Annotated in this window: 154 protein-coding genes and 4 pseudogenes; 97 read left to right on the forward strand and 61 right to left on the reverse strand. The window is 73.0% G+C overall.

The annotated features are described in order from the left end of the window. The first annotated feature begins 275 nt into the window (after nucleotides 1-275). The 5 genes from AB0L29_RS12270 to AB0L29_RS12290 all read left to right on the forward strand — a co-directional run bounded on the left by AB0L29_RS12270 (nucleotide 276) and on the right by AB0L29_RS12290 (nucleotide 9114). Nucleotides 276-2309 carry a thioredoxin domain-containing protein gene (locus AB0L29_RS12270; protein ID WP_365826089.1) on the forward strand — a complete coding sequence of 678 codons (2034 nt, stop codon included), beginning with the start codon at nucleotides 276-278 and terminating at the stop codon, nucleotides 2307-2309. 229 nt (nucleotides 2310-2538) lie between these two features. After that, nucleotides 2539-3834 carry a glycosyltransferase gene (locus AB0L29_RS12275; protein ID WP_365826090.1) on the forward strand — a complete coding sequence of 432 codons (1296 nt, stop codon included), beginning with the start codon at nucleotides 2539-2541 and terminating at the stop codon, nucleotides 3832-3834. Then, complete coding sequence (locus AB0L29_RS12280) at nucleotides 3831-5492, forward strand: phospholipid carrier-dependent glycosyltransferase (RefSeq protein ID WP_365826092.1); 1662 nt, start codon at nucleotides 3831-3833, stop codon at nucleotides 5490-5492. Before AB0L29_RS12275 ends, AB0L29_RS12280 begins: the two co-directional genes overlap by 4 nt. Beyond that, nucleotides 5489-6712, forward strand: coding sequence for a glycosyltransferase family 2 protein (locus AB0L29_RS12285; protein ID WP_365826094.1), 1224 nt, complete (start codon nucleotides 5489-5491; stop codon nucleotides 6710-6712). The genes AB0L29_RS12280 and AB0L29_RS12285 overlap by 4 nt, the downstream gene beginning before the upstream one ends. After that, nucleotides 6709-9114: a galactose oxidase-like domain-containing protein gene (locus AB0L29_RS12290; protein ID WP_365826096.1), complete on the forward strand. Its 2406-nt coding sequence runs from the start codon at nucleotides 6709-6711 to the stop codon at nucleotides 9112-9114. The genes AB0L29_RS12285 and AB0L29_RS12290 overlap by 4 nt, the downstream gene beginning before the upstream one ends. Before the next feature lie 221 nt (nucleotides 9115-9335). On the opposite strand, the gene AB0L29_RS12295 is transcribed toward AB0L29_RS12290, so the two are convergent. From AB0L29_RS12295 to AB0L29_RS12305, 3 genes are all read right to left on the reverse strand, one after another. Further along, the gene (locus AB0L29_RS12295; RefSeq protein ID WP_365826098.1) at nucleotides 9336-10067 is read right to left on the reverse strand and encodes a Mut7-C RNAse domain-containing protein; all 732 of its coding nucleotides are present in this window, start codon (nucleotides 10065-10067) and stop codon (nucleotides 9336-9338) included. A gap of 33 nt (nucleotides 10068-10100) precedes the next feature. Beyond that, on the reverse strand, nucleotides 10101-10730 hold the full coding sequence (locus AB0L29_RS12300; protein WP_365826100.1) for a TetR family transcriptional regulator: 630 nt from the start codon (nucleotides 10728-10730) through the stop codon (nucleotides 10101-10103). A 112-nt stretch (nucleotides 10731-10842) separates the two neighbouring features. Continuing rightward, nucleotides 10843-11256, reverse strand: coding sequence for a MarR family transcriptional regulator (locus AB0L29_RS12305; RefSeq protein WP_365826102.1), 414 nt, complete (start codon nucleotides 11254-11256; stop codon nucleotides 10843-10845). 54 nt (nucleotides 11257-11310) lie between these two features. Here AB0L29_RS12305 and AB0L29_RS12310 point away from each other — a divergent pair, with 54 nt between their 5' ends. Beyond that, nucleotides 11311-12087 carry an alpha/beta fold hydrolase gene (locus AB0L29_RS12310; RefSeq protein WP_365826104.1) on the forward strand — a complete coding sequence of 259 codons (777 nt, stop codon included), beginning with the start codon at nucleotides 11311-11313 and terminating at the stop codon, nucleotides 12085-12087. A 109-nt stretch (nucleotides 12088-12196) separates the two neighbouring features. Beyond that, nucleotides 12197-12361: pseudogene (locus AB0L29_RS12315) on the forward strand (IS5/IS1182 family transposase); the annotation flags it as partial. Between the two features lie 227 nt (nucleotides 12362-12588). Here AB0L29_RS12315 and AB0L29_RS12320 read toward each other — a convergent pair. Beyond that, nucleotides 12589-13293, reverse strand: coding sequence for a hemolysin III family protein (locus AB0L29_RS12320; RefSeq protein WP_365826106.1), 705 nt, complete (start codon nucleotides 13291-13293; stop codon nucleotides 12589-12591). A gap of 325 nt (nucleotides 13294-13618) precedes the next feature. On the opposite strand from AB0L29_RS12320, the gene AB0L29_RS12325 reads away from it, so the two are divergent. From AB0L29_RS12325 to AB0L29_RS12335, 3 genes are all read left to right on the forward strand, one after another. Continuing rightward, the gene (locus tag AB0L29_RS12325) at nucleotides 13619-15448 is read left to right on the forward strand and encodes a phosphoenolpyruvate carboxykinase (GTP) (protein ID WP_365826108.1); all 1830 of its coding nucleotides are present in this window, start codon (nucleotides 13619-13621) and stop codon (nucleotides 15446-15448) included. Between the two features lie 639 nt (nucleotides 15449-16087). Beyond that, on the forward strand, nucleotides 16088-19639 hold the full coding sequence (locus AB0L29_RS12330) for a hypothetical protein (RefSeq protein WP_365826110.1): 3552 nt from the start codon (nucleotides 16088-16090) through the stop codon (nucleotides 19637-19639). 15 nt (nucleotides 19640-19654) lie between these two features. Further along, entirely contained in the window at nucleotides 19655-19948 is a 294-nt protein-coding gene (locus tag AB0L29_RS12335) for a hypothetical protein (RefSeq protein WP_365826112.1), read from the forward strand. A 314-nt stretch (nucleotides 19949-20262) separates the two neighbouring features. On the opposite strand, the gene AB0L29_RS12340 is transcribed toward AB0L29_RS12335, so the two are convergent. Beyond that, nucleotides 20263-20682: a hypothetical protein gene (locus AB0L29_RS12340; protein ID WP_365826114.1), complete on the reverse strand. Its 420-nt coding sequence runs from the start codon at nucleotides 20680-20682 to the stop codon at nucleotides 20263-20265. Nucleotides 20683-20793: 111 nt separating this feature from the next. After that, nucleotides 20794-22005: a pyridoxal phosphate-dependent aminotransferase gene (locus tag AB0L29_RS12345; protein WP_365826116.1), complete on the reverse strand. Its 1212-nt coding sequence runs from the start codon at nucleotides 22003-22005 to the stop codon at nucleotides 20794-20796. A gap of 126 nt (nucleotides 22006-22131) precedes the next feature. Here AB0L29_RS12345 and AB0L29_RS12350 point away from each other — a divergent pair, with 126 nt between their 5' ends. Both AB0L29_RS12350 and AB0L29_RS12355 read left to right on the forward strand, forming a co-directional pair. Beyond that, complete coding sequence (locus AB0L29_RS12350) at nucleotides 22132-22926, forward strand: hypothetical protein (protein ID WP_365826118.1); 795 nt, start codon at nucleotides 22132-22134, stop codon at nucleotides 22924-22926. A 178-nt stretch (nucleotides 22927-23104) separates the two neighbouring features. After that, nucleotides 23105-24031, forward strand: coding sequence for a serine protease (locus AB0L29_RS12355; protein ID WP_365826120.1), 927 nt, complete (start codon nucleotides 23105-23107; stop codon nucleotides 24029-24031). Nucleotides 24032-24055: 24 nt separating this feature from the next. Here AB0L29_RS12355 and AB0L29_RS12360 read toward each other — a convergent pair whose 3' ends face one another. Continuing rightward, nucleotides 24056-25675, reverse strand: coding sequence for a D-aminoacylase (locus tag AB0L29_RS12360; protein WP_365826122.1), 1620 nt, complete (start codon nucleotides 25673-25675; stop codon nucleotides 24056-24058). Nucleotides 25676-25696: 21 nt separating this feature from the next. Continuing rightward, nucleotides 25697-26980, reverse strand: coding sequence for an amino acid deaminase (locus AB0L29_RS12365; protein WP_365826124.1), 1284 nt, complete (start codon nucleotides 26978-26980; stop codon nucleotides 25697-25699). 133 nt (nucleotides 26981-27113) lie between these two features. Here AB0L29_RS12365 and AB0L29_RS12370 point away from each other — a divergent pair, with 133 nt between their 5' ends. The 5 genes from AB0L29_RS12370 (at nucleotide 27114) to AB0L29_RS12390 (ending at nucleotide 31577) form a co-directional block, all read left to right on the forward strand. Continuing rightward, nucleotides 27114-28226: a sugar kinase gene (locus AB0L29_RS12370; protein ID WP_365826126.1), complete on the forward strand. Its 1113-nt coding sequence runs from the start codon at nucleotides 27114-27116 to the stop codon at nucleotides 28224-28226. Beyond that, nucleotides 28223-28984, forward strand: a complete 762-nt coding sequence (locus AB0L29_RS12375; protein ID WP_365826128.1) for an IclR family transcriptional regulator — start codon at nucleotides 28223-28225, stop codon at nucleotides 28982-28984. Before AB0L29_RS12370 ends, AB0L29_RS12375 begins: the two co-directional genes overlap by 4 nt. After that, the gene (locus AB0L29_RS12380) at nucleotides 28981-29391 is read left to right on the forward strand and encodes a RidA family protein (RefSeq protein WP_365826130.1); all 411 of its coding nucleotides are present in this window, start codon (nucleotides 28981-28983) and stop codon (nucleotides 29389-29391) included. The genes AB0L29_RS12375 and AB0L29_RS12380 overlap by 4 nt, the downstream gene beginning before the upstream one ends. A gap of 113 nt (nucleotides 29392-29504) precedes the next feature. Next, on the forward strand, nucleotides 29505-30983 hold the full coding sequence (locus AB0L29_RS12385; protein WP_365826131.1) for a gluconate:H+ symporter: 1479 nt from the start codon (nucleotides 29505-29507) through the stop codon (nucleotides 30981-30983). 54 nt (nucleotides 30984-31037) lie between these two features. Next, nucleotides 31038-31577, forward strand: coding sequence for a hypothetical protein (locus AB0L29_RS12390; protein WP_365826133.1), 540 nt, complete (start codon nucleotides 31038-31040; stop codon nucleotides 31575-31577). On the opposite strand, the gene AB0L29_RS12395 is transcribed toward AB0L29_RS12390, so the two are convergent. Next, on the reverse strand, nucleotides 31578-32933 hold the full coding sequence (locus AB0L29_RS12395; protein WP_365826135.1) for a M14 family metallopeptidase: 1356 nt from the start codon (nucleotides 32931-32933) through the stop codon (nucleotides 31578-31580). It lies immediately after the preceding gene. Between the two features lie 301 nt (nucleotides 32934-33234). On the opposite strand from AB0L29_RS12395, the gene AB0L29_RS12400 reads away from it, so the two are divergent. From AB0L29_RS12400 to AB0L29_RS12415, 4 genes are all read left to right on the forward strand, one after another. Beyond that, entirely contained in the window at nucleotides 33235-35610 is a 2376-nt protein-coding gene (locus tag AB0L29_RS12400) for a LuxR C-terminal-related transcriptional regulator (protein ID WP_365826136.1), read from the forward strand. A gap of 60 nt (nucleotides 35611-35670) precedes the next feature. Further along, nucleotides 35671-36582 (forward strand): MEDS domain-containing protein, encoded by a 912-nt coding sequence (locus AB0L29_RS12405; protein ID WP_365826138.1) that lies wholly within the window; start codon nucleotides 35671-35673, stop codon nucleotides 36580-36582. Between the two features lie 93 nt (nucleotides 36583-36675). Further along, the gene (locus tag AB0L29_RS12410; protein WP_365826139.1) at nucleotides 36676-37158 is read left to right on the forward strand and encodes an ATP-binding protein; all 483 of its coding nucleotides are present in this window, start codon (nucleotides 36676-36678) and stop codon (nucleotides 37156-37158) included. A gap of 164 nt (nucleotides 37159-37322) precedes the next feature. Then, the gene (locus tag AB0L29_RS12415; RefSeq protein ID WP_365826141.1) at nucleotides 37323-38639 is read left to right on the forward strand and encodes an Nramp family divalent metal transporter; all 1317 of its coding nucleotides are present in this window, start codon (nucleotides 37323-37325) and stop codon (nucleotides 38637-38639) included. Nucleotides 38640-38774: 135 nt separating this feature from the next. On the opposite strand, the gene AB0L29_RS12420 is transcribed toward AB0L29_RS12415, so the two are convergent. Further along, on the reverse strand, nucleotides 38775-40466 hold the full coding sequence (locus AB0L29_RS12420) for a glycoside hydrolase family 18 protein (protein WP_365826143.1): 1692 nt from the start codon (nucleotides 40464-40466) through the stop codon (nucleotides 38775-38777). 396 nt (nucleotides 40467-40862) lie between these two features. Here AB0L29_RS12420 and AB0L29_RS12425 point away from each other — a divergent pair, with 396 nt between their 5' ends. From AB0L29_RS12425 to AB0L29_RS12490, 14 genes are all read left to right on the forward strand, one after another. Further along, on the forward strand, nucleotides 40863-41759 hold the full coding sequence (locus AB0L29_RS12425) for a hypothetical protein (protein WP_365826145.1): 897 nt from the start codon (nucleotides 40863-40865) through the stop codon (nucleotides 41757-41759). Between the two features lie 70 nt (nucleotides 41760-41829). After that, on the forward strand, nucleotides 41830-42537 hold the full coding sequence (cpaB, locus tag AB0L29_RS12430) for a Flp pilus assembly protein CpaB (RefSeq protein ID WP_365826147.1): 708 nt from the start codon (nucleotides 41830-41832) through the stop codon (nucleotides 42535-42537). Between the two features lie 10 nt (nucleotides 42538-42547). After that, nucleotides 42548-43801 carry an AAA family ATPase gene (locus AB0L29_RS12435; protein WP_365826149.1) on the forward strand — a complete coding sequence of 418 codons (1254 nt, stop codon included), beginning with the start codon at nucleotides 42548-42550 and terminating at the stop codon, nucleotides 43799-43801. After that, nucleotides 43798-44187, forward strand: a complete 390-nt coding sequence (locus tag AB0L29_RS12440) for a pilus assembly protein (protein WP_365826151.1) — start codon at nucleotides 43798-43800, stop codon at nucleotides 44185-44187. Before AB0L29_RS12435 ends, AB0L29_RS12440 begins: the two co-directional genes overlap by 4 nt. 1 nt (nucleotide 44188) lies before the next feature. Beyond that, nucleotides 44189-44554, forward strand: a complete 366-nt coding sequence (locus AB0L29_RS12445) for a TadE/TadG family type IV pilus assembly protein (protein ID WP_365826153.1) — start codon at nucleotides 44189-44191, stop codon at nucleotides 44552-44554. Nucleotides 44555-44587: 33 nt separating this feature from the next. After that, entirely contained in the window at nucleotides 44588-45925 is a 1338-nt protein-coding gene (locus tag AB0L29_RS12450; protein WP_365826155.1) for a CpaF family protein, read from the forward strand. Nucleotides 45926-45936: 11 nt separating this feature from the next. Next, nucleotides 45937-46881 carry a type II secretion system F family protein gene (locus AB0L29_RS12455; protein WP_365826157.1) on the forward strand — a complete coding sequence of 315 codons (945 nt, stop codon included), beginning with the start codon at nucleotides 45937-45939 and terminating at the stop codon, nucleotides 46879-46881. Between the two features lie 17 nt (nucleotides 46882-46898). Next, complete coding sequence (locus AB0L29_RS12460; protein WP_365826159.1) at nucleotides 46899-47786, forward strand: DUF5936 domain-containing protein; 888 nt, start codon at nucleotides 46899-46901, stop codon at nucleotides 47784-47786. A gap of 83 nt (nucleotides 47787-47869) precedes the next feature. Further along, on the forward strand, nucleotides 47870-49375 hold the full coding sequence (locus AB0L29_RS12465) for a histidine kinase (RefSeq protein WP_365826378.1): 1506 nt from the start codon (nucleotides 47870-47872) through the stop codon (nucleotides 49373-49375). A 41-nt stretch (nucleotides 49376-49416) separates the two neighbouring features. Further along, nucleotides 49417-50370, forward strand: a complete 954-nt coding sequence (locus AB0L29_RS12470; RefSeq protein WP_365826161.1) for a response regulator transcription factor — start codon at nucleotides 49417-49419, stop codon at nucleotides 50368-50370. 136 nt (nucleotides 50371-50506) lie between these two features. After that, entirely contained in the window at nucleotides 50507-50701 is a 195-nt protein-coding gene (locus AB0L29_RS12475) for a hypothetical protein (RefSeq protein WP_365826162.1), read from the forward strand. Next, nucleotides 50701-51291: a pilus assembly protein TadG-related protein gene (locus tag AB0L29_RS12480; RefSeq protein ID WP_365826164.1), complete on the forward strand. Its 591-nt coding sequence runs from the start codon at nucleotides 50701-50703 to the stop codon at nucleotides 51289-51291. The genes AB0L29_RS12475 and AB0L29_RS12480 overlap by 1 nt, the downstream gene beginning before the upstream one ends. Before the next feature lie 34 nt (nucleotides 51292-51325). After that, on the forward strand, nucleotides 51326-51904 hold the full coding sequence (locus AB0L29_RS12485) for a hypothetical protein (protein ID WP_365826166.1): 579 nt from the start codon (nucleotides 51326-51328) through the stop codon (nucleotides 51902-51904). 8 nt (nucleotides 51905-51912) lie between these two features. Beyond that, nucleotides 51913-52566 carry an OmpA family protein gene (locus AB0L29_RS12490; protein WP_365826168.1) on the forward strand — a complete coding sequence of 218 codons (654 nt, stop codon included), beginning with the start codon at nucleotides 51913-51915 and terminating at the stop codon, nucleotides 52564-52566. A 60-nt stretch (nucleotides 52567-52626) separates the two neighbouring features. Here AB0L29_RS12490 and AB0L29_RS12495 read toward each other — a convergent pair whose 3' ends face one another. After that, the gene (locus AB0L29_RS12495; RefSeq protein WP_365826170.1) at nucleotides 52627-53004 is read right to left on the reverse strand and encodes a DUF192 domain-containing protein; all 378 of its coding nucleotides are present in this window, start codon (nucleotides 53002-53004) and stop codon (nucleotides 52627-52629) included. A 132-nt stretch (nucleotides 53005-53136) separates the two neighbouring features. On the opposite strand from AB0L29_RS12495, the gene AB0L29_RS12500 reads away from it, so the two are divergent. The 6 genes from AB0L29_RS12500 to AB0L29_RS12525 all read left to right on the forward strand — a co-directional run bounded on the left by AB0L29_RS12500 (nucleotide 53137) and on the right by AB0L29_RS12525 (nucleotide 60907). Further along, nucleotides 53137-54009, forward strand: a complete 873-nt coding sequence (locus AB0L29_RS12500) for an LLM class flavin-dependent oxidoreductase (protein ID WP_365826172.1) — start codon at nucleotides 53137-53139, stop codon at nucleotides 54007-54009. Nucleotides 54010-54202: 193 nt separating this feature from the next. Continuing rightward, a complete protein-coding gene (locus tag AB0L29_RS12505; protein WP_365826174.1) occupies nucleotides 54203-54997 on the forward strand; it encodes a class I SAM-dependent methyltransferase in 795 nt (264 codons plus the stop codon). 833 nt (nucleotides 54998-55830) lie between these two features. Continuing rightward, nucleotides 55831-56604 (forward strand): isoprenyl transferase, encoded by a 774-nt coding sequence (locus AB0L29_RS12510; protein ID WP_365826176.1) that lies wholly within the window; start codon nucleotides 55831-55833, stop codon nucleotides 56602-56604. Nucleotides 56605-56918: 314 nt separating this feature from the next. Then, nucleotides 56919-58244 (forward strand): PhoH family protein, encoded by a 1326-nt coding sequence (locus AB0L29_RS12515; RefSeq protein WP_365826177.1) that lies wholly within the window; start codon nucleotides 56919-56921, stop codon nucleotides 58242-58244. Between the two features lie 442 nt (nucleotides 58245-58686). Next, nucleotides 58687-59391: a transglycosylase SLT domain-containing protein gene (locus AB0L29_RS12520; protein WP_365826179.1), complete on the forward strand. Its 705-nt coding sequence runs from the start codon at nucleotides 58687-58689 to the stop codon at nucleotides 59389-59391. A gap of 157 nt (nucleotides 59392-59548) precedes the next feature. After that, on the forward strand, nucleotides 59549-60907 hold the full coding sequence (locus AB0L29_RS12525) for an AI-2E family transporter (RefSeq protein WP_365826181.1): 1359 nt from the start codon (nucleotides 59549-59551) through the stop codon (nucleotides 60905-60907). Between the two features lie 152 nt (nucleotides 60908-61059). Here the strand turns inward: AB0L29_RS12525 and AB0L29_RS12530 are convergent, their stop codons facing one another. After that, entirely contained in the window at nucleotides 61060-61593 is a 534-nt protein-coding gene (locus AB0L29_RS12530) for an alkyl hydroperoxide reductase (RefSeq protein ID WP_365826380.1), read from the reverse strand. 1 nt (nucleotide 61594) lies between these two features. Continuing rightward, nucleotides 61595-62149 carry a peroxiredoxin gene (locus AB0L29_RS12535; RefSeq protein WP_365826183.1) on the reverse strand — a complete coding sequence of 185 codons (555 nt, stop codon included), beginning with the start codon at nucleotides 62147-62149 and terminating at the stop codon, nucleotides 61595-61597. A 167-nt stretch (nucleotides 62150-62316) separates the two neighbouring features. Here AB0L29_RS12535 and AB0L29_RS12540 point away from each other — a divergent pair, with 167 nt between their 5' ends. After that, complete coding sequence (locus AB0L29_RS12540) at nucleotides 62317-63273, forward strand: LysR substrate-binding domain-containing protein (RefSeq protein ID WP_365826185.1); 957 nt, start codon at nucleotides 62317-62319, stop codon at nucleotides 63271-63273. Nucleotides 63274-63560: 287 nt separating this feature from the next. Here AB0L29_RS12540 and AB0L29_RS12545 read toward each other — a convergent pair whose 3' ends face one another. Continuing rightward, entirely contained in the window at nucleotides 63561-63809 is a 249-nt protein-coding gene (locus AB0L29_RS12545; RefSeq protein ID WP_365826187.1) for a hypothetical protein, read from the reverse strand. Then, nucleotides 63806-64741, reverse strand: a complete 936-nt coding sequence (locus tag AB0L29_RS12550) for an SPFH domain-containing protein (protein WP_365826189.1) — start codon at nucleotides 64739-64741, stop codon at nucleotides 63806-63808. The genes AB0L29_RS12545 and AB0L29_RS12550 overlap by 4 nt, the downstream gene beginning before the upstream one ends. A 271-nt stretch (nucleotides 64742-65012) precedes the next feature. Between AB0L29_RS12550 and AB0L29_RS12555 the strand changes: the two genes are divergently transcribed. Continuing rightward, nucleotides 65013-67352 carry a transglycosylase domain-containing protein gene (locus AB0L29_RS12555; protein ID WP_365826191.1) on the forward strand — a complete coding sequence of 780 codons (2340 nt, stop codon included), beginning with the start codon at nucleotides 65013-65015 and terminating at the stop codon, nucleotides 67350-67352. Nucleotides 67353-67601: 249 nt separating this feature from the next. Here AB0L29_RS12555 and AB0L29_RS12560 read toward each other — a convergent pair whose 3' ends face one another. The 5 genes from AB0L29_RS12560 to AB0L29_RS12580 form a co-directional block, all read right to left on the reverse strand. After that, nucleotides 67602-69824, reverse strand: a complete 2223-nt coding sequence (locus AB0L29_RS12560) for a SpoIIE family protein phosphatase (RefSeq protein WP_365826193.1) — start codon at nucleotides 69822-69824, stop codon at nucleotides 67602-67604. Nucleotides 69825-70281: 457 nt separating this feature from the next. After that, on the reverse strand, nucleotides 70282-70974 hold the full coding sequence (locus AB0L29_RS12565; protein ID WP_365826195.1) for a DUF402 domain-containing protein: 693 nt from the start codon (nucleotides 70972-70974) through the stop codon (nucleotides 70282-70284). Between the two features lie 83 nt (nucleotides 70975-71057). Beyond that, on the reverse strand, nucleotides 71058-72446 hold the full coding sequence (locus AB0L29_RS12570) for a class II fumarate hydratase (RefSeq protein ID WP_365826197.1): 1389 nt from the start codon (nucleotides 72444-72446) through the stop codon (nucleotides 71058-71060). 533 nt (nucleotides 72447-72979) lie between these two features. Continuing rightward, nucleotides 72980-73120, reverse strand: coding sequence for a hypothetical protein (locus tag AB0L29_RS12575; protein WP_365826199.1), 141 nt, complete (start codon nucleotides 73118-73120; stop codon nucleotides 72980-72982). A 58-nt stretch (nucleotides 73121-73178) separates the two neighbouring features. Further along, nucleotides 73179-74846 (reverse strand): fumarate hydratase, encoded by a 1668-nt coding sequence (locus AB0L29_RS12580; RefSeq protein WP_365826201.1) that lies wholly within the window; start codon nucleotides 74844-74846, stop codon nucleotides 73179-73181. Nucleotides 74847-74990: 144 nt separating this feature from the next. Between AB0L29_RS12580 and AB0L29_RS12585 the strand changes: the two genes are divergently transcribed. Together AB0L29_RS12585 and AB0L29_RS12590 are read left to right on the forward strand one after the other, a co-directional pair. Beyond that, nucleotides 74991-75653, forward strand: a complete 663-nt coding sequence (locus tag AB0L29_RS12585; protein ID WP_365826202.1) for a DUF1707 domain-containing protein — start codon at nucleotides 74991-74993, stop codon at nucleotides 75651-75653. 163 nt (nucleotides 75654-75816) lie between these two features. Further along, on the forward strand, nucleotides 75817-76194 hold the full coding sequence (locus AB0L29_RS12590; protein WP_365826204.1) for a WhiB family transcriptional regulator: 378 nt from the start codon (nucleotides 75817-75819) through the stop codon (nucleotides 76192-76194). Nucleotides 76195-76540: 346 nt separating this feature from the next. Here the strand turns inward: AB0L29_RS12590 and glpX are convergent, their stop codons facing one another. Continuing rightward, nucleotides 76541-77575: a class II fructose-bisphosphatase gene (gene glpX / locus AB0L29_RS12595; RefSeq protein WP_365826206.1), complete on the reverse strand. Its 1035-nt coding sequence runs from the start codon at nucleotides 77573-77575 to the stop codon at nucleotides 76541-76543. Nucleotides 77576-77702: 127 nt separating this feature from the next. On the opposite strand from glpX, the gene AB0L29_RS12600 reads away from it, so the two are divergent. Then, entirely contained in the window at nucleotides 77703-78227 is a 525-nt protein-coding gene (locus AB0L29_RS12600) for a DUF4245 domain-containing protein (protein ID WP_365826208.1), read from the forward strand. An 89-nt stretch (nucleotides 78228-78316) separates the two neighbouring features. Here AB0L29_RS12600 and AB0L29_RS12605 read toward each other — a convergent pair whose 3' ends face one another. The 3 genes from AB0L29_RS12605 to xseA all read right to left on the reverse strand — a co-directional run bounded on the left by AB0L29_RS12605 (nucleotide 78317) and on the right by xseA (nucleotide 80528). Further along, a complete protein-coding gene (locus AB0L29_RS12605; RefSeq protein ID WP_365826210.1) occupies nucleotides 78317-78907 on the reverse strand; it encodes a malonic semialdehyde reductase in 591 nt (196 codons plus the stop codon). A gap of 136 nt (nucleotides 78908-79043) precedes the next feature. After that, the gene (locus AB0L29_RS12610; RefSeq protein ID WP_365826212.1) at nucleotides 79044-79310 is read right to left on the reverse strand and encodes an exodeoxyribonuclease VII small subunit; all 267 of its coding nucleotides are present in this window, start codon (nucleotides 79308-79310) and stop codon (nucleotides 79044-79046) included. A 9-nt stretch (nucleotides 79311-79319) separates the two neighbouring features. Next, on the reverse strand, nucleotides 79320-80528 hold the full coding sequence (gene xseA / locus AB0L29_RS12615) for an exodeoxyribonuclease VII large subunit (protein ID WP_365826214.1): 1209 nt from the start codon (nucleotides 80526-80528) through the stop codon (nucleotides 79320-79322). Between the two features lie 212 nt (nucleotides 80529-80740). Here xseA and AB0L29_RS12620 point away from each other — a divergent pair, with 212 nt between their 5' ends. Together AB0L29_RS12620 and ppgK are read left to right on the forward strand one after the other, a co-directional pair. After that, the gene (locus AB0L29_RS12620; protein WP_365826216.1) at nucleotides 80741-81766 is read left to right on the forward strand and encodes a 4-hydroxy-3-methylbut-2-enyl diphosphate reductase; all 1026 of its coding nucleotides are present in this window, start codon (nucleotides 80741-80743) and stop codon (nucleotides 81764-81766) included. A 46-nt stretch (nucleotides 81767-81812) separates the two neighbouring features. Beyond that, nucleotides 81813-82577 carry a polyphosphate--glucose phosphotransferase gene (gene ppgK / locus AB0L29_RS12625; RefSeq protein WP_365826218.1) on the forward strand — a complete coding sequence of 255 codons (765 nt, stop codon included), beginning with the start codon at nucleotides 81813-81815 and terminating at the stop codon, nucleotides 82575-82577. Here the strand turns inward: ppgK and AB0L29_RS12630 are convergent. Beyond that, the gene (locus tag AB0L29_RS12630) at nucleotides 82574-83218 is read right to left on the reverse strand and encodes a DUF6542 domain-containing protein (RefSeq protein ID WP_365826220.1); all 645 of its coding nucleotides are present in this window, start codon (nucleotides 83216-83218) and stop codon (nucleotides 82574-82576) included. The two genes, ppgK and AB0L29_RS12630, sit on opposite strands and share 4 nt — an antisense overlap. Before the next feature lie 186 nt (nucleotides 83219-83404). On the opposite strand from AB0L29_RS12630, the gene ychF reads away from it, so the two are divergent. Continuing rightward, nucleotides 83405-84493, forward strand: a complete 1089-nt coding sequence (ychF, locus tag AB0L29_RS12635; RefSeq protein WP_365826222.1) for a redox-regulated ATPase YchF — start codon at nucleotides 83405-83407, stop codon at nucleotides 84491-84493. Between the two features lie 622 nt (nucleotides 84494-85115). On the opposite strand, the gene AB0L29_RS12640 is transcribed toward ychF, so the two are convergent. The 4 genes from AB0L29_RS12640 to AB0L29_RS12655 all read right to left on the reverse strand — a co-directional run bounded on the left by AB0L29_RS12640 (nucleotide 85116) and on the right by AB0L29_RS12655 (nucleotide 90678). Further along, a complete protein-coding gene (locus AB0L29_RS12640) occupies nucleotides 85116-86345 on the reverse strand; it encodes a hypothetical protein (protein WP_365826224.1) in 1230 nt (409 codons plus the stop codon). Further along, nucleotides 86342-88330 carry a hypothetical protein gene (locus AB0L29_RS12645; RefSeq protein WP_365826226.1) on the reverse strand — a complete coding sequence of 663 codons (1989 nt, stop codon included), beginning with the start codon at nucleotides 88328-88330 and terminating at the stop codon, nucleotides 86342-86344. The genes AB0L29_RS12640 and AB0L29_RS12645 overlap by 4 nt, the downstream gene beginning before the upstream one ends. Beyond that, nucleotides 88327-89109 carry a toll/interleukin-1 receptor domain-containing protein gene (locus AB0L29_RS12650; protein WP_365826228.1) on the reverse strand — a complete coding sequence of 261 codons (783 nt, stop codon included), beginning with the start codon at nucleotides 89107-89109 and terminating at the stop codon, nucleotides 88327-88329. The genes AB0L29_RS12645 and AB0L29_RS12650 overlap by 4 nt, the downstream gene beginning before the upstream one ends. A gap of 324 nt (nucleotides 89110-89433) precedes the next feature. Then, on the reverse strand, nucleotides 89434-90678 hold the full coding sequence (locus tag AB0L29_RS12655; protein ID WP_365826229.1) for a helix-turn-helix transcriptional regulator: 1245 nt from the start codon (nucleotides 90676-90678) through the stop codon (nucleotides 89434-89436). Between the two features lie 906 nt (nucleotides 90679-91584). Here AB0L29_RS12655 and AB0L29_RS12660 point away from each other — a divergent pair. After that, nucleotides 91585-93003 (forward strand): ATP-binding protein, encoded by a 1419-nt coding sequence (locus AB0L29_RS12660; RefSeq protein WP_365826230.1) that lies wholly within the window; start codon nucleotides 91585-91587, stop codon nucleotides 93001-93003. A gap of 335 nt (nucleotides 93004-93338) precedes the next feature. Here AB0L29_RS12660 and AB0L29_RS12665 read toward each other — a convergent pair. Together AB0L29_RS12665 and AB0L29_RS12670 are read right to left on the reverse strand one after the other, a co-directional pair. Beyond that, a pseudogene (locus tag AB0L29_RS12665) lies at nucleotides 93339-93908 on the reverse strand (hypothetical protein). Between the two features lie 186 nt (nucleotides 93909-94094). Then, nucleotides 94095-95021: a LysR substrate-binding domain-containing protein gene (locus tag AB0L29_RS12670; RefSeq protein ID WP_365826232.1), complete on the reverse strand. Its 927-nt coding sequence runs from the start codon at nucleotides 95019-95021 to the stop codon at nucleotides 94095-94097. Between the two features lie 110 nt (nucleotides 95022-95131). Between AB0L29_RS12670 and AB0L29_RS12675 the strand changes: the two genes are divergently transcribed. Then, complete coding sequence (locus AB0L29_RS12675) at nucleotides 95132-95962, forward strand: oxidoreductase (RefSeq protein WP_365826234.1); 831 nt, start codon at nucleotides 95132-95134, stop codon at nucleotides 95960-95962. 234 nt (nucleotides 95963-96196) lie between these two features. Next, nucleotides 96197-97777, forward strand: a complete 1581-nt coding sequence (locus AB0L29_RS12680; protein ID WP_365826236.1) for a S8 family peptidase — start codon at nucleotides 96197-96199, stop codon at nucleotides 97775-97777. 17 nt (nucleotides 97778-97794) lie between these two features. On the opposite strand, the gene AB0L29_RS12685 is transcribed toward AB0L29_RS12680, so the two are convergent. After that, entirely contained in the window at nucleotides 97795-98988 is a 1194-nt protein-coding gene (locus AB0L29_RS12685) for a serpin family protein (protein ID WP_365826238.1), read from the reverse strand. An 86-nt stretch (nucleotides 98989-99074) separates the two neighbouring features. Here AB0L29_RS12685 and AB0L29_RS12690 point away from each other — a divergent pair, with 86 nt between their 5' ends. From AB0L29_RS12690 to AB0L29_RS12715, 6 genes and pseudogenes are all read left to right on the forward strand, one after another. Beyond that, nucleotides 99075-100238: a DUF4190 domain-containing protein gene (locus AB0L29_RS12690; protein ID WP_365826240.1), complete on the forward strand. Its 1164-nt coding sequence runs from the start codon at nucleotides 99075-99077 to the stop codon at nucleotides 100236-100238. 147 nt (nucleotides 100239-100385) lie between these two features. Continuing rightward, entirely contained in the window at nucleotides 100386-101138 is a 753-nt protein-coding gene (locus tag AB0L29_RS12695; protein ID WP_365826242.1) for a GntR family transcriptional regulator, read from the forward strand. 287 nt (nucleotides 101139-101425) lie between these two features. Beyond that, nucleotides 101426-101674: pseudogene (locus tag AB0L29_RS12700) on the forward strand (SPOR domain-containing protein); the annotation flags it as partial. Between the two features lie 60 nt (nucleotides 101675-101734). Next, nucleotides 101735-102160 carry a (deoxy)nucleoside triphosphate pyrophosphohydrolase gene (locus AB0L29_RS12705; protein ID WP_365826244.1) on the forward strand — a complete coding sequence of 142 codons (426 nt, stop codon included), beginning with the start codon at nucleotides 101735-101737 and terminating at the stop codon, nucleotides 102158-102160. Nucleotides 102161-102367: 207 nt separating this feature from the next. Next, a complete protein-coding gene (locus tag AB0L29_RS12710; RefSeq protein ID WP_365826246.1) occupies nucleotides 102368-102772 on the forward strand; it encodes an ATP-binding protein in 405 nt (134 codons plus the stop codon). 284 nt (nucleotides 102773-103056) lie between these two features. Further along, entirely contained in the window at nucleotides 103057-105696 is a 2640-nt protein-coding gene (locus AB0L29_RS12715; protein ID WP_365826248.1) for a SpoIIE family protein phosphatase, read from the forward strand. A gap of 60 nt (nucleotides 105697-105756) precedes the next feature. Here the strand turns inward: AB0L29_RS12715 and AB0L29_RS12720 are convergent, their stop codons facing one another. Beyond that, a complete protein-coding gene (locus tag AB0L29_RS12720; protein WP_365826250.1) occupies nucleotides 105757-107379 on the reverse strand; it encodes a hypothetical protein in 1623 nt (540 codons plus the stop codon). Between the two features lie 98 nt (nucleotides 107380-107477). On the opposite strand from AB0L29_RS12720, the gene AB0L29_RS12725 reads away from it, so the two are divergent. Together AB0L29_RS12725 and AB0L29_RS12730 are read left to right on the forward strand one after the other, a co-directional pair. Continuing rightward, entirely contained in the window at nucleotides 107478-108587 is a 1110-nt protein-coding gene (locus AB0L29_RS12725; protein ID WP_365826252.1) for a hypothetical protein, read from the forward strand. An 82-nt stretch (nucleotides 108588-108669) separates the two neighbouring features. Beyond that, nucleotides 108670-109671, forward strand: coding sequence for a phosphotransferase (locus AB0L29_RS12730; protein ID WP_365826254.1), 1002 nt, complete (start codon nucleotides 108670-108672; stop codon nucleotides 109669-109671). Here the strand turns inward: AB0L29_RS12730 and AB0L29_RS12735 are convergent. The 4 genes from AB0L29_RS12735 to AB0L29_RS12750 form a co-directional block, all read right to left on the reverse strand. Further along, entirely contained in the window at nucleotides 109628-110422 is a 795-nt protein-coding gene (locus tag AB0L29_RS12735) for a succinate dehydrogenase/fumarate reductase iron-sulfur subunit (RefSeq protein ID WP_365826256.1), read from the reverse strand. The two genes, AB0L29_RS12730 and AB0L29_RS12735, sit on opposite strands and share 44 nt — an antisense overlap. Beyond that, the gene (locus tag AB0L29_RS12740) at nucleotides 110419-112359 is read right to left on the reverse strand and encodes a fumarate reductase/succinate dehydrogenase flavoprotein subunit (protein ID WP_365826258.1); all 1941 of its coding nucleotides are present in this window, start codon (nucleotides 112357-112359) and stop codon (nucleotides 110419-110421) included. The genes AB0L29_RS12735 and AB0L29_RS12740 overlap by 4 nt, the downstream gene beginning before the upstream one ends. Before the next feature lie 17 nt (nucleotides 112360-112376). Further along, nucleotides 112377-113213 (reverse strand): hypothetical protein, encoded by an 837-nt coding sequence (locus AB0L29_RS12745; RefSeq protein WP_365826260.1) that lies wholly within the window; start codon nucleotides 113211-113213, stop codon nucleotides 112377-112379. Nucleotides 113214-113276: 63 nt separating this feature from the next. Further along, entirely contained in the window at nucleotides 113277-113567 is a 291-nt protein-coding gene (locus tag AB0L29_RS12750; protein ID WP_365826262.1) for a hypothetical protein, read from the reverse strand. A gap of 288 nt (nucleotides 113568-113855) precedes the next feature. Between AB0L29_RS12750 and AB0L29_RS12755 the strand changes: the two genes are divergently transcribed. Next, entirely contained in the window at nucleotides 113856-116045 is a 2190-nt protein-coding gene (locus tag AB0L29_RS12755; protein ID WP_365826264.1) for an ABC transporter family substrate-binding protein, read from the forward strand. A 135-nt stretch (nucleotides 116046-116180) separates the two neighbouring features. Here AB0L29_RS12755 and typA read toward each other — a convergent pair whose 3' ends face one another. Then, nucleotides 116181-118088 carry a translational GTPase TypA gene (gene typA / locus AB0L29_RS12760; protein ID WP_365826266.1) on the reverse strand — a complete coding sequence of 636 codons (1908 nt, stop codon included), beginning with the start codon at nucleotides 118086-118088 and terminating at the stop codon, nucleotides 116181-116183. Nucleotides 118089-118622: 534 nt separating this feature from the next. Here typA and AB0L29_RS12765 point away from each other — a divergent pair. From AB0L29_RS12765 to AB0L29_RS12790, 6 genes are all read left to right on the forward strand, one after another. Continuing rightward, entirely contained in the window at nucleotides 118623-119663 is a 1041-nt protein-coding gene (locus AB0L29_RS12765) for an ABC transporter permease (protein ID WP_365826268.1), read from the forward strand. Between the two features lie 101 nt (nucleotides 119664-119764). Further along, complete coding sequence (locus AB0L29_RS12770) at nucleotides 119765-121564, forward strand: ABC transporter substrate-binding protein (RefSeq protein ID WP_365826270.1); 1800 nt, start codon at nucleotides 119765-119767, stop codon at nucleotides 121562-121564. 105 nt (nucleotides 121565-121669) lie between these two features. Then, entirely contained in the window at nucleotides 121670-122647 is a 978-nt protein-coding gene (locus AB0L29_RS12775) for an ABC transporter permease (protein WP_365826272.1), read from the forward strand. Between the two features lie 10 nt (nucleotides 122648-122657). Beyond that, a complete protein-coding gene (locus AB0L29_RS12780) occupies nucleotides 122658-123719 on the forward strand; it encodes an ABC transporter ATP-binding protein (RefSeq protein WP_365826274.1) in 1062 nt (353 codons plus the stop codon). Nucleotides 123720-123729: 10 nt separating this feature from the next. Next, nucleotides 123730-124845: a dipeptide ABC transporter ATP-binding protein gene (locus tag AB0L29_RS12785; protein WP_365826276.1), complete on the forward strand. Its 1116-nt coding sequence runs from the start codon at nucleotides 123730-123732 to the stop codon at nucleotides 124843-124845. 130 nt (nucleotides 124846-124975) lie between these two features. Beyond that, entirely contained in the window at nucleotides 124976-125716 is a 741-nt protein-coding gene (locus AB0L29_RS12790; RefSeq protein ID WP_365826278.1) for a peptidase E, read from the forward strand. A 221-nt stretch (nucleotides 125717-125937) separates the two neighbouring features. On the opposite strand, the gene AB0L29_RS12795 is transcribed toward AB0L29_RS12790, so the two are convergent. Further along, nucleotides 125938-128055, reverse strand: a complete 2118-nt coding sequence (locus AB0L29_RS12795) for a prolyl oligopeptidase family serine peptidase (RefSeq protein WP_365826280.1) — start codon at nucleotides 128053-128055, stop codon at nucleotides 125938-125940. Nucleotides 128056-128233: 178 nt separating this feature from the next. Here AB0L29_RS12795 and AB0L29_RS12800 point away from each other — a divergent pair, with 178 nt between their 5' ends. After that, on the forward strand, nucleotides 128234-128428 hold the full coding sequence (locus tag AB0L29_RS12800) for a hypothetical protein (RefSeq protein ID WP_365826282.1): 195 nt from the start codon (nucleotides 128234-128236) through the stop codon (nucleotides 128426-128428). Between the two features lie 118 nt (nucleotides 128429-128546). Here the strand turns inward: AB0L29_RS12800 and AB0L29_RS12805 are convergent, their stop codons facing one another. Genes AB0L29_RS12805 through AB0L29_RS12815 form a run of 3 tightly spaced genes read right to left on the reverse strand, consistent with a single transcriptional unit; the run spans nucleotide 128547 to nucleotide 129888 of the window. Next, on the reverse strand, nucleotides 128547-128756 hold the full coding sequence (locus tag AB0L29_RS12805) for a DUF397 domain-containing protein (protein ID WP_365826284.1): 210 nt from the start codon (nucleotides 128754-128756) through the stop codon (nucleotides 128547-128549). Nucleotides 128757-128797: 41 nt separating this feature from the next. Beyond that, nucleotides 128798-129007 carry a DUF397 domain-containing protein gene (locus AB0L29_RS12810; RefSeq protein WP_365826286.1) on the reverse strand — a complete coding sequence of 70 codons (210 nt, stop codon included), beginning with the start codon at nucleotides 129005-129007 and terminating at the stop codon, nucleotides 128798-128800. Continuing rightward, nucleotides 129004-129888: a helix-turn-helix transcriptional regulator gene (locus AB0L29_RS12815; protein ID WP_365826288.1), complete on the reverse strand. Its 885-nt coding sequence runs from the start codon at nucleotides 129886-129888 to the stop codon at nucleotides 129004-129006. The genes AB0L29_RS12810 and AB0L29_RS12815 overlap by 4 nt, the downstream gene beginning before the upstream one ends. A 145-nt stretch (nucleotides 129889-130033) precedes the next feature. On the opposite strand from AB0L29_RS12815, the gene AB0L29_RS12820 reads away from it, so the two are divergent. The 6 genes from AB0L29_RS12820 (at nucleotide 130034) to AB0L29_RS12845 (ending at nucleotide 136272) form a co-directional block, all read left to right on the forward strand. Next, the gene (locus AB0L29_RS12820) at nucleotides 130034-130510 is read left to right on the forward strand and encodes an ATP-binding protein (RefSeq protein ID WP_365826382.1); all 477 of its coding nucleotides are present in this window, start codon (nucleotides 130034-130036) and stop codon (nucleotides 130508-130510) included. Between the two features lie 230 nt (nucleotides 130511-130740). After that, nucleotides 130741-131715 (forward strand): helix-turn-helix domain-containing protein, encoded by a 975-nt coding sequence (locus AB0L29_RS12825; protein WP_365826290.1) that lies wholly within the window; start codon nucleotides 130741-130743, stop codon nucleotides 131713-131715. Then, nucleotides 131712-132329 (forward strand): Uma2 family endonuclease, encoded by a 618-nt coding sequence (locus AB0L29_RS12830; RefSeq protein ID WP_365826292.1) that lies wholly within the window; start codon nucleotides 131712-131714, stop codon nucleotides 132327-132329. Before AB0L29_RS12825 ends, AB0L29_RS12830 begins: the two co-directional genes overlap by 4 nt. A 56-nt stretch (nucleotides 132330-132385) precedes the next feature. Continuing rightward, nucleotides 132386-133270, forward strand: coding sequence for an N-acetyl-1-D-myo-inositol-2-amino-2-deoxy-alpha-D-glucopyranoside deacetylase (gene mshB / locus AB0L29_RS12835; RefSeq protein ID WP_365826294.1), 885 nt, complete (start codon nucleotides 132386-132388; stop codon nucleotides 133268-133270). A gap of 17 nt (nucleotides 133271-133287) precedes the next feature. After that, nucleotides 133288-133680 carry a DUF6113 family protein gene (locus AB0L29_RS12840; RefSeq protein WP_365826384.1) on the forward strand — a complete coding sequence of 131 codons (393 nt, stop codon included), beginning with the start codon at nucleotides 133288-133290 and terminating at the stop codon, nucleotides 133678-133680. Nucleotides 133681-133872: 192 nt separating this feature from the next. After that, nucleotides 133873-136272 (forward strand): hypothetical protein, encoded by a 2400-nt coding sequence (locus tag AB0L29_RS12845; protein WP_365826296.1) that lies wholly within the window; start codon nucleotides 133873-133875, stop codon nucleotides 136270-136272. A 133-nt stretch (nucleotides 136273-136405) separates the two neighbouring features. Here AB0L29_RS12845 and AB0L29_RS12850 read toward each other — a convergent pair whose 3' ends face one another. Both AB0L29_RS12850 and AB0L29_RS12855 read right to left on the reverse strand, forming a co-directional pair. Beyond that, a complete protein-coding gene (locus tag AB0L29_RS12850) occupies nucleotides 136406-137275 on the reverse strand; it encodes a transglutaminase-like domain-containing protein (RefSeq protein WP_365826298.1) in 870 nt (289 codons plus the stop codon). A gap of 16 nt (nucleotides 137276-137291) precedes the next feature. Further along, the gene (locus AB0L29_RS12855; RefSeq protein WP_365826300.1) at nucleotides 137292-138314 is read right to left on the reverse strand and encodes a GNAT family N-acetyltransferase; all 1023 of its coding nucleotides are present in this window, start codon (nucleotides 138312-138314) and stop codon (nucleotides 137292-137294) included. Between the two features lie 140 nt (nucleotides 138315-138454). Between AB0L29_RS12855 and fdxA the strand changes: the two genes are divergently transcribed. Both fdxA and AB0L29_RS12865 read left to right on the forward strand, forming a co-directional pair. Further along, a complete protein-coding gene (fdxA, locus tag AB0L29_RS12860) occupies nucleotides 138455-138775 on the forward strand; it encodes a ferredoxin (RefSeq protein WP_014674796.1) in 321 nt (106 codons plus the stop codon). A gap of 129 nt (nucleotides 138776-138904) precedes the next feature. Next, entirely contained in the window at nucleotides 138905-140002 is a 1098-nt protein-coding gene (locus tag AB0L29_RS12865) for a bifunctional succinyldiaminopimelate transaminase/glutamate-prephenate aminotransferase (protein ID WP_365826302.1), read from the forward strand. 115 nt (nucleotides 140003-140117) lie between these two features. On the opposite strand, the gene AB0L29_RS12870 is transcribed toward AB0L29_RS12865, so the two are convergent. Together AB0L29_RS12870 and AB0L29_RS12875 are read right to left on the reverse strand one after the other, a co-directional pair. Next, nucleotides 140118-140567: an ATP-binding protein gene (locus tag AB0L29_RS12870; protein ID WP_365826304.1), complete on the reverse strand. Its 450-nt coding sequence runs from the start codon at nucleotides 140565-140567 to the stop codon at nucleotides 140118-140120. Nucleotides 140568-140912: 345 nt separating this feature from the next. Then, nucleotides 140913-141896 carry a heavy metal transporter gene (locus tag AB0L29_RS12875; protein ID WP_365826306.1) on the reverse strand — a complete coding sequence of 328 codons (984 nt, stop codon included), beginning with the start codon at nucleotides 141894-141896 and terminating at the stop codon, nucleotides 140913-140915. Between the two features lie 81 nt (nucleotides 141897-141977). Here AB0L29_RS12875 and dapE point away from each other — a divergent pair, with 81 nt between their 5' ends. Then, nucleotides 141978-143057, forward strand: coding sequence for a succinyl-diaminopimelate desuccinylase (gene dapE, locus AB0L29_RS12880; RefSeq protein WP_365826308.1), 1080 nt, complete (start codon nucleotides 141978-141980; stop codon nucleotides 143055-143057). 103 nt (nucleotides 143058-143160) lie between these two features. Beyond that, entirely contained in the window at nucleotides 143161-143919 is a 759-nt protein-coding gene (locus tag AB0L29_RS12885; RefSeq protein ID WP_365826310.1) for a TIGR00730 family Rossman fold protein, read from the forward strand. A gap of 43 nt (nucleotides 143920-143962) precedes the next feature. On the opposite strand, the gene folP is transcribed toward AB0L29_RS12885, so the two are convergent. Continuing rightward, nucleotides 143963-144823, reverse strand: coding sequence for a dihydropteroate synthase (gene folP / locus AB0L29_RS12890; RefSeq protein ID WP_365826312.1), 861 nt, complete (start codon nucleotides 144821-144823; stop codon nucleotides 143963-143965). A gap of 162 nt (nucleotides 144824-144985) precedes the next feature. On the opposite strand from folP, the gene AB0L29_RS12895 reads away from it, so the two are divergent. Together AB0L29_RS12895 and AB0L29_RS12900 are read left to right on the forward strand one after the other, a co-directional pair. After that, complete coding sequence (locus AB0L29_RS12895) at nucleotides 144986-145342, forward strand: DivIVA domain-containing protein (protein ID WP_365826314.1); 357 nt, start codon at nucleotides 144986-144988, stop codon at nucleotides 145340-145342. Continuing rightward, nucleotides 145339-145923 carry a DNA-3-methyladenine glycosylase I gene (locus tag AB0L29_RS12900; protein WP_365826316.1) on the forward strand — a complete coding sequence of 195 codons (585 nt, stop codon included), beginning with the start codon at nucleotides 145339-145341 and terminating at the stop codon, nucleotides 145921-145923. Before AB0L29_RS12895 ends, AB0L29_RS12900 begins: the two co-directional genes overlap by 4 nt. 15 nt (nucleotides 145924-145938) lie before the next feature. Here AB0L29_RS12900 and AB0L29_RS12905 read toward each other — a convergent pair whose 3' ends face one another. Further along, nucleotides 145939-146742 carry an enoyl-CoA hydratase-related protein gene (locus AB0L29_RS12905; protein ID WP_365826318.1) on the reverse strand — a complete coding sequence of 268 codons (804 nt, stop codon included), beginning with the start codon at nucleotides 146740-146742 and terminating at the stop codon, nucleotides 145939-145941. A gap of 379 nt (nucleotides 146743-147121) precedes the next feature. Between AB0L29_RS12905 and AB0L29_RS12910 the strand changes: the two genes are divergently transcribed. Further along, nucleotides 147122-147289, forward strand: coding sequence for a DUF3117 domain-containing protein (locus tag AB0L29_RS12910; protein WP_003966491.1), 168 nt, complete (start codon nucleotides 147122-147124; stop codon nucleotides 147287-147289). A 190-nt stretch (nucleotides 147290-147479) separates the two neighbouring features. Here the strand turns inward: AB0L29_RS12910 and AB0L29_RS12915 are convergent, their stop codons facing one another. After that, nucleotides 147480-148178, reverse strand: coding sequence for an O-methyltransferase (locus tag AB0L29_RS12915; protein WP_365826386.1), 699 nt, complete (start codon nucleotides 148176-148178; stop codon nucleotides 147480-147482). Between the two features lie 163 nt (nucleotides 148179-148341). Between AB0L29_RS12915 and sigE the strand changes: the two genes are divergently transcribed. The 5 genes from sigE (at nucleotide 148342) to AB0L29_RS12940 (ending at nucleotide 153892) form a co-directional block, all read left to right on the forward strand. Continuing rightward, on the forward strand, nucleotides 148342-149124 hold the full coding sequence (gene sigE, locus AB0L29_RS12920) for an RNA polymerase sigma factor SigE (protein WP_365826320.1): 783 nt from the start codon (nucleotides 148342-148344) through the stop codon (nucleotides 149122-149124). Beyond that, the gene (locus tag AB0L29_RS12925) at nucleotides 149121-150122 is read left to right on the forward strand and encodes a zf-HC2 domain-containing protein (RefSeq protein WP_365826322.1); all 1002 of its coding nucleotides are present in this window, start codon (nucleotides 149121-149123) and stop codon (nucleotides 150120-150122) included. Before sigE ends, AB0L29_RS12925 begins: the two co-directional genes overlap by 4 nt. 133 nt (nucleotides 150123-150255) lie before the next feature. After that, on the forward strand, nucleotides 150256-152313 hold the full coding sequence (locus AB0L29_RS12930; protein ID WP_365826324.1) for a trypsin-like peptidase domain-containing protein: 2058 nt from the start codon (nucleotides 150256-150258) through the stop codon (nucleotides 152311-152313). A 229-nt stretch (nucleotides 152314-152542) separates the two neighbouring features. Further along, nucleotides 152543-152983, forward strand: coding sequence for a sec-independent translocase (locus tag AB0L29_RS12935; protein ID WP_365826326.1), 441 nt, complete (start codon nucleotides 152543-152545; stop codon nucleotides 152981-152983). 237 nt (nucleotides 152984-153220) lie between these two features. Then, nucleotides 153221-153892 carry a hypothetical protein gene (locus AB0L29_RS12940; RefSeq protein WP_365826328.1) on the forward strand — a complete coding sequence of 224 codons (672 nt, stop codon included), beginning with the start codon at nucleotides 153221-153223 and terminating at the stop codon, nucleotides 153890-153892. Between the two features lie 148 nt (nucleotides 153893-154040). Here AB0L29_RS12940 and AB0L29_RS12945 read toward each other — a convergent pair whose 3' ends face one another. Genes AB0L29_RS12945 through AB0L29_RS12955 form a run of 3 tightly spaced genes read right to left on the reverse strand, consistent with a single transcriptional unit; the run spans nucleotide 154041 to nucleotide 157092 of the window. Beyond that, nucleotides 154041-155174: an Mrp/NBP35 family ATP-binding protein gene (locus tag AB0L29_RS12945; RefSeq protein ID WP_365826330.1), complete on the reverse strand. Its 1134-nt coding sequence runs from the start codon at nucleotides 155172-155174 to the stop codon at nucleotides 154041-154043. 42 nt (nucleotides 155175-155216) lie between these two features. Continuing rightward, nucleotides 155217-155813 (reverse strand): DUF1003 domain-containing protein, encoded by a 597-nt coding sequence (locus AB0L29_RS12950; protein ID WP_365826332.1) that lies wholly within the window; start codon nucleotides 155811-155813, stop codon nucleotides 155217-155219. Next, on the reverse strand, nucleotides 155803-157092 hold the full coding sequence (locus tag AB0L29_RS12955; protein WP_365826334.1) for a CBS domain-containing protein: 1290 nt from the start codon (nucleotides 157090-157092) through the stop codon (nucleotides 155803-155805). Before AB0L29_RS12955 ends, AB0L29_RS12950 begins: the two co-directional genes overlap by 11 nt. Nucleotides 157093-157302: 210 nt before the next feature. On the opposite strand from AB0L29_RS12955, the gene AB0L29_RS12960 reads away from it, so the two are divergent. Beyond that, the gene (locus AB0L29_RS12960) at nucleotides 157303-158058 is read left to right on the forward strand and encodes a hypothetical protein (RefSeq protein ID WP_365826336.1); all 756 of its coding nucleotides are present in this window, start codon (nucleotides 157303-157305) and stop codon (nucleotides 158056-158058) included. Between the two features lie 5 nt (nucleotides 158059-158063). Here the strand turns inward: AB0L29_RS12960 and AB0L29_RS12965 are convergent, their stop codons facing one another. Both AB0L29_RS12965 and AB0L29_RS12970 read right to left on the reverse strand, forming a co-directional pair. Then, nucleotides 158064-158576 (reverse strand): hypothetical protein, encoded by a 513-nt coding sequence (locus AB0L29_RS12965; protein WP_365826338.1) that lies wholly within the window; start codon nucleotides 158574-158576, stop codon nucleotides 158064-158066. Between the two features lie 34 nt (nucleotides 158577-158610). Then, a complete protein-coding gene (locus AB0L29_RS12970) occupies nucleotides 158611-159726 on the reverse strand; it encodes a magnesium and cobalt transport protein CorA (protein ID WP_365826340.1) in 1116 nt (371 codons plus the stop codon). Nucleotides 159727-160236: 510 nt separating this feature from the next. Here AB0L29_RS12970 and AB0L29_RS12975 point away from each other — a divergent pair. The 4 genes from AB0L29_RS12975 to AB0L29_RS12990 all read left to right on the forward strand — a co-directional run bounded on the left by AB0L29_RS12975 (nucleotide 160237) and on the right by AB0L29_RS12990 (nucleotide 163466). Then, complete coding sequence (locus AB0L29_RS12975) at nucleotides 160237-160821, forward strand: suppressor of fused domain protein (RefSeq protein WP_365826342.1); 585 nt, start codon at nucleotides 160237-160239, stop codon at nucleotides 160819-160821. A 356-nt stretch (nucleotides 160822-161177) separates the two neighbouring features. Further along, nucleotides 161178-161819 (forward strand): DUF6758 family protein, encoded by a 642-nt coding sequence (locus AB0L29_RS12980; protein ID WP_365826344.1) that lies wholly within the window; start codon nucleotides 161178-161180, stop codon nucleotides 161817-161819. 131 nt (nucleotides 161820-161950) lie between these two features. Next, nucleotides 161951-162808: a PHP domain-containing protein gene (locus AB0L29_RS12985; protein ID WP_365826346.1), complete on the forward strand. Its 858-nt coding sequence runs from the start codon at nucleotides 161951-161953 to the stop codon at nucleotides 162806-162808. Between the two features lie 52 nt (nucleotides 162809-162860). Then, a complete protein-coding gene (locus tag AB0L29_RS12990) occupies nucleotides 162861-163466 on the forward strand; it encodes a MarC family protein (protein ID WP_365826348.1) in 606 nt (201 codons plus the stop codon). A 109-nt stretch (nucleotides 163467-163575) separates the two neighbouring features. Here AB0L29_RS12990 and AB0L29_RS12995 read toward each other — a convergent pair whose 3' ends face one another. Continuing rightward, complete coding sequence (locus AB0L29_RS12995; RefSeq protein ID WP_189696394.1) at nucleotides 163576-163728, reverse strand: hypothetical protein; 153 nt, start codon at nucleotides 163726-163728, stop codon at nucleotides 163576-163578. 226 nt (nucleotides 163729-163954) lie between these two features. Here AB0L29_RS12995 and AB0L29_RS13000 point away from each other — a divergent pair, with 226 nt between their 5' ends. Beyond that, nucleotides 163955-164845 (forward strand): NYN domain-containing protein, encoded by an 891-nt coding sequence (locus tag AB0L29_RS13000; RefSeq protein WP_365826350.1) that lies wholly within the window; start codon nucleotides 163955-163957, stop codon nucleotides 164843-164845. A 1-nt stretch (nucleotide 164846) separates the two neighbouring features. Here AB0L29_RS13000 and AB0L29_RS13005 read toward each other — a convergent pair whose 3' ends face one another. Both AB0L29_RS13005 and AB0L29_RS13010 read right to left on the reverse strand, forming a co-directional pair. After that, on the reverse strand, nucleotides 164847-165716 hold the full coding sequence (locus tag AB0L29_RS13005; RefSeq protein WP_365826352.1) for an alpha/beta hydrolase: 870 nt from the start codon (nucleotides 165714-165716) through the stop codon (nucleotides 164847-164849). Between the two features lie 175 nt (nucleotides 165717-165891). Continuing rightward, the gene (locus AB0L29_RS13010; protein WP_365826387.1) at nucleotides 165892-168069 is read right to left on the reverse strand and encodes a DEAD/DEAH box helicase; all 2178 of its coding nucleotides are present in this window, start codon (nucleotides 168067-168069) and stop codon (nucleotides 165892-165894) included. 505 nt (nucleotides 168070-168574) lie between these two features. On the opposite strand from AB0L29_RS13010, the gene AB0L29_RS13015 reads away from it, so the two are divergent. After that, nucleotides 168575-169321 (forward strand): ferritin-like fold-containing protein, encoded by a 747-nt coding sequence (locus AB0L29_RS13015; RefSeq protein ID WP_365826354.1) that lies wholly within the window; start codon nucleotides 168575-168577, stop codon nucleotides 169319-169321. A gap of 57 nt (nucleotides 169322-169378) precedes the next feature. On the opposite strand, the gene AB0L29_RS13020 is transcribed toward AB0L29_RS13015, so the two are convergent. From AB0L29_RS13020 to AB0L29_RS13035, 4 genes and pseudogenes are all read right to left on the reverse strand, one after another. After that, the gene (locus AB0L29_RS13020) at nucleotides 169379-169648 is read right to left on the reverse strand and encodes a hypothetical protein (RefSeq protein ID WP_365826356.1); all 270 of its coding nucleotides are present in this window, start codon (nucleotides 169646-169648) and stop codon (nucleotides 169379-169381) included. 239 nt (nucleotides 169649-169887) lie between these two features. Then, nucleotides 169888-170115: a DUF3107 domain-containing protein gene (locus AB0L29_RS13025; protein ID WP_159535660.1), complete on the reverse strand. Its 228-nt coding sequence runs from the start codon at nucleotides 170113-170115 to the stop codon at nucleotides 169888-169890. 135 nt (nucleotides 170116-170250) lie between these two features. Beyond that, nucleotides 170251-170896: pseudogene (locus AB0L29_RS13030) on the reverse strand (TetR/AcrR family transcriptional regulator). 207 nt (nucleotides 170897-171103) lie between these two features. Next, nucleotides 171104-171328, reverse strand: coding sequence for a hypothetical protein (locus AB0L29_RS13035; RefSeq protein ID WP_365826358.1), 225 nt, complete (start codon nucleotides 171326-171328; stop codon nucleotides 171104-171106). A 393-nt stretch (nucleotides 171329-171721) separates the two neighbouring features. Here AB0L29_RS13035 and AB0L29_RS13040 point away from each other — a divergent pair, with 393 nt between their 5' ends. The 4 genes from AB0L29_RS13040 to AB0L29_RS13055 all read left to right on the forward strand — a co-directional run bounded on the left by AB0L29_RS13040 (nucleotide 171722) and on the right by AB0L29_RS13055 (nucleotide 177749). Beyond that, entirely contained in the window at nucleotides 171722-172873 is a 1152-nt protein-coding gene (locus AB0L29_RS13040; RefSeq protein WP_365826360.1) for an alpha/beta hydrolase, read from the forward strand. Nucleotides 172874-172881: 8 nt separating this feature from the next. Beyond that, nucleotides 172882-174462 (forward strand): DUF3152 domain-containing protein, encoded by a 1581-nt coding sequence (locus AB0L29_RS13045; protein ID WP_365826362.1) that lies wholly within the window; start codon nucleotides 172882-172884, stop codon nucleotides 174460-174462. 222 nt (nucleotides 174463-174684) lie between these two features. Continuing rightward, the gene (locus AB0L29_RS13050) at nucleotides 174685-176376 is read left to right on the forward strand and encodes a DUF3492 domain-containing protein (RefSeq protein WP_365826364.1); all 1692 of its coding nucleotides are present in this window, start codon (nucleotides 174685-174687) and stop codon (nucleotides 176374-176376) included. After that, a complete protein-coding gene (locus tag AB0L29_RS13055) occupies nucleotides 176373-177749 on the forward strand; it encodes a hypothetical protein (RefSeq protein ID WP_365826366.1) in 1377 nt (458 codons plus the stop codon). The genes AB0L29_RS13050 and AB0L29_RS13055 overlap by 4 nt, the downstream gene beginning before the upstream one ends. The last annotated feature ends 100 nt before the right edge of the window (nucleotides 177750-177849 follow it).

The following is a 177849-nucleotide window of genomic DNA, read 5'->3' on the forward strand; positions in this document are numbered from 1 at the left end:
GGCGGTCCGTGTGCCCGGCCGCATCTCGCGGCGGTCCGTGTGCCCGGCCGCATCTCGCGGCGGTCCGTGTGCCCGGCCGCATCTCGCGGCGGTCCGTGTGCCCGGCCGCATCTCGCGGCGGTCCGCGTGCCCGGCCGCGCCTCGCGCCGGTCCGTGTGCCCGGCCGCACCGCTCACCGGGAGGACGGACCGCCGTCCGGCAGACGCCTGACGCCTGACGCGTGAGGGCAGACGCCTGACACGTGGGGGACGGGGTACTGCGGCAGGATGGACTTCATGCCGAACCGACTGGCGCACGAGACGTCCCCCTACCTCCTCCAGCACGCCGACAACCCCGTCGACTGGTGGCCCTGGTCCGCCGAGGCCTTCGAGGAGGCGCGCAGGCGGGACGTGCCCGTGCTGCTGAGCGTCGGGTACTCGAGCTGCCACTGGTGCCATGTGATGGCGCACGAGTCCTTCGAGGACCAAGCCACCGCCGACTACCTCAACGAGCACTTCGTGAGCGTGAAGGTCGACCGCGAGGAGCGTCCCGACGTGGACGCCGTCTACATGGAGGCCGTGCAGGCGGCGACCGGGCACGGCGGGTGGCCCATGACCGTGTTCCTCACCCCGTCCGCCGAGCCCTTCTACTTCGGCACGTACTTCCCGCCCCTGCCCCGGCACGGCATGCCCTCCTTCCGGCAGGTGCTCCAGGGCGTGCACCAGGCCTGGGCGGACCGGCGCGAGGAGGTCACCGAGGTCGCCGGGAAGATCGTGCGGGACCTGTCGGGGCGGGAGATCTCCTACGGGGGCACCGAGGTCCCCGGCGAGCAGGAGCTGGCGCAGGCGCTGCTCGGGCTGACCCGTGAGTACGACCCGCAGCGCGGCGGGTTCGGCGGGGCGCCGAAGTTCCCGCCGTCGATGGTGCTGGAGTTCCTGCTGCGGCACCACGCCCGGACCGGGTCCGAGGGGGCCCTGCAGATGGCGCAGGACACCTGCGAGCGGATGGCGCGCGGAGGGATCTACGACCAGCTCGGCGGCGGATTCGCGCGGTACTCCGTCGACCGGGACTGGGTCGTGCCCCACTTCGAGAAGATGCTGTACGACAACGCGCTGCTGTGCCGGGTCTACGCCCACCTGTGGCGGGCCACCGGGTCCGAGCTGGCCCGGCGGGTCGCGCTGGAGACCGCCGAGTTCATGGTGCGGGAGCTGCGCACGCCCGAGGGCGGCTTCGCCTCCGCGCTCGACGCCGACAGCGAGGACGGGACGGGCCGGCACGTCGAGGGCGCGTACTACGTCTGGACCCCGCAGCAGTTGCGCGAGGTGCTCGGCGAGGAGGACGCCGAGCTCGCCGCCCGCCACTTCGGCGTCACCGAGGAGGGCACCTTCGAACACGGCCGGTCGGTGCTGCAACTCCCGCAGCAGGACGCCCTGTTCGACGCCGAGAGGATCGAGTCGATCAGGTCCCGCCTCATCGGGGCCCGGTCCCGGCGCCCCGCGCCCGGCCGGGACGACAAGGTCGTCGCCGCCTGGAACGGCCTGGCGATCGCCGCGCTCGCCGAGACCGGCGCCTACTTCGACCGGCCCGACCTCGTCGAGGCCGCCCTCGCCGCCGCCGACCTCCTCGTGCGGCTGCACCTCGACGACCGCGCCCACCTGACCCGCACCAGCAAGGACGGCCACGTCGGCGCCAACGCGGGCGTGCTGGAGGACTACGCCGACGTGGCCGAGGGTTTCCTGGCGCTGGCGTCCGTCACCGGGGAGGGCGTCTGGCTGGAGCTCGCCGGGGTCCTGCTCGACCACGTCCTGACCCGCTTCACCGACCCGGAGTCCGGCGCCCTGTACGACACGGCCGCCGACGCCGAGAAGCTGATCCGCCGCCCGCAGGACCCGACCGACAACGCGACCCCGTCCGGCTGGAGCGCCGCCGCCGGAGCCCTGCTGAGCTACGCCGCCCACACCGGCTCCACGGCGCACCGCACGGCCGCCGAGCAGGCCCTCGGCGTCGTCAAGGCGCTCGGGCCGCGCGTCCCCCGCTTCGTCGGCTGGGGCCTGGCCGTCGCCGAGGCCCTGCTCGACGGGCCCCGCGAGATCGCGGTCGTCGGGCCGTCCCTCGACCACGAGGGCACGCGGAGCCTGCACCGCACGGCCCTGCTGGGCCCCGCCCCCGGCGCGGTGATCGCCGTGGGCGTTCCGGAGAGCGAGGAGTTCCCGCTGCTCGCCGACCGGCCGCTCGTGCACGGTGAACCGGCCGCGTACGTCTGCCGGAACTTCACGTGCGAGGCCCCGACGACCGATCCGGAGCGGCTGCGCGCGGCCCTGGGCGGCTGACGGGGCGACGGGCGGCGGCGGGCCCCCGTGTGTCCAAAGGCGGACCCCCGCATGTCCAAAATGGGGCAGGTGTTCGGATGGATACCGCTAGGCGCCGTCCCGTTGCGAAACGCGCTCTTTATGGGAACAGCCCCCACGCTTCACAGTTCCCCCCTAACCTCTGCACAGTGACGCGACGGTGGTGCCACCCCGTCGCGTCAGGGGGATTCGGGGATCTGGGGGGATCTGTTTGCTGACGTCTGTCTTCATCGCCGCCGTCTCACTGGCCCTGTTCTGGATGGCGGCGTTCACCCTGTGGTGGCAGATGCACGCCTGGCGCACGCCGGAAGTGCTCGCCTCCACCCGGTTCAGCAGCCCGGACGGCGCCGAGCACGTGTCGTTCTCGCTGCTGCTGCCCGCCCGCCACGAGCAGGCGGTGCTCGACCACACGATCCAGCGGCTGCTGGAGTCGAGCCACACCGACTTCGAGATCATCGTGATCGTCGGACACGACGACCCGGAGACCACGGCGGTCGCCGGGCGGGCGGCCGAACGCGATCCGCGCGTCCGCGTCGTCGTCGACACGCACGAGAAGAAGAACAAGCCGAAGGCCATGAACACGGCCCTGCCGCACTGCCGCGGCGACGTCGTCGGGGTCTTCGACGCCGAGGACCAGGTCCACCCGGAGCTGCTCGCCCACGTCGACCACGCCTTCCGCACCACGGGCGCGGACGTCGTCCAGGGCGGCGTACAGCTGATCAACTTCCACTCCAGCTGGTACAGCCTGCGCAACTGCCTGGAGTACTTCTTCTGGTTCCGCTCACGGCTGCACCTGCACGCGCAGAAGGGGTTCATCCCGCTCGGCGGCAACACCGTCTTCGTCCGCACCGGCGTGCTGCGGGAGGCGGGCGGCTGGGACCCCGACTGCCTGGCCGAGGACTGCGACCTGGGCGTGCGGCTGTCCAGCACCGGCAAGAAGGTCGTCGTCGCCTACGACTCCGACATGGTGACCCGGGAGGAGACGCCGGGCTCGCTGATGTCGCTGCTGAAGCAGCGCACCCGCTGGAACCAGGGCTTCCTCCAGGTGTACCGGAAGAAGGACTGGCGGCAACTGCCCACGTTCGGGCAGCGATTACTGGCCCGCTACACGCTCATGACGCCGTTCCTGCAGGCGTTCACCGGCATCGTCATCCCGCTGAACGCGGCGGTCGCGCTCTTCCTCGACGTGCCCGTCGGCATCGCCTTCGTCACCTTCCTGCCGGCCGTCACCGCCCTGGTCACCTTCGTCTTCGAGGTCGTCGGACTGCACGACTTCGGCCGGCAGTACGGCCTGCGCGTCCGCCTCGTCCACTACCTCAAGCTCGTCGTGGGCGGCCCCTTCTACCAGGTGCTCCTCGCCGGGGCCGCCGTCCACGCCGTGTGGCGCGAGCAGCGCGGACGCAACGACTGGGAGCTGACCACGCACGTCGGCGCGCATCTGGGCGAAGCCGAAGCGAGCCGGGACCTCCCGGAGAGCCGAGACCTCCGAGAGGACGTTCCCGCGTGACCTCCACCCTCCCCGCGGTGACCACGGCCCAGGTCCCCGCGCAGCGGCAGCCCGCGCCCACGGCCGGTCCGGCCCGCCGGACAGCGCCTCCGAGGCGGCTGCGCTCGTCCCGGCCCGACCTGATCCTGTGCGGTGTGCTCCTCGTGGCGGTCCTCACCGTGCAGGGCTGGAACATCGCCGACTACCCGGCGCTCAGCGACGACGAGGGCACCTACCTCGCCCAGGCCTGGGCCGTCCAGGAGGGCCGGGGCCTGGCCCACTACACCTACTGGTACGACCACCCGCCCCTCGGCTGGATCCAGATAGCCCTGCTGACCTGGATACCCGCGCTGATCAGCCCCGAGTCGATGACGGTGGGCACCATGCGCGCCGCGATGCTGGTGATCGGCGGCATCAGCGCGGTCCTCGTCTTCGTGCTGGGCCGCCGGCTGTCCCTGCCCCGCTGGGCGGCCGGACTGGCCATGGCGCTCTTCGGCCTCTCGCCGCTGTCGGTCGTGCTCCAGCGCGAGATCTTCCTCGACAACCTCGCGGTGATGTGGACGCTGCTGGCGTTCACCCTCGCCGCCTCCCCGAGCCGCCACCTCTGGCACCACTTCGGCGCGGGCATCGCCGCGGCGACGGCCGTCCTCACCAAGGAGACGATGCTCGTCGTCCTGCCCGCCCTGCTCGTCACCATGTGGCGGCACAGCCACCGGGACACCCGCAAGTTCGCCCTCACCGGCGCCGTCACGGCCTGCGCGCTGATCGGCTTCTCCTACCCGCTGTTCGCCCTGCTGAAGGGCGAGCTGCTGCCCGGCGGCGGGCACGTCTCCCTCTGGGACGGCATCCGGTACCAGATGACCAGACCCGGTTCGGGCTTCGTCCTCGACCCGGGCTCCGGCTCGTACGGGGTGCTCCGGTCGTGGCTGTACTACGACCGCGTCCTGCCGCTGGGCGGCCTGGCGGGCGCGCTGCTGCTGCTCGCCACCCGGCGCTGGTCGGTCACCGCCCGCGCCCTGGCCGGACCCGCCCTCGCGGTGGCGATCCTCGCCGCGCTGGCCCTGCGCCCGAACGGCTACCTGCCCGCGATGTACGTCATCCAGGCCCTGCCGTTCCTCGCCCTGGTCCTGGCCGGCGGCTGCGCCTCCGTCGCCCACGCCGTGCTGCACCGCCGGCGGTCCAAGGCCGGGAACCGGTACGCCGGCCCGGCCCGGTACGCGCTCGCCGCCGCCCTGGCGCTCGCCGCGGGCGCCCACGTCGTCCCGCGCTGGTACGACGGCGACCGCACCGCCGTGACCGCCGACGCCAACGCCCCCTACCGGGCCGCCGCGAGGTGGCTGGCCACCGAGGTGGCCGAGCCGCGCGGGACCCGGGTCCTGGTGGACGACGCGCTGTGGCTGGACCTGGTGCACGCCGGGTACCGGCCCGGGCTCGGCGCCATCTGGTTCTACAAGGCCGACCTCGACCCGGCCGTGACCAGGACCATGCCGGGCGGCTGGCGCGACATCGACTACGTCGTCGCCTCGCCGACGGTGCGCCGCGACGCGGTCGACCTGCCCAACGTCAGGGCCGCGATCGAGCACTCGACACCGGTCGCCGTCTTCGGCACCGGTGAGGACCGCGTCGAGATCCGCCGCGTCCAGACCCCGAACCGGACGACCGCCGGAGGCACGCGATGAGCCACGAATCCACCGTCCCCGGCGAGCTGGGGGACCCGGCCGTCGACGCGGCCGGGGTGCCCGAACCGGGCGCCGTCACCATCGTCGTCCCGACCTTCAACGAGTCCGGCAACGTACGGCAGCTGCTGCGCCGGATCACCGAGTCGGTGCCGTCCCGGCTGCCGTGCGAGGTGGTCTTCGTGGACGACTCCACCGACGACACCCCCGAGGTCGTCCGGGACGCGGCGAAGGACTGCCCCTTCCCGGTCGCCGTGCTGCACCGGGACGAACCGGCCGGCGGGCTCGGCGGCGCGGTCGTGGAGGGCATGAAGGCCGCCACGTCCGACTGGATCGTCGTCATGGACGGCGACTGCCAGCACCCGCCCTCCCTCGTGCCGGAGCTGGTCGCCACCGGCGAGCGGGCGAACGCCGGCCTCGTGGTCGCCTCCCGGTACATCGAGGGCGGCAGCCGGGCCGGGCTCGCGGGCGGCTACCGGGTGGCCGTCTCACGGGCGGCGACCTGGCTGGCCAAGTCGCTCTTCCCGCGCCGGCTGCACGGCATCAGCGACCCGATGAGCGGCTTCTTCGCGATCCGCCGCAGCGCGGTGACGGCGGAGGCGCTGCAGCCCCTGGGCTACAAGATCCTGCTCGAACTCGCCGTCCGCAGCCGGCCCCGCACGGTCGCCGAGGTGCCGTTCGTCTTCCAGGACCGGTTCGCCGGGGAGTCCAAGTCGACCGCGCGGGAGGGCCTGCGCTTCCTGCGCCACCTGGCCGGGCTGCGCACCGCCTCACCGGTCGCGCGGATGGCGGGCTTCGGTCTGATCGGCCTGAGCGGGTTCCTGCCGAACCTGCTCGGCCTGTGGGCGCTGACCGCCCTCGGCATGCACTACCTGCCGGCCGAGATCCTCGCCAACCAGTTCGGCGTCGCCTGGAACTTCCTGCTCATCGAGCACCTGCTGTTCCGCGAGCGGCGCCGCCACCGCAGCGGGTGGGACCGGGCCGGCCGGTTCGCGCTGCTCGCCAACGCCGACCTCGTCCTGCGCATCCCGCTGATCGCGCTGCTCGTGCACCGGTTCGGCATGGGGGCGCTGTCCGCCACCGCGCTCGCGCTGGTGACGACGTTCGTCCTGCGCTTCGCGGCCACCGAAGCGCTGGTCTACCTGCCGCGCGGGGGCCGGGAGGCCGGCCGGCCGGGCCGCGCGTCCCTGCGCGGCAGCCGCACCCCGAGGAGAACCGTGTGAACAGACGCCGTGGAAGAACCGCGCTGCTGACCGTGGCGGCCCTCACGGGGAGCCTGCTGCTGGCCTCGCCCCCGTCCGCCTCCGCCGCCAACCTCATCAGGAACCCCGGCTTCGAGACCGCCGGCACCGGCGACATGCCCCACTGCTGGAACAAGTCCGGCTGGGGCGACAACGACTTCGCCTTCACCGCCACCACCGACGCCCACTCGGGCGACACGGCCATGAAGGTCGAGCTGACCCGCCGCGTCGACGGCGACCGCAAGGCCCTGATCACCGAGTCCGCCGAGTGCGCCCCGGTGGTGACGCCGGGCAGGCAGTACGACCTCGGCCTCTGGTACAAGACGACGACACCGGACGCCGCCGTCACCCTCTTCCGGCACGACACGACGGCCGGCTGGCAGTACTGGACCGACCTGAAGACGCTGGAGACGGCCGGGGACTGGACCCGGGCCGCGGTCCGCACCCCCGAGGTCCCCGCCGGCACCGACCGCATCAGCTGGGGCGTCTCCGTCTACGGCACCGGCTCCGCCACCACCGACGACTACACGATGGAGCAGGTGGCCGACCCGGTCCCGCCGCCGCGGTGCACCGGCACCGCCGCACAGTGCGCCGACGGCAGCTGGCAGGTGCTCCCCACGAGGAACCCGGTCCGCGCCATGCACGCCGTCGTGCTGCACAACGGCAAGGTGCTGCTGATCGCGGGCTCCGGCAACGACGAGTCGATGTTCGCGGCGGGCACGTTCACGTCCGCCGTCTACGACCCGGCGGACGGCTCCTACGAAGTGATCCCCACGCCGAAGGACATGTTCTGCGCCGGGCACGTGCAGCTCCAGGACGGGCGCGTGCTGGTGATGAGCGGCAACAAGGGCTACCCGACGGCGGACGGCCGGGTCGGCTACCAGGGCTACCGGGACTCCTACGTCTTCGACCCGGAGACCGGGACCTACACCAGGACCGGCGACATGAACGACGGGCACTGGTACCCGTCGGCGACCGTCCTCGGCAACGGCGACGTGATCTCCTTCGGCGGACTGCGCGAGGACTCCACCGGCTCGGTCACCGCCGACCTGTGGTCCGAGGCCGAGCAGCGGTGGCTGCCGACGGGACGGGTCAACCAGACCTGGTCGTTCTGGGGCCTGTACCCGTCGATGATCCTGATGCAGGACGGCCGGCTCTTCTACTCCGGCAGCCATGTCTTCGGCAACAACATCCCGGGCACGGGCTCGGCGATCTACGACTACGACGCCAACACCATCACCCAGGTCCCCGGCCTGCGGAACAAGGACGAGCGCGACCAGTCGGCGAGCGTGCTGCTGCCCCCGGCGCAGGACCAGAGGGTGCTGACCCTCGGAGGCGGCAACATCGACTCCAACCCGGACGCCAACCGCCTCACCGACATCGTCGACCTCAAGCAGCCCGACCCGCGGTACGTCGCCGGGCCCCCGATCCCGCAGGGCACCGTCGACCTCGGCGACGGCCCGGTGCCGCAGACCGGCGACCAGGGCAAGATGTACCTCTCCGTCGTGCTGCTGCCCGACGGGAAGGTGCTGGAGACGGGCGGCGGCCTGCACAACCGGGCCGACCCGGTCTTCGAGACGTCGCTGTTCGACCCGGAGACCGAGACCTTCGACCCGGTGGCGGTCGACCCGGAGGCCCGCGGCTACCACTCGTCGGCGTTCCTGATGCCGGACGGCCGGGTGATGACCACCGGCGACAACCCGGGCAACGGCACCTGGAACCACGACGTGTCGGTCTACAGCCCGCCCTACCTCTTCAAGGGCCCGCGCCCCGCGATCACCTCCGTGACCGACACCGAGTGGACCTACGGCGACACCCAGCGCATCACCGTCGACCGGCCCGTCGCCAAGGCCGAGCTGATCCGCCCGGCGGCCGTCACCCACTCCTCCGACCCCAACCAGCGGTTCGTGGACCTGCCGCTGTCGGTGGACGGGAACAACGTCGACCTCAACGTCACGAGCAACCCCGACCTGGCCCCGCCCGGCTGGTACATGCTCTTCGCGGTGGACGCGAACGGCGTGCCCTCGGTGGCGGAGTGGGTGCACCTGGCGGGCCCGCGGGCGCTCGGGGCGGCCGAGGCCTCCGCGCACGTCCACGACTTCGCCGACGCGCCGAAGGGCAAGGTCACCGGGCCCGGCAAGAAGCGGAAGGCGCAGCGGGTCAGCCCGGTGATCTCCGGCTGCGACCGGCACTACGGCTCGGCCGACGTGTGCGTGCCGACCGCGTTCCCGGCGGAGGTGGGGGACACGACGGCCGCGCGCTGCGCCTGGCTGGAGAGGAACGACTACGGCCGCTTGAAGGTCAACGGCGGGGACGACCCGCTCGGCCTGGACCGCGACCGGGACGGCGTCGCCTGCGGGAAGGGGGACGCCGGGCGCCGCTGAGGACCGCCGCGCCCGGTGTGAGCCGGGCGCCCCGCCGCACGGCCCCGGACCCGGCGGGCGACCACCGGGGCGGGGCCGCACCGGTGCGAGCGGCCCGGCGGCGGGGCGGCTGCGGGAGGCGGCGGGGAAACCGCACAGGACCGGACCGGGGACGGCCCGGTACCGCGCGCCGCAGGCCGGGCGGCGGCTGCCACGCGGGGGGCGCGGGCCGGCCCGCGTGCTCAGCCGCGCTGGGCGCTCCTGCTCACCGCCTGCTCCACGATGGCCACGAGCTGCTCGTGGTGCGCGCCCTTCCAGTAGGCGCGGCCGCACTCCCGGCACTGGGCGAAGACGTCGTACGTGCGGTGCGTGCCGTGCTTGAGCTGGTCGGCGACCTCTTCCTTGGTGGCCCGCTTCAGCAGGCCGTTGCAGGCGGTGCAGCGGGTCCAGGGCCTGAGCTCGGGACCGAACCGGTCCAGGACGTCCTGGAGCTGCTCCTCGGGCCGGGTGCTGTAGACGAACGCGCCCGCCCACAGCTCCCGGCGGCGCAGCAGGCCCCGGTCGCGGCTGAGCATGACCCGCTTCTCGGCCGCCGAGCGGGCGGCCAGCGCCGGGTCGCCGATGTCCGTCGACTCGTAGGCCGTGTCCACGCCGAGCAGGCGCAGGCGGCGGGCCAGGGTGCCGAGGTGCACGTCGAGCAGGAAGCGCAGGGGAGCGCCCGGCACCCGCTGGGGGCGGGTGACGGTGTGCACGCTCACCGACTCGCCCGCGGCCGGGACGTGCGAGGCGGGCACCTCGCGGCCGTCCACGACCAGGATCCCCACTTCGGTCAGCGGGACGCCGAGGGACTCGACGACGTGGCCCAGGCTGGAGACGCCGTCGGTGGCGGTCCGCAGGGCGCCCGTGTCCCGGGCCTGGGGGACGAACAGGCGCAGCTGGGGAGCGAACTCGATGTGGATCTCGGGACCGGTCACCCGGTCAGGATGCCATGCGGGAGGGAGCCCGGCTCAGGGGTTTCCCCGGCCGGGACCCTGCTCGATGACGGTCAGGGCGCGGTCGACGAGGTCTTGGAGGTTCTCCCGGTGGCCGTGCTCGGCCCAGTACAGGAAGGCCTCCATGAGGCCGCCCATGAGCGCCGTGGTGAGGACCCGCACCTCCAGGCCGTCCGGGGCCCGGCCGGTGCGCTCCGCGAGGGCCTGCCCGAGCAGCCGGCCGGTGACCGACATGCTCTGCGCCATCCGGGAGCGCACGGCGGGGACCTCGGCCACCAGCCGCCACCGCAGCCGGGTGATCCCGGGTTCCTCGGCGGTGGCGCGGGCGGCGGCCTTGCGCAGCGCGTACCGCAGGGAGTCGGTCCACGGCTCGTCCGCGGGCCGGCCGTGCAGCTCCCGGAGGATGGCATCGTCGTACTCGTCCGTGAGAACGATGTCCTCCTTGGCGGGGAAGTAGCGGAGGACCGTGGACGGTGACACCTCGGCGCGTTCGGCGATCTGCTCGATCGTGGTGGCGTCGTACCCCTGCTCCCCGATCAGCGCGTACGTCGCGTCGCGGATCGCCGTCCGGGTCCTGATCTTCTTTCGCTCCCGGAGCCCCAGCCGGGGACGGTCGGCGGAGGGAGGGGTACGTGCCGGGGTCATGGGGGTCATTGTCGGGCATCGGCCCCCGGCCCGGCCACGTCCGGGGCGCCCGGGAACCCAGAGGCCGCCTTCACCTGCAGTGGATCGTCATCGCCGGTTTCTTGATGTCTGATCACGCGTTCCCGGTGAGTTCCCGCAGTGATCGAAGCAGTTCTGCGCGCTGCGCCTCGTCGAGAGGTGCGAAGAGGTCCTGCAGCACGCTGATCGACAGCCGTCGCCCTTCTGCGAGTGCTTCCTTCCCGGCCTCGGTGAGGGTGTGCTCGAGACGTCGGCCGCGGCCTGCGGACCGAGTGATCAGCCCACGGTCCACAAGGCGGCTCGCGAGGGTGCCGAACGCCTGGTCGCTCTGGAACGTCGCGACGGCGAGCTCGTGCCCCGAGGCCCCCGGCATGCGGTCGATGGCGCGCAGGGCGTCCCACTGGACGAGGCTGACCCCGATCTCGCGCAGCGCGGCATCCATCGTCCGGTGGTTTCGGTACTGCGCACGCTTGATCGCCAGTCCGAGGGCCTCGAGGTCGGTCGTCATGGTGCTACTGTATCAACATTATTAGATAAACATGTTGATTCAAGGAGGAGCATCATGAACGTCTCGCTTCCCGAGGACCTTCCTGTCGTTCAGGCCGGTGCTCCCGAGTCGCGCACGGCACTCGTCCTGCACGGTGGCGGCGGGCCCCGGACCGTGGCGCCCATCGTGGGACACCTTGCGGCCACCCTGCACGTGTTCGCACCGACGCATCCCGGCTGGGAGGGCACAGCGCGCCCCGACTCCATCTCCACGGTCGCGCAGCTCGCGGCCGCCTACCTCACGCGCCTGCTCGAGCACGAGGAGCACGACGTCGTGCTGGCCGGGTCCTCGATCGGCGGGTGGATCGCCCTGGAGATGGCGGTGCAGGCCGCCCACGACGAGCGGTACGCAGGACTGATCGGGGCCGTGGTCGACATCGATGGCGTCGGGGCGGTCGTGGAAGGCGAGACCATCGCGGACTTCTTCGCCCTCGACGCCCGCGAGCTCGCCGAGGCCGCCTGGCACAACCCGGAGCGCGGATACGTCGACCCGGCCGGCTTCACCGACGAACAGCGCGCGATCCAGCAGGCGAACGGACGCACGATGACCGCCCTCGCCGGCACGAGCATGAGCGACCCGGCGCTCCTCGGCCGGCTCGGCGCGGTGAACGTCCCGACGCTGATGGTGTGGGGTGAGAGCGACAGAATCGTCACGCCGGCATACGGGCGGGCCGTCGCACGTGCGGTGCCGGGCGCACAGTTCGCCGAGATCCCCGGGGCCGGCCACCTCCCGCACCTCGAAGCCCCCGACGCGACCTGGGCGGCCATCGACCCGTTCCTGGCGAAGTCGTAGTGCGCTCCGAACGGGGAGCCCCTTGTTCTTTTCTCCGTGTTGACGCGGACGGCCCAGCCCCAGTGGCTGCCCGCCCGGGCGGCAGAATCCGGTGCTCGGGCGGGTAGCCTCGGGCTGCACCTGGAGCCAACTGCCACCAGGCTTCGGGCTGTCGGGCGAGACGGCCTTCCGGCGGTTCACCGAGTGGACCGAGGCCCGGGTGCGGGCCAAGCTCCACCGCCTGGTCCTGGACGAACTCGATGCCCGGGGCGAGCTGGACCGGTCACGGTGCGCGAGAAAGGCCACGGCCGGGCAGCCGTGGCCTGGAAGGCGCCCGCGAGGGGGGCCGGCCCTGTCGTCGGACTCCCGCCCGTCCCGCGACGCCCTGCACGCCCTCTCACCGCACCGGGCGCGGGCCCGAGTACATCCGGTACGAGGGCCGGCGCCCGGCACACCGGGAGCACGCACCTGACGCCGCGGGGCCCGCCCTCCGGGCGGACGACGGGAGTCCGCCGACAGGCCCTAGTACGCCACCAGGGAGATCCCGATGTAGTGCGCGACGAAGGCGGCCAGGGTGAGGGAGTGGAACACCTCGTGGAAGCCGAACCAGCGCGGTGACGGGTTGGGCCGCTTGAGCCCGTAGATCACCCCGCCGGCGCTGTAGAGGAGGCCGCCGACGATCACCAGGACCAGGACCGCGACGCCGCCGGCGCGCATGAAGTCGGGGAGGAAGAACACCGCCGCCCAGCCCATCGCGATGTAGCAGGGCGTGTAGAGCCAGCGGGGGGCGCCGACCCAGAAGACGCGGAAGGCGATGCCGGCGGCCGCCGCGGTCCAGATGCCCCACAGCAGCCACCGGCCCTTGGCGTCCGGCAGGAGCAGCAGGGTGAGCGGTGTGTAGGTGCCCGCGATGATCAGGAAGATGTTCGAGTGGTCCAGGCGCCGCAGGACGCCGTCCATGCGGGGGCTCCAGTCACCCCGGTGGTACAGCGCGCTCACGCCGAACAGCAGGCAGGCCGTCAGCGCGTAGATCCCGCAGGCGACGCGGGCGCGGGGCGAGTCGGCGAGGGCGGTCAGCGCCAGGCCCGCGACGAGGGCGGCCGGGAACATGGCGAGGTGGAGCCAGCCGCGCAGCTTGGGTTTGACCGGGTGGGGGAGGGTGAGTGCCGCCGGGCCGCGGCCGTCGGCCGGCGTGTCCGGGGGCGCGTCGGGGGCGAACGCAGTCATGTCCCGATGGTACCTACGGAACCGTAGGTTACGGAGCGGTGCGACGGCTCGGCCGGCGGGCAACGGTGATCGTCTCACGTCCGCCGGGAGGCCGTCACGCAAAGAAACGGTCATGCGCGCTCAACGTGCACGCAAAGCAGTGGGAAAACCGTGGCCATCATCACGCCGCTCACCTGTGCGGCCCTCTGGACAGATGGGCGCTCTCGTCGGATGATCAAATGAGTGCGGTCGGCACCGGATGAGCGCCGAGGATCGAACCACGAAGCATCCGGGTCGCAGCCCCCACGGGGCCTCCAAACCAAAAAACCCTCATTTAGGAGCAATCGTGGCGCGCGACATCGCGGCTCCCACCGTCCCCACCAGCCATCAGGGACTGATTTCGTGGGTCAACGAGATCGCGGAACTGACGCAGCCGGACCGCGTGGTCTGGTGCGACGGATCCGAAGCCGAGTACGAGCGACTGTGTGAGGAACTCGTCCAGAAGGGCACCTTCCGGAAACTCGACCCGATCAAGCGCCCCCACTCCTACTACGCCGCCTCCGACCCGACCGACGTCGCCCGCGTCGAGGACCGGACCTTCATCTGCTCCGAGAAGGAGGAGGACGCCGGCCCGACCAACCACTGGAAGGCCCCCGCCGAGATGCGGGAGATCTTCCAGGGCTCCGGCGGCGAGGGCGGACTGTTCCGCGGCTCGATGCGCGGCCGGACCATGTACGTGGTGCCCTTCTGCATGGGCCCCCTCGGCTCGCCGCTGTCCGCGATCGGTGTCGAGATCACCGACTCCGCCTACGTCGCCGTCTCCATGCGCACGATGACCCGCATGGGACAGGCCGTCCTGGACGAACTCGGCGACGAGGGCTTCTTCGTCAGGGCCGTGCACACCCTGGGCGCCCCGCTGGAGCCCGGGCAGCAGGACGTCCCCTGGCCCTGCAACCGGACCAAGTACATCTCCCACTTCCCGGAGACCCGCGAGATCTGGTCCTACGGCTCCGGCTACGGCGGCAACGCCCTGCTCGGCAAGAAGTGCTACGCCCTGCGCATCGCCTCCGTCATGGCCCGCGACGAGGGCTGGCTCGCCGAGCACATGCTGATCCTCAAGCTCACCCCGCCGCGCGGCGAGTCCAAGTACGTCGCCGCCGCCTTCCCCAGCGCCTGCGGCAAGACCAACCTCGCCATGCTGGAGCCGACCATCCCCGGCTGGACGGTCGAGACCGTCGGCGACGACATCGCCTGGATGCGCTTCGGCGAGGACGGCCGCCTGTACGCGATCAACCCCGAGGCCGGCTTCTTCGGCGTCGCCCCCGGCACCGGCGAGCACACCAACGCCAACGCGATGAAGACGCTGTGGGGCAACTCGGTCTTCACCAACGTGGCGCTGACGGACGACAACGACGTGTGGTGGGAGGGCATGACCGAGGAGCCCCCGGCCCACCTCACCGACTGGAGGGGCAACGACTGGACACCCGGGTCGGGCACGCCGGCCGCCCACCCCAACGCCCGCTTCACCGTCCCGGCCTCCCAGTGCCCGATCATCGCGCCGGAGTGGGAGGACCCCAAGGGCGTGCCGATCTCGGCGATCCTCTTCGGCGGGCGCCGCGCCACCGCCGTACCCCTGGTGACCGAGTCCTTCGACTGGAACCACGGCGTCTTCCTCGGCGCCAACGTGGCCAGCGAGAAGACCGCCGCCGCCGAGGGCAAGGTCGGCGAGCTGCGCCGCGACCCCTTCGCGATGCTGCCGTTCTGCGGCTACAACATGGGCGACTACATGGCCCACTGGATCGACGTGGCCAAGGACAAGGACCAGTCGAAGCTCCCGAAGATCTACTACGTCAACTGGTTCCGCAAGAACGACGAGGGCAGGTTCGTCTGGCCCGGCTTCGGCGAGAACTCCCGCGTCCTGAAGTGGATCGTGGAGCGCCTGGAGGGCAGGGCCGAGGGCGTCGAGACCCCGATCGGCATCCTGCCGACCAAGGAGGCCCTGGACACCGACGGCCTCGAACTGGCCGATTCCGAGCTGGAGTTCCTGCTCACGGTCGACAAGGAGGTCTGGCGCGAGGAGGCCGCCCTGATCCCCGACCACCTGAACACCTTCGGCGACCACACGCCCGGGGAACTGTGGGACGAGTACCGCGCGCTGGTGGAGCGCCTGGGCTGACCCCGGCCCACCCAGTACTCCGCGGCCGGTTCACCGACAGTGCCCTGACCAGCTACATCGTCACGGCCGGCCGCGGTGCCCCCTGAGGCCCGGGCCCTGCACAACGGCGTGCGGGGCCCGGGCCCTCTGCACCCCGCGGGCTGTTCGCGCCCGGCCGGCGGGGTGCTGTGGTCTGCGTCGGCACCCCGGTGACGCTCGCTTGCAGCAGGCCATCCCCTGCCCCGCCGTCCGCCAGGGCCTGGCGCATCGCCACTGCGGACCAGGCGTTGCTGCTCCGACCGGCAACTTCCGCGAGCGGAGCTCGCCGACGGGATCGCAGCCTGCCTCGGCGCCGCCGGTTCGCCCCGCCCGGGCATCACGGCCGCGTCGTCACCCCGGTCACATGGCTCATATCAGTACCCCGGCCAACAATTGCCCTACCGCTCGACGGGGGATGACCACATATGCTCTCCGCGCCGAAATTCGGCAGCCGGCAAGGGGAATTGCCGGCGACCAACATGGATGGGCGTTTCTTCCTTGATACGAAGAACGAGCCTCCGCGCCGGGGAGACGCGCGCTAGCGCGTTCGCGCTGGGGGCGCGCAAGCAACAGCCACGACACGGGGGAAAGAGGATGCAGCGGGCGGCACGCGCATTGTGCTTGGGCTTCGTTCCGGCACTTCTTGCCGGACTCGTCTCAGCCGCTCCGGCCAGGGCCGACGAGGTCGTGGACTGGGACGACTACGGCAGCTCCACCGACCACATCCCGGCCACTGACCGCGGCCGGGTGCTGGAGTTATGGAAGACGGGCGGCCCGGGCGTCAGGGCCGCCGCCGAGGCCGCTCTGACGGGCACCGACGCCGATGTCCGTGAGTTCCTGGACCACGAAAGGGACATCGCTCAGCTTTCCGACGACCGGGTGGCCACGGTCCAGATCTTCTCCGCAGGCGGGCGCGGGGTACGCGAGGCGGCGCAGAAGGCGCTGGCCGGCACCCCCGAAGAACTCCGTGCCTTCCTCAAGGACGGCTGGAAAGCCCCGCTCGAACAGGACCTGCGGGTCCGGGTCACACAGATCATCTCCGCCGGGGGGCCCGGCGTGAAGAAGGCCGGCGAGAAGGCCTTGAACGGCTCGCCGCAGGACATCCGCGCCTTCCTCGACAAGGGTCAGTACACCGCCCGGGACAACGACCACCGGGTGCAGACCGTTCAGATCATGTCCACCGGCGGCCCGGCCACCCGGGAGGCCGCCGCGCTCGCCCTGAACGGCACGGCCGAGGACATCCGCGAGTTCCTGGAGGTGGGCCAGCACATCGCACGGGCCCGCGACCAGGAACAGGCCACCGTCGCCGAACTCGCCGACCTCGCCCAGGAAGCCGGGCGCCAGGCCGCCAAGGAGACGGAGGCCGCCAAGGACGCCTCGGAGCGTGCCACCGCCGCCGCGGCACTTGCCAAGCAGGCGGCGCAGAAGGCGGCCAGGGAGACCGAGGCCGCCAAGGACGACGCCCAGAAGGCCTCTCAAGCGGCAGGACGGGCGGCAGACGCGGCCAAGGGCGCGGCCCGTGCCGCCCAGGAGGCCATCGAGGCGGCCCAGGCCGCCAACACCTCCGCCCGTGTGGCCGCCAACGCGGCCTCCCAGGCCGCCTCCGCCGCAGCCGCAGCCGCACAGGCGGCCTCCCGGGCACGGGGCGCCGCCGCTGCCGCCGCCTCCGACGCGAGCAAGGCGGCCGCCGCTCGCAAGGCGGCTGAGGACGCCCGTGACGCGGCCAAAGGCGCCAGGAAGGCGGCTGAGGCAGCCGAGTTCGCAGGCACCGCCGCCACCGAAGCCGGCAAAGCGGCCAAGGCCGCCGCCGGCGCCGGCGCCAACGCCGACGCCGCCGCGAACGCCGCGGCGGAGGCCAGCGGATACTCCAACGTGTCCGCCGCCCAGGCCGCCCGGGCCAGAGCGGCGGCGGCCGAAGCCCGTCGGCACGCCGCCGCGGCCACCGAGGCGGCCAACCGGGCCGAGGCCCTCGCCCGCAGGGCCGCCACCGCCGCGTACGAGGCGCGGGACGCGGCCAACTCGGCCGCCGGGCACGCCGAGAAGGCGGCGACGGCCGCGGACGAGGCGGCCCAGCACGCCGGCGAAGCGGCCGACGCCGCCGCGGAGTCCACCAAGCACGCCAACGCGGCCAAGCAGGCGGCGGACGACGCGGCAGCCGCGGTCGCCAAGGCCCGCACTACGCACGATCTGGCCAGTGAGGTCGAGGCCGCCGAACTCGCCGCCCGTACCGCCGCGGCCATCGAGCGCGCCAAGTCCCTCAAGGCCCGCGAGGACCAGCGCAGGGCCGAGGAGCGGCGGGCCGCTGACGAGGCGAAGCGGCTCGACGAGGAGGCCGAGCGGCTCGCCCGCGAGGTCGCCGACCCGGCCACCGACCGCGCCGAGGCGGCCGCCAAGGCCCGCAAGGTGGCGCTGCACATCGCCAGAACCCGCGGCCCTTGGAGCGCCGCCGCGGCCGAGGTCGCCCTGGCCGGCTCGGACGAGCAGGTCATCGACTACATCCGCGACGGCTGGAAGGCGGCGAGCGAGCAGGACGAGTACGCGCGGGTCGCCCGCCTCGCCCTGGAGGCCGAATCGGCTGACGTGCGCCAGGCCGCCGAGGCCGCACTCGACGGCACTCCCGCCGAGATCGACGCATTCCTGCGCACCGGCCAGCACGAGGCGGCCGCCAACGACTACCGCGTCCGGGTGGTACAGCTCATGGAAGGCGCCGGGAACGGCGTCAAGCAGGCGGGGCAGGCGGCCCTCGCCTCCGGTTCGCCCGACAAGCTGCGGGAGTTCATCACCACCGGCTACTTCAAAGCCCGCACCGATGACGAGCGGGTCCACGCGGTGGAACTGCTGGAGACCGGGGGCCCCGAGATGAAGGCCGCCGCGCGCATCGCCTTGGAGGGCCCGCCGCAGCTGCTGCACGCCTTCATCGAGGTCGGCCAGTACCAGGCCCGGCGCAAGGATCTGCTCACAGCGACCCATGTGGCCCGTGTCCAACGGCTGATCTCCTCCGCCGACGGTGCCGCCGCGACCGCCCAGAAGAACGCCGCCGAAGCTCTCAAGGCGGCCGCCGAAGCCCGCAAGGCGGCGGAGGAGGCCGCGGACTGGGCGAGGGAGGCGGACGCGTCCGCCAAGAAGGCTGACCGGTACGCGGAACAGGCCCGCCAGTCGGCCAAGGACGCCGAGGCGTCCGCGGCGAAGGCGGCGGAGTCCGCCAAGGTGGCCCGCAAGGCCGAGGCGGACGCCCACCGCGCCGCCCGTGACGCCGGCAACTCCGCGGCACGCGCGGAGGCCTCCGCCCATGCCGCGGCCGGCTCCGCCAACGAGGCCTGGCGGGCGGCCAACGCCGCCCGTGCCTCGGCGGTGGCAGCGGGCAAGGACTCCGCCGCCGCGGACAAGGCGGCGGTCGAGGCATGGTTCGCCACGGCCGAGAAGCTGCGACAGGAGGCCGAGGAGCGGCGCCGGAACGCGGAGGAACGCCGGGCCACGGCGGAACTCCAGCAGATGGAGGACACCTTCGCCGACGCGGCGGCCGAGGACGAGGCCGACTGGTGGGACTACGTCAGCGACGCCGGTCATCTCATCCTTGACGCCGGAGGCCTGATCCCAGGCGCCGGCGAGGTCGCTGACCTGCTCAACTGTGGCTGGTACGCGGCCGAGGACGACGCCTTCAATTCAAGCCTGTCGTGTGCCGCGGCCGTTCCGTTCCTCGGCTGGGGAGCGACCGCCGGCAAGTGGGGCAAGACCGGGCTCACAGCCGTCGAGGCGTTCGCCAAGGCCCAGAAGGCCCAGGGCAAGGTTCCGCACATCTGGGCGGCCGGCCGGAGGTCCGGACACGCCCAGAGCGCTGCGCAGCACTGGTCCAGGCACCGGGCAGAGTTCCCCGAGCTCCGTTCGGCGAGCGAGTACGTCGAGCTCGCCCACAGGTACCGCTCCGTGGCCGACTCGCCCACGCCTCCGGCAGGCTACCGGGTCTGGGACCGGTACGACAGGAACGGGAACTCGGCCGGGTACGTCGTCTACGACAAGAACACCAACACGCTCGCCTCGTACGATGCGGACGGGCTCCCCAAGACGATGAACCGACCCGCACCGAGAAGCCCGAGCAATCCGCGCGGGTTCGACACCAACCGTTGGCCCACGCTCGAGGACTACCTGCGGGCGCAGGGGCAGCGTGAACGTTAGGTGCGAGGATCTGAAATGAGCAACAACATGACGACGGGACAACAACAGCCACCCGGTCCCGAGGAGGAGACCGTCTGCCGTGTCTGCGGATACGACGGCGAGCTCTTCTGGGAGCACGGCTGGCCGACGAACGCCATCTGCCCGTGCTGCGGCAATGAATCCGACCTCTCCGACACGAGCGTGATGGGAATCCGCAACTACCGCGGATACTGGGTCGGCCACGGCGCGCAGTGGCACTCCCCCTCCAGCAGGCCCGGGGACTGGGACCTGCTGAAACAGCTGGCCGGCATCCCGCCCGAGTGGCGCTGACCGGCGCACCGCGCCGGTCGCGAGGGCCTCGGCCGGGATCCTGAGGTTCACGGCCGGTTCAGGGCGGTTCACGGCCGGTTGAGAGCCTCGCGCGACGCCGGTTCCCGGGACCCGGTCGCGGTTCTGGGGACCGGTGTCGTGTCGTGGAGGGACGGTGTGCCGCCCGTGCGTGGAGGCGACGGCTGACGGCGGTCGCACGGGACGGGCCGCCGCAGGGACGGCGGCCCGTCGGCGCGGTGTGTGGCGCCCGGTCCGCGCGTCGCTGCGGGTGCACGCGGACCGGGGCCGTTCGGGGGAGCCCCTCGGCGGAGGGCTCAGTGGGACGCGAGTTCGCGGGGCTCCAGGGCCGCCGTGTGCGCGTCCATGCGCTCGGCCGCCAGGATCGCGGCCGCGGTGTCGGCCCGGGAGGCGGCGACGACCAGGGCCCGGGCGGCCAGGGTGTGCGCCCGCCGGTGCAGGGCCGGCACGCTGGGCTCGCGCCGGGCGTGGCCGGCCGCGCGGGCCGGTGTCCGTCCGCCCCGCAGCCGGGCCACCTGCCCGGCGAGCCGTTCGGCCGCGGCCTCCAGGTCGGCCGACGGCTGCAGCGCCCGCAGCTCGTCGGTGACGGCGAGCAGCGCGGCGAGGTGGCCCGCGAGCTGGATGTCCAGTTCCTCCTCACGCGACCGGTGGGGGAAGTCGGAGGACGTGCCGGCCATCGTGCTGTGGACCGACTTGCTGCGGATCGGTTCGTACATGGATGGCCTCCTGAGTGCTTACGGGAAGCCATCCTAGCTTAGATTTCGTCTAAAGTTGAGCTGCCCTCAAAGTCGGACGCCGTATCTGCCGAGGGCGGGCGAGCCGTGCCGTCAGGGCTGGCCGTAGCCGTCCAGGAAGCGGCCGATCCGGCCCATCGCGTCCCGCAGGTCCGTGACCGCCGGCAGGGTCACCACCCGGAAGTGGTCGGGCTCGGGCCAGTTGAAGCCGGTCCCCTGGACGACCATGATCTTCTCGCGCCGCAGCAGGTCCAGGACCATCCGCCGGTCGTCCCTGATCTTGAAGACCTTGGGGTCCAGGCGCGGGAAGAGGTACAGCGCCCCCTTCGGCTTCACGCAGGTCACCCCGGGGATCTGGGTCAGCAGCTCGTACGCCGTGTCCCGCTGCTCGCGCAGCCGGCCGCCCGGCAGCACGAGGTCGTTGATCGTCTGCCGCCCGCTGAGCGCGGCCACCACGCCGTGCTGGCCCGGCATGTTCGCGCACAGGCGCATGTTCGCCAGTATCGTCAGGCCCTCGATGTAGGAGTCGGCGTGCGCGCGCGGTCCGGAGATCGACATCCAGCCGACCCGGTAGCCGGCCACCCGGTACGCCTTCGACATGCCGTTGAAGGTCAGGGTGAGCAGGTCGGGGGCGATCGCCGCGGTCGGGGTGTGCGTGGCGCCGTCGTAGAGGATCTTGTCGTAGATCTCGTCCGAGCAGACCAGCAGGTTGTGGCGGCGCGCGATGTCGGTCAGGCCCTTGAGCACGGCCTCGTCGTAGACCGCGCCCGTGGGGTTGTTCGGGTTGATGATCACGATCGCCTTGGTGCGGTCGGTGACCTTGCGCTCGACGTCGGCCAGGTCCGGCATCCAGTCGGACTGCTCGTCGCAGCGGTAGTGGACCGCCGTACCGCCGGAGAGCGAGACCGCCGCCGTCCACAGGGGGTAGTCCGGGGCCGGCACGAGGACCTCGTCGCCGTCGTCCAGCAGGCCCTGCATCGCCATCACGATCAGCTCGGAGACGCCGTTGCCGATGAAGACGTGCTCGACGTCGGTCTCGATGCCGATGGTCTGGTTGTGCATGACGACCGCCCGGCGCGCGGCCAGCAGGCCCTTGGCGTCGCCGTAGCCGTGTGCGGTGGAGACGTTGCGGAGGATGTCCTCCAGGATCTCGGGCGGGCACTCGAAACCGAAGGCGGCCGGGTTGCCGGTGTTCAGCTTGAGGATGCGGTGACCGGCAGCTTCCAGCCGCATCGCCTCCTCGAGCACCGGGCCCCGGATCTCGTAACAGACGTTGGCGAGCTTGGTCGACTGGATCACCTGCATGTCTGGGAGCTTACGGCCCGGTAACGCTCCTTGGGTCGTGTTTTCCACCACGCGAGACGGGGAGGTTTGGGTGGATATCGCCGACGATTGTCCCGCGGCCCCCTCCTGTCCCTAGAATCCGCCGCCATGTCCAGGCCACCTCGGTACGAGAACGGCGCGAGCGGCGCGTACGACCCCGGCGACGCGCACCCGGCGGACGGCGGGCACCGGGTGCGGCCGAACGTGTACCACCCGCAGGCCGCCCCGTCCCCGGCGTACGAGGAGTACGCGGACCCGGCGGCCGCCCACGGCTGGCAGAACGCCTACGACGGGACGGTCGAGCTGCCCGCGGTGGCGGACGGCCACCCCGGCGGGCACGGCACCGGCCCCGGCGAGGGCGGTGGCGCTCCCGGCCCGGAGCGGGACCGCCGCGGCCCGGGGCGCGGCGCCCGGCGCAAGCCCGCTGCCGGACGTTCGCGCCGCGCGGCGGTGGCCGCCGGGGCGCTGGGCGCCGTGTCGGCCGTCGCGCTGATCGCCGGGCTCTCCTTCCCGGGATCGCCGTCCGGCGGTGTCCGGGACGGGGACGACCGCACGGGTCCGGCGGCGGGGGATCCGGCGACGTCCGCCGCCGCGGAGCCGGCGCCGCGATCCGCGTCGCCCCCGGACCCGGCGGCCGGCCGGCCGCCCGGCGCCGGGGAGCCGGCCGGCACGGCGTCCGCGGGCCCGTCGGTCCCCGCCGGTGGTTCGCCCGCCGGAGAGGGGGCGGATCCCTCCTCCGGGCGGACGGCGGAGGCGTCCCCGCCCGCGGCGACGCCCACCGCCGGCGCGACCGCGACCGCGACCGCGGCCGCGCCCTCCGCCTCCGCCTCAGCCGCGCCGCTCCCGGGCGGCGGGGACGGCAGGCCCGGGCACGGCCGGGGCGGCGCCAAGAAGCCCAAGTGAGGAAACCGGGGGGCCTTCGTGAACCCCCGTGGACGAGCAGTGGCCGTGTCGAACCGGCCGGCTCCGGTCCGGTCACGGCTCCTTGTGCGCACCATCCCACCCCCTCACAATGCGCATGACAAGCGAGTGGGCGGCCGGAGGATTCCGGCCGCCCCCGTCTTCAAGAGGGGACCCCCGCATGAGAAAACCTCTCGCCGCCGCCCTCCTGGCCCTGGTGGCGTCCGGGACGGGCGCGGCCCCCGCGTTCGCGGCCGAGCCCACCGCCACGGGCACGGACCCGGGCGCGGACACGGGCACGATCACGTCGGTCGTCCGCGACGTGGTCACGTCCACCACGGCGAACCTGTCCCGGGCCGGCGCGCCGCCGGCCCGGGCGGTGGACTTCGCCGGCACCGTCTCGCTCAGCAACTGCTCCGGTTCGCTCGTCCGCATGCCCGACTCCGAGGACGACGACCCGGCGCTCGTGCTCACCAACGGCCACTGCCTGGAGACCGGCTTCCCGGCACCCGGCGAGGTCGTCGTCGACCGGGCCTCCAGCCGCTCCTTCGGCCTGCTGGACTCCGCCGGCACCCGGGTCGCGACGCTGCGCGCGAGCAAGATCGCGTACGCCACCATGACCGACACGGACGCGGCCGTGTACCAGCTCACCCGCACCTACGGGCAGATCGGGAGCGCGTACGGCATCGACGCCCTCACCCTCCAGGACACGCGCCCGGCCGCCGGCACCTCCATCAGCGTCGTCTCCGGCTACTGGAAGCGGATCTACACCTGCTCCGTCGACGGCTTCGTGTACCGCCTGAAGGAGGGCGACTGGACCTGGAAGGACTCGGTCCGCTACACCTCCGCCTGCGACACCGTCGGCGGCACCTCCGGCTCGCCCGTCGTCGACACCGCCACCGGTAGGGTCGTCGCCGTCAACAACACCGGCAACGAGGACGGCGGGCGGTGCACGGTCGACAACCCCTGCGAGGTGGACGAGAACGGCACCGTGACGGTCCGTCAGGGCATCAACTACGCCCAGCAGACCCACCCGTTCCCCGCCTGCTTCGGCATCGACGGCAAGCTCGACCTGGGCGCGAGCGGGTGCACCCTGCCCAAGCCGTAGGGAGGGGCAGGGCGTGACGGGCGGTCACCCGGGCCGTACGGGGGTGCGGCGGACCGCCCGGCCCGCCAGCACGTCCGTGCGCCGCCCGTCCTCGATCACGAACCGCCCGTCCACCAGGACGTACGGGATGCCCGTCGGCAGCGCGCGCGGCTCCGCGTAGGTGGAGCCCGCGGCCACCGTCCCGGGGTCGAAGAGCACCAGGTCGGCCCGGTACCCCTCGCGGACCAGTCCGCGGTCCGGCAGCCGCAGCCGGGCCGCCGGGCGCGAGGTCAGGTGCGCGACGCACTCCTCCAGCGACAGCACGCCCGACTCCCGCACGTAGTGGCCGAGATAGTGCGGGAAGGTGCCGTAGGCGCGCGGGTGGGGCTTGGCGCCCTGGAGGATGCCGTCCGAGCCGCCGGTGTGCACGCGGTGGCGCATGATCGCCCGCACGTTCTCCTCGTGGCCGACGTGCTGGAGGATCGTCGGCGCCAGCCGGTCGGCCAGCAGCAGCCGGCGGGCGGTCGCCCAGGGTGCCTCGCCGCGCAGATCCGCCGCCTCCCGGACCGTACGGCCCACGTACTCCGCCAGCGCGGGGTCGCCGACGCCCGAGATCTCGACCGTGTCCCACTCGACGGGCACGCCGTGGCAGCCGTCCGACCCGGTGACCTCCAGGTCGAGGCGGATCCGCTCGGCGGTCGCGTCGTCGGCCAGCCGCCTGAGGACCTGCTCCGGGCCGCCCTCGCTCGCCCAGCTCGGCAGCAGCGCGGCGAGCGTGGTGCAGCCGGGCGTGTAGGGGTAGGTGTCGAGGCTGATGTCGGCCCCGGCGGCCAGCGCCTCGTTCAGCAGCGCCAGCAGTTCGGGCGCCCGGCCCCGGTTCACGCCGAAGTTCATGGTGGCGTGGGCGAGGTGCAGGGCGCAGCCCGCCTCGCGGGTCAGCCGGACCATCTCCCGGTACGCCTCCAGCGCCCCCGCCCCGTACGAGCGGTGGTGGGGGCAGTAGTAGCCCCCGTACCGCGCCACCACCCGGCACAGCTCGGTCAGTTCGGCGTCGCCGGCGTACATGCCGGGGGTGTAGGTCAGCCCGGACGACATGCCGACGGCGCCCTGTTCCAGGCCCTCGGCGACCAGCTGCCGCATCCGGTCGAGCTCCCGGGGCGTGGCCGCGCGGTCCTCCCAGCCGACGGCGAGCGCGCGGACCGTGCCCTGCGGGACGAGGTAGGCCGCGTTCACGGCGATCCCGCGGTCCAGCCGGTCCAGGTACTCGCCCACCGACCGCCAGTCGAAATCGATGTCGTCGCCGTACCCGTTCCAGCCGGCGATCGCCCGGCGCACCTCGCCGAGCGTGCGGTCGTCGACGGGGGCGTAGGACAGCCCGTCCTGGCCGAGGACCTCCAGGGTGACGCCCTGCGCGGCCTTGGCGCCGTGGTCGGGGTCGCGCAGCAGCGCCAGGTCGCTGTGGGCGTGCATGTCGATGAAGCCGGGGGAGAGGACCAGGCCCTCGGCGTCCAGCTCGCGCACGGCGCCGGGGCGCTGGCAGCCCGCTGCCGCCGCCTCCTTGACGATCGAGACGATCCGCCCGTCGTCGACGACGACGTCGGCGCGGTACGAGGGGGCGCCGGAGCCGTCCACGACCTCCGCGTCCCGGATGACCAGGTCTTCCACGAGACGAGCCTCCCCGGCTTCCTAGAAGAACGTACGGATGTAGTCGACGACCGTGCCGTCGGCCCGGACGAGCGGGATCAGCGGCCACTTGTCGAAGGACGTGCACGGGTGGGACAGGCCCATGCCGAGCCAGTCGCCGACCTCCAGCTCCGCCTCCGGTTCCGTGCGCAGCCAGGCGTGCTGGTCGGACAGGGCGGTGACCGAGACGCCGGTGGCCGGGCGCTCCGGGCCGCCGCCCCCGGGCCGTACGACCTGGGCGACGGGCAGGTCCAGGTCGTGGGCGGCGTCCCGCTTGCCCGCGTTGACGAAGGCCTGCCGGGGGGACGGGCGGGAGACCACCTGCGCCCACAGGCGGAACGCGGGCTCCAGCGCGCCCTCCCGCGGGACGCGGTTGAAGGGGGTCAGCCTGCGGTAGTGGCCGTCGTCGTGCGAGACGTAGGCGCCGGAGCGCAGCAGCCGCAGCACCGGCCGGGAGAGTTCGGGGATCTGCGCGAAGACGTCGGCCACCGCGTCGAACCAGGCGCTGCCGCCCGCGCTGACCACGATCTCGTCCACCGCCGCGAAGCGCCCGGCCCCATCGAACTCCGCGGCCAGGGAGACCAGCCGGCGCAGCCACGCGCGCACCCTGTCCGGGTCGGCCCCGGGCACCTCGCCCTCGTAGCCCGCCACGCCCGCCAGCCGCAGCGTGGGGGCGGCCGCCACCGCGTCGGCGACCGCCGCGCACTCCGCCTCGGTGCGCACGCCGGTGCGGGCGCCCTCGCCGGCGGCGAGCTCGACCACGACGTCCAGGGGACGGGAGACGCCGCGCAGCGCCGCGTCCATCAGCCCGGCCCCGCGCACCGAGTCGACGTAGCAGACGAACCGGAAGTCCGGGTCGGCGTCGAGCTCGGCGGCGATCCAGCGCAGCGCCGCCGCGTCGACGAGCTCGTTGGCGAGGAACACGCGCCGGACGCCGAACGCCCGCGCCACCCGCACCTGGTGCGGCACCGCCAGCGTGATGCCCCACGCGCCGCGCTCGATCTGGCGGTGGAAGAGCTGCGGGGCCATCGAGGTCTTGCCGTGCGGCGCGAAGGCCAGGCCGTGGCGGGCCGCGTACGTCTCCATGAGGCCGAGGTTGTGCTCCAGGCGCTCGGCGGACAGCGCGAGCACGGGCGTGGTGAAGCCGTCGGTGAAGAGGTTGCGGCGCTGGGCGGCCAGCTCGCCGACGGTCAGGCCGTCGGCGTCCGCAGGGAGGCCCTTGAAACGGTGGTCGACGCGCTCCCCGGCGAGGCGGGCGAGGGCGTCGGAGGTCGTGCCGGCTGTCATGGAGCCTCCCTGATCAGCGGTGTTGCATGGGATGCAACATTCATTGCGTATGTCGCTCAACGCTGTCTAACATCTCGGCCACGCGGGGTCAACGGAAGCCGCGCCCCGCAGCCGACGAGGAGCTACGACCATCGTGACCACCACCGGACCCTGCAACGCCCCCGACGTCGTGGACGTCGTCGCGCTCGGCGAGTCCATGGTCACGTTCCTGCCCACCCGCCCGGGCCGCCTGGCCGACGTGCCCTCCTTCGACCGGTCCATCGGGGGCGCGGAGTCCAACGTGGCGTGCGTCCTGGCGGCGGCCGGCCACCCCGCGCGATGGGTCAGCCGGGTCGGGGCCGACGGGTTCGGCGACCACCTCGTCGAGGCCGTCGGCGCCTACGGCGTCGACGTGTCGTACGTCCGGCGCGATCCGGACCGCCCCACGGGCGTCTACTTCCGCACGGCCGGGGACCGGGCCACCGACGCGCACGAGGTGGCGTACTACCGCGCCGGGTCGGCGGCCTCGGCGATGACGGCCGGGAACGTGGACCTGGACGCGGTCCGCGCGGGGCGCGTGCTGCACCTGTCGGGCATCACCGCCGCGCTGTCCGGCGGCTGCCTGGAACTGATGCGCGAGCTGACCGCGCGCCGGCCCGGCCGCCCCCTGGTCTCCTTCGACGTCAACCACCGCCCCGGCCTGTGGCCGGACGCGGACGGCTCCCGGGTGCTGCTGGAGCTCGCACGGGGGGCGGACATCGTGTTCGTGGGGGAAGACGAGGCCTGGGGACTGCGCGGCGCCGAGGCCGTCCGCGCCGCGCTGCCCGAACCCGAGGTGCTGGTCGTCAAGCAGGGCGCCGCGGGCGCGACCGTGTTCGACGGGCGGGACGTCACCCACGTCCCCGCCCCGCGCGTCGACGTCGTCGCCGCCGTCGGCGCCGGGGACGCCTTCGCCGCCGGATTCCTGTCCGCCACCCTGCGCGGGCTGCCCGTCCGCGACCGCCTGCGCCACGGCCACCTCATGGCCGCCGCCGCGCTCACCGTCCCGGGCGACCTCGCCCTGCCGCCCGCCCGGCACCCGGACCCGGCCCCCGGAGCCGCCCCCGGGGCCGGACGCCCGGCAGGACCCCCGCCGCGCCGCCCCTCCTGGCGCGACCGCGCCGACCGGCTGGCCGCCCTCGACGACACGGCGTGGGGGAGACTTCGACTCGGCCCCGGGTGGACCGACGCCGTGGAGCGGGCCGAGGAGGAGGTACGTACGCCATGAGCCAGACCGTCGACCGCGCGCTGAGCATCCTGCCGCTGCTCGCCGAGGGCCCCGCCGACCTCGGGCAGGTCGCCGACCGCCTCGGCGTGCACAAGTCCACCGCCCTGCGGCTGCTGCGCACGCTCCACGAACACGGGTTCGTCTACCGCCAGTCCGACCAGCGCTACCGCCTCGGCGCACGGCTGATCGCCCTCGCCCAGGAGGCGATGGAGAACCTCGACGTCCGCGAGATCGCCCACCCCCACCTCGTCCGCCTCAACGAGCAGTGCGGCCACACCGTGCACCTCGCCGTGTACGAGGAGGACGAGGTCCTCTACATCGACAAGGTGGACAGCCGCTACCCGGTGCGGATGTACTCCCGGATCGGCAAGCCCGTCGCCATCACGGTCGCCGCCGTCGCCAAGCTGCTGCTGGCCGACCTGCCCGAACACGAGCGGCGGGCGGTGGCGGAGAAGCTCGACTACCCCTCGTACACCGCCCGTTCGACCCCGAACGCCGACGCCTTCCTCAAGGAACTGGCCAAGGTGCGCGAACAGGGCTGGGCCACCGACCTCGGCGGCCACGAGGAGTCCATCAACTGCGTCGCCGCACCGATCCGCGGCGCCGACGGCCGGGTCGTCGCCGCCATGTCGGTCTCCGCGCCGAACGTCGTCGTCACCGCCGACGAACTCCTCACCCTCCTCCCGCTGGTGCGCCGTACGGCGGACGCCATCAGCGGCGAGTACTCCGGCAGAACACCAGCGAAGGGCACCGCATGACCGAGAAGACCGCGCTCGTCCCCACCACCCACACCACCCCGCCGGCGAAGTTCTCGCACGGCGTGCGCAAGGGCAACATCCTCCAGGTCGCCGGACAGGTCGGCTTCCTGCCCGCCGAGGAGGGCAGGCCGCCCACGCCCGCCGGCCCCACCCTGCGCGAGCAGACCCTCCAGACCCTCGCCAACGTCAAGGCGATCCTCCAGGAGGGCGGCGCCGGCTGGGACGACGTGATGATGATCCGCGTCTACCTGACGGACACCGCCCACTTCGCCGAGATGAACGAGATCTACGACGCGTACTTCGAGGAGCAGGGCCTGACCCAGCCGCCCGCCGCCCGGACCACCGTCTACGTGGGACTCCCGGCCGGACTCCTCATCGAGATCGACGCGCTCGCCGTCCTCGGCTGACACCCCCGACCCCGACTCCCGACCCCCGCACACCGTGAGGCGCGGCGCCCCTGGCGCGCCGCGCCGCGATCCCCCCTGCCCGAAAGCCGTATGCCCTTACCCAGAGGACCCCCATGCTCCATCCGCTCGCCGCGTCCGCCCCCGCCGAAGCACCACCCCACACCGGCGGACTGCTCCTGCTCGTCGACGGCACGGCCGGTCTGCTGACCGTCGCCGCCCTCGGCATCGCCCTCCTGCTCCTCCTGATCATCAAGGTGCGGCTCCAGCCGTTCGTCGCGCTGCTCGCCGTCTCCATAGCCGTCGGCCTGGCGGCGGGCCTGTCGGTCACCGAACTCTTCGGCACGGTCCAGCGGTCGGACGCCGTGTCGACCATCGAGTCCGGCATGGGCGGCATCCTCGGCCATGTCGCCATCATCATCGGCCTGGGCACCATGCTCGGCGCGATCCTGGAGGTCAGCGGCGGCGCGGAGGTCCTCGCCTCCCGGCTGCTGGGCCTGTTCGGCGAGAAGCGCGCGCCCCTCGCCATGGGCCTGACCGGCCTGATCTTCGGCGTCCCGGTCTTCTTCGACGTCGGCATCTTCGTCCTGGCGCCGATCGTGTACGCCGCCGCCAAGCGCTCGGGCAGATCCATCCTGCTCTACTGCCTGCCGCTGCTGGCCGGCCTGTCGGTGACCCACGCCTTCCTGCCCCCGCACCCCGGCCCGGTGGCCGCCGCCGGCCTGCTCCACGTCGACCTCGGCTGGGTCATCCTCATGGGCGTCGTCTGCGGACTGCCGGCCGTGGCGGCGGCCTGGGTGTTCTCGGCCTGGATCGGCAGGCGCATCTTCGTGGCCGTGCCCCAGGACATGGTGGAGGCGGCCGAGGAGGCCCGGCGGGCGGTGGTCGAGGAACAGCGCGCGGCCGGGACCGAGCCGCGCGAGCAGCCGGTCGCGCTGGGCACGGTCCTCGGCATCATCGGCACGCCGCTGGTCCTGATCCTCGCCGCGACCTTCTCCTCGATCGCCCTCGACCCCTCCACGACCCGCTCGGTGATCGAGTTCTTCGGCAACCCGTTCGTGGCCCTGACCATCGCCCTGTTCCTCGCGTACTACCTGCTGGGCATCCGGCGCGGCTGGTCCCGCAAGTCCCTGGAGACCGTCTCGACGGCCTCGCTCAAGCCGGTCGGCAACATCCTGCTGGTGGTGGGCGCGGGCGGCGTCTTCGGCGCCGTCCTCAAGGCCAGCGGCGTCGCCCAGGCCCTGTCGGACACCTTCAACGACGTGGGCCTGCCGGTGATCGCGCTGTCCTACCTGATCTCCGTGGTGCTGCGCGTCGCCCAGGGCTCGGCGACGGTCGCGATCGTCACGACGGCGGGCATCGTGGCCCCGCTGCTGGCCGGCGGCGACCACTCCCAGGCCTTCGTCGCCCTGGTCATCATGGCCATCTCGGCGGGCTCCATCTTCGCCTCGCACGTCAACGACGGCGGCTTCTGGATGGTGGCCAAGTACTTCGGCATCAGCGAACGGGACACGCTCAGGACGTGGACGGTGCTGGAATCGGTGCTGTCGGTGGCGGGTTTCGCGGTGGCGGCCGGATTGAGCCTCTTCGTATAACGATGCAGGGGTCGGCTGTGCCCGGCACGGGTTCGTGGACCATACTGCTCCGCTGTGGAGCAGCGCATAGGTTCGAGCAGCCAGCCCCTGGAGGGCGATCCCCTGACGCCTTTGACGGGCGCCGGGTTCGACCCGGCTTTCGTCCCCGGGATCACCCCGCCCGCGTCCGGGACGGCCGAGGAGGCCGAGGAGACCACCGACGCCGGGAAGTCCTCCGGCGCCGGGGAGACCTCCGGCGCCGGGGACGAGGACCCCGCCGGGACGGACGGGGCCCCCGAGGAGGACTCCGCCGGGACGGAGGAGGCTCCCGAGGGCCCCGTCTTCGAGGCGGCCGACCGCCGCGCGCGGATCGTCGCCGACCGGCGCGGCGTGCGGCTCGCCCTGGACGACCAGGAGTGCGAGTTCCGCTGGGACGAGATCGCGGCGGTGGAGACGGAGACCGCCCGCTTCGGCAAGCGGTTCACCGTCACCGTGCACACGCCCGACCGGCGCTGGTACCCGATCGAGATCGAGGCGCCGGCCAGAAGCCGCTTCGCGGAGTGGGACGCACAACTGGACGCGGTCCTGGACGCCTACTTCGAGGACGGCGCGTAACTACCGGCAGTACTGGGCCTCCTTGCCGATGGACCGGTACATGCAGTCGGCGTTCTCCAGCAGTTGCAGCACCGCGTCCCGGTTGCGCGACGTCTCCCGCTCGATGACCTCGTCGGGCGGGTAGAACCCGCCACCGGAGCTGGAGCTCGGGTACATCTCGAAGGTGTACCCGAAGATCTTGTGCGCGCCCCACAGGTAGTCGTCGATCGACCCGTCGGTGATGTACAGGTCGCTGGACTGCTCGGCCGTGTACCCGTTGCTCGCGGCCATCTTCTGCCCGACCGCCTTGAACGCGGCGTTGTCGTCCGCCGTCATCCCGGTCGTGGTGTCCGAGTACGTGTACCCGAACGGCCACAGCACCAGCTCGCTGTAGGTGTGGAAGTCGATGCCGGCCCTGATCTGCTGCACCCCGCCGACGACCCGGCTGCGCACGAAGTCGGCGACCACCTTCACCTCGGGCGCCGACTCGGGCGCGGAGCCCCGGTAGGTCTCGGAGGACGTCGAGCCGGAGGAGCCGCCGCAGCAGCCCCACCGGTAGTCCCAGTTGCGGTTCAGGTCCGTACCGACGGACGAGGAACCGGAGTTGGGCTGGCGGTTCTTGCGCCAGGAGCGGTAGGAGCCGGTGGCGATGTCGTACTCGCCGCCGTCCGGGTTGATGTCCGGGACGATCCAGATCTCGCGGTTGTTCACCAGGTTCGTGATCCGCGGGTCGCTGCCGTACCCCGCGCCGAGCTCGCGGATCAGGTACAGCGCCATCTCCACGGTCAGGTGCTCGCGGGCGTGCTGGTGGTGGGTGAACAGGACCTCGGGCTCGCTCTCGTCGCTCGCCGCGTTGTCGCTGATCTTGACGGCGACGATGTCCCGGCCCTGGTAGGACTTGCCGATCACGCGCTTGCTCATGATGGCCGGGTACGCCTGGAGGCGCTGGTCGATCTCCGCGTTCATCTCGGCGTAGTTGTGGTAGCGCGAGTCGGCGGACGGGAAGTCGTAGAGCCGTACGTCGTCCGCGGCTCCCGACCGGTCCGGCGCCGCGCCCAGGGGTGTGACGTCGTAGCCGAGCCGGCGCAGCCTCTCGATCTGGCCCGCGCGGCCGGAGACCACGACGCCGTGGCCGTGGACCTCGTCGACGGTCACGCCGGCGCGCTGGAGTGCCGTGCGGTCCTCGGCGGTCGAGTGCAGGTGGACCTCGTACTGGCGGACGTCCTCGGCCGAGGGAGCGGCCCTGCGGGCGCTGTCGGCGGTGGCGTCCGGGGCCGTCGCGGAGAGGGGAGCCGCGAGGGCGAGGGCGAGCAGTGCGGCCAGGGCGGCGGTGCGTCTGCCGGTGCGGGCGCCTGAGCCTCGTATGCGAAGTCGCATGAAATCTCCTTGTGGGAGGTGGGGTTGTCCGTGCGACGTGCTGGTGCGGGTGTGGCGCTCATCGTTCTGCTGATGGCATGAGCAGGTCAATAGTGCGCGGAGCGCCGATGGCCTGAACCCGTGGGGAAACGGCCGCGCAGTGTACGCGGGGAAGCGGGCGGGCGAGTTCTCCCGGGCGAAGTCCACCCACGGGTGTGACCCGCGCGTGCACCGGGGCGGAACTCGGGGAAGAGTAGGGGTTCGCGCAAGGGGGCCGGACCGTCCGGGCCCCCGGGACCACACCCCAGAGGACTGGCTGATCATGGGCGGATCAGCGCCACGACGGGATCGGCACCTGCCGGTCGAGACGACCAGCTTCGTCGACCGGCGTGGCGAACTGACCGAGGGACGCGAACTGCTGGCACGTGCCCGCCTGGTGACGCTGACCGGGCCGGGCGGCGTCGGCAAGACCCGGCTCGCCGCCCGCATCGCGGCCCGCGTCGCCCGCGCCTTCCCCGACGGCGTGCGCTTCGTCCACCTGTCCGGCCTGCGCGACCCGGCCCTCGTCCCGCTCGCCGCCGCCTGCGCGCTCGGCCTGCACGACCACTCCGCGCAGCCGCCGCTGGCCGCACTCGTCGAGCACGTGCGCGACCGGCGGACGCTGCTCGTCGTCGACAACTGCGAGCACCTGCTGGACGCGTGCGCGGAGCTGGCGGCCGCCCTGCTGCGCGGCACCACCGGCATCCGCGTCCTGGCCACCAGCCGCCACCGGCTCGGCCTCACCGAGGAACACCTCATGGAGGTGCGGCCCCTGCCGGTGCCCGACCCGGACGGCGACCTGTCCGCCGCCGAGGGCTACCCCGCCCTCACCCTCTTCGCCGACCGCGCCGCCGCCGTCGTCCCCGGATTCCGGATCACCGCCGGCAACCGGGCCGCCGTCGCCCGCCTGTGCCGGCGCCTGGACGGCCTTCCGCTCGCCATCGAACTCGCCGCCGTCCGCATGCGCGTCCTCGGCGTCGAACAGCTCCTGGACCGCCTCGACGACCGCTACCGCCTGCTGACCGCCGGCAGCCCCGCGGTCCTGCCCCGCCACCAGACCCTGCGCGCCGCCGTCGACTGGAGCCACGACCTGTGCACGCGGCAGGAGCAACTGGTGTGGGCGCGGCTGTCCGTGCTGGCGGGGAGCTTCGACCTGGAGGCCGCGGAGGCGGTGAGCGTCGACGAGGACGACGGCGAGGGCGGGGACGAGAGCGAGGGCGGGGACGAGACGGGCGGCATCCGCCCCCGGGACGTCCTCGAGGCCGTGGCCGGGCTCGTCGACAAGTCCGTGCTGTGCCGGGAGCCCGGACCCGGCGGGGTCCGCTACCGGCTGCTCGACACCCTGCGGCACTACGGCCTCGACCGGCTGCGCCGGGTGCCCGGCCAGGAGGCCGCCGCCCGGCGGCGGCAGCGGGACTGGATGCTGCGGCGGGCCGCCACCTGCGAGCGGACCTGGTTCGGCCCCGGCCAGCCGGAGACCGTCGCCCGCCTGCGCGCCGACCAGGACAACCTGCGCGCCGCCCTCGACCACAGCCTCTCCACCCCGGGCGAGGAGCTCGCCGGGCTGCGGCTCGCGGGCACCCTCTGGTTCTACTGGCACGCCTGCGGGGCGCCCCGCGAAGGCCTCTACTGGCTCGACCGGGCCCTGGACGCCGCCCCCGGGCCGACCCGCGAGCGGGCCCGCGGCCTGTGGCTGTCCGGGCTGCTCGCGGCCGTCACCCGGGACCTCGCCCAGGGCCGCCGCCGCGCCGAGGACGCCCTGGCCCTCGCCCGCCGCCTGGGGGAGGCCGCCGAGGCCGCCCACGCCGAGTACGTCATCGGCGTCATCCGGCTGTTCGGCGACGACCTGTCCGGCGCGCTGGAGCACTTCGAGGCCAGCGTCGCCCGCGGGCGCGTGCCCGGCCAGCACCTCAGCGTCGTCGGCCTGGACCGGGTGGAACTCGCCTGCACCCTGAGCTTCCTGGGGCAGGCCGAGCGGGCCGTCGCGGTGTGCGAGGAGGCGCTGCGGCTGTGCGAGGAGCACGGGGAGCAGTGGGTGCGGTCGTACGTCCTGCGGATGCTGGCCCTCGCCCACACCGTCCGCAAGGACTGGCGGCGGGCCGAGCGGCACGCCCGCGAGGCCCTGCGGCTGAAGACGGCCGTCCACGACGCCATCGGCATCGCCCTCACCCTCGACCTGCTGGCGGCCGTCACCGCGCGGCGCGGCGCCCACGAGCGCGCGGCCGTGCTGCTGGGCGGCGCCGACCGCGTCTGGGCCGACATCGACACCGGCCGCTGGGGCGCACGCATCCTCACCGCCGCCCGCCGGGAGAGCGAGGAGCGCGTCTGCCGGGCCGTCGGGCGCGACGGCTTCGAGCGGGCGCACCGGCGCGGCGGCGCCCTCGGCCTCACGGAACTGGTCGGCTACGCCCTCCAGGAACCGCAGCGGCTCCCCGGCCCCCCGGCCGGCGCGCCGGCGCGGGCCGAACCCGGCGTCCGCCTCACCCGGCGCGAGACCGAGGTCGCCCACCTGGTCGCCGAGGGGCTGGCCAACCAGCAGATCGCCGACCGGCTCGTGATCGCCCGCCGTACCGCCGAAGGCCATGTGGAGCGCATCCTCAGCAAGCTCGGCTTCAGCAACCGCAGCCAGATCGCCGCCTGGGTGTCGGCACAGCGCTGACCCGCCCGCGCCCGGGACACCGGCAACCCGCCACCTCACCCACCCGTCCAGGAGGACCGCATGAGTACCGGACAACCCACCGTCCAGGGCCCGTTCGACCACCGCATGGCCGTGTTCGGCACCGACGACGGCTTCCTGGCCGCCGCCCTGCCCTTCCTCGCCGAAGGACTCGCGGCCCGGGACGAACCCCCGCCCGTGGCCGTCGCCGCCCCCGGCAACCTGGACCTGCTGCGCGACGCGCTCGGCGGCGACGCCCGGCACGTCACCTGCATCCCGCACACCGACTGGTACACCGGCTCCGCGGCCAACGCCGTCGCCCAGGCCGCCGGCCACCTCGCCGGGCACGCCGGTCCCGGCGGCCGCATCCACCTGCTGATGGAGCCCGACTGGAGCGGCCGCGCCGGGCGTTCGGCACGCGAGACCACCGAGTGGATCCGCTACGAGGCCCTCGCCAACCTCCTGTTCGCACCGGCCGCCACGACCGCCCTGTGCGCCTACGACACCCGCACCGCCGGCCCCGCCGTCGTCGCCGCCGCCCGCCGCGCCCACCCGGACACCGACGCGTACACGGACCCGCTGCGGCTCGTCGCCGAACTCGACGTCCCGCCGCTGCCGCCGCCCCCGGCCGACGCGCGGCCGCTGGCCGAGCCGCGCGTGGACGCCGTCCAGGCCTGGGCCGCCGGCCGGGGACTGCCCGCGGACCGGGCGGAGCTGTTCGCGACGGCGGTCGGCGAGACCGCGGCGGCCCTCGCCCCGCTCACCGGCCCCGCCCTGCTGTGGGGCGAGCCGCCCGCCTGCGTCTGCGAACTGCGCTCGGCGCGCCGCGTCGAGGACCCGCTCGCCGGCTTCGTCCCCCCGCCCGCCACCGGCCTGGAACCCGGCCAGGGCCTGTGGTACGCGCGCCAGGTGTGCGCGTACGTCGACATCCGCGACGACGCCGGGGGCGCCACGGTCCGCCTGCAGTACGCCTGAACGAGCCCGCCCCGCCTCCGTACGCGCAGGCAGGTACGGAAGCAGGTAGTCCTCCCCCTGCGGTGCCCCGGCCCCGCGGGCCACCCTGGGACCATGCTGCAACTCTCCGGGGGTCATCTCCCGGACCCCGAGGCCCGGTACGGTCCGTTCCCCCAGCCGCCCCTGGGAGCGGGCCACCTGAGCGTCGAGTACGACCCCCGCCCCTGCGCCGCCCGCGAGGCCCGCGCGGAGGTGAGGCGCCACCTGGAGCGGTGGGGACTGGCGGAGCGGGAGGAGGTGGCGGACGTGGCCGAGCTGCTCGTCGGCGAACTGGCCGCCAACGCCGTGCTGCACGCCGCGAGCCGCTTCAGGCTCACCCTGTTCGCCGCGCACGGCGTCCTGCGCTGCGAGGTCACCGACGCGGACCGCCGCGTCCCGCGCGTGCTGCGGGCCGGCCACGCGGAGAACGGCCGCGGGATGTTCCTGGTGGACGCGCTCGCCCAGCGCTGGGGCTGCCACCCGGACGGGCCGGGCAAGACCGTCTGGTTCGAGCTCGGCACGTGCGGATCGGACGGCTGCGGCCGGCGACAGCCGTAGGGTCCGCCCGTTCCGGCGCGTCCGGCCCGGTCCGGCGCGTCCGCCGCTCCACGCGGGCGCGCTCCCCCCGGCGATCGCGACTGGCGTCCCGCGCGTACGGGCATCGGGTGAAGATCCCGCACGCCCCCTTGTCCGGCCGGCGGCTTTGGGCTTTCTTGACCTGCATGGCGGACACCACGGGAAACACCAGGGACACCGAGGCCCCACACGACCATCAACCGCGCAAGGCGAGTTGGAAGCACATCGGACCGGGCATCGTCGTCGCCGCGACGGGCGTGGGCGCCGGCGACCTGGTCGCCACCCTCATCGCCGGCAGCAACTTCGGCTACACCCTGCTGTGGGCTGCGATCGTCGGCTGCCTGGTGAAGATCTCCCTCGCGGAGGCGGCCGGCCGCTGGCACCTGTCCACCGGCCGCACCCTGTTCGACGGCTGGGCGAGCCTCGGCCGCTGGACCACGTACTTCTTCGCGGCCTACGCCGTGATCTGGGGCTTCGTCTACGGCGCCGCGGCGATGTCGTCCAGCGCCCTGCCGCTGCAGGCCCTCTTCCCGGGGGTGATGGACCTGGAGTGGTGGGCGATCGCCTCCGGCCTGGTGGGCCTGGTCTTCGTCTGGTTCAACAAGTACGCGGTCTTCGAGAAGGTCATGACGGTCCTGGTGGGCGTCATGTTCGTGGTCACGGTCTACCTGGCGGTCCGGGTCACGCCCAACCTGCCCGACGCCCTCGCCGGCCTGCTGCCCGTCCTGCCCGACGAGAAGGACTCGGTCCTCAACACCCTGGGCCTGATCGGCGGCGTGGGCGGCACGATCACGCTCGCCGCCTACGGCTACTGGGTCAACGCCAAGGGCTGGACCGACACGGGCTGGATGAAGGTCATGCGCCTGGACAACCGCGTCGCCTACGCCACGACCGGCGTCTTCGTCGTCGCGATGCTCTTCGTCGGCGCGGAACTGCTCCACTCGGCGAACGTCGCCATCGCCGGCGGCGACAAGGGCCTGATCCAGCTCGGCGACATCCTGGAGGACGAGTACGGCACGGCGACCGCCAAGTTCTTCCTGATCGGCTTCTTCGCCACCTCCTTCACCTCCCTGATCGGCGTCTGGCACGGCGTGAGCCTGATGTTCGCGGACTTCGTGGCCCGGCAGCGGGACAGGGGCGCGGCGAAGGGCGAGGAGGTCGCCTCCGGCGCGCGCGAGCGCTCCTGGCCCTTCCGCGCCTACCTGCTCTGGCTGACCTTCCCCCCGATGATCCTCCTCTTCCAGGGCCAGCCCTTCCGCCTGATCGTCCTCTACGGCGTCCTGGGCGCGGCCTTCCTGCCGTTCCTGGCGGGCACGCTGCTCTGGCTCCTCAACTCCTCCCGCGTCCCGCGCCCGTGGCGCAACGGACCGGTCAGCAACGCGATGCTGGCCCTCGCGGGCCTGCTGTTCCTGGTCCTGTGCTTGAAGCAGGTGTGGGACCAGCCGTGGTCGGAGTTCTTCTAGGTCCTTCCGGGCCCTTCCGGACCGGTGGCGGCTCCCCGGCCGGGGAGCACGCGGGCGCCCGGCCCCCCCCCGCGGGGGAGCCGGGCGCCCGGCCGGTTCCGAGGCCGGTGAAGCCCCCGGCCCCTTGTCAGGTCGTCACGGCAGCGCGTGGACGTGCGGGCCCACCGCGTTCGACCACGCGTTGCCCGCCGTCGCGTCCCAGTTCGTCGACCACGTCATCGCGCCCCGCAGACCGGGGTAGGTCCGGGACGGCTTGAAGGTGCCGCAGTTGGTGCCCTTGGTCAGGCAGTCCAGGGCGTTGTTCACCACGGACGGGGACACGTACCCGCCGCCCGCCGCCCGCGTCGACGCCGGCAGGCCCAGGCCCACCTGGGACGGGGCGAGGCCGTTCTCCAGCTGGATGCAGGCCAGGGCGGTCAGGAAGTCCACGGAACCCTGGCTGTAGACCTTGCCGTCGCAGCCCAGCATCGAACCGCTGTTGTAGTACTGCATGTTGACGACCGTGAGGATGTCCTTCACGTTCAGCGCGGTCTGGAAGTAGGAGTTCGACGTCGACTGCATGTCGATCGTCTGCGGCGCCATCGTGAGGATCATCGACGGGCCCGCCTTCGCCGACAGCGCCCGCAGCGCCTGCGTCATGTACGTCGCGTTGAGGCCGTTCTCCAGGTCGATGTCGACGCCGTCGAAGCCGTACGTCCGCATCAGGGCGTGGACGCTGTCCGCGAAGTTCGCGGCGGAGGCCGCGTCGTTCACCGCGACCGTGCCGCGCTCGCCGCCGACCGAGATGATCACCTTCTTGCCGGCCGCCTGCTTGGCCCTGATGTCGGCCTTGAACTGGTCCACCGTGTAGCCGCCGAGGCCCGCGGAGTCGAGGGTGAAGGTGACCGCCCCCGGGGTGGAGGTCGCGTCCGCGAAGGCCACCGCGATGATGTCGTACTGGGAGGGCACGTCGGACAGCCTCTGGACGGTCGCGCCGTTGTCGAAGTTCTGCCAGTAGCCCGTCACCGCGTGCTTGGGAAGGCCCGTGCCGCCTCCGCCGTCCGAGGCCGCCGTGCGGCCCGTCACCGCCGCCGACCTCGCCGACTCGCCCGCCACGTTGGCCGCCGCGACCTGGAAGGAGTACGAGGTCGCGGCCGCCAGGCCGGTCACTGTCGCCGACGTGCCGGACACTGCCGCCACCTTCGTGCCGTCGCGGTAGACCGTGTAGCCGGTCGCGCCGGACACCGCGTTCCACGCCAGCGACACCGACGAGGACGTCGTGCCGGCGACGCGCAGCCCGCCCGGCGTGGCCGGGACCGTCGGGGCGGGGTCACCGCCGCCGCCCCCGTCGGGGCCGTACACCGACACGTCGTCGGCGTAGTACGCCGGCTGGCCATACCAGCCGTGCGTGTACACCGTCACCGAGGTCGTCGAGGAGCCGGTGGTGAAGCTCGTCGTCAGCTGCTTCCAGCTCGTCGAGTCCGGTGTCCAGGCCGACACGTCCGTCGTGCCCGTCCCGGTCACGCCGAGGTAGGCGTACCCGCCCTGCACCCAGGCGCTCAGCCGGTACGTGGAGCCGGGCTTCACCGCCACCGTCTGGCTGCACCGGGCGTTGTCCTGCCCGGACGGCGTCGCCTTCAGCGCGGCCGAGCCACTGTGCACCGGGGAGGAGACGGTGGTCCCGCTCCCGGCGGAACAGGTCCAGTCGCTCAGGCCGGACTCGAAGCCGGCGTTCCTGGCGTTGTCGACGTCGGCCGCCGCTGCCTGGTGGACGGTGGTGAGGGAGAGGGCGAGGGCGGCGGTGACGGCTCCCGACCAGATCCGTATCCGTCTGCGTGCGCGGTCCACTGGGACCTCCGGTGGGGGAGTGGGGATGGGGACGGCGGCCACCGCTGGACGTACAAGTTGGTCCAGACCAATTCATCTGTCAAGAGGTCCAGGCCGAACGGGACCGGGCGGGCGGGGGCGGCGACGGCCCCGCGGCACCCCGCGTCCGGGGCCCGGACGCGGGTCCGCCGTCAACTCCGTGCCCGGCCGTCCCCCGAAGCGGGCCGGCGAGATGCTCGACGTGCCCCGTTTTGGCGCACCTTGTGCACCGGCAGTTGGTCCTCAGCTACACAAACGCTGTTCTCCGGCCACAGAGCCGTGGATACAGTGCTGAGGTAGTCACGCAGTGAAGTCGACGGGGGTGGACCGGAGTCACGCCCGGTGGGCCGACGGGCATGGGGAAACGGGGAGCTGCGCGTGCCAACAGCCATTGCCGTGACCAGCGCCGACCTGGCGCTGCCACCACAGGACGAACGAACCCTGCCCGCCGCCGTGCTGCGGGACATCGACGCGCGGCCCCTCGACCAGGCGCTGGCCGACCTGCAGGTGCTGATCGAGCGGCACGGGCACGTGATCGTGGTCTGCCCGCGGGCCGCGCCCACCCCCGTGCAGCGGCGCCTGCACACCCTGCGCAACCTCCTGGAGAGCGACCGCGTCGCCCTGTTCCGCCCCGACCTGCCACCGCTCGGAACCGCCGTCCTGGTCCGCCAGTTGCGCCAGCTCGCGTCCTGCGACCTCAGCCCCGGCGTGCTCGCCTCGGCCGGCCGGCTGCTCGTCCACTACCTCCACTGCGGGGCGCTGCTCAACTCCGTCGCCCGCCTGGACCGGGTCCCCGTCGGCCTGAAGTCGCACGCCAAGTCCTGGGTCCCCGGAAGCCAGTTCGCCGTCCTCGCCCACCCCGAACCGCAGCTCGTCAGGATCGGCCCCGAGGCGAGGCTGACCGGGCCGGAGTTCGGCACCTGGATGCTGGTCGCCAAGGGCCAGCTCCAGTCCGACTGGGTCACCGGCACCCTCGCCCCGGCCTGGAACGTGCTCGGGCTGCGCGAGACCCCGCTGCCCGCCGACTCCCCGGACTGGTGGGGGACCGGCAGGCTGATCGAGTTCTGCACCTACCTGCCCGACCTGTCGGTCCTCTACCAGCTGGTCACGTCGGTGCGGCGCGGCACCTGCCACTGGTGCGGCATCGACGTCATCGGCGACCGGTGCGTGTTCTGCTCGGCCGCACCGCCCGCCCCCGAGAGCCCACGCGACACCCCCGGCGGCCGGCGCGACGGCCAGGGGACGCACCGCCGGGACCGGACGCCCGCCGGGTGAGCCCCGCACCACCGGATCCGCACCGCTCCCGTCCGCCCGACCGATATCCCCCAATGAGGTTGTACGGTTCATGAACTCCCGTCAGCGCCGCGGCGTGATACTCCTGCTCCTGTCGGTCCTGTGCGCCCTCGGCGCGTTCGCCGGCGTGCTGTCCGTCATCAACGACGTGAAGTCCAAGGTCGGCCCCGAGGTCACCGCGTACCGCCTCAAGACCGACGTGCCGCCCTACACCACCCTCGGCGCGGGTCAGTTCGAGAGGATCGAGATGCCCGAGCGGTGGCTGTCGCGGACCGCGGTCACCGATCTCGCCGACATCCGGGGCAAGATCGCCGTGACGACCCTGCACGAGGGCTCCCTGCTGCAGAAGGACATGATCGTCGACCGGCCCGCCCTGCGGCCCGGGCAGCAGGAGGTCGCCATCATGATCGACGCGGCGACCGGCGTGGCGGGGAAGATCACGCCCGGTGCCACGGTCAACGTGTACGCCACCTTCGAGGGGGAGCGTGAGGGCGCCCCCGCCCAGTCCAAGATCATCGTGACGAACGCCAGGGTCCTCGACGTCGGCGAACTCACCGGGCTCGAGCCGGACGAGAACGACCGGGGCCGGCAGCCCACCGACGCCGTCCCCATCACCTTCGCGCTGTCCGCCATCGACGCCCAGCGCATCACCTACGCCGAGTCGTTCGCCCAGCGGGTCCGGCTCGCGCTGGTCGCGCCCGGCGGCGACACGGCCGTCCCCGACAAGGACCGGACGTACGAACTCGCGAAGGACAAGTGAGAGGCCCGCAATGCCCACCAGGATCCTCCCGGCTGTCGGCGACGCGGACGCGGTCCGGTCCATCACGACCCTGCTCGCCCAGCTCCCGGACGCCGAGCCGGTGCCCCCGGTGGCCGACTCCACCCAGCTCGTCGACACCCTCGCGCGCCTGGCCGCCGAGTCCGTCGACGAACTGCCCGAGGTCGTGGTGGTGCACGAGCGGATCGGCCCGGTGCCCGCACTGGAGCTCGTCCGGGAGGTCGCCCTGCGCTTCCCGGCCGTCGGCGTCATCCTCGTCACCTCCGACGCGAGCCCCGGCCTCTTCCAGGCCGCCATGGACTACGGCGCCCGCGGCCTGGTCGCCCTGCCCCTGAGCTACGAGGAACTGGCCAGCCGCGTCCAGGCGGTCGCCCAGTGGTCGGCCGGCGTACGACGCCACCTGGGCTCCGGTGGCGACGTGTTCACCGGCGTCGGAGGCAGGGTCGTCACGGTGAGCGGGGCCAAGGGCGGCGTCGGCACCACCCTGACGGCCGTCCAGCTCGCCCTCGCCGCCCAGGCGTCGGGCCGCGGCACGGCACTGGTCGACATGGACCTCCAGACCGGCGACGTCGCCTCCTACCTGGACGTCCAGTTCCGCCGGTCCGTCGTCGACCTGGCGGCCATCACGGACATCTCGCCGCGCGTCCTGGCCGACGCCGTGTTCGGCCACGACACCGGGCTGGCCCTGCTGCTCGCCCCGGCCGAGGGTGAGCGCGGCGAGGAGGTCACCGACCGCGCCGCCCGCCAGATCGTCAGCGCCCTGCGCTCGCGCTACGAGGTCGTCGTCATCGACTGCGGCGCCCAGCTGAGCGGGGCCGGGGCCGCCGCCGTCGAGATGGCCGACACCGCCCTGCTGGTCACCACCCCGGACGTCGTGGCGGTGCGGGGCGCCAAGCGGGCGGTGCGGATGTGGGACCGGCTGCAGATCCGCAAGGCGGAGGAGACCACCGTCGTCGTCAACCGCCACACGCGCGCCACCGAGATCCAGCCGCCCCTCATCCGGAAGATCACCGGCACGGCCGTCGCGGCCACCGTGATCCCCGCCCACTTCAAGGAACTGCAGAGCGTCGTGGACGCGGGGCGCGTCCACGAACTGGAGAGCAGGAGCGCGGTGAAGCAGGCCCTGTGGGGCCTGGCGGGCGAGCTGGGCCTGGTGAGGGTTCCCGAAGGCGCCCAGCGGGCAGGCAGGTTCCGGGGCGACCGGGGATCGGTGGGCTTCCGGCGGCGGAAGGACGGTGGGGGATGAGCGGGCGCGTCCTCGCACGGGACCGTGACCGGGGCCAGGTCACGATCGAGTTCCTCGGCATGACACCGGTGATCGTCGTGACGCTGGTGGTGCTGTGGCAGCTCGTCCTGGTGGGCTACACGTTCACGCTCGCGGGCAACGCGGCGGACGAGGCGGTGCGGGCGGGGACGGCGGCGGCGCGGGGCGAGCGCGACGGCGCGTGCGAGGCCGCGGGGCGCGAGCACCTGTCGCAGGCCTGGCGGGGAGGCGCCGAGGTGGACTGCGGCGGCACCGGCTACGTGACGGCGGACGTGACGCTCAGGGTCCCCGTCCTCTTCCCCGGCGCCGTCGGCTTCCCGTTCGAGGTGCGCGGCCACGCCGGCGCGGTCGAGGAGGAGAAGGACTGAGATGCCCGACGACCGTGCGGACCGCGCGAGGCGCGACCGGGGCCAGGCCGCCATCGAGTACCTCGGGTTCCTGCCGATCCTGCTGATCGTCGCCCTGGCGGCCGTCCAGCTCGGCCTGATCGCGTACACGGCGCAGCAGGCGGGCACGGCGGCCCGGGCCGGGGCGCGCAGCGCCTCCCTGCGCGGCAGCGCCCAGGAGGCGTGCACGAGCGCGGTCAGCGGCTGGCTTGCCGACGGAACCACCTGTACCGGGGCGGCCGGGGGCGAGGAGGTCACCGTCACCGCCACCGTGGACATCCCGTCCGTCGTCCCCGGCTGGGAGTTCGGCCCGGCGCGCAAGAGGGCGACCATGCCGCTCGACCACTGACGCACGCAGCGACGAACGAGGAGCACCGGACCCATGAGCCTGCGGGCACGCATCAACCTCCCCGAGGAGAACGGCGGCCGGGGCGAGGACGGCCACCTGGTCGCCTCCTACCGGGCCAAGCTCCTGGAGGAGATCGACCTCGCGGAGATGGGCTCGCTGGCCGCGGCCGAGCGCAGGGCCCGGCTGGAGCGGGTCCTCGGGCACATCATCAGCCGCGAGGGACCGGTCCTGTCGACGGTGGAGCGCTCGCAGCTGATCCGCCGGGTGGTCGACGAGGCCCTGGGCCTGGGCATCCTGGAACCGCTGCTGGAGGACGCGTCGATCACCGAGATCATGGTGAACGGCCCGGACTCGATCTTCGTGGAGCGCGGCGGCCGCGTCGAGCAGCTGCCGCTGCGCTTCGCCTCCGACGACCAGCTCATGCAGACCATCGAGCGGATCGTCTCGACGGTCAACCGCCGGGTCGACGAGTCCAACCCGATGGTCGACGCCCGCCTCCCCTCCGGCGAGCGGGTCAACGTCATCATCCCGCCGCTGTCCCTGACCGGCGCCACCCTCACCATCCGCCGCTTCCCGCGCTCCTTCACGCTCCAGGAGCTGATCGGCCTGGGCTCGCTCGACGAGCACATGCTGTACCTGCTGGCGGGCCTGGTGCGGGCCAAGTTCAACGTCATCGTCTCGGGCGCGACCGGCACCGGCAAGACGACGCTGCTCAACGCCCTGTCCGGCCTCATCCCCGAGAGCGAACGCATCATCACCATCGAGGACTCGGCCGAACTCCAGCTCCAGCAGGCCCACGTGGTCCGGCTGGAGTCCCGTCCGCCCAACGTCGAGGGCAAGGGGCAGGTCACCATCCGCGACCTGGTGCGCAACTCGCTGCGCATGCGCCCCGACCGGATCGTGGTCGGCGAGGTCCGCGGCGGCGAGTCCCTCGACATGCTCCAGGCGATGTCGACCGGCCACGACGGCTCGCTGGCCACGGTGCACGCCAACAGCGCCGAGGACGCGCTGACGCGTCTGCAGACCCTGGCGTCGATGTCGGACGTGGAGGTCCCCTTCGTGGCGCTCCACGACCAGATCAACAGCGCCGTGGACGTCATCGTCCAGCTCACCCGCTTCGCCGACGGCGCCCGCCGCATCACCGAGATCGCCCTGCTCGACAGCCAGGGCAGCGACCCGTACCGGCTGGTGACCGTGGCCCGCTTCGCCGCCCGGCCGATGACGCCGGACGGCCGCGTCCACGGGACGTTCGAGTACTTCCCGCTCCCGCGCCGCACCGCCGACCGCCTCTACATGGCGAGCCAGCCCATCCCCCAGGCCTTCGGCGTCGCCCGGTCCGCGGACCAGTTGGCCACCAGAGAAGCCAGGTAGGAACCGTCCCCATGGAACTGCGAACCCTGATCGCGCTGACCACCGGCACCACCCTGCTGACCTGCGTCCTGGCGGTCGCGGGCGTGCACTCCTACGCCACCGGCCGGGCCAGGCGCCAGGCACTGGTCGACCGCCTGTCCGCCACCGGCCGGACGACGGCCGAGGGCCGCCCGCGCCGCTTCCGCGCCCTGGACCGCCGCCTGCGCCGCACCAGGGCGGGCAGGAAGCTGGAGCTGCGCCTGGCGGCGACGGGCCTGGACGTCACCCCCGGGGAGTTCTTCGTCTGCATGCTCGCCGCGGTCGCGGGCCTGTGGCTGGCCGGCCAGGCGGCCCTGGCCCCGTTCTTCGGCCCGCCGGCGGGACTGCTGGGGGCGTGGGCGGCGGTGCAGTTCCTCAACTGGCAGCGCCAGAAGCGCATCGAGAAGTTCATCAACCAGCTTCCCGAGATGGCGCGCATCCTGGCCAACGCCACCCAGGCGGGCCTGGCCCTGCGCACCGCGATCGGGATGGCGGCGGAGGAGCTGGAGGCGCCGGCGGGCGAGGAGCTCGGCAAGGTCTCCGCCCAGCTGGCGATGGGCGCCTCCATGGAGGACGCGCTGGGGGAGCTGGCGGACCGGCTGCCCTCGCGCGAACTGGTCGTCCTGGTCACCACGCTGGTGCTGTCCAACCGGGCGGGCGGCCAGGTGGTGAGCGCGCTGCGCAACCTGACCGAGACGCTGGAGGAGCGCAAGGAGACCCGGCGGGAGGTCCGCACCCAGCTCTCGCAGGTCACCATGACGTCGTACGCCGTCCCGGCGCTCGGCGTCGGCTCCCTGTTCCTCATGGACGGCGTCCAGGACGGTGCCCTGGAGCGCATGACGGGATCCCCGGCCGGGCAGGCGGCCGTGATCGTCGCGTTCGCGCTGTACGCCGTCGGCTTCCTCCTCATCCGCCGCCTGTCCCGCATCGACGTCTGAGACCGGGAGGACATCCGATGGGACTTCTGCTCGCCCTGCTCATGGGCCTGAGCGTCTGGGGCGTGTTCGCCGGCGTCCGCATGTACCGGGCCGAGGTCAAGCTGCCCGGCGACCTCGCGCTGGCCCTGGAGATCGGCTCCACCCGCACCGGCGCGGTGGACTCGCTGGTCGACCGCCTGGGCATGCGGTACGCGCCCGCCGTGCTGCGGCTGATGGGGCCCAAGCAGGTGGCCAGGTACCGCCGCAGGATCGACCTGGCGGGCAACCCCGGCGGCCTGACGATCGACCGCTACGCCGCCCGGCGCGCGGTCTACGGCTTCCTGGGCGGCGTCGGCTTCCTGGTCTTCCTGATGCGGGGCCAGCTCCTGGTGGCCCTGCTCCTGCTCGCCTTCGGCGCGTTCTGGACCGAGGTCGGCATCTGGGCGGCCGTCCGCATCCGCAGGGACGAGATCGAACGGACCCTGCCGGACTTCCTGGACGTCCTGGCCGTGGTGGTCAGCGCGGGCCTGGGCTTCCGCCAGGCCCTGGACCGGGTCGCGTCGAGGTACGAGGGCCCCTGGGCGGACGAACTGCGCATCACCCTGCGCCAGATGGACCTCGGCATGAGCCGCCGCCAAGCTTTCGCGGAGCTGCGGCGCAGGAACGACTCCGAGCAGGTCGCGATGTTCGTGACGGCGCTGCAGCAGGGCGAGGAACTGGGCGCGCCGATCGTCGACACGCTGGTCGCCCTCGCCAAGGACATGCGCCGTACGGACGCGCAGAACGCCCGCCGCAAGGCGGCCCGCGCGGTCCCCAAGGCCACCATGATGATCACCACCTTCATGGTCCCGGCCACGATGATCCTCCTCGGCGCCGGACTGATCCTCGGCTCCGGCACCGACTTCGGCTCGATCACGGGCGAGTAGACGGGCGGGTGACGGCCATGTCGACCACCACACCGGTGACCACACCGACGACCACTTCGGCGACCGCACCGACGACCACTTCGGTGACTGCACCGGCGTCGAAGCGGCGGGCCGGGCTGCGGCGCCGTCGGCCCGGGAGGGCACAGACCGCGACGCCGCCGGGCGTCCCCGGACAGCCGGGGCCGACACCGCCCTCGGGAGACGCACCTGAGCCGGCGTCGGCGCCGGAGCCGTCACCGGGACCGGCGCCGTCGCCGGAGCCCCCGACCGCACGGTCCGGCCCCGCCCGGCCCCCCGCCACTTGCGAGGGGATCGGGCAGGGGCCGCCCGCACCGGCGGACCCGCCCAAGGACCCCACCATCCCCCTCCAGGTCAACGCCCTGCAGGCCCTGTGCCGCCAGGTCTTCGGCTTCCGCCTGGCCATGATCGCCCTGGCCGCCCCCGCCGCCCTCCTCAACGCCGCCCCGGGCCTCGGCTCCCGCCTGGTGGCCGCGGCGGTGGTCGTCACCTTCATGGGTTCCTACCTCCTCTTCCGCGACTGGGAACGCTTCGGCCCCCTCCTGCTGCGCCACCCCGCGCTCCTGGCGGCGGACACCCTCTTCGGCTCCCTGCTCCTGATCTCCGCGGGCCCGGACACCACCCTCGCCTACGTCAGTGTCTGCACCCCCCTCCTCGCCGGCATCGTCTACGGCTGGCGGGCGGCGGCCTGCTTCGCCTCCCTGCAGTCGGTGATCCTGCTGCTGGTGTACGCCGGCCGGCAGGACGTGCAGGCGAGCGTCGCGGAGGCCTCGCTCCTGCCCGGCCTGTGCGTCATCGTCGGAGCCGTGGGGTCGGGCCTGCGCAACCTGATGCTCCGCTTCGGCGAGGCCACCCAGGCCCTGACGACGGTCCAGGCCCGCCTCGCCGCCACGGAGGCGGTGAGCGCCGAACGCGCCCGGCTGGCCCGCGAGATGCACGACTCGGTCGCCAAGACCCTGCACGGCGTGGCCCTGGTGGCCGACGGCCTGGCCCGCTCGGCGGGCACCGGCCGCGCGGACCCGGCCCTGGTGCGGCAGCAGGCCGAACTGGTCGCCCGCTCGGCGCGCCGGGCCGCGGCCGAGTCCCGCGAACTCCTCGCCGACCTGCGCCGCGAGTCCGACCCGGCGCAGGGCACGGACGTCTTCGCCGAACTCACCGCCCGTACCGCCGACTTCAGCACCCGCACCGGCTTACCGGCCACCTGCCGTCCCACCGGTGACCACGCGATCCCGCCGGTTCCGCCCGCGGTGGCCCGCCAGCTCCTCACCATCGTCTCCGAAGCCATGGAGAACGCCCACCGCCACGCGGCACCCACCCGCGTCGAGGTCCGGGCGGGCGTCCACGGCGACCTGCTCCGCGTCAGCGTGTACGACGACGGCCGCGGCCTGCCGCCGGGCACCACCCTCGAACTGCTCCGCCGGACCGGCCACTTCGGCCTGGTCGGCATGGTCGAGCGGGCCGCCTCGCTGGGAGCCCGCATCCGCATCGGCCGCGGCGCCCGCCCCCGGGGCACGGAGGTCCGCCTGGACCTCCCCCTGGCCGCCCTGACGACCCCGGCCCCGGCCCCGTGAACAGCGTCCCCTTCCCCCACGACCCGAGAGGAGGCCGCCCCGTGCCGGACCAGACGACTCCGCAGGCCCACCCCGGCGGCCGGCAGACACCGTCGCACAGCCCCTTCGAGGCGCTCGCGCCCCCGGCGCCGCTCCGGGTCGTGGTCGCCGACGACAACCCGGTCGTGCGCGCCGGCCTCACCGCCCTGCTCTCCGGCCGCGAGGACATCTCGGTCGTGGCCGAGGCCGCCGACGGCCGCCAGGCCTGCGAGGCGACCCACCGGCACCGCCCCGACGTCGTCCTCCTGGACGTCCGCATGCCCGGCGTGGACGGCATCTCCGCCCTGCCGTACCTCGTGCGGATCGCCCCCGTGGTGATGCTCACGTACAGCAGGGAGCAGGAGATCGTCCAGGAGGCCCTCCGCAGGGGGGCGAACGGCTACCTCGTCCACGGCGAGTTCACGGCGGACCAACTGGTCGCGGCCGTACGGGACATCCGCCGGGGCAGGCCCCATCTCACCCCCACGGCGGCGGGCGCCCTGCTGGCCCAACTCCGCCGGAGCCCGGCACCACCGGGCCCGCCACTGCCGGAGGGCCTGGGACAGGAGAATGCGACCGCATACGATAATTCCGCATCCCTTCCCTCGCATACTCACCCTCAACAACCGTCTCTGGTAGGGAATTTACCCTCCACCTTCCCCTCATCGGGGCATACTTCTGCGGAAAACCTTTCGCAACTGCAACCGAATGTGGGACAGTCGTCCTCGGCGGTGAACGGCCGCCCGGCCGCTCCCGACAGATCGCGGTACCGGCTGAGCACGAGGGAGGCGGAGATCATGGACCTCATCGCGTCCGGCATGAACAACCAGCAGATCGCCGCCGCCTGCTTCATCAGCGAGAAGACGGTCAAGAACCACATCAACCGCATCTTCGCCAAGCTCCACAGCACCAGCCGCTCCGAGGCGGCCGCCAAGTGGCTGGGGACGGCGCCGGGTCCGGGACGAGGGGTGGGGTGACCCACGGTGACGGCGAGGGGGAGCAGGACGGCTGCGTGGGCCCGGCGTTGGGCCCAGGGACCCTGTGGGAAGCGGGGTGTTTCGGCGTACGTTGCTCACGTCGAATGCGGCATCGCCGAACCCGGAGGGGAACACCATGAGCAACTGGATCAACACCACGGTCGCGTACTTCCAGTCCCGGGCCGCCCGGAACGACAAGGGCCAGACCGCGGTGGAGTACCTGGGGATCATCGCGGTGGTGGTGGCGATCATTCTGGTCCTTCTCGGCACGGATTTCGGCGGCACGATCGCCGACGCGATCACATCAAAGATCGGCGAAATCACAGGCTGATGCGCTGGCACAACCACGGCGATGAAGGGCAGGCCTTCCCCATCTACATCACAGTGGTGGGGGGCCTGCTCTTCCTCGCGTTCGCCTATTTTGCGGTCGGTCAGGCCGCTGTGAATCGAAACGGTGCACAGACGGCCGCCGACGCGGCGGCCCTCGCAGCGGCGCAGGACACCCGGGACCAGCTTGCGGGCAAGTGGGTGGAGGACCTCCTCGACCCAACCAAGTGGGAGGGCATCTTCGAGGGCGACCTGCCGGGTGACTCATGCTGGCGCGCGCACCAGCTCGCTGCGCAGAACGATGCCGGTGTACAGGGCTGTGACCGGACGGCGCCGCTGCGCTACGAGGTCGAAGTCCGGACCAACAAGTCCGTGGGAAACTCGATCATCCCAGGAACGGAAGACGAAAAGTCCCGTGCATTTGCCGCTGCTGTGATCGAGCGTCGTTGCGTCTTCGAACTACCTGGTGGCGTGGCGGACGACGTACTGCCGCAGTTGGAGTGCAGGGGGGGCAGGGTCTGGGAGCTGGACCCGGACGATCTCACCGTTCTTCCGAAACCCGAGGACCTCTTCGACGTCCATCTGGTCGACTGACAAGCGAACGACGAGTGAAGAAGGAAGCAGAGTCATGAGCATTCGGTTCACCGCGAAGACCCGCAAGGGGATGGTCGCGCTGGCCGTTGCGGCTGGACTGGCCCTCGGGGTGGCCGGCTGTGGCGGCGGTGGCGACGACGAGAAGCCGGAGAAGTCCACGTCCGCCTCCAAGGACAGTGGAACGAAGCCGAGTGCTCATGAGGGGCAGTCAGACGATCCCTTGGCGGAGTTGAAGGGCTCGGACGGACTGGCACTTCAGGTGATGTCCGCTACGCGTGACTCCGGCGGTTTCGTCACCGTCAATGGCGTGTTGAAGAACGACAGTGGCAAGGCAGCCACGGTGCCGTCTGCGTTGCGGGGAAACGAGACCGAGGTCATCGCGCATGGCAGGTCGCTCGGCGGAGCGACCCTCGTGGACGGCAGAGAGAAGAAACGCTACTACGTGCTGCGGGACACGGAGGGACGGCCGCTCACAACTACAGGCCTCAATATGCTCAAGGCGGGTCAGGCCCTTGCGGTCTTCATGCAATTCCCGGCCCCGCCGTTGAGTACCACTGAGGTCACTCTGCAACTGCCGACTTTTTCCGCTGCCGCGATCGAAATTTCCGGGTGAGTCCGGCCATGACCGTCACCCGCACCCCGGCCCGAGCGGGAACCCCCCGACTCGCCCTGACCCTCACCGTTGCCACCGTCATGGTCGCCACCGGCGTCTTCGGTGCCGCGGCGGCTCACGCCGAGGACGGTCCCAGTGTTCCGCCCGGTACGGAGGCGACGGCTGCCGCGCCCGTCGAGGTCGATCCCAACGACCCGGACCTGAAGCTGCCGGACGGGGCCACCCTCGCCGAAGCCAAGGTCCTCGACATCAAGCAGGTCGTCGAGGACCAGAGCGGGGACGAACGCCGGGAGGACACCAACGCCGACGTCAAGTTCGCCCTCCAGGCCGAAGTCCTGTTCGGCAAGGACAGTGCGAGGCTCAGTGCCCAGGCGAGGGCGCGGATCGGGGCGATCGCCGAGGAGATCAAGACCCAGAACGCGACGAAGGTCCGGGTCTTCGGCTTCACGGACGACCTCGGCTCCTCCGCCCACGGCGACGTCCTGTCCAAGCGGCGGGCCGACGCCGTGCACAACGTCCTGAGCCAGGAGCTCGACGACGCCGGCGTCACCTACGAGGTACGCGGCTACGGCGAGCAGTACCCGATCGCCGACAACTCCACGGAGGCCGGCCGCAAGAAGAACCGCCGGGTCGAGGTCTCCTTCCCGCGCACCGGGAGCTGACCCGCCCCGGGGACGGCCCGGACGCACGCCCGCACCGGCCGACCGGGCCGCCCCGCTCCGCTATCCGCCCTCCACCTCCACCTCCACCCGCGCCCCGGCCCGCACCCCCCACTGCGCCATCGCCCCGGCCGCGGCCTCCAGCACGTGCCGGGCCCGGGGGCGGGGCAGCCCGAGCCGCCCCGGCCGCATGGTGCGTACCGTGACGACGGTGAGGTGCCGGTCGAGGTAGGCGACGTCGATGGGCATGCGCATACGGAAGGTGTGCACGCTGTTGGCCGGGGAGAGCAGCAGGGCCCCCTCGACGGAGTCCCGGCCCAACAGCCCTTTGGTGCGGGCCCGGTAGGAGGCCGCGATCTCCAGCGGCACGCTCACGGGCGCCGCCCCGCCCCCCGCGTGCACGACCAGCTTCCCCCGCCCGTCCCGCCACCGCTTCCCCATGCGCAGCCCCTTCGGCCGTCCCGCCCGCTGTCGGGACCGAACGTATCCACGGTGAGCGGGCCGCGCACGGCCTCCGCGGACCCCGCGGGAAAGAAACGGTTGTGCGGGCGTGCGGCGGGACAGGAAACGTGCATGACCGCACTCGGCGCCGTTTTCCGCCCCCAGTTGTCCCCCGAACGGCTGCGCTCCGTCGCCCGGCTCGCCGACGGGACCGGACTCGAGGAGCTGTGGCTGTGGGAGGACTGCTTCCTGGAGGGAGGGATCTCGACGGCCGCCGCCGCGCTCGCCTGGACCGAGCGGGTGCGGGTCGGGGTCGGGCTGCTGCCGGTGCCGTTGCGCAACGTCGCCGTCACCGCGATGGAGGTCGCCACGCTGCACCGGATGTTCCCGGGCCGGGCGCGCGTCGGGGTCGGGCACGGGGTGCAGGACTGGATGGGACAGGTCGGGGCCCGGGCCGAGTCACCGGTGACGCTGCTGCGTGAGTACGTCGTCGCCCTGCGGGCCCTGCTGCGCGGAGAGCGGGTGACGACCGGCGGGCGGTACGTCAGGCTCGACGACGTCGCGCTCGGCTGGCCGCCGCCCGGCGGTGCCGAGGTGCTCGTCGGCGCCGTGGGCCCGCGCACCACACGGCTGTCCGGCGAGGTCGCCGACGGCACGGTCCTCAGCGAGGTCACACCGCCCGACGGCGTCCGCCGGGCTCGCGGACTCATCGACGAGGGCCGCCGGGCCGCCGGCCGCACGGAGCCGCACAGGGTCGTCGCCTACGTCCTCACCGCCACCGGACCCGGCGCCCCCGACCGGCTGCGCGCCGAACTGGCCGCCAAGGGCCTCGCCGACGTCCCCGGCCTCGGCGTCGCCGGGGACGCCGAGGCCGTCGCCGAAGCCGTACGGCGGCTCGCCGACGCCGGCGCGGACACGGTGGTCCTGGAGCCGACGGGCGACGAACCCGACCCCGAGGGTTTCGTGCGGTTCGCGGCGGAGCAGGTGCGACCGCTGGTGCCGTAGCCGTCAGCCGTCGGATTCCAGCCGTCAGCCCTCACGGTCGTCCTCGCGGTCACGACCGTGGTCGCGGTCGCGGGCCGCCGACGAGGAAGGGCCCGCCACGGAGGCTCGGTCCCATCTCCACGGCCCTCCACGAGCCGGGGTCCCTGCGGAAAACCGGCGGCGGCACCCGGCCGCCCCCTGCCACGATCGGTCCATGGCAAAGACACGCGACCGGCACCGCGCCTTCGAGGGCCTCGTCGCCGAGGGCGCGTCCGTGCCCACCGAGGGCTGGGACTTCTCCTGGTTCGAGGGGCGGGCCACCGAGGCGCGGCCCTCGTGGGGGTACGCGACGTCGATGGCCGGGCGGCTGGCCGGTGCGCATGCCGTGCTCGACGTCCAGACCGGGGGAGGGGAGGTCCTGGACTTCGCCCTCGCCAGGGCCCCGCGGCGGCCCCCGCTCACCGTCGCCACCGAGGGCTGGCCGCCGAACGTCGCCAAGGCCACCGCCCTGCTGCGCCCGCGCGGTGTCGCGGTCGTCGCCGCGCCGGAGGACGCGCCGCTGCCCTTCGCGGACGGGGCGTTCGACCTCGTCGTCAGCCGTCACCCCGTCCGCCCCCACTGGAACGAGATCGTCCGCGTCCTGCGGCCCGGCGGCACCTACTTCGCCCAGCACGTCGGGCCCGGCAGCGCCTTCGAGCTCGTCGAGCACTTCCTCGGACCCCAGCCGGAGGAGGCGCGCGACGCCCGTCACCCCGACCGCGAACGCGCCGCCGCCGAGGCCGCCGGCCTGGAGGTCGTCGACCTGCGTGCCGAACGGCTGCGCATGGAGTTCCACGACATCGCCGCCGTCGTCCACTTCCTGCGCAAGGTGGTCTGGATGGTCCCCGGCTTCACCGTCGAGGCGTACGAGCCGCAGCTGCGCGCCCTCCACCGGCGGATCGAGGCCGAGGGCCCCTTCGTGGCCCACAGCACCCGGCACCTCTTCGAGGCGCGCGCACCGCACGCCTGATCCGGTCAAGCCGCCCCCGGGAAGAGGGCCGGGTCCGGGCAGAGGACGGATCCGGTCCTCCTCCCGGGGCGGGCTCCCGTGGCCGCGCGGGCGGTACCGCGCGACGGAGGGGCCGCACCGTGCCCGTACCCCGCCGGGCCGCAGCCGGTGTCAAGCGGGTACGCACGGCGGCGTCACCCGTCCGGGGGGTACCAGGAGAAGTTGCCGTGTGTGTCCCCGGAGGCGTGAAATCCTCCGGATCCCACCGGGTGTCGCCCGATTTCCCTGGGAATCCGCGGCGTTCCGCCCGCCGGTCCACCCGGAACGAGGCGTTCCATGAACACCGCGCCGTCGCCGGACGAATTCGGAGAGTAATTGTTGGACGCCGATGCGCGCAGCATCCCTTACGAAGGGTTATGGTGGAAGCCCCCCCCCTCGGGCCGGTCCGTCTCCCCCCCACGGACCGGCCCGTTTTTTCGTCCTCCGGCCGGAGCCCGGGGCATGCCGGACGGGCATCCGGCACCCCGGTCCCCACGGCCCGTCCCATCCCCGCGGCCCGTCCCACCCCCACGGCCCGCCCCATCCCCACGGCCCGCCCCGGCGCCCCCCGTCGCCCCTGGTGCCGTCACCGTCGCCGCCCCGCCCGGCCGGGGACCGGCGAGGCGGTGGTTCCGGCGCCCGCGCGGCGCGGGCCGGCCGCCGCGGCCGTACGCCCGGCACCCGTTGCCCGTTCCCCGGTGCGTCGGGGGGTAGGCTTCGCTCCGGGGACTGCCATACGGACAGGGACCGCCCGCGGCCGAGACCGGGCCGCACGCCGGGGCCCGTCCGATCCGTACGGAGGGGCTGACAATCACGTGAACCTGCGCGACAAGCTGCGCGGCCTGCTGGTCAGGTTGTACGCACGCCGGGTGGAAGGCCACCTGGACCACGCTCAGGTGCCCAAGCACATCGGCGTCATCATGGACGGCAACCGGCGCTGGGCGAAGGCCGCCGGTTCCACCACCGCCCAGGGCCACCGGGCCGGTGCGCACAAGATCGAGGAGTTCCTCGGCTGGTGCACCGAGACGGACGTCGAGGTCGTCACCCTCTGGCTGCTGTCGACGGACAACTTCGACCGGCCGCAGGAGGAGCTCGTCCCGCTGCTCGGCATCATCGAGGACGTCGTGCGCACCCTCGCCGCCGACGGCCGCTGGCGCGTACACCACGTCGGCACGCCCGATTTGCTGCCGGCCGGGATGCAGCGCACCCTGAAGGAGGCCGAGGAGGCCACCGCGCACGTCGACGGGATAACGGTCAACGTCGCCATCGGCTACGGCGGCCGCCAGGAGATCGCCGACGCGGTGCGCTCCATGCTGCTCGACGCCCACGAGCGGGGCCTGTCGATGGAGCAGCTGGCCGAGCAGGTCGACGTCGACATGATCGGACGTCACCTCTACACCGGCGACCAGCCCGACCCCGACCTCGTGATCCGCACCAGCGGCGAGCAGCGGCTGTCCGGATTCATGCTCTGGCAGACCGCGCACTCCGAGTACTACTTCTGCGAGGTCTTCTGGCCGGCCTTCCGCAAGGTCGACTTCCTGCGCGCGCTGCGCGACTACGCCGCACGTCACCGCCGTTACGGCGGCTGACCGCCGCCCCCGCGCACCCCGCGCCGGGGGAGGACGTCACGAGGAGTTCACCGGGGCGCCGTCATATGCCGTTGCATGGCGGCGCGTGTTCGAGGGCATAAGTCAGACAGGTCGACACCCGAACCACGGGTGTCGGATCTCAGCGGGCGGCTCGGGGCCGTCCGCCCGGGAGGCCCTTTGCACCAGCCCGACCGTGCGGTCACAGCACGGAAGAAGCAGTGGAGGGCCGGTCCCCGGCCCGTGCATCGCGGCCGACGACCGGTCCAGCTCCACTCCGTCGCTCCCCGACCTCATCCGAGGGGGTACGTCCTTCCGTGGTGACCAGCGCAAAGCGCCACAAGCCAGACCGGCGCACCTATGTCCTCGACACCAGCGTCCTGCTGGCCGACCCGAACGCCCTGACCCGCTTCGACGAGCACGAGGTCGTGCTCCCCATCGTCGTGGTGACGGAACTGGAGGCCAAGCGGCACCATCCCGAACTCGGCTACTTCGCCCGGCAGGCCCTGCGCCTGCTCGACGACTACCGGGTGCGGTACGGCCGTCTGGATGCCCCGATCCCGATCGGGGACCTCGGCGGGACGATCCGTGTCGAGCTCAACCACTCGGACCCCGGCGTGCTGCCCAGCGGCTACCGCCTGGGGGACAACGACTCCCGCATCCTCGCGGTCGCCCGCAACCTGCAGGCCGAGGGGTTCGACGTCACCGTCGTGTCGAAGGACCTGCCGCTCAGGATCAAGGCGTCCTCGGTCGGGCTCCTCGCGGAGGAGTACCGCGCCGAACTCGCCATCACGGACGCCTCCGGCTGGACCGGGATGTCCGAACTGACCCTGCCCGGCGAACAGGTGGACATCCTCTTCGAGGAGGGGCGCATCCACGTGCCCGAAGCCGCCGACCTGCCCGTGCACACCGGTCTGACGATCCAGTCGGAGCGGGGCAAGGCGCTCGGCCGGGTGACGCCGGACGGCAACGTCCGCCTGGTGCGCGGCGACCGCGAGGCCTTCGGCGTCAAGGGGCGCAGTGCCGAGCAGCGGATCGCGCTCGACCTGCTCCTGGACCCGGACATCGGGATCGTGTCGTTGGGCGGCCGGGCCGGCACCGGCAAGTCGGCGCTGGCGCTGTGCGCGGGCCTGGAGGCGGTCCTGGAGCGCCGTCAGCACGAAAAGATCATGGTCTTCCGCCCGCTGTACGCGGTGGGCGGGCAGGAGCTCGGCTACCTGCCCGGCAGCGAGGCCGAGAAGATGAGCCCCTGGGCGCAGGCGGTCTTCGACACGCTGTCGGCCGTCACCAGCCGCGAGGTCATCGAGGAGGTCACCGCCCGCGGGATGCTGGAGGTCCTCCCGCTCACCCACATCCGCGGTCGCTCCCTGCACGACGCGTTCGTGATAGTGGACGAGGCCCAGTCCCTCGAACGGAACGTCCTCCTCACCGTTCTGTCCCGGATCGGCGCGAATTCGCGGGTCGTCCTGACCCATGACGTGGCGCAGCGGGACAATCTGAGGGTCGGCCGGTACGACGGGGTCGTCGCCGTGGTGGAGAAGCTGAAGGGCCACCCGCTCTTCGCGCACGTGACCCTGAGCCGGTCCGAGAGGTCCCAGATCGCCGCCCTTGTGACGGAAATGCTCGAAGACAGCCAGATCTGACCCGAGTATTCCCACACGACGGCCTTCCTCATCCCTTGGCGCCGTCCGGAAAGGCGTAGAGCCTAGCCGGGCGGCGCCGACGCGTGTGGTGGTTTCCTGAAATCCACGCGGACAAACGGGATGTGAGCTTTCACACGCACCATGGAATTGCCTTGCGGTGTCCCGTTGCGGCAGAGTCTCACTCCTGTCAGGCCCCGCATACGACACACCTGTATCCCCGGGGTGCCTCCGCGCTTGTCGTGGGGGAGGTACCGCACCACACAGGGGACACCAACTCCATAGCGTTGTCGTATGCCGCCCGAGTCACCACGCGGCGCTCCCCCCGCGGGAGTTGCCCACCGGGCCCGCGCCTCCCGTGACCCCGCAGTTGGGGAGGCCAGTGCCAGGGGCACGATTGCGTCCGCCAGGGTCACCGAAGCGGGCGATGCTGGAAGGAAACCGTGTGAGCCGGATCTCGGTCCGGGGATTCGCAGTGGCCTCGGCCACGGCGGTCACCGCCGTCGGAAGCGTCGTCGGCGTTGCCTCGGGCAGCACCGCGCAGAACAACGACGCCGAAGCGACGGCAACGGGCACCACGCTGCTCGCGGACATACCCGCCGGGCAGCAGGTACAGGTGCAGACCGCGTCCCTGACGCAGCAGGCCGACGCGCAGGCCATCGCCGCGGACGCGACAGCCAAGAAGGACGCCGAGGAAGCCGCCCGCAAGGCCGCCGCCGAGATCGCGATCGCCAAGAAGGCGGCCGCCGAGAAGGCGGAGAAGGCGGAGAAGGAAGCCAAGGAGCGCGCGGAGGCGAAGGCCGCGGCCAGCCGTGAGGCGGCCCGTGAGAACCTCAGCGTCGCCGTCAAGGGCTCCTACAGCATCGCCGAGATCCAGGCGATGGCCCGTCAGATGGTCCCGGCCGGCCAGTTCCAGTGCTTCAGCAACATCGTGGACCACGAGTCCGACTGGAACTACCGGGCCGTCAACCCGTCCTCGGGCGCCTACGGCCTCTTCCAGGCGCTGCCGGGCTCCAAGATGTCCTCCGTGGGCGCCGACTGGCAGACCAACCCCCTGACCCAGATCAAGTGGGGCCTGAACTACATGAACGAGCGCTACGGCAGCCCCTGCGGCGCCTGGTCGTTCTGGCAGGCCAACCACTGGTACTGAGCCCCCTTTCGGGCCCGGGGAGCCGTCCCGGCCCCCCGCCCGCCGCTCGGCCCGGCACAGCCCCTCCCCGTCCTACGGAGAGGGGCTTTCGCCATGTACGGTCGGACGGGCGACTCCAGGGGGAGTGGTGGGGAGATACGGGGGAAGAGGACGGATCATGTCGCGAGTGCCAGCGTGGCTCGGCCGGGTCGGTGCCCGGCTGACCGAGGTGAGCGAGCGGTTGGACGAGCGCCGCGCCGCGGTGGAGCGGGAGCGCGCGGAGACCGACGCCGAGCCCGGGACGCCGTCGGTGCCGCCCGGCGAGCGCGTGCCGCCGCCCCCCGACTACGCCCCCGCGGTGTCGGCCCGGCCCGATCCGGCGCAGGCCGTGCCGTGGGGGGTGCGGGTCGCGGCCGAGGCCGGCTGGCGGCTGCTGGTGCTGGCCGGCACCGTCTGGGTGCTGATGCGGGTCATCAGCGCCGTCCAGCTGGTGGTGCTGGCGTTCGTGGCCGCGCTGCTGATCACCGCGCTGCTGCAGCCGACGGTGGGACGGCTGCGGCGGCACGGGGTGCCGCGGGGGCTCGCCACCGCGCTGACGGCGATCCTCGGGTTCGTCGTGATAGGCCTGATGGGCTGGTTCGTGACCTGGCAGGTCATGGAGAACGTCGACGACCTCTCCGACCAGATCCAGGACGGCATCGAAGAGCTGCGCAGGTGGCTGCTGAACAGCCCCTTCCACGTCACGGACAAGCAGATCAACGACATCGCCTCCAACCTGCGCGAGGCGGTCGGCGCCAACACCGACCAGATCACCTCGGCGGGGCTGGAGGGCGTCACGGTCGTCGTGGAGGCCCTGACGGGCATCCTGCTGACGATCTTCTCGACGCTGTTCCTGCTCTACGACGGGCGGCGCATCTGGGAGTGGACGCTGAGGCTGGTGCCGGCGGCGGCGCGGCCGGGCGTGGCCGGTGCCGGGCCGCGGGCGTGGCGGACGCTGACGGCGTACGTGCGCGGGACGGTGATAGTGGCGCTGATCGACGCCATCTTCATCGGCCTGGGCATCTACTTCCTCGACGTCCCGATGGCCGTGCCGCTGGCGGTGTTCATCTTCCTGTTCGCCTTCGTCCCGCTGGTGGGCGCGGTCGTGTCCGGGGCGCTGGCGGTGCTGGTGGCGCTGGTGACGCAGGGGGTGTTCACGGCCGTCATGACGCTGGTGGTGGTGCTGGCGGTGCAGCAGATCGAGGGCCACATCCTGCAGCCGTTCATCCTCGGACGGGCGGTGCGGGTGCATCCGCTCGCGGTGGTGCTGTCGGTGGCCGCCGGGGGGATGGTGGCCGGGATCGGCGGAGCGGTGGTCGCGGTGCCCCTGGTCGCGGTGACGAACACGGTCGCGGGGTACCTGCGGGCGTACTCCCACGAGATGTCCGTACGGCACGCGCCGAAGCCGCGCGGGGCGACCGCCTCGGACGCGGCGGCGAAGGCGCCCGAGGCCGCCCCGGAGCCTTCGCCCGCCGGGCCGCCCGACCCGGTCGGCTGAGGGGACCGCGGCCCGCGACGACCGCGAATGAGGGGACCGCGGCCCGCGACGACCGCGAACCGTGCCGCGCCCGGGACCCGGGGACACGGCGACGGGGCCCGGCCACCGCATGGGTGGCCGGGCCCCGTGGTGATGACGGACCGCCGGCGGAACTACTCCGCCAGGACCGCCTCGGCGTCCAGCGTGACGCCGACCGCCTGGATCACGGAGGCGATCTTGAAGGCCTCCTGGATGGTCTCGCGCTCCAGGCCGGCCTTGCGCAGGACCTGCTCGTGCGAGTCCAGGCACATGCCGCAGCCGTTGATGGCGGAGACGGCGAAGGACCACAGCTCGAAGTCGACCTTGTCGACGCCCGGGTTGCCGATGACGTTCATCCGCAGGCCCGCGCGCAGGGTGCCGTACTCGTGGTCCGACAGCAGGTGCCGGGTGCGGTAGAAGACGTTGTTCATCGCCATGATCGCAGCGGCGGACTTCGCCGCCGTGTACGCCTCCGGCGACAGGTTCGCCTTCGCCTCCGGCTCCAGCTCACGCAGCACGATGGGGGAGCGCGAGGCGATGGCCGTGGCCAGCACCGTGCCCCACAGCTGCTGCGCCGGGAGGTCGGAGTTGCCGATGACCGAGCCCAGGTTGAGCTTCAGGTCCTTGGCGTAGTCCGGTATGCGCGACTTGAGGGAGTCGAGCGACACCTCACTCACCCGCCAGCAGCTTGACCGGGTCCAGGGTCTCGTCGCCCTTGGTCCAGTTGCAGGGGCAGAGCTCGTCCGTCTGGAGGGCGTCCAGGACCCGGAGGACCTCCTTGGGGTTACGGCCCACGGAGCCCGCGGTCACCATGGAGAACTGGATCTCGTTGTTCTGGTCCACGATGAAGACCGCGCGCTTGGCGTAGCCCTCCTCGTCCTCGATGCCCAGCGCCCGCATGAGCTCGTGCTTGGGGTCCGCCATCATCGGGAACGGCAGGTCACGCAGGTCGTCGTGGTCCTTGCGCCAGGCGTGGTGGACGAACTCGGAGTCGCCGGAGAAGCCGAGGACCTGGGCGTCGCGGTCGGCGAACTCCTCGTTCAGCTTGCCGAAGGCCGCGATCTCGGTCGGGCACACGAAGGTGAAGTCCTTCGGCCAGGCGAAGACGACCTTCCACTTGCCCTCGTAGGTCTTGTGGTTGATCGTCTCGAACTCCTTGCCCTTCTCCAGCGAGACGCAGGCGGTCAGTTCGAACTCGGGGAACTTGTCACCGACAGTGAGCACACGCTCTCCTTGCAGCGAAGAAGCACCCGTTTTACGGGTGTTTCCCATGGGTTGGACGATGTTGATGTTGGCACAGGGTGCATTGATTAGTGAAATAGCTACACTCGGTCGAGTTGATCGAGGTTGCTTATCAGTCACCTTTGGTGACGTGGAGTGAGGAGTGGGCCATGGGTGCGGGGAAGGCCAACGGGCGGCGTCAGCCCAGTCTCGCCCAGCTGCGCGCTTTCGCCGCCGTCGCCGAGCACCTGCACTTCCGCGACGCCGCCGCCGCGATCGGCATGAGCCAGCCCGCCCTCTCCGGAGCCGTCTCCGCGCTGGAGGAGACGCTCGGCGTCACGCTGCTGGAGCGTACGACCCGCAAGGTGCTGCTCTCGCCCGCCGGTGAGCGGCTCGCCGTCCGGGCGAAGGCGGTGCTGGAGGAGGTCGGGGCGCTGCTGGAGGAGGCGGAGGCCGTGCGGGCGCCGTTCACCGGGGCGCTGCGGCTCGGCGTGATCCCCACGGTGGCGCCCTACCTGCTGCCCACCGTGCTGCGGCTCGTCCACGACCGGTATCCGCACCTGGACCTCCAGGTCCACGAGGAGCAGACCGCCTCCCTCGTCGAGGGGCTCACCAGCGGGCGGCTCGACCTGCTGCTGCTCGCCGTGCCGCTCGGGGTGCCGGGCGTGGCCGAACTGCCGCTGTTCGACGAGGACTTCGTGCTCGTCACACCACTCGACCACGAACTCGGCGGACGGGAGGGGATCCCGAGGGAGGCGCTGAAGGAGCTGAACCTGCTGCTGCTCGACGAGGGCCACTGCCTGCGCGACCAGGCCCTCGACATCTGCCGGGAGGCGGGCCGCGAGGACGCCCCCGTCACCACGACCGCCGCCGGGCTGTCCACGCTCGTGCAGCTGGTCGCCGGCGGTCTCGGCTGCACCCTGCTGCCGCGCACCGCCCTGCGCCTGGAGACCTCCCGCAGCGACCAGCTCCTCACCGGCTACTTCGCCGACCCGGCCCCCGCCCGCCGCATCGCCCTGGCGATGCGCGCGGGCGCCGCGCGCGGCGCCGAGTACGAGGAACTGGCCACCGCCCTGCGCCAGGCCCTGCGGCCGCTGCCCGTACGGGTCCTGGACGACGACGCCTGACGGCGCCGGCGGCGCGCGGCCGCCGAGGGCGATCCGGCCTCCTCGCGCCGGTGCCGTCCCGCCGGCGCGTTCGAGGCGGCGGTGAGCGGCGGCCCTCCGGGGCCGGCGCCGACGGCCGCCGGTGCGGCCCGGAGCCGGCCCCCGCGTGCGCCGGCCGGGGCGGACCGGATCCCCGGGGAGAGCGTGACCGGCGGACGTGCCGCGCACTGCGCGCACCGTGCGGGCGCCGGGTGCGCGGGGCACGGCGGGGCGCGGCGGCGCGGGCGGGGCCGGCCGGCACGGCCGTGTCACGGGCGCTCGGGCGGCTTCCCCGGCGGCCGGCCGCGGCGGGGCAGGGGTCCGGCCTCGCCGGGCAGCCGCCCCGCCTCCGCCAGCGCCCTGCGCAGCAGGAACTCGATCTGCGCGTTGGCCGAACGCAGTTCGTCGTTCGCCCACCGCGCGAGCGCCTCGTACACCGACGGGTCGAGCCGCAGCAGCACCTGCTTGCGCTGCCGCGGCCGACGCCGCGGGGACGGATCCTCGGCGGGAGTGCTCACTGGTAGAGCGTCCCGGTGTTGAGGACCGGCTGGGCCGAGCGGTCCCCGCACAGCACCACCATCAGGTTCGACACCATCGCCGCCTTCCGCTCGGAGTCCAGCTCCACGATGTCCTGCTCGGCGATCCGGGCGAGCGCCGTCTCCACCATGCCGACCGCGCCCTCCACGATCTGCCGCCGCGCCGCGACCACCGCTCCGGCCTGCTGTCGCTGGAGCATCGCCGAGGCGATCTCGGGAGCGTACGCGAGGTGCGTGAAGCGCGACTCGATGATCTGCACGCCGGCCGCCTCCACGCGCGCGTGCAGCTCGACGGCGAGCTTCTCGGTGATCTCCTCGGCGTTGCCGCGCAGCGAGAGGCCGTCCTCCTCGTGGGCGTCGTAGGGGTACTCGATGGCGATGTGCCGCACGGCCGCCTCGGTCTGGGTGGAGACGAACTCGACGTAGTCGTCCACCTCGAAGGTGGCCTGGGCGGTGTCCTCGACCCGCCACACCACGACCGCGGCGAGCTCGATCGGGTTGCCGTAGGCGTCGTTGACCTTCAGGACGGCCGTCTCGTGGTTGCGCACCCGCGTCGAGATCCTGGTGCGCGAGGTGAGCGGGTTCACCCAGCGCAGGCCGTCCTGCCGGATCGTCCCCCGGTACCGGCCGAAGAGCTGGACGACCCGGGCCTCACCCGGCGCGACCATGTTCAGGCCGCACATGGCCAGGAAGGCCGCCAGGCCGACCAGGACGCCGGCGGCTATCAGGGCGGCCTTGGCGCCGGTCGCGGAGACCACCGTGGCGGCCACCACCATGCCGGTGCCGGCCAGCAGTCCCGCCAGGCCGAGCAGCAGGGCCAGTCCGCCGCCGATGCTGTGCGCCGGGAACTCCCGCACCCGCGGGGCGGGCATCTCGGGCAGGTCGGCCGTGAGCTGGGAGTCGTCTGTGGACATAGGGGATCCCCGTTCTCGCGCTGCGGCCGCACGGCGGGCCGTACGGCATGGCTTCCATCTAGCTAAGTGATATCACTTTATCGCGTCCCGGCAACCCCGCACCCCTCTCGGGCGTCGGTTCCTTTGGGGTGGGTGCTGATTGTCACGTCCACAAAAGACCGGATCGGCAGCCCTTTGTCATATCTCCCGGTGTTAGCTTTCTGAGCTGACCTCAGCGGCACACCTGTGTGACAGGTGCGCACAAGCGAACGAAGCGGAGCGGAACGGACCCATGGGACGAGCGGAAGAGAGACGCGCGCGACAGAGCGCCGGCCGCCGCGCGGCGCCCAGGCGCTCGTCCGGGACGCCGTCGGCCGGCGCCGGAGGAGGCCGGGCCGCGGCCCGCAGGGCGGCCGGACGCGACGGGAAGAGCGGCATACGCGCGCTGTTCACCTGGAAGAAGATCATCGGCACGTTCCTCGGGCTGTGCCTGCTGGGCATGGGCGCCTTCGTCGTGCTGTACATGGTGATCGACATCCCCGAGGGGAACGCCGACGCCAAACGCCAGAGCAACATCTACAAGTACGCCGACGGCACGGTCATGGCCCGCGACGGCAAGGTCAACCGGGAGGTCGTGGACCTGTCCAGGGTCCCCAAGGACGTCCGGTACACCTTCGTCGCCGCCGAGAACAAGACCTTCTACAAGGACGCCGGCGTCGACCTCAAGGGCACCGCCCGCGGCCTGTTCAACACGCTCGCGGGCCGGGGCGCGCAGGGCGGCTCGACCATCACCCAGCAGTACGTCAAGAACTACTACCTGACCCAGGAACAGACCGTCACGCGCAAGCTGAAGGAACTGGTCATCTCCCTGAAGCTGGACCGGGAGAAGTCCAAGGACTACATCCTCGCCGGCTACATCAACACCAGTTACTACGGCCGCAACGCCTACGGCATCCAGGCCGCCGCCCAGGCCTACTACCGCACCGACGCCGAGAACCTGACGGTCGAGCAGGGCGCCTACCTCGCCGCGCTGCTCCAGGCGCCGAGCCAGTACGACTGGGCGGTCGCCTCCGAGACCGGCAAGAAGCTGGTGACCGACCGCTGGAACTACGTCCTGGACAACATGGTCGAGGAGGGCTGGCTGGACGGGGCCGAGCGCGGCGCCATGAAGTTCCCGGTGCCCGAGCAGCCCAAGGGCGACCCCGGCCTGGACGGCCAGAAGGGCTACCTGGTGGAGGCGGCCAACGCGGCGCTGGAGCGGCAGCTGATCGCCGAGGGCGCCGCCGCGAACGCCAAGGAGGCCGAGGGGATGGTCAAGGCCGGCGGCTGGACCGTCACGCTCAACATCGACAAGAAGAAGCAGAGGGCGCTGGAGAAGGCCGTCAGGACGCAGCTGACCGGCAGGCTCGACCCGGACGAGCGCAAGGCCGACGCCGACGTGCAGGCCGGCGCGGTGTCCGTCGACCCCAGGACGGGCAAGGTCGTCGCGATGTACGGCGGCGTGGACTACCTGAAGCACTGGACCAACAACGCCACGCGCGACGACTACCAGCCCGCCTCCACCTTCAAGCCGGTGATCCTGGCCGCGGCCCTGGAGGAGGACGCCAGGACGCAGGACGGCAAACCGATCACCGCCGACACGATCTACGACGGCACCAGTGAGCGGCCGGTCGTGGACAACGGCCGCGAGGTCGGCTTCGCCCCCGAGAACGAGGACGACGAGAACTACGGGAAGATCACCGTCCAGACGGCGATGAACAAGTCCGTCAACTCCGTCTTCGCGCAGATGGGCGTCGACGTCGGCATGACGAAGGTGGTCGAGGTCGCGGGCAAGCTCGGCATGGAGACCGAGGGCATGCAGGCGGTGCCCGCGCAGACCCTGGGCTCCATGGGCGCCAGCCCGCTGGAGATGGCCGGCGTCTACGCCACCCTCGACAACCACGGCAGGAAGGTCACCCCGGCGATCGTCAAGTCGGCGGAGCACCTGAGCCACGCGGTCACGATGCCGGACCCGATCGGCGAGCAGGTCATCAGCCGGGAGGCCGCCGACACGGTGACGTCGGTGCTGACCGGCGTGGTCGACGACGGCACCGCCCGGGCGTCGGTACGGAACAACCCGCTGCGGGGCGGCCAGCAGGTCGCGGGCAAGACGGGCACCTCCGACAACAACAAGTCGGCCTGGTTCACCGGCTACACGCCCCGCCTGGTCACCTCGGTGGGCCTGTTCGGCGAGGACGACAAGCCGCCCCACCGGCAGGTCCCGATGTACGGGGCGGGCGGTGAGCCCCGCGTCAACGGCGGCGGCTTCCCGGCGCAGATCTGGGCGGCGTACACCTTCGGCGTGATGGGCGAGGTCAGCGAGTTCGACCTGAGGACCAAGCAGGGCGCGGCCGTCGAGCCGACATGGACCCCGACGGTCACCCGGCAGCCCACGACCCAGGCGCCGACGCGGGAGCCGACGACCGAGGCCCCCACGTCCGAACCTCCCACGAAGACCCCGTCGCAGACGCCGACGACCCAGTCCCCGTCGCAGACGCCGACCACCTCTCCCCCGCAGACCCCGACGACGGCACCCCCGACCTTCGGCATCCCGGAGCCGCCGCCGGAGCCGGACGAGGACGACAGGGCCTAGGGCTGTCGTCGAACTCCCGCCTGCCCCGCGACGCCCTGCACGCACTCTCGCCGCACCGGGCGCGGACCCGAGTACATCCCGTACGAGGGCCGGCGCCCGGCACGCCGGGAGCACGCACCCGACGCCGCGGGGGCCACCCTCCGGGCGGACGACGGGAGTTCGACGACAGGCCCTGGGAGACACCGGAAAGGGCGCCCGGCCGTCGCCGGGCGCCCTTTCCGGCGCGTACGGGGGTGCCGTGCGGCGAGGTCACGTGTGGTTCAGCTCGAACCACACCACCTTGCCCGTGCTCAGCCGGGTCGCGCCCCACCGCCGGGCCAGCCTGTTCACCAGGTACAGCCCGCGGCCGCCCTCGTCGGTCGCACGGGCCTGGCGCAGCCGCGGCAGCTGCGGGACGTCGTCGCCCACCTCGCAGCGCAGTACGTCGGTGCGCAGCAGGCGCAGGGTGACCGGGCGCGTCGCGTAGCGCACGGCGTTGGTGACGACCTCGCTGACCAGCAGTTCCACCGAGTCGGTGAGCTCCTCCAGGCCCCAGCGGGTCAGCGCCCGGCGGGCCAGGCGGCGGGCCCGGCCGGGGGCGGCGTCCTCCGGCTCCAGGAACCAGTACGCCACGTCGCTCGGCGCGATCCCGTCGAAGCGGGCGGCCAGCAGCGCGATGTCGTCGTCCCGGTCGCCCGGGCCGAGCATGTCGAGCACCTCGTCGCACAGGGCTTCCAGCGGCGGCGGATGATCGGGTCCGGTCAGCTGCGCGGTCGCGGCGAGCTTCTCGCGCAGCTGCTCTATGCCGGTCCACACGTCCCGCAGGCGCGACTCGACCAGGCCGTCGGTGTACAGCAGCAGGGTCGCCCCGGCGGGCGCGTCCAGCTCCACGGCCTCGAAGTCGACCCCGCCGACGCCGATGGGGGCGCCCGCCGGGACCCGCAGCACCTCGGCCCGGCCGCCCAGGTGCAGCAGGACGGGCGGCGGATGGCCGGCGTTGGCGATGGTGATGCGGTGCGAGACCGGGTCGTAGACCGCGTACAGGCAGGTCGCCATGCGGTCCACGCCGAGCCGCTGGGCCTGCTCGTCGAGGTGGTGCAGCACCTCCTGCGGCGGCAGGTCGAGCCCGGCCAGGGTCTGCGCGGTGGTGCGCAGCTGACCCATGATCGCCGCCGAGGTCATGGAGTGGCCCATGACGTCGCCGACGACCAGCGCGACCCGGCTGCCCGGCAGCGGGATGGCGTCGTACCAGTCGCCGCCGACCCGCGCGGTCTCCGCGGCCGGCAGGTAGCGGGAGGCCAGCCGCACGCCCGTGGGCCGCGGCAGCGTCTCGGGCAGCATGGTGCGCTGGAGCTCGTCGGCGATGTACGCCTCCCGGCCGTACAGCACCGCCTTGTCGATGCCCAGCGCGCTGTGCGTGGCGAGCTGGGCGGCCACCAGCAGGTCGTCGGTCTCGAACGCGACGCGCTCCGGGCGGCGCAGGAACAGCGCCGCGCCGATCACCCGGCGCCGGCCGCGCAGTGGGGCGAGGATCGCGCGCTGCCCGTCGGGCACGGCGAACCGGCTGCCGTCGCCGAGCAGTTCGGGCAGCGCGGCGCGGGCGGCGGGCGCGTCCGTGAACACCGGCCGTACGCCGCGCAGCACCTCGGCGAGCGCGCTGCCCGGCCGCACCTCGCACAGCTCGCTGCCGACCGTGTCCAGCTCGGACGGTTCCGGCTGGACGGCCGGCATGAAGCCGTTCTCGGTGTCGCGTTCGGCCGGGATGCGGTCGGTGCGGCGCAGCCGCAGCACCAGCGGGCCGGTGGGCCGCTCGTCCCCGACCGGCAGCGGGTCGCGCAGGTAGACCAGGATCGCGTCGGAGAAGGTGGGCACGGTGGCCCGGCACAGCCCCATCACGATCTCGTCGAGGTCGATGCCGCGGGCGATCCGCCGGGTCGCGGCGCCCACGAACCTCAGCCGGTCCCCGTCCCGCCGCATGGGCGCGGGCCGGCCGGGCGGCAGGGCCTGCCCGGTGCGCCGCTCCGGCCCGGCGGGGCCCTGCGGCGGCAGGTCCGGCTCGCCGGCCGGCTGGGCCGGGATGCCCTCGGGCACCGGCCGCGGCCGGTGGGCGTCGGGCTCGGCGGTCTGCTCGGCACCCGGCTGGGAGTGCTCGGAGCCGGGTGTGCTCGCGGGATTCATACCGTCCATGCCCTTGCCGCAGGGGGTGGGTGCGTCCGGCGTGACCGTGCCCGCCGCCGGAGGGACCCGTGTGGTCGTGCCCGGGGACGCGGTCGCGGCCGGCCCGGTGGGTTCACCGCCGGAGCGGGGCTGCGCCGGTAAGGCGGCCGCGCCGGGCGACGGGGACACCTCCCCGCCCGGACGGAGCGCAGAGCCCGGGGGAACCGGTGCCGGGGTACGCGCGAGCGCCCCGCGGGGCTCCGGCTCCGCGGGGTCCACGCCCGGCTGGGGGCGTTCGAGAGAGGTCGGCTGCTCCGTCACGCGTGTCGCATCCATCCGTCCGGGGCTGCGCGCCGTGCGCGCGGTTCGTCCCGCCGAAAATCCGATACCCGCAATACGTGCCCCGGGAACGGAATTCCCGCGTGGTCAGAGGTCCTGCCGGTGCGGCCGGCGGACCCTTCGCGGCCCCGAGGGCCCGCGGCCGGGGCCCCGCCCGCCCCGCGGCGCCCGGTACGCCCGCCGGCCGCGCCGCCGGGGCCGTCCCCGCACGCCCGGTACGAGGGCGACCCCCCGTCCCGCGGCCGCACGCACCGGACGCCGCGGGGTGCGCCCTGCGGGCGGACGGCGGGACCGTCCCCGCAAGCCTTTCCGGCGTTGCCCTCGTACCCCTCGCTCACGTCCTGCCGCCCCTCGGTGACGATCGGTCAAAACCAGCGCGTGCTCCGTCACTTGCCGCCGTGCGCCCTTGCGGAGGACGATCCTACGTTTCTTGCCCGGGGGCGCATCAAGGGTCTCATGAGGACACGTGCGCGGGCGTACGATCCCAGTCCTCCGGCAGTGACGGTACCGTCCAGGACGGGTCCGGGCGCCAGTGCTGCCACCCGTCCGAGAACGGCGGGCCCCAGGCGCGGATCACCTCCACCGCCGCCTCCCCCGCCCGCCGCACCCGCTCGGCGAGCCGGTCGTCCACCAGCCCGTCCCGCCGGGCCTGCGCGAACTCGTCCTCGTCCCGCCAGTGCCAGCTGCGGTCCGGGTGCACGGAGATGTCCAGGAAGTGGTCCACGGAGTCGACACCGCCCTCCCAGCGGGCCAGCGGCTCCTCCAGGTTCACGTACCAGTTCTTGAACCGCCAGCCCGGCTCCCAGAACAGCCACACCGACCACGGCTCACCCGGTCGCGCCAGCTTCAGCACCCCGGTACCGAACCACCGGTCCCGGGTGACGGCGCGCGGCTTGGTGTAGCGCGTCGCGAGCGGCTCCAGGTGCACCGGGGTGCCGTCGGCGAGCACCGGCCGCACGCACTCGGTGCCGGGCGCCATCCACACGGCGAGCAGGTCCTCGTCGTCGCGCACGACGGTGACGGGGCGCGCGATGTGGAACCGCGCGCCGCCGTTCTCCCGGTACCGCCACAGGATCTGCGTCCCCGGCGCCCAGAAGCCCGCCGCACCAGCCGTCGCCACGCGTCTCACCGCTCCGCCCTCCGCCATGGACAGATATTAGGTGCCATGGGCATACGACGCTGCGGCGGGCGTCACGGTTCACACCCCGGGCGCGAGGGGTGCCCGGGCGGTCACGGGTGCGTCATCCGCAGGACGTCCAGCGCCTGGTCGAGCTGCTCCTCGGTGAGGTCGCCGCGCTCGACGTAGCCGCTCTCCAGGACGACCTGACGGATCGTCTTGCGCTCGGCGAGCGCCCTCTTGGCGACCTTCGCGGCCTCCTCGTACCCGATGTACCTGTTGAGCGGCGTGACCACGGAGGGCGAGGACTCGGCGTACTCGCGGGCCCGTTCGCGGTCGGCCGTGATCCCGTCGACGGTCCGGTCGGCGAGCAGCCGGGAGACGTTGGCGAGCAGCCGGACCGACTCCAGGACGTTCTTGGCGATGACGGGCAGCATCACGTTGAGCTCGAAGTTGCCGGCCGCCCCGGCGGTGGCGACGGTCGCGTCGTTGCCGACGACCTGCGCGCACACCATCAGCACGGCCTCCGGGACGACCGGGTTGACCTTGCCGGGCATGATCGAGGAGCCGGGCTGCAGGTCGGGCAGGGCGATCTCCGCGAGCCCGGTGCGGGGCCCGGAGGCCATCCACCGCAGATCGTTCGCGATCTTGGTCAGTCCGACGGCGATGGTCCGCAGCTGCCCGCTGGTCTCGACGACCCCGTCCCGCGCGCCCTGCGCCTCGAAGTGGTTGCGGGCCTCGGTCAGCGGCAGCCCGGTGACGCGGGCGACCTCCTCGATGACGGCGGCGGAGAACCCGGGCGGGGTGTTGATCCCCGTGCCCACCGCCGTCCCGCCCAGCGGCAGTTCGGCGAGCCGGGGGAGGGAGGCCTGGAGCCGCTCGACCCCGTAGCGCACCTGGGCGGCGTACCCGCCGAACTCCTGTCCCAGCGTCACGGGCGTGGCGTCCATCAGGTGCGTGCGCCCCGACTTCACGACGTCGGCGAACTCCTCGGCCTTGCGCTCCAGCGAGGTCGCCAGGTGCTCCAGGGCCGGGATCAGGTCGCGCGTGACGGCGGCGGTGGCGGCGATGTGGAGGGAGGAGGGGAAGACGTCGTTGGACGACTGGGAGGCGTTCACGTGGTCGTTGGGGTGCACGGGCCGCCCCAGGCGCTCTCCGGCCAGGGTGGCGATGACCTCGTTGGCGTTCATGTTGGACGAGGTCCCGGACCCGGTCTGGAAGACGTCGACGGGGAAGTGCTCGTCCCACTTGCCCTCGGCGACCTCCCGGGCCGCCTCCTGGATCGCCTCGGCGATGTCCTCGTCGAGTACCCCGAGGCGCGCGTTCACCTTCGCCGCCGCGCCCTTGATGCGGGCCAGCGCCTCGATGTGGGCGCGCTCGATGCGCTGCCCGGAGACGGGGAAGTTCTCGACGGCGCGCTGGGTCTGCGCCCGCCACTTGGCGCCGGCGGGGACGCGTACCTCGCCCATGGAGTCGTGCTCGATGCGGTAGTCGTCGCTCATACCGGCTACAGCGATCGAGCGGGCGGCGATGTTCCGGGCGTGCGCCGGACGGGGCCCGCCGGCCCCGTCCGGCCACCGCGCCGCGCGCGGCCTGCGCCCGCCCCGGCGCCCGCACCGGGATCGAGGTGAACGTCGGCTGCGGCGCCGGGTCCTGGAAGAAGTCGTTCGGCGCGACCGCGACCGCGAACGCGACCGGGAGGCCGGCGGCGCGGCGGTCCGGGGAGCGGAGCCGCTCCGTCAGGCCGGTCGGCCCGAAGCCGCCGAAGCGACCCATTTCGACGTGGTCGGGGCGGTTCCGGGGCATGGATCATGTCCCGCGCGGGTTGTGTTCCGCTGTCGTACACCGGGCGCGGGGTGAGACCCGGCCGGTCGCGTACGCCGTACGCCGGTGACCGCGCGGAGCGTTCCGTCCGGGCTGAGCAGCAGCCGGCCGGCCGGGCGCGGTCCGGGGGCGACGACCCGGCCGCGTTCGTACCGCGGGGATGCGCACGACGGGGCCCGCACCCGGGTGAGTGCGGGCCCCTGTCCCGCGGTCAGGGGGACTCCACCAGGAACCGGACGCGGTCCACCGCGAACTCGCCGTAGTGGAGGGCCGACCCGATGGCCTCCGTCCTCTGGTACTGGTCCGGGGACAGCGTCGCACCGGCGGCGTTCTCCACGGCCTTCAGCAGCACACGGAACGCCAGGTCCGGCGTGCAGCCGCAAGGGCTCTCTGCGCGCGTCAGGAGGGCGTCACGCCAGGCCGGGCCCCCGGACGGGGATGCTGGTGAACGTCGGCTGCGGCGCCGGGTCCTGGAAGAAGTCGTTGCCCTTGTCGTCCACGACGACGAACGCCGGGAAGTCCTCGACCTCGATCTTCCAGACGGCCTCCATGCCGAGCTCCTCGTACTCCAGGACCTCGACCTTCTTGATGCAGTCCTGCGCGAGGCGGGCGGCCGGGCCGCCGATGGAGCCGAGGTAGAAGCCGCCGTGGGCCGCGCAGGCGTCCGTGACCTGCTTGCTGCGGTTGCCCTTGGCGAGCATGACCTTGGAACCGCCCGCCGCCTGGAACTGCTCGACGTAGGAGTCCATGCGGCCGGCCGTGGTCGGGCCGAAGGAGCCGGAGGCGTAGCCCTCGGGGGTCTTGGCCGGGCCGGCGTAGTACACCGGGTGGTCCTTGAGGTACTGCGGCATCTCCTCGCCCGCGTCCAGCCGCTCCTTGATCTTGGCGTGCGCGATGTCACGGGCCACGACCAGCGGGCCGGTCAGGGACAGGCGGGTCTTCACCGGGTACTTGGTGAGCTCGGCCAGGATCGCGTCCATCGGCTGGTTCAGGTCGATCCGGACGACGTCGCCCTCGTCCAGCTGCTCGTCCGTGGTGTCCGGCAGGAAGCGGGCCGGGTCCCTCTCCAGCTGCTCCAGGAAGACGCCCTCGGCGGTGATCTTCGCGACGGCCTGGCGGTCGGCGGAGCAGGAGACCGCGAGGGCGACCGGGCAGGACGCGCCGTGGCGCGGGAGGCGGACGACGCGCACGTCGTGGCAGAAGTACTTGCCGCCGAACTGGGCGCCGATGCCGAGCCTCTGGGTGAGCTCGAAGACCTTCTCCTCCAGCTCCTTGTCCCGGAAGCCGTGGCCGAGCGGCGAGCCCTCGGTCGGCAGGTCGTCCAGGTAGTGCGCGGAGGCGTACTTCGCGGTCTTCAGCGCGTACTCGGCGCTCGTGCCGCCGACGACGATCGCCAGGTGGTACGGCGGGCAGGCGGCCGTGCCCAGCGAGCGGATCTTCTCCTCCAGGAACTTCATCATGGAGGCCTCGTTCAGGACGGCCTTCGTCTCCTGGTAGAGGAACGACTTGTTGGCGCTGCCGCCGCCCTTGGCCATGAACAGGAACTTGTAGGCGCCGCCGTCGGTGGCGTACAGCTCGATCTGGGCGGGGAGGTTGGAGCCGGTGTTCCTCTCCTCCCACATGGTCAGCGGGGCCATCTGGGAGTAGCGCAGGTTGAGCTTGGTGTAGGCGTCGTGGATGCCGCGGCTCAGGGCCTCCTCGTCGCGGCCCTCCGTCAGCACGTTCTGCCCGCGCTTGCCCATGACGATCGCCGTGCCGGTGTCCTGGCACATGGGGAGCACGCCCGCCGCCGCGATGTTCGCGTTCTTCAGCAGGTCCAGCGCGACGAACTTGTCGTTGGGGCTCGCCTCCGGGTCGTCGATGATGCGCCGCAGCTGCGCGAGGTGCGCGGGGCGCAGGTAGTGCTGGATGTCGTGGATGGCCTCCTCGGCCAGCTTGCGCAGCGCCTCCGGCTCCACCTTCAGGAACGTCCGCCCGTCCGGCCCCTCGACCGTGGAGACACCCTCCGAGGTGACCAGCCGGTAGGGGGTGGTGTCCTCTCCCAGGGGAAGCAGATCGGTGTACGCGAACTCAGGCATGTCGCCCATTCCTCACTCGACAGACGGCCGCTGGCCTCCATTGGCAGCGCCCACCAGCGTAGGACCTGGGCGCGGCGGCGGACTTGTGAGGTTCTCCTCAGTAGGGGGTAGTCGCGATCTATCGCGTTTCGGTAGGCTGCCGTCGTGGACCTTCAGAAGCACACCGACCTGCGTGCCTCGGACGCCGACCGCGACCGCGTCGCCGACATCCTGCGCGAGGCCCTGGCCGAGGGGCGCCTCACCGCCGACGAGCACGCCGAGCGCGTCGAGGGGGTGCTGAGCGCCAAGACGGTCGGCGAGCTGGACGTCTTCATACGGGACCTGCCCGCCGCCCACCGGCCCCGGACCGCCGCCCCGGCCCCGAACCGGCCCACCCTCGGCGCGATCCCGGTGGATCCCGACGACAACGTGGTCGCGGTGTTCAGCAGCGCCGTCCGCAGGGGCCGCCGGCACACCGGGCGCCGCATCCACGCGTACGCGGTCTTCGGCAGTGTCGAGATCGACCTCAGCGAGGCGCTCTTCGACCACCAGCAGGTCGTGGTCAAGGCGGTCTCGGTCTTCGGCAACGTCGAGGTCCGCGTCCCGGAGAACGTGTCGCTGCGCGGGATGGGCGGCGGGGTGCTCGGCAACTTCGAGGTGGACACGCTCGATTCGGCCGACCCCGAGGCCCCCGTCGTCTACGTCGACGGCTGGGCGGTCCTGGGCAATGTCGAGGCGCGGCCCAAGCGCGGCAGGATCGTGGCGGACATCCTCGACCGCGTGCAGCGCAAGGTCGACCGGAGTCTGCGCAGGCACCTGGGCCACTGACGGCCGTGCGGCGGGGCGGGTGCGCGGCGGCGCGGTCCGCCGGCGGCAGCAGTCAGCGGGCCGGGTGCACCGGCGGTCGGGAACTCAGTGCATAGGCGCGCGTACAGCGGGTAGGGCTTGCTGCATCGTCTCTCGCTCGCGAAGCCGTCGTCAGGAGTAGACCGTGCTGCAACCGCCGCGTTCGTCCCTGCAGGTAGCTGCCGTTCCGGCCCAGCGGGTGACAGCGCGAGACAGGGACCAAGACGTGCCGTGGCACACCGATGCGGTGTGCCGGCGCGACGAGGCAGGCCTGTTCTTCGCGCCCTCCAAGGAACCCACCGCGGCCCGGCTCTCCCGCGAGGAGGCGGCGAAGCGGGTCTGCGCCCGCTGTCCGGTGATGGTCGAGTGCCGTGAGCACGCGCTCCTCCAGCCCGAGCCGTACGGCGTCTGGGGCGGCCTGACCGCCGCCGAGCGCCGGGTGGTCCTCGCCCGGCGCCGCCGCCGCGACGTGGAGCTGAAGAAGGCCGCCCGCGCGGCGAACCGCATAGCGGCGGCCGGCTAGGACCTGTCGTCGAACTCCCGTCGTCCGCCCGCAGGACGGGTCCCGCGGCGTCGCGTGCGTGCTCCCGGCGTGCCGGGCGCCGGCCCTCGTACCGGATGTACTCGGGTCCGCGCCCGGTGCGGCGAGAGGGCGTGCAGGGCGTCGCGGGGCAGGCGGGAGTCCGACGACAGGCCGTGGCACGCACGGAAAGGGCGCCCCCTCCGCACAGGGGGCGCCCTTGGTGACGTCGGCGGCCGTCCGGCGCCGACAAGAGGCACGGCGGGCCGTGCGGGCCGTCACGGCCGGTCCGCACCCGCCGCCCGGCGGACCCTCCCGGGCCGGCGGGCACCCGGGCCGGCCGGTGGAGTCACTTCGCCCGGTCGAAGTCGATCGCGCTGTACGCCCGCAGCTTGCTCAGCCGGTGCTCGGAGTCGATCCGGCGGACCGTGCCCGACTTGGAGCGCATGACGATCGAGTCGGTCGTCGCCGTCTCGGAGCGGTAGCGCACGCCGCGCAGCAGCTCGCCGTCGGTGATGCCGGTGGCGACGAAGAAGACGTTCTCGCCGGAGACCAGGTCGTCCGTGGTCAGCACGCGGTCGAGGTCGTGCCCGGCGTCGACGGCGCGCTGCCGCTCCTCGTCGTCCTTCGGCCACAGCTTGCCCTGGATGATGCCGCCCAGGCACTTCACGGCGCAGGCCGAGATGATGCCCTCGGGGGTGCCGCCGATGCCGAGCAGCAGGTCGACGCCGGTGCCCTCGCGCAGCGCCAGGATGGAGCCGGCCACGTCGCCGTCGGAGATCAGCTTGATGCGCGCGCCGGTCTCCCTGATCTCCTTGATGATGCCCTCGTGCCGGGGCCGGTCGAGGATGACGACGGTGACGTCCTCGGGCGTGGAGCGCTTGGCCTTGGCGACCCGGCGGATGTTCACGGACACCGGCGCGTCGATGTCGACGAAGTCGGCGGCCTCGGGCCCGGTGACCAGCTTGTCCATGTAGAACACGGCCGACGGGTCGAACATGGAGCCGCGCTCGGCGGCGGCCAGCACCGCGATCGCGTTCGTCATGCCCTTGGCGGTCAGCGTCGTGCCGTCGATCGGGTCGACGGCGATGTCGCACTCGGGCCCGGTCCCGTCGCCGACGCGCTCCCCGTTGAAGAGCATCGGGGCCTCGTCCTTCTCGCCCTCCCCGATGACGACGACGCCGTTCATGGAGACGGTGGAGACGAGGGTCCGCATGGCGCGCACCGCGGCACCGTCGGCACCGTTCTTGTCCCCGCGCCCCACCCAGCGGCCCGCGGCCATCGCCGCGGCTTCGGTCACCCGGACCAGTTCCAGGGCGAGGTTGCGGTCGGGGGCTTCGGAGGGCACATCGAGCTCGGACGGCAAATGATGGTTCTCGGTCATCGGAGCGCACCTTTCTGTACGACGACGGCCGGATGAGGGTGTTGTCCGCTCGACTCTATCGCCGGGTGGACAGGATGAGCAGGGGCCCCCACGGATGAGCGCGCAGGGGACCTGCGACGATAGGGGCGTGGCAGGCAAGAGCAGCATCCAGAAGTCGGCACGGGACATGGTCCTGTCCCTGGCGGTCATCATGATCGCGGCGGGGGTGATGTACCTCTTCATCCCGCACGACGACAGCGAACCCGAGCTGAAGCGGGTCGACTACCGCGTCGAGCTGCTCACCGCCCGCCGCGCCGCCTCCTACCCGGTCGCGGCGCCCGAGGGCCTGCCGCAGAGCTGGAAGGCGACCTCGGTGCGCTTCCGGGGCGACGACTTCGACGCCTGGCACCTGGGTTTCCACAGCCCCGGGGGGAAGTACGTCGGGGTCGAGCAGTCCACCGAGAAGCCCGCCGTCTTCGTCGACGAGGCGACCCAGGGCGCCGAGGAGACCGACGTCACCCAGCGGATCGACGGCCGGACGTGGCAGCGCTACGAGGGCGAGCGGTACGACGCGCTGGTGCTGCGGGGCACCGAGGGGTCGACCACGGTCGTGACGGGCTCGGCGTCGTTCGAGGAGCTGACGAGGATGGCCGAGGCGCTGAGGATGGAGTGACCGCGGCACGTCCGTGCCCGTTCCTGCGCGCGAGAAGGCCCCCGGCGGTGCGCCGGGGGCCTTTGCGTTCGCGCGTCGGGTGTCGCGGCTCAGACGGTGGTCACGACCTGCTCGTACGCCAGGCGCGGCGAGCGCGGGTGCCAGGCGTCCGGGCCCGGCCGGCCGATGTTGACGACCATCAGCGGGGTGTGGTCGTCGTCCAGGAACTCCTTGCGCAGGCCCTCGGCGTCGAAGCCGGTCATCGGACCGGCGGCCAGGCCCGCGGCGCGGACGCCGACGATGAAGTACGCGGCCTGCAGGGCGGCGTTGAACGCCGCGGCGTTCTCGCGCACCGGGCGCTCGGCGAAGAAGGCGTCCTTGGCCTGCGGGAAGTGCGGGAAGAGGTGCGGCAGCTCCTCGTGGAACTCGTTGTCCGCGGAGAGGACCGCGACCAGCGGGGCGGCGGCCGTCTTGGCCCGGTTGCCCTCGGCCAGGTGCTTCACCAGGCGCTCGCGGGCCTCGGGGGAGCGGACCAGGGTGATGCGCAGCGGGGACTGGTTGAAGGCGGTCGGACCGTACTTGACCAGGTCGTAGATCGCCTGCACCTGCTCGTCGGTCACCGGCTCGTCGGTGAAGGTGTTCGCGGTGCGGGCCTCGCGGAACAGCAGGTCCTGGGCGGCGGGGTCAAGAACGAGGGACATGGGTGCACTTTCTCGCGGTGTCGGTTCCGGGATCGGCTGACGGCACCGACACTAAGCGATACAAGTTCAACGTTCAATTAAAGGCGGGGTGTGGTGATCCGCTTCACACGCCCGAGCGGCACGGGGCCGCGTGCCCCTACTCGGCGTCCCCGCCGTCCCCCGCCTCCGCCCCGGCCTCCTCGGCCAGGGCGGCGTCCAGGCGGGCCCGCGCCCCGTCCAGCCGGCGCCGGCAGATCCTGGCCAGCTCCTCGCCCCGCTCCCAGAGCGCGAGGGACTCCTCGAGCGTCGTACCGCCGGCCTCCAGCCGCCGTACGACCTCGATCAGCTCGTCCCGCGCCTGCTCGTACCCGAGCGACTCGGCCGCGTCCGCCGCCTGCGCGGTCTGCTGCGCCTTGCTGGTCATCCATCCACCTCAAGCATCGACTCGTACCGTGAAATCGCCCTCGGACACCCGCGCGCGCAGTGCCTCACCGGGCGCCACCTCCCCCGGGGCGCGCACCGCCTGCCCGTCGGACCGCTGCAGCACGGCGTACCCGCGCTTCAGGGTCGCGGCGGGGGAGAGGGCCACCACGCGCGCGTGCGTGTGCGTCAGCTCGGAGTCGGCGCGGTCCAGCTGGTGCCGCAGGGAGCGCCGGCCCCGGTCGAGCAGGGCCGCCACCTCCTCGGCCCGCGCGTCGATCATCCGGTGCGGGTCCTCCAGCGAGGGACGGGCGAGCGCGTGGGCGAGCCCGCGCTCCTCCCGCTCGACCAGCGCCCGCACGCACCGCCGGGCACGGTCGCGCAACTGCCGTACGCGCTCGTACTCCTCGCCCACGTCCGGGACGACCTTCTTGGCCGCGTCGGTCGGGGTCGAGGCGCGCAGGTCGGCCACGTGGTCCAGGAGCGGCTGGTCGGGTTCGTGCCCGATGGCCGACACCACGGGTGTGCGGCAGGCCGCGACCGCGCGCACGAGCTGCTCGTCGGAGAAGGGGAGCAGGTCCTCCACGCTCCCGCCGCCCCGGGCCACGATGATCACGTCCACGTCGTCGAGCGCGTCGAGCTCCTTGACGGCCTGCACCACCTGCGGCACGGCGTGCACGCCCTGCACGGCGACGTTGCGCACCTCGAAGCGGACGGCGGGCCAGCGGTGCCGGGCGTTCTCCAGCACGTCCCGCTCGGCCGCGGAGGCGCGCCCGCACACCAGCCCGACCAGCCGCGGCAGGAACGGCAGCGGCTTCTTGCGCTCCGGCGCGAACAGCCCCTCGCGCGCGAGCGTCCTCTTCAGCTGCTCCAGCCGTGCGAGCAGTTCCCCGACGCCCACCGGCCTGATCTCGGCGGCCCGCAGCGACAGCTGCCCCCGCGGGGCGTACCACTCGGGCTTGGCGAAGACGACCACCCGCGCACCCTCGCCGACGACGTCGGAGACGGTGTCGAACACCTGCCGGTAGCAGGTCACGCTGACGGAGACGTCGTACGACGGGTCCCGCAGCGTCAGGAACACCACCCCGGCCCCGGGGCGCCGCGACAGCTGCGTGATCTGCCCCTCCACCCACACCGCCCCGAGCCGGTCGATCCACCCCCCGATGAGCCGCGACACCTCGCCGACGGGCAGGGGGGAGTCCGCGGACGTGTTGACAGCCATGCCGCGAGCGTAGTCGCAGCCACCGACAACCCGGAGCCACCGACGACCCGGAGCCGCCGACGACCCGGAGCCGCCGACGACCCGGCCGTCCACGGGGCGCGAACCCGCCGGGGCCACGCGGACCTCCCCGGCCCGGCCGGACGGAGGGCGGACGCCCTCCCCCGGGGACCGGGCGCGGACGCGATCTTCGGGCCCCCGGACGCGGCCTTACGATGGGGTGCATGACCGCTTCTCCTGGCCGCCGTGTCCTGCTCGCCGCCCCCCGGGGCTACTGCGCGGGTGTGGACCGCGCCGTGATCGCCGTCGAGAAAGCCCTGGAGCAGTACGGGGCTCCCGTCTACGTCCGGCACGAGATCGTCCACAACAAGTACGTCGTGCAGACCCTGGAGAAGAAGGGCGCGATCTTCGTCGAGCGCACCGAGGAAGTGCCGCCGGGCAACATCGTGATGTTCTCGGCGCACGGCGTGGCCCCCGTCGTCCACGAGGAGGCCAGGCGCGGCCGGCTCGCCACCATCGACGCCACCTGCCCGCTGGTCACCAAGGTCCACAAGGAGGCGGTCCGGTTCGCCAAGGAGGACTACGACATCCTCCTGATCGGACACGAGGGCCACGAGGAGGTCATCGGCACCTCCGGCGAGGCCCCCGACCACATCCAGCTCGTCGACGGGCCGGGCGACGTGGCGAAGGTCGAGGTCCGCGACCCCTCCAAGGTCGTCTGGCTGTCCCAGACCACCCTCTCCGTCGACGAGACCATGGAGACCGTCGACGCGCTGAAGGAGAAGTTCCCGCAGCTGATCTCCCCGCCCAGCGACGACATCTGCTACGCCACGCAGAACCGTCAGCTGGCGGTGAAGCAGATGGGCGCCGAGGCGGAGCTGGTGATCGTGGTCGGTTCCCGCAACTCCTCCAACTCCAAGCGCCTGGTCGAGGTCGCCAAGCTGGCGGGCGCGCGCGAGGCGTACCTGGTGGACTTCGCCGACGAGATCGACGAGGCCTGGCTGGAGGGCGTCTCCACGGTCGGCGTCACCTCCGGCGCCTCCGTGCCGGAGGTGCTGGTGGAGCAGGTCCTGGAGTGGCTGGCCCGGCGCGGCTACGAGGACGTGGAGATCGTCAAGGCGGCCGAGGAGTCCATCACCTTCTCCCTGCCCAAGGAGCTGCGCCGCGACCTGCGCGCGGAGGCGGCGGAGCTGGTGGCGCAGCGCGGCGGGACCGGCACCGGTGAAGATGCGGCAAAGTGACCGCCCCCGGCCCGTGACTTTCCGTCGTACGTCGTAACGTAAGGCCATGCAGATCTTCGGCGTGGACATCGGCGGATCCGGCATCAAGGGCGCCCCGGTCGACCTGGACAGAGGCGACCTGGCACAGGAGCGGCACAAGGTGCTCACCCCGCACCCGGCCACGCCGGACGCAGTGGCCGACGGCGTCCGGCAGGTCGTCGAGCACTTCGGCTGGACCGGGCCGGTCGGGGTCACGTTCCCGGGCGTGGTCACCGGCGGCGCCACGATCCGCACGGCGGCGAACGTCGACAAGAGCTGGATCGACACCGACGCGCGCGTGCTGATCGGCGAGCGGCTGGGCGGGCTGCCGGTGACCGTGGTCAACGACGCGGACGCGGCGGGCGTCGCCGAGATGCACTTCGGCGCCGGCCGCGGCCGCAGGGGCACGGTCATCCTGCTGACCTTCGGCACGGGCATCGGCAGCGCCCTGTTCGTCGACGGCGTCCTGGTCCCCAGCACCGAGCTGGGCCACCTGGAGCTGGACGGGCACGAGGCGGAGAAGCGCGCCTCCAGCAAGGCCCGGGAGGACCACGACCTGTCGTGGGAGGACTGGGCGCACCGCGTGCAGAAGTACCTCGCCCACGTCGAGATGCTCTTCTCGCCGGAGCTGTTCGTCATCGGCGGCGGCGTCAGCCGCAAGGCCCACAAGTTCCTGCCCCACATCCGGGGCGTCAAGGCGGAGATCGTCCCGGCGCAGCTGCAGAACAACGCGGGGATCGTGGGCGCGGCGATGCACGCGGCGACGGACGGCCCGCAGGACCGGCGGTCCTAGGACCGGTCGTCGGACTCCCGCCTGCCCGGCGACGGCGCCTGGCGGCCGGGGCGGCCGGGGCGGGCAGGCCGCCCGGGCGGCCTCCGGGGGCCTGGCGGGCGGACCCTGCGGACCAGCACGATCACCCCCGCGACGAGCGTGCCCGCGTACAGCCAGCCCGCCTGCGTGGCCAGCGCCGTCACGAAGCCCATCAGCCCGTCCCCGGACCCGTCGGCGCCGCCGGCCGCCGGCACCAGCCCCAGGGCGAAGGCGATCGGCGCGACCACGGGCGCGGCCGGCAGGTCCCCCCGGCGCACCCACACCGCGGTCAGCGCGCACACCGGCAGGAACAGCACGCCGTACATCGTCAGGGACGCCCCGGGCAGCAGCCCGGCGAGGCAGCCGAGCAGGAACATCGCCACGCCGCAGAACAGCCCCGCGCCCAGCCCGGTCAGCCGCGGGCCGGGCATCCGCCGCACGGCCCGCGCCGGGGGAGCGGGGCGCCGCACCGGCGCCGGACGGGGCCGTGCCGCCGCCCCGGGCGGCCGGGCGACGCGCGCCGTGCCGCCGCCCGCCCCCCGTCCCGGCTGCGGGGGCAGGGGCGGCCTGGGCCCGCCGCCTCGCGGTCCGTCCTGTGCAGGTCGCGTCCTGTGTTGCTCCACTGGACCAACTTAGGTCGGTTTATGTGCCGAATAGGCCATCAGACACGCCGGGCGTCCGACCTTGGGCAGGCGTTCGATACGCCGCCGGGCCGGGACCGGGCACGCCGTAGACTGGTGGATCGGCCACCCAGCCCAGTTGGCCGGCCTCGCCCCCAGTCCTCATCCTCACGTACGGGAAGTCGCAACGTGTCGCTCACGATCGGAATCGTCGGCCTGCCGAATGTCGGCAAGTCGACCCTGTTCAACGCCCTGACCAAGAACGACGTGCTGGCGGCCAACTACCCGTTCGCCACCATCGAGCCCAACGTCGGCGTCGTCGGCGTGCCCGACGCCCGGCTCGCCAAGCTGGCCGAGATCTTCAAGTCGGAGCGGATCCTCCCGGCGACGGTCGACTTCGTCGACATCGCGGGCATCGTGCGCGGCGCGTCCGAGGGCGAGGGACTGGGCAACAAGTTCCTGGCGAACATCCGCGAGTCCGACGCGATCTGCCAGGTCATCCGCGCCTTCAAGGACGAGAACGTCGTGCACGTCGACGGCAAGGTCTCGCCCAAGGACGACATCGAGACGATCAACACCGAGCTGATCCTCGCCGACCTCCAGACCATCGAGAAGGTCCTGCCCCGGCTCCAGAAGGAGTCGCGGATCAAGAAGGACGTGGCACCGAAGGTCAAGGCCGTCGAGGAGGCCAAGGAGATCCTGGAGAAGGGCGACACGCTCTTCGCCCACGGCATCGTCCAGGGCAGCGAGCGCGCCGAGCTCCTGCACGACCTGCACCTGCTGACCACCAAGCCGTTCCTCTACGTCTTCAACGTCGACGAGGACGAGCTGGTCGACGAGGACTTCAAGGACGAGCAGCGCGCCCTGGTCGCCCCCGCCGAGGCGATCTTCCTCAACGCCAAGCTGGAGGCCGACCTCGCCGAACTCGACGAGGACGAGGCCCTGGAGCTGCTCCAGTCCGTCGGCCAGGACGAGCCGGGCCTGGCGACCCTGGCCCGCGTCGGCTTCGACACCCTGGGCCTGCAGACCTACCTGACGGCCGGCCCCAAGGAGTCCCGCGCCTGGACCATCAAGAAGGGCGCCACCGCCCCCGAGGCCGCCGGTGTCATCCACACCGACTTCCAGAAGGGCTTCATCAAGGCCGAGGTCATCTCCTTCGACGACCTCGTCGAGGCGGGCTCGGTCGCGGAGGCCCGCGCCAAGGGCAAGGCGCGCATGGAGGGCAAGGACTACGTGATGCAGGACGGGGACGTGGTGGAGTTCCGCTTCAACGTGTAGGCGCGATTCCACCACGTGCTGGTCTGTAGACACGCAGGTCATCAAGGGTTCGACTCTTCGTGGTCGGGCCCCTGGCCGTTTCCCGTCCCGGGAGGGTGCTGGGATGCCGGCGAGGTCCTCTGGGCGGATCACGGGGTATTCCCCGCAAGGAGGCACAGTTCCGTACGCCGAGGAACGTGGCGCGGGCACGGGATCCGTTCCAGGTGGGCCATGCGGCGGTGTGACCGCTTGGCGGGGCCTCCTGGCAGTGCGCGCTTCGTGGCTGGTCCGTGGTCGTCGAGTGGTGCCTTTCGACGCGCGGCCAGGGCGTGGCGGTGGACTGCCTGTGGTGCGCGGGATTGCCGGGCAAGCGCTGTCCCGCAACTCCGGAAACTGCTTGTCGGTGTCCGGAGCGAATGGATGCGACTCCTCCCACCGCCACCGGCCACACCAACTGGACGGCTCCCGGTCGCCGTGACAGCCCACCACGGCTTCTTGAGGTCGTTCGTCTCCCGCTTCTCCTCCCCGCTTTTCCCTGGTCAGCGTCCAGCGAGTGATGGTCTTGCCCAGGTCTCAGGACAGGAAGGGCTCCCGCCGCGGTGTGCGGTGAAGGGGAGCCTCGGAGAGCCGGCCGCTTACCGGATCAGTTCCCGTTCTCGTCGTCCTCGCTCGTCTCGTACCAGCCTTGGTTCCGATCGCCCTCGCCGCTCTCCGCCGCCCCCGGCGTGAACGTGCCCGCGCCTGCGTCGGTGAACGGCGAGCCCTCGGAGGCTGGGAAGCGTGGTGACCAGGGCCCCGTGGTGTCCCCCTCGCCCCCGCCCTCGTCGGGCGCCTGGAGAAGGGTCCGCCTGATCTCCTCGGCGGCCTCGTTCAGCCCGGCCGCTTCCAGACTCCGCATCACACGGTGCACGAACACCGTGTACTCGTCCATGTCCGGCTTCAGGCCCACCGCCGCCAGCAACAGGAGCAGCCGATCCGAAACCCCTACTTCTTCCTCGCGGTCGAACGTCCCTCCTGCCTGGCCGTGTCCGTCCCACAGTGGGCCCCCGACGGTCGCTTCGCTGTGCGCGCCTACGGGCGGGACGAGCAGATGGCGGAGGAGTTCGGGCACCTCCTCGTCGTTGGCCGCCGCCGCGATTTGGGCGAGCGGGCCAATCATGTCGACCGCCCTCTCGATTTCGTTCTCGTGACGGGCCAGCCACCACACCACCGCGCTGCCCGCGCTCTTGAGCACGTCGTCACCGAGGTAGCGCCGCTTGTTGCGCTCGTGCTGGCGCTCGAACTCCCAGATCTCCTCATCTTTGCGAAGGTCGTTCAACTTCCGTAGACGCTCCCGGTCGGCGGGGGCGAGGGCCAGCGTCACATCGGCCGCCAGGGCCTTCAGCCGTCCGCTCCGGTCCGGGAGCGGGACGCTCAGCTCCCCCTCCAGGAGATACCGCGCGAAGCTCGCCCGGCCGGGCTCCTCGCGGTGGACAACCTCCAAGGCCCGGCTGATGATCGAGGACACGGCGAGGGCCGGGGAGGCGCCGTCGGACCGGCCGGCGGGATCGGGGACCGGCCTCCACCACACGGTGGCGGAGAAGAGGAAGTCGTAGCCGTCCGCCGCGCTCGGCAGTGCCGCGTCGACCACCCGCGTCTCCTGGTAGGGCTGCTCCGTCGGCGCAGCAGGCGGCTCAGGTTCCCGGGGCTCGTACGGGTCGGCCGACGCGCGACCGCCGCTGAGGACCGTCATCACGAGCAGCAGGGAGCCCGAGGCCGTGACCATGGACAGGAAGCTCCACAGCCACGCCGACCAGTGCAGGAGGTTTCCGAACACAGCCGGTGCGAGGCCGCAGAGAGCGACGAACAGCAAGCTGGGAAAGCGGTGTTTCATCGTTCCTCTTCCGTGGTCCGTGGTCCGGCGCCCGCACGCTCCGTGCGGGCGTACTGCGCGTGGTCGATGTGCTGCCAGAAGAGGGCGGCGACGGCCGCCCGGGAGGAGCGGCGCGTGGTCCCCGCCCAGTCGCAGGCGATGGTGTAGAGGCGGTGGAGAGCGGCCGTGCGGCCGTGCGTCGCCCCGACCATCACGCCCAGCGCCATCTCCCGCATGCTGTCGTCCGCCACGGCGTTCAGCCAGCTGCTCACCAGCGGGTTCCAGAGCTCAGTCGGCGGCTGGGAGAAAACCGTCTCCCAGCCCAGAAACAGGTCCGGCCACGGAGGCGGGTCCGGTGCCCGGTCGTTTCTCAACAGTTCTGTGAGCAGCCGGAGATGGGGCTCCGACTCGCGCGTCTCCCGACGCGTCCGGTCCCGCAGGCGGTCGATCAGCAACCGGTAGAGCCGACGGTCGCGGCCGACGAGGTCCAGAAGTGCCTCCCGGGCCTCGCGCGCCGCCTCCCCCTTACGTACGGCGAGGTAGTGGAGCCGCACCAACGCCTGATCCGGGCGTGTCGCGCCGAGGCTATGGAAGCAGGCGGCGGTCAGGGCGCGGACGAGACCGTCCGACAAGGGGCCGGACCTCACGCACTCGTACATCCGCCTGCGGAACCATCCCCCGAACCTCTCATGGCTGAGACCGAGTTCGAGGGCTGCCACGGCTCGCGGGTCACAGGACGCCCCGGGCGCGTTGTCCGCCCAGCGGACCACAAGGTCGAAGAGATGGTCGGGCCGCTCGACGGCCAGGGACCGCTCGCCGAAACGGACGACGACGTTCATCCGGTCGTCGGTGGTCAGACCGTGGAGCCCGGCGGCATGGCCGATCCAGTCCCTGAGGTCGTCGCGCATCCCGGGGAAGTTTGCCCAGAAGTACGTCCGTACCGCGTCGGCGTAGGCCAGCCGCTCGAAGCGGAGCCGACCGTCCGGGTCCCGCTCGATCCCGAGCGTCGCCAACCGCTCCCCGAAGTCCGTCCGCGCGAGCTCGGTCGTCGCCTCCTCCTCATGCCCCACTGTTCTCATCAGGCCGTGCCACGCCTCGTAGACGGTGTCGGCCCGGGCCTCCTCGAATAGCGCCGTCGTGAGCAGCAGGGCCCGCTCGGGTGCGGTGCGGACCGTGGCCATCTGCCGGCCCACCTCACCGGCCCGGTCGGTCACCGCGTGCATCGCCTGGTCGAGCCATCCCGCGAACTCGGCGCCGAACCGGCCGCTGTCGCGAGCGGTCCTCACCAGCCCAGCGAGCCGCGCCAGTTCCCGCATGGGGGAGCGGTCGCACAGGCGCTGGAGGTCGGCGCTCCCCAGGTCCGTGGGGCGGAAGACCATCCGGTCCATGCGGAGGTACCGAGTGACGACGGCGACGCCCCGGGGGCGCCCCAGCGTCACCGTGTGCGGTTCGAGGTCCGGCGCGTGGGCGTGCTCCATGCCCGACGGCAGGACGACGACCATGTGGGCCCCCACCTCCTGTACCTGCGACCTGTGGATGGCCAGGCGGCGCTGGACCCTGGCGTACGCCTTCTCGTCGGTGATCCCGGAGAGGTCGAGAAGGAAGCGGTCTCCCTCACCGGGGGTGAGAGAGGGCTCGTCCTCTTCCTTGTCCTTGTCCGTGGCGGGAAGCTCTTCGAACCGGATCTCCTCCTCGTCGGCGCCCTCGTCCTCACCGAGTTCGTGCAGCAGCATGATCGCCGCGGCGCGGCGGCCGCTGCCGGGCGGAGCCTCCAGCAGTACCACCGAACCGGGCTTCTCCAGGCGATCGGCAGCCACGCGATAGCCCACCGGCGGCACGAACCGGTCGGCCAGGCGCACCCGGTCCTCGCAGGTGATCCGGAGGGACTCGACCCCTTTACGGATCATCCAGTCCGCGTCGGCGCCGTAAAAGACGTACTGGGGCCCCACACCGTTGTTCACCGGGCCACGCGGATCGTTGACGGTGACGCGGTCCTGTTCGGTCATCGTCCGTCGTCCGAGCGCCGGCGCTCGCGCTCGAAGCGCTGGTGGACCGTACCGCTGTTGTCACCCGCCGTGAACTGGACCCCGGTGTTGTCGCCCTGGAAGTGGGGCGCGTTGTACTGGTGGCCACGACCGGTGTTTACGGGCCCCTGCGGCTCGTTGACGAAGGTGCCGGACAGGTCTCCGTTGAGGTTTCCGACGCCGCCGCGCACGTCGCGCGTCCGCATCCTGGTGTACCCGCGCCCCTGGGCCGACTTCTTGTGAGACTTCGCCTCCGCCCGCTCCCGCGCCGCACGGGCGTCGCGGTCCACCGCGCCCAGCTCGGGCAGCAGCCTGGCGAGGGCGTCGCCGAGCGCCGTCAGGTCCGACTCGGCGTTGCGGTGGTCGAACCGCCTGTACTGGCAGTCCGCCAGCTCCCGCAGGTCGTACGGGAGGACGGCACGATCGATCCGAGTGGCCTTTCCGACGAGCACGGGGATCACCAGGATCCCGCGGTCGAGTGCGGTCTGGATCTCACGACGGGTCCAGTCCTGCTCGGCTTCGAGGGCGGGGCGGCCATCGGCACCCCGCACCTCCGTCCAGCGCGGACCGATCACGGCGAGGAGTGCCTCGCACTCCTCCACCGCCCTGACCAGTTCCACCGGGAAGCGGTGTCCGAGCTCGATCGAATTGCTGGCGAAGAAGATCCGCTCGCCGCCGAACCGCCGGGCGAGCTCCCGAGCGATCATGGTTGCCGCGGATTCCTCGTCGCCTGTGCGGTAGTTGACGAAGACGTCTGGCATGGAGGTTCCCTTCGTGGGAGGAAGACGGAAGAGGGGGTGAACGGGTATCGGCGCGGGGCTGTGGGCCAGGGCTCCGAGGCTCCGGTCCACCCGGGCCACGAGGTCCCGACCGTGTGACGGCATGGCGCGTTCACGGGAGGGCGTACGGATGGAGGTGCGCTGCCCGGCGCGTCACTGGCCGCAGGCAGCCCGATAGAAGCCGGGGGCATGGTGCGACGCGTCGAGCGGGAATCAGAGGGGTCCACCCGGGATCGTGGGATCCGGAGGGACCGGATGGTCCGGCGAGCCGGGCGGCTCGAGCCGGTGTCGGTCGTGGAGCTGGTGTTAGTCGTGCGTGGGGGCGAGTGCCCGTGCCAGCGCCGGTTGCAGATCGCGTACGGCCCGGCTGCTCCGGAATCGGGAGAGTTCGCGCGCGAAACGCCGGATGTCGCTGTTCACCGTCGCCGAGGGCACGGCCGGCATCATCCCCAGGAGCTCTCCGGCGATCGTGCACGCGTGCTCGACTTCTCCGGAGGCGGCGTGGGCCAAGGACCTGCGGAAGCCGTACCGGGCGCGGGTGCGCAGAGCGTACGGCGGGATGCGGTGGCACTCCCGGTCGAGGACCTCGGCGGCGGCCTTGGGGCGACCGAGGTCGTGCAGGCACCAGCCGGTCGTCATCGCCGCCGGATCGCTCACGTGGGTGGTGCCGATCATGGGCTCGGCACCACTGCGGGCGTCGTCGCTGTCGAGCAGTTCCCGCGCCCTGTCGAGGCTGCGCAGGCAGTTGCGTTCGTCGCCGACGAGCGCGTATCCCTGTGCCTCCCGCTGGGCCGCGAGTCCCCGGATGCGCGGCGGGAGTTCGCCGCTCTGGGCCTGGCGGGCCAGGGCGACGGTGCTTGCGGCGTCCCCGCTGTAGAGCGTGATCAGGGCGCGTCGCACGAACGTGTAGGAACCAAGGTATGGATCGCCCCCGGCATGCGCCAGTTCGGCGGCCTCACTGGTCCAGTCGAGCGCCGCGCCGCTGTCCGCGGCCTCCTGGGCCATCCAGCCGGTGAACTCCGCGAACCGCGACGCGAGCAGCAGCACGGGGGCCCGAGTGGCGGACGGGGTGTCGGCGGCCAGCCCGGCGACCGTGCGCGTCTGCGTCTCCAGCAGGGGAAGCAGGACCTTCGGCGCGGTGGACTGGCCGAGCTTACGTAGCTGGTCGAACTGCGAGCGAAAGGAGGGAAGGAGGGGGTCGGCGGCAGGGGACGCCTGACCGCCGAGTTTCAGGCCGAGGTCGATCAGCGCCCCCGCACCCGCCGTGAGGACCGTTCGGCGCCCGACGCGCCAGAGGCTCGGGGTGGTGGGGTTTTCGGTGGTGTCCGAGTCGGTCTCGGAGTGGACGGTCAGGCGCTGCAGCTCGCCGTTCGCGCCGAGGAAGGCGTCGCACCGCCGGGCCAGTTCAGGGGACGCGGAACGCTCCCCGCGCTCGACCTTGCTGAGGTGTCCCTTGTCGTAGTTGAGCGCCACGGAGAACTCAGTCAGAGTCAACCCCGCTTCCTGTCGTAAACGGCGGAGTTCCGGTCCGAAACGCAAAGTTGTGCCCATTATTAGCCTCCCCTTGAACAGCGACCGAGAGAGCCGTGCGCCCTCACGGGGAACTCTGGTTCGACGTCCACTGGCCGACGCGAAGACCGACGGTGAACACCCGTCGTGGCGGAGCGGTTGCGCTTCGCGTCCGAGAGTGAGTTTGGCACGAGGCATGCTTGAGGAATCGGGGTTCGACAGGGTTGCCCGTTGCCTCTTCTGCTCTCTGTTGTTCTCCGCCTGTTCCATGCAGTGACCTGAATCGATCATGGTCGGGGCAGAGCGGTCGATGATGACAGGGTGCGGCTCTGTCGATCGCGCCGCAGAGGGAACTGTGAAGCGTTCGGTACAAGAGCCGTGACGGCGCGGTCGCGGATCGGCTCATCGACGCGGCCCTGGTCGTCACCGTCCAGGGCCGACGGACATCCTGGGCACGTGGGCCGAGCGATGGCTGTGAGGGTGCCAAGCGCTGGGCGCACTCACACGGTCCAACGCGGCCGGCCTCCTCCACCTCGCTGGTTCCGACGCTCCCAGCCGCCACGACCTCGGCGTGCGCATTGCCCAGCGTGACGGCCTCGGGCCTTCCGCCTGCCATCTGGGCACCGGGCGGACACGTCCCTGCCGGAGTGCCCGACGTGCGCTTCGACTGCCACGCCACTGATGCATCGAATGAGCACCAGGCCCCGTGACGCTCGGGAATTCCCCGGCGTTCGTAGGGCAGCGAAACTGTGGAACTTCGCTCACGGCGTCGGCATGGGCTTGGTGACGTCGTGTTCGATCGGCTTGCAACCTGGACCGGTACCCCCTCGGGCCGTGCAGGACGTCGGGGCCGCGACTCGTGACCGTGAGCGACGATCGGCGAAAATGGTTTACTAACATCCATGTTAGTAACATTGTTGTTAGTGTCGTGAGCGGAGGTCGACAGGCGTGGTGGATTTTGTAGGCCGTCGGCAGGAGCTGGCGACGTTGGAACGAGAGCTGCAGAAGGTGGCGGCAGGGGTTGGCAGGGAGCGGCCCGGGCGGTGCGTGATGTTGCGTGGACGGCGCCGGGTGGGCAAGTCGCGACTGGTCGAGCGATTTGCGGAGCGCTGCGGAGCCCCGTTCTTGTTCTACGCGGCGACCGGTGCATCCCCCAGGGATGATCTGGCACGACTGGCCCGGGATGCCCAAGCGTCGACGCTGCCGTTGGCAGGGCTGGTGGCCTCCGCGCGGCCGGAGAGCTGGGACGCCGCGTTCGATGTGCTGGCTGCGGCGCTCCCCGCCGACCGGGCAAGCGTGCTGGTCATCGACGAGGTGCCGTACCTGATGGACGCCGATGGCGCCTTTGAAGGGATGCTGCAACGGGCCTGGGACCGGGTGCTGGAGATCAAGCCGGTGTTGCTGGTCCTCATCGGCTCCGATCTGTCGATGATGGAGGCTCTGAACAGCTATGGACGCCCCTTCCATCAGCGTGGCCGGGAGATGGTGCTGGGGCCGCTGAACCCCGCCGAGGTAGGGAGGATGCTCGGGCTGGAACCGGCGGAAGCCTTCGACGCCGCGCTGGTCACCGGCGGGCTGCCACTGATCTGCGCAGAGTGGCCAAGAGGGGAGGGACTGTGGGACTTCCTCGGCGAGGCGCTGAGTGATCCGGTTTCGGCCTTGCTGGTGTCGGCCGAGCGCTCGATGGCTGCCGAATTCCCCCCACAGGCCCAGGCGCGCACGGTGTTGGCGGCCATCGGAAGTGGCGAGCGGACCTTCACCAACATCGCCCGTGCGGCCGGCGGGATCGCGGCCACGCCGCTGCAGCGAGCGCTGGAACTGCTTATGGGCAAGCGGATCGTCGCCGCGGAGCTGCCCGTGTCGCTGCGTCCGTCGAAGGATCGCCGCTACCGGGTGACAGATCCCTACCTGCGGTTCTGGCTGCACTTGCTCGGCCCGTCCATGGAGGAGATCGAGCGAGGGCGGGGCGATCTGGCCTTGGCGCGGATCCGGGAGAGCTGGACCAGTTGGCGCGGCCGGGCGATCGAGCCGCTCATCCGGGAGTCGCTTGCCCGGATACTGCCCGACGACCGACTCCCCGCAGCGCCCGCAGTAGGCGGCTACTGGACCCGCACCAACGACGTTGAGATCGACATCGTCGGAGCGGACCGCGCCCCCGTTGCCAAGGAGCTGCTCTTCGTCGGTTCCATCAAGTGGCTGGAGCAGTCGCCCTTCGACCGGCACGACCTGGCCGCTCTCCATCGGCACCGGGCCGCCCTCACCGACGAACTTGTTCCAGTCGTGGCGGTCTCGCGCAGTGGAGTCGACTGCCCAGGGCTAGACGCCGTCTACGGCCCCGGCGATTTGCTTGCCGCTTGGCCCCTATGAGTGGCAGTTGGCAGGCGAGGCCCGGAAGTTGGTGGCACGATCAGATTGCAAACGTTGCGGAGAAGTCTCACAGATCTCAGTTCCTTGCCGGCACTGTTGTGTAGCGCTGGCGACCTTGAACCCTTCTCGTGCTTTGTCGTGGATCCCGTGCAGGGATGGCGCTGGGATGATTTTGCATTTCCGCAGGTCGTAGGGATGTGATGGAATTCCGCTTCACCGTCTGAGGACGGAGCGACATCACCCCGGTGGCCTGGCGCACATGGGCGGACACACAGGTCACACGGTACCGGCCCTTCCGGGGGCCGGTCCCTCGCCGTCACGGCGGCCCGGTCCGGTCACCGTCTCGGTTCTGCGAAGGCGCAGGCCGCGGTGTCGGCGACCGTGAGGAGCAGGGCCGTCCAGGTGTCCGCCGCCGTGCCGGGTGGCAGCAGCATCCAGGTCGCCACCCGCGCCGGCGCACTCGTCGGGGGGCGACGAACGAGAACGAGAGCCAGGCGAACGGCAGCGTCCAGGCGTACCGGCCGTCCGAGAGCGCCGTGCCCAGGGCGGCCGGTCCCATCAGGCCCACGCTGTCCCGGACGACGAACGCGGTGGTGGCCGTGGACCGCCCGTGGTCTGCGCCGTCGGCAGCAACGTGCCGACGACCGCACCGGCGAGCAGCACGTGCGCCGCTCGGCGGGGCACCCAGCGGATCGCGGCCGTCCGGTCCAGTGCGAGGTCCTGCCCGCTGAGCCCGACCGAGGCCGCCATCGCCCCCGTGGCGAGGACGAGCGCGGGCAGCCGTGGATCACCGGGCCCCCACCCCCGTCCCGGGCGAGCGCCCACGCCGCCACCGCGTTGATCACCACCGCGGCGAGTGACGCGGGTACCCGACGCGAGCGCGCGTACAGCGTCAGCCATCTCAACGGGACGCACCGCCACCCAGCGCGGCGAGCGGGCCGCCCTCGCAGGAGAGCGCGGCGGCGCGCACGGCGGCGGTCCCCGGCCGTGCCGATGGCCGACGAAGCCGGAAGGCCGATGGCCCGCGGACCCGGAAGGCCCCGCCCGGCCGTCGGCGCCCCCCGCCCGGCGCGCGCCGCGCGGGCGCCGGCTCACCGCCCCCGCGGGGCGCGGGCGCGCCCGTCCGCCGCGTCCCGGCACGCCTGCGCGTACCCCCGCACCAACGGCCGCCGCCCGTCCTCCCCGCGCCAGGCCAGGACGTAGCGGCACGGGGAGAGCCCCCGCACCGGGCGGGTCGTCACACCGCCCAGCGTGATCAGCGGGGCGTTGCCCGCGGCCACCAGGCAGATGCCCAGGCCCGCGACCAGGGCCTCGTACGTCTCCTCCGTGCCGGCGACCTCCGCGCCGACGCGGGGCGGGCGGCCGGCGCGTTCGTCGAGGGCCAGCCAGAAGTCGCGCAGCACGCCCGCGCCGGGCGGCAGGGCCAGGAACGGCTCGTCGGCCAGGTCCGCGAAGTCGATCTCCGGGCGGGCGGCGAGGGGGTGGGTGTCGGGGAGGGCGGCCAGGCGGGGTTCCTCCGCGACCACCGTCCAGGCGTAGCGGCCGGCGTCGGGCAGCGGCAGCCAGACGAAGGCGATGTCCGCCGAGCCGTCCGCGAGGCCCGCGGTCGGGTCCTCCCAGCTCACCTGGCGGAGCCGGACGACCGCGTCGGGGTGGGCGGCCGTGAAGCGGGAGCGGATCGCCGGCAGCAGCCCGCCGCGGCCCGGGCTGGTGCTCATGCCCACCACCAGCGTGCTGCGCTCCGCCGCCCGCGCGGCCTCCACCGCTGCCGCCCCCTCGGCCCACGCGGCCAGGACCCGGCGGGCGTGCGGCAGCAGCGCCGTGCCGGCCCCGGTGAGGGCCACGCCCCGCCGGTCGCGCCGGAACAGCTCGACGCCCAGCCTGCCCTCCAGCGCCCGCACCTGCTTGCTCAGCGCGGGCTGGGACACGTACAGGCGCTCGGCCGCGCGCGTGAAGTGCAGTTCCTCGGCCACCGTCAGGAAGTAGCGCAGGTCCCGCACATGAACGTCCGTCGTCATGACGAGTGGTTATCAGGAGAAGTCTTGGACGGCCAACTTCCTTTCGCTGCAAGCTGGTTCCCGCGGGGGCACGACGAGGACGGCGCACGGCCGGCCGGCGAGGAGCGGTGATGAACAAGGTGTGGCTGATCACGGGCGCGAGCAGCGGATTCGGGCGGGCGATCGCCGAGGCCGCCCTCGCCGACGGCGATGTGGTGATCGGTGCGGCCCGGCGCCCCGAGGCGCTGGAGGACCTGGTGGCCGCCCACCCCGACCAGGTGGAGGCGCTGCGCCTGGACGTGGCCGACACGGGGGCCGCCGAGGCCGCGGTGCGGGACGTGGTGGCGCGGCACGGGCGGATCGACGTCCTGGTCAACAACGCGGGCCGCACGCACGTCGGGGCCTTCGAGGAGACCACCGAGGAGGAACTGCGCGCCCTGTTCGACGTGCACGTCTTTGGTCCGGCGGCCCTGACCCGCGCGGTGCTGCCGCACATGCGCGAGCGGCGCTCCGGCGCGATCGTGCAGATGAGCAGCATGGGCGGGCAGATGTCGGTGGCGGGCTTCTCGGCCTACAGCGGGACGAAGTTCGCGCTGGAGGGCATGAGCGAGGCGCTCGCGGACGAGGTGCGCGAGTTCGGCATCAAGGTGCTGGTCGTCGAGCCCGGGGCCTTCCGGACCTCGCTGTTCGAGGGCAGCCGGGCGGGCGCCAGCCCCGACAGCGGGGTGTACGCCGGGGTGAGCCAGACCCGCGCCTACGTCTCCGGCGGCGACGGCACCCAGCCCGGCGACCCGGCCAAGGCCGCCGCACTCGTCCTCGCCGCCCTGGAGGCCGAGGACACCCCGCTGCACCTGCCGCTCGGCGACGACGCCGTCACCGCCGTGCTCGACCACCTGGAGCAGGTGCGCGCCGAGGTCGTGGCGTGGGAGAAGCGGACGCGGGCCACCGCCTTCGACGACTGAGCGGCACGGGGGACCGGTCTCCCTTGCCACCGGGGACGGGTGACGGGCCGTCAGGCCCGTCACCCTATCGAGGGGTATGTCCGTGCAGGGCCCTTGTGCAATTCCTGTGAAGGCCTCAATCTTTCGCTGACGCACAGGAACAACCGCTATTGGCATGACCATGCCCTGACGGTGGTTCCTGGCGGGCGCGCACCACCCCACACGGCGCACCACCGATTGAGGAGGACCCCTCAGATGGCAGTGATGCGTACTCCCCACCGCACCCCCCGGCGAAGACTGGCCGCACTCGGCGCGGTGGTCACCGCGGCCTGCACCGCCGGCCTCGTCGCCGCCCTCCCGGCCGGGGCCGCCCCGGCCGCTCCCGAAGGCCGCGTCCAGTACGAGGGCGCCGCGAACGCCGTCGCCGACAGCTACATCGTCACCCTCAGGGGGACGAGGGCCGGTTCCGCCGAGGGCCGCGCCCTGGCGGAGAAGTACGGCGCCGACATCGAACGGACGTACACCAAGGCACTGAACGGATACGCCGTCGAGGCCTCCGAGACCGAGGCGAAGCGTCTGGCCGCCGACCCGGCCGTCGCCTCCGTCGTCCAGGACCGCGTCTTCCGCATCACCGCGACCCAGCCCAGCCCGCCCTCCTGGGGCCTGGACCGCATCGACCAGAGGAACCTCCCGCTGAACAACTCCTACACCTACCCGGACTCGGCCGGGCAGGGCGTGACCGCGTACGTCATCGACACCGGCGTGCGCATCACGCACGGCGACTTCGGCGGCCGGGCCTCCTACGGCTACGACGCGATCGACAACGACAACACCGCCCAGGACGGCCACGGCCACGGCACGCACGTCGCCGGCACGGTCGCCGGAGCCGCCCACGGCGTCGCCAAGAAGGCGAACGTCGTCGGCGTCCGCGTGCTGAACAACTCCGGCTCCGGCACCACCGCCCAGGTCGTCGCCGGCATCGACTGGGTCGCCCGCAACGCGGTCAAGCCGGCCGTCGCCAACATGTCCCTCGGCGGCACCGCCGACACCGCGATCGACACGGCGGTGCGCAACGCCGTCGCCTCCGGCGTCACCTTCGCCGTCGCGGCCGGCAACGAGTCCACCAACGCCTCCACCCGGTCCCCGGCCCGCGTCACCGAGGCCATCACGGTCGGCGCCACGACCTCGGGCGACGCCCGGGCCAGCTACTCCAACTACGGCTCGGTCCTGGACCTGTTCGCCCCGGGTTCGTCCATCACCTCGGCGTGGAACAGCAGCGACTCGGCCACCAACACCATCTCCGGCACCTCCATGGCCTCCCCGCACGTCGCGGGAGCCGCCGCGCTGTACCTGGCCGACAACCCCACGGCCACCCCCGCCCAGGTCTCCACCGCGCTGACCACCGCCGCCACCGGCGGCGTCGTCACCAACCCGGGCACCGGCTCGCCCAACCGGCTGCTGTACGTCGGCGGCGGTACGACCACCCCGCCCGGTCCGCGCTTCGAGAACACCACCGACCACGCCGTCGGCGACAACGCCACCGCCGAGTCCCCGGTGACCGTCTCCGGCGTCCCGGGCAACGCGCCCTCGGCCCTGGCCGTCGAGGTGCACATCGTCCACACCTACATCGGCGACCTCCAGGTCCAGCTGATCGCCCCCGACGGCACGGCGTACACGCTGAAGGCGTACGGCACCGGCGGCAGCGCGGACAACATCGACACCACGTACACCGTGAACGCCTCCTCGGAGACCGCCGACGGCACGTGGAAGCTGCGGGTCAGCGACAACGCCAGCCTGGACACGGGCCGCATCGACGCCTGGGCCCTGCAGTTCTGACGCTCCCCCGGTGATCCTCAGCAGTCCTCGTCCTCGCGGAAGGGCTCCGGGTCGGTGACCCAGCCCGCCGCGAGGACGAGGCGCGAGTGGCGGTGCACGGCCAGGAAGCCGAAGGGGCGGTCGAAGACGGCCTCGACGACGGTGGTCAGGTAGCGCAGCGGTGGCGGAGCCCCGGCGCCGGCCATGCCGAGCGCCGTCACCGCCGCCGCCTCGAAGCCGCGCGCCCCGAACCTCGCCACGGCCGACTGCCGGGCCGAGCCCACGCACAGCGGGAAGGCACTGACGCCGGGGAAGTGGCCGGGGACCTCCAGCCGCGCCGCGGTGAGCCCGAACAGTTCGTGCCGCTCCAGCAGGTCGTGGTCGGCCGCGATCCCGTACGCCACGGTGGTGACGTCCAGCGTGGGCGGGTCGGGCGTCGTGCTGCGCTCCCGCACGACCCGCAGTCCGGGCCCCGCGTCACCGCGGGGCAGGCGGGGGCCCGGGACGACCGGGTGCCCGCCGGCGAGCAGGCCGACGCCCGCCCCCAGCACCCGGCCGGGCGCCATGCCCTCCTCGCCGAGCAGCAGATGGACGTCGAGGGCGTTGTCGCCCAGCACCTTCAGCCCGGTGACGTGCCCGTGCGGCGTGTCCGCCACGCCGACCCGGTCCAGCAGCACGCTCCGGCGCCGCAGCGCCAGCAGCGTGCGGGCGTCCCACGGTCCGCCGTACGGCTCCCACGGCACCTCCTCGAAGGGGCGCAGCCAGCGCGTCCGCAGCGCCAGCGCGCTCGCCAGCACCATCTCGGCGCCCCCCGCCACCTCCACGGGCATCCGCTCGACCAGTCCGCCCGTGTGCTTCACCGCCCACGCGTCCAGCGCCTCCCGGTCGGCCGCGGCGTCACCGGTGAGCACCCCGTGGGCGCCGGCCGGCAGTCCGGCCCGCCACGCCTCCCGCAGTTCCAGGGTGCGCTTCGTCCACAGCCCCAGGGCCGCGTCCAGCCCGCGCATCGCGCCCGTCGCGGCGAGCACCTCCCGCGCGGCGGCGGCCGCCCGGTCCGCCGGCAGCCCGACCGCCTGGGCGAGTTCCCGCCGGGCCGCGCCCTGTGCCCCGTCCGCCAGGAACGCCAGCAGCGGCCACACCCCCGCCGCCGAGAAGACCGTGCCCCGTGCGACGTCCGCCGCCCAACGTGCCGTCAGGCCGTTCACCGCCCGGACCGTCGTGTTCGCCCTCACGCGTTCCACCCCCGCTCACCCCGCGCTTACGATGCGCCCAGCCCCGCGCCAGCCGCGCACCACCCCGCATCAGGAGCACGCTACCCGTGTCGATACCCCCGGCCCCCGGACCGCACCAGCCGCACCAGCCGCACGGGCAGTACCCCCACCAGCCCTGGGGTCGGGGGCCGGGCCCGTACGGCCCCTACGGACCGTACGGGCCCTACGGTGCCCAGCCGGCCCTCAACGGGCTCGCCATCGCCGCGCTCGTGCTCGGCGTCCTGTGCTTCCTGCCGGCGGTGGGGCTCGTGCTGGGGCTCGTCGCGCTGCGGCAGATCGGGCGGAGGGGCGAGCGCGGCAAGGGCATGGCGGTCGCCGGGGCCGTGCTGTCGTCCGTCGGGCTCCTCCTGTGGACGGTGTCGCTGTCCACCGGGGTCGCGGCCGACGCGTGGCGGGAGGTCAAGGACGGCGCGGCCGGCGGGGGCACCGCCTACGCGCTCCGCGAGGGCGACTGCTTCGACTCGCCGACCGGCTCCCTGGAGGGCGAGGCCTACGACGTCGAGGAGGTGCCCTGCGACCGCGAGCACGACGGTGAGGTCTTCGCCGTCGTCACGCTGCCCGACGGCTCCTACCCCGGGGACGACGAGCTGACGGAGACCGCCGACGACAGGTGCTACGCGCTCCGGGACCGCTACGCCATGGACACCTGGGCCCTGCCGGAGGACGTGGACGTCTACTACCTCGTGCCGTCCCGGGAGAGCTGGCGCTTCGACGACCGCGAGATCGTCTGCCTGTTCGGCGGCGTGGACGGCGGGAGCGGGCTGACCGGCTCGCTGCGCAACGACGAGACCATGCTCGACGCGGACCAGATCGCCCTCCTGAGGGCGACGCAGTCCGTCGACGCGGTGCTCTACGAGGAGCCCGAGGCCGCTCCCGAGGACGACCTGGCCGGGCACCGCTCCTGGGCGGGCGACGTCCACGACGCGCTCGGCGAGCAGGTCGGGGCGCTGCGCGGCCACACCTGGCCGGCCGGCGCCGAGCGGCCCGTCGCCGACCTCGTCGAGGAGATGGAGCGGGCCCGCGAGGACTGGGCGAAGGCGGCCGCGGCCCGCGACGCCGGCACCTACTACGAGCACTACGACCAGGGGTACGAGTACGTCGACGGCCCGGCGACCGTCACCGCGCGCAAGGCCTTGGGCCTGGACACGACCCCGCCGGTGTACGAGGAGGACGCCGGTGAGGAGGGCGGGGAGTCCGGCGTCCAGGTGTGACGGCGGCCACAGCGGGGAGAAAGTGCCTGGGCAAAGCCTCCGGCGGGCCCGTGTCATCACATCGAGTGATTCTCTGGCCTTTGCTTGCCTGGCCCAACCCACGGTTGCCACGCTGTTGCTGTCTGTACAACCTGATGGGAGCGGCCAGTGACAATCGGTGAGCAGCCGGCGTACCTGCGCGTCGCGGGTGATCTCCGCAAGAAGATCGTCGACGGCCTGCTGCCACCGCACACCCGCCTGCCGTCCCAGGCCAGGATCCGCGAGGAGTACGGCGTCTCGGACACCGTCGCCCTGGAGGCCCGCAAGGTGCTGATGGCCGAAGGGCTGGTCGAGGGCCGCTCCGGCTCGGGGACGTACGTGCGCGAGCGGCCCGTGCCCCGGCGCATCGCCCGCTCCGGGTACCGCCCGGCCGGCGGGGCCACGCCGTTCCGCCAGGAGCAGGCCGACGCCGGGGCGCGCGGCACCTGGGAGTCCGGCAGCGAGCAGGTCGAGGCCGGTGCCGCGATCGCCGCCCGGCTCGGCATCGAGCCGGGCGACCGCGTGATGCGCACCAGGTACCTCTTCCGCGAGGGCGGCGAGCCGATGATGCTCTCCACCTCCTGGGAGCCGCTCGCCCTGACCGGCCGCACGCCCGTGATGCTCCCGGAGGAGGGGCCGCTCGGCGGCATGGGCGTCGTCGAGCGCATGCGCGCCATCGATGTGATCGTCGACAACGTCACCGAGGAGGTCGGCGCGCGCCCCGGCCTGGCCGAGGAACTGCTCGCCCTCGGCGGTGTCCCCGGGCACGTCGTCCTGGTCGTCTCCCGCACGTTCTACGCCTCCGGCCGCGCGGTGGAGACGGCCGACGTGGTGATCCCGGCCGACCGCTACCGGGTCGCCTACCACCTCCCGGTCAAGTAACGGACACCCTCGCACGCCTCCCGCACGCCCCTCGCGCGCCGTCTCTCCCGCAGGTGTCACGCTCCGGCGGCCGTTCCGCCGCCGTCGCGATCTGGCCGTTCTCGCAGGTGGCCACGGAGGCGTGCGCAGGCGCGCGGCACGCCGCTGACCGGACGAGTCGAGGTGCGCGGACGGCGCGTTCGGTGCCGTGCGCCCCCTGCGTACTGGCTGGTTGCGTACCGCTTCGTGAAAAGCCGTATTCGCTGCGTGAAGGTTGGGCGTAGGCTCGGGCATATGCACAGTGCGGTTTCCTCGGTGGGCGGGGCGCGGTACAGGCCGCGGGCGGGAAGTGGAGGGGCGCGATGAATGACGGCACGGTCACTCTCCCCTGGCTCGTGATCCGGCAGGACGACAACGGCAACCGCTATCGCGTGGGCAGGTACGCGACCCGGGCCGAGGCCCAGAAGATCGCGGACAGCCTCGACGGCCGCGGGCACAAGCAGCTCTACTGGGTCGAGAGGATCGGCCAGAACGGGACGGCCGCCGCCGGTGACTGACCGGCCGGTCCGCCGGGGCGCCGGCCGACCCGGCGAAGGCGTGCCCGTAGGCTCCCGCGCATGACGGAACGGATCGTGGTGGTGGGCGCCGCCCTGGTCGACGGCGGGCGGCTGCTGGCCGCGCGCCGCAGCGCGCCCGCCGAACTGGCCGGCCGCTGGGAACTGCCCGGCGGCAAGGTGGAACCGGGCGAGACGGCCGAGGCGGCCCTGGTGCGCGAACTGCGCGAGGAGCTCGGCGTGGAGGCCGAGCCCGGCGAGCGCGTCCCCGGGGAGTGGCCCCTGAGGCCGCCGTACGTCCTGCATGTGTGGACCGCACGCCTGCGCCCCGGCTCCGCCGCCCCGCAGCCCCTGCAGGACCACGACGCGCTGCGCTGGCTCGACCCCGCCGCGGTCTGGACCGTGGACTGGCTGGATCAGGACGTGCCGGCCGTCCGCGAGGCCCTCGCCCGCCTCGGCCTGTCCGCGGGGGGCCCGCGAGGCGTGTGAGGAGCGCCGGGGGCGGGCGGCTCTCGCGGGAGTGCACCGGGGCGCACGGGCGCCGAGGCGCGCGCGGTGCCCGCAAAGCCTTCGGGCGGGCGCCGCGCGGGTCACGCGGGCCATAGCGCGCCCCTCCGGACGGTACTGCGCCCCGAATATCGGGTACGTGCCTATTAACCCCACGAAACCGGACATCGGTGGGTTCGCTGCCTGGGAGTGATCGGCGTGATCGACACCGAAGGTGACCGCGCCGAATGGACGTTCCCCGCGGACCCGGGCGCCGTGCGCACCGCCCGCTCCGCCGTGCGCGGCCAGCTGCGCCACTGGGACCTCGACAGCGTCGGCGACCTCACGGCCCTGCTGGTCAGCGAACTGGTCACCAACGCCCTGCGGCACGCCACCGGCCCCATCGGCGTCCGTCTGATACGGCCCTCCGTCCTCGACGGCGTCCTGCTGGTCGAGGTCTCCGACCCGCTGCCGGAGCCGCCCCACGAGCGCGCCGCCCGGCCCGAGGACGAGAGCGGCCGGGGTCTGCAACTGGTGGCTTCCTCCTCGCGCCGCTGGGGCACCCGGCCCGGGGACGTGGGGAAGACGGTGTGGTTCGAACTCGCGGTGCCCTGAGGGACCGGCCGGGCCGGCCCTTCGGCGGGCGGGTCCGCCGCGGTGCGTCCGCGCCCGCCCGCTCACCAGGCGGTTCAGGCCGGTGACGGTTGCCGGGGGGCGGGGTTGGACGATGTGTTCCCTGGTTAGAAGACTGGAAGTGTTCTCACGGCTCGGTCCGAAAACCGCCGGAACCGTGCTGTGATCGTGAACACCGTGTCGTGCGGCGCCGTAGTGCTGGATACTGCGGGCAGCCGCCATCGGTGACCGGTGCCGGACGCGGTGAGCTGGAGGGGACGGTTCGCGTGAGCGAGATACCAGCGAAGGCCACGGAGTCCGAGGACCCGTCGGACGGCGCGAGGACGAAGGGCGCCCGGGGCCTTTCCGGCGAGGCCCCGACGGGCGCCGCCGTGTGGCAGAGCAGTCCGCCCGGCTCCATCTACGACTACATCAAGGTCGCGTCCTTCTCCATCGGCCCCGACGGCCTGGTGGACCAGTGGAGCCTGCGCGCCGAGCAGCTCTTCGGCATCCCGGCCGAGCGCGCCGTCGGCATGGACCCCATCGACGTCTTCGTCGACTCGGACCTGCGCGAGCAGGGCCAGCGCAAGATGGCCGAGATCCTCGACGGCCGGGAGTGGACCGGCGTGGTGCCCTTCCGGCTGCCGGAGACGTCCGACGGGGGGCGCGCCCGGCACGGCCTCGCCGAGGTCTACGTCATGCCGACGCGCACCGAGGACGGCGAGAAGGCCGCCGTCTGCATCGTCGTCGACGTCCGCACCCTGCGCAGCATCGAGACCGACCTCGCCGCCTCGCAGGCCATATTCGGCCAATCTCCGTTCGGTTTCCTGCTGATCGACCCCGACCTGCGGGTGCGGCGCGCCAACGAGCGGTTCGCCTCCACCTTCGGCGGCACCCCCGACGACCACCGCGGCCGCGGCGTCCACGACTACCTGCCGCGCGGCGAGGCCGAGCGGGTCGCGGCCACCCTGCGCCGGGTGCTGGAGACCGGCGACTCCATCACGGACATGCACGTCACGGGCTTCCTGCCCGGCTCCGACGAGCGCCGCCACTGGTCCGTCAACCTCTACCGCGTGCACAGCGGTTCCGGCCGGCCCATCGGCATCGCGTGGCTCGGAACCGACATCACCGCCCGCCGCGCCGCCGCCCGCGAGGCCGCCGCCGCGCGGCGCAACCTCGCCCTCCTCAACGAGGCCGGTGCCCGCATCGGCAACTCCCTCGACCTGGAGACCACCGCCCGCGAACTCCTCGACGTCGTCGTGCCCGGCTTCTGCGACCTCGCCACCGTCGACCTCTACCAGGGGCTCCTGGTGGGCGAGGAGACCCCGCCCGGTCTCGCCGACGGCAGCGGCGAACTGCGCCGCGTCGCCTTCGCCAGCGCCGTCTCCGGCGCGCCCTTCAACGGCACCGGCCGGCCCGTCGAGGTCGGCGCCGTCCACCACTACCCGTTCAACTCGCCCTGCGCGGACGCCCTGCGCACCGGCCGCCCGCGGACCGTGCCCGGCGAGGACGGCGGCCTGGTGCAGTCCACGCTCGCCGTGCCGATGGTCGCGCACGACACGGTCGTGGGACTCGCGCAGTTCGCGCGGACCAAGGGCAGCGAGCCGTTCGGCGAGCGGGACCGCGACCTCGCCGTGGAGCTGGCCGCGCGCGCCGCCGTCTGCATCGACAACGCCCGCCTGTACCGGCGCGAACACGAACGCGCGCTGATACTGCAACGGTCCCTGCTCCCGCCCGGCGACCCGGAGGCCTCCGGCCTGGACATCGCCTGCCGCTACCTGCCCGGCAACGCGGCCACCGGCCGGCCCAGCGAGGTCGGCGGCGACTGGTTCGACGTCATCGAACTCCCCGGCCACCGCACCGCGCTGGTCGTCGGCGACGTCATGGGCCGCGGGCTGCGCGCCGCCGTCGCCATGGGCGAACTGCGCACGGCCGTGCGCACCCTGGCCCAGCTCGACCTCGAACCGGCCGAGGTCCTCTCCCAGCTGGACGAGATCGCGCGCGGCCTCGGCGCCCCCGGGGGCCCCTCCCAGGCCTTCGGCTCCGCGGCGGGCGTCCAGCAGGCCACCCGCGCCGCCCGCCGCCCCCGCGAGGCCGACCTGTCCGAGGTGTACCTGGCGACCTGCGTGTACGCCGTCTACGACTCGGTGACCAGGCGCTGCACCTTCGCCAACGCGGGCCACCTGCCGCCCGTCCTGGTCGAACCCGGCGAGTCCGCCCTGATGCTCGACGTGCCGCCGGGCATGCCGCTGGGCGTCGGCGGCGAGCCCTTCGAGGAGGTCGAGGTCGAACTGCCCGAAGGCGCCCTGCTCGCGCTCTACACCGACGGCCTGGTCGAGAGCCGCGACCACCCCCTGGACGAAGGCCTGCAGGCCTTCGTCAGCGCCCTGTCCGACCCCGCCCAGCCCCTGGAGGACGTCTGCGACCACGTCCTCGCCACGCTCGACACGCACCACGGCGAGGACGACATCGCGCTGCTGATGGCCCGTGTCCAGGGCCTGCCCGCCGAGTCCGTCGGCGACTGGACCCTGCCGCGCGAGCCGCGCAGCGTGGGCCGGGCCCGCGAGTACGCCCGCGCCCAGCTGCTCACCTGGGACCTGGAACCGCTGGTCGACACCACCGAACTGCTGGTCAGCGAACTGGTCACCAACGCGCTCCGCTACGGCGAGGGCGAGATCCGGCTGCGCCTGCTGCTGGACCGCACCCTGGTCTGCGAGGTCTGGGACTCCGGCCTGGTCCAGCCCCGCCGCCGGCGCGCCCGGGACACCGACGAGGGCGGTCGCGGCCTCCAGCTCGTCGGCCTGCTCAGCGCCGCCTGGGGCTCGCGCCGGACACCGCGGGGCAAGACGGTGTGGTTCGAGCTGCCCCTGCCCGGCGGCGACACCGGCCTGACGGATCCGGCGGAAGCCCTGCTGAGCCTGTTCTGAACCCGCCGGCGCCCAGCGGCTCCTGCCGGCGCTCAGCAGCCCCCGCCGGCGCCCGCCGGCTCAGGCGGACGCCACACCGCGCCGGCTGCGGGTGCGCGGGCCGCCGAAGCTCGCGGGCGGTCCGCCGCCCGGGGTGCCGCCCAGCAGGATCCCGCCGAGCAGCGCGCCGCCGGCCCCGCTCCCGTGCCCGCCGACACCGCCGAGCGGGGTGCCGTGCGCGCGCACGTCCCGCTCGGCGAGCTCCCGCGCCTGCCGGGCCCGCGCCTCCGCCTCCGCCCGGGCCTGCGGGTCCGGGCCGAGCAGCCGCTGCGCCTCCGCCAGCCGGGTGCGCGCCGCACAGCCCACGGCCCCCCGGTGCGTCGTGACGTAGTCGGCCGCGGCGGCGACGGCGCTGTCCGCGACGAGCCGCGCCGCGGCGGGCAGCACCCCGGCCCGCCCGTCGGCCAGCGGCAGCGTCGCCCGCACGATCCGCCGCAGCGCGTCGAGCGGGTCGTACGGCCCGCCGGTCACCTCCTGCCGTACGGCGGCCAGCACGGCGTCGGCGCGCAGCACCCGCGCGCGCAGCTCGCCGGCGGGCACGTCGCGGCCGGTGGCCGGCTCCGCGCCGGCGTCCGCGCCCGTCCGGACCGCCGACCGCTCCCGCGCCCCCGCGATCTCCGCCTCGGCGCCGGTGAGCGCCGCCGGGACCATCGCCCGGGCCGCCGCCAGCTCGGCGGCGAGGCGGTCGACGCCGTGCAGGAACACCGCGGCCTGGGCGACGGCGCCCTCGGCGGCCCGCAGATGGCCGGCCGCGCGGGCGGTCTCGCCCCGGTCGGCGCACTGACGGGCGCGGTTGAGCCGCGAGGTGGCGAACAGCAGCCGGTCCGTGGCCTGTTCGACATGCCCGACGACGGGGGCGGTGGCGGACGCCGGGTACCGCTCCCGGAGCCGGGCGAGGAGGCCGTCCGCGGCCCCCGTGCGGGCGGCCAGCTCGCGGAACCGCTGCTCCGCGACCACCAGCGCGTCCCGCGGGTCCCGCTCCAGCCCGCGCAGCCGGTCGAACCCGGCGGCCTCCGCGTCCAGCCGCCGCCCGGCCTCCTGGCACCGGCCCACGATCCCCGCCAGCACCTGCCGCCGGACGCCCGCGTCCTGTCCCGTCCCCTCGTCGTACCGCTGCCGCATCCCGAACGCCGTCGCCAGCTCGGCCTCCGCCTCCCGCAGGACCCGCGCGAAGGGCGCGACCGCCGCCGCGCCGAACCGGGCCTCGGCGAAACCGAGTTCCTCCCGGCTGGTGCGCACACAGTCGTCCGCCTCGACCAGCAGCGCCCGGGCCCGCCCGTCGGCTTCGGACAGGTCGTCACGGGCGGCGGGCCGCGGGGCGGGAGGCGCCGGGGCACCGCCCGGCGTCGTCCGGGTCCGGGCGCGCCGGGTGCGCCGCACGTAGCCGTACCCCGCCAGCACGGCTGCCGCGCCCGCGGTGACCAGCGGCAGCACCAGGTCGGCGGCGGACGCCCCGCCCTGCGCGGACGCGCTCGCGGCCGGACGGTCCGCTGTGACCGCCATCGGAACACCGGTGGACGTCGTCGTTCCCGGCAGCACCAGCCACACCACCCCGACCGCACCGCCCAGCACGGCGCGAGCCGCCCGCACGGGCAGGCACGACGCGGCCCGGAACGGCCGGCTCCGGATCGAGGAAGGCGTCACCTTGTGGAGCGTATGAGCGGGAATGCGCCCGCGCGACCGGGGTGCGCCGGGGGCGGGGCGCCCGGGGGAGGACCGGCACGTGAGGGGGGAGGACGGGCATGACGGCGACGGAGTACACGGAGCCCGAGCCCGGCGGGGCGCCTGACGGCGGCGCATCGCCGGGCGGCGGCACACCGCCGGACGGCCCGACGGCGCCCCGGCGTCGTCGGCTGCGCCGGGTCCGCCGTGCCGCACGGGGGCTGGTCCTCGCCCTCCTGGTGCCCCTCCTCGCCGCCGAGACCGCCCTGCGCCTGAACTACACCGGCGACCTCGCGCCCGGCACCCGCACCAGGAACCGTGACACCCTCTGGCTGGGCCACGCCTGGGTCGACGGCCGCAAGAAGGACGCCGACGTCACCGCCCTGGCCCGCCGCCTGCGCGGCACCGGCATCCGCGACCTGTACGTCCACTCGGGCCCGCTGGAACACGACGGCACCCTGCCCGGGTCGGCCCATCCCCGGGCCCGCTGGTTCCTCGCCGCCGTGCACCGCGCGCTGCCCGGCGTCCGGGTGCAGGCGTTCCTCGGCGACGTGCTCGCGACCGAGGGCCCGCAGGGCATGCGCCTGGCGGACGCCGGCACGCGGGCCGCCGTCCTGCGCTCCACCCGCCGGATCCTGGACACCGGCTACGACGGCGTCCACCTCGACCTGGAACCCCTCCACTCCGGCGACCGCCACTACCTCACGCTCCTGGACGCCCTGCGCCGCGAGACCCGTGCCCGGGGCGTCCCGCTGTCCGTCGCCGCCCACCAGATCGACCCGCTCCCGGCCTTCCACTCCTTCTGGGGCACGCTCACCGGCCACCCCAAGTGGTGGTCGCAGGAGTTCTTCGGCCAGGTCGCGCGCCGCGTCGACCAGATCGCGGTGATGTCGTACGACACCATGCAGCCGCTCCGGAGCACCTACGGCGGCTACGTCGCCCAGCAGACCTCCCTCGCCCTGGAGGTCACCCCGCCCACCACCGTCCTGCTGGTGGGCCTGCCGTTCTTCCATGAGAACCGCTTCGGCCACTGGAACCACGCCGAGACGGCCCCCGCCGCCGTCCGGGGCGTCCGTCTCGGCCTGTCCCGCACCGACCGCGACCGTGCCCGGTTCGGCGTCGCCCTCTACATCGACTTCGCGGCGACGGAGGCGGACTGGACGGCGTACCGGGAGGGCTGGGCGCGCTGAGAAAACGGCACGACACGCCGGGCGGGGCGGTGCGAGGATCACCACCGCGCGAGCCGGCGCGCGACGGAACCCGAGGAGAGCCGTGACCACCCGCAAGCTCCTGACCCACCGGGACCTGGCCCCCCTCGCCCGCGCCGCCGTCGGCCCGCACCGCACCCCGACCGCCGCGGTCCGGCTGCGCGGCGGCAGCAGGAAGGGCGTGTACCGCCTGGTCTTCGACGACGGCTCCACGGCCGTCGCCTACGTCTGGTCGGCGGACGAGGACTTCTGGGACGCCGGGCCCGCCGGCCCCTCCGCCCCCCGCGACCCCTTCTCCCCGGGCACGGGCCTGGACCTGTTCACCGCGGCGCACCACCGGCTGACCGCCGCGGGCGTCCGCACGCCCCGCCTGCTGCACACCGACGCCACGCGCACCCGCCTCCCGGCCGACGCGGCGGTCGTCGAGGACCTCCAGGGCGGCAGCCTGGAGGACCTGCTCGCCCGGGACCCCCGGGCCGGGCGGGAGGCCCTGGAGCGGCTGGCGGGCCTCCTCGACGCCCTGCGCTCCCAGGCCGGACCCCGCTTCGGCACGGTCGCCCTCGTCGACGGCGGCGGTTCCCCGCCGGTCCGCTCCTGCGCGCGGCACGCCGCCGGGGAGGGCCTGCGCGCCCTCGAGGAGATCGCGGTACGGGACCGCCGCGCGGCCGCGGCCCGCGAGGCCCTCGCGGAACGGGTCCGCGCACTGGCCGCCGAGGTCCGCCCCCGCGACCGCCACACCCTCGTCCACGGCGAACTCGGCCCCGACCACGTGCTGCTGACGTCCGACGGGCACCCGGCCCTGATCGACATCGAGGGCCTGCTGTACGCGGACGCGGAGTGGGAGCACGTCTTCCTCGCCCTGCGCTTCGGCCCGCACTACGACGCCCTGCGCGCCCCCGGCCTGGACGAGCGGCGACTGGCCCTGTACCGCCTGGTCATGCACCTGCGCCTCGTCGCGGGCCCGCTGCGACTGCTGGACGGCGACTACCCGGACCCGGAGCCCGTGCGGGCGATCGCGGAGTTCAATCTCCGGCAGGCCCTCGGCCTGCTGAGGACCGCCTCCTGATCTTCGAGCCCAGCCAGACCAGCGGGTCGTACTTGCGGTCGACGGCCCGTTCCTTCAGCGGGATCAGGGCGTTGTCCGTGATCTTGATGCCCTCGGGGCAGACCTCCGTGCAGCACTTGGTGATGTTGCAGTAGCCGAGGCCGTGCTCGTCCTGGGCGGTGGCCTCGCGGTCCAGTCCCGCCTCCGCCGCCGCGTCCAGGGGGTGCATGTCCAGTTCCGCCACCCGCATCAGGAAGCGCGGGCCCGCGAACGCCTGCTTGTTCTCCTCGTGGTCGCGGACCACGTGGCAGGTGTCCTGGCACAGGAAGCACTCGATGCACTTGCGGAACTCCTGCGGGCGCTCCACGTCCTCCTGCATCATCCGGTACTCGCCGGGGCCCAGGCCCGCGGGCGGCACGAAGGCGGGGACCTGCCTGGCCTTGGCGTAGTTGAAGCCGACGTCCGTGACGAGGTCGCGGACGACCGGGAAGGCGCGCAGCGGGGTCACCGTGATCGTCTCGTCCCGCCCGAAGACCGACATGCGGGTCATGCACATCAGCCGGGGCCGCCCGTTGATCTCCGCCGAGCAGGAACCGCACTTGCCCGCCTTGCAGTTCCAGCGCACGGCCAGGTCCGGCACCCGCGTGGCCTGGAGGCGGTGGACGATGTCCAGCACCACCTCGCCGTCGTTGACCTCGACCTCGAAGTCCTCCAGGCCGCCGCCCGACGCGTCTCCCCGCCACACCTTGAAGCGGGCCTCGTAGCTGCTCACTCGTACAGCTCCTCTTCGGCGAGGTACTTGACCAGCTCCTCCTTGTCGAACAGGGCGAGCAGGTCCGGGCGCAGGGGTTCGGTGGTCTCGCGTTCCAGGGTGATCTGGCCGCGCACCGGGTCGGTCGCCGCGAGGCCCTCCGTCGGGTCGGTGAGCCGGCACAGCAGGTTGATCCGGCGCCACCTGCGGTCCATCGACGGGTGGTCCTCGCGGGTGTGCCCGCCGCGCGACTCGGTGCGCTCCAGCGCGGCCCGCGCCACGCATTCGCTGACCAGCAGCATGTTCCGCAGGTCCAGGGCGAGGTGCCAGCCCGGGTTGTACTGCCGGTGCCCCTCCACCCCGGCCCGGCGCGCCCTCAGGCGCAGCTCGGCCAGCTTCTCCAGGGCCTGCTTCATCTCCGCGTCGCGGCGGATGATGCCGACCAGGTCGTTCATGGTCTGCTGGAGCTCCTGGTGCAGGGCGTACGGGTTCTCCGGCGGGCCGCCGGCCGGTTCCCCGGTCTGCGCCTCGGCCGAGAAGGGGCGCAGGGCCTCGGCCGCGGCGGCGTCGACCTGGGCGTCGTCGGCCCGGGGCCGCGCCGCGCCCGCCCCGGCCGCGTACTCGGCCGCGTGCCGGCCTGCCCGGCGCCCGAACACCAGCAGGTCGGACAGGGAGTTGCCGCCGAGCCGGTTGGAGCCGTGCATGCCGCCGGCGACCTCACCGGCCGCGTACAGCCCCGGCACCCCGCGGGCCGCCGCCGAGTCGGAGTCGACGGCGACCCCGCCCATCACGTAGTGGCAGGTCGGTCCGACCTCCATCGGTTCGGCCGTGATGTCGACGTCGGCCAGCTCCTTGAACTGGTGGTACATCGACGGCAGCCGCCGTTTGACGACCTCGGCGGGCATCCGCGTCGACACGTCGAGGAAGACACCGCCGTGCGGGGACCCGCGCCCCTCCTTGACCTCGGTGTTGATGGCCCGGGCGACCTCGTCGCGCGGCAGCAGCTCCGGGGGCCGCCGGTTATGGTCCGGGTCGTCGTACCAGCGGTCGGCCTCCTCCTCGGTCTCGGCGTACTTCTCCTTGAAGACGTCGGGGATGTAGTCGAACATGAACCGCCTGCCGTCGGAGTTGCGCAGCACGCCCCCGTCGCCGCGCACCGACTCGGTGACGAGGATGCCCTTCACCGACGGCGGCCAGACCATGCCCGTCGGGTGGAACTGCACGAACTCCATGTTCAGCAGGGGAGCGCCCGCCAGCAGCGCCAGCGCGTGGCCGTCGCCCGTGTACTCCCACGAGTTCGACGTCACCTTGAAGGACTTGCCGATGCCGCCGGTGGCGATCACCACGGCCGGGGCCTCCAGCACGAAGAAGCGCCCGCTCTCGCGCTCGTAGGCGAACACGCCCGCCACCCTCGCGCCGTCCTTGAGGACCCGGGTGACGGTGCACTCCTGGAACACCTTCAGCCGGGACTCGTAGTCGCCGGTCGCCGCGAAGTCCTCCTGCTGGAGGGCGACGACCTTCTGCTGGAGGGTGCGGATCAGCTCCAGGCCGGTGCGGTCGCCGACGTGGGCCAGGCGCGGGTACTCGTGGCCGCCGAAGTTGCGCTGCGAGATCCGGCCGTCCTTGGTGCGGTCGAACAGCGCCCCCCAGGTCTCCAGCTCCCACACCCGGTCCGGGGCCTCCTGCGCGTGCAGCTCGGCCATCCGCCACTGGTTGAGGAACTTGCCGCCGCGCAGGGTGTCGCGGAAGTGGACCTGCCAGTTGTCGCCCGCGTTGACGTTGCCCATCGCCGCCGCGATGCCGCCCTCGGCCATCACCGTGTGCGCCTTGCCGAACAGCGACTTGCAGATCACGGCGGTGCGGGCGCCGCGCTCGCGCGCCTCGATGGCGGCGCGCAGTCCGGCGCCGCCCGCGCCTACCACGACGACGTCCCATTCCTGCCGGTCGACCACGGACATCAGTGGGCCCCATCCCTCTAGAAGAAGCGCGGATCGTCGAAGACGCCGGACGCGACGAGGTAGACGTACAGGTCGGCGAGCGCCACGCTCGCCAGCGACGCCCAGGCGAGCAGCATGTGGCGGGCGTTGAGCCGGCCCACGAACTGCCACATCCGGTAGCGCACGGGATGCCTGGAGAAGTGCTTGAGCTTGCCGCCGACGACGTGCCGGCAGGAGTGGCAGGACAGGGTGTACGCCCAGATCAGCGCGATGTTGACCAGGAACACCAGGGTGCCCAGGCCCATGTGGCCCCACGCGTAGCGCTCGTCGCGGAAGGCCAGCACGGTGTCGTAGGTCAGGATGGCCGCGACCGGGATCGCCGCGTAGAAGAAGTACCGGTGGGCGTTCTGCAGGATCAGCGGGAAGCGGGTCTCGCCGGTGTACCTGCGGTGCGGCTCGGCCACCGCGCAGGCCGGCGGGGACGCCCAGAAGCCCCGGTAGTAGGCCTTGCGGTAGTAGTAGCAGGTCAGCCGGAAACCGAGCGGGAAGACCAGGATGATGACCGCCGGTGAGATGCCCCACCAGCTGCCGAAGATCTCCCAGTTCGGTCCGCCCTTCATCGGCTCGCAGTTCTCCGCCAGGCAGGGGGAGTAGAACGGCGAGACGTAGGGGGCCGCGTAGTAGTCGGCGTTCGCGAGGGCCCGCCAGGTCGAGTAGACGACGAACGCCAGCAGACCGGCGGCCGTGGCGGCCGGGGCCAGCCACCAGCGGTCGGTCCGCAGGTGCGGGGCGTCGATCGCGGCACGCGTGCCGGCCCGTACGCCGCCGCTCGGGGGACGGGGATCTGTGGCGGGGGGTTCCGTACCAGTGGCCACCTGTCGACTCCGGTCGGGTTCGGGGACGTGCCGGTCGCTGCGCTTCGCGGAGATTCCGTCGGCTCAGGGAGCGCGCCGGTCGCGGGCGCCGAGCCCTTCGTCGTCCGAGTCGGTCCACAGGGCGGGGTCGTACGGCGTGTCGGGGATGGTGACGAGGTCGGGCCGCGCCGGCGCGGGCGGGGTGGTGGCCGCCTCGCGCAGCAGGGCGACGCTCTCCCGCAGGTGATCGGCGTCGACGCGGACACGGCGCATCTCCAGCCCGCCGCTGCCGAGCCGCTCCTCCAGGCGCCCGACCGACCGGTACAGGTCGTCTAGGCAGCGCTGGACTGACATCAGGTCGTCGTGCACGGACATGACTTGCCCTCACTTCCGGGTCCGGCGAGAACCGAGGCGGCAACGTTCATGCGCCTGCGAGTGTTGCGCGTCACACCACGCGCTGTGAAGGGATGTGCACCGATTGGCCGAGGCGTAGGGGTGCGCCCTCCGGTGCGTTGCGCCGCACGGGTGGCCTTGCCGTTCGTGACCGCCGTGTCGCCCTGTGTTGCCGAACCCTTTCCTTTTCAGTGGCCGCATAGATCAGATGAGCTCCAAATACCGCCAAATGTGATCGTAACGCCCGCGGCTTCCCGGAGGTACCCAGAGATGTCCCACGACGGCGTCGCACCGCGCGCGGTCATGCGCTCGGTCGCCTTCCTCACCGCCGGCGCCCTCGCGGTCACCGCGCTCACCGCCTGCAGCTCCGAGGACCCCGCCGGCAAGCCGCTGGCCGGGCAGGACATCGCCCCCGCCGCCCGCGACCGGGTCGCCGACGGCGGCACCCTGCGCTGGGCCGTGGACTCCGTGCCCGAGACCCTCAACACCTTCCAGTCGGACGCCGACGCCACCACCACCCGGGTGGCGCAGGCCGTCCTGCCGTCGATGTTCCGCATGGACGCCGCCGGCCGGCCCGAGCGCAACCCCCTCTACCTGGAGTCCGCCGAGGTCGTCGACACCGAGCCCAGGCAGGTCGTGCTCTACCGGCTCAACCAGCAGGCCGTCTGGAGCGACGGCCGGGAGATCGGCGCCGCCGACTTCGCCGCCCAGTGGCGGGCCCTGTCCGGTGAGAACACCGCGTACTGGACCGCCCGCAACGCCGGCTACGACCGCATCGAGCGGGTCGAGCGCGGCAGGAACGACCTGGAGGTCCGGGTCACCTTCAGCCGCCCCTACGCCGACTGGAGGTCGCTGTTCACGCCGCTGTACCCGAAGGACGTCATGGGCACCCCCGACTCCTTCAACGACGGGGCGCGCCGGAAACTGAAGACCACCGCCGGTCCCTTCGCCGTGCAGAAGGTCGACCGCGACGGCGACGAGGTCACGCTCGCCCGCAACCCGCGCTGGTGGGGCGCGCCGGCCAAGCTCTCGCGGATCGTGCTGCGTGCCGTGCCGCGCGAGGAGCGGACCGCCGCCCTGACCGCCGGCACGGTCGACCTGGCCGAGGTCGACCCGGCCACCGCCCGCCGCGTCACCGCCGCGGCCCTGCCCCGCACCGGTGGCGACCCGCGCGGGGGCCCGGGCCGCACGCCCGCGCAGGCACTGCGCTCCTGGGCGGTCGCCAAGGGCTCCGACGCGCGGGCCGCCCGGGAGGAGGCCGCCGCCCGCGAGGAGGTGCGCGCGGCCGCCGCCGGGCACCGGCGCCGGCAGCGGGCCCTGCGCGGCTTCGAGGTGCGCAAGTCCCTGGAGCCCGCCTACACCCAGCTGGCCCTCAACGGCGCCGAGGGCCCGCTGGCCGACGAGCGGGTCCGCCGGGCCGTGGCCCGTGCCCTGGACCGCGAGGACCTGGCCGAGGCCGTCCTGAAGCCGCTCGGACTGCCCGCCGAGCCCGTCGGCAGCCACCTCGCCCTGGCCGGCCAGGCCGCCTACGCCGACAACAGCGGCGCCCTGGGCGGACCGAGCGCCAAGGAGGCGCGGGCCCTGCTCGCGGAGGCCGGCTGGGTGCCGGGCGGGCCGGTCGAGAAGGAGAAGCGGCAGAAGGAGGAAAAAGCGAACAAGGCCGACAAGGCAGACGAGACAGGCAAGACGGGGAAGGCGGAGCGGGACGGCGGGGAGGCGGCCGGAGCGGGGGGCGAGAAGGCCGGGCAGGACGAGTCCGCGGGCGACGACGGCACGTACATCGTCGGCGAGGACGGCAAGGCCCGCCGGGAGGCCGACCGCCGCCAGGACGTCGGGCGGGGCGGCGCCCCCGGCGCCTACGCCCCCCGGGGCACCGCGGCCCCGGCGGACGCCGCGTCGGCCCCGCGCGCCAAGGACGGCAAGGCGCTCACGCTCCGCTTCGTGCTCCCCTCGGGAGCCGGCACGGAGCCCCTGCGCACGGTCGCCGGCCGCATCTCGCGCATGCTGGAGCGGGTCGGCGTCCGCACCGAGATCTCCAGGGTCTCCGACGAGTCCTACTTCAAGGACCACATCGCCTCGGGCCACTACGACCTGGCCCTGTACTCCTGGCCCGCGACCGCCTTCCCCGCCACCGACGCCCGCCCCGTCTACGCCAAGCCGGTGCCGGCCGCCGACGGCTCGCTGAACGTCGAGCAGAACTACACGCGGGTCGGCACCGACCAGGTCGACCAGCTCTTCGACCAGGCGCTGAGCACGCTCGACGAGGGCGAGGCGCGGTCCCTGATCCGCAAGGCGGACTCCCGCATCTGGGCGGCGGCCGGTTCCATCCCGCTCTACCAGCGGCCGCAGCTGGTCGCCGCCCGCGAGAACCTCGCGAACGCCGGCGCCTTCGGCTTCCGCACGCCGGTCTACGAGGACATGGGCTTCCTGAAGAAGGGCGCGGACTCCTCCCGCACCTGAGAGGGGCGGGCGCGGGGCGACGCCCCGTCCCGCGTACCCCCGGCCCGCTCCGGACGGCACCGCTGCCGTCCGGCCCCCTCACCGGCCGGTGCCCCCCGCCGGACGGCGGGGGGCACCGGTCCGCACACCCGGGCGTCAGGCGTGCTTGGCGCGGCTCGCGGCGCGGGCGCGCTCACGCTGGTCCAGGACGACCTTGCGGATGCGCACGGCCTCCGGGGTGACCTCGACGCACTCGTCGTCGCGGCAGAACTCCAGGGACTGCTCCAGCGACAGCTTGCGCGGCGGGACGATCGACTCGGTCACGTCGGCCGTGGACGACCGCATGTTGGTGAGCTTCTTCTCCTTGGTGATGTTGACGTCCATGTCGTCGGAGCGGGAGTTCTCGCCGACGATCATGCCCTCGTACACCTCGGTGCCCGGCTCGACGAAGAGCACGCCGCGCTCCTGGAGGTTGGTCATCGCGAAGGCGGTGACGGCGCCGGAGCGGTCGGCGACCAGGGAGCCGTTGTTGCGGGTCTGCAGCGGGCCGAACCAGGGCTCGAAGCCCTCGTGGATGGAGTGGGCGATGCCCGTGCCGCGGGTCTGCGTCAGGAACTCCGTGCGGAAGCCGATCAGACCGCGGGAGGGCACGACGAACTCCATGCGGACCCAGCCGGAGCCGTGGTTGGACATGTTGTCCATGCGGCCCTTGCGGACGCCCATGAGCTGCGTGACCGCGCCCATGTGCTCCTCGGGCACGTCGATGGTCATGCGCTCGACGGGCTCGTACGTCTTGCCGTCGATCTCCCGGGTGACCACCTGGGGCTTGCCGACGGTCAGCTCGTAGCCCTCGCGGCGCATCTGCTCGACCAGGATGGCCAGCGCCAGCTCGCCGCGGCCCTGCACCTCCCAGGCGTCCGGGCGGTCGGTGTCCAGGACCCGGAGGCTGACGTTGCCGATCAGCTCGCGGTCCAGGCGGTCCTTGACCTGGCGGGCGGTGACCTTGCGGTCCTTGACGGCCGCCTTGTTGTCCGCGCCCTTGCCGGTGGCGCCGCGGCCCACCAGCGGGGAGGTGTTGGTGCCGATGGTCATGGAGATCGCGGGCTCGTCGACCGTGATCAGCGGCAGCGGGACCGGGTTCTCGGGGTCCGCGAGGGTCTCGCCGATCATGATGTCGGGGATGCCGGCGACGGCGCAGATGTCACCGGGGCCGGCCTTCTCGGCGGGCTTGCGGGTGAGCGCCTCGGTCATCATCAGCTCGGAGATCCGCACGTTCTGCACGGAGCCGTCGCGCCTCATCCAGGCGACGGTCTGGCCCTTCTTCAGCTCGCCCTGGTGCACGCGCAGCAGCGCGATGCGGCCGAGGAAGTTGTCGGCGTCCAGGTTGGTGACGTGGGCCTGGAGCGGGGCGTCCTCGTCGTAGGTGGGGGCCGGGATGTGCTGGAGGATCGTGGAGAAGAACGGCTCCAGGCTGGTGGAGTCGGCCGGGACCGTGCCGTCCTGCGGCTTGGTCAGCGACGCGATGCCGTCACGGCCGCAGGCGTAGACGATCGGGAACTCGATCTGCTCCTCGTCGGCGTCCAGGTCGAGGAAGAGGTCGTAGGTCTCGTTGACGACCTCGTCGATCCGGGCGTCCGGGCGGTCCGTCTTGTTGATGCACAGGATGATCGGCAGCCGGGCCTGGAGCGCCTTGCGCAGCACGAAGCGGGTCTGCGGCAGCGGGCCCTCGGAGGCGTCCACCAGCAGCACGACGCCGTCGACCATCGACAGACCGCGCTCGACCTCGCCGCCGAAGTCGGCGTGGCCGGGGGTGTCGATGATGTTGATGGTGATCGGGTCCCCGCCGTCCTTCGGGTGGTACTTGACCGCCGTGTTCTTGGCGAGGATCGTGATGCCCTTCTCACGCTCCAGGTCGTTCGAGTCCATCATGCGGTCGTCGACCGAGTCGAGCTGGTGCGCGGCGAAGGCGCCGGCCTGCTTCAGCATGCCGTCGACGATGGTGGTCTTGCCGTGGTCGACGTGGGCGACGATGGCGACGTTGCGGATGTCGTGGCGCGTGGCCATATTGAGGCGTACTCCCGGAGTGTGAGGAATGCCAGCGCTGACGTCAGTGGTGCGCGGGCCCTGCCGGGCTGAACACGCCACGGCCTCACCCCATGGTACGGGGCCGCCGCCGGAGCCGTGGTGCGAGCCCGGCGGGTGCCGCCCCCGGATCCCCCCGCGTCACTCCGTTCCCGCCGGTCGCGTCCCCGTTCCCGCCGGTCGCGTCCCCCGTTCCGATCGCGACCGGGACGTCAGGTCTGTTTACGGTACGTTTCGGATACTGTTCGGATACCGGTGAGTCTGCGGTCGCGTTTCGGACATGTAAACAAAAATCTATTCCGTAATGCCCGTTTTGCCGATTTATTGTCAGGGGTGTCAAGCGCGCCCAGGTGTCAATCGTCGCAATTTTTGCTCAAAATATGGACGGTAGGGAGATCCCTATGTCTTCCGCCCTTGACGCGCGTTGACACCCTTGGCGAAAGTTCCCCCAAACCACAGAACCTGCCGGTAACTGTGCTGTGCACAGCTCTCCAACCCCCCGGGGGAAGAACACACATGACCAGTCCAGCCAAGGCTGAGGGCTCAGGGTCCACGGTCGCCTTGGAGCCCGAGCTCGAGACGGCCGCCGAGGTCGCCCAGGGCGATAAGCAGCCTGAGGGTCGTTCCCCCGGGCAGTTGATGTGGCAACGGTTCAAGCGAGACCGTACCGGAGTCGTCTCCGCGTGTGTGGTGATTTTCTTCTTCGTCGTCGCCGCGCTCGCTCCGGTCATCTCCAAGCTGTACGGCAAGGACCCGTACACGCTGTACGCGCAGGAGCCGGATTACCCCTTCCTGCTGGACGACTTCGCGATGCCCACCGGTTCCTTCGGCGGCATGTCCGGGGAGTTCTGGTTCGGGGTCGAGCCCAAGCTGGGGCGTGACGTGTTCACCATGCTGCTGTACGGCATGCGCACCTCGCTGTACATGGCCCTGCTGGTCACGCTCCTCAGCGTCGTCACCGGTGTGATCATCGGCATGGTCGGCGGCTACTTCGGCGGCAGGGTCGACTACTGGCTGGGCCGGACGACCGACTTCTTCCTGGCCTTCCCCAGCCAGCTGTTCTTCATCGCCTTCATGCCCGTCGTGACCGCGCTGTTCGTCTCCCCGCAGGACGAGACGCCGACCTACCTGCGGGCCGTGGCCATCATCCTGGTGATGTGGGTCCTCGGCTGGATGGGCCTGTCCCGTCTGGTGCGCAGCTCGGTGCTCTCACTGCGGGAGCGGGAGTTCGTGGAGGCGGCGAAGGTGTCCGGTGCCTCCCCCTGGCGCATCGTGCGCAAGGAGATCCTGCCGAACATCGTCACGCCGATCCTGGTGCAGAGCACCTACATCCTGCCCAGCACGATCCTGACCATCGCCTTCCTCTCGTACGTCGGTGTCGGCTTCGTCGAGCCCACCCCGGACTGGGGCCGCATGTTCGCCATCGGCTCCGAGGTCTACGAGCAGGACCCGATGTTCATGGTCTTCCCGGGCGTGGCGCTGGTGATCTTCGTGCTCTCCTTCAACCTTCTCGGAGACTCCGTCCGGGACGCATTCGACCCCAAGACCGGGCGCTAACCGTCCTTTGGTGGTGGGGGGGCTGCCACCCCCGTGCCGGGTTCCCCGGACCGTCAGGCAGCACTCGTGGACAACTATCGACAGGTAGGTGCATCGGCATCATGAAGCCCAACAGAATGCGCACCGCGCGTGCCATCGCCGTCGCCGTCGCGGCCGGCTCGCTGGCGCTGACAGGCTGCTCCGACAACAGCGGCAAGGGCAACGGCAAGGACAACTCCACGTCCCAGAAGGACGCCGCCGCGCAGTCGAAGCCTGTCGCCTACGGTGACGCCACGGCTTCCCAGGGCCCGGCCCAGGAGGTGCCCGGGGCGAAGTCCGGTGGCACCATCAACGTGTACATGCAGTCGGACCTGAGCCACATGGACCCGGGTCAGATCTACGTCAGCGACGCGGGCCAGTTCTCCAACCTGATCCACCGCGGTCTGACGAACTTCCAGGAGGACGACAAGGGCAACCTCACGGTCGTCGGTGACATCGCCACCGACTCCGGCAAGGCGTCCGACGGCAACAAGACCTGGACGTACACCCTCAAGGACGGCATCAAGGACGAGGACGGCAACGAGATCACCTCGGCCGACGTCCGCCACACCATCGAGCGGATGTACTCGAAGGTCATCTTCGACGGCCCGACCTACGTCCAGACCTGGCTGTCGGGCGCCGACTACCGCAAGGCGCTGCCGGACGGCCCGTACAAGGGCAAGCACCTGCCGGACTCCGTGCTGGAGACCCCGGACGAGAAGACGGTCGTCTTCCACTTCAAGCAGCCCCAGCCGGACCTCCCGCAGGCCCTGGCCATGGCCGGCTACTCCATCGTGCCCGAGAAGCAGGACACCAAGGAGAAGTACGACAAGGCCCCCGCGGCCCTCGGCCCGTACAAGATCGCCGAGTACAAGTCGGGCAAGTCCATGAAGCTGGTCAAGAACGACCAGTGGGACCCGAAGACCGACCCGGTGCGCCACCAGTACGTCGACGGCTACAACTTCTCCTCCACCATCGACCAGGCCAGCCAGACCAAGCGTCTGATCGCCGACCAGGGCGAGGCGAAGAACGCCATCCAGTTCACCGACTCGGTGGACCCGGCGCAGATGTCCACGGTCATCACCAAGCCGGCGACCAAGAAGCGCACCATCCAGGGCTACCAGCCCTACGTGTGGCAGCTCACCTTCAACCTCGACCGGATGAAGGACAAGAAGGTCCGCGACGCGATCACCTACGCGATCCCGAACCAGTCCATGGTCCAGGCCGACGGCGGCCGCTACGGCGGTGAGGTGGCCGGCGGTCTGCTCGCGCCGACCCTGCCGGGCTTCGACGCGAAGTACGACCCGTTCGGCAAGCTGAAGAAGCCCAACGGCGACCTCGACAAGGCCAAGGAGCTGCTGAAGGAGGCGGGTGTCAAGGAGGGCACGAAGCTCAGCTACGCCTACGCCAACACCCCGCGCGGCCAGGCCCAGATGGTCATCATCAAGGACGCGCTGAGGAAGATCGGCTTCAACGTCCAGGCCAAGGAGATCGACCGCGCCAGCTTCTACGAGCAGGTCGGCAAGCTGAAGAACCCCTACGACCTGTACATGACCGGCTGGGGCCAGGACTGGCCGTCGCCGGGCACGGTCATCACCCCCGTCTACGACGGCACGCAGGTCCAGGACGGCTCGTCGAACTACTCGCACATCGACGACCCGAAGGTCAACGAGCTGATCCAGAAGGCGCTGACCCAGCAGCCCGAGGAGGCCGCCAAGACCTGGGAGCAGGCCCACCACCGCATCGTGGAGGAGATCAACCCGGCCGCCCCGGTCTACTACTCGAAGCAGATCCAGCTCTTCGGATCGAACATCGGCGGTGCGCGGTACAGCACCGAGTCGAGCTACATCGACATCAACGACCTGTTCGTGAAGCAGCCGTAACCGTCAGCTCGGCTGATCCGCGGGGGTGTGCGCCAGGCGGAGCGCACCCCCGCGGACGGTACCCCCCGTCAAACCGCCGCGTTTCGAAGAGAGCATCCACCCGCCATGCTTCAGTTCCTCATCCGCAGGCTGATCGGCGCCGTCGTCATCATGTTCCTGATCGGCGCCTTCACGTTTTTCCTGTTCTATACGATCCCCCAGGACTTCGCCGAGCTGTCCTGCGGCAAGAACTGCTCCCCTGAGAACATCGCGGTCATCAGAGAGAACCTCGGCCTCGACAAGCCCATCACCGTGCAGTTCTGGGAGTTCATGACCGGCATCGTGGCCGGGCGGGACTTCCCCCAGGGGCACTGCTCCGCCCCCTGCCTGGGTGTCTCCTTCAGCAGCGGCGAGTTCGTGTGGGACTCCATCATGGACCGCTTCCCGCTGACCCTGTCGCTGACCGTCGGCGGCCTGATCATCTTCCTGCTGCTCGGCCTCGGCTCGGGCCTGCTCGCCGCCTGGAAGCGCGGCACGGCCGTCGACAAGGCGGTCAGCGGCGCCTCCATGGTGCTCAGCTCGTTCCAGATCTACTTCCTCGGCCCGATCGTGCTCGGCATCCTGGTCTACAACACCGGCTGGATGGAGAACCCGAAGTACGTCCCGTTCACCGAGAACCCGGCCGCCTGGTTCGTCGGCCTGCTGATCCCCTGGGCCGTGATGGCGACCATCTTCACCGCCCAGTACACGCGTATGGCCCGCTCGACCATGATCGAGCAGCTGTCGGAGGAGCACGTGCGCACCGCGCGCGCCAAGGGCATGCGGCAGCGCTACGTCTTCTTCCGCTACGCCTGGCGCGGCTCGCTCATCCCGATCGTCACCATCATCGGCATGGACCTCAGCTCACTGCTGTCGGGCGCGGTCGTCACGGAGTTCACCTTCGACCTGGCCGGGATCGGCCGTCTCGCGGTGCAGTCCTCGCTCACCAAGGACCTGCCGCTGACGATGGGCGTCATGCTGTTCGGAGCCTTCTTCATCCTGCTCCTGAACATCGTGGTGGACCTCGCCTACGCCTACATCGACCCGCGCGTGCGCCTGAGCTAGGAGAAATACCGTGACCACACTGACCAGGACCGAAGGCGAGAAGGCCCCGACCGGGCCGGAGGCCTTCCTCTCGGTCCGCGACCTGCGGGTGCGGTTCTCCACCGAGGGCGGCATCGTCAAGGCGGTCGACGGGCTTTCCTTCGACGTCGAGCGCGGCAAGACCCTGGGCATCGTGGGCGAGTCGGGCTCCGGCAAGTCCGTGACCAACCTGACCGTCCTCGGCCTGCACAACCCCAAGACCACCACGGTCGAGGGCGAGATCGTCCTGGACGGCCAGGAGCTGGTCACCGCCCCCGAGAAGGAGATGGAGAAGCTCCGCGGCAACAAGGTCGCGATGATCTTCCAGGACCCGCTGACGGCGCTCTCGCCGTACTACACGGTGGGCCGGCAGATCGCCGAGCCGTTCATGAAGCACACCGGAGCCTCCAAGAAGGAGGCGCGGGAGCGGGCGATCGAGATGCTGACCAAGGTCGGCATCCCGCAGCCCAGGACGCGGGTGGACGACTACCCGCACCAGTTCTCCGGCGGTATGCGCCAGCGCGCCATGATCGCCATGGCCCTGGTCTGCGACCCCGACCTGCTGATCGCGGACGAGCCGACCACCGCCCTGGACGTGACCGTCCAGGCGCAGATCCTCGACCTGCTCAAGGACCTCCAGCAGGAGTTCGGCTCCGCGATCATCTTCATCACCCACGACCTCGGCGTCATCTCCGACATGGCCGACGACCTGCTGGTGATGTACTCGGGCCGGGCCGTGGAGCGCGGCAGCGTCCGCGAGGTGCTGCGCGCCCCCCGGCACCCCTACACCTGGGGGCTGCTGAGCTCGATGCCGCGCCTCGGCGGCGACACCAGCCAGGCGCTCACGCCGATCCCCGGCTCCCCGCCCAGCCTGCTGGACCCGCCCTCGGGCTGCCCCTTCCACCCGCGCTGCGCCTTCAGCGGCGAGGTGCCGGGCGACCGGTGCCGCGAGGAACGGCCGCCGCTCGGCGAGGGGCGTGCCTCCGCGTGCCATCTGACGGCGGAACAGAAGCAGACCATCTTCATCGACAAGATCCAGCCCCGGCTGCGCTAGGAACCGAGACATGAGCGACAACCTCACCCTCTCCGCACAGCAGGGCTCCACCGGCGCCTCGACCGAGCCGCTCCTGAAGGTCGAGGGCCTGACCAAGCACTTCCCGATCTACGGTGGCTTCCCCATCAAGCGCAAGGTCGGCGCCGTGCAGGCGGTGGACGGCATCGACCTGACCGTCGGCGTCGGCGAGAGCGTCGGCCTGGTCGGCGAGTCCGGCTGCGGCAAGTCGACCACCGGCCGGCTCATCACGCGCCTGCTGGAGCCGACCGGGGGCCGGATCACCTACCGGGACCGCGACATCACCCACGCCTCGCGCAAGCAGCTCGCGCCGGTGCGGTCCGAGATCCAGATGATCTTCCAGGACCCGTACTCCTCGCTGAACCCGCGCCAGACCGTCGGCACCATCATCAAGTCGCCGATGGAGGTCAACGGGATCAACCCGCAGGGCGGCCGGGAGAAGAAGGCGCGCGAGCTGCTGGAGCTGGTCGGCCTCAGCCCCGAGCACTACAACCGCTTCCCGCACGAGTTCTCCGGCGGCCAGCGCCAGCGCATCGGCGTGGCCCGGGCGCTGGCCCTGAACCCGAAGCTGATCGTGGCGGACGAGCCGGTCTCCGCGCTGGACGTCTCGATCCAGGCGCAGGTGGTGAACCTGCTGCAGAAGGTCCAGGAGGAGATGGGCATCGCCTTCCTCTTCATCGCCCACGACCTCGCGGTCGTACGGCACTTCTCGCAGCGCGTGGCGGTCATGTACCTCGGCAAGGTGGTCGAGGTCGGCGACCGGGACTCGATCTACAACCGGCCCCGCCACCCCTACACCCACGCCCTGCTCTCCGCGGTGCCCGAGGTCGCGGTGGAGGACGGGACCGAGGACAGGGAGCGGATCCGCCTCGCCGGCGACGTCCCCTCGCCGATCTCGCCGCCGTCCGGCTGCCGCTTCCGCACCCGCTGCTGGAAGGCGCAGGACAAGTGCGCCGCCGAGGAGCCGCCGCTGGTCCGGATCTCCGGCAACCGCGAGGGCCACCTGACGGCCTGCCACTTCCCGGAGGAGCCGACCGTCCAGGCCCGCGACGAGGACGTCGTGCTCGACCCGGCGCTGGTGGCCCTGGAGAAGGACACCGAGAGCTGACCGCCCGCCCGGACCGCCCCCCGGGGCACCGGCGCGAGGAGCGACGGCCCGTGACGCGTACGAGCGGCACGGGCCGTCGCCGTACGCGCCGGCGGACGCGGACGCGGTCGCGGCCGATACGATCATGAGCATGACGGCACCGGAACCGACCATCCTCGCCACCTCGGGCGGCCACCGCGCCGGAGGACGCACCCGGGTGGTGTTCGACGCCCTGGTGCACCACGCCGTCGACCTCTCCGGAGCCCACGGCCGGCGCCCGCGCGTCATGTACATCGGCACCGCGATCGGCGACGCCGAGCACTTCACGGCCCGGATGACGGAGGCGGCGCGGGTCGCCGGGTTCGACCTGACGCCCCTGCACCTGTTCCCGATGCCCAACGTGGCCGACATCGAGGGCGCGGTGCTCGAACAGGACGTCGTCTGGGTCATGGGCGGCTCGGTGGCCAACCTGCTGGCCGTGTGGCGCGTCCACGGCCTGGACCGCGTCCTGCGCCGCGCCTGGCGGGCCGGCGTGGTGCTGAGCGGGGTCAGCGCGGGCTCCCTGTGCTGGTTCCGGGGCGGCGCGACCGACTCGTTCGGGCCCCGGCTGCGTCCGCTGACCGACGCGCTGGGCTTCCTGCCGTACGGCAACGGGGTGCACTACGACGTGGACGAGGGACGCCGGCCGCTGACCCACCGGCTGGTGGCGGACGGCACCCTGCCGACGGCGCACTGCACGGACGACGGGGTCGGCCTGGTCTACCGCGGGACCGAACTGGTGGAAGCGGTGACGGAGACGCCGGGCAAGGGCGCCTACCTGGTCAGGCGCGAGGGCGACGGCGTGGTGGAGGAGCGCGTCGAGCCCCGCAGGCTGCCCGCCGTCCGGTACTGAGGCCTCACGGCCCGCGGTCGCGCGGCCCGTGCGGGGGTCGGCGCCGCCGGAGGGGGCGGCACAGTCGCCCGTACGCGCGCCAACCGCGTTAACACACAGGCAACTTCACCGACCCGGCTCCGATATACGGACGCGTCAGGCTGGACAGCGTACGGCCGTGCGGGTGCCGTGAACAGGCCGGGGCGGCCATGTCGCCCCGGCCTGTGGCCGTACCCGCTTCCTCACCCGAGCCCCAGCGAGCGCTTCAGGAAGTCCACCTGGAGCAGCAGCAGGTTCTCCGCGACCTGTTCCTGCGGGGTCATGTGCGTCACGCCCGACAGCGGCAGCACCTCGTGCGGGCGGCCGGCGGCCAGCAGGGCCGAGGACAGGCGCAGGGAGTGCGCGACGACCACGTTGTCGTCGGCCAGGCCGTGCACGATCATCAGCGGGCGGTGCGGCTCGGCGGGGGAGGACAGGCCCTCGTCCGTGACCAGGGAGCTCCTGGCGTACGCCTCCGGATGCTCGGCGGGGTCGCCCAGGTACCGCTCCGTGTAGTGGGTGTCGTACAGGCGCCAGTCGGTGACCGGGGCCCCCGCGATGCCCGCGTGGAAGACGTCCGGGCGGCGCAGCACCGCGAGCGCGGCCAGCCAGCCGCCGTACGACCAGCCGCGGATCGCCACCCGGGTCAGGTCGAGCGGGTGGGTCCCGGCGAGGTCGTGCAGAGCCTCGATCTGGTCGTCCAGCGACACGGTGAAGTCGTGGTGGATCGCCTTCTCCCAGGCGGGGGAGCGGCCGGGGGTGCCGCGGCCGTCGGCGACGACCACCGCGAAGCCCTGGTCGGCGAACCACTGCGAGGTCAGGTGGGCGTTGTGCGCGGCCAGCACGCGCGGGCCGTGCGGACCGCCGTAGGGGTCCATGAGGACCGGCAGAGGTGTGTCACCGGCGTAGTCCCGAGGCATAAGCACGGCGCACGGGATGCGGCGTGCGCCCCCCTGAACAAGCGTCACACGCGGGGACATACCGGGGTCTTCGGCGTACGAGGGGACGATCGCCACCGGCTGTCCGTCCCGCAGCACCTGCGCCCTCGTCCCCGGCCGGTCCGGCGTGGCGGAGACCAGGACGGTCACGCCCCCGGCCCGCACCGCCGAGTGCACGCCGGGCTCCTGCGACACGCGCTCCACGCCGAGCTCGTTCACCCGGTACACGTGGACCTGGCCCGTCTCCGGCTCGTCCGCCTCCTCGCCCGCCGAGGCCGAGACCAGCACGTCGTCGTCCGAGACGTCCAGCACCGCCCGGATGTGCAGCTGCGCTCCCGTCAGCGGGCGGTCCCCGACCGCCAGGACCCGCGCGCCGCCCTCGTCCGCCACCCGCACGAGTCGGCCGGAGGGGCTCCAGCGGGGCACCCCGGGGAAAAGATCAAGCCATGTTCTGCTCTCGTCGGCGTGCACCATCCGGGTCTTCCCGGAGTCGGGGTCCACCGCCAGGAACAACTGGCTGCGCTGATCGCGCGCCTGGACGAGCAGCAGCGGCGCACCCGCCGCTGACCAGTGCACATGCGCCAGATAGGGGTACCGCTCCCGGTCCCAGACGACCTCCGTGCGCACCCCGTCCAGACCGATCACGAAGAGCCGGACGTCCGCGTTGCCGGTGCCCGCCACCGGATACGCCACCCGCTGCGGCTCGCGGTCCGGATGCGCCGGATCGGAGATCCACCAGCGGCGCACCGGCGTGTCGTCCACGCGCGCCACGAGCAGCCGGTCCGACTCCGGAGCCCACCAGAAGCCCCGCGAACGCCCCATCTCCTCGGCCGCGACGAACTCGGCCAGCCCGTAGGAGACCTCCGGCGCCTCCGGTTCGGCGAGCGCCCGGTCGCCCTCCCCCTCGGCGCCGACCACCCGCAGTGCGCCCTGCGCGACGTAGGCGACCCGCCGGCCGTCGGGGGACGGGCGCGGGTCGATCACCGGCCCGGGGACGGGGAGTTCCCCGGCCGTCCCGACCCGCAGCTCGGCCGTGAAAAGCCGCCCTGACAAGGCGAAAGACGCCAACTCGACGGCCGCGTCGGTGGCGTAGCCGACGATCCCGGCACCGCCCTCGCGGCTGCGTTCGCGCCGTGCCCGCTCCTCGGGCGGGAGGTGCTCCGAGGCGCCGCCCAGGAGGGCGCGGGGGTCGGCCGCCACGCGCTCCCCGCCCTCCTGCGCGTCGAGGACCCACAGCGAACTCGCCCGGTCCGTACCGGAGCCGGAGCGCAGGAACACGACACGCGAACCGTCGGGCGCCACGGTGAACGAACGCGGCGCGCCGAGGGTGAAGCGCTGGGTGCGGGCGTGCCGTCGGGGGAAGGAGTCGATCTCGGTCGTCATCCCCCGACCATATTGGCCATGCGCCCCCTTGTGCGGCCGTGCGCCGATCGATGCGCGCGTACGGATAGTTATGATCAATAGCGCATAGTGGGTATGACCCTGCTAACTGTCGTACAGATTTACCTGCCCCCATCGTCCGACCCCCCCGCGTCCCTGGGATCTTTGGAGGTGAGCCGCCGTGGCACTCTCGATTTCGGCGGTGGTGCTGCTGGCGATCATCGTCTTCTTGCTCATCAAGAAGTCGGGACTGAAAGCCGGGCACGCCATCGTGTGCATGTTGCTCGGCTTCTACCTCGCCTCTTCGACCGTCGCTCCGACGATCAACGAGCTGACGACGAACATTGCGGGAATGATCGGCAGCATCAACTTCTGAGCAGCGCGCCCTCCGGCCGGGTCCCGGGGCAAGTCCCCGGACCCGGCCGAAGCCGCGCCTCGCACGTCCTCGTCGTCCGGCTTCCCCGGATCGGGCCGGGTAAGCCCGGCGGACCGGGTCAGCCCTCGACCGCGTACGGCACGAAGCCGGACCACGCGGCGGGGGTGAAGGCCAGTCGGGGGCCTTCGGTGTTCTTCGAGTCGCGGACGTGGACGGTGCCGGGTTCGGTGGCGACCTCGACGCAGGAGTCAGTCTCCGCGCCGCTGCTGTAGCTGCTCTTGAACCACGCCAGGTCGGAGGCGTCTCCGAACGAGGTCTTGCGGCTCATGTCTCCCCCAGCAGTTCTTCAATCCTCGGCATGCCGCCGGGTCAGTCCTCGACCGCGTACGGCACGAAGCCGGCCCATGCGGCGGGGGTGAAGGCCAGTCGGGGGCCTTCGGTGTTCTTCGAGTCGCGGACGTGGACGGTGCCGGGTTCGGTGGCGACCTCGACGCAGGAGTCGCCTTCTGGGCCGCTGCTGTAACTGCTCTTGAACCACGCCAGGTCGGAGGTGTCCCTGGCGGAGGCTTTGCAGATCATGTTTCTCCCAGCAGTCGCTCGATGAGGGCCAGTGTCTCCCCGGGCGGAAGAGCCTGCGCCCGGATCGTGCCATATCGCAGCTCAAGGATGCGCAGTTGCCTCGGATCAGAGGCTGGGCGGCCGTTGAACGCGCCGTCTGAACGCCCTACCGCTGTTCCGTCCTCGAACTTCAGCAACTCGATCCTGCCGCTCATGCCTGGGTGGGCGACGCTGTCCATCGGCATGACCTGGAGTGAGACATTGTTCAGCCGCCCCACTTCCAGCAAGCGTTCGAATTGCTGCTTCTGCACCATTGTGCCCCCAACGCGGCGGCGAAGGGTTGCCTCCTCCAGGACGAAACTGAGGGAAGGGGCTGGTGAGCGATCGAAAACTGACAGCCGTGCCATGCGAGCTGCCACCAGGCGTTCCACCTCCTCGGCTGAGTAAGGAGGTTGGCGCACTTCGAACAAGGAGCGTGCGTAATCAGGCGTCTGCAGCAGGCCAGCGATGCTGCTGCACTCATAGACCCCGATTTCGACGGCCCGCGCCTCCATCTGCGCCAGATCCCGCACCTTCTTCGGGTACCGGACCTTCTTCACGTCCTCCTTCATCGCCGCGACGAGGCCCCCGGCGCCCAGCACCTCGTCCGCCGTGTCCAGGTACTCGGGCCGGGGGATCCGCTTGCCGCTCTCGATCTTGTAGACGAGGTCCTCGCCGTACCCGACCGCCACCGCGAACTCGCCGACCCGCATCCCCGCCGCCTCCCGGCGGAGCCTCAACTGCCGTCCCACGGTGGCCACCACGGCGAGCGCCCAGTCGTCGTCCGGGTCCACCTCCCAGCCCGGCTCGTCGGTCTGCTCCGTCCCGGTCCCGACCCGCACCGCCTCACCGTTCACCGACATGCGCGCCCCTCCGTAGTGCCGCTCCGTACCGTCACGCCCTGCGCGCAGGAGTCGCGTCGACAGCCCGGACAGCACCGGACAAGCCCTGGACGGTCACCCTACGCAACATCGCGATTACTCCCCACGGTACGTTCGGTCGGCCACGCTGAGTGACGTGAATCAGGAAATTGCCGAGACCAGGACCCAACCCGGCGGCGCGGTCCGCCACTTCAGCCTGCTGCTGTCGTCCACCCCGCGCGGTGCCCGCCTCGCCCGCCTGCTCGCGGTGGACGCGCTGCGGGAGTGGGGGCTCCCGGACGAGGCGGCGAGCCACGTCGTCGCCGAACTGGCGGCCAACGCGGCCACCCACGGCCGCGTCCCGGGCCGCAGTTTCCGTCTGACGCTCCACGTGGTCGGCGGCACGCTCCGCATCGAGGTCACCGATACACGCGGTGACCGGCGCCCCGTGCTCCGGGAGCCCGCAGCCGTTGCCGAGTCGGGCCGTGGACTGCTCCTCGTGGACGCGCTCGCCGACCGCTGGGGAGTCGCCGAGGGGCGCTTCCCGCACAAGACCGTCTGGGCCGAACTGAGCCTCACACCACCGGAACCCGCACCCACGGGTTCCGGTGCCGCCGACGACTGAAAGACAAAGAACGCCGGGGGAAAGCACCCCGCCAAACCCCACCCCTCCCGCCCGCGGCCCACGCTCACTCGGGCGGGTGAACATCCCCGGCCCGGTTGGATTTCCCGGCCTCCGAGGCCCGACGCTCAGCGCAACGCACCACCACGACAACCGCAGACATGAGACGGCCCCCGCCGGGACGGGCAATCCCAGTGCGAGGGCCTGACCACCGAGGAAGAGGAAGCTTCCCGATGGGTACTCAGAACCCTAGCGTGCCCCCGCACGCCCAGGCCCGTATCGCGGGCAACAAGCACCCGAACCGGGGCCACCACGGCGGCGGGCTCCTGCACGACAACACCCGCCACACCACCCGCTTCACGGTGGTCGGCAACCACCTGGCCCAGCACCGGGAGCTCTCGCTCCTCGCCATCGGGCTCGGCGTGCACCTCCAGTCGCTGCCCAAGGGCGCCCCGGCCGACATCAAGACCCTCGCCGCCCGGTTCCCCGAGGGAGCCACCCGCATCGCCGCCGCCCTGCGCGAGCTGGAGGCCCACGGCTACCTGCGCCGCGAACGCCACCGCACGCCCACCGGCCGCATCGTCACCCGCACGATCTCCTGCAACCAGCCGGCGGCGGCCCGCCACCGCCCCGAGGCCCCCGGCCGCCCGGAGACCCGGGCCGCGCAGGCGCCACGGCGGCAGGAGGCGTGCGCGGAGGGCGCGTCACGCGGGACGCGTGGGCAACGAGCGCCCCGCAAGCCGCTCCCCGCCGTGCCGAGCCCCGCGTACCCCGCCCCCGCGCTCCTCCAGGCCGCCACCGGCCTCCTCGCGGACCTCCACCGCCACGACTCCCGGCTGCTCCTCTCCGCCTGCGACACGGCCCACCTGGCCCCCGGCGTCGCCGCCTGGCTGGAGCGGGACGTCGCCCCCGCCGCCGTGCGCCGCGCCCTGACCACCGGCCTGCCCCCCGAGGGCGTATGCCGCCCCGCGGCCCTCCTGGCCCACCGTCTCGCCGACCGGCTTCCGCCCCCGCCCCCGTTCCGGGCACCCGCCGACGCCCCGCCCGTACGGCATCCCCTGCGGAACTGCGACGGCTGCGACCGCGCCTTCCGCTCGCCCGACCCCGGAACCCGCTGCCGCGACTGCCGCACCGACTTCCAGGAGGCACCTGACGTGAACGTGACGATCCCCGCTCCTGCCCCGGACGGCGAGGAGCGGGCACCATGACCACCGCGTCCGGCGACGCGCGTCCGGGGGTCTCCCGCCGGTACCGGGCCATGCGCGACTTCGTCCGGTCCATGGACGACACGCTGCCGGGCGGATTCGAGATCACCAAGGAGGGGATCGTCCACGACATGCGGTCGCCCGACGGCCGGCACGAGCTGACCGTGGCGCGGCTCCGCAAGCGCCTGGAGCAGGTGATGCCGGAGGAGATCGTGGCCCACACGGGCGCGCCCGACGTGGAGAACGAACCCGAGGGCGTCATGCGCCGCCCCGACATCATGGTGATCGCCGAAGAAGACATGGACGTCGAAGGGTCCATCGACGCTCGTACGCTCATCGCCGCCATCGAGGTCGTCTCCCGGTCCAACCCGCGCAACGACTGGGTGGGCAAGATGCGCGACTACCCGCTGCTCGGCATCCCCGTCTACGCGATCTTCGACCCCCGCACCGGCACCGGCGCGGTTCTCACCGACATCCACCCCACGCCCGACGGACCGCGGTACGCCACCCGCAAGGACTTCGTCTACGGCGAGGACGTCACCATCGGCGAGTGGACCATTCCGACGAGCGGTCTGCCGCTCTACCAGGACGGCGACGAGGAGGAGGCCGGGTCCTGAGGGCTCGGCCCGGGGACCGCGACGAGCGGCGGCCCGGCGCCTCATAGGCTGGGGCCATGACGGAACTGCCAGCCAGGCGCCTGCTGCTGGTGCACGCGCACCCGGACGACGAGTCGATCAACAACGGCGCCACCATGGCCCGCTACGCGGCCGAGGGTGCCCATGTGACGCTGGTCACCTGCACCCTCGGTGAGCGCGGCGAGGTCATCCCGCCCGAACTCGCCCACCTGACCGGCGCCGCCCTGGGGCAGCACCGCCTGGGCGAGCTCGCCGCCGCGATGCGCGCGCTCGGCGTCGAGGACCACCGCCTGCTCGGCGGCGCCGGGTGCTACGCGGACTCCGGGATGATGGGCCTGGCCGACAACGACGACCCCGCCTGCTTCTGGCAGGCCGACGTCGACGAGGCCGCCGCCCGGCTCCTGGAGGTGATCCGCGAGGTGCGCCCCCAGGTCCTCGTCACCTACGACGACGACGGCGGCTACGGCCACCCCGACCACATCCAGGCCCACCGCGTCGCCATGCGCGCCGCCGAGCTCGCCGACGAGGCCGGCTGCGGCATCGCCAAGATCTACTGGAACCGGGTCCCCCGGTCCGTCGCCGAGCGGTCCTTCGCCCGCCTCCGGCAGGACCTGCCCGGCCTGCCCTTCGCCGAGGCGGCGACGATCGACGACGTCCCGGGCGTCGTCGACGACGAGCGGATCACCACCGAGATCGACGGCACCGTCCACGCCGCCGCCAAGACCGCCGCGATGCGCGCGCACGCCACCCAGATCACGGTCGCCGCACCCTACTTCGCGCTCTCCAACGAACTCGCGCAGCCGGTCTTCACCACGGAGTACTACGAGTTGGTGCGCGGGGAGCGCGGCTCCGGCGTGCGGGAGACCGACCTGTTCGCCGGCCTCGGCCTCGGCATCGGCGGCGGCACGGGGGAGGCGTCGTGAGCGGCGACCGGAGCCCGATGCTCGCCCAGCCGCTGCGACCGCCCTCCGCCGGACGGGCCGCCGCCCACCTGGGGCTGTTCGTGCTCGGCGCCGTGGTGGGGGCGGCCGGGGCGCTGGTGCAGCCCGGATGGTTCCCGGGCGGGCTGCTGCTCGCCCTGGCGGGCGAGGCCGGGCTCTGCCTGGGCGCGGCGCGCGCCACCCGCGGCCGGGCCGGGGCCGTCGCGTCCGCCGTCGGCTGGATGCTCGCCGTCATCCTGCTCACCGCCAGCCGCCCCGAGGGCGACTTCGTCTTCGCCGCGAGCGGCGGCTCCTACCTCTTCCTGCTCGGCGGCATCGCCGTCGCTGTGATGTGTGCCACGTTTGCCCCGGCACGGCAACCCGACGGCGGCTCCGGCCGACTTGGCAAGTGACGTACCACTTCGCCCCAGCATGCACGGGCGGGTCCGGTGTGGGTTTCCCGGCGGTCGTGGGATACGGGTGAGAAGTGGCCAGTATCGTGGTGCGCGCCGCCGAGCCTCCCCAAGCCCTCGGCTCCGCCCGAGCTGGGGGGACCCCCACCGTGAGGTCGTGACGGGCGGCGGAGCCAACCGGGAGAACCTGCCTTGAGTCGTGAAACTGACACTCCGTCCTCCGGGCCCAACGGGCGCGGCGGAGCCGCCTACCCGTCGGGCACGCCGCCCTACGGCACCCCGACGGCTTCCGGCGACGGTACGGTCGCGGGCACGCGACCGGAGGAACGCAAGACCGAGACCACACTGACGACGCGGATCCGGATCAACATCCCCGGATCGCGGCCGATCCCGCCGGTCGTGGTGCGCAAGCCCGTCGCGGACGCCGAGGGCGCGGGCGGCACCGAGGCCGAGGCGCCGGCGCCGGGCACCGCCCCGTCCACGGGCTCCGTCGAACCTCCCGCCGAGCCCGCGCAGTCGGCCCCGTCCGCCCAGTCGGCCCGGTCCGCGCAGTCCGCCCCGCCGGCGGAGGACAAGTCGACCAGCGACTGGTTCGCGCCCCGCAAGTCCCCGGCCGGCAAGGGCGGTCAGGGCGGCGGATCCACCAACGGGACCGGACCGTCCGGCGGTTCGGGCGCGACCGGGCCGGGCGCCGCCGGCGGCGGTACCGGCGCGGGTGCGCCGGGCGCGGCCGGTGGCGCCCGGCCGGGCGCCGGGCGCCCCGGAGGCGTGGTCGGTTCCATGAACATGCCGGGCGGCTCCCGGCCCGGCGGTGCGAACGGAGCCGGACCCGGCTCCTCGCGCCCCGGCGGCACGAACGGCACCGGGCTCCCCGGCGCGACCGGCGGCCCCGTGGCGCCCGGGCACGGCGGCGGCACCGGCTCCTTCGACGTGACCGAGGCGCTGGCGGCGGGCCCGCGGGGCAACGGCTCCCGCCCGTCCACCGGCGGCGCCGAGCCGCGCCGCGACGACCTGCCCTACTTCGCGGAGAACGGGCAGGACGGACCGGACGGCCCGGCTGGACGGGGTGGCCAGGGCGGCCCCGGCGGATACGCCGGGCCCACCGGCCCCGGCGGCCCGCAGGGCCCGGCCGGACCGACGACGGGCCCGGTCACGGGGGACGGACCGGCGATGCCGCCGATGGGCGGTGGGGCCGGGGGCCCCGGTGGCCCCGGCGGACCCGGTGGACCCGGAGGTTTCGCCGAGCCCGGCCGTCCCGGTGGCCAGGGTGTCCCGGGCGGTCCCGGCGCGTCCGGCCGTCCCGGTGGCCCGGGAGCCCTCGGCGGCCCCGGCGCGCCCGGCGCGGACCCCTTCGGCGGTCCCGGAGCCGGCCACGGTGCCGCCGGACCCGCCGCGGCCGGTCACGGCCCCGGCGGGATGAGCGACGACACCGCGGTCCTCACCCCGCAGAAGCAGGCCCCCGAACCGGACGGCCCGGGCTACGGCCCGCGCCACGACAACGTCTCCGGGGACACCGTCACCAGCGGCATCCCGGTCGTCCCGCCCGGCGCGCACGCGCCGTTCGGTCCGGGCGCGCCCGGCGACGGCGCCTCGCCCCCGGCGCCGTCCGCGCCCTCGCCGTCCCCGGCGGGCTCCTCGAAGCCGCCGAAGAAGAAGGGGCGCAGCAAGCTCGTGCTGCTCGGCGGCGGCGTGGTCGTCCTGGCCGGGGCCGTCTACGGCGCCGGCCTGCTGATGAACCACTCCGACGTGCCCAAGGGCACCACCGTGCTCGGCGTCGACATCGGCGGCACCCGCGACGAGGCCGTCAAGAAGCTCAACGACGCCTTCGACGACCGGGTCGACAAGCCGCTGAAGCTGTCGGTGGACGGCAGGACCGTCACGCTCGAGCCGGACCAGGCGGGGCTCCAGTTCGACATGCAGTCCACGGTCGGCGCGGCCGCCAAGAGCGACTACAACCCGGTGTCGGTGATCGGCTCGCTCTTCGGCAACCACCGGGTCGTCGACCCGGTCATGCCCGTCGACGAGGAGAAGCTGCACGCCGCCCTGCGGGACGCCGCCGGCGGCTCCGGCTCGGTCGTCGAGGGCACGATCCAGTTCCGGGACGGCAAGGCCGTCCCCGTCTACGGCAAGGCCGGCAAGGGCATCGACGTCGACAAGTCGACCGAGGCGGTCGAGGAGGCGTACCGCACCCAGGTCGAGACCGGCTCGTCCGCGCCGGTGGCCGTGCCGACGGCGACCCGGCAGCCGACCGTCCCGAACTCCGAGGTCGACCGCATGATGAAGGAGTTCGCGGAGCCCGCGATGTCCGGCCTCGTCACCATCCGGACCGACGCGGCGCACAGCATCCCGTTCGGCCCCGTGTCACTGCCGAAGATCCTCGGCGTCAAGGCCGTCGACGGCAAGCTCGTGGAGACGTACGACCTGGAGGCGCTCAAGGAGGCGTACGGCAGCACCTTCGACGGCGTGCAGATAGAGACCGCCACCGGGAAGCGCGGCGTCCTGCCGCAGGACGTCGTCGCCGCGCTGCGCAAGGCCCTGCGCGGCAAGACGCCGGCGGAGCGCGTCGGAGTCATCGACACCAACCCGAGCTGACCCGAGGCCCCCCGGGCGGACGGAGCCCCCGCCGGCAGCGGGCGGGGGCCCCGGGCAGGTCCCGGCGGGATCCCCCCCCGGGCGGCACGGGTGCCGGACGGTACAGGGGCCGGGCGGACGGCCGGGGCCGGCCTCAGTTCAGCATGGCGCGGGCCGCCCGCGCCTCCCCCCGCACCCGCTCGGCCGCGCTCTCGTCCACCGCCGCCACCACCTCGGCGTACGACTCCAGTTCGGCGGCCCCGGCCAGGAAGTCCCCCCGCTGCACCAGCAGCTGCGCCCGCTCGTGGCGCAGCCGCGCCGGATGCGACGGCAGCAGCAGCGACAGCTCGACCGCCCACAGCGCCACGTCGGACCGCTCGGGCCGGGCCGCCGCCCACGCCCGGATGTTGTTCAGGACCCGCAGCACGACGTCCAGCGGATCGGCCGGCGTCAGCATCGAGTCGTCCAGGGGCGCCCCCGTCGTCCCCACCACCAGCAGCTCGGCGTCGGCCCCCGTCAGGACCCGGCCCCCGTCGAACGGATCGGCCAGCACCTGCTCCCGCGCCGAGCCGAACCCGACCACGAAGTGCCCCGGCAGAGCCACCCCGTACACCGGCGCGCCGGCCCGCCGGGCCACCTCCATCCACACCACGGACAGCAGGATCGGCAGACCCCTCCGCCGCCGCAGGACGTGGTGCAGCAAGGACGACTCCAGGCGCCGGTAGTCGGCCGGGGTGCCGTGGAAGCCGTACCGCCCGCCCAGCAGCTCCCGCAGCGCCACCGCCCAGGCGTGCGGCCCGCCCGGGCGGTAGGGCAGCTGCCCGGCCAGCCGGTCCAGCTCGACCTGCGCGGCGTCCAGGCCCGCCTCGTCCAGTTGTCCGTCCGCCTGGGCGCCCACCAGCAGGCACAGCACAGACAGGTCGGGCCGCTCGGACCGGGCCTCCTCGGCGAACCGCCGCCGCAGCTCGGCGGACCGCCCGGGCGGCGGGGGAAAGGGGGCACGGGGAGGACGGGGAGGATTCATGGCCGGTCCGTGCCTCTCACGCCGGTCCGTGCGACGGGCCGGGCCCGGCGTCCGCCGGGGCACGGTAGTGGTGGTACGCGTGGTGCGCCGCGAAGCCCAGGCGGGCGTACAGGTCCCGCGCCGCCGCGTTGTCCGTCTCGACCTGGAGCCACCCGGCCGACGCGCCCTCGTCGAGGGCCCGGCGGGCCAGCGCGGCCATCACGGCGGTGGCCAGCCCCCGCCGCCGCACCGCAGGGTCCACCTCGACGGCGGCGAACCCGGCCCACCGCCCGTCGACGACACACCGCCCGATCGCCGCCGGAGCGTCCGGGCCGGGCACGGTCGCGAACCACACCGACGGACCGCTGCCCAGCACCTTCAGCGCCACCTCGCCGACACCCTTGCGCCGGTACCGCCCCAGCCACGCCTCGTCCGCCGTCCGGGACAGCACGACCGCGTCCGGCTCGCCCCGGTCGGCGACGGGCGCCAGCTCCCCGACCCACAGCTCGGCGGTCACCTCCCGCTCCCACCCGCGCCGCTCCAGCTCCGCGCACAGCAGCTCCTGCGTGCCCTCCGCCCCGGTGGCGGTCTGGAGGTAGGCGGGCAGGCCCCGGTCGCCGTACCAGCGCCGTACGGCGGCCAGCGCCTCGTCGAGCGGCAGCCCGGGGTCGCCGAGCGGCAGCACGGAGTTGGCCCGGCGGGTGAAGCCCGCGGCGGCGCGCAGCTCCCACCCGCCCAGCCGCTCGCTCTCCACCGGCCGCCAGGCCCGCGCGGCGATCCGGGCCAGCTCCTCGTAGGAGGCCGCCGGGCCGCGTCGCCGCGCCGGGGCGGACGGCACGACCTTGCCCGCGACCAGCGCGGACTCCGCGACGCGGACGCTCTCACCGCCCCTGCGTGTGATCAGCAGCACACCCTTGTCCCATGATGTGAGAACTCCGACCGTATCGGTGAACTTCCCACCCGGGGTCCCGGGGTCGGTCAGACTCCGTACCGAGACCCGTTTGCCCACGTCAGCAGCGGTGATGCGGACCTCCAGACGCCCGGCGGCAGAGATTTCCACAGGTCAGTTCACCCCTCCTGTTCGGATCATGCCCAGGAACGGAGATACTAGGGGCGGGCATCGACGACGCCGCGCTCCCGCGCGCCAGGCGGCGGAGCCTGAGGAGGCCCGCCAGCGCCCTATCGAGGAGGAACGACAGCGTGACCTACGTCATCGCGCAGCCTTGTGTCGACGTCAAGGACAAGGCGTGCATCGAGGAGTGCCCGGTCGACTGCATCTACGAGGGCCAGCGGTCCTTGTACATCCACCCGGACGAATGCGTCGACTGCGGAGCCTGCGAACCGGTCTGCCCGGTCGAGGCCATCTTCTACGAGGACGACGTGCCGGAGGAGTGGAAGGACTACTACAAGGCGAACGTCGAGTTCTTCGACGAGCTCGGCTCGCCCGGCGGCGCCAGCAAGCTGGGGCTGATCGAGCGCGACCACCCGTTCGTCGCCGCGCTGCCGCCGCAGGGCGAGTGACCCCGTAAGCGGCCCGCACACCGCGCCGCCTCGGTCCCGTACGGCCTGATCACGGTCGGATCGCCACGATCGCCACGATCGCCGCACGGGACCGAGGCGTTTGCCGTACCAGAAAGTGAGCCAGTACCCGTGTCCGCAGTCTCCGACCGGCTGCCCGCCTTCCCCTGGGACAGGCTGGAGCCCCACAAGAAGACGGCCGCCGCGCACCCGGGCGGCATCGTCGACCTGTCCGTCGGCACCCCCGTCGACCCGGTCCCCGAGCTGATCCAGAAGGCACTGGTCGCCGCGGCCGACTCCCCGGGCTACCCGACGGTCTGGGGCACCCCGGAGCTGCGCGACGCGATCACCGGCTGGGTCCGGCGCCGCCTCGGCGCCCGGGACGTCACCCACCGCCACGTCCTGCCGGTCGTCGGCTCCAAGGAGCTGGTCGCCTGGCTCCCGACCCAGCTCGGCCTCGGCCCCGGCGACAAGGTCGCCTACCCCCGCCTGGCCTACCCGACGTACGAGGTCGGCGCCCGCCTGGCGCGCGCGGACCACGAGGTCTACGACGACCCGACCGAACTGGACCCGGCCGGCCTGAAGCTGCTGTGGCTGAACTCGCCGTCGAACCCGACCGGCAAGGTCCTGTCGAAGCGGGAACTGACCCGGATCGTCGCCTGGGCCCGGCAGCACGGCGTGCTGGTCCTCTCCGACGAGTGCTACCTCGAACTGGGCTGGGAGGCCGACCCGGTCTCGGTCCTGCACCCGGACGTCAACGGCGGTTCGTACGACGGCCTGGTCGCCGTCCACTCCCTTTCCAAGCGCTCGAACCTGGCGGGCTACCGCGCCGCCTTCCTCGCCGGTGACCCGGCCGTCCTCGGCCCCCTCCTGGAGATCCGCAAGCACGGCGGCATGATGACGGCGGCGCCGACCCAGGCGGCGGTCGTGGCGGCCCTCAACGACGACACCCACGTCCGCGAGCAGCGGGAGCGCTACGCGGCCCGCCGGCAGGCCCTGCGCTCGGCGCTGCTGGACCACGGCTTCCGCATCGAGCACAGCGAGGCCGGCCTCTACCTCTGGGCCACCCGCGACGAGCCCTGCTGGTCCACCGTGGCCCACCTGGCCGAGCGGGGCATCCTCGTGGCCCCGGGCGACTTCTACGGCCCGGCGGGGGAGCGGTTCGTGCGGGTGGCCCTGACGGCGACGGACGAGCGGGTCCGGGCGGCGGTGGAGAGGCTGGGCGGCTGACCGGCGCCGGGCCGACACCGCTCGCGCCCCGGCCGGTCCGCGCACACGAAGGGCGACGGGGCCCAGGGAAGACCCTGAGCCCCGTCGCCCTGCCGGCGGTCGGCGGCGACCGGCGTCAGCTCAGCGGCAGGCCCTTGGCCGGCAGCGAGTCGGCCGACGGCACCCCGCCCCGGGTGACGGAGTCGGTCGGCAGGCCGCCTCCGGTCGCCGTACCGGCGGTGTCGCCGAGGACCTCACCGGCGGAACCGGCCGTGTCACCGGCCGTCTTCTGCGCGACGGGCGTGGTCCTCTTGACCGCCTGGCCGCCGGTCCTGCCCGCGGCCGGCACCGCCTTCTCGACCGCCTTGCCGCCGGTTTCGCCCGCCGTCTCGGTGACGTTCCGGGCCGCGCCGTCGACCGTGTCGGCGGCGGCCGCCCCGTCCGGGGCGGTCAGCCCGCCGAGGTTCGGGGTGGCCGGCAGCCCGGGAGCCGCGCTGGCGGAACCGGCCGCACCGACCCCGGCGGCCGCTCCCGCAGCGACGAGCAGCGCGGCACGGGCGATCCGGCGGGTCAGGGGGAGGGACATGGTGCTCCTTCGACGGGAGAGAACGGTGGAGTGCCCGGCCCGGCGGCCGACCGTCCCGTTGGCCGGCCGGGTGCCGGCCGAGGGCGGTTGATCGTCCGGACTCGGACGCAGTGACTACCGCTCGAAGCCCGCGAAGGTTGCGGCGGCGCAAGGTAAAGAGTTGGCAATGCATCGCATTATCGGCTGCGGGTGAAAGCGGGCAAAAAGGGCCCGGTGCGAAAGTCCGCCGAAACCTTACAGCCCTTTGTCCCCATGGGATTTCACCGTTTCGGGGTGACCGAGCGAAACCCTCGCACACCGTCGCCGGCAGGTGGCCCGCGTACCTCGCCCGGGTGAGTCCCCGTACTACTGCGCGGTCACGATGCGGACCGCGCCCGCGCCCCGTTCCGGCCCCGCGGCACCCCCGCCCTCGACCGGACGCCACCGGCTGTCGGTGTTCCCGGCCGTCCACACCCGCCCCGCGTACGAGACGCGTTCGATGTGCAGCTCGGAGGCGTTGGCCACGGCCCAGTGCGCCAGCTGCCAGCCGCGCTGCCCGGGGCCGCGCCCGGCGGCGGAGCCGCCGTCGGCGGTGACGGGCAGCGTCACGGTCCGGCCGCCGGACTCCTCCCGGCCGCTCGCGGAGGGCGACGGCGTGGCCGCCGCCCCGCCGTTCACCGCCATGCCGGCGGGCTCCAGCACCTCGCGCCCGAAGTCCCGCAGCAGCGCGGCGCGCACCGCGTCCGGGCCCGCCGCCCGGGTCGCGGCCGGACGCCCCTCGCAGGTCAGCGCGGCCGCCGACCGCCCGGTGAGGGCGGCGGCGAGCAGCGTCGCGTCCGGCTCGTGCTTGGCGTAGGCCTGCGGGAAGCCGCTGCGCTGCACGCGTTGCGCGGCCACGGTGAGGGGCAGCCGGGTGTAGCCGGGGACCTCGGCCAGGTGCTCGTAGAACTTCTCCGCCGCGTAGACCGGGTCCATGATCTGCTTCGGGCTGCCCCAGCCCTGCGAGGGCCGCTGCTGGAACAGGCCCAGCGAGTCCCGGTCGCCGTAGTCGATGTTGCGCAGGCCCGACTCCTGCAGGGCGGTCGCCAGCGCGATGGTCACGGCCCGCTCGGGCAGGCCGCGCGCGGTGCCCACGGCGCTGATCGTCGCCGCGTTGACCGCCTGCTCGGGCGTGAACTCGTACGTCGCTCCGTCGCTCCTCCCGGAGACGACCTTGCAGCCCGGGGCGCCCGTGCCTCCGGTGACGTACTGCACCGCGAGGTAGCCGGCGACCGCGAGCAGGACCACGAAGGCCGCCGCGATACGCAGGAGGCGGCCGTGACGCTGGGGAGTGGGGGACGGCTCTGGCACGCGTACAAGGTACTGGAGAGTACGGCGGGCCCGTGCCGGGTGTGGACAGCGGGCGCGGGCGGGCGCGTTAGGGTCGACGGCATGGCCGACACCCCGCTTGACCTCACACTGGACGCCGCGCGGCTCACCGCGCAGCTCGTCGACTTCCCGTCCGTCAGCGGCACCGAGAAGCCGCTCGCGGACGCGATCGAGACCGCGCTGCGCGCGCTGCCGCACCTGACCGTCGACCGGTACGGCAACAACGTCGTGGCCCGCACGGACCTGGGCCGCGCGGAGCGGGTCGTCCTGGCCGGCCACATCGACACGGTCCCGATCGCGGACAACCTCCCCTCGCGCCTCGACGAGGACGGCGTCCTGTGGGGCTGCGGCACCTGCGACATGAAGGCGGGGGTGGCGCTGCAGCTGCGCATCGCGGCCACCGTCCCCGCCCCCAACCGGGACCTGACCTTCATCTTCTACGACAACGAGGAGGTCGCCGCCGACCTGAACGGCCTCAAGCACGTCGCCGAGGCGCACCCGGAGTGGCTGCACGGCGACTTCGCGGTGCTGCTGGAACCGACGGACGGCCAGGTCGAGGGCGGCTGCCAGGGCACGCTGCGGGTGCTGCTGAGGACCAGGGGCGAGCGGGCCCACTCGGCGCGCGGCTGGATGGGCTCCAACGCCGTCCACGCGGCGGCCCCGATCCTCGCCCGCCTGGCGTCCTACGAACCGCGCCGCCCGGTGATCGACGGCCTGGAGTACCGGGAGGGCCTGAACGCGGTGGGGATCTCGGGCGGGGTCGCGGGCAACGTCATCCCCGACGAGTGCGTGGTGACGGTCAACTTCCGCTACGCGCCGGACCGTACGCCGCAGGAGGCCGTGGCGCACGTGCGCGAGGTCTTCGCGGACTGCGGCGTGGCGGAGTTCGTGGTGGACGACCACAGCGCCGCGGCCCTGCCCGGCCTGTCCCACCCCGCCGCCGCCGCGTTCATCGAGGCGGTGGGCGGCACCCCGCAGCCCAAGTACGGCTGGACGGACGTGTCGCGGTTCTCGGCGCTGGGCGTCCCGGCGGTCAACTACGGACCGGGCAACCCGCACCTGGCGCACCGCCGGGACGAACGCGTGGAGGCGGCGAAGATCCTGGCGGGGGAGGAGCGCCTGAGGGCGTGGCTGACGGGGTGACCCGTGTTTACGGCGCTCCACGGCGGACATGCTGAGGTCCCTCGTTCGTAACCGGCGTGGATCTACGCTGGGCCGCAACGACCCGCACACGGAGGGAGCGCACATGGCCACCGGCAACCCCCGGGGGAAGAAGCAGCCGCCGCAGGAGCAGCGCCTGGGCCCGGTCCTCCGCAGGCGGGGGCAGGTCCAGACGAGCACGACCGACCAGCGGCTGCTGGACGAGCGCGCCCCCACGGACTGGGTCCACACCGACCCCTGGCGCGTGCTGCGCATCCAGTCGGAGTTCATCGAGGGCTTCGGCACGCTGGCCGAACTCCCGCCCGCCATCAGCGTCTTCGGCTCGGCCCGCACCCCGGTGGACTCACCGGAGTACGAGGCCGGGGTGCGGCTCGGCCGGGGCCTGGTGGAGGCGGGCTTCGCGGTGATCACGGGCGGCGGCCCGGGCGCCATGGAGGCCGCCAACAAGGGCGCCTGCGAGGCGGACGGCATCTCGGTCGGCCTCGGCATCGAACTGCCCTTCGAGCAGGGGCTGAACCCCTACGTCGACATCGGCCTGAACTTCCGCTACTTCTTCGTGCGGAAGATGATGTTCGTGAAGTACGCCCAGGGCTTCGTCGTCCTGCCCGGCGGCCTGGGCACCCTCGACGAGCTCTTCGAGGCCCTGACCCTGGTCCAGACCCAGAAGGTCACCCGCTTCCCCATCGTCCTCTTCGGCACCGAGTACTGGGGCGGCCTCGTCGACTGGCTGGAGAAGACCGTGATCGCGCAGGGCAAGGCGGCGCAGCAGGACCTGCTGCTGTTCCACGTCACGGACGACGTGGACGAGGCGGTGGCGATGGTGTCGAAGGAGGCGGGCCGCTAGGGCCTGTCGCCCGGATCGGGGAGGCCGCGGGACGGGGCGGGCCTCAGGCCAGCCCCCGCCGCGCCACCGCCGGCGGCCGGTGCCCCGCGATCGACGCCACCATGTCCAGCACCTGCCGGGTCTCGGCCACCTCGTGCACCCGGTACACCTGCGCCCCGAGCCACGCCGACACCGCGGTCGCCGCCAGGGTGCCCAGCAGCCGCTCCTTCACCGGCCGGTCCAGCGTCTCCCCGACGAAGTCCTTGTTGGACAGCGACACCAGCACCGGCCAGCCCGTGGCGACCATCTCGTCCAGCCGCCGCGTCGCCTCCAGGCTGTGCCGGGTGTTCTTGCCGAAGTCGTGCCCGGGGTCGATCAGGATCGACTCCCTCGGCACGCCCAGCGCCAGCGCCCGCTCGGCCAGCCCGACCGTCACCTCCAGGATGTCGGCCACCACGTCGTCGTACTCGACCCGGTGCGGCCGGGTCCGCGGCCGCGCGCCGCCCGCGTGCGTGCACACCAGCCCCGCCCCGTGGCGCGCGGCGACCTCCGCCAGCCGCGGGTCGACCCCTCCCCACGCGTCGTTCAGCAGGTCCGCCCCCGCCTCGCAGACCGCCTCCCCGACCTCCGCGCGCCAGGTGTCCACGCTGATCACCACGTCCGGGAACCGCCGCCGCACCTCGGCCACGAACCCGACCGTGCGCCGCGCCTCCTCCTCGGCCGTCACCTCGTCCCCCGGCCCGGCCTTGACCCCGCCGATGTCGATGATCGCGGCCCCCTCGGCGACCGCCTGCTCCACGCGCGCGAGCGCGGGCTCGTCGCGGAAGGTCGCGCCCCGGTCGTAGAAGGAGTCGGGGGTCCGGTTCACGATCGCCATGATCACCGGCTCGTGCGGCCCGAATTCCCGCCTGCCCAGCCTGAGCATCCCCTGTGACCCCTCCTCGCACGGACCGGGAACGTCCCGGTCATCGACCGCTTGCGACCCTAACCGCCGGACTCGCATGGCACGATCGGACCCTGACACATCCGATTCGAGACCTCCGGGCCGGCGCCCCCGCGCGCCGGCGCCGGCCGTGGGGACCCAGCGATGGTTATGTTCCTGTTCCTGGTCGTCGCGCTCGCCGTCGTGGTCGCCGCGGTGACGCTCGCCGTGGTGGGCGGCGGCGAGAACGGCCCGCTGCCCGAGGCCGCCCCCGAGCGGCTGCAGGACTTCCTGCCGCCGGACCGGCCGGTGGGCCGCGACGACGTGGAGCGCCTGCGCTTCCCGCTCGCCGCCCGCGGCTACCGCATGGCGGACGTCGACGACGCCCTCGGCCGCCTGGGCGCCGAGCTCGCCGAGCGCGACGCCCGCATCGCCGACCTGGAGGCCGCGCTGGCGGGCGCCCGCGCCGCCGCGTCCCACGCCGCCGCGGAGAAGCCGGGCCCGCGGGAGGAGCAGCCGTGAGCGACCGCCCGCCCCTGGCCGGCCCGGACGGCGCCCCGCGCTGCCCCTGGGCGCTGTCCGCCGCGGAGTACGTGGCGTACCACGACGAGGAGTGGGGGCGCCCGGTCCACGGCGACGACGCGCTCTACGAACGCCTCAGCCTGGAGGCCTTCCAGTCCGGCCTGTCCTGGATCACCATCCTGCGCCGCCGGCCCGGCTTCCGCGCCGCCTTCGCCGGCTTCCGGATCGCCTCGGTCGCGGCCTTCACGGACGAGGACCGCGAGCGGCTCCTCGCCGATCCCGGCATCATCCGCAACCGCGCCAAGATCGACGCGACCCTCGCCAACGCGCGCGTGCTGGCCGAGTGGGCGCCGGGCGAGCTGGACGGGCTGATCTGGTCCTACGCCCCCGATCCCGCCGCCCGCCCGGCGCCGAAGACCCTGGCCGACGTCCCCGCGGTCACCCCGGAGTCGACGGCCCTGTCCAAGGCCCTGAAGAAGCGCGGCCTGCGCTTCGTCGGCCCGACGACGGCGTACGCGCTGATGCAGGCCTGCGGCCTGGTCGACGACCACCTGGAAGCCTGCGTCGCGCGGCGCGCCTGACGCCGCCGGCAGGGGTCAGCGGCCCAGGTACTTCGGCTTCTCCTTGTCGACGAAGGCCCGCACCGCGATCGCGTGGTCCTGTGACGATCCCGCCCGCGTCTGCAGCTCGTCCTCCTTCTCCAGGGTCTCCTCCAGGGAGTGCGTCAGCCCGTAGGCGACCGCCTCCTTCAGCGCCGCGTACGCCACCGTCGGCCCCTCGGCGAGCGCCCGCGCCACCTTCCCGGCCTCCGCGCGCAGCTCGGCGGCCGGGACGACCCGGTTGGCGATGCCCAGCTCGTACGCCTCCTGCGCGCCGATGCTGCGCGGGAAGAGCAGCAGGTCGGTGGCCCGGCCGGGACCGACGACCCGCGGCAGCGTCCAGGAGACGCCCGAGTCGGCGGTCAGGGCGACGCCCGCGAACGACGTGTTGAACGCCGCCGTGTCCGCCACGATCCGGTAGTCGGCGGCCAGCGCGAAGCCGAGGCCCGCCCCGGCCGCGACCCCGTTCACGGCGGCGACGACCGGCTTCGCCGCCCCGGCCAGCGCCCGCACGATCGGGTTGTAGTGCTCGCGCACGGTGCTCATGGTCTGCCCCGAGCCGGTCTCCCGGTCGGCGGCCAGCAGCCCGATGTGCTCCTTGAGGTCCTGTCCCACGCAGAACGCCCGGTCACCGGCGGCGGTCAGCAGGACGGCCCGCACGGCGGGGTCGTCCGCCGCGGACCGGACCGCGTCGCGCAGGGCGACCTTGGTGGCGACGTCGAGCGCGTTCATCGCCTCCGGGCGGTTCAGCGTGATCGTCGCGAGTCCGTCGCTCACCTCGTACAGCACGGTGTCGGCCATGGCGTATCCCCTCCGGTCGCGGCTCGGGGACGTACCGGCGGGTACGTCCCGGTCTGCAGGACAGCATGACGGAGATCACCGGCGGCGGACCGGAGGGGGCGTGTGACCTGCGTCAAAGAATTCCGGTCCGTATCCGTTCGACGGACCCGTGTGCGGCGGCGAAGTATCGCAGCCACATCGCCGAATTGAGTGGTTTTGCTCGCGTGCGTTGCCCAAGCGATGCGGACCGATGTTGGTCATCGGGTCGCGGGATGCGGGATAATGGCTTGGAAGCAATGTGTTCGATGCCGGTGACGCGTGTCCTGTTCGAGGACCGCGCGTGCCCTTCAGTGGGCCGTCGGCTTTGACGGTGAGCTGGGTTTCAGGAAGGGGAACGAGCATGGCGGCCATGAAGCCGCGGACGGGCGATGGCCCGCTCGAGGTGACCAAGGAGGGGCGGGGCATCGTCATGCGCGTTCCGCTCGAAGGCGGCGGTCGGCTCGTCGTCGAGCTGACCCCGGACGAGGCCGACGCGCTCGGCGATGCCCTCAAGAAGGTCGTCGGCTGACGCACAAGCGGCCACGCTCTTTCAGCTGCCCCGGCATCCGCAGGTGATGCCGGGGCAGCTGTTTCACCGGGGCCGGGTTTTCCGGTGTTTCACCGGCCGGGTGTTTCACCGGGCCGGTGTTTCACCGGGCGGGTGTTTCACCGGCCGGTGTTTCACCGGATCCGGGGGAGGGCGGGTCCGCCGGGACGGCTCACCGCTTCACCGCGCACAGCAGCCCGTCGCCCACCGGCAGCAGCGACGGCACCAGCTCCTGGCTCTCGCGCAGCGTGCGCAGCAGCTCCCGCAGCCGCAGCACCTCCGTGGGCTGCGGTCCGGAGTCCACCGTGCGGCCCTGCGCGAAGACGCCCTCGAACACGACGAGCCCGCCGGGGCGCAGCAGACGCAGCGATTCGGCGAGGTAGTCGAGGTACTCCAGGCGGTCGCCGTCGCAGAAGACCAGGTCGTAGCCGGCGTCCGCGAGGCGGGGCAGCACGTCCAGGGCGCGGCCCGGGATGAAGCGGGCCCGGTTGCTGGCGAAACCGCAGGCGCGGAAGGCCTGGCGGGCGAACTGCTGGTGCTCCGGCTCCGGGTCGACCGTGGTGAGGACACCGTCCGGCCGCATGCCGTGCAGCAGGTGGATCCCGGAGACACCGCAGCCGGTGCCGATCTCCGCGACCGCCTTCGCGTCCACGGAGGCGGCCAGCAGACGCAGCGCGGCGCCCGTGCTGGGCGACACCGAGCGCAGCCCTGCCTCACGGGCCCGGTCACGGGCCCAGTGCAGCGCTTCGTCCTCGGCGACATAGGCGTCGGCGAACGCCCAGCTCGTCTGCCGGTTGCCGGTAATGACCCTCTCCTGTTCCCATGGTTGCCTGGGCGTGACTGTATCCGTTGGCGTCGGGAACCCGCAGATGGGACCGGTCGTTTGAAGGGGTGGGCGAAGGACGCGGACCGTGACGGGGGGACAAGGGATGGACGAGGGCGCCGAGCAAGTGCTGACGCAGCCGGACGAGCCGTGTCAGCCCAGATCAAATTCTTGTAAAACCGCTTATCCGGTGCTAACGGGCGAGGTGGCTATGGTAGGGGCTCCACTGGACACCACCAGAGCTGACAGGGGAGGTGCGGCCGCGCCCGAGGACCGGGGAGGAAAGCTGCGGCGCTTCCTCGGATCGGCGGGCAGGCCGAAATCCGTGAACGACACCGCTGCTGACCACAGCCACGCCGCCGGCCCCGCCGGCCGCGCCCAGACCGCGACCTTCTCCACCGACGCGGACGGGCAGGCGTGGACTCCGCCCACCTGGGAGGAGATCGTCAGCACGCACAGCGGCCGGGTGTACCGGCTGGCCTACCGCCTCACCGGCAACCAGCACGACGCCGAGGACCTCACCCAGGAAGTCTTCGTCCGCGTCTTCCGCTCCTTGTCGACGTACACGCCGGGCACCTTCGAGGGCTGGCTGCACCGCATCACCACCAACCTCTTCCTGGACATGGTCCGCCGCAAGCAGCGCATCCGCTTCGACGCGCTCGGCGAGGACGCGGCCGAGCGGCTGCCCAGCAAGGAGCCGACTCCCCAGCAGGTCTTCAACGACGCCCACTTCGACGCGGACGTCCAGCAGGCCCTCGACACCCTCGCCCCCGAGTTCCGCGCGGCCGTCGTCCTCTGCGACATCGAAGGACTGTCGTACGAGGAGATCGCCGCGACCCTCGGCGTCAAGCTCGGCACGGTCCGCTCCCGGATCCACCGCGGCCGTTCCCAGCTGCGCAAGGCCCTCGCGCACCGCTCACCGCAGGCGCGCGCCGAGCGCCGCTCCTTCGTGCCCCGTGTTCCCGCACTGGGAGGAGGGGGCGCGAGCGCGTGAGCGGATCACGGCCGAAATCCGAGGGACACCTCGCAGAGCAGCACCTGGGAGACCGACTCTCCGCCCTGGTGGACGGGGAGCTCGGTCATGACGCGCGCGAGCGCGTGCTGGCGCACGTCGCCACCTGCGCGAAGTGCAAGGCGGAGGTGGACGCGCAGCGCCGCCTGAAGAACGTCTTCGCGGAGGCGGCCCCGCCGCCGCCCTCCGAGAGCCTGCTGGCCCGCCTCCAGGGCCTTCCCGCGGGAGGCGGCCAGGGCGGTGGCGGCATGCCGCCGGGCGGGGCGGGACTGCCCGGCGGGGTGCCCGGACGGTCCGGGGCCTTCGGGGGCTTCGGAGCGAAGCGCGGCGAGCGGTTCGAGTTCGACCACGCCCCCGCCCGCCGGCCCGGCCCCGCCCTGCCGGTCTTCCCGGGCAACCGGGGCTTCGGCATCCACGACGTCGGCCGTCACGAGACCGACAGACCATCCTCGCGGCTGCGGATCGCCTTCGTGGCCGCCGGAGCGGTGTCGCTGGCCGCGATCGCGCTGGGCGGGGTGACCGCCGGGACACCGACCGACACCGAGTCGCGCGGCGGCTCCGGGACCGGCAGCAACGTCACGCCGACCCGCACACAGGGCACGGGAGCGGCGGCCACGCCCGAGTCCCAGCGGCGCCGTGGCGTCGGGCCGCTGCTCGGGCAGCTGCAGGGCCAGAGGACGTCCGGCGACGCCCCGGTCGCCCCGACCGAGGTCTCCGCGCCGCTGCTGCCCGGTGTCCCGCATCCCGCCGCACGGCACCAGCAGGGCACCCTGCGCCCCCTGGCCGCCCCGGTGGGCGCGGACGCCGCCACGGCCCCGCTGATACGCCCGCCGGCCGCGATGCCGCCGTTCACCCTGAGCACGTGGCCCACGACGTCGGCCCTCCAGGGCCCCGGCCTGCTCGCCGCACCCGTGCCCGGCCCGTCCGCCTCGTCCCCTCCGTCCCCCTCTTCCTCCGCCTCCTCCCGGCCGGCCCCCTGACGGGTGCTTCGAGCGCACCGGCCCGGGACCTGATTGAATCCGGGGACGGCGCCGACGGCCGGGTGGCCCGGCGCGAGTCGACGAACTGCGGCCACCGCCGACGAGCCGTGCCGCGGCCAGCTGTGGGGAGAGCATGAACGAGGGGAAGCCCACGAAGGCGAAGTGGTGGAGCCGTCCTCGGACGCAGGACGCCGCCGGGGAGCCGCGGGAGGCCTTGCCGGCGGCCGGTGAGAGGCCGTCGGACGGGCCCGGCCTGCCGGGCCCGGGTGAGGCGACCGGCGCGGCGGCCGCGGGCGGCGTGGACGGCGCGTACCCGGCCCAGGACGCGGTGCCGGTACCGGCGCCCACCGGGGCCGAGGACGGCCGCTCGACGGGTGCCGACGGGGACGTCGGACCGGAGCGGCCCGGGACGGCTCACGGCGGCGGCGGTCACGAAGGGGACTTCGAGCTGGCCCGGCCCGCGGTGCGACGCGACGACGCCGGGGACTACACGTTGGAGCGGCCGATCGCGGCCGACGGCGGTTCGCAGCCGGCCCCCGACCGGGGTACGGCCGACCCGGCGGGCGGCACTGCGGCTGCCGGTGCGAAGACACCCGCCGGCGCCGCATCCGCCGACGCCGGGTCGGCCGGTACCGGAGGGGTCCCCGGTGCCGGGGCGGTCCCTGACGCCCTGCCCGTCGCGCAGGAGGCCACCGCGCCCGCCGGCGAGGCCGCGCGTCCCGAGCCCCTGCACGATCCCGACCCGTACAGCACCCCGCCGTACGGTGGGCCCGGGCCCTGGGCGCCCGCGCCGCCCGTCCAGCACCCGGTGGTGACGGCCGCGCAGGGCACGACGGCACCGGCCCCGGCCCCGCCTCCGGTGCCGGGCGCGCCCGTCGCGCCGCACGGCACACCGATCCCGCCGCCCACCGCCGCGAGCACGCCCCCTGCCGCCCCTGCCGCCGACGCCCCGGCGCCGGCGCCCGACGTTCCGCCCCCCGCCCCCGACCCCTGGCGGCGTTACGACCCCTGGGCGGTCCCGCCGGCCGCCGGGCCGCTCCAGCAAAGCGGCGCGGCCGTGGCCGGCGAGGGGCAGCGGCGCAAGCGGACCAGGAAGGCACTCGTCGGCGCCGCCGTGCTGCTCGCGCTCGTCTCCGGGGGCGTCGGCGGCGTTGTGGGGGCGTCCCTGGAGCGCAACGGCGGCGTGGGGACCATCGAGCTGCCGCAGGCCGGGAAGGAGCCCGCCGGGCGGGCCGCGGGCACCGTGGCGGGGATCGCCGCCCGGGCCCTGCCCAGTGTGGTCACCCTGCACGTCCGCGGAGCCGGTGAACAGGGCACCGGCACCGGCTTCGTGCTCGACACCAGCGGCCACATCCTCACCAACGACCACGTCGTGGAGCCCGCCGGCGACGACGGCGAGATCACGGTGACGTTCCACAGCGGGGACACCGCCGAGGCCTCCGTGGTCGGCCGGGACAGCGGCTACGACCTCGCCGTCGTGAAGGTCAAGGGCGTGCGCGGTCTCACGCCCCTGCCGCTCGGCAACTCCGACAGCGTGCAGGTCGGCGACCCGGTCGTCGCCATCGGCGCGCCCTTCGACCTGGCGGGCACCGTCACCTCCGGCATCATCAGCGCCAAGCAGCGGCCCATCACGGCGGGCGGCGAGAAGGGCGACGGGAGCGACGTGTCCTACGTCGACGCGCTGCAGACCGACGCGCCCATCAACCCCGGCAACTCCGGCGGCCCGCTGCTCGACTCCGGGGCCCGGGTCATCGGCATCAACTCCGCCATCCGCTCCGCCGACAGCGGCGCCGACCCGGACGGCGGCCGGTCCGGGTCGATAGGCCTCGGGTTCGCCATACCCATCAACCAGGGCAAGCGCGTCGCCGAGGAGCTCATCAACACCGGCCGGGCGACCCACCCCGTGATCGGCATCACCCTGGACATGGGCTACACCGGCGACGGCGCCCGCGTCGGCACGAAGGGCGGTGACGGCGGACCCCCGGTCACCCCGGGCGGCCCCGGCGCCCGGGCCGGCATCAAGGCGGGCGACATCATCACGGAGGTCGACGGCCGGCCGGTCCGCTCCGGGGAGGAACTCATCGTCAAGACGCGCGCCCACCGCCCCGGCGACCTGCTGGAACTGACCCTGCGGCGCGACGGCGGCGAACGGAGGGTCTCCCTGCGCCTCGGCTCCTCCGGAGGCAACTGACGAGGCACACGGATCCCGCAGCGGGCGCCGCGGCACCCTCCCACGCCCCCTCCCACCGGGGATCAGGAAAGCGAACAATCGGGAAAGCGCTCCCATCCGGGCACGCGGAGCTCACGGGACGGTACCGGTCGTACGGAATCCCCGGGTACCGTGGAGCCGGCCCGGACCACGGCAAGACCCGCACAGACCACCGAGGGCCGAGGACCGAGGACATCGCAAGGAGCTTCAGGTGTTCAATGACATAGGACCGCTCGAGCTGGTGACGATCATCGTCCTCGCCGTGCTCGTCTTCGGTCCGGACAAGCTCCCGAAGGTCATCCAGGACGTGATGCGCACGATCCGGAAGATCCGTGAGTTCTCGGAGAGCGCCAAGCAGGACATCCGGCAGGAGCTCGGCCCGGAGTTCAAGGACTTCGAGTTCGAGGACCTCAACCCCAGGACGTTCATCCGCAAGCAGCTGGAGAACGACGACCTGGGGCTCAAGGAGATCCGCAACGGCTTCGACCTGAAGAAGGAGATGGCCGAGGTCACCGACGCCGTGCACGGCCGCGACACCGACGCGTCGTCCGCTTCGGGGGCGTCGGGTTCCGCCGACCGGGTCGACATGACCAAGAAGCCGGAAGCCCTGACCGGCGACGACCGCCCGCCCTTCGACGCGGACGCCACCTGAGGCGCGGGTCGGCGGGCACACGCCCCGGGCGTGCGTGATGCTTTTCATACTCCGCCCGGGCCGCGCGCGGCCTGAACGCGACGTCCGGGCGGCCCACGCGCCGGGCGGTTTCCCTGCCGCTCGGAGCGGTGTGGTTATGCTGCCGAGTTGTTGTACGGGCCGTACGTGAACCAGCAGCGTCGCCCGAAGGGGGGCGGGCCGTTCCGGTCCGACGAGAGCGAGGAGGCGTCCGGGCACATGGAGACGACGAGTCGGGCAGTCGCGCAGGCGCCGGCCGCGGAGGGCCGTCAACAGGTTCCCTCCGCCCGGCGCACGGTCGACGGCTACCTGCGTGCGCCCTTCCCGTGGTACGGCCTCGACGAGGCCTTCACGGGGCAGCGCTGGCTGATGCAGGTCGGGACGGCGGCCGACGGGGCCGTGGAGCACGGGTCGATCGGCCACGGTGACGAGCCCTCGGTGCGCAACGAGTGGGCGGCCGGGGGCGTTCAGGAGGCCAAGGAGAAGTTCGCGGTCGTCGTGACCGTGGCGGCCAACCCCGTACGGCGCAGCCCGGACGGCACGGGGGTGCTGGAGGCCACCTCGGTGTCCTCCGCGGCCTGGCTGGCCGGGGTGGGGCTGCTGTCCTTCACCTGGCCCGGCCAGATGGACCACTCCCTGCGCGACGACTGGCTGGAGCAGCAGACGGAGACGGCGTGGGTCCTCGCGGACGACCTCGACGGGCCGGACTGGTCGACGCTGTCCCTCCCCGTGGACGGGGTGCCCACGACCTTCCACTACCGGGAGTCCGAGTTCGGGTGGGTGCTCGCGGGTTCCACGCCGCAGGGCGTGCACCTGGGGGCGTACGGCCGGGGCATGAGCGCCTACGGGCTCGGCTTCGCCGTGGTGAAGGACATCGCGGCGTACGCCTAGCCGGCGGGGCCGGGCCGGGAAGGGGGCACCGCCGCCGGCCGGCGCCCCCGTGACGCCGCCGCCCGCCCGCCACGGGGCCTCGAAGGGCCGGGCGGGCGCGGGCCGCGGACGGCCGGCCGCGCGGTTTCCCGCGCCCCCCGGAGGGTGTTCAGAACTTGTTGCGCGGAGTGATCCCCAGGGACAGTCCGGCCAGGCCGCGCTGCCGTCCGCCCAGCTTGCCCGCGATCGCGCGCAGGGCCGAACCCGCCGGGGAGTCCGGGTCCGTCAGGACGACCGGCCTGCCCTCGTCGCCGCCCTCGCGCAGGCGGACGTCGATGGGGATGCTGCCGAGGACCGGGACGTTGGCGCCGGTCGTGCGGGTCAGGCCGTCGGCGACGAGCTGGCCGCCGCCGGTGCCGAAGACGTCGACCATCTCGCCGCAGTGCGGGCACGGCAGACCGGACATGTTCTCGACCACGCCGACGATCTTCTGGTGGGTCTGCACGGCGATGGAGCCCGCCCGCTCGGCCACCTCGGCGGCGGCCTGCTGCGGGGTCGTCACGACCAGGATCTCGGCGTTCGGGACCAGCTGGGCGACGGAGATCGCGATGTCGCCGGTGCCGGGCGGCAGGTCGAGCAGGAGCACGTCCAGGTCGCCCCAGTACACGTCCGCCAGGAACTGCTGGAGCGCCCGGTGCAGCATCGGGCCGCGCCAGACCACCGGGGCGTTGCCCGGGGTGAACATGCCGATGGAGATGACCTTCACGCCGTTGGCGGACGGCGGCATGATCATGTTCTCGACCTGGGTCGGGCGGCCGTCGGCACCCAGCATGCGGGGCACGGAGTGGCCGTAGATGTCGGCGTCGACGACACCGACCTTCAGGCCGTCGGCCGCCATCGCCGCCGCCAGGTTGACCGTCACAGACGACTTGCCGACGCCGCCCTTGCCGGAGGCGACCGCGTAGACCCGGGTCAGGTTGCCGGGCTTGGCGAAGGGCACCTCGCGCTCGGCCTGGCCGCCGCGCAGCGCGGCCGCCAGCTCCCTGCGCTGCTCGTCGCTCATGACGTCCAGCGTGACCTCGACGCGGGTGACGCCCTCGACCCGCGAGACCGCCTCGGTCACGCGCTGGGTGATGGTGTCGCGCATGGGGCACCCGGAGACGGTCAGGTACACGGTGACCGCGACCGTTCCGTCCGCGCCGATCTCCACCGACTTGACCATCCCGAGTTCCGTGATGGGCCGGTTGATCTCGGGGTCGTTCACCGTCGCCAGTGCCTCGCGCACCGCGTCTTCCGTAGCCATGAAGACGATGGTACGGCGCTGCGCAGGGGCCTGGGAAAGCCGTCAGCGGTCGTCTGTGTCACGCCCCCGTGACCGTTCCGCCGGGAATACGACGGGCCTGTCGCGGTGGCCGTCCTGCCGCTCCTCCAGCTCCTTGACCAGGTCCTGCAATTCCGAGCGGATCCAGTCGCGGGTGGCGACCTCGCCGAGGCCGATGCGCAGCGCGGCGATCTCGCGGGTCAGGTACTCGGTGTCCGCGATCGAGCGCTCGTTCTGCTTGCGGTCCTGCTCCAGGTTGACCCGGTCCCGGTCGTCCTGCCGGTTCTGCGCGAGCAGGATCAGCGGGGCCGCGTAGGAGGCCTGCAGGGACAGGGCCAGCGTCAGGAAGATGAACGGGTACTCGTCGAACCGCAGGTGCCGGGGGGCGAGGATGTTCCAGCCGATCCAGGTGATGACGATCACCGTCATCCAGACCAGGAACCGCCCGGTGCCGATGAAGCGGGCGACCCGCTCCGACAGCCGCCCGAAGGCCTCCGGGTCGTACTCGGGCAGCAGCCTCAGCCGCCGCGGGCGCGGCTGGTCGAGCCGGGGGCGGTGGCGGGTCGCGGCCGTGGCCCCGGCCGGGACGCGCTCGCGTGCCGTGTCGCGCTCAGGAGCCATCGGCCGCCACCTCCTCGTCCTCCACCGAGCTGAACTCCGTCTCGCGCCAGTCCTCCGGCAGCATGTGGTCCAGGACGTCGTCCACGGTCACCGCGCCCAGCAGCGAGCCGGCCTCGTCCACCACGGGCGCCGCCACCATGTCGTACGTGGCGAAGAACCCGGCGACGTCGGGCAGCGGCGCCTCGGGGTCGAGGGGTTGCAGATCGTTGTCGAGGATCGAGCCGACCAGGGTGTAGGGCGGCTCGCGCAGCAGGCGCTGGAAGTGGACCGTGCCCAGGTACTTGCCGGTCGGGGTCTCGTCGGGCGGGCGGCAGACGTAGACCTGGGCGGCCAGGGCCGGGGACAGGTCGGGGTTGCGGACGCGGGCGAGGGCTTCGGCGACGGTGGAGTCGGGCCGCAGCACGACCGGCTCGGTCGTCATCAGGCCGCCCGCCGTGCGCTCCTCGTACGACATCAGGCGCCGCATGTCGGCCGCGTCGGCGGGCTCCATCAGGCTCAGGAGCCGCTCCTTGTCCTCCTCCGGCAGCTCGCTCAGCAGGTCGGCCGCGTCGTCCGGGTCCATGGCCTCCAGGACGTCGGCGGCGCGCTCCTCCTTCAGCTTGCCGAGGATCTCGATCTGGTCGTCCTCCGGCAGCTCCTCCAGCACGTCCGCGAGGCGGTCGTCGTCGAGGGCGGCGGCGACCTCCGCGCGGCGCTTGGCGGAGAGGTGGTGCAGGACGTTCGCCAGGTCGGCGGGGCGCAGCCGCTCGAAGGTGGCGAGCAGGTTCTCGGCGCCCTGCCCGTGCTCCTCCATGGAGAACCCGGTCACGGCGGACCACTCGACGGTCACCGCCTCGCCCTTGCTGCGGCGGAAGGCGCCGCCCTTCCTGCCCTTGCGGACGAAGACCCGGTCGATCTCCCACTCCCGGCGGGCCGGCAGCTGATGCACCGACAGGTCCAGGACGGTGACCTCCTCGCCGGTCCCGGTGAGCGTGACGCGCCGGTCCAGGAGCTCGCCGAAGACGAGCCGCTCGGTGGGCCGCTGCTCGAAGCGCCGGACGTTGAGCACGCCGGTGGTGATGACCTGGCCGGACTGGATGGCGGTGACCCGGGTCATGGGCAGGAAGATGCGGCGGCGGGTGGCGAGTTCGACGACCAGGCCGAGCAGCCTCGGCGGTTTGCGGCCCACCCGCAGCACGACGACCAGGTCGCGCACGCGCCCCACCTGGTCGCCGGCCGGGTCGAAGACGGCGACACCGGAGAGGTGCGAGACGAAGATCCGGGGGGCGCCGGCTGCCATGGCTCTGTTTCCTTTGCGTGCGGGGTTCGTGCTGTGTCGCGTCCTGTGCCTCTGGTGCGAATTGCCCGCTCGGGTGGGGTTCAGGCTAGCCCGTCCCGATCGGGAGTGCGCTGGTGAGGGGTCCGGACGGACTGGCTCCGCGCGGCCCGTACGGCCCCGGTACTCTGCGGTACGCCGTTCAGGTCCCCCGTCAGAGAGGCAGCCCCACCTGTGACTCCGATTCCCCAGGGCCGTGACCGCAGGTCCGCGCTGGCGAGCGCCGTGTGCGCGCTGGTCGTGGCGGGGACGGGCCTCACGGGATGCGCCGAGGACCCCGACAAGGGCACCAACGGCGTCGGCCGACTGCCCGCCGAGAAGATCCAGAGCCGGACCCGTACGGCCGCCGGGTCCGCCCCCGCGGTCCGGCTGCACGGCACCGTGGTCAGCAGCGGGCGCACCTACACGCTCGACATGCGGCTGAAGGACGACGGCGCCACCGGATCGGTCACCGCCAAGGGGGCGACCTTCCAGCTGCTGCGGATCGGCGAGCAGCTGTATCTCAAGGCGGACGCGGAGTTCTGGGGTCACGACGACGGCCAGGGCGAGGACGGCGAGGCGGACGCGGCGGCGGCCGGCAAGCTCGACGGCAAGTACGTGAAGGTGCCGCAGGGCGACCCCTCGTACAAGAAGTTCAGCGGTTTCACGGACAAGGACGTCCTCCTCGACGGTCTGCTGACGCTGCACGGCACGCTGACGACGGACGGCCACCACGAGCAGGCGGGCGTCCGCACCATCCGCATCACCGGGGACAAGGGCTCCGGCGGCACCCTGGACGTCTCCCTGGAGGGCAAGCCGTACCCGCTGCGCCTGGTGCGCGGCGGCGGGGCGGGCACCCTCCGCTTCTCCGCGTGGGGCAAGGACTTCGCCCTGCAGGAGCCGGCGAAGAGCGAGACCGTGGACTACGGCAGGCAGCTGCCGGCGTCGTAGGCCCGCTACCGGCGTCTGCGCCTCTTCAGCAGCAGGCGCGGCAGCCCGGCCGGGACCGGTTCGCGCGTCGTCGCCGGGGTCGGCAGCGGCGCCTGGGCCAGGGAGCCGTCCGGCAGCGGTGCGGCCGCCCCCGTCGGCTCCAGGCGCAGCACCCGGCACTCGCGCGCCCACCGGTCGGGCACGGCCTCGCCGTCGGGGGCGTTGAGCCGCTTGCCCTTGAGTTCGGCGACCGCGGCCTGCCAGGCCTCGGACCCGGACGCGAGCTCCACGACCCTCGCGGTCCAGGAGACCAGCCGGCCGCCCTTGTCCTTGCTGCGGACCGTCACCTCGGCCTCGGCCCCGTCGGCGAGCCCCGGCAGCGGCTGCTCGCCCGGCCCGTCGCCGACCACGCAGGCCGCGCCCTCGTGCCACACGTGCCACAGGGCGCGGGCGGGCGCCCCGGGTCCCCGGACCCAGATGAGACCGGACTTCTTCGTGGCCTCCTCGATCAGGGCCCGGCCGAGCAGCTCGCTTGTCATGGGCCCAGCCTAACCAGGAGGGGTCCGGGCGCCATCACAGCCAGCCGTTGCGCTTCAGCGTGCGGTGGATGCCCAGGCAGATGACCACCGTGATGCCCATGATCACCGGGTAGCCGTAGCGCCAGTGCAGCTCGGGCATGTGGTCGAAGTTCATGCCGTAGACCCCGCACACCATCGTCGGCACGGCGATGATCGCGGCCCACGAGGTGATCTTCCGCATGTCCTCGTTCTGCGCGACGGACGCCTGCGCGAGGTTGGCCTGGAGGATGGAGTTCAGCAGCTCGTCGAAGCCGACGACCTGCTCCTGCACGCGGGCCAGGTGGTCGGCGACGTCCCGGAAGTACTTCTGGATGTCCGGGTCGATCAGCCGCATCGGCCGCTCGCTCAGCAGCTGCATGGGACGCAGCAGCGGCGACACGGCCCGCTTGAACTCCAGCACCTCGCGCTTGAGTTGGTAGATCCGGCCGGCGTCCGTGCCGCGCGGGGCGCCCTTGCGGCCCGGCGAGAACACCTCCGTCTCCACCTCGTCGATGTCGTCCTGCACCGCGTCGGCGACCGCGATGTACCCGTCGACGACGTGGTCGGCGATGGCGTGCAGCACGGCCGAGGGGCCCTTGGACAGCAGCTCGGGGTCGTCCTGCAGGCGGCGCCGCAGGCCCCGCAGCGAGCCCTGCCCGCCGTGCCGGACGGTGATGAAGAAGTCCCGGCCGGTGAAGCACATCACCTCACCGGTCTCGACGACCTCGCTGCTGGAGGTGAGCCGGTCGTGGTCGATGTAGTGGATCGTCTTGAAGACGGTGAAGAGGGAGTCGTCGTAGCGCTCCAGCTTGGGGCGCTGGTGGGCCTGGACGGCGTCCTCCACGGCCAGCGGGTGCAGCCCGAACTCCCGGGCGATCCCGGCGAATTCGGCCTCGGTCGGCTCGTGCAGGCCGATCCACACGAAGCCGCCGTCCCGGCGGACCTGCCGCATCGCCTCCTGCGGGCTCAGCGGCCGGTCGGTGACGACGCGCCTGCCGTCGTGGTAGACGGCGCAGTCGACGACGGCGGAGGCCGTCGCGGGGTCGCGCGTGGTGTCGTAGGTGCCGCTGTCCTTGCGCAGCGACACACGGGAGGGACGGACCACGGCGCGCAGGTCGCGGATCATCGACATGGGCGGGCTCCTTCGCAACGGGCGACGAAAGGCGCCGACGACGGGTGGAACTGCCCGGAATGAGGACGTCCTGGAGGGAGATGTTTGGCGCGTCCACAAAGCGGGGAGCACCGCACCGTCGCGGTGGCGAGCCTCGTCACTGATTCAGCTACTGAGGCAGATCAGGCAAAACGAAAGGAAGTGCTCTTCCGTACGAAGACGCTCATGAAGACGCGAATGCGAGAGGTGGCAGCCGGCCGGAGTCGGAGCGGCTGCATCAGTGGGCGGAAGAGCGGATGGTACTGCACGGTCGACTTCGATCCATGACAGCCCCACCTCCTCCGGCCGGTCCCTCGTAAGGGACGTTCCTTCCCCCTGCAGGGGTTCCCCGTAGGGGAGTGTTGACGACGGCGTCGGGACTCGATACGCGACGCTTCTGCGTGCTGCCCCGAACCACCGGCCCAGAGTAGCAGCCGCCCGACGTGTCAAGGCGCTGCTTCGCCCCGTACTGACGAGTTCTATGCTCGCGGCATGTCTGATGTCCTTCCTCTGGTCGAGGCTCGGTTGCGCACCGCGCTGGGCGAGCCGGACGCGCGCGCGGCGGTCACCTTCCTGGGCACGGACCGCGTCGAGGTGCTGCGTTTCCGGGAGGGGGACGTCGTCCGCTACGCCACCCTCGGCATGTCCGCACAGCCCATGGCGGATCCCACGGCGATGCTCGCCGACCCGGTCCAGGGCCCGCGCGCCGAGCTGGTCCTCTCCGTCCGGGCGGGCCTGGCGGACACCGACAAGGTGCTGCGCCCGCTGGCCGTGCTCGCCGCGTCCCCGCAGGTCGAGGGTGTGGTCGTGGCCCCCGGCGCCTCCCTCGACGTCGGGCAACCCCTGTGGCCCGGCGCTTCGTTCACGTCCGTCCTGGTGGCCGAGCCGGGCGGCCTGGTCGAGGACCTGGAGCTCGACGCACCCATGGACCCGGTACGGTTCCTGCCGCTGCTGCCCATGACCCCCAACGAGGCCGCCTTCAAGCGCGTGCACGGCGCCCAGGCCCTCCAGGAGCGCTGGCTGACGCACGGGACGGACCTGCGGGATCCGGTCCGCAGGTCCGTCCCGCTGGACTGACGCCCGAGTAAGCAAGCTCACCAATTCCTGGCCGGAAGGCATCGGTTGGCGAAGGTCGCGGCGCCACGACCACGGCCGGGGCGGTGGACGGGAGCTCCCGCTCGCCGTGGCGTGCGGGCCCCGGGCGGCGGACGGCAGGGGCGGATCGACCGGCCCGACGCCCGTGCGGACGGCGGCGGACGCGCCCGCCGTCGTCCGCACGGCCTCCGGCCGGCGCGGCACGGTGGATGGCATATGCATGTATTGAGTCGAGGATGCTGGCCAATGTAGAGGCCATCCGGTTTCGGGGGGCCGGTTCCGTCCGGATGAGTGATCGTCCTTGACGTGGCGTGGCAAGGGTAGGAGCGTGGAGCCCTATGAGGGGCGAACCCAGTTGCCCGAAGTGTGGTGGCCGGGTCAGGGCTCCCGGCCTCTTCTCCGATTCGTGGCAGTGCGATGCGCACGGCACCGTGCACCCGGTGCAGCCCGTGATACCGCCGAGCGTCGATGCCCTCAACGTGGTGGTGCACCGCGCGCAGGTGCCGGTGTGGATGCCGTGGCCGCTTCCGGTCGGCTGGCTGTTCACCGGCGTCGCCTGCGCGGGCGACGACCGCAGCGGCGGCCGCGCCACGGCGGTGGCCTGCTCGGGACCCGGCCCGGTGGGCGGCATGGGCGAGCTGATCCTGGTGGCCGAGGAGCTCGGCGTGGGCCTCGGCGCGCGGTACGCGGGCATCGACGGCCCCGACCCGGGGCCGCACATGGACGTCGAGAAGCCCGCCCAGGCCAAGGTGCTGGCCGGCGGCCGTCCGACTCCGCTGTGGCTCGTCTCGGGCGCCCCGGAGGACCGCGCGGTCTTCGCGGGCGAGGCGCTGGGCCTGTGGCTGTGGGCGGTGGTCTGGCCGGAACAGTCCGGGCTGCTGATGTACGACGAGCTGGTGCTGGCCGACCTGCGGGAGGCCGGGGCCGAGGTGGAGCTCGTGCCGTGCGGGGCGCTGTCGCCGCGGCTGATGCAGCCGTAGGGCGGGTCGTGCGGTTCGGTGCCGCGGCCCGGCGGTAGGGGGCGCAGGGGCATTTCGGGTGTGACAGGGGTGACCGAAAATCCGGTTATCCTTGAGCGTCCCCGTCCGTCCCGTCACCGCCTGGAGTCCGCGTGCGCATCGACCTGCACACCCACTCCACCGCCTCCGACGGCACGGACAGCCCGGCCGACCTGGTGCGCAAGGCCGCCGCGGCCGGACTGGACGTCGTCGCGCTGACCGACCACGACACCACCCGCGGCCACGCCGAGGCGATCGCCGCGCTTCCTGAAGGGCTCACGCTGGTCACCGGCGCCGAGCTCTCCTGTCGCGTCGACGGTGTCAGCATGCACATGCTGGCCTACCTCTTCGACCCCGAGGAGCCCGCCCTGCTCGCCGAGCGCGAGCTGGTCCGGGACGACCGGGTGCCGCGCGCCAAGGGCATGGTCGCCAAGCTGCGGGAGCTGGGCGTGCCCGTCACCTGGGAGCAGGTGGCGCGCATCGCCGGTGACGGATCCGTCGGGCGCCCGCACGTGGCGACCGCGCTCGTCGAGCTGGGCGTGGTCCCGACCGTGGGCGACGCGTTCACGCGGGACTGGCTGGCCGACGGCGGGCGGGCCTTCGTCGAGAAGCACGAGACCGACCCCTTCGAGGCGATCCGCCTGATCAAGGGCGCCGGCGGGGTCGCGGTGTTCGCCCACCCGGGCGCGAGCAAGCGCGGCCGCACCGTCCCGGAGTCCGCGATCGCCGAGATGGCCGCCGCCGGGCTCGACGGCATTGAGGTCGACCACATGGACCACGACGCCGGCACCCGCGCGCGGCTGCGCGGCCTCGCCGGGGAACTGGGCCTGCTGGTGACCGGGTCCAGCGACTACCACGGCAGCCGCAAGACCTGCGCACTCGGCGAGTACACCACGGACCCCGAGGTGTACGGGGAGATCACGCGGCGGGCGTTCGGGGCGTTCCCGGTGCCGGGGGCCGGCGGGGCCTGAGGCCCACGTCCTGCGCGCCCACCCTCCGTTCCTCCTTCTCCGCAAGGCACCCATGTTCGACCTCGCCGTCTTCGGCTCTCTGTTCCTGACCCTCTTCGTCATCATGGATCCCCCCGGGATCACCCCGATCTTCCTCGCCCTGACCGCCGGCCGCACCGGCCGGGTGCAGAGGCGGATGGCGCTCCAGGCCGTCTGCGTGGCCGGTGGCGTGATCACCGTGTTCGGGGTGCTGGGGCACCGGATCCTCGCCTACCTGCACGTGTCCGTGCCCGCGCTGATGATCGCGGGCGGACTGCTGCTCCTGCTGATCGCGCTCGACCTGCTCACCGGCAAGACGGACGAGCCGAAGCAGACCAAGGACGTCAACGTCGCCCTGGTGCCGCTCGGCATGCCGCTGCTGGCCGGGCCCGGCGCGATCGTGTCCGTCATCCTCGCCGTGCAGAAGGCGGACGGCGTCGCCGCGCAGGTGTCGGTCTGGTCGGCGATCCTCGCCATCCACGTCGTGCTGTGGCTGGTGATGCGGTACTCGCTGCTGATCATCCGGGTCATCAAGGACGGCGGGGTGCTCCTGGTGACGCGGCTCGCGGGCATGATGCTCTCCGCGATCGCCGTGCAGCAGATCATCAACGGCGTCACCCAGGTGGTCCAGGGCGGTTGAGCGGCGGCTCGGCGAACTCCCGGACAAAGCGGAGGAGCCCCGGTACGGCGTCTCCGTACCGGGGCTCCCGCGCGTTGTGGCACTCAAGCGTATGGAAAAGGGCTCCGCGTCACGAGGCCGGGGTCTCGGCCGGGCGGATCCACAGCCGCTGCCCGATGGCGGCGGCCTGCTGAACGATACGGTTGACGGAGGCGGCGTCCACGACGGTGGTGTCCACGGGCGTGCCGTCGACGTCGTCGAGTCGCATGATCTCGAAGCGCATGGCTTCTCCCTTCGTCTGGTCATCCTCCTGAAGGAGAACTACTGGTGGGTGGCGCACGGGGCGGCGGTGCCCCCTGTTCCTACGGATTCAACGAGCTGCGTGTTACAAACATTCCCTACGCTAAATAAATTTTTCGAACGTCTAATTACCGATCGGTAGGTGTTCGGTGCGGGACCGACCGGGAGCGGTTGTGTTCGCAGCGTGACCGCCGAAACAATGGAAAGTGATGAACGACGACCTGGCGGCCCTCAGCGTCCGCATCGACCGCACCAACGAGCTGCTGCGGCGCATGCTCGCCGAGGTGGCGAAGACACCCTCGACCCATGCGATCTTCGTCGACGCGGGCTATCTGTACGCGGCCGCGGGGCGGCTGGTGGCCGGAACGGAGGACCGGCGGGCGTTCGACCTCGACGCCGAAGGACTGATCGACGCGCTCATCGACCGGGCCCGCACCGTCTTCGCCGACAGCCGGCTGCTGCGGGTCTACTGGTACGACGGCGCCAGGCGCCGCATCCACACGGCCGAGCAGCAGAGCATCGCCGAGCTCCCGGACGTCAAGGTCAGACTGGGCAACCTGAACGCCAACAACCAGCAGAAGGGCGTCGACTCCCTCATCCGCACGGACCTCGAGTCCCTGGCCCGGCACCGCGCCATCAGCGACGCCGCGCTGCTCGGCGGCGACGAGGACCTGGTGTCGGCGGTGGAGGCCGCGCAGGGGTACGGCGCCCGGGTCCACCTGTGGGGCATCGAGGCGCCCGAGGGCCGCAACCAGGCCGAGCCGCTGCTGTGGGAGGTCGACAGCCAGCGCACCCTCGACCTCGACTTCTTCAAGCCGTACGTCTCCCGGCGCACCGCCCCCGCCTACGAGCCGGCGGACCGTCCCACCCGCGAGGACGTCCGCTTCGTGGGTGCCCGGATCGCCGCCAAGTGGCTGGCGGCCCGGGGCCGCGACGCACTCGTGGACCTGCTGCCCGGCCACCCCTACCTGCCCGGCTCGGTCGACCAGGACCTGCTCGTGGAGGCCGAGGACCTGCTGCAGTACTCGCTGCGCGGGCAGGCGGACCTGCGGCGGGTACTGCGCGACGGCTTCTGGGAGCACCTGCAGGCGCAGTACTGACTCAGCCCGCCACGGCGTCCCAGAAGTCGGCGAGGGCGCGGGCGGTCGGCAGGGGCTGGTCCACGTTCGGGGAGTGCTCGGCTCCCTCGACGACCGTGCGGCGCGCGTTCAGGCGCAGGGCCATCCGGTCGAGGAGCGCCACCGGCCAGGTGTCGTCGTGCGTACCGGACAGCACGTGGAACGGCAGCGGCACGGCGGCGAGCTCGGCGACACGGTCCGGCTCGGTGCACAACTGCCGTCCCGTGGCCAGGAGCTGGGCGGGCTTGGTACCCAGCCAGCGGCGGCGCAGATGCTCCCGGCCGCCGATGCCGCGGGCCGGGCCGCCGACCTCCTCGGGCGGCCCCATGGCCTGGATGACCCCCCAGACCTGCGCCATCGACATCACCGCGAGCGCGTCCCGCAGCAGTTTCACGCGCTGCTGCTGCGAGACGGAGATCTCCGCCGGGCCGGACGCCATGAGGGTGAGCGAGCGGAAGGGGGAGTGGTCGGCCAGGACGGCGGCACGGGCGATCTGACCGCCGAGGGAGTGCCCGACCAGGTGCACGGGCGTGCCGAGTGCCTCGGCCTGCGCGAGCACGTCCCGGGCCAGTTCCCTTTGCGCGTAGGCGGTTTCGTCGTCCTCGGGCCCGTCCGACTCGTACTGCCCCCGCCCGTCCACCGCGACGCTGCGGTACCCGCGCGCCGCGAGCGGCCCGTGCAGCAGCGTGAAGTCCTCCTTGCTGCCGGTGAACCCGGGCAGCAGCAGCGCGACGCCCCTCGGTTCCGTACCGGGTGCCGCGGGCACGTCGACGACGGCGAACTCCCCGCGGGAGGTGGGGAGGAGGTACCTGCGGGTGTCGGGGGACGGGGCGGGAGCGGCTCGGGTGGTCACGGGGGGGAGGGTAGCGGGTGGGGGCGGCCCTGTCCGGCGGTGGTCCGAGGCGCGGGCGGCCCGAGGGGGAAGCGGAGGGCCGGGGCGGGCCGTGGCGGGGCGGGGACCGAAGCGGTGGGGGAACGCCGACGGCCCGGGCCCACGCTGGGGTGGGACCGGGCCGTCGGACGGGGCGTCAGCCCTCCGAGGGCTCCGCGGTGGCCGCTGCCTTGCGGGTGCGGCGGGCCCTGGGCTTCGGCTCCGCCGCGTTCGCCGTGTCGGCCGCGTCGGCGATGTCGGCGGTCGGCTCGGCCTTGGCCGCCGTCTTGCGGGTCCGCTTGGGCTTGGCCTCGGCGGGCACCGGCTCCTCGGCGGACTGGGCCGGGATGCCGGCGGCGACGGCCGCGGCGGGCTCGGTGGCCTTGCGGGTGCGGCGGCGCGGCTTGGCCTCGGCGGTCTCGGCGGCCCCGGCCGTGCCGGCGCTCTCCTCGGCCTTGGCCGCGGCCTTGCGGGTGCGGCGCGGCTTGGTCTCCGTTTGCTCCGGGGCGGAGTCGGTGGCGCCCTCGGCCGTGTCGACCGCCGTCCGGGCGGCGGTGGCCGCCTTGCGGGTGCGGCGACGCGGCGCGGCGGCGGGGGCGTCGGCCTCCGCGGCCACAGCGGCCTCCGCAACTACCGGGACGTCCGCGACGACCGTGGTGTCCGTGCCCGACGGGGTGACGGCGGCCCCGGACGGGGCAGCGGCATTCGAAACGGTCGCGGTGCCCGCCTCGGCCACCGGCTCCGCGGACTTGCGGGTGCGGCGGCGCGGCTTGGCCGGTGCCTCGGCCGTCTCCGGCGCCGCGCCCTCGGCGGTCGCCACGGCGGACCGCGCGGCCTCGGGCGCGAAGGACTCGGCGGCCGCGGCCGGCGTCGCCTCCGCGGGGACCCCGCCGCGCATCCGGCGACGGCGGCGCGGAGTGCGGGCAGCCGTGGCGGCCTCCGCCTCGGCGGCCTCCGTGGCCGCGCCCTGCGGCGCCGCGGTCCCGGCGGACTCCGGCGCGCCTTCCACCATCGCCCCGCCGCGCGTACGACGGCGGCGACGCGGCGTGCGGGCCGGACGCTCGCGGTCGGAACGCTCGCGGTCGGCCGTCCGGGACTCGCCCCGCTCGCTCCGGCCCCCGCGTCCGCGCGGCCCCCGGCCGCCCGGCTCGCCCAGGTCCTCGAGCTCCTCCGCGTCCAGCCCGGCGCGCGTGCGCTCCGAGCGAGGCAGGACGCCCTTCGTGCCCTCGGGGATGCCGAGGTCGGAGAAGAGGTGCGGCGAGGTGGAGTACGTCTCCGGCGGGTCGTTGAAGTCCAGCTCCAGCGCCTTGTTGATCAGCTGCCAGCGCGGGATGTCGTCCCAGTCGACGAGGGTGATCGCCGTGCCCTTCGCACCCGCGCGGCCCGTACGGCCGATGCGGTGCAGGTAGGTCTTCTCCTCCTCGGGCGACTGGTAGTTGATGACGTGGGTCACGCCCTCGACGTCGATGCCGCGGGCGGCGACGTCGGTGCAGACCAGCACGTCCACCTTGCCGTTGCGGAAGGCGCGCAGCGCCTGCTCGCGGGCGCCCTGGCCGAGGTCGCCGTGGACCGCGCCGGAGGCGAAGCCGCGGCGTTCGAGCTGCTCGGCGATGTCCGCGGCGGTCCGCTTGGTGCGGCAGAAGATCATCGCCAGTCCGCGGCCCTCGGCCTGCAGGATGCGGGCGACCATCTCCGGCTTGTCCATGGAGTGGGCGCGGTAGACGAACTGCTTGATGTTCGCGACCGTCGCGCCCTCGTCGTCCGGCGCGGTGGCGCGGATGTGGGTGGGCTGCGACATGTAGCGGCGGGCGAGACCGATGACCGCACCCGGCATGGTCGCCGAGAACAGCATGGTCTGGCGCCTGGCCGGAAGCATGTTGATGATCTTCTCGACGTCGGGCAGGAAGCCCAGGTCGAGCATCTCGTCGGCCTCGTCGAGGACGAGGGACCTGATGTGCCCGAGGTCCAGCTTCTTCTGGCCCGCGAGGTCCAGCAGGCGGCCCGGGGTGCCGACGACCACGTCGACACCCTTCTTCAGGGCCTCGACCTGGGGCTCGTAGGCGCGGCCGCCGTAGATCGCGAGGACGCGCACGTTGCGCACCTTGCCCGCGGTCAGCAGGTCGTTGGTGACCTGCGTGCACAGCTCGCGCGTGGGGACGACGACGAGCGCCTGCGGGGCGTCGGTCAGGTCCTCGGGCCCGGCGCGGCCGGCCTCCACGTCGGCGGGGACGGTCACGCGCTCGAGGAGCGGAAGGCCGAAGCCCAGCGTCTTGCCGGTGCCGGTCTTGGCCTGGCCGATGACGTCCGAGCCCGACAGGGCCACGGGCAGCGTCATCTCCTGGATGGGGAAGGGGGTGGTGATGCCGACGGCTTCCAGGGCCTCGGCGGTCTCGGGGAGGATCCCGAGTTCACGAAACGTCGTAGTCAGGGTGCTGCCTCTTCTGTGTGCGCGGCGCGAGGCGAGCGCGGGGGGTCGTGTCGCGTGACCGTGCCGGGGACGTCGGCCGCCCACGCGGGCGGACCGTGTGGCACGGGACCACTGCCGACGCTCTAGCGCTCGTACCGCTGAGGTGTCCCTCCGGTTCCGTCCGCGCGTTTTCCGTGCGGGCGAGGAGGGCTGTCGGGTCGGAGCCGATCGGGCCACCGACCGGGCATCCTCATACGTGCGGCCCGTCGGGTACGCCGTCACGTCCTCATGGACGCACGGACCTACTCAGCAGGCTCATTACCACCATACCCCGGATCCGCGCACATGCGATGGCCGATTTGGTCACGTCTTCGTCGTCACACCGGTCGGCCGGGACCGTCCACCCGGCGGCGAGCGGACTATTGTGCGCTTCATGACGAGCTCTGACAAGCCTGAAAACCCCACGGACACCCCCGCCGAGCACACCGGAGTCGCGGCCCGCGACTGGGCGACGGCCTCCGTCGACCCGCAGTACCGCGCGGCGGTCGTGGACCTGCTCGGCGCGCTCGCGTACGGGGAGCTGGCGGCGTTCGAGCGGCTCGCGGAGGACGCCAAGCTGGCGCCGACGCTGGAGGACAAGGCGGAGCTGGCCAAGATGGCCTCGGCCGAGTTCCACCACTTCGAGAGGCTGCGCGGCCGGCTCGCCGAGATCGGGGAGGAGCCGACGACGGCGATGGAGCCGTTCGTCGCCGCGTACGACGGCTTCCACAAGCAGACGGCGCCCTCGGACTGGCTGGAGGGCCTCGTCAAGGCGTACGTCGGCGACTCCATCGCCAGCGACTTCTACCGCGAGGTCGCGGCCCGGCTGGACTCCGACACCCGTGGACTGGTGCTGGGCGTGCTCGACGACACCGGGCACGCGGGCTTCGCCGTCGACCGGGTGCGCGCCGCCATCGAGGCGGACCCGCGCGTGGGCGGGCGGCTCGCGCTGTGGGCGCGGCGGCTGATGGGCGAGGCCCTGTCGCAGTCCCAGCGGGTGGTCGCCGAGCGGGACGCGCTGTCGACGATGCTGGTGGGCGGTGTCGCGGACGGCTTCGACCTCGCCGAGGTCGGCAGGATGTTCTCCCGGATCACCGAGGCGCACACCAAGCGCATGGCGGCACTCGGCCTCGCGGCCTGACCGGGCCTCGCCGCCTGACCGGGCCGGGCCGGCGTCCGCGCCGGCCCCGGCCGCGGCTCAGGCGGCCGCCGAGTGGCGGCGGAGCCTTCCCGAGGGGCGCAGCAGCAGCGACAGCGAGGCCACGGAGACGACCGCCGCGCCGAGCAGGATCACCGGCAGGCCCACGGCGTCCAGCGCGCTGTGCATGACGAAAGCGCCGAAGAGGGCTCCGGCGCCACCCGTCGACAGCACCAGGGCGCGGGCCGGCAGGCGGTGCGGCAGCCGGTGTGCGGCCGCCCACGCCAGAGCGAGGCCGAGGATCGCGGAGCTCAGCGCTTCCAAGAGCATGTCGGGGTCCCTCCCACATGGCCGGCCGCCTGGAACGGTCGTAGCCCGTCTTACCCCTGACCTGCGGAATGCAACCTTCTCTGTGCGCGATCTGTGCTCCATCCGTGGAGGGGAGCGGGGGAGAAGGGGGCGAGAGGCGGGTGCGCGGCGGAAGGGCGCGACGGGCGGGAGGGCACGACGGAAGGGCCCGGCGGTGCGAAACCGCCGGGCCCTTCCGCCGTGTGCGCCTGTGCGCGTGCCTACAGCGCGCCGAAGCCGACCTTGCGCGGGGCCGGCTCGCCGATCTCGACGTAGGCGAGGCGGTCGGCCGGGACCAGGACCTTGCGGCCGTGCTCGTCCACGAGGCTCAGCAGCTGCGACTTCCCTGCGAGTGCCTCGGCCACCACGCGCTCGACCTCCTCGGCACTCTGACCGCTCTCCAGAACGATCTCGCGGGGCGCGTGCTGCACGCCGATCTTGACCTCCACGGCTATGTCCCTCCGACGGTCAGTGATGTGCGCGACCTTCCGCGCCGTACCCAGCACACATTAGCCCGGTGAGGGGACGTGCACCGCGCGGCCGGGAACGCCACGAGCGAACACCGGGCGGGAACAAAGCGCCCGTCAGTGGTGCTGCTGCTCGCTTCCGTGCAGCGGGAAGCCGGCGATGCCGCGCCACGCCAGCGAGGTCAGCAACTGCACCGCCTGGTCGCGCGGCACGCTGCGGTCGCTGTGCAGCCAGGCCCGCGCCACCACCTGGGCGAGGCCGCCCAGGCCCGAGGCGAGCAGCATGGACTCCGCGCGGGACAGGCCGGTGTCCTCGGCGATCACGTCGCAGATCGCCTCGGCGCACTCGTTGGTGACCTTGTCGACGCGCGCGCACGGCCGGCTCGTTCGTCAGGTCCGACTCGAAGACCAGCCGGAAGGCGCCGCCGTCGTCCTCGACGTACGCGAAGTAGGCGTCCATCGTCGCCCGGACGCGCTGCTTGTTGTCGGTCGTCGACGCGAGCGCGTTGCGCACGGACTGGATGAGCGACTCGCAGTGCTGGTCCAGCAGGGCCAGGTAGAGGTCGAGCTTGCCCGGGAAGTGCTGGTAGAGCACCGGCTTGCTGACGCCGGCACGCTCGGCGATGTCGTCCATCGCGGCCGCGTGGTAGCCCTGGGCCACGAAGACCTCCTGGGCGGCGCCCAGCAGCTGGTTGCGTCGGGCGCGGCGCGGCAGGCGTGTGCCCCGCGGGCGAACCGCCTCTGTCTGCTCGATGGCTGTCACGCCGCCTCCCATAGTCGTCCACGTGCGGTCCGGGCCGCGTCGCCATCGTACTTTTCGGTAACCGTGGTGTGCGCGGTACGAGCGCAGAATTTCACGGACCGGACGGTGAACAATGCGGCGCAGAAGGTTTCAAACAAGATCAGAGCGGGCAAAATGCGGCCCCTCTCCTGCTCGGCGGCGCCCCGTGCCGCCTCCCGTCGCCGTGCGTCACCGGTAGTCGTCCTCGTCCAGGGCGACGATCCGGGCCTGTTCCGCCAGGTCGGCCTCGCTGGCCCGGTCGGGGTTCAGGCCGGTCAGCGGGTCGTCGCGGTCCGGCTTGATGTCCGCCTGCTGCTCGGCCGCGTCGACCTCGGGGGCCTCGACGCCGAACTCCTGGGCCTCCCGGACGTCCCCGTCCTCGAACGTCTCGGGGTCGGTGGGGTCTACGGCCATGCTGGGCTCCCTTCCTACGAACGTCCCTGAAAGATGCAGGGGCCACATGCGGGTGCCCTTTGTACGAGCCTAGGAGACACCCGATCCGGACGCTATGCGATCCGAGTCCGGATCGTGACGCGATGCGCGTCCCCGCGGGGCGGCGGAGATGCGCGGATGCCGCGTCCTCCCGGTCCCCCGTGCCCTTCGCGTGGTCTCGGTGCGGTCTCCGTGCGGTCCTCGCGGGTTCCGTGCGCGCGGTGTGCGTGTGGTGTGCGCGTGTGCCCCGCGTGTGCCGGGCGCCCCGGTTTCCCGCCGTGTGGTCCCCTCGCCGCCTGGTTCCCCCGCGAGTTGACGGATACCTGTGACGGCGAACACGTGAATCACTGCGTGATCGTCTCGTAACATTGCCGCATGTCTTCGACCGAGCTGCCGTTCGTGCCGCCAGCAAACGTGCTCCCCAAGGTGGCGGCCGTCAGGATCGCGGAGGGCGAACGGCTCAGGTCGGTGGAGCTGCCGGGGATCACGCTGACGGTGCGGTCGAGGCGCCCGGCGCGCCAGGGGCTCCCGCCCGCGCTGTACGTCCACGGACTCGGCGGCAGTTCGCAGAACTGGTCGGCGCTGATGCCGCTGCTGGACGACCTCGTCGACAGCGAGGCCGTCGACCTGCCGGGCTTCGGCGACTCCCCGCCACCGGACGACGGCGACTACTCGATCACGGGGCACGCGCGCGCGGTCATCCGTTATCTCGACGCCACCCGACGCGGCCCTGTGCACCTGTTCGGGAACTCGCTGGGTGGTGCGGTCGCCACGCGCGTCGCCGCGGTACGCCCCGACCTCGTGCGTACGCTCACGCTCGTGTCGCCCGCCCTGCCCGAGATCCGCGTGCAGCGCTCCGCCGTGCCGACGGGGCTGCTGGCGGTACCCGGGGTGGCTCCCCTCTTCACCAGGCTCACCAGGGAGTGGACGGCCGAGCAGCGCGTCCGGGGCGTCATGCAGCTGTGCTACGGAAACCCCGAGCGGGTGACCCCGGAGGGGTTCCAGCACGCCGTGCAGGAGATGGAGCGGCGGCTGCGGCTGCCGTACTTCTGGGACGCGATGGCGCGCTCCGCGCGCGGACTGGTCAACGCCTACACCCTGGGCGGCCGGAACGGGCTGTGGCGCCAGGCCGAGCGGGTGCTCGCACCGACCCTGCTCGTCTACGGCGGCCGGGACCAGCTCGTCGGCTTCCGCATGGCCCAGCGGGCGGCCCGCGCCTTCCGCGACTCCCGTCTGCTGACCCTGCCGGACGCGGGGCACGTGGCGATGATGGAATACCCGGAGACGGTCGCCCTGGCCTTCCGCGAACTCCTCGCCTCCGTGCGGGAGCCGGATGCCGGGGAGTCCGGTGCCGCGGGATCCCGTGCCGAGGGACCTCGTGTCCGGGAATCCGTCGCCGCGGCCGAGGACGGGCCGCTCGCGCGGGGCGCCGCGGACGCGAGTGCCCACGGTGACCGCTCCCCGCAGGACGGCCGGTCCCGGGACGACGTCGACGGCGGAGCTGCCGCCAAGAGCACGGGAGGCTGAGGCGCGAGGTGGGACGCCACAGCCGCCGCGGGCCCGTCCGCAAGGGCGACGCCACGGACACGACCGCAGCGCGGGACGGCCGCTCGGGGCCGGACACGGTGCGCGAGGACCTTCGCGAGGTCCCTCGCGAGGACCAGGGGACGCCGGCGACCGTATCCGCCGCCGGACGGGAAGCCGGGGCGCCGACGGGGACCGGTCCCCGCAGGGCTTCCGGTCCGCACCCCGGGCGGCGACCGGGGCCCGCGGGCGGAGCGCCGGGATACGGCGTGCCGCGCCTGCCGGACGGGTGGGCGCCGCAGGGCGCGCCCGCGCGGGACGTGCCGCGGTTCTCCGAGGGGACGCCCGCGCACGGGGTTCCGGGACCGCCGGACGGCACGCCTGCGCACGGAGTGCCGCCGCTGCGTGACGGCACCCCCGCCCACGGCACGCCACGCACTCGTGGCGGCCACCCCGAGCAGCGGGAGGCCGGGGGCGGCTGGGGCGAGTGGAAGGGGCAGGCCGAGGGCGGGTACGGCCCACCCGGTGGAGTCGCCGCTGCCATACCGCGGCAGCGGCAGGCGCCCGCGGGCGGACCGCGGCAGGACTACCTGGACGCCTTCGCCGAGGACGACGACGTCTTCGCGCCCCGCCGTACGGCCGTCGGCACGGCGCGTACGCCCCGGGGCGCGCACCCCGGTGACGCCCGCGCCTCCGCCGCCGACCGGAACACCGCCGCCGACCGGAGCGCCGGCACCGGGACCGCTGCCGGCGCGCCGGTCGCCGGGGTGCCCGCGCCGGGCCGGAACGGCAAGGGGCGGACGTTCACCGGGATCGCGGCCGCCGCCGTCACCACCGTGCTGGCCGTCGTCGTCGCCGGGCAGGTCGCCGACGACCGCGACGGAGCCGCCGCGCAGGCGCAGTCCGCCGCCGACCGGGCCCGTGGTGTCCGGGACTCCGCCTCGCGCGGCGACGGGCGGGAGGTGCCGTCCGCGGCGCCCGGTGCCGGGACGCTGACGTACGCGCAGAAGATGGACGAGAAGTACCCGCTCAGCGCGACGCTCGAGGGGCCGGGGACGTTCGAGGCGATCCCCGGCATCGCCAAGGCGCCCGGCAGGGGGCAGAAGTTCACCTACCGCGTGGACGTGGAGCAGGGGCTCGGACTCGACGGCGAACTCTTCGCCGAAGCCGTGCACAAGACGCTCAACGACGACCGCGGCTGGGCCCACAACGGCGCCCGCACCTTCGAGCGCATACACTCCGGCAGACCCGACTTCGTGATCACCCTGGCCAGCCCCGGCACCACCGCCGACTGGTGCGCCAGATCGGGCCTGGACACCACCGTGGACAACGTTTCCTGCGACTCGGCGGCGACGGAACGCGTGATGATCAACGCCTACCGGTGGGCGCAGGGGTCGAAGACGTACGGGGACCAGATCCACGCCTACCGGCAGATGCTGATCAACCACGAGGTCGGCCACCGGCTGGGCTACAGCCACGTCACCTGCGACAAGGACGGCGACCTCGCCCCGGTCATGCAGCAGCAGACCAAGTTCCTCGACCACGACGGCATCCACTGCCGGGCCAACCCCTGGCCCTACCCAGGGCGTTGACGAAGGTCCGGCGGGCGCCGGCCGCGGTGTGACGGGGCGTGCGCGCCCGGTCTGCCGGCGCGGCAGAACGCGACCCGCACGGGAAAGTTACGGCCGTTCACCCCTTTTGGTGGTGTGACGGACAACCGTCCGTCGCGCCACCGCCTTGTCCGCATACGTTCGTCCCGCTGCGAGCCGCCGGGGCAACGGCGGCTCCCCATACGGGAGATCGGGGGTGCACTCGTGCGCATCGGACTGCTTACGGAGGGTGGCTATCCGTATGTGAGCGGTGACGCCGCACTCTGGTGCGACCGGCTCGTGCGCGGACTCGCGCGGCACGAGTTCGACGTCTACGCGCTCAGCCGCAGTGAACGCCAGGAGGACGGGGGCTGGGTCCCGCTGCCGCCGCAGGTCGGCCGGGTGCGCACCGCACCGCTGTGGACGGCCGAGGGCGACGGGGTCGTGTACGGGCGCCGCGCGCGCCGGCGGTTCGAGGAGTGCTACGGCGAACTGGCGGCCGTCGTGTGTTCGTCGGGCCCCACGGCCACCGGACAGGCGGCTTCGGCTCTTGAGGCGGACCGTTTCGGCAACGCTCTGTACGGCCTCGCCGAACTCGCCCGCGACGAGGGCGGACTGGTGGGCGCGCTGCGCTCCGAGGCGGCCGTGCGCGCGCTGGAGCGCGCCTGCCGAGCCCCCGGTGCCCTGCGCGCGGCGCGCGAGGCGCGCGTGCCGGAGCTGCTCGCCGTCGCGGCCCACCTGGAACGCGTCCTGCGCCCCCTCTCCCTCGACTGGTACGAGGACGAAGGGCTCGGCGCGGTCGACCTGTGCCACGCCGCCTCCGGCGGCACGGCCGCCCTGCCGGGTCTGCTGGCCCGCCACTTCTGCGGCGTGCCGCTGCTGGTCACCGAGTACGGGGCGCGGTTGCGGGCGCACTACCTGACCAGTACGGAGGCGTCGCCCGCGGTGCGGTCCCTGCTCGCCGCGCTGCACGGCGGACTCGCCGCCGAGATCTACCGGCGGGCCGCCCTCGTCACGCCCGGCAACGCGCACACCCGCCGCTGGCAGGAACGCTGCGGCGCCGACCGCGGGAAGCTGCGCACGGTCCACCCCGGCATGGACGCCGCGCCCTTCGCGGCGGTCGGCGAGTCGGCCTCCTGCTCGGACCCGGACACCCTCGTCTGGGTCGGCCGCGTCGAACCCGCCAAGGACCTCGTCTCGCTCCTGCACGCCTTCGCGGAGATCCGCAAGGAGGAACCCGGGACGCGCCTGCGCATCGTCGGCGCCCCCTCCGGCCCCGAGGGCGCGGCCTATCTCGGCCACTGCAGGGCGCTGGCCGCGCAGCTCTTCCCCGACGAGGCGGCGGGCCCGCACGCCGTCGGCGACAACCCGGTCTCCTTCGAGGAGATCGGCGGCCCTGACCTGCCGACCCCCGCCGACGCGTACGCCTCGGGCGCCGTGACCGTGCTGTCCAGCGTCGTGGAGGGCTTCCCGGTCCACCTCGTCGAGGCGATGCTCTGCGCACGGGCGACGGTCTCCACCGACGTGGGCGCGGTCGTGGAGGTCGTCGGGGGCACGGGCCTCGTCGTGCCCCCGCGCAATCCGCGGGCGCTCGCCCAGGCGTGCGTGTCGCTGCTGCGCGATTCCGAGCGCCGCGAGCGCCTGGGGGCCGCCGCGCGCGCCCGCGCACTCGAACTGTTCACCGTCGAGCGGAACATCGCGGCATTTGACGCCATCTACCTGGAGGTCGTCTCGCACCACCCGGTGCGCCGTGTCGTCCTCGGCGACACCGGGGAGCCCTTGCCGTTCGCCACTCCGGCCGAATCCCACGTCGCCGGCCCCTGGGCCGGCCCCGCACCGCGCGACGTCCCCCGGTGGGCGGCGCACAGCCCCGTACGCGCCACGACTCCGGCGCCGGCGACGGAGGGAGCGCGATGAGCGGCCCGGACGCACCGGACCGTCCCGGAACCCCGCACGGCGCCCGGGCGTGGGACGAGCGGCCGCAGGAGTGGCCGGCGGGGGAGCCGGACGCATCGGCTTCCGGCCCGCACGCGGCGACGGGGGTGGAGGACGTGCCGGTGAGCGGGCCGGGCGTGGCGACGGGAGGCAGGGACCTACCGGCGGGAGGCAGGGACGCACCCGGGGCGCGCCTCGCCGGTGCCCGGGACGACGGCGCGCCGGGCGCCGCGCGGACGGCTGCCGCGCGCAGGCCCCCCGCCCCCCGCCGGGGCGCCGCCGACCCCGTCAAGGCGCTGATGCACCGCCACCGGGAGCTGTGCGAACGCGCGGTGGACCCCTTGGAGATCGCCGCGGGCCTGGAGGCCCACGGCTTCACCGACCGGACCGCGGCACGCTTCCGCCACCGCGACGTCTTCTCCCTCGCGGAGGAGATGTACGCGCGTGCCTGCGGCGACGGTGACACGGGCCCGCGCCCCGTGCCCGCCCCGGTCCCCACGGCGCGCGCCGACTGGGTCGCCCTCACCCTGCTGCCGGGCGCGCTGTGCGCCGCCACGGTGGCCGCCCTGCACCTCACCGACGGGCGCACCCGCCTCGTCGCGGTGGCCGCGGGCGTCCTGGCCGTGGCCCTCGCCGTGCGCACCGCTCTTCGCAGAGGTCCGCTCGGCACCAACGACCGCACCTCACCCGGCCCGTCCAGCAGCTGGACGTACTGGTTCCTCGGCTACGCCCTCCTGGGCGACGGCCTGCTCCGGGCGGCGGTGACCGGCGGTCCCGACGGTCCGCCCACCGGCGGCCCCGGCGGCCCCTGGCCCGTCACCACCGCCCCGGTGCTGGCCCTCGCCCTGGCCTGTGCCCCGGCGGCCTGGACCGCCCGCCTCTTCGCCGTACGCGCCCGCCGCAGGCTCACCGCCAGCCGCGGCCTGGAGGAGTTCGCCGGCACCGTACGACCGCTGCTCCTCGGGACGTTCGCCCTGTTCCTGTGCGCCCTGGCGGCCCTGCTCGCCCTGTGCGCCGCGATCCTCGACGAGCCCGCCGCCCACCTCCAGACCCTCGCCCTGGGCGCCCTGCTGTTCCTGGCCCGCCTCCTCGCCGTCCACCGCTTCACGCACGCCCCGGCGGTGGTCCTCGCCGCCACGGCCACGGCCCAGGCGGCGGCCGTGGCCACGGTCTTCGTGTCCCGCCTGCCCGGCTGCGCCTTCCTCGCCGCCCCCGTGGACACCCTGGTCACCACCTGGGGCCCCGGCAGCCTGTCCGCCCTCACCTGCGGAGCGGCGGCCCTGACCCTCCTGGTCCACGCGGCCCGCACACTGACCCGGGCCTCGGCCCACGCACCGGCGGAACGGCCGTGCTGAGCGGGACGGCGGCCCCGGCGCGGCCCTGCCGGGCGGTGGTGTGCGGGCCGCGTGGACCAGGAGGGTCAGGGCCGCCGCTCCGCAGGTGAGGGCGGACAGG

The organism is Streptomyces sp. NPDC052701 (assembly GCF_040678355.1).
Taxonomy (GTDB): domain Bacteria; phylum Actinomycetota; class Actinomycetes; order Streptomycetales; family Streptomycetaceae; genus Streptomyces.

Coding starts and splice junctions, on each gene's coding strand:
- AB0L29_RS12270 (WP_365826089.1), top strand. CDS start 276: ATGCCGAACCGACTGGCGCACGAGACGTCCCCCTACCTCCTCCAGCAC.
- AB0L29_RS12285 (WP_365826094.1), top strand. CDS start 5,489: ATGAGCCACGAATCCACCGTCCCCGGCGAGCTGGGGGACCCGGCCGTC.
- AB0L29_RS12300 (WP_365826100.1), bottom strand. CDS start 10,730: ATGACCCCGGCACGTACCCCTCCCTCCGCCGACCGTCCCCGGCTGGGG.
- AB0L29_RS12305 (WP_365826102.1), bottom strand. CDS start 11,256: ATGACGACCGACCTCGAGGCCCTCGGACTGGCGATCAAGCGTGCGCAG.
- AB0L29_RS12310 (WP_365826104.1), top strand. CDS start 11,311: ATGAACGTCTCGCTTCCCGAGGACCTTCCTGTCGTTCAGGCCGGTGCT.
- AB0L29_RS12320 (WP_365826106.1), bottom strand. CDS start 13,293: ATGACTGCGTTCGCCCCCGACGCGCCCCCGGACACGCCGGCCGACGGC.
- AB0L29_RS12335 (WP_365826112.1), top strand. CDS start 19,655: ATGAGCAACAACATGACGACGGGACAACAACAGCCACCCGGTCCCGAG.
- AB0L29_RS12340 (WP_365826114.1), bottom strand. CDS start 20,682: ATGTACGAACCGATCCGCAGCAAGTCGGTCCACAGCACGATGGCCGGC.
- AB0L29_RS12345 (WP_365826116.1), bottom strand. CDS start 22,005: ATGCAGGTGATCCAGTCGACCAAGCTCGCCAACGTCTGTTACGAGATC.
- AB0L29_RS12350 (WP_365826118.1), top strand. CDS start 22,132: ATGTCCAGGCCACCTCGGTACGAGAACGGCGCGAGCGGCGCGTACGAC.
- AB0L29_RS12355 (WP_365826120.1), top strand. CDS start 23,105: ATGAGAAAACCTCTCGCCGCCGCCCTCCTGGCCCTGGTGGCGTCCGGG.
- AB0L29_RS12365 (WP_365826124.1), bottom strand. CDS start 26,980: ATGACAGCCGGCACGACCTCCGACGCCCTCGCCCGCCTCGCCGGGGAG.
- AB0L29_RS12375 (WP_365826128.1), top strand. CDS start 28,223: ATGAGCCAGACCGTCGACCGCGCGCTGAGCATCCTGCCGCTGCTCGCC.
- AB0L29_RS12380 (WP_365826130.1), top strand. CDS start 28,981: ATGACCGAGAAGACCGCGCTCGTCCCCACCACCCACACCACCCCGCCG.
- AB0L29_RS12385 (WP_365826131.1), top strand. CDS start 29,505: ATGCTCCATCCGCTCGCCGCGTCCGCCCCCGCCGAAGCACCACCCCAC.
- AB0L29_RS12395 (WP_365826135.1), bottom strand. CDS start 32,933: ATGCGACTTCGCATACGAGGCTCAGGCGCCCGCACCGGCAGACGCACC.
- AB0L29_RS12400 (WP_365826136.1), top strand. CDS start 33,235: ATGGGCGGATCAGCGCCACGACGGGATCGGCACCTGCCGGTCGAGACG.
- AB0L29_RS12405 (WP_365826138.1), top strand. CDS start 35,671: ATGAGTACCGGACAACCCACCGTCCAGGGCCCGTTCGACCACCGCATG.
- AB0L29_RS12410 (WP_365826139.1), top strand. CDS start 36,676: ATGCTGCAACTCTCCGGGGGTCATCTCCCGGACCCCGAGGCCCGGTAC.
- AB0L29_RS12415 (WP_365826141.1), top strand. CDS start 37,323: ATGGCGGACACCACGGGAAACACCAGGGACACCGAGGCCCCACACGAC.
- cpaB (WP_365826147.1), top strand. CDS start 41,830: ATGAACTCCCGTCAGCGCCGCGGCGTGATACTCCTGCTCCTGTCGGTC.
- AB0L29_RS12435 (WP_365826149.1), top strand. CDS start 42,548: ATGCCCACCAGGATCCTCCCGGCTGTCGGCGACGCGGACGCGGTCCGG.
- AB0L29_RS12440 (WP_365826151.1), top strand. CDS start 43,798: ATGAGCGGGCGCGTCCTCGCACGGGACCGTGACCGGGGCCAGGTCACG.
- AB0L29_RS12445 (WP_365826153.1), top strand. CDS start 44,189: ATGCCCGACGACCGTGCGGACCGCGCGAGGCGCGACCGGGGCCAGGCC.
- AB0L29_RS12450 (WP_365826155.1), top strand. CDS start 44,588: ATGAGCCTGCGGGCACGCATCAACCTCCCCGAGGAGAACGGCGGCCGG.
- AB0L29_RS12455 (WP_365826157.1), top strand. CDS start 45,937: ATGGAACTGCGAACCCTGATCGCGCTGACCACCGGCACCACCCTGCTG.
- AB0L29_RS12460 (WP_365826159.1), top strand. CDS start 46,899: ATGGGACTTCTGCTCGCCCTGCTCATGGGCCTGAGCGTCTGGGGCGTG.
- AB0L29_RS12475 (WP_365826162.1), top strand. CDS start 50,507: ATGAGCAACTGGATCAACACCACGGTCGCGTACTTCCAGTCCCGGGCC.
- AB0L29_RS12480 (WP_365826164.1), top strand. CDS start 50,701: ATGCGCTGGCACAACCACGGCGATGAAGGGCAGGCCTTCCCCATCTAC.
- AB0L29_RS12485 (WP_365826166.1), top strand. CDS start 51,326: ATGAGCATTCGGTTCACCGCGAAGACCCGCAAGGGGATGGTCGCGCTG.
- AB0L29_RS12490 (WP_365826168.1), top strand. CDS start 51,913: ATGACCGTCACCCGCACCCCGGCCCGAGCGGGAACCCCCCGACTCGCC.
- AB0L29_RS12495 (WP_365826170.1), bottom strand. CDS start 53,004: ATGGGGAAGCGGTGGCGGGACGGGCGGGGGAAGCTGGTCGTGCACGCG.
- AB0L29_RS12500 (WP_365826172.1), top strand. CDS start 53,137: ATGACCGCACTCGGCGCCGTTTTCCGCCCCCAGTTGTCCCCCGAACGG.
- AB0L29_RS12505 (WP_365826174.1), top strand. CDS start 54,203: ATGGCAAAGACACGCGACCGGCACCGCGCCTTCGAGGGCCTCGTCGCC.
- AB0L29_RS12525 (WP_365826181.1), top strand. CDS start 59,549: ATGTCGCGAGTGCCAGCGTGGCTCGGCCGGGTCGGTGCCCGGCTGACC.
- AB0L29_RS12540 (WP_365826185.1), top strand. CDS start 62,317: ATGGGTGCGGGGAAGGCCAACGGGCGGCGTCAGCCCAGTCTCGCCCAG.
- AB0L29_RS12550 (WP_365826189.1), bottom strand. CDS start 64,741: ATGTCCACAGACGACTCCCAGCTCACGGCCGACCTGCCCGAGATGCCC.
- AB0L29_RS12555 (WP_365826191.1), top strand. CDS start 65,013: ATGGGACGAGCGGAAGAGAGACGCGCGCGACAGAGCGCCGGCCGCCGC.
- AB0L29_RS12560 (WP_365826193.1), bottom strand. CDS start 69,824: ATGGATGCGACACGCGTGACGGAGCAGCCGACCTCTCTCGAACGCCCC.
- AB0L29_RS12565 (WP_365826195.1), bottom strand. CDS start 70,974: ATGGCGGAGGGCGGAGCGGTGAGACGCGTGGCGACGGCTGGTGCGGCG.
- AB0L29_RS12570 (WP_365826197.1), bottom strand. CDS start 72,446: ATGAGCGACGACTACCGCATCGAGCACGACTCCATGGGCGAGGTACGC.
- AB0L29_RS12580 (WP_365826201.1), bottom strand. CDS start 74,846: ATGCCTGAGTTCGCGTACACCGATCTGCTTCCCCTGGGAGAGGACACC.
- glpX (WP_365826206.1), bottom strand. CDS start 77,575: ATGACCGAGAACCATCATTTGCCGTCCGAGCTCGATGTGCCCTCCGAA.
- AB0L29_RS12605 (WP_365826210.1), bottom strand. CDS start 78,907: ATGTCCCTCGTTCTTGACCCCGCCGCCCAGGACCTGCTGTTCCGCGAG.
- AB0L29_RS12610 (WP_365826212.1), bottom strand. CDS start 79,310: ATGACCAGCAAGGCGCAGCAGACCGCGCAGGCGGCGGACGCGGCCGAG.
- xseA (WP_365826214.1), bottom strand. CDS start 80,528: ATGGCTGTCAACACGTCCGCGGACTCCCCCCTGCCCGTCGGCGAGGTG.
- AB0L29_RS12620 (WP_365826216.1), top strand. CDS start 80,741: ATGGGGTGCATGACCGCTTCTCCTGGCCGCCGTGTCCTGCTCGCCGCC.
- ppgK (WP_365826218.1), top strand. CDS start 81,813: ATGCAGATCTTCGGCGTGGACATCGGCGGATCCGGCATCAAGGGCGCC.
- AB0L29_RS12640 (WP_365826224.1), bottom strand. CDS start 86,345: ATGAAACACCGCTTTCCCAGCTTGCTGTTCGTCGCTCTCTGCGGCCTC.
- AB0L29_RS12645 (WP_365826226.1), bottom strand. CDS start 88,330: ATGACCGAACAGGACCGCGTCACCGTCAACGATCCGCGTGGCCCGGTG.
- AB0L29_RS12650 (WP_365826228.1), bottom strand. CDS start 89,109: ATGCCAGACGTCTTCGTCAACTACCGCACAGGCGACGAGGAATCCGCG.
- AB0L29_RS12655 (WP_365826229.1), bottom strand. CDS start 90,678: ATGGGCACAACTTTGCGTTTCGGACCGGAACTCCGCCGTTTACGACAG.
- AB0L29_RS12670 (WP_365826232.1), bottom strand. CDS start 95,021: ATGACGACGGACGTTCATGTGCGGGACCTGCGCTACTTCCTGACGGTG.
- AB0L29_RS12675 (WP_365826234.1), top strand. CDS start 95,132: ATGAACAAGGTGTGGCTGATCACGGGCGCGAGCAGCGGATTCGGGCGG.
- AB0L29_RS12680 (WP_365826236.1), top strand. CDS start 96,197: ATGGCAGTGATGCGTACTCCCCACCGCACCCCCCGGCGAAGACTGGCC.
- AB0L29_RS12705 (WP_365826244.1), top strand. CDS start 101,735: ATGACGGAACGGATCGTGGTGGTGGGCGCCGCCCTGGTCGACGGCGGG.
- AB0L29_RS12725 (WP_365826252.1), top strand. CDS start 107,478: ATGACGGCGACGGAGTACACGGAGCCCGAGCCCGGCGGGGCGCCTGAC.
- AB0L29_RS12740 (WP_365826258.1), bottom strand. CDS start 112,359: ATGTCCGTGGTCGACCGGCAGGAATGGGACGTCGTCGTGGTAGGCGCG.
- AB0L29_RS12750 (WP_365826262.1), bottom strand. CDS start 113,567: ATGTCCGTGCACGACGACCTGATGTCAGTCCAGCGCTGCCTAGACGAC.
- AB0L29_RS12755 (WP_365826264.1), top strand. CDS start 113,856: ATGTCCCACGACGGCGTCGCACCGCGCGCGGTCATGCGCTCGGTCGCC.
- typA (WP_365826266.1), bottom strand. CDS start 118,088: ATGGCCACGCGCCACGACATCCGCAACGTCGCCATCGTCGCCCACGTC.
- AB0L29_RS12765 (WP_365826268.1), top strand. CDS start 118,623: ATGACCAGTCCAGCCAAGGCTGAGGGCTCAGGGTCCACGGTCGCCTTG.
- AB0L29_RS12770 (WP_365826270.1), top strand. CDS start 119,765: ATGAAGCCCAACAGAATGCGCACCGCGCGTGCCATCGCCGTCGCCGTC.
- AB0L29_RS12775 (WP_365826272.1), top strand. CDS start 121,670: ATGCTTCAGTTCCTCATCCGCAGGCTGATCGGCGCCGTCGTCATCATG.
- AB0L29_RS12785 (WP_365826276.1), top strand. CDS start 123,730: ATGAGCGACAACCTCACCCTCTCCGCACAGCAGGGCTCCACCGGCGCC.
- AB0L29_RS12790 (WP_365826278.1), top strand. CDS start 124,976: ATGACGGCACCGGAACCGACCATCCTCGCCACCTCGGGCGGCCACCGC.
- AB0L29_RS12795 (WP_365826280.1), bottom strand. CDS start 128,055: ATGACGACCGAGATCGACTCCTTCCCCCGACGGCACGCCCGCACCCAG.
- AB0L29_RS12805 (WP_365826284.1), bottom strand. CDS start 128,756: ATGAGCCGCAAGACCTCGTTCGGAGACGCCTCCGACCTGGCGTGGTTC.
- AB0L29_RS12810 (WP_365826286.1), bottom strand. CDS start 129,007: ATGATCTGCAAAGCCTCCGCCAGGGACACCTCCGACCTGGCGTGGTTC.
- AB0L29_RS12815 (WP_365826288.1), bottom strand. CDS start 129,888: ATGTCGGTGAACGGTGAGGCGGTGCGGGTCGGGACCGGGACGGAGCAG.
- AB0L29_RS12825 (WP_365826290.1), top strand. CDS start 130,741: ATGGGTACTCAGAACCCTAGCGTGCCCCCGCACGCCCAGGCCCGTATC.
- AB0L29_RS12830 (WP_365826292.1), top strand. CDS start 131,712: ATGACCACCGCGTCCGGCGACGCGCGTCCGGGGGTCTCCCGCCGGTAC.
- mshB (WP_365826294.1), top strand. CDS start 132,386: ATGACGGAACTGCCAGCCAGGCGCCTGCTGCTGGTGCACGCGCACCCG.
- AB0L29_RS12840 (WP_365826384.1), top strand. CDS start 133,288: ATGCTCGCCCAGCCGCTGCGACCGCCCTCCGCCGGACGGGCCGCCGCC.
- AB0L29_RS12850 (WP_365826298.1), bottom strand. CDS start 137,275: ATGAATCCTCCCCGTCCTCCCCGTGCCCCCTTTCCCCCGCCGCCCGGG.
- AB0L29_RS12870 (WP_365826304.1), bottom strand. CDS start 140,567: ATGTCCCTCCCCCTGACCCGCCGGATCGCCCGTGCCGCGCTGCTCGTC.
- dapE (WP_365826308.1), top strand. CDS start 141,978: ATGGCCGACACCCCGCTTGACCTCACACTGGACGCCGCGCGGCTCACC.
- AB0L29_RS12885 (WP_365826310.1), top strand. CDS start 143,161: ATGGCCACCGGCAACCCCCGGGGGAAGAAGCAGCCGCCGCAGGAGCAG.
- folP (WP_365826312.1), bottom strand. CDS start 144,823: ATGCTCAGGCTGGGCAGGCGGGAATTCGGGCCGCACGAGCCGGTGATC.
- AB0L29_RS12895 (WP_365826314.1), top strand. CDS start 144,986: ATGGTTATGTTCCTGTTCCTGGTCGTCGCGCTCGCCGTCGTGGTCGCC.
- AB0L29_RS12905 (WP_365826318.1), bottom strand. CDS start 146,742: ATGGCCGACACCGTGCTGTACGAGGTGAGCGACGGACTCGCGACGATC.
- AB0L29_RS12910 (WP_003966491.1), top strand. CDS start 147,122: ATGGCGGCCATGAAGCCGCGGACGGGCGATGGCCCGCTCGAGGTGACC.
- sigE (WP_365826320.1), top strand. CDS start 148,342: ATGGTAGGGGCTCCACTGGACACCACCAGAGCTGACAGGGGAGGTGCG.
- AB0L29_RS12930 (WP_365826324.1), top strand. CDS start 150,256: ATGAACGAGGGGAAGCCCACGAAGGCGAAGTGGTGGAGCCGTCCTCGG.
- AB0L29_RS12940 (WP_365826328.1), top strand. CDS start 153,221: ATGGAGACGACGAGTCGGGCAGTCGCGCAGGCGCCGGCCGCGGAGGGC.
- AB0L29_RS12945 (WP_365826330.1), bottom strand. CDS start 155,174: ATGGCTACGGAAGACGCGGTGCGCGAGGCACTGGCGACGGTGAACGAC.
- AB0L29_RS12950 (WP_365826332.1), bottom strand. CDS start 155,813: ATGGCTCCTGAGCGCGACACGGCACGCGAGCGCGTCCCGGCCGGGGCC.
- AB0L29_RS12955 (WP_365826334.1), bottom strand. CDS start 157,092: ATGGCAGCCGGCGCCCCCCGGATCTTCGTCTCGCACCTCTCCGGTGTC.
- AB0L29_RS12965 (WP_365826338.1), bottom strand. CDS start 158,576: ATGACAAGCGAGCTGCTCGGCCGGGCCCTGATCGAGGAGGCCACGAAG.
- AB0L29_RS12970 (WP_365826340.1), bottom strand. CDS start 159,726: ATGTCGATGATCCGCGACCTGCGCGCCGTGGTCCGTCCCTCCCGTGTG.
- AB0L29_RS12975 (WP_365826342.1), top strand. CDS start 160,237: ATGTCTGATGTCCTTCCTCTGGTCGAGGCTCGGTTGCGCACCGCGCTG.
- AB0L29_RS12980 (WP_365826344.1), top strand. CDS start 161,178: ATGAGGGGCGAACCCAGTTGCCCGAAGTGTGGTGGCCGGGTCAGGGCT.
- AB0L29_RS12990 (WP_365826348.1), top strand. CDS start 162,861: ATGTTCGACCTCGCCGTCTTCGGCTCTCTGTTCCTGACCCTCTTCGTC.
- AB0L29_RS12995 (WP_189696394.1), bottom strand. CDS start 163,728: ATGCGCTTCGAGATCATGCGACTCGACGACGTCGACGGCACGCCCGTG.
- AB0L29_RS13000 (WP_365826350.1), top strand. CDS start 163,955: ATGAACGACGACCTGGCGGCCCTCAGCGTCCGCATCGACCGCACCAAC.
- AB0L29_RS13010 (WP_365826387.1), bottom strand. CDS start 168,069: ATGACGCTGCCCGTGGCCCTGTCGGGCTCGGACGTCATCGGCCAGGCC.
- AB0L29_RS13015 (WP_365826354.1), top strand. CDS start 168,575: ATGACGAGCTCTGACAAGCCTGAAAACCCCACGGACACCCCCGCCGAG.
- AB0L29_RS13020 (WP_365826356.1), bottom strand. CDS start 169,648: ATGCTCTTGGAAGCGCTGAGCTCCGCGATCCTCGGCCTCGCTCTGGCG.
- AB0L29_RS13035 (WP_365826358.1), bottom strand. CDS start 171,328: ATGGCCGTAGACCCCACCGACCCCGAGACGTTCGAGGACGGGGACGTC.
- AB0L29_RS13040 (WP_365826360.1), top strand. CDS start 171,722: ATGTCTTCGACCGAGCTGCCGTTCGTGCCGCCAGCAAACGTGCTCCCC.
- AB0L29_RS13055 (WP_365826366.1), top strand. CDS start 176,373: ATGAGCGGCCCGGACGCACCGGACCGTCCCGGAACCCCGCACGGCGCC.